The sequence below is a fragment of the Streptomyces sp. NPDC005492 genome (assembly GCF_040605995.1).
Lineage (GTDB): Bacteria > Actinomycetota > Actinomycetes > Streptomycetales > Streptomycetaceae > Streptomyces.
This window is the reverse complement of the sequence record NZ_JBEXDX010000007.1, coordinates 56,398-287,083: the sequence shown is the minus strand read 5'-3', so window position 1 is coordinate 287,083 and position 230,686 is coordinate 56,398. Positions and strand designations below refer to the sequence as shown.

The 230,686-nt window shown below is 70.9% G+C and carries 193 protein-coding genes, 5 pseudogenes and 1 riboswitch (2 of these 199 running past the window's edge); of the genes and pseudogenes, 104 read left to right on the top strand and 94 right to left on the bottom strand.

All coding sequences use genetic code 11. The features are described from left to right. Nucleotides 1-2,327, bottom strand: the 5' portion of a protein-coding gene (locus tag ABZT04_RS13190; RefSeq protein ID WP_356056164.1) for a SpoIIE family protein phosphatase. The gene continues 112 nt to the left of window position 1, outside the view; only the first 2,327 of its 2,439 coding nucleotides appear in the window; the start codon lies at nt 2,325-2,327; its stop codon lies off the left edge, out of view. Nucleotides 2,328-2,922: 595 nt separating this feature from the next. Next, a complete protein-coding gene (locus tag ABZT04_RS13185) occupies nt 2,923-3,144 on the bottom strand; it encodes a transposase (RefSeq protein WP_356056207.1) in 222 nt (73 codons plus the stop codon). A 512-nt stretch (nt 3,145-3,656) separates the two neighbouring features. On the opposite strand from ABZT04_RS13185, the gene ABZT04_RS13180 reads away from it, so the two are divergent. Next, nucleotides 3,657-4,877 carry a metallophosphoesterase gene (locus ABZT04_RS13180; RefSeq protein WP_356056162.1) on the top strand — a complete coding sequence of 407 codons (1,221 nt, stop codon included), beginning with the start codon at nt 3,657-3,659 and terminating at the stop codon, nt 4,875-4,877. A 46-nt stretch (nt 4,878-4,923) separates the two neighbouring features. Here the strand turns inward: ABZT04_RS13180 and ABZT04_RS13175 are convergent, their stop codons facing one another. Beyond that, on the bottom strand, nt 4,924-5,511 hold the full coding sequence (locus tag ABZT04_RS13175; RefSeq protein WP_356056160.1) for an aldo/keto reductase: 588 nt from the start codon (nt 5,509-5,511) through the stop codon (nt 4,924-4,926). 70 nt (nt 5,512-5,581) lie between these two features. Here ABZT04_RS13175 and ABZT04_RS13170 point away from each other — a divergent pair, with 70 nt between their 5' ends. After that, complete coding sequence (locus ABZT04_RS13170; protein WP_356056158.1) at nt 5,582-5,890, top strand: hypothetical protein; 309 nt, start codon at nt 5,582-5,584, stop codon at nt 5,888-5,890. Here ABZT04_RS13170 and ABZT04_RS13165 read toward each other — a convergent pair. From ABZT04_RS13165 to ABZT04_RS13140, 6 genes are all read right to left on the bottom strand, one after another. Beyond that, a complete protein-coding gene (locus ABZT04_RS13165) occupies nt 5,830-6,873 on the bottom strand; it encodes a zinc-binding dehydrogenase (RefSeq protein ID WP_356056156.1) in 1,044 nt (347 codons plus the stop codon). The genes ABZT04_RS13170 and ABZT04_RS13165 overlap by 61 nt on opposite strands. A 91-nt stretch (nt 6,874-6,964) precedes the next feature. Continuing rightward, nucleotides 6,965-7,531: a hypothetical protein gene (locus ABZT04_RS13160; RefSeq protein WP_356056154.1), complete on the bottom strand. Its 567-nt coding sequence runs from the start codon at nt 7,529-7,531 to the stop codon at nt 6,965-6,967. Nucleotides 7,532-7,702: 171 nt separating this feature from the next. Next, nucleotides 7,703-9,064, bottom strand: coding sequence for a glycine cleavage T C-terminal barrel domain-containing protein (locus tag ABZT04_RS13155; RefSeq protein ID WP_356056151.1), 1,362 nt, complete (start codon nt 9,062-9,064; stop codon nt 7,703-7,705). 173 nt (nt 9,065-9,237) lie between these two features. Beyond that, the gene (locus ABZT04_RS13150; protein WP_356056149.1) at nt 9,238-10,368 is read right to left on the bottom strand and encodes an MBL fold metallo-hydrolase; all 1,131 of its coding nucleotides are present in this window, start codon (nt 10,366-10,368) and stop codon (nt 9,238-9,240) included. 136 nt (nt 10,369-10,504) lie between these two features. Beyond that, nucleotides 10,505-11,416 (bottom strand): LysR family transcriptional regulator, encoded by a 912-nt coding sequence (locus tag ABZT04_RS13145; protein WP_356056147.1) that lies wholly within the window; start codon nt 11,414-11,416, stop codon nt 10,505-10,507. 187 nt (nt 11,417-11,603) lie between these two features. Next, complete coding sequence (locus ABZT04_RS13140) at nt 11,604-12,947, bottom strand: aminomethyl transferase family protein (protein WP_356056145.1); 1,344 nt, start codon at nt 12,945-12,947, stop codon at nt 11,604-11,606. Nucleotides 12,948-13,084: 137 nt separating this feature from the next. Here ABZT04_RS13140 and ABZT04_RS13135 point away from each other — a divergent pair, with 137 nt between their 5' ends. Continuing rightward, nucleotides 13,085-13,582, top strand: coding sequence for a MarR family winged helix-turn-helix transcriptional regulator (locus ABZT04_RS13135; RefSeq protein ID WP_356056143.1), 498 nt, complete (start codon nt 13,085-13,087; stop codon nt 13,580-13,582). Between the two features lie 588 nt (nt 13,583-14,170). Here the strand turns inward: ABZT04_RS13135 and ABZT04_RS13130 are convergent. The 7 genes from ABZT04_RS13130 to folP form a co-directional block, all read right to left on the bottom strand. Then, nucleotides 14,171-15,097 carry a LacI family DNA-binding transcriptional regulator gene (locus tag ABZT04_RS13130; RefSeq protein ID WP_356056141.1) on the bottom strand — a complete coding sequence of 309 codons (927 nt, stop codon included), beginning with the start codon at nt 15,095-15,097 and terminating at the stop codon, nt 14,171-14,173. Between the two features lie 70 nt (nt 15,098-15,167). Next, nucleotides 15,168-16,220: a chorismate-binding protein gene (locus tag ABZT04_RS13125; protein WP_356056139.1), complete on the bottom strand. Its 1,053-nt coding sequence runs from the start codon at nt 16,218-16,220 to the stop codon at nt 15,168-15,170. Between the two features lie 43 nt (nt 16,221-16,263). Further along, the gene (locus tag ABZT04_RS13120) at nt 16,264-17,133 is read right to left on the bottom strand and encodes a bifunctional 5,10-methylenetetrahydrofolate dehydrogenase/5,10-methenyltetrahydrofolate cyclohydrolase (protein ID WP_356056137.1); all 870 of its coding nucleotides are present in this window, start codon (nt 17,131-17,133) and stop codon (nt 16,264-16,266) included. A 177-nt stretch (nt 17,134-17,310) separates the two neighbouring features. Beyond that, nucleotides 17,311-18,216, bottom strand: coding sequence for a formyltetrahydrofolate deformylase (gene purU / locus ABZT04_RS13115; protein WP_356056135.1), 906 nt, complete (start codon nt 18,214-18,216; stop codon nt 17,311-17,313). Beyond that, nucleotides 18,213-19,085 (bottom strand): methylenetetrahydrofolate reductase, encoded by an 873-nt coding sequence (locus ABZT04_RS13110; protein WP_356056133.1) that lies wholly within the window; start codon nt 19,083-19,085, stop codon nt 18,213-18,215. Before ABZT04_RS13110 ends, purU begins: the two co-directional genes overlap by 4 nt. A gap of 139 nt (nt 19,086-19,224) precedes the next feature. Then, on the bottom strand, nt 19,225-20,568 hold the full coding sequence (locus tag ABZT04_RS13105; protein WP_356056131.1) for an aminomethyl transferase family protein: 1,344 nt from the start codon (nt 20,566-20,568) through the stop codon (nt 19,225-19,227). Nucleotides 20,569-20,756: 188 nt separating this feature from the next. Further along, a complete protein-coding gene (gene folP / locus ABZT04_RS13100) occupies nt 20,757-21,644 on the bottom strand; it encodes a dihydropteroate synthase (protein ID WP_356056204.1) in 888 nt (295 codons plus the stop codon). Nucleotides 21,645-22,059: 415 nt separating this feature from the next. Between folP and ABZT04_RS13095 the strand changes: the two genes are divergently transcribed. Continuing rightward, nucleotides 22,060-23,238, top strand: coding sequence for a serine/threonine-protein kinase (locus ABZT04_RS13095; protein ID WP_356056202.1), 1,179 nt, complete (start codon nt 22,060-22,062; stop codon nt 23,236-23,238). 182 nt (nt 23,239-23,420) lie between these two features. Here the strand turns inward: ABZT04_RS13095 and mgtA are convergent, their stop codons facing one another. The 4 genes from mgtA to ABZT04_RS13075 form a co-directional block, all read right to left on the bottom strand. Next, nucleotides 23,421-26,009, bottom strand: a complete 2,589-nt coding sequence (gene mgtA, locus ABZT04_RS13090) for a magnesium-translocating P-type ATPase (protein WP_356056129.1) — start codon at nt 26,007-26,009, stop codon at nt 23,421-23,423. Continuing rightward, complete coding sequence (locus tag ABZT04_RS13085; RefSeq protein WP_356056126.1) at nt 26,002-26,364, bottom strand: metalloregulator ArsR/SmtB family transcription factor; 363 nt, start codon at nt 26,362-26,364, stop codon at nt 26,002-26,004. Before ABZT04_RS13085 ends, mgtA begins: the two co-directional genes overlap by 8 nt. Nucleotides 26,365-26,418: 54 nt before the next feature. Continuing rightward, nucleotides 26,419-27,060, bottom strand: coding sequence for a hypothetical protein (locus tag ABZT04_RS13080; RefSeq protein WP_356056124.1), 642 nt, complete (start codon nt 27,058-27,060; stop codon nt 26,419-26,421). 104 nt (nt 27,061-27,164) lie between these two features. Beyond that, entirely contained in the window at nt 27,165-27,689 is a 525-nt protein-coding gene (locus ABZT04_RS13075; RefSeq protein WP_356056122.1) for a MarR family transcriptional regulator, read from the bottom strand. A gap of 40 nt (nt 27,690-27,729) precedes the next feature. On the opposite strand from ABZT04_RS13075, the gene ABZT04_RS13070 reads away from it, so the two are divergent. Then, nucleotides 27,730-28,665 carry an EamA family transporter gene (locus ABZT04_RS13070; RefSeq protein ID WP_356056120.1) on the top strand — a complete coding sequence of 312 codons (936 nt, stop codon included), beginning with the start codon at nt 27,730-27,732 and terminating at the stop codon, nt 28,663-28,665. Between the two features lie 92 nt (nt 28,666-28,757). Here ABZT04_RS13070 and ABZT04_RS13065 read toward each other — a convergent pair. Then, a pseudogene (locus ABZT04_RS13065) lies at nt 28,758-29,457 on the bottom strand (response regulator transcription factor). After that, nucleotides 29,454-30,707, bottom strand: coding sequence for a histidine kinase (locus tag ABZT04_RS13060; RefSeq protein WP_356056118.1), 1,254 nt, complete (start codon nt 30,705-30,707; stop codon nt 29,454-29,456). Before ABZT04_RS13060 ends, ABZT04_RS13065 begins: the two are co-directional and overlap by 4 nt. A gap of 210 nt (nt 30,708-30,917) precedes the next feature. Here ABZT04_RS13060 and ABZT04_RS13055 point away from each other — a divergent pair, with 210 nt between their 5' ends. From ABZT04_RS13055 to ABZT04_RS13040, 4 genes are all read left to right on the top strand, one after another. Further along, nucleotides 30,918-31,637, top strand: a complete 720-nt coding sequence (locus tag ABZT04_RS13055) for an ABC transporter ATP-binding protein (protein ID WP_356056116.1) — start codon at nt 30,918-30,920, stop codon at nt 31,635-31,637. Beyond that, entirely contained in the window at nt 31,634-34,345 is a 2,712-nt protein-coding gene (locus tag ABZT04_RS13050) for an FtsX-like permease family protein (protein WP_356056114.1), read from the top strand. The genes ABZT04_RS13055 and ABZT04_RS13050 overlap by 4 nt, the downstream gene beginning before the upstream one ends. Nucleotides 34,346-34,439: 94 nt before the next feature. After that, on the top strand, nt 34,440-34,799 hold the full coding sequence (locus ABZT04_RS13045) for a DUF779 domain-containing protein (protein ID WP_356056112.1): 360 nt from the start codon (nt 34,440-34,442) through the stop codon (nt 34,797-34,799). A 207-nt stretch (nt 34,800-35,006) separates the two neighbouring features. Then, the gene (locus ABZT04_RS13040; RefSeq protein WP_356056110.1) at nt 35,007-36,158 is read left to right on the top strand and encodes a phosphodiester glycosidase family protein; all 1,152 of its coding nucleotides are present in this window, start codon (nt 35,007-35,009) and stop codon (nt 36,156-36,158) included. Nucleotides 36,159-36,160: 2 nt separating this feature from the next. Here ABZT04_RS13040 and ABZT04_RS13035 read toward each other — a convergent pair whose 3' ends face one another. The 6 genes from ABZT04_RS13035 to ABZT04_RS13010 form a co-directional block, all read right to left on the bottom strand. Beyond that, the gene (locus ABZT04_RS13035) at nt 36,161-36,355 is read right to left on the bottom strand and encodes a hypothetical protein (protein WP_356056108.1); all 195 of its coding nucleotides are present in this window, start codon (nt 36,353-36,355) and stop codon (nt 36,161-36,163) included. A 140-nt stretch (nt 36,356-36,495) separates the two neighbouring features. Next, nucleotides 36,496-37,359 carry a phosphatidylinositol-specific phospholipase C/glycerophosphodiester phosphodiesterase family protein gene (locus ABZT04_RS13030; protein WP_356056106.1) on the bottom strand — a complete coding sequence of 288 codons (864 nt, stop codon included), beginning with the start codon at nt 37,357-37,359 and terminating at the stop codon, nt 36,496-36,498. 179 nt (nt 37,360-37,538) lie between these two features. Further along, on the bottom strand, nt 37,539-38,624 hold the full coding sequence (locus ABZT04_RS13025) for an acyl-CoA dehydrogenase family protein (RefSeq protein ID WP_356056103.1): 1,086 nt from the start codon (nt 38,622-38,624) through the stop codon (nt 37,539-37,541). After that, nucleotides 38,621-39,805: an acyl-CoA dehydrogenase family protein gene (locus ABZT04_RS13020; RefSeq protein WP_356056101.1), complete on the bottom strand. Its 1,185-nt coding sequence runs from the start codon at nt 39,803-39,805 to the stop codon at nt 38,621-38,623. The genes ABZT04_RS13025 and ABZT04_RS13020 overlap by 4 nt, the downstream gene beginning before the upstream one ends. After that, a complete protein-coding gene (locus ABZT04_RS13015) occupies nt 39,802-40,779 on the bottom strand; it encodes an NADPH:quinone oxidoreductase family protein (RefSeq protein ID WP_356056099.1) in 978 nt (325 codons plus the stop codon). Before ABZT04_RS13015 ends, ABZT04_RS13020 begins: the two co-directional genes overlap by 4 nt. 156 nt (nt 40,780-40,935) lie before the next feature. Beyond that, nucleotides 40,936-41,514, bottom strand: coding sequence for an XRE family transcriptional regulator (locus ABZT04_RS13010; protein ID WP_355904450.1), 579 nt, complete (start codon nt 41,512-41,514; stop codon nt 40,936-40,938). A 94-nt stretch (nt 41,515-41,608) separates the two neighbouring features. On the opposite strand from ABZT04_RS13010, the gene ABZT04_RS13005 reads away from it, so the two are divergent. From ABZT04_RS13005 to ABZT04_RS12985, 5 genes are all read left to right on the top strand, one after another. Beyond that, nucleotides 41,609-42,580, top strand: a complete 972-nt coding sequence (locus tag ABZT04_RS13005; RefSeq protein WP_356056200.1) for an NAD(P)/FAD-dependent oxidoreductase — start codon at nt 41,609-41,611, stop codon at nt 42,578-42,580. Between the two features lie 29 nt (nt 42,581-42,609). Further along, complete coding sequence (locus ABZT04_RS13000) at nt 42,610-44,148, top strand: ATP-dependent DNA ligase (RefSeq protein WP_356056097.1); 1,539 nt, start codon at nt 42,610-42,612, stop codon at nt 44,146-44,148. After that, nucleotides 44,145-44,627, top strand: a complete 483-nt coding sequence (locus tag ABZT04_RS12995) for an NUDIX domain-containing protein (RefSeq protein ID WP_356056095.1) — start codon at nt 44,145-44,147, stop codon at nt 44,625-44,627. The genes ABZT04_RS13000 and ABZT04_RS12995 overlap by 4 nt, the downstream gene beginning before the upstream one ends. Before the next feature lie 74 nt (nt 44,628-44,701). Then, nucleotides 44,702-46,087, top strand: a complete 1,386-nt coding sequence (locus ABZT04_RS12990) for an NADP-dependent succinic semialdehyde dehydrogenase (RefSeq protein ID WP_356056092.1) — start codon at nt 44,702-44,704, stop codon at nt 46,085-46,087. 25 nt (nt 46,088-46,112) lie between these two features. Continuing rightward, nucleotides 46,113-46,349 carry a DUF6213 family protein gene (locus ABZT04_RS12985; RefSeq protein ID WP_355904435.1) on the top strand — a complete coding sequence of 79 codons (237 nt, stop codon included), beginning with the start codon at nt 46,113-46,115 and terminating at the stop codon, nt 46,347-46,349. A gap of 75 nt (nt 46,350-46,424) precedes the next feature. Here ABZT04_RS12985 and ABZT04_RS12980 read toward each other — a convergent pair whose 3' ends face one another. Continuing rightward, a complete protein-coding gene (locus ABZT04_RS12980; protein WP_356056090.1) occupies nt 46,425-46,772 on the bottom strand; it encodes a hypothetical protein in 348 nt (115 codons plus the stop codon). Between the two features lie 162 nt (nt 46,773-46,934). Between ABZT04_RS12980 and ABZT04_RS12975 the strand changes: the two genes are divergently transcribed. The 3 genes from ABZT04_RS12975 to ABZT04_RS12965 are packed head-to-tail and all read left to right on the top strand — an operon-like array spanning nt 46,935 to nt 49,742. Further along, nucleotides 46,935-48,002: a type III polyketide synthase gene (locus ABZT04_RS12975; protein ID WP_356056088.1), complete on the top strand. Its 1,068-nt coding sequence runs from the start codon at nt 46,935-46,937 to the stop codon at nt 48,000-48,002. After that, nucleotides 47,999-49,213: a cytochrome P450 gene (locus tag ABZT04_RS12970; protein WP_356056085.1), complete on the top strand. Its 1,215-nt coding sequence runs from the start codon at nt 47,999-48,001 to the stop codon at nt 49,211-49,213. Before ABZT04_RS12975 ends, ABZT04_RS12970 begins: the two co-directional genes overlap by 4 nt. 7 nt (nt 49,214-49,220) lie before the next feature. Continuing rightward, nucleotides 49,221-49,742, top strand: a complete 522-nt coding sequence (locus tag ABZT04_RS12965; protein ID WP_356056083.1) for a cupin domain-containing protein — start codon at nt 49,221-49,223, stop codon at nt 49,740-49,742. Nucleotides 49,743-49,761: 19 nt separating this feature from the next. Here the strand turns inward: ABZT04_RS12965 and ABZT04_RS12960 are convergent, their stop codons facing one another. Beyond that, nucleotides 49,762-50,991: an acyl-CoA dehydrogenase family protein gene (locus ABZT04_RS12960; protein ID WP_356056081.1), complete on the bottom strand. Its 1,230-nt coding sequence runs from the start codon at nt 50,989-50,991 to the stop codon at nt 49,762-49,764. Between the two features lie 179 nt (nt 50,992-51,170). Between ABZT04_RS12960 and ABZT04_RS12955 the strand changes: the two genes are divergently transcribed. Then, complete coding sequence (locus ABZT04_RS12955; protein ID WP_356056079.1) at nt 51,171-51,815, top strand: TetR family transcriptional regulator; 645 nt, start codon at nt 51,171-51,173, stop codon at nt 51,813-51,815. Nucleotides 51,816-51,828: 13 nt separating this feature from the next. On the opposite strand, the gene def is transcribed toward ABZT04_RS12955, so the two are convergent. Next, nucleotides 51,829-52,368: a peptide deformylase gene (def, locus tag ABZT04_RS12950; RefSeq protein WP_356056077.1), complete on the bottom strand. Its 540-nt coding sequence runs from the start codon at nt 52,366-52,368 to the stop codon at nt 51,829-51,831. Between the two features lie 154 nt (nt 52,369-52,522). Here def and ABZT04_RS12945 point away from each other — a divergent pair, with 154 nt between their 5' ends. The 7 genes from ABZT04_RS12945 (at nt 52,523) to ABZT04_RS12915 (ending at nt 60,217) form a co-directional block, all read left to right on the top strand. Further along, the gene (locus tag ABZT04_RS12945) at nt 52,523-53,761 is read left to right on the top strand and encodes a MurT ligase domain-containing protein (protein WP_356056075.1); all 1,239 of its coding nucleotides are present in this window, start codon (nt 52,523-52,525) and stop codon (nt 53,759-53,761) included. 29 nt (nt 53,762-53,790) lie between these two features. Then, a complete protein-coding gene (locus tag ABZT04_RS12940) occupies nt 53,791-54,519 on the top strand; it encodes a glutamine amidotransferase (protein ID WP_355904411.1) in 729 nt (242 codons plus the stop codon). A 189-nt stretch (nt 54,520-54,708) separates the two neighbouring features. After that, a complete protein-coding gene (locus ABZT04_RS12935) occupies nt 54,709-55,734 on the top strand; it encodes a 6-phosphofructokinase (protein ID WP_356056074.1) in 1,026 nt (341 codons plus the stop codon). A gap of 104 nt (nt 55,735-55,838) precedes the next feature. Next, nucleotides 55,839-56,789: a cytochrome c oxidase assembly protein gene (locus ABZT04_RS12930; protein ID WP_356056072.1), complete on the top strand. Its 951-nt coding sequence runs from the start codon at nt 55,839-55,841 to the stop codon at nt 56,787-56,789. A 117-nt stretch (nt 56,790-56,906) separates the two neighbouring features. Beyond that, nucleotides 56,907-58,214, top strand: a complete 1,308-nt coding sequence (locus ABZT04_RS12925; RefSeq protein ID WP_356056069.1) for a PASTA domain-containing protein — start codon at nt 56,907-56,909, stop codon at nt 58,212-58,214. Between the two features lie 13 nt (nt 58,215-58,227). Continuing rightward, nucleotides 58,228-60,045, top strand: a complete 1,818-nt coding sequence (locus ABZT04_RS12920; protein ID WP_356056198.1) for a protein kinase — start codon at nt 58,228-58,230, stop codon at nt 60,043-60,045. Nucleotides 60,046-60,058: 13 nt separating this feature from the next. Continuing rightward, complete coding sequence (locus ABZT04_RS12915) at nt 60,059-60,217, top strand: hypothetical protein (RefSeq protein WP_019070924.1); 159 nt, start codon at nt 60,059-60,061, stop codon at nt 60,215-60,217. A gap of 6 nt (nt 60,218-60,223) precedes the next feature. Here the strand turns inward: ABZT04_RS12915 and ABZT04_RS12910 are convergent, their stop codons facing one another. From ABZT04_RS12910 to ABZT04_RS12895, 4 genes are read right to left on the bottom strand one after another with little or no spacing between them, the layout of a single operon-like run. Then, a complete protein-coding gene (locus ABZT04_RS12910; RefSeq protein ID WP_356056066.1) occupies nt 60,224-61,441 on the bottom strand; it encodes a histidine kinase in 1,218 nt (405 codons plus the stop codon). Between the two features lie 28 nt (nt 61,442-61,469). Then, complete coding sequence (locus ABZT04_RS12905) at nt 61,470-63,182, bottom strand: cation acetate symporter (RefSeq protein ID WP_356056064.1); 1,713 nt, start codon at nt 63,180-63,182, stop codon at nt 61,470-61,472. A 5-nt stretch (nt 63,183-63,187) separates the two neighbouring features. Beyond that, complete coding sequence (locus ABZT04_RS12900) at nt 63,188-63,547, bottom strand: hypothetical protein (protein WP_356056196.1); 360 nt, start codon at nt 63,545-63,547, stop codon at nt 63,188-63,190. Between the two features lie 2 nt (nt 63,548-63,549). Then, nucleotides 63,550-64,299: a response regulator transcription factor gene (locus tag ABZT04_RS12895; RefSeq protein WP_262059630.1), complete on the bottom strand. Its 750-nt coding sequence runs from the start codon at nt 64,297-64,299 to the stop codon at nt 63,550-63,552. Between the two features lie 88 nt (nt 64,300-64,387). On the opposite strand from ABZT04_RS12895, the gene ABZT04_RS12890 reads away from it, so the two are divergent. From ABZT04_RS12890 to ABZT04_RS12860, 7 genes are all read left to right on the top strand, one after another. Further along, nucleotides 64,388-64,891, top strand: coding sequence for an Lrp/AsnC family transcriptional regulator (locus ABZT04_RS12890; RefSeq protein WP_356056061.1), 504 nt, complete (start codon nt 64,388-64,390; stop codon nt 64,889-64,891). Nucleotides 64,892-65,015: 124 nt separating this feature from the next. Then, complete coding sequence (gene ddaH / locus ABZT04_RS12885; protein WP_356056059.1) at nt 65,016-65,828, top strand: dimethylargininase; 813 nt, start codon at nt 65,016-65,018, stop codon at nt 65,826-65,828. Beyond that, complete coding sequence (gene rocD / locus ABZT04_RS12880) at nt 65,825-67,051, top strand: ornithine--oxo-acid transaminase (protein ID WP_356056057.1); 1,227 nt, start codon at nt 65,825-65,827, stop codon at nt 67,049-67,051. The genes ddaH and rocD overlap by 4 nt, the downstream gene beginning before the upstream one ends. A gap of 1,474 nt (nt 67,052-68,525) precedes the next feature. After that, nucleotides 68,526-69,791, top strand: coding sequence for an EfeM/EfeO family lipoprotein (locus tag ABZT04_RS12875; RefSeq protein WP_356056055.1), 1,266 nt, complete (start codon nt 68,526-68,528; stop codon nt 69,789-69,791). Next, nucleotides 69,788-71,005, top strand: coding sequence for an iron uptake transporter deferrochelatase/peroxidase subunit (gene efeB / locus ABZT04_RS12870; RefSeq protein ID WP_356056053.1), 1,218 nt, complete (start codon nt 69,788-69,790; stop codon nt 71,003-71,005). Before ABZT04_RS12875 ends, efeB begins: the two co-directional genes overlap by 4 nt. A gap of 231 nt (nt 71,006-71,236) precedes the next feature. After that, nucleotides 71,237-73,078 carry an alkaline phosphatase family protein gene (locus tag ABZT04_RS12865; protein WP_356056194.1) on the top strand — a complete coding sequence of 614 codons (1,842 nt, stop codon included), beginning with the start codon at nt 71,237-71,239 and terminating at the stop codon, nt 73,076-73,078. A gap of 171 nt (nt 73,079-73,249) precedes the next feature. Beyond that, the gene (locus ABZT04_RS12860) at nt 73,250-73,969 is read left to right on the top strand and encodes a lysophospholipid acyltransferase family protein (RefSeq protein WP_356056051.1); all 720 of its coding nucleotides are present in this window, start codon (nt 73,250-73,252) and stop codon (nt 73,967-73,969) included. Nucleotides 73,970-74,061: 92 nt separating this feature from the next. On the opposite strand, the gene ABZT04_RS12855 is transcribed toward ABZT04_RS12860, so the two are convergent. The 8 genes from ABZT04_RS12855 to ABZT04_RS12820 form a co-directional block, all read right to left on the bottom strand. After that, entirely contained in the window at nt 74,062-75,642 is a 1,581-nt protein-coding gene (locus ABZT04_RS12855) for an alpha/beta hydrolase (RefSeq protein ID WP_356056192.1), read from the bottom strand. A 164-nt stretch (nt 75,643-75,806) separates the two neighbouring features. Continuing rightward, nucleotides 75,807-76,574 (bottom strand): urease accessory protein UreD, encoded by a 768-nt coding sequence (locus ABZT04_RS12850; RefSeq protein WP_356056049.1) that lies wholly within the window; start codon nt 76,572-76,574, stop codon nt 75,807-75,809. Beyond that, complete coding sequence (ureG, locus tag ABZT04_RS12845) at nt 76,562-77,239, bottom strand: urease accessory protein UreG (protein WP_356056047.1); 678 nt, start codon at nt 77,237-77,239, stop codon at nt 76,562-76,564. Before ureG ends, ABZT04_RS12850 begins: the two co-directional genes overlap by 13 nt. 32 nt (nt 77,240-77,271) lie before the next feature. Beyond that, nucleotides 77,272-77,946 (bottom strand): urease accessory UreF family protein, encoded by a 675-nt coding sequence (locus tag ABZT04_RS12840; RefSeq protein ID WP_356056045.1) that lies wholly within the window; start codon nt 77,944-77,946, stop codon nt 77,272-77,274. A gap of 16 nt (nt 77,947-77,962) precedes the next feature. Then, entirely contained in the window at nt 77,963-79,684 is a 1,722-nt protein-coding gene (locus ABZT04_RS12835) for an urease subunit alpha (RefSeq protein ID WP_356056043.1), read from the bottom strand. Continuing rightward, nucleotides 79,677-79,988 (bottom strand): urease subunit beta, encoded by a 312-nt coding sequence (locus tag ABZT04_RS12830; protein WP_356056041.1) that lies wholly within the window; start codon nt 79,986-79,988, stop codon nt 79,677-79,679. Before ABZT04_RS12830 ends, ABZT04_RS12835 begins: the two co-directional genes overlap by 8 nt. A gap of 9 nt (nt 79,989-79,997) precedes the next feature. Further along, nucleotides 79,998-80,300 (bottom strand): urease subunit gamma, encoded by a 303-nt coding sequence (locus ABZT04_RS12825; protein WP_355904330.1) that lies wholly within the window; start codon nt 80,298-80,300, stop codon nt 79,998-80,000. A gap of 168 nt (nt 80,301-80,468) precedes the next feature. After that, nucleotides 80,469-80,747: a type II toxin-antitoxin system Phd/YefM family antitoxin gene (locus ABZT04_RS12820; RefSeq protein WP_356056039.1), complete on the bottom strand. Its 279-nt coding sequence runs from the start codon at nt 80,745-80,747 to the stop codon at nt 80,469-80,471. 84 nt (nt 80,748-80,831) lie between these two features. Here ABZT04_RS12820 and ABZT04_RS12815 point away from each other — a divergent pair, with 84 nt between their 5' ends. The 3 genes from ABZT04_RS12815 to ABZT04_RS12805 all read left to right on the top strand — a co-directional run bounded on the left by ABZT04_RS12815 (nt 80,832) and on the right by ABZT04_RS12805 (nt 82,782). Next, nucleotides 80,832-81,467 carry an ATP-dependent Clp protease proteolytic subunit gene (locus ABZT04_RS12815; protein ID WP_356056037.1) on the top strand — a complete coding sequence of 212 codons (636 nt, stop codon included), beginning with the start codon at nt 80,832-80,834 and terminating at the stop codon, nt 81,465-81,467. Between the two features lie 7 nt (nt 81,468-81,474). Then, nucleotides 81,475-81,783: a hypothetical protein gene (locus ABZT04_RS12810; protein ID WP_356056036.1), complete on the top strand. Its 309-nt coding sequence runs from the start codon at nt 81,475-81,477 to the stop codon at nt 81,781-81,783. Nucleotides 81,784-82,123: 340 nt separating this feature from the next. Next, a riboswitch (cyclic di-AMP (ydaO/yuaA leader) is annotated at nt 82,124-82,305 on the top strand. Nucleotides 82,306-82,308: 3 nt separating this feature from the next. Further along, nucleotides 82,309-82,782 carry a C40 family peptidase gene (locus tag ABZT04_RS12805; RefSeq protein ID WP_356056034.1) on the top strand — a complete coding sequence of 158 codons (474 nt, stop codon included), beginning with the start codon at nt 82,309-82,311 and terminating at the stop codon, nt 82,780-82,782. A gap of 77 nt (nt 82,783-82,859) precedes the next feature. Here the strand turns inward: ABZT04_RS12805 and ABZT04_RS12800 are convergent, their stop codons facing one another. Next, a complete protein-coding gene (locus ABZT04_RS12800; RefSeq protein ID WP_356056033.1) occupies nt 82,860-83,318 on the bottom strand; it encodes an ATP-binding protein in 459 nt (152 codons plus the stop codon). Between the two features lie 212 nt (nt 83,319-83,530). On the opposite strand from ABZT04_RS12800, the gene ABZT04_RS12795 reads away from it, so the two are divergent. Then, entirely contained in the window at nt 83,531-84,400 is an 870-nt protein-coding gene (locus ABZT04_RS12795; protein ID WP_356056031.1) for a helix-turn-helix transcriptional regulator, read from the top strand. 9 nt (nt 84,401-84,409) lie between these two features. Then, nucleotides 84,410-84,634, top strand: a complete 225-nt coding sequence (locus ABZT04_RS12790; RefSeq protein ID WP_356056029.1) for a DUF397 domain-containing protein — start codon at nt 84,410-84,412, stop codon at nt 84,632-84,634. A gap of 41 nt (nt 84,635-84,675) precedes the next feature. On the opposite strand, the gene ABZT04_RS12785 is transcribed toward ABZT04_RS12790, so the two are convergent. Beyond that, nucleotides 84,676-85,803, bottom strand: coding sequence for an 8-amino-7-oxononanoate synthase (locus ABZT04_RS12785; protein ID WP_356056026.1), 1,128 nt, complete (start codon nt 85,801-85,803; stop codon nt 84,676-84,678). Between the two features lie 147 nt (nt 85,804-85,950). Here ABZT04_RS12785 and bioB point away from each other — a divergent pair, with 147 nt between their 5' ends. From bioB to bioD, 3 genes are read left to right on the top strand one after another with little or no spacing between them, the layout of a single operon-like run. Further along, nucleotides 85,951-87,147, top strand: a complete 1,197-nt coding sequence (gene bioB, locus ABZT04_RS12780; protein ID WP_356056024.1) for a biotin synthase BioB — start codon at nt 85,951-85,953, stop codon at nt 87,145-87,147. Then, nucleotides 87,140-88,429 carry an adenosylmethionine--8-amino-7-oxononanoate transaminase gene (locus tag ABZT04_RS12775; protein ID WP_356056022.1) on the top strand — a complete coding sequence of 430 codons (1,290 nt, stop codon included), beginning with the start codon at nt 87,140-87,142 and terminating at the stop codon, nt 88,427-88,429. Before bioB ends, ABZT04_RS12775 begins: the two co-directional genes overlap by 8 nt. 1 nt (nt 88,430) lies before the next feature. Then, a complete protein-coding gene (gene bioD, locus ABZT04_RS12770; protein ID WP_356056020.1) occupies nt 88,431-89,171 on the top strand; it encodes a dethiobiotin synthase in 741 nt (246 codons plus the stop codon). 927 nt (nt 89,172-90,098) lie between these two features. On the opposite strand, the gene ABZT04_RS12765 is transcribed toward bioD, so the two are convergent. After that, entirely contained in the window at nt 90,099-92,528 is a 2,430-nt protein-coding gene (locus tag ABZT04_RS12765) for a LuxR C-terminal-related transcriptional regulator (RefSeq protein WP_356056018.1), read from the bottom strand. A gap of 126 nt (nt 92,529-92,654) precedes the next feature. Here ABZT04_RS12765 and ABZT04_RS12760 point away from each other — a divergent pair, with 126 nt between their 5' ends. After that, nucleotides 92,655-93,341, top strand: coding sequence for a triacylglycerol lipase (locus tag ABZT04_RS12760; RefSeq protein WP_356056016.1), 687 nt, complete (start codon nt 92,655-92,657; stop codon nt 93,339-93,341). A gap of 94 nt (nt 93,342-93,435) precedes the next feature. Further along, the gene (locus tag ABZT04_RS12755) at nt 93,436-94,122 is read left to right on the top strand and encodes a class I SAM-dependent methyltransferase (RefSeq protein ID WP_356056014.1); all 687 of its coding nucleotides are present in this window, start codon (nt 93,436-93,438) and stop codon (nt 94,120-94,122) included. Between the two features lie 845 nt (nt 94,123-94,967). Here ABZT04_RS12755 and ABZT04_RS12750 read toward each other — a convergent pair. Together ABZT04_RS12750 and ABZT04_RS12745 are read right to left on the bottom strand one after the other, a co-directional pair. Beyond that, complete coding sequence (locus ABZT04_RS12750) at nt 94,968-95,342, bottom strand: fic family toxin-antitoxin system, toxin component (RefSeq protein WP_356056012.1); 375 nt, start codon at nt 95,340-95,342, stop codon at nt 94,968-94,970. A 4-nt stretch (nt 95,343-95,346) separates the two neighbouring features. Then, nucleotides 95,347-95,586, bottom strand: a complete 240-nt coding sequence (locus ABZT04_RS12745; protein WP_355904281.1) for a toxin-antitoxin system HicB family antitoxin — start codon at nt 95,584-95,586, stop codon at nt 95,347-95,349. 209 nt (nt 95,587-95,795) lie between these two features. On the opposite strand from ABZT04_RS12745, the gene ABZT04_RS12740 reads away from it, so the two are divergent. The 10 genes from ABZT04_RS12740 to mug all read left to right on the top strand — a co-directional run bounded on the left by ABZT04_RS12740 (nt 95,796) and on the right by mug (nt 106,369). Continuing rightward, nucleotides 95,796-96,623, top strand: a complete 828-nt coding sequence (locus ABZT04_RS12740; protein ID WP_356056010.1) for an ABC transporter ATP-binding protein — start codon at nt 95,796-95,798, stop codon at nt 96,621-96,623. 4 nt (nt 96,624-96,627) lie between these two features. Further along, nucleotides 96,628-99,198 (top strand): ABC transporter permease, encoded by a 2,571-nt coding sequence (locus tag ABZT04_RS12735; RefSeq protein ID WP_356056008.1) that lies wholly within the window; start codon nt 96,628-96,630, stop codon nt 99,196-99,198. A gap of 50 nt (nt 99,199-99,248) precedes the next feature. Continuing rightward, a complete protein-coding gene (locus tag ABZT04_RS12730) occupies nt 99,249-100,124 on the top strand; it encodes an LLM class F420-dependent oxidoreductase (protein ID WP_356056006.1) in 876 nt (291 codons plus the stop codon). 28 nt (nt 100,125-100,152) lie between these two features. Further along, the gene (locus ABZT04_RS12725; protein WP_356056004.1) at nt 100,153-100,578 is read left to right on the top strand and encodes a GNAT family N-acetyltransferase; all 426 of its coding nucleotides are present in this window, start codon (nt 100,153-100,155) and stop codon (nt 100,576-100,578) included. Between the two features lie 150 nt (nt 100,579-100,728). Beyond that, the gene (locus ABZT04_RS12720) at nt 100,729-102,102 is read left to right on the top strand and encodes a hemolysin family protein (protein ID WP_356056002.1); all 1,374 of its coding nucleotides are present in this window, start codon (nt 100,729-100,731) and stop codon (nt 102,100-102,102) included. Then, the gene (locus ABZT04_RS12715) at nt 102,099-103,112 is read left to right on the top strand and encodes a hemolysin family protein (protein ID WP_356056000.1); all 1,014 of its coding nucleotides are present in this window, start codon (nt 102,099-102,101) and stop codon (nt 103,110-103,112) included. Before ABZT04_RS12720 ends, ABZT04_RS12715 begins: the two co-directional genes overlap by 4 nt. Nucleotides 103,113-103,180: 68 nt before the next feature. After that, nucleotides 103,181-103,963, top strand: coding sequence for an SGNH/GDSL hydrolase family protein (locus ABZT04_RS12710; RefSeq protein ID WP_356055998.1), 783 nt, complete (start codon nt 103,181-103,183; stop codon nt 103,961-103,963). Nucleotides 103,964-103,969: 6 nt separating this feature from the next. Continuing rightward, on the top strand, nt 103,970-104,311 hold the full coding sequence (locus ABZT04_RS12705) for a DUF4326 domain-containing protein (RefSeq protein ID WP_356055996.1): 342 nt from the start codon (nt 103,970-103,972) through the stop codon (nt 104,309-104,311). A 73-nt stretch (nt 104,312-104,384) separates the two neighbouring features. Then, on the top strand, nt 104,385-105,827 hold the full coding sequence (gene purB, locus ABZT04_RS12700; protein ID WP_356055994.1) for an adenylosuccinate lyase: 1,443 nt from the start codon (nt 104,385-104,387) through the stop codon (nt 105,825-105,827). Continuing rightward, the gene (gene mug, locus ABZT04_RS12695; RefSeq protein WP_356056190.1) at nt 105,824-106,369 is read left to right on the top strand and encodes a G/U mismatch-specific DNA glycosylase; all 546 of its coding nucleotides are present in this window, start codon (nt 105,824-105,826) and stop codon (nt 106,367-106,369) included. The genes purB and mug overlap by 4 nt, the downstream gene beginning before the upstream one ends. Before the next feature lie 103 nt (nt 106,370-106,472). On the opposite strand, the gene ABZT04_RS12690 is transcribed toward mug, so the two are convergent. Together ABZT04_RS12690 and ABZT04_RS12685 are read right to left on the bottom strand one after the other, a co-directional pair. Further along, nucleotides 106,473-107,195: an ABC transporter permease gene (locus tag ABZT04_RS12690; protein ID WP_356055992.1), complete on the bottom strand. Its 723-nt coding sequence runs from the start codon at nt 107,193-107,195 to the stop codon at nt 106,473-106,475. 2 nt (nt 107,196-107,197) lie between these two features. After that, the gene (locus ABZT04_RS12685; RefSeq protein WP_356055990.1) at nt 107,198-108,118 is read right to left on the bottom strand and encodes an ABC transporter ATP-binding protein; all 921 of its coding nucleotides are present in this window, start codon (nt 108,116-108,118) and stop codon (nt 107,198-107,200) included. Between the two features lie 108 nt (nt 108,119-108,226). On the opposite strand from ABZT04_RS12685, the gene ABZT04_RS12680 reads away from it, so the two are divergent. From ABZT04_RS12680 to ABZT04_RS12670, 3 genes are all read left to right on the top strand, one after another. Beyond that, nucleotides 108,227-109,384 (top strand): histidine kinase, encoded by a 1,158-nt coding sequence (locus ABZT04_RS12680; RefSeq protein WP_356055988.1) that lies wholly within the window; start codon nt 108,227-108,229, stop codon nt 109,382-109,384. A gap of 14 nt (nt 109,385-109,398) precedes the next feature. After that, on the top strand, nt 109,399-110,061 hold the full coding sequence (locus ABZT04_RS12675) for a response regulator transcription factor (protein WP_356055986.1): 663 nt from the start codon (nt 109,399-109,401) through the stop codon (nt 110,059-110,061). A gap of 99 nt (nt 110,062-110,160) precedes the next feature. Then, nucleotides 110,161-111,315, top strand: a complete 1,155-nt coding sequence (locus ABZT04_RS12670) for an ROK family transcriptional regulator (RefSeq protein ID WP_356055984.1) — start codon at nt 110,161-110,163, stop codon at nt 111,313-111,315. 156 nt (nt 111,316-111,471) lie between these two features. On the opposite strand, the gene ABZT04_RS12665 is transcribed toward ABZT04_RS12670, so the two are convergent. Both ABZT04_RS12665 and ABZT04_RS12660 read right to left on the bottom strand, forming a co-directional pair. Continuing rightward, nucleotides 111,472-112,233, bottom strand: a complete 762-nt coding sequence (locus ABZT04_RS12665) for a GntR family transcriptional regulator (protein WP_356055982.1) — start codon at nt 112,231-112,233, stop codon at nt 111,472-111,474. A 238-nt stretch (nt 112,234-112,471) separates the two neighbouring features. Beyond that, the gene (locus ABZT04_RS12660; protein ID WP_356055980.1) at nt 112,472-113,356 is read right to left on the bottom strand and encodes an RNA polymerase sigma-70 factor; all 885 of its coding nucleotides are present in this window, start codon (nt 113,354-113,356) and stop codon (nt 112,472-112,474) included. A gap of 109 nt (nt 113,357-113,465) precedes the next feature. Here ABZT04_RS12660 and ABZT04_RS12655 point away from each other — a divergent pair, with 109 nt between their 5' ends. Next, complete coding sequence (locus ABZT04_RS12655; protein WP_356056188.1) at nt 113,466-114,119, top strand: NAD(P)-binding domain-containing protein; 654 nt, start codon at nt 113,466-113,468, stop codon at nt 114,117-114,119. Between the two features lie 138 nt (nt 114,120-114,257). After that, entirely contained in the window at nt 114,258-115,088 is an 831-nt protein-coding gene (locus tag ABZT04_RS12650; protein WP_356055978.1) for an alpha/beta hydrolase, read from the top strand. A 45-nt stretch (nt 115,089-115,133) separates the two neighbouring features. On the opposite strand, the pseudogene ABZT04_RS12645 reads toward ABZT04_RS12650, so the two are convergent. Then, a pseudogene (locus ABZT04_RS12645) lies at nt 115,134-115,970 on the bottom strand (DMT family transporter); the annotation flags it as partial. Nucleotides 115,971-116,017: 47 nt separating this feature from the next. Here ABZT04_RS12645 and ABZT04_RS12640 point away from each other — a divergent pair. The 4 genes and pseudogenes from ABZT04_RS12640 (at nt 116,018) to ABZT04_RS12625 (ending at nt 121,654) form a co-directional block, all read left to right on the top strand. Further along, nucleotides 116,018-117,475 (top strand): PLP-dependent aminotransferase family protein, encoded by a 1,458-nt coding sequence (locus ABZT04_RS12640; RefSeq protein WP_356055976.1) that lies wholly within the window; start codon nt 116,018-116,020, stop codon nt 117,473-117,475. A gap of 105 nt (nt 117,476-117,580) precedes the next feature. Continuing rightward, nucleotides 117,581-119,164: an alkaline phosphatase D family protein gene (locus ABZT04_RS12635; protein WP_356055974.1), complete on the top strand. Its 1,584-nt coding sequence runs from the start codon at nt 117,581-117,583 to the stop codon at nt 119,162-119,164. Between the two features lie 141 nt (nt 119,165-119,305). Beyond that, nucleotides 119,306-119,683: pseudogene (locus tag ABZT04_RS12630) on the top strand (SWIM zinc finger family protein); the annotation flags it as partial. A 519-nt stretch (nt 119,684-120,202) separates the two neighbouring features. Next, nucleotides 120,203-121,654: a GNAT family N-acetyltransferase gene (locus ABZT04_RS12625; RefSeq protein WP_356055972.1), complete on the top strand. Its 1,452-nt coding sequence runs from the start codon at nt 120,203-120,205 to the stop codon at nt 121,652-121,654. On the opposite strand, the gene ABZT04_RS12620 is transcribed toward ABZT04_RS12625, so the two are convergent. Then, nucleotides 121,623-122,870, bottom strand: coding sequence for a PLP-dependent transferase (locus ABZT04_RS12620; protein WP_356055970.1), 1,248 nt, complete (start codon nt 122,868-122,870; stop codon nt 121,623-121,625). The genes ABZT04_RS12625 and ABZT04_RS12620 overlap by 32 nt on opposite strands. A gap of 60 nt (nt 122,871-122,930) precedes the next feature. On the opposite strand from ABZT04_RS12620, the gene ABZT04_RS12615 reads away from it, so the two are divergent. After that, nucleotides 122,931-123,425 (top strand): Lrp/AsnC family transcriptional regulator, encoded by a 495-nt coding sequence (locus ABZT04_RS12615; protein ID WP_356055968.1) that lies wholly within the window; start codon nt 122,931-122,933, stop codon nt 123,423-123,425. 44 nt (nt 123,426-123,469) lie between these two features. Beyond that, nucleotides 123,470-125,161 carry a DUF885 domain-containing protein gene (locus tag ABZT04_RS12610; RefSeq protein WP_356055966.1) on the top strand — a complete coding sequence of 564 codons (1,692 nt, stop codon included), beginning with the start codon at nt 123,470-123,472 and terminating at the stop codon, nt 125,159-125,161. 34 nt (nt 125,162-125,195) lie between these two features. Here the strand turns inward: ABZT04_RS12610 and ABZT04_RS12605 are convergent, their stop codons facing one another. Beyond that, complete coding sequence (locus tag ABZT04_RS12605; RefSeq protein ID WP_356055965.1) at nt 125,196-125,714, bottom strand: immunity 21 family protein; 519 nt, start codon at nt 125,712-125,714, stop codon at nt 125,196-125,198. A gap of 165 nt (nt 125,715-125,879) precedes the next feature. Between ABZT04_RS12605 and ABZT04_RS12600 the strand changes: the two genes are divergently transcribed. The 8 genes and pseudogenes from ABZT04_RS12600 (at nt 125,880) to ABZT04_RS12565 (ending at nt 133,443) form a co-directional block, all read left to right on the top strand. Continuing rightward, nucleotides 125,880-126,188 (top strand): hypothetical protein, encoded by a 309-nt coding sequence (locus ABZT04_RS12600; protein ID WP_356055963.1) that lies wholly within the window; start codon nt 125,880-125,882, stop codon nt 126,186-126,188. After that, nucleotides 126,167-126,346, top strand: a pseudogene (locus ABZT04_RS12595) (DUF4343 domain-containing protein); the annotation flags it as partial. The gene ABZT04_RS12600 and the pseudogene ABZT04_RS12595, both read left to right, overlap by 22 nt. 116 nt (nt 126,347-126,462) lie before the next feature. Continuing rightward, nucleotides 126,463-126,666 (top strand): ATP-grasp domain-containing protein, encoded by a 204-nt coding sequence (locus ABZT04_RS12590; RefSeq protein ID WP_356055961.1) that lies wholly within the window; start codon nt 126,463-126,465, stop codon nt 126,664-126,666. Nucleotides 126,667-126,716: 50 nt separating this feature from the next. Then, complete coding sequence (locus tag ABZT04_RS12585) at nt 126,717-127,331, top strand: transposase family protein (RefSeq protein ID WP_356056186.1); 615 nt, start codon at nt 126,717-126,719, stop codon at nt 127,329-127,331. Nucleotides 127,332-127,761: 430 nt separating this feature from the next. Further along, entirely contained in the window at nt 127,762-128,148 is a 387-nt protein-coding gene (locus ABZT04_RS12580) for a hypothetical protein (RefSeq protein WP_356055959.1), read from the top strand. A gap of 15 nt (nt 128,149-128,163) precedes the next feature. Beyond that, a complete protein-coding gene (locus ABZT04_RS12575) occupies nt 128,164-130,572 on the top strand; it encodes a tetratricopeptide repeat protein (RefSeq protein WP_356055957.1) in 2,409 nt (802 codons plus the stop codon). A gap of 40 nt (nt 130,573-130,612) precedes the next feature. Further along, nucleotides 130,613-131,422 carry an inositol monophosphatase family protein gene (locus tag ABZT04_RS12570; RefSeq protein WP_356055955.1) on the top strand — a complete coding sequence of 270 codons (810 nt, stop codon included), beginning with the start codon at nt 130,613-130,615 and terminating at the stop codon, nt 131,420-131,422. A gap of 59 nt (nt 131,423-131,481) precedes the next feature. Then, nucleotides 131,482-133,443 carry a radical SAM protein gene (locus ABZT04_RS12565; RefSeq protein ID WP_356055952.1) on the top strand — a complete coding sequence of 654 codons (1,962 nt, stop codon included), beginning with the start codon at nt 131,482-131,484 and terminating at the stop codon, nt 133,441-133,443. A gap of 35 nt (nt 133,444-133,478) precedes the next feature. Here ABZT04_RS12565 and ABZT04_RS12560 read toward each other — a convergent pair whose 3' ends face one another. Then, a complete protein-coding gene (locus tag ABZT04_RS12560; protein ID WP_356055950.1) occupies nt 133,479-133,958 on the bottom strand; it encodes a rhodanese-like domain-containing protein in 480 nt (159 codons plus the stop codon). A 123-nt stretch (nt 133,959-134,081) separates the two neighbouring features. On the opposite strand from ABZT04_RS12560, the gene ABZT04_RS12555 reads away from it, so the two are divergent. Beyond that, nucleotides 134,082-134,528 (top strand): Lrp/AsnC family transcriptional regulator, encoded by a 447-nt coding sequence (locus ABZT04_RS12555; protein ID WP_356055948.1) that lies wholly within the window; start codon nt 134,082-134,084, stop codon nt 134,526-134,528. On the opposite strand, the gene ABZT04_RS12550 is transcribed toward ABZT04_RS12555, so the two are convergent. The 3 genes from ABZT04_RS12550 to ABZT04_RS12540 all read right to left on the bottom strand — a co-directional run bounded on the left by ABZT04_RS12550 (nt 134,522) and on the right by ABZT04_RS12540 (nt 139,821). Continuing rightward, on the bottom strand, nt 134,522-137,512 hold the full coding sequence (locus tag ABZT04_RS12550; RefSeq protein ID WP_356055946.1) for an SMC family ATPase: 2,991 nt from the start codon (nt 137,510-137,512) through the stop codon (nt 134,522-134,524). The genes ABZT04_RS12555 and ABZT04_RS12550 overlap by 7 nt on opposite strands. 34 nt (nt 137,513-137,546) lie before the next feature. Continuing rightward, entirely contained in the window at nt 137,547-138,710 is a 1,164-nt protein-coding gene (locus tag ABZT04_RS12545; RefSeq protein WP_356055944.1) for an exonuclease SbcCD subunit D, read from the bottom strand. Nucleotides 138,711-139,194: 484 nt separating this feature from the next. Next, nucleotides 139,195-139,821, bottom strand: a complete 627-nt coding sequence (locus ABZT04_RS12540) for a YigZ family protein (RefSeq protein ID WP_356055942.1) — start codon at nt 139,819-139,821, stop codon at nt 139,195-139,197. A 125-nt stretch (nt 139,822-139,946) separates the two neighbouring features. Between ABZT04_RS12540 and ABZT04_RS12535 the strand changes: the two genes are divergently transcribed. Next, a complete protein-coding gene (locus tag ABZT04_RS12535; RefSeq protein WP_356055940.1) occupies nt 139,947-141,929 on the top strand; it encodes an amino acid transporter in 1,983 nt (660 codons plus the stop codon). A gap of 5 nt (nt 141,930-141,934) precedes the next feature. Then, nucleotides 141,935-142,750: a sugar nucleotide-binding protein gene (locus tag ABZT04_RS12530; protein ID WP_356055938.1), complete on the top strand. Its 816-nt coding sequence runs from the start codon at nt 141,935-141,937 to the stop codon at nt 142,748-142,750. Between the two features lie 8 nt (nt 142,751-142,758). Here the strand turns inward: ABZT04_RS12530 and ABZT04_RS12525 are convergent, their stop codons facing one another. The 4 genes from ABZT04_RS12525 to ABZT04_RS12510 form a co-directional block, all read right to left on the bottom strand. Continuing rightward, complete coding sequence (locus ABZT04_RS12525; RefSeq protein WP_356055936.1) at nt 142,759-143,301, bottom strand: histidine phosphatase family protein; 543 nt, start codon at nt 143,299-143,301, stop codon at nt 142,759-142,761. Then, on the bottom strand, nt 143,298-144,062 hold the full coding sequence (locus ABZT04_RS12520; protein ID WP_356055933.1) for a hypothetical protein: 765 nt from the start codon (nt 144,060-144,062) through the stop codon (nt 143,298-143,300). Before ABZT04_RS12520 ends, ABZT04_RS12525 begins: the two co-directional genes overlap by 4 nt. A 30-nt stretch (nt 144,063-144,092) precedes the next feature. Next, nucleotides 144,093-144,950, bottom strand: a complete 858-nt coding sequence (locus ABZT04_RS12515; protein ID WP_356055931.1) for a hypothetical protein — start codon at nt 144,948-144,950, stop codon at nt 144,093-144,095. A 142-nt stretch (nt 144,951-145,092) separates the two neighbouring features. After that, nucleotides 145,093-145,974, bottom strand: coding sequence for an alpha/beta hydrolase (locus ABZT04_RS12510; protein WP_356055929.1), 882 nt, complete (start codon nt 145,972-145,974; stop codon nt 145,093-145,095). A gap of 140 nt (nt 145,975-146,114) precedes the next feature. On the opposite strand from ABZT04_RS12510, the gene ABZT04_RS12505 reads away from it, so the two are divergent. After that, entirely contained in the window at nt 146,115-148,094 is a 1,980-nt protein-coding gene (locus tag ABZT04_RS12505; protein ID WP_356056184.1) for an AfsR/SARP family transcriptional regulator, read from the top strand. A 13-nt stretch (nt 148,095-148,107) separates the two neighbouring features. Here ABZT04_RS12505 and ABZT04_RS12500 read toward each other — a convergent pair whose 3' ends face one another. Further along, entirely contained in the window at nt 148,108-150,069 is a 1,962-nt protein-coding gene (locus ABZT04_RS12500) for a hypothetical protein (protein ID WP_356055927.1), read from the bottom strand. Nucleotides 150,070-150,261: 192 nt separating this feature from the next. Here ABZT04_RS12500 and ABZT04_RS12495 point away from each other — a divergent pair, with 192 nt between their 5' ends. The 4 genes from ABZT04_RS12495 (at nt 150,262) to ABZT04_RS12480 (ending at nt 155,255) form a co-directional block, all read left to right on the top strand. Beyond that, nucleotides 150,262-151,257 (top strand): LacI family DNA-binding transcriptional regulator, encoded by a 996-nt coding sequence (locus ABZT04_RS12495; RefSeq protein ID WP_356055925.1) that lies wholly within the window; start codon nt 150,262-150,264, stop codon nt 151,255-151,257. Nucleotides 151,258-151,393: 136 nt separating this feature from the next. Continuing rightward, nucleotides 151,394-153,253, top strand: a complete 1,860-nt coding sequence (locus tag ABZT04_RS12490; protein WP_356055923.1) for a right-handed parallel beta-helix repeat-containing protein — start codon at nt 151,394-151,396, stop codon at nt 153,251-153,253. Nucleotides 153,254-153,322: 69 nt separating this feature from the next. After that, the gene (locus ABZT04_RS12485) at nt 153,323-153,730 is read left to right on the top strand and encodes a CoA-binding protein (RefSeq protein ID WP_356055921.1); all 408 of its coding nucleotides are present in this window, start codon (nt 153,323-153,325) and stop codon (nt 153,728-153,730) included. A gap of 286 nt (nt 153,731-154,016) precedes the next feature. Then, the gene (locus ABZT04_RS12480; RefSeq protein WP_356055919.1) at nt 154,017-155,255 is read left to right on the top strand and encodes a 4-hydroxybenzoate 3-monooxygenase; all 1,239 of its coding nucleotides are present in this window, start codon (nt 154,017-154,019) and stop codon (nt 155,253-155,255) included. A gap of 7 nt (nt 155,256-155,262) precedes the next feature. Here ABZT04_RS12480 and ABZT04_RS12475 read toward each other — a convergent pair whose 3' ends face one another. Continuing rightward, entirely contained in the window at nt 155,263-155,622 is a 360-nt protein-coding gene (locus tag ABZT04_RS12475; protein WP_356055917.1) for a metalloregulator ArsR/SmtB family transcription factor, read from the bottom strand. A gap of 59 nt (nt 155,623-155,681) precedes the next feature. On the opposite strand from ABZT04_RS12475, the gene ABZT04_RS12470 reads away from it, so the two are divergent. After that, the gene (locus tag ABZT04_RS12470) at nt 155,682-156,719 is read left to right on the top strand and encodes a cation diffusion facilitator family transporter (RefSeq protein ID WP_356055915.1); all 1,038 of its coding nucleotides are present in this window, start codon (nt 155,682-155,684) and stop codon (nt 156,717-156,719) included. 21 nt (nt 156,720-156,740) lie between these two features. Here ABZT04_RS12470 and ABZT04_RS12465 read toward each other — a convergent pair whose 3' ends face one another. Beyond that, nucleotides 156,741-157,298 carry a YbaK/EbsC family protein gene (locus ABZT04_RS12465; protein ID WP_356055913.1) on the bottom strand — a complete coding sequence of 186 codons (558 nt, stop codon included), beginning with the start codon at nt 157,296-157,298 and terminating at the stop codon, nt 156,741-156,743. 31 nt (nt 157,299-157,329) lie between these two features. Beyond that, nucleotides 157,330-157,914, bottom strand: a complete 585-nt coding sequence (locus ABZT04_RS12460; RefSeq protein WP_356055911.1) for an XRE family transcriptional regulator — start codon at nt 157,912-157,914, stop codon at nt 157,330-157,332. A 107-nt stretch (nt 157,915-158,021) separates the two neighbouring features. Here ABZT04_RS12460 and ABZT04_RS12455 point away from each other — a divergent pair, with 107 nt between their 5' ends. Continuing rightward, on the top strand, nt 158,022-158,879 hold the full coding sequence (locus tag ABZT04_RS12455; RefSeq protein WP_356055909.1) for an EamA family transporter: 858 nt from the start codon (nt 158,022-158,024) through the stop codon (nt 158,877-158,879). A 659-nt stretch (nt 158,880-159,538) separates the two neighbouring features. Here the strand turns inward: ABZT04_RS12455 and ABZT04_RS12450 are convergent. Next, the gene (locus ABZT04_RS12450) at nt 159,539-160,336 is read right to left on the bottom strand and encodes an acyltransferase (RefSeq protein ID WP_356055907.1); all 798 of its coding nucleotides are present in this window, start codon (nt 160,334-160,336) and stop codon (nt 159,539-159,541) included. Between the two features lie 108 nt (nt 160,337-160,444). Here ABZT04_RS12450 and ABZT04_RS12445 point away from each other — a divergent pair, with 108 nt between their 5' ends. Beyond that, nucleotides 160,445-160,972: a gamma carbonic anhydrase family protein gene (locus tag ABZT04_RS12445; protein ID WP_356056182.1), complete on the top strand. Its 528-nt coding sequence runs from the start codon at nt 160,445-160,447 to the stop codon at nt 160,970-160,972. Nucleotides 160,973-161,036: 64 nt separating this feature from the next. Here the strand turns inward: ABZT04_RS12445 and ABZT04_RS12440 are convergent, their stop codons facing one another. Then, nucleotides 161,037-161,681: a DedA family protein gene (locus tag ABZT04_RS12440; RefSeq protein WP_356055904.1), complete on the bottom strand. Its 645-nt coding sequence runs from the start codon at nt 161,679-161,681 to the stop codon at nt 161,037-161,039. A 218-nt stretch (nt 161,682-161,899) separates the two neighbouring features. Here ABZT04_RS12440 and ABZT04_RS12435 point away from each other — a divergent pair, with 218 nt between their 5' ends. Genes ABZT04_RS12435 through ABZT04_RS12425 form a run of 3 tightly spaced genes read left to right on the top strand, consistent with a single transcriptional unit; the run spans nt 161,900 to nt 166,545 of the window. Then, on the top strand, nt 161,900-163,609 hold the full coding sequence (locus ABZT04_RS12435; RefSeq protein ID WP_356055902.1) for an ABC transporter ATP-binding protein: 1,710 nt from the start codon (nt 161,900-161,902) through the stop codon (nt 163,607-163,609). Continuing rightward, nucleotides 163,606-165,420, top strand: a complete 1,815-nt coding sequence (locus ABZT04_RS12430; RefSeq protein ID WP_356055900.1) for an ABC transporter ATP-binding protein — start codon at nt 163,606-163,608, stop codon at nt 165,418-165,420. Before ABZT04_RS12435 ends, ABZT04_RS12430 begins: the two co-directional genes overlap by 4 nt. A gap of 48 nt (nt 165,421-165,468) precedes the next feature. Beyond that, complete coding sequence (locus ABZT04_RS12425; RefSeq protein ID WP_356055898.1) at nt 165,469-166,545, top strand: iron-siderophore ABC transporter substrate-binding protein; 1,077 nt, start codon at nt 165,469-165,471, stop codon at nt 166,543-166,545. 63 nt (nt 166,546-166,608) lie between these two features. On the opposite strand, the gene ABZT04_RS12420 is transcribed toward ABZT04_RS12425, so the two are convergent. Then, entirely contained in the window at nt 166,609-166,812 is a 204-nt protein-coding gene (locus tag ABZT04_RS12420; protein ID WP_355904127.1) for an MbtH family protein, read from the bottom strand. A gap of 28 nt (nt 166,813-166,840) precedes the next feature. Beyond that, nucleotides 166,841-188,776: a non-ribosomal peptide synthase/polyketide synthase gene (locus ABZT04_RS12415; protein ID WP_356055896.1), complete on the bottom strand. Its 21,936-nt coding sequence runs from the start codon at nt 188,774-188,776 to the stop codon at nt 166,841-166,843. A gap of 226 nt (nt 188,777-189,002) precedes the next feature. Between ABZT04_RS12415 and ABZT04_RS12410 the strand changes: the two genes are divergently transcribed. The 3 genes from ABZT04_RS12410 to ABZT04_RS12400 are packed head-to-tail and all read left to right on the top strand — an operon-like array spanning nt 189,003 to nt 191,999. Continuing rightward, nucleotides 189,003-190,028 (top strand): iron ABC transporter permease, encoded by a 1,026-nt coding sequence (locus ABZT04_RS12410; protein ID WP_356055894.1) that lies wholly within the window; start codon nt 189,003-189,005, stop codon nt 190,026-190,028. Continuing rightward, a complete protein-coding gene (locus tag ABZT04_RS12405) occupies nt 190,025-191,107 on the top strand; it encodes an iron chelate uptake ABC transporter family permease subunit (protein WP_356055891.1) in 1,083 nt (360 codons plus the stop codon). Before ABZT04_RS12410 ends, ABZT04_RS12405 begins: the two co-directional genes overlap by 4 nt. A 4-nt stretch (nt 191,108-191,111) precedes the next feature. Next, nucleotides 191,112-191,999, top strand: a complete 888-nt coding sequence (locus ABZT04_RS12400) for an ABC transporter ATP-binding protein (protein WP_356055889.1) — start codon at nt 191,112-191,114, stop codon at nt 191,997-191,999. A gap of 39 nt (nt 192,000-192,038) precedes the next feature. Here the strand turns inward: ABZT04_RS12400 and ABZT04_RS12395 are convergent, their stop codons facing one another. Beyond that, on the bottom strand, nt 192,039-192,992 hold the full coding sequence (locus ABZT04_RS12395; protein WP_356055887.1) for a methionyl-tRNA formyltransferase: 954 nt from the start codon (nt 192,990-192,992) through the stop codon (nt 192,039-192,041). 83 nt (nt 192,993-193,075) lie between these two features. Here ABZT04_RS12395 and ABZT04_RS12390 point away from each other — a divergent pair, with 83 nt between their 5' ends. Next, nucleotides 193,076-194,401 carry a lysine N(6)-hydroxylase/L-ornithine N(5)-oxygenase family protein gene (locus ABZT04_RS12390; RefSeq protein ID WP_356055885.1) on the top strand — a complete coding sequence of 442 codons (1,326 nt, stop codon included), beginning with the start codon at nt 193,076-193,078 and terminating at the stop codon, nt 194,399-194,401. A gap of 293 nt (nt 194,402-194,694) precedes the next feature. Here ABZT04_RS12390 and ABZT04_RS12385 read toward each other — a convergent pair whose 3' ends face one another. The 4 genes from ABZT04_RS12385 to ABZT04_RS12370 all read right to left on the bottom strand — a co-directional run bounded on the left by ABZT04_RS12385 (nt 194,695) and on the right by ABZT04_RS12370 (nt 201,625). Continuing rightward, the gene (locus ABZT04_RS12385) at nt 194,695-195,354 is read right to left on the bottom strand and encodes an isochorismatase family protein (RefSeq protein WP_356055883.1); all 660 of its coding nucleotides are present in this window, start codon (nt 195,352-195,354) and stop codon (nt 194,695-194,697) included. A 68-nt stretch (nt 195,355-195,422) separates the two neighbouring features. Further along, the gene (locus ABZT04_RS12380; protein ID WP_356055881.1) at nt 195,423-196,916 is read right to left on the bottom strand and encodes an amidohydrolase; all 1,494 of its coding nucleotides are present in this window, start codon (nt 196,914-196,916) and stop codon (nt 195,423-195,425) included. A 149-nt stretch (nt 196,917-197,065) separates the two neighbouring features. Next, entirely contained in the window at nt 197,066-199,543 is a 2,478-nt protein-coding gene (locus ABZT04_RS12375) for a glycoside hydrolase family 3 N-terminal domain-containing protein (protein ID WP_356055879.1), read from the bottom strand. 255 nt (nt 199,544-199,798) lie between these two features. Continuing rightward, entirely contained in the window at nt 199,799-201,625 is a 1,827-nt protein-coding gene (locus ABZT04_RS12370; RefSeq protein WP_356055877.1) for an RICIN domain-containing protein, read from the bottom strand. Between the two features lie 342 nt (nt 201,626-201,967). On the opposite strand from ABZT04_RS12370, the gene galU reads away from it, so the two are divergent. Further along, nucleotides 201,968-202,921 carry a UTP--glucose-1-phosphate uridylyltransferase GalU gene (gene galU / locus ABZT04_RS12365; protein ID WP_356055875.1) on the top strand — a complete coding sequence of 318 codons (954 nt, stop codon included), beginning with the start codon at nt 201,968-201,970 and terminating at the stop codon, nt 202,919-202,921. Nucleotides 202,922-202,991: 70 nt separating this feature from the next. On the opposite strand, the gene ABZT04_RS12360 is transcribed toward galU, so the two are convergent. Then, nucleotides 202,992-203,429, bottom strand: coding sequence for a DUF4442 domain-containing protein (locus ABZT04_RS12360; protein WP_356056179.1), 438 nt, complete (start codon nt 203,427-203,429; stop codon nt 202,992-202,994). 176 nt (nt 203,430-203,605) lie between these two features. On the opposite strand from ABZT04_RS12360, the gene ABZT04_RS12355 reads away from it, so the two are divergent. Beyond that, on the top strand, nt 203,606-204,619 hold the full coding sequence (locus ABZT04_RS12355; RefSeq protein WP_356055873.1) for a hypothetical protein: 1,014 nt from the start codon (nt 203,606-203,608) through the stop codon (nt 204,617-204,619). Nucleotides 204,620-204,693: 74 nt separating this feature from the next. Then, complete coding sequence (locus tag ABZT04_RS12350) at nt 204,694-206,010, top strand: MFS transporter (RefSeq protein ID WP_356055871.1); 1,317 nt, start codon at nt 204,694-204,696, stop codon at nt 206,008-206,010. An 825-nt stretch (nt 206,011-206,835) separates the two neighbouring features. Here ABZT04_RS12350 and ABZT04_RS12345 read toward each other — a convergent pair. The 3 genes from ABZT04_RS12345 to ABZT04_RS12335 form a co-directional block, all read right to left on the bottom strand. Further along, a complete protein-coding gene (locus ABZT04_RS12345; RefSeq protein ID WP_356055868.1) occupies nt 206,836-207,681 on the bottom strand; it encodes a fused MFS/spermidine synthase in 846 nt (281 codons plus the stop codon). 82 nt (nt 207,682-207,763) lie between these two features. Then, nucleotides 207,764-208,933 (bottom strand): elongation factor Tu, encoded by a 1,170-nt coding sequence (gene tuf / locus ABZT04_RS12340; RefSeq protein ID WP_355904088.1) that lies wholly within the window; start codon nt 208,931-208,933, stop codon nt 207,764-207,766. Between the two features lie 278 nt (nt 208,934-209,211). Then, on the bottom strand, nt 209,212-209,958 hold the full coding sequence (locus ABZT04_RS12335) for a DNA alkylation repair protein (RefSeq protein ID WP_356055866.1): 747 nt from the start codon (nt 209,956-209,958) through the stop codon (nt 209,212-209,214). Nucleotides 209,959-210,008: 50 nt separating this feature from the next. On the opposite strand from ABZT04_RS12335, the gene ABZT04_RS12330 reads away from it, so the two are divergent. Continuing rightward, nucleotides 210,009-210,803 carry a TVP38/TMEM64 family protein gene (locus ABZT04_RS12330; protein ID WP_356055864.1) on the top strand — a complete coding sequence of 265 codons (795 nt, stop codon included), beginning with the start codon at nt 210,009-210,011 and terminating at the stop codon, nt 210,801-210,803. A gap of 30 nt (nt 210,804-210,833) precedes the next feature. On the opposite strand, the gene ABZT04_RS12325 is transcribed toward ABZT04_RS12330, so the two are convergent. Beyond that, nucleotides 210,834-212,003 (bottom strand): thiolase family protein, encoded by a 1,170-nt coding sequence (locus ABZT04_RS12325; RefSeq protein WP_356055862.1) that lies wholly within the window; start codon nt 212,001-212,003, stop codon nt 210,834-210,836. A 125-nt stretch (nt 212,004-212,128) separates the two neighbouring features. Here ABZT04_RS12325 and ABZT04_RS12320 point away from each other — a divergent pair, with 125 nt between their 5' ends. Continuing rightward, complete coding sequence (locus ABZT04_RS12320; protein WP_356055860.1) at nt 212,129-212,623, top strand: helix-turn-helix domain-containing protein; 495 nt, start codon at nt 212,129-212,131, stop codon at nt 212,621-212,623. 98 nt (nt 212,624-212,721) lie between these two features. Here the strand turns inward: ABZT04_RS12320 and ABZT04_RS12315 are convergent, their stop codons facing one another. Together ABZT04_RS12315 and ABZT04_RS12310 are read right to left on the bottom strand one after the other, a co-directional pair. After that, on the bottom strand, nt 212,722-213,660 hold the full coding sequence (locus ABZT04_RS12315; protein ID WP_356055858.1) for a PmoA family protein: 939 nt from the start codon (nt 213,658-213,660) through the stop codon (nt 212,722-212,724). Further along, on the bottom strand, nt 213,657-214,892 hold the full coding sequence (locus ABZT04_RS12310; protein WP_356055856.1) for a Gfo/Idh/MocA family oxidoreductase: 1,236 nt from the start codon (nt 214,890-214,892) through the stop codon (nt 213,657-213,659). Before ABZT04_RS12310 ends, ABZT04_RS12315 begins: the two co-directional genes overlap by 4 nt. A 252-nt stretch (nt 214,893-215,144) precedes the next feature. Between ABZT04_RS12310 and ABZT04_RS12305 the strand changes: the two genes are divergently transcribed. From ABZT04_RS12305 to ABZT04_RS12295, 3 genes and pseudogenes are all read left to right on the top strand, one after another. After that, entirely contained in the window at nt 215,145-216,020 is an 876-nt protein-coding gene (locus ABZT04_RS12305) for an undecaprenyl-diphosphate phosphatase (protein ID WP_356055854.1), read from the top strand. 178 nt (nt 216,021-216,198) lie between these two features. Further along, nucleotides 216,199-216,378: a hypothetical protein gene (locus ABZT04_RS12300; RefSeq protein ID WP_355903945.1), complete on the top strand. Its 180-nt coding sequence runs from the start codon at nt 216,199-216,201 to the stop codon at nt 216,376-216,378. 20 nt (nt 216,379-216,398) lie between these two features. Further along, nucleotides 216,399-216,494, top strand: a pseudogene (locus tag ABZT04_RS12295) (chloramphenicol phosphotransferase); the annotation flags it as partial. A gap of 10 nt (nt 216,495-216,504) precedes the next feature. On the opposite strand, the gene ABZT04_RS12290 reads toward ABZT04_RS12295, so the two are convergent. Next, nucleotides 216,505-217,245 (bottom strand): glucose 1-dehydrogenase, encoded by a 741-nt coding sequence (locus ABZT04_RS12290; RefSeq protein ID WP_356055852.1) that lies wholly within the window; start codon nt 217,243-217,245, stop codon nt 216,505-216,507. A 143-nt stretch (nt 217,246-217,388) separates the two neighbouring features. Here ABZT04_RS12290 and ABZT04_RS12285 point away from each other — a divergent pair, with 143 nt between their 5' ends. Next, entirely contained in the window at nt 217,389-217,880 is a 492-nt protein-coding gene (locus ABZT04_RS12285) for a nuclear transport factor 2 family protein (protein WP_356055850.1), read from the top strand. An 88-nt stretch (nt 217,881-217,968) separates the two neighbouring features. Then, complete coding sequence (gene lnt, locus ABZT04_RS12280; protein WP_356055848.1) at nt 217,969-219,543, top strand: apolipoprotein N-acyltransferase; 1,575 nt, start codon at nt 217,969-217,971, stop codon at nt 219,541-219,543. Here lnt and ABZT04_RS12275 read toward each other — a convergent pair. Next, the gene (locus ABZT04_RS12275; protein ID WP_356055846.1) at nt 219,461-220,372 is read right to left on the bottom strand and encodes a Gfo/Idh/MocA family oxidoreductase; all 912 of its coding nucleotides are present in this window, start codon (nt 220,370-220,372) and stop codon (nt 219,461-219,463) included. The two genes, lnt and ABZT04_RS12275, sit on opposite strands and share 83 nt — an antisense overlap. A 99-nt stretch (nt 220,373-220,471) precedes the next feature. Here ABZT04_RS12275 and ABZT04_RS12270 point away from each other — a divergent pair, with 99 nt between their 5' ends. Together ABZT04_RS12270 and ABZT04_RS12265 are read left to right on the top strand one after the other, a co-directional pair. Beyond that, nucleotides 220,472-220,984 carry a DinB family protein gene (locus tag ABZT04_RS12270; protein ID WP_356055844.1) on the top strand — a complete coding sequence of 171 codons (513 nt, stop codon included), beginning with the start codon at nt 220,472-220,474 and terminating at the stop codon, nt 220,982-220,984. 120 nt (nt 220,985-221,104) lie between these two features. Continuing rightward, nucleotides 221,105-221,587 (top strand): hypothetical protein, encoded by a 483-nt coding sequence (locus ABZT04_RS12265; protein ID WP_356055842.1) that lies wholly within the window; start codon nt 221,105-221,107, stop codon nt 221,585-221,587. A gap of 27 nt (nt 221,588-221,614) precedes the next feature. Here ABZT04_RS12265 and ABZT04_RS12260 read toward each other — a convergent pair whose 3' ends face one another. The 7 genes from ABZT04_RS12260 to ABZT04_RS12230 form a co-directional block, all read right to left on the bottom strand. Then, nucleotides 221,615-222,136 (bottom strand): hypothetical protein, encoded by a 522-nt coding sequence (locus ABZT04_RS12260; RefSeq protein ID WP_356055840.1) that lies wholly within the window; start codon nt 222,134-222,136, stop codon nt 221,615-221,617. A gap of 102 nt (nt 222,137-222,238) precedes the next feature. After that, the gene (ung, locus tag ABZT04_RS12255) at nt 222,239-222,922 is read right to left on the bottom strand and encodes a uracil-DNA glycosylase (protein ID WP_356055837.1); all 684 of its coding nucleotides are present in this window, start codon (nt 222,920-222,922) and stop codon (nt 222,239-222,241) included. 114 nt (nt 222,923-223,036) lie between these two features. Further along, the gene (locus ABZT04_RS12250) at nt 223,037-224,614 is read right to left on the bottom strand and encodes an ABC transporter substrate-binding protein (RefSeq protein ID WP_356055834.1); all 1,578 of its coding nucleotides are present in this window, start codon (nt 224,612-224,614) and stop codon (nt 223,037-223,039) included. Nucleotides 224,615-224,814: 200 nt separating this feature from the next. Continuing rightward, a complete protein-coding gene (locus ABZT04_RS12245) occupies nt 224,815-225,576 on the bottom strand; it encodes an SDR family oxidoreductase (protein WP_356055832.1) in 762 nt (253 codons plus the stop codon). 31 nt (nt 225,577-225,607) lie between these two features. Then, on the bottom strand, nt 225,608-226,369 hold the full coding sequence (fabG, locus tag ABZT04_RS12240; protein ID WP_356055831.1) for a 3-oxoacyl-ACP reductase FabG: 762 nt from the start codon (nt 226,367-226,369) through the stop codon (nt 225,608-225,610). A gap of 143 nt (nt 226,370-226,512) precedes the next feature. Beyond that, a complete protein-coding gene (locus tag ABZT04_RS12235) occupies nt 226,513-226,929 on the bottom strand; it encodes a DUF3037 domain-containing protein (RefSeq protein ID WP_355903906.1) in 417 nt (138 codons plus the stop codon). Further along, on the bottom strand, nt 226,926-227,681 hold the full coding sequence (locus ABZT04_RS12230; protein WP_356055829.1) for a HipA family kinase: 756 nt from the start codon (nt 227,679-227,681) through the stop codon (nt 226,926-226,928). The genes ABZT04_RS12235 and ABZT04_RS12230 overlap by 4 nt, the downstream gene beginning before the upstream one ends. Before the next feature lie 195 nt (nt 227,682-227,876). On the opposite strand from ABZT04_RS12230, the gene ABZT04_RS12225 reads away from it, so the two are divergent. Next, a complete protein-coding gene (locus ABZT04_RS12225; protein ID WP_356055827.1) occupies nt 227,877-228,362 on the top strand; it encodes a Rieske (2Fe-2S) protein in 486 nt (161 codons plus the stop codon). Between the two features lie 27 nt (nt 228,363-228,389). On the opposite strand, the gene ABZT04_RS12220 is transcribed toward ABZT04_RS12225, so the two are convergent. Next, nucleotides 228,390-229,040 carry a cysteine hydrolase gene (locus tag ABZT04_RS12220; RefSeq protein WP_356055825.1) on the bottom strand — a complete coding sequence of 217 codons (651 nt, stop codon included), beginning with the start codon at nt 229,038-229,040 and terminating at the stop codon, nt 228,390-228,392. Nucleotides 229,041-229,186: 146 nt separating this feature from the next. On the opposite strand from ABZT04_RS12220, the gene ABZT04_RS12215 reads away from it, so the two are divergent. Further along, nucleotides 229,187-229,654 carry a pyridoxamine 5'-phosphate oxidase family protein gene (locus tag ABZT04_RS12215; protein WP_356055823.1) on the top strand — a complete coding sequence of 156 codons (468 nt, stop codon included), beginning with the start codon at nt 229,187-229,189 and terminating at the stop codon, nt 229,652-229,654. Nucleotides 229,655-229,673: 19 nt separating this feature from the next. On the opposite strand, the gene ABZT04_RS12210 is transcribed toward ABZT04_RS12215, so the two are convergent. Next, nucleotides 229,674-230,576: a LysR family transcriptional regulator gene (locus ABZT04_RS12210; protein ID WP_356055821.1), complete on the bottom strand. Its 903-nt coding sequence runs from the start codon at nt 230,574-230,576 to the stop codon at nt 229,674-229,676. A gap of 73 nt (nt 230,577-230,649) precedes the next feature. Between ABZT04_RS12210 and ABZT04_RS12205 the strand changes: the two genes are divergently transcribed. Further along, on the top strand, nt 230,650-230,686 hold the 5' portion of the coding sequence (locus ABZT04_RS12205; RefSeq protein WP_356055819.1) for a DMT family transporter. The gene runs 905 nt beyond the window's last position; only the first 37 of its 942 coding nucleotides appear in the window; its start codon is at nt 230,650-230,652; its stop codon lies beyond the right edge, outside the window.

The window sequence follows — 230,686 nt, the reverse complement described above, 5'->3', positions numbered from 1 at the left end:
TCGTAGGTGCGGGCACGGCGCAGATGCGGGGCGGTGTTGCTGGCGTCGGAGACCTCGCAGATCAGGGTGCGGTCACGGATGAGCCGCAGGCCGATCGGTACGGCGCCGTAACGGATGGCGTTGGTGACCAGCTCGCTCACCACCAGCTCGGTGACGAACGCCACCTCCTCCAGTCCCCACGCGGTGAGCTGGCGGGTGACCTGGGCCCGGGCGTCGGCCACGACCGCCGGGTCGGAGGGCAGCGACCAGGCGGCGACCTGGTCGGCGTGCAGGGCGCGGGTGCGGGCGAGGAGCAGGGCCACGTCGTCGTAGGGGCTCGCGGGCAGCAGGGCCCTCAGGGTGGTGTCGCAGATGGCCTCCAGCGAGGTGACGGGTCCGGCCAGGGCCTCGCAGAGCCGGTCGAGCCCCAGGCCGACGTCACGCTCCCGCGCCTCGACCAGGCCGTCGGTGCAGAAGGCCAGCAGACTTCCCTCGGGCAGCTCCAGCTCGGTGCACTCGAAGGGCAGCCCGCCGACCCCGAGCAGCGGGCCGGGGGTCAGCTCGACCACGCGGGCCGTGCCGTCGGGGAGCAGCACGACGGGCGGGACGTGTCCGGCGCTGGCGAAGGTGCACACGCGGGACACCGGGTCGTAGACGGCGTACAGACACGTGGCGCCGATCTCGCCGCTGACGAGATAGGGCTCGTCCGGGTGGATGTCCTCCAGGTCCGTGGCGAGATGCGCGACCAGGTCGTCCAGGTGGGTGAGGAGTTCGTCCGGGGGCAGGTCGACGTCGGCGAGGGTGCGGACCGCGGTGCGCAGCCGGCCCATGGTGGCGGAGGCGTGGATGCCGTGTCCGACGACGTCCCCGACGACCAGGGCCACGCGGGTGCCGGACAGCGGCACGACGTCGAACCAGTCACCGCCGACGCCCGCGCCGGTCCCCGCGGGCAGATAGCGGTACGCCACCTCGACGGCCGCCTGTTTGGGCAGGTCGCGGGGGAGCAGGCTGCGCTGGAGCGTGAGGGCGTTGGTGCGTTCGCGGGTGTAGCGGCGCGCGTTGTCGACGCCCACCGCCGCCCGGCCGGCGAGTTCCTCGGCAAGGATCAGGTCGTCCGGTTCGAAGGGCGGGGAACCGCCGCTACGGGCGAAGACGGCGACGCCGAGGGTGATGCCCCGGGCGCGCAGCGGGGTGGCCATGACGGAGTGGAACCCGAACTCCGCCACCCGGGCGGTACGCCTCTCGTGTCCCGCGATCCAGGCGGCGAAGTCGGGGTCGTCCACGCCGCTGAGCACCGGTTTACCGTCGGCCAGGCAGCGGGCGGGCGGTGAGAACGGCGGGTAGGTGTCCATGTCGCCGAGGTCTATGGCGGCCTCGGGCACGTCCTCCCCCTCGGCGGTGGACTGATGGGCCACCCTGCGCAGCACCACGGCCGCGTCGACCTGTCCCGGCACCGGCTCCTCGCCGCGCAGCACCGAGTCGAGCAGGTCCACGCTGACGAAGTCGGCGAGGCGGGGCACGGCGAGGTCGGCGAGCTCCTGGGCGGTACGGGCCACGTTCAGGGTGGTGCCGATGAGGGTGCCGGCCTCCTGCAACAGGGCGAGCCGCTGCCGGGCCGCGTGCTGGTCACTGCTGTCGAAAGCGGCGGTGCCCACCCCGACGACCTCACCGGTGCCGGGGTCGCGGACGGGCCACAGCTCGATGACCCAGGCGCGGTGACGGGCCGAGCCGAGGAGGACGGCGGACGGGGCTCCGGGGCCGCAGGACGGCTCCGGGGCCAGACACTCGTAGTGCAGCGGGACACCTTCCTCGGCGACCCGGCGCACACACCGGAGGAAGCCTTCGTCGGCGAGGGCCGGCGCCCGCCGCTCACCGCCCGTCAGGGGAGCGCGCTCCGCTCCGCCCTGCGCGACCGCGTTCCGCTGCCATGCGCCGGACGCCGTGGCGTGGGTGGAGAGCGCGATCGAGGACTGGTCGAAGGCCCACTGCACCAGGGGCGGGCCCGGGTCCGGGGAGAGGGCCACGACGAAGGACCGGGCCCTGCCGTCGACGTCCAGCGAGGGCTGGGCGTGCAGGGTCGTGGCGACGCGGTGGCCGTCCCGATGCCGCAGTGCCGCCGTGCCCCGCCATTCCTGGGAGCCGGTGAGGGAGAGTCCGGTCGCCTCGGGAGCTCCCGCACCGAGGAGCAGCTCGGTCGCGGGGCGCCCTACGACCTCAGGGGCACGGTGGCCCAGCAGTCGTCGAGCGCCTTCGCTCCACCCTGTGACCACGCCGTCCAGACCGAGGGTGACCGTCGCGACATCCGATGACCACCCGCTGTGACCGTTCCCTTGATCGAATGTGGCCATTCTTGCTCTATTCGCGCGGTGAGGTGCCTCACAAACCCAGAGTGCGCGCCGCACCGGAATCGGACAAGTCAGATCCGGCGCCCCCGGGCGCGCAGGCGTCAGACCCGTATCGCCGCCTGTCTCTCCGTGTCTCTCCGCATCTCTCACAGCGCGGTCCCCGGATCGCAGCATCCCTCACGTGCGACGACCCGACCATGGCACTGACCAGCCTGGCGATCATGATCAAGGAGAGCCTGCTCGAGTGGACCTGGTAGGTCTGGCCGGTTTGTCCCCGGCATGACCTCGGCGTCCACGGCTCGGAGCGAGATGGTACGGCCGTATGGTGGTGCGCGGGCGATGGCGGACGCATCCTCGCGCCAGTCGGCGAACTCGCGCGCGCTGGGCAGCCGTCGTCGTAATAGGGTCGGCGGTGGGCGCGGAAGTCCTGCACAGGGAGCTTCACGCTCTGACAGCTGGAAGCTGACACCTCGTCGACTACTTCTGCTTCCACCTCGCTACCCGCCAGGACAGATACCTTCACCGCCTGCCCCGCGCGCTCACTGCAGAAGAACTACACCCACGTCGTGTTGGTCCCATGGTGGTCAGCCGTCCATGATCAGCCCAGTGGCGGCAAGACGGCTCGGGCGAGTTGGTCGAGGTCGGCGGCGGCGAGGTTGCCGATGGTGCGCTTGGCCAGCGACCAGATGCCTTCTTGCGGGTTGAGGTCCGGCGCGTAGGACGGGAGTTGGAAGACGGTCAGCCAGTCCTTGTTGGCCTCGATGAACTGCTGCATCGGCGGCATCAGGTGAGCGCGCAGGCTGTCCCACACGAGGACGATGGGGCCGCTGAGCTGGATGTGCGCCCGCGGAAGAGGTCGGCGGGAGTGCGCTCAGAGCCCATCCGTGGGAGTGCGTCACCGTCGGCGGTGGCCTGCGGCACTCCGACGATCAAGTCGAACTCCTTGAGCGAGTAGCCAACCTGGTTCGGCGTCACACACCGGATGCGGCCCCCGCGTTCAACAGCACCCCGACGACTACCTACGAGGCCGCTGCGTGTTGGATCGAATGGCTGCGGCAACTACGCGGCACCCCTGGTGACCTTCGTCCGCAGCCTGGTCGCGAAGGTCGACTCGATCGGGTCAGGAGTTCGGCCTCAACATCCGTGATCTTCATGACGGCCTCGGGGAGCCGGGTCGGCCGCGCGCGTCCGGGCAGCGAGCGCCATGTCCTCACCGACGGGCAGGGCAGGCATCTCGCACGCCAAACGGCCGCGTCCGCTAACGCCCTTCCGGTCGGCTCAACGCGAGCGGATACAGTGCCCGGAACGGCAGTCCGGTCAGGGAGGGGAAGCATGACCGACACCAGTGAAACCCGCCCCGCCGAGGGTGAAGCGCAAGCGCCCCGGCGGAGCCTGCTGCGCCGCCTGATGCGCTATATCCCCCTGATCGCCCCCGTCCTGCTGTGGGCCGTGCCCTGCCTGGTGCTCCTATACACGGGCCAGCACTGGCCGCTGCCCGTCACGCTGGTCGGCACCGCCCTGTTCGTCCTCGGTCTCGTCGGTATGCCGCTCGCGATGATGCGCGGCCACGGCCGGCGTCAGCAGGATCGGGCGGCGATCATCGGGGACACCCTGCTGGGCACCGGCTGGATCCTGTTCACCTGGTCCGTCCTGCTCGGTGTCCTCCTGCGGCTCGCCCTGACCGTGGCGGGCGTCGGCGGGGGTCAGGACCGGGCCCGGATCGTCACCTGGGCCGTCCTCGCCGTCAGCGCCGTACTGCTCGGCTGGGGATACGCCGAGGCCCGCCGTGTGCCGCGCGTACGCCGCCTCGACGTGCAACTCCCGCGGCTGGGCGCCGGGTTGGACGGCCTGCGGGTCGTTCTTGTCACCGACACCCACTACGGCCCCCTCGATCGCGCTCGCTGGTCGGCGCGGGTGTGCGAGACGGTGAACACTCTGGAAGCCGACGTGGTCTGCCACACCGGCGACATCGCGGACGGCACCGCCGAGCGCCGCCGCGCCCAGGCCGTCCCGCTCGGCACCGTGCGGGCGACCCGGGCCCGTGTCTACGTCACCGGGAACCACGAGTACTACAGCGAGGCCCAGGGCTGGGTCGACCTGATGGCCGAACTGGGCTGGGAGCCACTGCGCAACCGCCATCTGCTGCTCGAACGCGGCGGCGACACCCTCGTGGTGGCCGGCGTGGACGACGTCACCGCCGAGTCCTCCGGCCTGGCCGGACACCGCGCCCACCTCGCCGGAGCCCTGGAGGGCGCCGACCCCGAACTGCCCGTGCTGCTCCTGGCCCACCAGCCCGCATTCGTCGACCGGGCCGCGGCGGGCGGCGTCGACCTCCAGCTCTCCGGACACACCCACGGCGGCCAGATCTGGCCCTTCCACTACCTGGTCCGCCTCGACCAGCCCGCCGTCGCCGGACTCAGCCGCCACGGCGCCCGCACCCTCCTCTACACCAGCCGCGGCACCGGCTTCTGGGGCCCGCCGTTCCGCGTCTTCGCCCCGAGCGAGATCACCCTGCTCGTGCTCCGCTCCCCGCATCCACCGACCTCGCCGTAGCGCTGGGCGGGCCGACGATCACCGCGTCCCCGACACGGAGACAGCGTCAGCGGTGCCGGTTGACCGCCTGCAAGGCCGGGTTGACGGCATGGGCGTCGCCGACGTCGACGCTGCGGTCGGCGGCGTCGATCTCGTCGATCCGGTCGAGGACTTCGGTGCTCAGTACGCGGTCACCGGCGGGCAGTTGGGACTCCAACTGGTCCAGGGTGCGGGGGCCGATCAGCGCGCTGGTGACAGCGGGGTGACTGGTGACGAAGGCGAGCGACATCTCGACCAGCGACATGCCGTGCTCCTCGGCGAGGGCGTAGAGCTTCTCCGCGGCCTCCCGCTTGAGGGCGTCGCCGCCGCTGACCCGCACCGGCCTGCCCGCTCCGAGCGTGTCCCGATGGGACCGCTCAGGCTCGGCGCCCGGCCGGTATTTGTCTGAGAGGAACCCGCCCGACAGCGGACTCCACGTCAGCACGCCCATGCCGTACTTCCGCGCGGTGGGCAGCACATCGGCCTCGATGCCCCGGGCGAGGATCGAGTACGACGGCTGCCCGGTGACGAAGCGCGTCAGCGCACGCCGCTCGGACGTCCACCGCGCCTCGACGCTCTCCGCGGCGGAGAACGTCGACGTCCCGACGTAGAGCACCTTGCCGCGCGCTGAAGGTCCGTCAGCGCCGACAGTGACTCCTCGATGTCCGTGGCCGGGTCGGGACTCCGTGAGCGTCTGGCCGTTAGCGCTTCTTGAAGGCGCGGCTGAACTGGCTGCTGTCGGCGAACTGCCAGTGGGCGGCGACCTGTATCCGGGCAGCGAACAGCTCATGGGCAGGGAGATCGGCGCCGGCGGTTTCCACCAGGTGCTGTTCCGGGAGGTCCCGGACCTGATACCGGGCGTTCCCCCGGAGCACGATTCTGCTGAGCTGGTGACTCGCGTCGTGGGCCCGACGGCAGATCAGGGCGGCCGGGGCTACTCGTCGAAGGTGACGACGACCTTCTCGGCCGCGCCCGGCGTGAGCGTCAACTCGTAGGCACGTTCGGCCTCGTCGAACGGCACGCGGTGGCTGATCAGCTTGGCGAACCGCTCGTGGTGCTCGGCGAGTTCGGGGGTGACCTCGAAGATCTCGGTGGGGTAGCCCTGGGAGGCGACGAGGGTGAGTTCGCTGCGCAGCATGCCGCCGAGGTCGATGTCGGAGCCCTTCTTCTGTACGGCGACCATGACCAGCTTCGCGTGCCACTTGGCGTTGGCGATCACCGCGTTGAAGACCGCGGGGGCACCGGCCGCGTCGATGTAGATGTCGGTGCCGGGGCGGGGCTGGCCGAGCGCGTTGGCGGCCTCGCCGTGCAGTTCGGTCAGCCGGGTGGTCACATCCTCCTCGGCGGAGTTGACGACCGCGTCCGCGCCCACGGCCAGCGCCTTCTCCAGCCGGGACGGGATGACGTCGGCGACGACGACATGCTCGACCCCGCGCAGCTTCAGCCAGATCGCCGCGCCCAGGCCGATGGGCCCGGCGCCGAAGACGACCACCTTGTCGCCGGGCTTGGCCTCGGAGCGGTTGACGGCGTGCCGGGCCACCGCCATCGGCTCGTTCAGCGCGGCCACCGCGAAGGGCAGGTGGTCGGGGAAGACGGCCACGTTCTGACCGATGACGGCGTTCTCGACCAGCAGGTACTCGCTCATGGCGCCCTGCGCGCCGCCGCAGCCGATGAGGCCGGACGGGTGACCGGTGGGGTCGATCACGACCCGGTCGCCGGCCATGAGGTCCGCGACCTCGGCGCCGACCTCGACGATCTCGCCGGCCGGCTCATGTCCCAGGGGTACGGGGACGATCTCCCCGCCCAGGTGTGCGCGGGCGGGCATGCCGCCCATGTGCAGGAAGCCGACGTCGGTGCCGCAGATGCCGCAGGCCCGGATGCGTACCAGGGCGTCTCGCGGGCCGGGGGCGGGCCTTTCGACGTCCACCACCTCGACCTTGTCGACACCGCCGGTCCGGAGGGACTTCATCGTGGCCATGGGAAGGTTCGCTTTCTCTGGGGCTGTGGGATGTGGGGGTGCGGGGGTGCGGGGCTGACGCACAGATGTTTCGGGAGTCCGGCCGGTCGGATCACGCCCAGTGCGTGTCGTCTCCCGGCCGGTTCGCGGTCCCGCGGACCGGCTGCTGCTGGTACGGGGCGGGGGCGTCGTAGGCCGGGTGCTCGTACGGGGCGTCGTAGACCGGCTGCGGGTACTGGGGCTCGTAGGCAGGCTGCTGCTGGGACGGGGCCTCGGACATCGGCTCCTCGGGGGCCGTCCGGCCGCCGTTGCGGTAGTTCGAGACGAGGCCGCCGGCCGCTCCCAGGGAGACCAGGCCCATGCCGGCCGCGGTCGCGATGCCCTTCGCGCCGTCCATCGTGACGTAGGAGACCGCGGCCACGCCGCCGTTGAACAGGAAGAGGAACCACAGCACCGGCCGCGACGACAGGAATGCCTTGATCTTCGGCTTCTTCGTGATCTTCGAGCCGGTGAACAGCGCGACGGCGATACCCACGAATGTCGCGGCGGTCTTCGCCGTGCCGTCCAGGACCGCGCCCGCCCCTCCCATGCTGGTGGCCAGGCCGACGACGAAGAACGACCAGAGGAACAGATCGGCGAAGAACGACTTCACGCGGGCCAGAGGCGACTTCGACATCATGGGATTTCCTTCGGGACGGGGAGCTGAGCGCTCTCGGAATCTCTGTCCTCTACGATTCCGTCGCTCGCCCGGAGCCACGAGGGAGCACGCTCCCGAGCTGATGGTGTAGCCCGCTACACCATCAGCCTCCCAGCCCTCACGCGGCGCCGCGAACGCACGCGCGAGGGGGCGTCACCGCTTGGTGACGTCGGTGCGGCGGTTGTCCGGCTTGAAGGGGAGCGGGGTGACCGTCGCCCGGATCTCCCGTTGCGGGGTGCCGGGGCGGCCCCACAGGACGACGACCTCCGTGCCGGGTGTCGTGTGCGCGGGGTCGAGGACGCAGAGGGAGATCATCGCCCGCAGGGTGGGGCTCAGCGTCCGGCCCGTGGCCACGCCCACCGGTTCGCCGGAGACCAGGACCTGGTCGAAGTGGGGTCCGCGGCCGCGCGGCATCTCCATCGGGTCGGGCAGCTCGGCCTCACTGAGGAGCGAGGTGAGGATGCCGGCGACGTCCTGTTCGTTCCAGCGCAGGCCCACCAACTGCCGGGAGGGGACGCCGCTTTCGGCGTCCCGGACGAGTGCGTCCCGGCCGATGAAGTCACGGTCGGGGACACCTTTGCGGAACCCCCAGCCCAGCTCGCCCGGCTTGCGGAAGTAGTCGCTCACCCCGTTGACCGGGACGAAACTGCCGGTGGGCACGCCCTTGCGGAACTGCCTCGGCGCACCCGGCGTGAGGATCGACGCCGGCAGATAGTCCAGGCCGTTGGTCGCGATCCCGGCCTCGATGTGCTGAACAGGCTGGGCCCGGAAGCCGAGTTGGCGGATGCCGGCGTCCTGCCCGCTCGCCACGACCGCCGCCCAGATCTCGTTGGCGTGCTGGGTCGGCCCGTGCAGCTCGTACCCGAGCTCGCCCGAGATCCCCGTGCGCAGAACCCGTACCGGAACCCCGTCGACCGTCGACATCCGGCTGCGGCTGAAGCCGATGTCGCGGAGATCGTCACCCGTCAGCTTCTCCAGCACGGCCAGGGACGCGGGGCCCTGGACGCCGAAGATGAACACGTCGGGGCTGATGTCGGTGGCCGCCGCGTCGCAACTGCCCAGGCCCAGTTGCCACAACAGCCAGTCGCAGCTGCCCGCGGTGTAGACGAACTCGTCGGTTCCGAGTCGGCACAGCACGCCCTCGGAGGCGACCCAGCCGTTCTCGTCGAGCTGCACATGGTGCTTGATCTGCCCGGTCTCGAATCGGGACAGGTCCCGCATCCCCAACCTGCTCAGGAACCCCAGCGCCTGCGGGCCGTGCACCTTCACCTTGTGCAGCGCGGTCCAGTCACCGATGTAGCAGGAACCGACATGGGCGGCGCTCTCCTCGACCCAGTCCGAGTACTCCTCGGGGAGCAGCAACTGCGCGAAGCGGCCGTAGGTGCCGCGGGTGTTGCCCTCGTCCTGGGCCGCGGCGGCCGGGCTGAACATCGCCGGCCGCTCGGTGATGAACGGTGCGTCACGCAGCCGGAGGACCGCTTCGTAGGTGCTGCGCTGTTGTGAGAAAAGGTCCATTTCACTCTCCGTCGAGTGGCCGTCGTCCAGGACGGCGTCCGGAGCGCCGCCCGTGCTAGATCGATTTAGTTTGGACGGTAACAGGCAGTTCGAGGCGAGGCGAGCGTCGTGACGCACCGGTGATCGGTCGCGCGGTGCAAGCAATGCGGAACTTCCGCGCGGTACCGGATCGGTCAGGACCTCCGGGATCCGCGCTTCCGTACCGGCACCTGCAGCAGGTCCGTGCCCAGCACCATCGAGCCGCCGAAGCCGGCCCGGCGCGCGCTGTCGCGGAGCAGGCGGCGCCAGGTCGCGTCGGAGACCACGGACTCCTGTCCCGGGCCGAGGTGGGTCGCGACCAGCGTGCCCGCGTTCGACTCGGCCGCGATCCGGCCGAGTTCCGCCACGTCCGTGTGGGTCGAGAGGATGTGGTCGATCAGCGTTTGAGGCAGGCCGAGACTCGCGAGACCGGCCGGGTACAGGGCCTCGTGGACCAGGACGTCCGCGTCCGCCGCGAGCGTGATGATGTTCTGGGTCGGTGACGTGTCGCCGGAGAACACGACGCTGCCGTGGTCCGTGTCGAAGCGGTAGGCGTAGGCGGGGAACACCGCGCCGTGCGGGACCAGGACAGCGGTGACCTTCATGTCGTCGTTCTCCATGACGGTGAACGGAGCCATGGCCGGTGCGGAGTTCGTCGCCGAGGCGCCGACACCGGACGGCGGCAGTACGTCGTGGACGTCGAGCAGGGTCGCCGGGTCGATGCCCGCGTGCTCGGTCATGAAGAAGGTCGGCGAGGCCGCATACGCCTGACCGGCCAGCTTCGTCATCTCGACGGTGCCCGGCACGGGTCCGGGAGCCCCGGCGACGGTGGAGGCGACACCGGCGGGACCGGGGCCGTAGACCTGGATCGGGTTCTGGAAGCCCTGCGCGCCCGAGGCGCCCGCCGCCAGCAGCGGGAACGAGTAGTAGTCGACGACGTGGTCCGCGTGCAGGTGGGTCAGGAAGATTCCGGCGAGCGCCGGCATCGACAGGCCGGCGCGCAGGTACTGGGTCACCGCTCCTCGGCCGCAGTCGACGACATACGTTGTGCCGTTCACCGTCAGCGCCGAAGAGATGCCGTAGCGGGTGGCCAGGGGCGGCGGTCCGCCGTTGGTGCCGAGCAGTGTCACCGACAGGCCCGTTCCGGAGGACGCGGATGCGGTGGTCGTCGCCGCGGCGGCCGGCTCGGCGCCGAGCAGTGGTACGGCGACCGCGGCAGCGGCGGATGCCGCCATCGCGCCCAGCATCGTCCGGCGGGATGTCGGTTCACCCAGGGGTTCGCACATGTAGAGACAGCTCCTTCGCGGCTCGATTCGCGTTGCCACAGTGGCCACTTGGAGCACGGCTGTCCATCACTTGGCACAAAATATAAGTTCTCGGGGCGAACCATAAGGTTTCGCTCCGAGTAGCCCTCGGCGGAGGTCAGCGGGTGATCGTGGGGATCGGGTTCTTGGCGAACCACTCGGCGAGGAAGTCCAGGAAGACCGTGATCTTACGCTGGGTGCCGGGGCCGGGACCGTGGATCGCGTAGAGCGGCCGGTCGGGTGCGGCCAGTTCGGGGAGCTGGACCTGCAGGGCGCCGGAGACGAGATCGTCGTAGACGGACCGCTGCGGCAGCAGGGCGATACCGCGCCCGTGGACGGCCGCCTTCTGGAGCGCGATGTACGAGTTGGACGAGAAGGCCACGTTGCGGATCTTGTGCAGCGTGGAGGTGTGACCGTGGCCGATGCGCCAGACCGGGTCGTTGACGTGCACCAGGCAGTCGCGAGTGGCCAGGTCGTTGGGGTGCGTCAGGGGGCCGTGTTCGTCGACGTACGCCTTCGACGCGCACAGCACGAAGGGCAGCGAGGCGATCTTCTTCAGGCGCACATTGGAGTCCCGGAGGTCCCGGGTGTGGAACGCCAGGTCGAAACCGCCGTCCAGGAAGTCGTACGTCCGGTCGGACACGCCTCCCAGCTCGTAGCGGATGTGGATCTTCGGGTGCGCGGCGGAGAACGCGGCGATGGCGTCCCCGAGGTCCAGGCTCCCGATCCACTTCGGGCAGATGATGCTGAGGACACCCTCCGCCCGGTCGTGCAGATCCGCGATGTTGGAGTCCTCGGCGTCGATCTCCTTGACTATGCGGGCGGCGAACTCGGCGTACCGCAGGCCCGGTTCGGTCAGGCTCACCGAGCGGGCCGTGCGGTTGACGAGCCGGACGCCGACCTGTCGCTCCAGCTCCGCGACATGCCGTGACACGAGCGAGCCGGACGACCCCAGCGCCTTGGCGGCTCCGTTGAAGCTGCCGAGGTCGGCGACGATGACGAAGCTGCGCATGAGGAGCAGACGGTCCATGGCATTCCTCCGGTCATCCGCGGCGCCGGGCCCTCCGGGCCGCGCGAACAGAGGCGGTGCGGGGTCGGGAGGAGCCGGTCGGCACATCCAGCTAGGGTCACTAGATCGATCTAGCGACCCTAGCAGACACCACTCACGACCGCGAGGCCCGCGACTCCCCCGTACCCCTGATCAGTGCTTCGTCCGATCAGTGCTTCTTCGTGGCGAACGGGCGCGCCATGACCGTTCCGCGCACACGGGTCTGGGCGTGGCGCTCGACGGCCGGGTTCGGCGAGCCGCCGTTCGGCTCGCCCCAGACGATCTCCACCTGGTCGCCGGCCGCGGCCGAGGGGTCGATCGTGCCGAGCGAGATCCAACCGCGTACGTTCGCGGAGTACGAGGTGAGCATCGCCGCGCCCACGAGTTCGCCGTCCTTCTCCACGCGGTCGAACTGGCAGGCGGTGTAGAACGCCGCCGGCATCTCGATGTACTTGAAGCGCTGGTCGCCCTTCTCGTACATGCTCGCGAAGATCTTCGCGACGTCGTCGCGGTCCCAGAGCACCCATGCCTTACGGCGGTGCGGCTGGTCCTTGATGGCCTCCAGGCCCTCGCGCCCGACGAAGTCGTGGTCGAACTTGAGGATGTGGCCGTAGCCGAGGTCCCAGGGGGTGAGGTAGTAGTCCTCGATGCGGTCGGCGACATAGCTGCCGCCGAGCGCGAGGTTGCCCTCGAAGGAGCGCGCCGACTGCCACTCCCGGAACGCCTTCGTGTCCTCGCCGGTATAGGTCGCCGGCAGGGTGTTGGCGATCCAGCCGGACTCGGTGGCGACCGAGGCGTAGGCGCGGGAACCGATCTGGCGCAGGCCGTATTCGGCGCCGGCCTCCACGATGATGTCGCGCACCGACTCGATGTCGGCGTACGGGCCGGTGAACTCGTAGCCCGGGAAGCCGGACATCCGGTGGTTCAGCGCGGTGACCTTGTGCGGGCCGACGTTGAAGCTGCCCATGGTGAAGAACGGGATGTCCGGCATCGGGCCGCCGTTGACCTTGTCGAAGATCGCCGCGGCGTGCGGGCCCTGGAGCTGGAGCCGGAACAGCTCGCGGCCCTTGGGGTTGTTCACGGTGCGCTCGTCGCGGCGGACGGTGACGTCCCAGTCGCTGGTGTCCGCGTTGAACTGGACCCAGTTGAGGGCCGGCGGACGGCCGACGATCCGGACGTGGTGGTCGCCGACGCAGAACAGGATGCAGTCGCCGATCATGTAGCCGTCGGGGCGGACCGTGATGAGCTGCTTGGCGCTGCCGGGGCCGAAGCCCTGGAAGCTGTTCGCCCCGAGGTGTTCGAGCAGGCGGTAGGTGTCGGGCCCCTGCACGACGAGGTCCGTCATGTGGTGCGACAGGTCCATCAGCGCCACGCTGTTGCGCCACGCCTCCTGCTCGTCACGCCAGTTGGTGAACTCGGGCTTGATCGGGAACGGGTACGCCCCGGAGCGCCCCTGCCGCAGCAGGGCGAGCGCCCCTCCAGCCTTGTTGATCTCTTCTTCGAGACTGGCCATGGGATTCCTCTCGGTCACCGGCGCACAGCCTCGTCGCTGTGCCCCGCGACCATATAACAGATGCCTGTAAAGTTTTAAGGCACCTGAAACAATGTTCTTGGACGGATACTGGCGTCCCGTACAAACGGAGGGTCACGATGTCTTCGGCGAAGGACAGCACGGGTTCCGCATGGCAGGACGGACTGCCCTACGTCCTGTGGCGCACACAGCAGGCCGTGCACGGACGGCTTCAGGGCGCACTCGACGGACTCGGCGTCACGGTGACCCAGCTCGGCCTGGCCGTCCACATCGACGAACTCGGCCTGATGTCCGCCTCGGACCTGTCACGGCGCTTCCACATCACACCGCAGAGCGCGACGACGGCGCTGGCCCAGCTCGAACGCGCCGGCTGGGTCCGACGGCTGCCCCATCCCGTCCACAAGCGCGTCATCCTCCACGAACTCACCGAGGCGGGCCTGGCCGGCGTCGCGGACGGCCGCGCCCGCATCGCCGCGATCGACGGCGCCCTCGCGGAAATCCTGGGCGGCGGGGGGAAGGACGAGATCATCGGCCAACTGCGCAAGGTGCTGGTGGCGTTGGAGGGGGAGGATCCGGTGTACGAGGGGATGTGGCCGGTGGTTCGGTCCAGTTCGTGAGGGGGGTGGAAGGTGCTTCGGCGGGGGCGCTGATCGGCAGTGGGGGCGGGGGCTGGTGCGGACGGCTACCGCCGCAGGCAACAGGCGCACCGCCGGGGCCAGTTGGGGCACGCGAAGGCCTGCTTCAGTGGCGGGCAACAGGCGTGCTGCGAAGGCCTGTTGGAACACGCGCAGCCTGAACCTTCCGCCAGGACTCGCCCCGACGCGAGCAGGAAGCAACAGCGCCTGATCGGGATCTGGTGTGTGTGGCTGCAAGGCGCAGGGAACGTCGGAAACCAGCGACTACGCGGCAGACGCGCGGGACAGGCCCCGCCTCCGCGGCATGATTCGCTGCACCCCGGGCCTGGTTTCTGGCGAACGGCGGCCCATCGGATCTCCCTGACCCGCGACGGTCACGCTCCACCATCCGGCCGAGCATCGGCGCCAACCCCCGGACGGGCACCTAGGGCGTCAGGCAACTTCCCTACCGCCACAGTCCGTTGGGGCACGCACTGACCGAACCGCCGCCAGGCGACGCCGTCCCCTCGACCCTTCACGGCCGCGCCGATCACACCGACGCCCGGCAACGGCACACCATCACCGCACCGATCACACCGACCCCCGCTCCACAACCCACCCCCGCACCGGCGCCAGCCCCCCCGTACCGATCCCCAGCGCATCGCGCGCCGCGATCCGGCCGAGGATCTCCGCGTCGATGTGGACGGTGGTGAGGGCGGGGGTGGACAGGGAGCCGTGTTCGGTCTCGTCGAAGCCGATCACGGCCATGTCTTCGGGGACTCGTAGGTCGAGGTCGCGGAGGGCGGCGAGGCTGCGCTGGGCGATGTCGTCGTCGAAGGCCGCCAGAGCGGTCACGTCGGGGTGGGCTGCCAGGAACGACTCGATGGCGGCGGCGCCTGCTTCGCGGGGCCTGGGAACGACGAGGCGTTCCAGGGGCGGGAGTTCGAGGCGGCGGGCGGCTTCCTGGGCGAATCCGAGCCGGGCCTCGGTCAGGGGGAAGTCGTGGTCGGGCATCGCCAGGCTGATCCGGGTGTGCCCCCGGCCGGCGAGGAACTCGATCTGCAGCGCGGCGTTGGCGGCGAAGCCGTTCTCCCAGTCGTCCTCGATCGGTTCGTGTCCCCGCATATAGGCCTCGCCGAGCCGCAGCACCGCCCGTGGCGCGATGGTGTCCAGGACCTTCTGCGTGGCCTCGGGGATCGAGTGCCCGTGCCGGACCAGCAGGATGTGGTCGTGTTCGGCCAGTTCCTCGTCCAGGCCCCGGACATAGCTGCGGGAGAAGTTGCCCTCCATGCCCCAGTCGACGTTGAGCACGACGATGCGCGAGGACCCCTCACGCAGTGCGCGGGCGATGCCGTGCGGGACGTATCCCAGATCCTGGGCGGCCTCCATGACCCGCTCCCGGGTGGCCGCGGAGATGGTCTGGCGCGGGTCGTCGTTCAGTACGAAACTCACCGTCGCCCGTGACACACCGGACGCCTTGGCCACGTCGGTCAATGTCACCCGGCCCGCACGCCCCATGCCGGAACACTCCCATCCGTCGGCCTTCCACGCTCCACCACGCCGAGTCAACTGTACGCGCTAGATCGTTTCAGCTCTCCGGACCACGACCCGGCTCGCCGCTCGCTATCGCCAGCAACCGATGCGCCTTGAGCTCGGTCTCCTGCCATTCGCGCTCGGGTTCCGAGCCCCAGGTGATGCCCGCTCCGGTCCCGAACCTGAGGAGCCCCGCGCCCCGGTCGATCCAGAACGTGCGGATGCCGACCGCCAGTTCACCGCGTCCACGGTCCGCGTCGACCCAGCCGATGCCACCGCAGTAGGGACCACGGGGTGCCGTCTCCAACGCCCCGATGATCCGCAGGGCGCTCTCCTTGGGCGCTCCGGTGACCGAACCGGGCGGGAACGTCGCCGCCAGCAGCTCGGGCCAGCCCATGCCGGCACGCAGTCGTCCTCGCACCGTGGACACGAGGTGGACGAGTCCGGGATGCTTCTCGACCGCGCACAGGTCGGGTACGACCACGGTGCCGGGGACGCAGACGCGGCCGAGGTCGTTGCGGACCAGGTCGACGATCATCACGTTCTCGGCGTAGTCCTTCTCCAGCAGATCCGCCTCGGTGCGGCCGGTTCCCTTGATGGGCCCCGAGACCAGGTCTCTCCCGGTGCGCCGCAGGAAGAGTTCCGGTGATGCGGTGGCCACCTCCACACCGTGGTGCGGCAGGCGGACGACACCCGCGTACGGTGCGGGATTGTGTTGTGCCAGCAGGCCGGAGAGCGCCAGGACGTCAGCCTCCGGCGCGACCGGGGCGGACAGCACCCGGCACAGGTTGGCCTGGTAGACCTCACCGGCGGCGATGTGCTCGCGGATACGGGTCACCCCGTCCGTGTAGGCGACCCGGTCGAGCGAGGTGGTCCACGTGTCGGCACGCGGGCCGCGCCAGGGCGCCGTAGGAAGGTGGCGGTCCTCCATTCGTCGTACGTCCGTCCGTCGTACGTCGCGGAAGCGGGCGCATGTCAGGTGTCCCTCGAAGTCCGCCGCCACGGCCCAGAAGCCCTCGGAGTCCAGGGCCGCGGGGTCGTCGGTGACGTCCATGAGACCGGTGGCGAGCTGTCCGCCGAGTACGGCCAGGGCGGGGAAGCGGTCCATTCCGAACCTCCTTTGCCGAGAGCGGCCCGCGTTCGGCGGGTTCTCACGCCGCGACGGCCTCGCGCCCGGAACTCCACTGAGCGGCACGCAGTGTGTTGACCAGGAGCATCGCGATGGTCATGGGACCCACGCCGCCGGGGACGGGGGTGATGCGACCGGCGATTCCGTCGAGTTCCTCGGAGCGGACGTCACCGGCCAGGCCCGAGGGCGTCCGGTGGATGCCGACATCGATGACCACGGCGCCGGGTGCGACATGCTCGGGGCCGATGAGACCGCGCACGCCGGTGGCGACCACGACGATGTCGGCGGGACGGGTGACCGCGGCGAGGTCCACGGTGAACTCGTGGGCCACCGACACGGTCGCCCCGCGACGCAGCAGCAGTTGGGTCAGGGGCTTGCCGACCAGCTCGCCCCAGCCGACCACCGCGACGTTCGCGCCCTGGAGCGGAACGCCCTCGGCGTCGAGCAGTTCGATGACTCCGCTGGGCGTGCAGGGGCGCAACCCCCGCTCCCCGCGGGCGAGGAGGCCGAGGCTGGCGGTGGTGAGGCCGTCGACGTCCTTGGTGACGGGGATGCGGTCGATCAGCGCGGCCGCGTCGAGCTGCCGGGGCAGCGGGAGTTGGAGCAGGATGCCGGAGACGTCCGGGTCGGCGGCCAACGCGTCGACCACGGCGGCCACGTCGTCGTGGGTCGCGTCCTGAGGCAGATGGCGGTGGAAGTCGCGCATGCCGGCTTCCTTGATGGCGCGCCGTTTCGCGGCCACGTACACGGCGCTTGCCGGGTCGTCGCCGACAAGGACGGTCGCCAGTCCGGGGACACTTCCCGGACTCGTGACCGCGGTCGCGGCGACCTCCTCGGCGACCTGCGAGCGGATCCGTCGGGCGATGCCGGTGCCGTCGATCCTGGTGGTCATGGTCGAACCGCCTTCGTGTGATGGGGAACGATCCGCCCGGGCGACAGGGGCGGTACGTGCCGGGTGCGACCGGTGCGACCGCGGCCGTACCGGGCCGGCCGTCGCCGTGACACCCGCGCGGCAACGTCGCGGCGGCCGCCCCGGTCGCCCGGCGGGAGCGGGTGAGCCGGGTCGCCGTCAGGCGAAGACGATGGTGTGGTTGCCGTTCCGGATGACACGGTCCTCGGCGTGCCACAGCACGGCGCGGGAGAGCACCGCGCGTTCCACGTCGGCACCGCGCCGGGTGAGGTCGGTGGCCGAGTGGGCGTGAGTGACGCGGACGACGTCCTGCTCGATGATCGGGCCCTCGTCGAGGTCCTGGGTGACGTAGTGGGCGGTGGCTCCCACCAGCTTCACGCCCCGCTCCTTGGCCTTGGCGTAGGGTCCGGCGCCGATGAAGGCGGGCAGGAAGGAGTGGTGGATGTTGATGATCGGGATGCCGACGTTCTCGATGAAGTCTCCCGACAGGATCTGCATGTAGCGGGCCAGGACGACGAAGTCGACGTTGCCCTTGAGGAGCCGCAGGTGTTCCGCCTCCGCGGCGGACTTGTCCGGGCCCTGGCAGGGGACATGGAAGAACGGGATACCGAACGACCGCACCTCCTCGGCGACATCGGGGTGGTTGGAGATCACCATGGCGACGGTGACGGGCAGTTGGCCCTGCCGGTGCCGCCAGAGCAGGTCGAGCAGGCAGTGGTCGGACTTCGAGGCGAAGATCGCGACCCGCTTGGGCACCGACAGGTCGCGCAGGGTGTAGCTCAGCCCGAACGCGTCCACCAGGTGCTCATCGAGGTCGGCGCGCAGCGCGGGCAACGCGGCCTGGAGACCGTCGAGTCCGAAGACCGTGCGCTGGAAGAAGGCCCCGCCGTGCGGATCGTCGGAGTATTGGTCGAGGGAGACGATGTTCGCGCCGTGGCTGCTCAGGACGGAGGTCACGGCGGCGACGATGCCCGTGGCGTCGGCGCCCTGGAGGACGAGCGAGGCCTGCTGGGCGGGTCGCTTGCCGCTGGCGGTACGGGCCGGGGCGTCTTGGGTGAGGGTCATGCCGGGCTTTCCTTCCGGAAGCGGGCGGCCCACTCGGAGGTGGCCCTGAGCCCGCCGAACGTATAGAAGTGGATCTTCAAGTCGCCGTGGCGGCCCGGGTCGTGGGCCTCGGCGAGGTCGCGCAGGAAGCGGTCGGGTCCCGCCGTGCCCATGAGGTTGCTCAGGGAGAGCCCGTACTTCTTGACGACCGAGGCGCTGGTGCCGACCCCGAAGCGGGCGGCGTACGACATGAGCCGGCGCACTCCGGCGGGGCCGGGAACCCCGATCCGGACGGGGAGTTCGACACCCTGTTCGCGGACCTGTTCCACCCAGGCGAGCACCGGGTCGACGTCGAACCCGAACTGCGTGATGATGCCGCCCTCCAGGGGCTGGGCGGCGAGCGAGGCGTGCTTGTCCCGCAGCGCGGACCACAACTCGCCGTCGTCGATCGCGGGATGCCCTTCCGGGTAGCCGCTGACGCTGACATGGCGGACGCCGTACTCCTGGAGCAGGCCCGTCTCGATCAGGGACAGCGAGTCGGCGTAGGGGCCTTCGGGATGCGTCGGGTCTCCCCCGACGACGAACACGTTGTCGGAGGTGCCGTCGTCGCGCAGGCCGGCCAGGAACTGCTCGAAGTCGGCGCGCGACCCCAGGCGGCGGGCCGATATGTGCGGCACCGGCGCGAACCCGAGCCGCTTGACCGCACGGGCCGCCTCCAGGCGCATCTGGAGGTTCTCGTTGCCGAGGAAGGTGACATTGATCCGGGTGCCCTGAGGAATGCTGTCGCGGGCCTCCTCCAGTTTGGGGACGTCCTTCCCCGTCATCTCCAGGGAGAAGTCCTCAAGCAGCGAGGTACTGACCGCCGTTCGTACGGTGCTCGCGGGATTCATCGTCTTTCGTCTCGCTCTCTCGTCTGCGGGGGCCGGGTTCCGGGGCGCGCCCGCGGCACCGCCGAGGCGGCCCGGGCACCCTGACGCCGCGTCAGGGGTCAGGGGCCGGGCCGGCTCGGCGCCGCCAAGTCGGCTGAAGTCAGCGGTTGCGGCGGTAGAGGGTGCGCGCGTGCTGGTTGAACGGGGCGGGGTGGACGGTGGCACGGATGCGGGGGAAGCCGAGGTCGGCCTCGGGGTCGGTGCCGGAACCGGGGTGCTCACCCCAGACCACCGTCACCTCGGTGCCCGGCGCCGCGTGGTCGGCGTCGATCAGGGTCTGCGCCAGCACGGCCCCCACCGGGTCGATCGACGCGCTCTGCATGGTCATCCCGACCAGACCGGTGGCGCTCTCCACCCGGTGACGGGCGTAGGAGAGGACGAAGCCGGGGTCCTCGCCCTGTCCAAGGACGGTGCGCACGTCGTCCTGGTCGAGGAGGAGAGTGACCTTGGTACGAAGCGGCTTCTCCTTGGCCTTCTGCAGCGCGTCCCGGCCGACGAAGTCGTGGCCGAAGTGGATCACCTTGCCGTAGCCCAGCTCGTACGGGGAGACGTAGAAGTCCTCGATGTCCTCGGAGAAGTAGCTGCCGTTGAGCGGACGCTTGCCCTCGATGCCGAACATGGGCAGGTACGTGCGGTAGTCGGCCAGGTCCGGGTCGGTGTAGATGCCGGGGACGGGCGAGGGGATCCAGCCGCTCTCCACACTGGGCGTGGCGTACGCGAGGGCGCCGACCTGGACCAGGCCGAGCGGCTCGCCCGCCTTGAGGAAGGTCTCGTGCACGTACGCGGCGTGCTCCCACGGGCCGATGAACTCGTAGCCGGCCTGGCCGGCCATGCCGTGCCGCAGGGCGCGGATGGGGCGGCCGTCGAGGGAGACCGCGGTGGAGTGGAAGAACTTCGTCTCCGGCAGCGGCCCGCCGAAGACCCGCTCGACGAGTTCCGCCGCCAGCGGGCCCTGGATCTGGTAACGGAACAGCTTCGGGTCGCCGCCGCCCGGACGGAAGGCGGAGGACGGGTCGGTGACGAACTCGACGTCGTAGCCGCCCTTCTCGGCGTGGTACTGCACCCAGTGCTGAGCGGCCGGGATCCCGCTGAGGAGGTACTTGTTCTCGCCCTCCCGGGCGAGGATCCCGTCGGTGACGATGTGGCCTTCGCGGGTGACCGGTACGTACTGCTTGGCCTGCCCGATCGCGAACTTCTCGAAGTTGTTGGTCCCGTGGTCGGCGAGCACCTTCGTGGCGTCCGGTCCCTCGATCCACATGTCGTACATGTGGTGCGAGAGGTTGAGAAGAGCCACGCCCTCGTGCCAGGCGGCCTGCTCCTGACGCCAGCCGGAGTACTCGCGGTCGACGACCTCGGGCGTCCACGGTTCGGCATCGGGCTGCCACAGCAGCTTGATCGGCGAACCGGCCTGGTCGATGGCGTTCTGGAGGGTGGGCATTGCCATGGTGACTCCTTGCTCGTAGCGACTCTCAGCGGTCTTGCTCAGGAGAACTAAATCGATCTAGTACGTCAACGGAGGACTCCCTCAGCCGTCAGGTCCGAAGGGGGGAGTCGCGGCGCTAAAACGATCCAGCGGAAGCTAGCAGAGTGGCCCCGCCCAAGGCGAGTGCCGGATGGCGGGCGAAGGATTTTTTAAGGTCCCCGGTCGAGGTGAGCACGGTACGCGGCCGCCATGCGCACCGCGTCGAGGCCTGCGCGGACATCATGGACGCGCACACAGAACGCGCCCCCGACGGCGGCGAGCGCGGAGACCGCCGCCGACGCCACGTCCCGTCCCGCGGGCGGCACCTCACCGGCGCCCCCGGCCGCGAGGGCCGCGCCGATGAAGCGCTTCCTGGACGCGCCGACGAGCAGCGGATACCCCAGTCGCTGGAGGGCTCCCAACTGGGCCAGGAGCGCCCAGTCGTGCTCGGGCCGCTTGGCGAAGCCGATACCCGGGTCGAGCACGACGCGGTCCAGGTCGACTCCTGCTTCCGCCAAATTCCGTACACGCAGGGCGAGTTCGGTGACGACATCGGTGACGACGTCACCGTACTCGGCATGGCCGTCCATCTCATGGCTCGGCGCACGCCAGTGCGTGGCGATGTACGGAACGCCGGCCGCGGCGACGGTCGACGCCATGGCCGGGTCGGCCAGACCCCCGCTCACGTCGTTGACGAGACGAGCGCCCGCCTCGACGGCGGCCCGGGCCACGGGGGCGTGCATGGTGTCGATGCTCGTGCACACACCGGCCCGGGCGAGTGCGCGCACCACCGGGACGGTCCGGGCGAGCTCCTCGTCCAGACCCACGGGGTACGCCCCCGGACGAGTCGACTCCCCGCCCACGTCCACGATGTCCGCACCCTGGGCGGCGAGTCCCAGCCCCCGGTCGACGGCGCGCCCGGTGTCCGCGTACAGGCCCCCGTCGGAGAACGAGTCCGGCGTGACATTGAGGATCCCCATGACCAGGCACCGGCCGGGCCGGGGCAGCCCGTCGAACTCCTTGGATGTTCCAGGTCGCCCGACGGCGACGTCTTGCATGGTTGGCATCGGCGGCAACCTCCTTGACCTCGCGTCCCGCCGCGAGAAAGGAATGCTAAATCGATTAGGTGGTTCAGGTTAGGGGAGAAAGCTTAATCGTTCTAGTCCTTGGGAGTGGCCATCTTCGAGAGGGGTGGTGCGGAGTCTGGCGGGCTGGCGGAGGGCGTCTTGCCGGACGGGGTCCTGATGCCGGTCGGCAGGCTCCCGGGCTCCGGCCGCCGGGTTTCGCACGCCACGCCCCGGATGCGGGACGCTCCCGCCCATTCCTCCGGACACCAACGCACCGCACTCTTCCCGATCCGACCGGTTCACCTCCGGGTCGCCAGTAGGCTGGGTAAGCTGCGGTATCCCCTTCAACACCCGTCCCCGCAAAGGGACATGGCCGGCAGCGGGCGAGTCGACTCACTGCGTGAGGATGAAGCAACAGGTGCTGATAGCGGGCCGGTACCGGCTGAGCAACGCCATCGGGCGAGGTGCGATGGGAGAGGTCTGGCAGGCGTACGACGAGATCGCCGGCAGACCGGTGGCCGTCAAGCTGCTGCACGCCCAGAACTCCGAACCCACCGCCGCCGCCCGGTTCCGGCTGGAGGCCCAGACAGCGGGCCGGCTCAACCACCCGCACGTGGTGGGTGTTCTCGACTTCGGTGAGCAGGAGGGCCGGCTGTTCCTGGTGATGGAGCTGGTCGCGGGAGACAGTCTCTCTCGCGTGCTCGCCCAGGCGGGCACCCTCCCGCCCGAGGAAGTGGCCCGTATCGCCGCCCAGTCGGCCGCCGGGCTCGCCGCCGCGCACGACCAGGGCATCGTGCACCGTGACATCAAGCCCGGCAACCTTCTCCTCGACGCCGAAGGCGACCTGAAAATCGGCGACTTCGGGATCGCGCAGTTCATGAACGACCCCGGTGGCGCACTCACCGCTACCGGCCAGATCGTCGGCACCAGCCTGTACATCGCCCCTGAGCGCGCCCTCGGGCAGCCCGCCGGACCGCCGTCCGACGTCTACTCACTGGGCTGCGTCCTCTACCAACTCCTCATCGGACGGCCGCCGTTCCACGCCGGCAGCGCCATCGCCGTGCTCCACCACCACCTCGACACGGCTCCCGTACCGCCAAGGGAACTCGGCGTCAGCCTGCCGCCCGCCTTCGAGAACTATCTGCTCGGCCTCCTCGCCAAGCGACCCGAGGACCGTCCTACGGCGCGTCAGGCCGCCGAGTGGTTCGCCGCGGGCGCCTGGAGAGGACGTCCCGAGCCCCTCCCCGCAGCCGCACCGCACCCCGCGCCGGAACCGCGCGCGGCCGCCTGGGACCCGGTCACGAAACCCGCGCCGAACTCGACTCCCGGCTCCGTGACCACGTACGCCTTCCCGTCCTCCCTTGGCAGTACCGCTCCGGCCCACCGGACACGGCGTCGGCAGCGAACGGGAGTTCGCGCCTTCGTCGGACACCGGTCGAGGGCGGTGGGCACCGTCGCCGCCGTGGTCGTCTTCCTCGCCGCGCTGCTGGTCGGCATGGCGTTGTTCTCCCCCGACCACAGCTCGGCGGACACACCACCCGCGGATCCGCCCGGCACCACGAGCCCTGCCCCTGCCACGCCCTGAGCGCCTCCCGACGCATGTTCGCGATGCCGAAGGCCGCGTCCGGCTTGTACCGCCGCCGGGCCCCAACTGACCGCTCACACCTGTCTGTTGGGCCCGCCCGCAGACCTGGGGCGCATAGGCGGTGTCTCGGCCGCGCGCACGATGACGTGGACGACGACCGCTAAGACCGCCAACACGGGGGCTCACCGCATCGATGTGTGGCCGTTCAGCCGTCGTTCGTCGCGCGCTCTGACCACCGTCAGACCGGCCCCGTAGAGGACGAGAACGGCCGCCAGCAGCAGGTAGTAGAGGACCGGCAGTGGTGTGAGGCCGAGCAGGGAGCCGAGTGGGGAGACCGGCAGCAGGAGTCCTGCCGTGGTGAGCGCGGCGGCCGCCCAGTCGATCGGCCCCGGTCGGTTGCCCTCGGCCGTGTGTCGGCCGGAGCGCAGCAGCAGCATCACAAGGGCCTGGGTGATGAGGTTCTCGGTGAACCAGCCGGAGTGGAACACCGCCGCGTCGTCCAGTCCGTCGGGTCCGTTCAGGGCGAGGAAGAGGACGCCGAAGGTGGCAAGGTCGGCGACGGCGTTGAGGACGCCGAAGCCCGTGATGAACCGCAGCAGTTCGCGGGGGCGCAGCACGGTCGGCCGGCGCAGCACCGAGGGATGCGGTCGGTCGTGGGCGAAGGCGAGTTGGGCGGCGTCGAAGCACAGGTTCTGCGCGAGCACCTGAGCCGGGAGCATCGGCAGGAAGGGCAGGAGGAGGCCGGCGGCGAGCATCGCGATGACGTTGCCGAGGTTCGAGGAGAGCGTGACGCGCAGATACGTGGTGATGTTGCCGCCCGCGTACCGGCCGGCCGCGATGCTGTGGCCGATCGCGGTGAGGTCCTTCTCGGCGAGGACCACGTCGGCGCTCTCCCGGGCGACGGCCACGGCCTCGCGCGGGGCGATGCCGACGTCGGCGGTGCGCAGCGCGGGCAGGTCGTTGACGCCGTCGCCGAGATAGCCGACGGTGTGGCCGCCCGCGCGCAGGGCGGCGCAGACGCGGGCCTTGTGTTCGGGGGCACAGCGGGCGAAGACGGTGGTGCGGGCGACGACCTCAGCGAGGTCGGTGTCGTCGAGCCGGTCGACGCGGTCGGCGGTGAGTACGTGGTCGGCGGGGACGGCGACGCCCAGGTCGCGGCAGACGCGGGCGGCCGTGCCGGGGTGGTCGCCGGTGAGGATCTTGACGGTGACACCTCGGTCGGCGAGAGCCCTCAACGCGTCGGTGGCGGTGGGCGCGAGGGCGTCCTTGAAGGTGAGGAAACCCCTGAAGGACAGGCCGAGTTCGTCGGCCGGGGTGTAGGCCCGGGTGCGGGCGCGGGCTTCGGCGACGGCGACCGCCAGGACCCGTAGACCGTCGTCCGCCAGCTCGGCGGCGCGGGCGAGGAGCCGTTCGTGCTCCGGCCGCGTCAGTGCGCAGCGCTCCAGTACGGCTTCGGCGGCGCCCTTGGTGACCAGGGTGTGCGTGCCCAGTCGGCCCGGCGTACGGACGACGGCGGTCGCGAGCCGCCGTACCGGATCGAAGGGGAGGGCGGCCAGCCCGTCGTGGGCGAGGAGGTCGTTCTCGTCGACGGCGTCCAGGACCGCCTCGTCGAGGGCGTCCGGCAGGGGCAGATCGGCGAGTTGGAGGGTCCACCAGGCGTTCACCGCGGCCCAGCGCAGCACCTCGGGGTCGTCCCGCCCGTCCGGGCCGAGGGCGCGGTCGAGGGCCGGCCGGTCCTGGGTGAGGGTGCCGGTCTTGTCCAGGCAGAGCACGTCGACCGCGCCCAGGTCGTGCAGCGCGGGCAGCCGTCTGACGATCACCCCGTGGGTGCGGGCCAGCAGCGAGGCACCGCGCGCCAGGCAGGTCGTGACGATGACCGGCAGCATCTCCGGGGTCAGTCCGACGGCCACCGCGACGGCGAACGGCAGGGTCTCCAGGCCCCGGTCGCGCAGGGCCGCGTTGGCCATGAGGACCAGCGGCGGGGTCAGCAGCATGAACCGGATGAGTATCCAGGAGATGCCGTGCACCGTACGGTCGAAGGCGCTCGCCTCTCGCCGGACCGACGGAGGCGCGTGGGCGGCGGCGAACCGCGTTCGTGCCCCGGTCGCCACGACGACGGCGGTGGCGCTGCCCGAGGTCACACTCGTGCCCTGGAAGCAGAGTTGGGGCCGATCGAAGGACGTACGGTCGACCGCCTCGTCGGCGGCGTTCTTCGCGACCGGCGCCGACTCCCCCGTGAGCACGGCTTGGTGGACGGCGAGGCCCCGCGTGCGCAGCAGGCGTACGTCGGCCGGGATCAGGTCGCCAGGGCCGAGCCGGATCACGTCGCCGGGCACCAACTCGGCCACGGGGATCTCCCGGGCGTCCGGCGGCGCGGCCTCGTCCGCGCGGCGCAGGACGGTGGCGGTGGTGGCGACCAGCTCGCGGAGCGCGGCCATGGAACGGTCGGCCCGGTACTCCCCCGAGGTGCGCAGCACACAGCTCACCGCGACGAGCAGCAGGATCACGCAGGCGGTGCCCCAGGAGGCGACGAGCGCCGACACCAGCCCGAGAGACAGGAGTACGGCGGTGAACGGATCGCGCAAACCGCGCAGCAGCACGCGTGCCCAGGAGATGCCCCGGTGGCCGGGCGGGACGTTCGCGCCGAAGCGGGTCTGCCGCTCCTCGGCCGCCGCCTCCGTCAGACCGCGCGGCCCGCTGTCCAGCCGCCGCAAGGTCTGCAACACGGTCGGCGCCGCGTCCGGTTCCGGGTCCGCGGTGGTCTCAGCCACCGGTCCCGCGCAGCTCGCGCACGCGTGCGGACGGGGCGTCGGCGCGCGCCGCCAACTGCCCGACCATCGACCGCACCACGGTCACCACATCGGGGTCGTCGACGAAGTAGATCTGCCGACGGCCCTCACGGCGGGAGCGGACGAGGCCGGCGAGTTTCAGCTTCGCCAGGTGCTGGCTGACCGCGGGCAGGGCTCCGCCGACGCGGTCCGCGAGGTGGGTGACATCGCACTCGCCCTGTGCCAGCGCCCACATGATGTGCAGCCGCGCGGCCGACGCCAGCAGACCGAAGGCGGCCGCCGCCTCCGCCAGCACCTCGGCAGTCGGATCCTCGAAGTCACCGATGTCCGCCGCCACAGCCCTCTCCCGTCCCGCCCTGATCGTCACCCGCCGTACTCGGGTCGCTCCAGTCTAGGTGCCCCGCGACACCCGCCCCGGCGCCGGGGAACCGCCGCGAACGTCTCGCTCCGCCGCGCACCGTGCCTCGATACGGTCCAGCAGGAACGGCACGATCCCCCACTCCGACAGAGCCAGTTCCCACTCCTCCGGCACCCACGCGTCCTCGGGTCCGCCCGCGCAGGACGCCCCGTCGGCCGCGCCCACGAGCGACCAGGCGAAGTCGCCCACCGTCGCCCCGACGGCCACGGCCCCGGTGATCAGCCCCGCCGTCAGCAGGCCGTCACCGACATAGGGCCGCCCACCTGGACCGCGCAGTCCGAAACCGGCCACCAGCAGCACGGCCGCGACGACGGCGACCAGGACGAGGAGGGCAATCAGCAGGCGACCACCGCGCGTCCCGGCCGCGGCCGGGGAAGCGGGGTTTTGCCCGCCGTCCCGCCCGTTCCCCGCTTCCAGATGGGCGCGATACTCCACCGCGACCGCCTCGGAGATGGCGGTACGCGCCTGGAGGACCTGCCCGCGCAGCTCCTCGCGATCGAGCGTCGCGGGGGACCGGTCCCACGCGTCCCTGACCTGCCCGGAGTCCAGCGCCCGGTCCAGGACCCGCTCGAAAGCGACAGCGACGTCCGCCTCGGAATGCTCAGGATCCGGCATGCATCTCCCCCGATGAACGAAAGCCCGCGACCGCGGGAGCCGACCGCGCGAGCGGTGAGGGTTGGCGAGTGTAATGGTTCGCGGCTTGCGCAACTCGCAAACGATCAGGATCCGTCGGACGGACGCGGATTCTCCACACGGGAGATCCAGGCGGTGAGCAGTCCTTCGAGCGCCTCGGCCTCGGCGGGGGTCAGCGAGTCCAGCAACCGGCGTTCGTTGCGCATGTGGTCGGTGAACGCCTGGTCGATCAGCTCGCGTCCGGGCTGGGTGAGGGCGACGATCCGGCCGCGCTGGTCGTCGTCGGAACGGCGCCGGGTGACGAGTCCGGCCCGCTCCAGGCGGTCGATCCGCTTCGTCATCGCACCGGTGGTGACCATGGTGTGCGCGGCGAGTTCGCCGGGCGCGCGCTCATAGGGCTCACCGGCGCGACGCAGTGCGCACAGGACGTCGAACTCGCCCTCACTGAGGCCGTAGCGGCCGTAGACGAGGCAGAGCTCCTCGGTGAGATGGTCGGCGAGGCGGTGCAGCCGGCCGATCACGCCCTGCGGGGAGATGTCGAGGTCGGGCCGCTCACGACGCCAGTCGGCCTGGATGCGGGCCACACGGTCCGGGGCTTGCGGATTGTCCATGCCTCCCACGATAGCTTCCCGGGAAGCTATATTGTCTTCCATGGAAGCGAATCTGCGATGGGTGGCACTGACCGCCGTCGCGCCGGTGGCCTGGGGCGCCAACTACTACGTCACCCATGAATTCCTGCCACCCGACACCCCCCTCTACGGAGCGGCCCTGCGGGCGCTCCCCGCCGGTCTCGTCCTGCTGGCCCTGTGCAGGCAGCGACCGCGCGGCGCGTGGTGGTGGCGGTCCGCGGTACTCGGGCTGCTCAACGTGAGCGTGTTCTTCGTCCTCGTCTACGCCGCCTCCCAACTGCTCCCGACGAGCATCGCCTCGACCGTCATGGCGATGTCCCCGCCGACGATGATGCTCATCGCCTGGGCCCTGGTGTCCGAGCGGCCCGGCATCGCACACCTGGCCGGCGCCGCGATCGGGCTCGGCGGGGTCTGCCTCATGCTGCTCACGGGTGCGGGCGGGGTGAGCGTGCCGGGTGTCCTCGCCTCGGCCGCGCCCATGCTTGTGTCGGCCTTCGGCCACATCCTCACCAAACGGTGGAACGACACCGGCACCGACATCCTCGCCTCAACTGCCTGGCAACTCACGGCTGGTGGACTGTTCCTGCTCCCGGTCGCGGCAGCCGTCGAGGGCCCACCGCCCGCCCTCTCCACACCGGCGCTCCTCGCGTTCGGCTACGTCACCCTCATCGCCACGGCCCTCGCCTTCGCCGCCTGGTTCACAGGTCTGCGGCACCTTCCCGCCGGCACGGTGGGCCTGGTCGGACTCCTCAACCCCGTGACGGGAGTACTGCTCGGCACGGCGGTCGCCGGGGAGGTGCTGACGGGCCGGCAACTGTGCGGACTGGCACTGGTCCTGGCCGGGGTCGTCCTGGGGCGGCCCGGCCGGGCGGGCCGCAGCGGCACCGGCCGGATGCCTCTACCTCCCGCGCCCGCCGAACGTCCTGTCCGAACGCTGCTGCCCAGGTCCCGCCGATAGGCAGACGGTGTTCCCTGTCGCGCGGGCTGGAACCCCGGCGCGACTCAGACGTGACCGCCGATGAAGGCTCCACCGGCGACAGCGCACCCCACTCACCCGGGACCGTCCTCGCCGTCCCCCCTGTCCCGCTCTCCCGGGCTGACGAGTCCCGTCTCGTACGCGACCACGACCGCCTGGGCCCGGTCGCGGAGGGAGAGTTTGGCGAGGGATGCGGGAGACGTGGGTCTTGACCGTGGCCTCGGAGAGGTGGAGGCCGGTGGCCAGTTCGGCGTTGCTCAGGCCTTGGGCGAGGAGTCGTAGGACATCGAGTTCGCGGGGTGTGAGGGCGGCGAGGTCGCGGTGGAGGGCGGCCGTCTCCGGAGTGCGGTGGGCGAAGCGTTCGACCAGGCGGCGGGTGATGGCGGGGGCGAGCAGGGCATCGCCTGCGCGGACCGTGCGGATGGCGGCGACGAGGTGTTCGGGGGTGACGTCCTTGAGGAGGAAGCCGCTGGCGCCGGCGGCGAGCGCCGCGTAGACGTAGTGGTCGAGGTCGAAGGTGGTCAGCATGACCACGCGCGGCCCGTCCTGGGAGCCGGTGAGGATGCGCCGGGTCGCCTCCAGGCCGTCCATGTCGGGCATCCGGATGTCCATCAGCACCACGTCGGGCCGGGTGCGGCGGACCGCGTCGACGGCTTCGGTGCCGTCCGTCGCCTCGGCCACCACGTCGATGCCGTCGGCGTCGAGGATCAGCCGGAAGCCGGTGCGGACGAGGGCCTGGTCGTCGGCGACCACGACGCGCGGTGGCCGGTTCACCGGCCCTCCAGGGGGATCAGGGCCCGGACCCGGTAGCCGCCGAGCGGGCGCGGGCCGGTGCACAGGGTGCCGCCGTAGACGGCGAGGCGTTCGCGCAGGCCGATCAGGCCCCGCCCGTTGCCGGTGGTCGCGGCGGGGCCGGGTCTGCCGCCGGTGTCGGTGATCTCGACGTGGAGTTCGTCGGCGCCGTACGACAACCGGACGCTCGCGTCGGCTCCGGACGCGTGCTTGACGGTGTTGGTCAGGGCCTCCTGGACCACGCGGTACGCGGCGAGTTCGACCCCAGCGGACAGGGGGCGGGGGGCTCCGGAGACGGTCAGTTCCACGGGGACGCCGGCGCTGCGCATCCGGCCGACCAGCGCCTCCAGTCGGTCCAGGCCCGGTTGCGGCGCGAGGTTCTCCGGCTCCGCGCTCTCCGGGTCCAGGTCCATGGTGAGCAGGCCCATCACGTTGCGCAGCTCCCCCATCGCCGCCCGGCCGCCCGCCTCGACCGCGAGGAGGGCCTCGCGGGCCCGGTCGGGTGACTTGTCCATGATCTTGCGGGCGGCACCGGCCTGGATGACCATCACACTCACGTTGTGGGTGACCACGTCGTGCAACTCGCGTGCTATCCGGGCGCGTTCGTGCTCCACGGCCCGGTGCAGTTCCTCGGCCCTGGCGCTCTCCACCGCGGTCAGCCGGGTGCGGGTCTCGGCGGCCCGGAGTTTCCAGGTCCTGAGGCCGAGTGCGGCCACGACGATCGGCACCGAGATGAACAGGGGGACGTACTGGGTGGGCACGGTGGGGGCGACGTAGATGTACGGGGTGGTCGGGCCGGCCTGGCCCGACCTGCTCATGAGGGCGACCACCACGGAGAGGCCCGCCAGGGTGGGCAGCCGGTGGGGGCTGTAGGCCGCCGCGCTGTAGGCGGCGATGACACAGGAGTAGAAGGTGAGTCGGGATATTTCGTCCGGGGTCAGTGCCGTCGCGAACGTCACGATCGACAGCACGGCGAGGGGGTAGCGGCGCCGCCACGCCAGCGACGCCGAGGACAGGAACACGAGGATCACCAGGTCGACCATGCGGTACCGGTGGGCCTCGTCGTAGCCGTCGCCCCACGCGTACTGCATCGACACGAACGTGAGGACCAGCGCGAGAGCGGTGTCCGCGAGCCACTGCTGCCCTGTGGGGCGCGGCAGTCGGCCACCGGGGCGCAGCAGCGCGCCGGCCGCTCGGCGCAGCCGGGCCGGGACTTCCTCTCGCACTGTCACCGGCCCATTCTCTCGGCCGGCGGTCCTGCCCGGAATCCCTCCGGCGGACGGGCCGCATACATCCCTCGCCTACATCTCAGGGATGACATCACGGGCCATCGGCCCAGTGCGGTACGGCAATTGGTCCGCTCGACCGGCGCGCCCGGGACGGTCACCCTCCTAGCGTCGGCGGCATCCGATCCGACACCCCCGAATCCGAGGAAGGCCACCATGCCGACACCCCTCATCGAACTGCTCAACGTGAGCCGCCGCTACGGCAGCGGGCCGCCCGCGCTGGAGGGCGCGTCGCTGAGCGTGCGGGCCGGTGAGGCCGTCGCGGTCCTCGGACCGTCGGGCAGCGGCAAGTCGACGCTGCTGAATCTCGTCGCCGGCCTGGACCGGCCCGACTCCGGGACCGTCACCGTGGACGGCGTGCGCGTGGACCGGTTGGGCGAGGCCGGGGCGGCCCGTTACCGGCGGGCGAAGATCGGGATGGTGTTCCAGTTCTTCAATCTGCTGGACGATCTGTCGGTCGCCGACAACGTGGCGCTGCCCGCACGACTGGCGGGGCTCGGGCGGCGCGAGTCGGGAAGCAGGGCGACCGAGCTGTTGGAGTCGCTCGGTATCGCCCGGCACGCCCGGGCCCACCCGGGGCGGCTGTCCGGCGGAGAGCGCCAACGGGTCGCCGTGGCAAGGGCGTTGATGAACCGTCCGCCGCTGCTCCTGGCCGACGAGCCGACGGGCGCGCTCGACTCGGCGTCCGGTGCGGACGTCAGCCGACTGCTGCGGGAGTTGAACGACGACGGCCAGACGATCCTCGTGGTCACGCACGACGTGGCGCTCGCGCGGTCGTGCACGCGACGCACGATCCGCCTCGTCGACGGCCGGATCACCTCGGACGTCACCTCGGACGCGGCCGCCGCGACCACGGAGCCGGAGTCCGTCCGATGAGCGCGCTGGGCCGGGTGATCCGCTCGGGCATGGCCCGTCGTCGGGTGCAGACGCTGGTGATCGGGCTGGCCACGATGCTGGCCGTGACCGCGTCCGTGCTCGGCGGAGCGCTGCTGACGTCGTCCGAGGCGCCGTTCGACAAGGCCTTCGACCTGCAGCACGGGGCGCAGTTGACCGCACACTTCGACGCGCGACGAGCCACGGCCGCTCAACTGACCGCCTCTGCACGAGCGTTCGGGGTCACCGGCACCTCCGGCCCGTTCCCGACCACGACCATCGCTCCGGGTTTCAGTGGGCAGAGCGGAGCGCCGATCTCGGTCGCCGGACGTGCCACGTCCACGGGCGCGGTCGACAAGGTGACGGTGACCAGCGGGCGTTGGGTCGAGAAGCCCGGCGAGATCGTCATGTCCGCGGACACCGGACCCGAGGTACGGCTCGGTCAGAAGCTGGAGTTCCCCGACCTGCCCGGCACTCCGACGCTGACGGTGGTCGGGGTGGCCCGCTCGGTCAGCCAGACCGCCGACGCATGGGTACTGCCGTCGCAGATCGCGGAGTTGACGCCGTCCGGCAAAATCGGCGGCTACCAGATGCTCTACCGCTTCACCCACGCCGACACCTCGGCCCAACTGACCCGGGACCGCGCGGCGGTGACGGCGACGGTACCCGCGAAGTCACTGACGGGCACTCAGTCCTGGCTCGGCGTACGGAAGATCGCCACCCGGAACACCGCCCTGTTCGTGCCCTTCCTCGTCGCGTTCGGGGTGCTGGGCCTGGTCATGTCGGTCCTGATCGTCGGCAACGTGGTCGCGGGCGCGGTGGCCACGGGGCGGCGCCGCATCGGCATCCTCAAGGCCGTCGGCTGCACACCCGGCCAGGTCGTACGGGCCTGCGCCGGCCAGGCTCTGCTCCCGGCCACGATCGGAGCGGCCCTCGGCACGGCCACCGGCCACCTGCTCGCAGCCCCCGTCCTCTCCGACACCGCGACCGCCTACGGCACGGCCGGGCTCGGCGTCGAGACGTGGGTCGATGTCGCGGTCGTCGGCGGGATGTTGACGCTGGTCGCCCTCACCGCTTGCGCATTCGCCTGGCGAGCGGGCCGACTACGGACGATCGACGCGTTGGCGGTGGGACGGGCTACGGGGTCGGGGAGGGGGTGGTGGTCTGCCGGGCGTGCTGGGGTGGCGGATCGGGGCAGCTGGGCGCCGGAGCACCCTTCCACAGCAGACCGCGGCCGTCGGGCGGCCAGGCGCGCCCGGGCGGCGAACCAAGACCGGCACTCGGTCGGAGGCGTCCCGGTGACGGGCCGAGGCCGGTGGGCGGCCCGGCTCATCCGGATGGCGGGCCGGCCCCGCAGGGCCGTCAGGCCCTCCCCGGCCACAGAGCACCACCACGACCGGAAGCCGGTCGAGCACATCCCAGCGCCGAGCCACGCCCCGCGGACCCCGCTGCCCACCCAAACCACAACCCACAGCCGCCGCCCGACCGAACCACCCCTTCCCACACCCCGAGGCCGGCGTGCGGCCCAACTCGCCGCCCGTCTCCCCCTGTCGCGCCCCCTGGGGCTCGGGCTAGCGCGGCCCTTCGCCCGGCCCGCGCGTACCGCTGCCATGGTCGTGGCCGTGTTGTTCGGTACCGCGGCCGTCACCTTCGCGACCGGGCTGTCCTCGTCGTTGGGCGAGGTGATCGCGGCGAAGAACCACAACGCCGCCGATGTCACCGTCGGAGCACCGGGGAGGCAGGTCGGCGGCGGTGAGGTGGACAGGCAGGGGCAGGGGCCGAGCAACGCCGATCCCGCCGCCGTCGCCGCCGCGATCGCGGCCCAGCCGGGCACCCGCAGGTACTACGGCAGCGCCTCCACGGAGGCCGCCGTATCGGGGATGAGCGGAGCCGTCACCGTGACCTCGTTCGACGGCGCCGCGTCCTGGGGCGGTTTCACGATGGTCGACGGGCGGTGGTTCAGCAGGGCGGGCGAGGCCGTGGTGCCGAGTACTATCCTGACCGCCACCGGGGCGAAGGTCGGCGACACCATCACACTCACCGTGCGCGGCAAGGCAGTTGAGGTCCGGATCGTCGGCGAGGTCTTCGACACCAGCCACGACGGCCGAACGGTCCTCACCGACACCGCCACACTCAAGCCCGCCGTACCCGACCTCAAGTCCACGAGCGAGTACGTCGATCTGCGGCCCGGCACGGACACGGACGCGTATGTCACCGCGCTCAACGCCGAGTTGAAGCCCTTGGGGGTCAGCGCGACCAGCACCAAGTACTCCAACGGCAGCGGTACCGCCACCGTCATCGACTCGCTCACGGCCCTGCTCACCATGATGCTGGTGTGCGTCGCCGGGCTCGGTGTCCTGGGCGGGGTCGTCCTCGACACCCACGAGCGCGTCCGCGACCTGGGCATCCACAAGGCGCTCGGCATGACACCCCGACAGACCGTCACGATGGTCGTCGCCTCGGTCGTCCCGGCGGGGCTGCTCGGCGGCACCCTCGGCGGGCCGCTCGGCCTGGCCGTGCACAGCGCGGTGATCCCCGCGATGGGCCACGCGGCGGACCTACGGCTGCCCCGGTCCGTCATCGATGTCTACGACGCCCGGGACCTGGCCCTGCTCGGGCTCGCCGGTGTCGCCGTCGCCGTCCTCGGTTCCCTGCTACCGGCCGGCTGGGCGGCACGCATCCGCACGGCGACCGCGCTGCGTGCCGAATAGGGGAGCCGGAGGGGCCGACCGGACACGCAACCCTCTCGCAACCTTGCCCGTGCTGCACTGGGCCACCGCATCCGGCTTCCTGGGGACGGCTGACATGGACGAGAACACCCCGCGCGTCGAACTCACCCCCGCGGCGGCCGACCTGCTGCGTCAACTCCACGAGCGGCACGGCCCGTTGATGTTCCATCAGTCCGGCGGCTGCTGCGACGGCAGCGCGCCGATGTGCTACCCGGAGGGCGAGTTCCGCACCGGCGGCTCGGACGTGCTGCTCGCCGAGTTGGAGGTCGACGGTGTACCGGAGCCCGTGACGTTCTGGATCTCACGCAGCCAGTACGAGGTGTGGAGCCACACGCGCCTGATCGTGGACGTCGTAGCGGGTCGCGGCAGCGGTTTCTCGCTGGAAGCACCCGAGGGGGTGCGTTTTCTCACTCGTTCCCGTGTAGTCGGCGCCTAGGAGCCCCGCCGGTCACCGTCTTCTGATGCACTTCCCCTGAGTCCTGGGACAGTTGACGAGACATCAGGGGACACAGTGACGCTCCGTCAAAAGCGTGTCAGAGCAGAGCGGTTAAGAGCAGATCGGTTCAGGAAAGAGCGGTTCAGAGCCGGCAGATCGGTATTCACCTATCTCACCGCGTTCGGCGCGCTGGCCGGTGCGGCCCTGGTGGGGGCGGCACCGGCCGGCGCCGTGCAGAGCGTCGTCCGGCTCGCGCCGGGTGTCACCTACGAGCAGTTCGACATCACGGCGGCCAAGGGTGTGACCCACGCCCATGTGGTCGTCGTCGACCTGCGCAACCCCCATGTGCGGGTCAACCTGCTGTACCCGGGTGCGGTCGCGGCCCGGAAACCCGTCTCCGAGCTGGCCGACTCGGTGGGTGCCGTCGCGGGTGTCAACGGCGACTTCTTCAACATCACCGAGACCCAGCATCCGGGCGTCGAGGCCACCGGCTCCACCGACGGCCCTGCCATCGCGAGCGGTGTCGCGCTCAAGGCGGCGGTGCCGGACGGCCAGCGCTTCGGACCCACCCTGCCGCCGGGTACGAACACGCGGAACGTGCTCGGTGTGGGGGTCGACCGGGTGGCCCGGCTGGACAGCCTCGCCCTCAGGGGGACGATCCGCACCCCGACGGGACGGCTGACGCTCGGCGGGTTCAACCAGTACGCGCTGCCGGAGAACTCCATCGGTGCGTTCACCACACAGTGGGGCAGTGTCTCCCGGGTGCGCGCCACATGTGGCACGGACGCGGACCGGGCCGCCGCCTGTAGTGCGAACACCTATGAAGTGACGCTTCGCGGCGGCCGGGTCGTATCGTCCTCCACCACCCCCGGCAGCGGTGCCATCGCCGCGGGCACCACCGTGCTCGTCGGCCGTGAGGCGGGTGCGCAGCGGCTTCGGAAGCTGGTCAAGGGCGAGCGGGTGCAGGTGCGGCACCGCCTGGTGGCGTCGAGGTCAGGGGTCGCCTACCGCTTCGCCCTCGGTGGCTACCCGGTCCTGCGGCACGGACAGCCGCTGGCCGGCCTCGACAACACGACCTCGGCCGTCCGCACCGCCGTGGGGATCGCCGACAGAGGCCACCGACTGCTGCTGTTCGCCACGGACGGCGCGGTCGCGTACCGCAGCGGTCTGACGATCGCCGAGGTCGCCGCCCAGATGCGGAAGTTGGGCTCGGTCGACGCCTTCAGTCTGGACGGCGGCGGCTCGACGACCCTGGTCGCCCGCGCGTCCGGCGCGAGCGCCGTCACGGTACGGAACCATCCCAGCGGCGGCGCCGAACGGCCCGTACCGAACGGCGTCGGGGTCTTCTCGACACGCTGACCTCAGGGACGCAGTCCGCTCACCAGGTCCGCGGTGGCCGTGAGGCCACTGTGGATCGTGGGCGCCATGCTGGTACTGGCCATGAAGAACCCGAGCAGTGCGCAGACCAGCGCATGGGAGAGCTTCAGCCCGCCGCCGCGCACGAAGATCACCGCAAGGATCAGGAGCAGCAGCACCACAGAGATGGAAATGGCCATCGACGTCCTCCTCCACCACGCCGGCCTGTCTGGTTCGCGGCGTTCGGCCGCAAGTGTGGCGTAGCGGAGGGTTCAATCGGCCTACTGACGTGTCCCCCGAACGTGTGGTGTCACCCCATGTGGTCTCACCCCATGTGGTGTCACACCGTGCGGCGGGCGTCCAGGAAGGCTTCCAGGCCGGCGAGGTCGTCGGTGTTGAGGAAGTCCACCCCGGCGGTGAACAGTTCGTCCCACAGCGCGTCACGGGCCGGGCCCGCCACGTCCGGGGTGTTCCAGAACCGTACGGTCTGCCCGTGCGCGTGCGCCTGCCGGACGATGGAGCGCAGCTTCTGCCGCTCGGCGTCCGGGAAGGCGCCGGTGCCGAGCCAGGTGAAGTTGGCCTGCCAGTCGTCGCTGATGAGCGAGATGAAGGAGGCGGGCACCGAGCTGCCGAGGTCGGCGAGCCGGCCGTCGTAGAAGGCACGGCGCACGGTCTGCGCCTCCATGGGGATGCGGGCCGCGCGGTCGCCGGAGATGACGTTGGTGACCGCGCCCTGGTGGACACGCCCGTGGGCGTAGGTCGTGAACAGGTGTTGGTAGCGCTGGAGATGGCGGTCGAGTTCGAGGTACGTCGACGAGCCCTCCGTCTTGATGTCGATCAGGAGCTGGAGCGGCTTGTGCCAACCCCGGTAGACGGAACCGTGGTTGGCCTTCACCAGGGCGGAGAGCGGGTCGAGGTAGAGCGATTCGAGCGTGCGGCTCGGGTCGAGTTCGGTGGTGTCGTGGCCGATGAGGAGTTGGTCGCCCACGAGGAAGATGTCCGCTTCGACGCTGCCGAAGCGGTGGTCGAGGGCGTCGAAGAGCGGCCGGGGGTGCTCGTAGTCGTTGTGCGCGTGCGCGCGCCACAACGGGCGCGGGCGGTGCCCCTGTTCACCGGCGAACGCGCTGCCGGCGGGCGGGGCGAGGACGGCCGCGAGGGTGGCACCGAACGCGGTGAGGGCTCTGCGGCGGGTGATGAGGGCCATGGTGTTCCTCCCTGTGGGGCGGGTTCGAACCACAGGGAGTATGAGGCCGTCGGGACTGCAACGAACCTGTACATGCCAGGAGTTGGCCGGACCGCCCTCGCGTGTTCACTCCTTCGGCGGGGGCGCACGGAAAAGCCCGTCCCAGGTGGGACGGGCTTCACCGGATGTCCGGCCGTCGGTCAGGGGGCTTGCAGATCGACCAGTTCCGCCAGGGCCTCGCGGTGGGCGCCCGCCGTGCCGTAGGCGATCGAGTCGGCCTTGGCCCGCTTGAGGTAGAGGTGGGCGGGGTGTTCCCACGTCATGCCGATGCCGGCGTGCAACTGCACGGCCTCCTCGGCCGCGTGGACGGCGACGGACGCCGCGTAGGCCTGGGCGACGGCCACCGCCACGTCGGTGTCCTCCTCGGTGGTGAGGGCGTCGGCCGCGTTGCGTGCGGCGGCCCGCAGGCTGACGACCTCCAGCCAGAGCTGGGCGAGCCGGTGCTTGAGCGCCTGGAACCCGCCGACAGGCCGGTTGAACTGCTTGCGCTCCTTGAGATACCGGACCGTCTCCGTCAACGTCCAGTCGGCGACCCCGAGTTGCTCGGAGGCGAGCAGCCCGGCACCGGCCCGCAGGGCACGTCGTACGGCGGGTTCGGCGTCGCCGAGGAGCCGTCCGGGGGCGCCGTCCAGGCGTACGGTCGCCAGCGGTCGGGTCAGGTCCAGGGACACCTGAGGGGTGACGGTCGCCGCCGTCGCGTCCACCGCGTACAGCCCGCCGTCGTCCGCGGGCACCAGCAGCACATCCGCGGCGGCCCCGTCCGCGATGCCGGTCAACTCCCCGTGCAGCGTGCCACCTTCATGGCGTACGACTTTGTAGGCGTGGCCGGGAGCGACGCTGAGCGCGACGGCGAGGGCCCCGATCCGGCGGCCGGACGCGAGGTCTGCGAGCAGGCCCCCTTCGGCAGCGCAGGCCAACAGCGCCTCCGTGGCGACGACGGCGCTCGTCAGATACGGCACGGGAGCGACCGCGCGGCCCAACTCCTCCAGTACGACGGCGACTTCGCGGTGGGTGGCGCCCTGGCCGCCCTGCGCCTCGGGCACCAGGAGTCCGGCGAGGCCCATGCCCTCGGCGAGGGCCTTCCAGGCGGCGAGGTCGTGCGGGGCGTCCGACTCGGTGCGCGCGATGACACCCGCCGCGTCGCAGTGGTCGGTGAGCAGATCCCGGACGGCGGCGCGGAGCGCCTCTTCCTCCTCCGAGTAGAGAAGATCGGGCTGCGCGTTCATCGGGCCAGGTCCTTCCATGCGACGTCCTTGTCGGTGCGCGGCTCGGCCGGCAGGCCCAGGACGCGTTCGGCGACGATGTTCAGCAGGACCTCGCTGGTCCCGCCCTCGATGCTGTTGCCCTTGGAGCGGAGGTAGCGGTAACCGGCGTCGCGGCCGGTGAAGTCCACCAGTTCCGGACGGCGCATGGTCCAGTCGTCGTACAACAGGCCTTCCTCGCCCCGGAGTTCGACCTCCAGGCCGCTGATCTCCTGGTTGAGGCGGGCGAAGGAGAGCTTCATGCCGGAGCCCTCGTGACCGGGCTGGCCCGCCACGAGCTGCTGACGCAGTCGTTCACCGGAGAGCCTGGCGACCTCGGCCTCGACCCAGAGCTTGAGGAGGCGCTGGTGGAGGTCGTGGGTGCGCAGTTCGGGTCGTTCGCGCCAGGTCTTGCTGATCGGGCCGATCATGCCGCCCTCGCGCGGGATGCGCATGCCGCCGATCGAGACGCGCTCGTTCATCAGCGTGGTCTGCGCGACCCGCCAGCCGTCGCCGACCTCGCCGAGGCGGTGGGCGTCGGGGATGCGGACGCCGGTCAGGAAGACCTCGTTGAACTCGGCCTCGCCGGTGATCTGGCGCAGCGGCCGGACGTCGACGCCGGGGTCGGTCATGTCGCAGACGAAATAGGTGATGCCGGCGTGCTTGGGCACGTCCGGGTCGGTGCGCGCGATGAGGATGGCCCAGCGGGCGAGGTGGGCGCTGGACGTCCACACCTTCTGTCCGTTGACGATCCAGTCGTCGCCCTCCCGCACGGCCCGGGTACCGAGCGCGGCCAGGTCGGACCCGGCGCCCGGCTCACTGAAGAGCTGGCACCAGACCTCCTCGCCGACCCAGAGCGGCCGCAGGAACCGCTGCTTCTGCTCCTCCGTGCCGTACTTGAGGATCGTCGGGGCGGCCATGCCGAGGCCGATGCCGATCCGGCGCGGGTCGTTGTCGGGGGCGCCCGCGGCCTCCAACTCGGCGTCCACGACGGCCTGGAGGGCGCGCGGGGCACCGAGGCCGCCGAGACCCTCGGGGTAGTGGACCCAGGCCAGACCCGCGTCGAAGCGGGCCTTGAGGAAGTCGAGGCGGTCGGTCTCCAGGGGCGGATGCGCGGTCAGCAACTCGGCCGTGAGACGCCTGAGTTCGGCTGCGTCGATGGTCATGCGGCGGCTCCGTTCTCCAACGACGGCAGGATGGTGACCCGGCCGGTCGTGACACCGTCGGCGACGCGCTGCACGGCGGCGGCCGCATCACTGAGCGGCACGCGCTCGCTCACCAAGGGCTTGATGACACCCCTGGCGGCCAGGTCGGTGAGCTGCTCGTGGCAGTGCTGGATCAGCTTCGGGTTCTTGGTGGCGTACAGGCCCCAATGCAGGCCCTGGATCGAGTAGTTCTTAACCAGGGCGTGATTGAGCGACGGGCTCGGGATCGTGCCGCTCGCGAAGCCGACGACCACGATCCGGCCCTCGAAGGCGACGACCTTCGTGGACTGCGTGTAGGCGTCGCCGCCGACCGGGTCGTAGATCACGTCGGCACCACGTCCGCCGGTGGCCTCCTTGACGGCCGCGACCACGTCCTCGGTACGCCGGTCGATGACGACGTCGCAGCCCAACTCCCGTGCCACGGCTGCCTTTTCGGCACCGCCCACGACACCGATGACGGTGGCACCGGCGGCCTTGCCGAGCTGTACGGCCGCGCTGCCGACGCCGCCGGCCGCGGCATGCACGAGCAGGGTCTCGCCGGCCTCCAGGTGGGCGCGCCGGTGGAGGCCGAACCAGCCCGTCTGGTAGCCGATGTGGAGTGCGGCCGTCTCCGCGTCGTCCAGCGATTCGGGCGCGGGCAACAGGGCGGCGGCGTCCGCGACGGCGTACTCGGCGAAACCGCCGTACGGCAGCGCGGGGTTGGCGATCACGCGGCGGCCGTCCTCGGTCTCGCCGCAGATCTCGACGCCCGGGGTGAACGGCAGCGGCGGCCTGACCTGGTAGTGGCCCCGGCACATCAGCACGTCCGGGAAGTTGATGTTCGCGGCGCGTACCTTCAGCAGGACCTGGCCCACGCCGGGTGTGGGCGTCTGCACCTCCTCCAGGCGCATCGCCTCACTCGGCTCGCCGTTCTGGTGCACTTGCCATGCCTGCATGCGGGGCCTCCACGGGACTGCTGTGCCAAACCGGGCTCGATCGCATACTAAGCGGTCGCTTGCCGATCAGGGAACAGTCACGTGGGTCACGAACAGCATCGGACGGCATCGGACGGCATCGGACGGCATCGAACGGCATCGAACGACCTTGGCGCGTCACGCCCGCCGGGGCTTCGCCCGCACATGCATCCGCTCCCCCTGTGGCCCGAACAGGCTCAGGAACTCCGCGGGCCCCTCCCCCGTCGACCCGAACCAGTGCGGCACTCGCGTGTCGAACTCCACCGCCTCCCCCGCCGCGAGCACCACATCATGTTCCCCGAGCACCAGCCGCAGCCGTCCCGCCAGCACATACAGCCACTCATAGCCCTCGTGCGTGCGCGCCTCGGGCTCCTCCTGACGCTGGGGCACCAGCACCTTGAAGGCCTGGAGTCCGCCCGGCTGGCGGGTGAGCGGCCAGTACGTACGCCCGTGCCGCTGGATCGGCTCGGAACGCACCCGGGGATCGCTCACCGGCGGCGTCCCCACCAGCTCGTCCAGCGGCACCTGATGGGCCCGCGCGATCGGCAGCAGCAGCTCCAGGCTGGGCTTGCGGAGCCCGGACTCCAGCCGGGACAGCGTGCTCACCGAGATGCCGGTCGTCTCCGAGAGCCCGGCGAGGGTCGCGCCCCGCTCCTTCCGGATCCGCCGCAGCCGCGGGCCGACCTCCGCCAGGACCTCGTCCGTGTCGTCGCTCATGACCGATATTGCAGTTTCGGCAAACACATTTGTCAATGCGGCAGGGATGGCGCGACCTTCGGGGGCGGAGGTGGTCACCATGACCGGGACACACATGGAGCCGGCACACACGTGGTCGGCACACACAGGGTCGGCGCACACCGGATCGTACGAAGTGGTCGTCATCGGCGGCGGCGCGGCCGGACTGTCCGCCGCGCTGGTCCTGGGTCGGGCCCGGCGCCGCACGCTGCTCGTCGACGCGGGCGAGCCGCGCAACACACCCGCCGCGCACATGCAGGGCTATCTGACCCGGGACGGCATGTCACCCGCCGAGTTCCTGGCCATTGGCCGCGAGGAGATCGCCCGCTACGGCGTCGACCTGGTCCGGGACCGAGCTGTCGACGTCACGAAGGGCGCCGACTTCGCCGTAGCCCTGGCGGGCGGGGAGACCGTGCACGCGCGGCGGCTGGTGATCGCCACCGGACTGAAGGACGAGCTGCCGGACGTTCCCGGAGTCGCCGAGCGCTTCGGCCGGGATGTGATCCACTGCCCGTACTGCCACGGCTGGGAGGTCCGCAACCAGGCCTTCGGGGTGCTCGCGACGACGCCGATGAGCGTGCACCAGGCGCTGATGGTCTCGCAGTGGTCCAAGGACGTGACCCTGTTCCTGCACACGGTCGCCGAGTCCGAGCTGACGGACGACGACCTGCGCAGGCTGGCCACCGCCGGGGTCGCCGTGGTGCCCGGCGAGGTCGCGGAACTCGCCGTCGAGAGCGACCGGCTCACCGGCGTCCGTCTCACGAACGGCGTCACGCACCCCCGCGAGGCCCTGTTCGTCGCACCCCGCGCGATCCCGCAGACCGGCCTGCTGGAGCAGTTGGGCGCCGAGTTGCAGGAAACCCCGTTCGGCGCCTACCCGGTGGTCGACCCGACGGGTCTGACGACCGTGCCCGGGGTGTGGGCGGCCGGCAACGCGATGGGCTTCGCCGAGCAGGTCGTGAACGCGGCCTCCGCCGGATACCGCGCGGGCGCCACGATCAACGGGGACCTGCTGATGGCCGATCTCGACGCCACCGTCCGGGTGTAGACCGGCCGCCTCCGTTGCACGATGGCTGCATGCTGCTGACCCGGCTCGCGCATGTGTCCCAGGAGGTCGCCGCCACCTCGGCGCGGTCCCGGAAGATCGCTCTGCTCGCGGAGCTGTTCCGGGACGCGGAGGCCGACGACGTCCCGATCGTCATCCCGTATCTGGCGGGCCGCCTGCCGCAGGGCCGGCTCGGCATCGGCTGGAAGGTGCTGAGCCGGCCGGTCGACCCGGCCCGGGAACCCACCCTGACCGTCCGCGAGGTGGACGCCCGCCTCACGGATCTCGGCAAGGTGTCGGGCGCCGGTTCGCAGGCCGAACGGGCGCGCCTGGTGGGCGAGTTGATGGGTGCGGCCACCGCCGACGAGCAGCGCTTCCTGTTCGGTCTGATCACCGGCGAGGTCCGGCAGGGCGCGCTGGACGCGGTCGCCGTGGAGGGACTGGCGGAGGCGACCGGCACCCCCGCCACGGACGTACGGCGGGCGGTGATGCTGGCCGGCTCGCTCCAGACGGTGGCCGAGGCCCTGCTAGCCGAAGGCCCCGCCTCCCTCGACCGCTTCCGGCTGACCGTGGGCCTCCCGGTCCTGCCGATGCTCGCGCACAGCGCCTCGTCCGTCGCCGAGGCGGTGCAGAAACTGGGCGACTGCGCGGTCGAGGAGAAGCTCGACGGCATCCGCGTCCAGGTCCACCGCGACGGCGACGTCGTACGGCTCTACACCCGCACTCTCGACGACATCACCGACCGCCTGCCCGAACTCACCGCGGCGGCACTGGAGTTGAGAGGTGAGCGATTCATCCTGGACGGCGAGGTCATCTCCTTCGACGCGGACGGGCGGCCCCGCTCCTTCCAGGAGACGGCCGGCCGGGTCGGCTCCCGGGTGGACGTGGCCACGGCCGCCGAGACCGTCCCCGTCTCCCCCGTGTTCTTCGACGCGTTGTCGGTCGACGGCCGCGACCTGCTCGACCTGCCCTTCGCCGAACGGCATGCGGAACTGGCCCAGTTGGTCCCTGAACCCATGCGCGTCCGGCGCACACTCGTCTCCGGCCCGGACGACGTCCCCGCCGCCGAGGCCTTCCTCGCCGAGACCCTGGAACGCGGCCACGAGGGCGTCGTGGTCAAAGGCCTCGACGCTCCCTACAGCGCGGGCCGCCGAGGCGCCTCCTGGCTGAAGGTGAAGCCGGTCCACACCCTCGACCTGGTCGTCCTGGCCGCCGAATGGGGCCACGGCCGCCGCACCGGCAAGCTCTCCAACCTCCACCTGGGCGCCCGCACGGCGGACGGCTCCTTCGTGATGCTCGGCAAGACCTTCAAGGGCATGACCGACGCCCTGCTGACCTGGCAGACCGAGCGCCTCCAGGAGCTGGCCGTGCAGAGCGACAGCCACGTGGTGACCGTACGGCCCGAACTCGTCGTGGAGATCGCGTACGACGGTCTGCAGAAGTCGACCCGCTACCCGGCCGGTGTCACGCTCCGCTTCGCCCGGGTTGTGCGCTACCGCGAGGACAAGCGACCGGAGGACGCCGACACCGTGGAGACGCTGCTGGCCGCGCACCCGGAGGTGAAGCTGTGAGCGGGGCGGGGACCGGAAAAGGGAAACGGAGCGCCGGACTGCTGTTGTTCCGGCACACCGATCAAGGCTTGGAGGTATTGCTCGGCCATATGGGTGGCCCGTTCTTCGCGCGGCGCGATGCCGGGGCGTGGAGTGTGCCCAAGGGCGAGTACGAGCCGGACGAACCGGCCTGGGAGGCGGCCCGGCGCGAGTTCCAGGAGGAGCTGGGGATCGCACCGCCCGACGGTGTGGCGATCGATCTCGGCGAGGTGCGGCAGACCAACGGGAAGGTCGTCACCGCGTGGGCGATCGAGGCCGACCTGGACCCGGCGGCCATGGTGCCCGGCACCTTCCGGATGGAGTGGCCACCGAAGTCCGGGCAGGTCCAGGAGTTCCCGGAGCTGGACCGGGTCGAGTGGATGGGCCTGGACCGGGCGCGGGCGGTCGTCGTTCCGGCGCAGGCCAGGTTTCTCGACCGGTTGGCGGAGCACTCGGACTGAGCAGATGCGTACGCGTTGCGACTGTTCCCGCTACGCGGGAAGGTCGAAGCACAGCCCGTTCCAGGAGGTCAGCCATGCCCATCGCGACGGTCAACCCGGCCAACGGCGAGACACTCAAGACGTACGAGGCCATGGGTGCGGAGGAGATCGAGCGCCGGCTTCAGCTCGCGGAGGCCACCTTCCGCACCTACCGGGCGTCCGCCTTCGCGGAACGCGCCCGGCTCATGCACCGGGCCGCCGACCTCCTCGACGAGGACCAGCGGGACATCGGCCGGATCATGACCACGGAGATGGGCAAGCCGATCAAGCAGGCCCGCGCGGAGGCCGCCAAGTGCGCCAAGGCGATGCGCTGGTACGCCGACCACGCGCGGGAACTGCTCGCGGACGAGGAGCCCGCCGCGTCCGACGTGAAGGACTCCGGCGCCTCCCGGGCCCTGGTGCGGTACCGGCCGCTGGGCCCGGTGCTCGCCGTGATGCCGTGGAACTTCCCGCTCTGGCAGGTGATCCGCTTCGCGGCACCCGCGCTGATGGCGGGCAACGTCGGCCTGCTCAAGCACGCCTCGAACGTCCCGCAGACCGCCCTCTACCTGGAGGACCTGTTCCACCGCGCGGGCTTCCCCGAGGGGTGTTTCCAGACCCTCCTCATCGGCTCCGGCGCGGTCGAGGAGATCCTGCGCGACGAGCGGGTGAAGGCGGCCACCCTCACCGGCAGCGAGCCCGCGGGCCGGGCGGTCGCGTCCGTCGCCGGGGACATGGTCAAGAAGACCGTGCTGGAACTGGGTGGCAGCGACCCCTATGTGGTCATGCCGTCCGCCGACATCGACCGGGCCGCCAAGACCGCGGTGACCGCGCGGGTGCAGAACAACGGGCAGTCGTGCATCGCCGCGAAGCGGTTCATCGTGCACACGGATGTCTTCGACGCCTTCGCGGAGCGGTTCGTGGCCGGTATGAAGGCGCTGACGGTCGGCGATCCGCTGGTGGAGGAGACCGAGGTCGGGCCGCTGGCGAGCGAACAGGGCCGCAGCGATCTGGAGGAACTCGTCGACGACGCGGTGGAGAGCGGGGCAACCGTGCTGTGCGGCGGCGAGCGGCCCGACGGGGACGGCTGGTTCTACCCGCCGACCGTGCTCGGCGACATCACCCGCGAGATGCGCATCCACCGCGAGGAGACCTTCGGCCCCGTCGCCACCCTGTACCGCGCGGCCGACCTCGACGAGGCCGTACTGATCGCCAACGACACGCCGTTCGGGCTGAGTTCCAACGTGTGGACGCGGGACGAGGCGGAGGTCGACCGTTTCGTACGGGACCTGGAGGCCGGCGGGGTGTTCGTCAACGGGATGACCGCGTCGCATCCGGCGTTCCCGTTCGGCGGGGTGAAGCGGTCCGGGTACGGGCGGGAGTTGTCGGGGCACGGAATCCGCGAGTTCTGCAACATCACCACGGTATGGCACGGAGCGTGAGCATTCCGCGGCTACGATCCCCTCTGTGAACCGCGAAGTGACTCTGCCTCTGATCGTCGACGACCGCGGGACCTTGCAGGTGGCTGCGGCGGATGTCAGCAAGCTGCTCCGTACGGTGGGTGGTCGCTGGCTGCACCTTGTCGAGGCCGGGGATGAGGGGCTGGACGAGGACACGGTCGCCGCGTTGACGATCGAGCTGGCGAAGCTGGCCGATCGTATTGACGTTGCGTGTATTGCGCACAGCAGTGGGGGGTCCTCGTAAGCGGGTGGATGGGTGCGGGACCGCTGTAGCTGGGTGCGCCCGCGGCGGAGCCACAAATGTCGCAGCCCCGCGCCCCTAGGGGGTGCCCTGAGCCTGCGTCGGAAGGCTTGACCAGAACATCCGCCGTTCGCCTGGCCCGCACGCACCGCTGCCGCCGCTTTCTCCTCCAGTTCCGGTGCTGGCGCAATAGCCGCCCCATTCCGCGAAGTTCGATGTCAGGGCGAGGTCGTCGATGCCGCATGCCGCCGCGTACGCCTCAAGGGTCGCGCGGTGGGCCAGGTGGAGGAAGGGCGTGCGGTCCGCGGGGATCACATGGTGCCGTTCCAGGGCCAGGGTGGCGAGGGTTTCGAGGGGCGCGGTGCCGGTCGCGATCAGGGGGACGAGGGGGTTGGCGGGCCTCGGGTCCTCCCACAGACAGTGCACAGATTTTCACTGATCCGACCTTTACACAGGGTCGCTGAATTGGAGTAGTCCACCGAGAGATCGTCGCCCCCAAGGGTGATCGTGGATGCACCACCCTCAGAGGTGAACCACCTTCTGACCGGCGGGCCAAGGCCTACCGGAAAGCGAAAGCAGGGACGGTTCATGGCGACTTTGTGCAAGCCCTCGGTGTCGGTTCCCGAGCATGTGATCACGATGGAGGAGACGCTGGAGCTGGCGCGCTCCCGTCACGCGGACCACCCCAACCTGCCGCTGGCCCTTCGGCTGATCGAGAACACCGGCGTACGGACTCGGCACATCGTGCAGCCCATCGAGGAGACCCTGAAGCACCCGGGGTTCGAGGAACGCAACAAGATCTACACGGCCGAGGCGAAGGCCCGGGTCCCGGCGGTCGTCCAGCGCGCGCTCGACGAGGCCGAGCTGCTCACCGACGACATCGACGTGATCATCTACGTCTCGTGCACGGGCTTCATGATGCCCTCGCTCACGGCCTGGCTGATCAACGAGATGGACTTCGAGTCCACCACCCGCCAGATCCCCATCGCCCAGCTCGGCTGCGCGGCCGGCGGTGCGGCGATCAACCGGGCGCACGACTTCTGCACGGCCTACCCCGAGGCCAACGCGCTCATCGTGGCCTGCGAGTTCTGCTCGCTGTGCTACCAGCCCACCGACCTGGGCATCGGCTCCCTGCTCTCCAACGGGCTGTTCGGCGACGGCATCGCCGCGGCCGTGGTGCGCGGGCGGGGCGGCACCGGGATCGAGCTCGAACGCAACGGGTCGTACCTGATCCCCAAGACCGAAGAGTGGATCATGTACGACGTCCGGGCCACCGGCTTCCACTTCCTGCTGGACAAGCGGGTGCCGGCCACCATGGAGCCCCTCGCACCGGCACTCCAGGACCTCGCGGGGCTGCACGGCTGGGACGCGGCCGACCTGGACTTCTACATAGTCCACGCGGGCGGGCCCCGAATACTCGACGACCTGAGCAAGTTCCTCCAGGTCGACCCGCACGCGTTCCGGTTCAGCCGGGCCACCCTCACCGAGTACGGCAACATCGCCAGCGCGGTCGTCCTGGACGCGCTGCGACGGCTGTTCGACGAGGGCGGCGCCGAACACCGGGCGCGCGGACTGCTCGCCGGGTTCGGACCCGGTATCACCGCCGAGATGGCCCTGGGCCGCTGGCACAGCGACGACCGGGAGACGGCGGCATGACTGAAGAGACGCTCACCGAGACCCTGCCCCCGGTCCGGCCCTGGCCGGCCCTCGATCTGACCGGGGTGGACTTCGACCCGGTCCTCTCCAAGCTGATGCGGGAGGGTCCGGTCAACCGGATCAAGCTGCCCAACGGCGAGGGCTGGGCCTGGCTGGTCACCCGCCACGACGACGTGCGGATGGTCACCAACGACCCCCGGTTCAGCCGCGAGGCGGTGATGGACCAGCCGGTGACCCGGCTCGCCCCGCACTTCATCCCGGCCCGCGGCGCGGTCGGCTTCCTCGATCCGCCGGACCACACCCGGCTACGGCGTTCGGTGGCCGCGGCGTTCACGGCGCGCGGGGTGGAGCGGGTGCGGGAGCAATCCCGGCTGCTGCTCGACGAGTTGGTCGACGAGCTGCTCCGGGACGGGCCGCCCGCGGATCTCACCGAGACCGTGCTGAGCCCGTTCCCGATCACGGTGATCTGCGAGTTGATGGGTGTGCCGGCCGCCGATCGGCACGGCATGCACACCTGGACCCAGCTCATTCTGTCCTCGTCGCACGGCGTCAAGGTCAGCGAGCGGGCGAAGGAGGAGATGGGCGCCTACTTCGGCGATCTCATCGGCTTGCGGGTGGGCAGCGACGGCGAGGACGTGGCCTCGCTGCTCGGTGCCGCTGTGGGCCGGGAGGAGATCACCCTGGAGGAGGCAGTCGGGCTCGCGGTGCTGCTCCAGATCGGCGGCGAGGCGGTCACGAACAACAGCGGGCAGATGTTCTACCTGCTGCTGACCCGACCGGATCTTGTCGAACGACTGCGCGCCGAGCGGGAGTTGAGGCCGCAGGCCATCGACGAGCTGCTGCGCTACATCCCGCACCGCAACGCGGTCGGGCTGTCCCGGATCGCCATGGAGGACGTGGAGATCCGTGGCGTACGGATGCGGGCCGGCGACCCGGTGTATGTGTCGTACCTGGCCGCCAACCGCGACCCGGACGTCTTCCCGGACCCCGAGAAGATCGACTTCTCGCGCAGTCCGAACCCGCATGTGTCCTTCGGCTTCGGCCCGCACTTCTGTCCCGGCAACATGCTGGCGAGGCTGGAGTCCGAGCTGCTGGTGGACGCGTTGCTGGACCGGCTGCCGGGGTTGCGGCTCGCGGTTCCGGCCGATGAAGTGCCGTTCAGGAAGGGCGCGTTGATCCGCGGGCCCGAGGCACTGCCCGTGACGTGGTGAGGTGCCGGTGACGGCGACGGAGGGGCTGCTGGTGCCGCCGGGGCACGGCCGGATCGTGCGGACACCGGCGCAGCACGTGACGTTCAAGGTGACCGGCTCGCACTCGCGGACGGCGTCCACCTTCGAGGTGGTGGTGCCGCCGGGGTTCGACGTCGGGGCCCATGTGCACACGCGCAGCGAGGAGTTGTTCTATGTGCTCGAAGGCGAGCTGGACGTGCTCGCCTTCGAGCCGCGCGTCCGGACCCCGGACAACTGGCAGCGCTGGGAGTCGAGTTCGGGCACCCGGGTGGTACGGGCGACACCGGGGACGGTGATCGTCGTACCGCCGGGGTGTCCGCACGCGTTCGCGAACCCGACGGAGACGCCCGCGAAGATGTTCTTCCAGGCGTCTCCGCCGCCGGACCACGAGCGGTACTTCGAGGAGCTGTTGGAGATCCTCGGGGGCGGTGGGCCTCCGGACCACGCGGCGATCGAGGAGTTGCGCTCGCGCTACGACATCGAGCAGCTCACGCCCCTGAAACACCGGTAGTCGCGCGTGGCGTCCCGGATCAACGGATCGGCATCCCCGACAGGGTGCGGGCGATCACCAGGCGCTGGATCTCGCTCGTGCCCTCGAAGATCGTGTAGATCGCGGCATCGCGGTGCATCCGCTCGACCGGGTACTCGCGGGTGTAGCCGTTGCCGCCGAGGATCTGGATCGCCTGGCCGGTGACCTTCTTGGCGGTCTCGCTGGCGAACAGCTTCGACATCGAGCCCTCGGCCGCGGTGAACTGCTTGCCGTTGACGGCCATCCAGGACGCGCGCCACACCAGCAGCCGGGCCGCGTCGATGGACGTACGCATGTCGGCGAGCTGGAAGGCGACGCCCTGGTTGTCGATGATCGGGCGGCCGAACTGCTCGCGCGTCTTGGCGTAGTCGAGGGCGACCTCGTAGGCGGCGCGGGCCGTGCCCACGGCCATCGCGCCGACGGCCGGGCGGGACGCCTCGAAGGTGGCCATCGCCGCGTTCTTCACGCGCTCGCCGCCGCCCGCCTTGGCGCGCTCACGGGCGCGGGCGAGGCGCTCGTCGAGCTTCTCCTTGCCGCCGAGCAGGCAGGAACCGGGGACGCGCACGTTCTCCAGGACGACCTCGGCGGTGTGCGAGGCGCGGATGCCGTGCTTCTTGAACTTCTGCCCCTGGGACAGGCCCGGGGTGCCGGCCGGGACGATGAAGGAGGCGTGGCCCTTGGAGCCGAGGTCCGCGTCGACGACCGCGACGACGACGTGCACGTTGGCGATACCGCCGTTGGTCGCCCAGGTCTTGGTGCCGTTGAGCACCCACTCGTCCTTGGCCTCGTCGTAGACGGCACGCGTGCGCATGGAGGCCACGTCGGAACCGGCGTCGGGCTCGGAGGAGCAGAAGGCGGCGACCTTGACGTCGTTGGCGTCGCCGTACATCTGCGGGATCCAGGTGCCGATCTGCTCCTCGGTGCCGTTGGCGAGGACGCCGACGGCGGCCAGGCCGGTGCCGACGATGGAGAGGGCTATGCCCGCGTCGCCCCAGAACAGCTCCTCCATGGCCATCGGGATGCCGAGGCCGGTGGGGTCGAAGTACTGCTGGGCGTAGAAGTCCAGGGAGTAGATGCCGACCTTCGCGGCCTCCTGGATGACCGGCCAGGGAGTTTCCTCACGCTCGTCCCATTCGGCGGCGGCGGGGCGGATGACGTCGGCGGCGAAGCCGTGCAGCCAGTCCCGCACCTCCTTCTGTTCGTCGTTGAGTTCCATGGTGAACTCGGCCATGACTCCTCCAGCGGCGCACTAGCATGTTACTTGCGGTAACGACAGAGTCTGTTACCGACGGGTAGGAAAAGTCAACTCCCGATGACCGGTCAGTGGCCCGACAACCCGTTCGAGGTGTAGGGCACATTGAGTGCTAGTTTGCGCAGGCGTCACCGATTCAGCACGGGTGGGGAGAGATCATGGACACCACGCAGCGGACCGATCAGCAACGGTCCGCCGACCGCCGACGGCGTGAGCTGTTGGAGGCCGCGGACAGAGTGGTGCTGCGTGACGGACCGCAGGCCTCGATGAACGCCATCGCGGCCGAGGCGGGTATCACCAAGCCGATCCTGTACCGGCACTTCGGTGACAAGGGTGGACTCTACGCCGCCCTCGCCAAGCGGCACACGGACGCCCTGTTGTCCTCGCTGCGGGCCGCGCTGGACGCGCCCGCCGAGCGGCGGGAGCGGGTCGAGGCCACGCTCGACACCTACCTCGCCGCGATCGAGGCGCTGCCTCAGGTGTACCGGTTCCTGATGCATCCCGTGGAGGGCGGCCAGACCGCGGACCAGGGGTTCGACACCGGGAACCACTCGGTTCCGCTGCTGCGGCGGATGGGCGAGGAGCTGGCCCAGGTCATCGAGGAGCGGGTCGATCTCGGACCGAACAGCCAGCAGCTCGCCCGGGTGTGGGGGCACGGCATCGTCGGCATGATGCACGCGGCCGGGGACTGGTGGCTGGGGGAACGGCCTTGCGCTCGGGCCGAGTTGGTGCGGAGCCTCGCGGATCTGCTGTGGGGGCGGCTGGCCGCCGCCGGGGACAGGATCGGTGGGCCGGGGTTCTAGGGTCCCGCGCGGCTCACCGGTGCCAAGAAGCCCGGGTCGCCTGTCTCATCAGCCTTCTGTGCCGCCAGCCCGTGACCCGGTCCGCGTACACCGTCCCCTCCACATGGTCGTACTCGTGCTGCAGGCACCGCGCGAACCACCCCGTCCCGTGCACGGTGACCGGCTCCCCGGTCACCGTGCAACCCTCGACCACCGCGTGGTCGTAGCGCTCCGTCCCCGCCTCCAGGCCCGGTAGGGACAGACAGCCCTCCGGACCCCTCAGCACCACACCGTCCGCCTCGACGAGGCGTGGGTTGACCACATGGCCGAGGTGGCGGACCTCCTCGTCGTCGGGGCAGTCGTAGACGAACACCCTCAGGGACTCGCCCACTTGGTTCGCGGCCAGACCCACGCCCTGGGCCGCGTACATCGTCGCGAACAAGTCCTCGACGAGACGGGCGAGTTCCGGGCCGAAGTCGGTGACCTCCTCGCACGGGGCGTGCAGCAGGGGGTCGCCGAGCAGGGTGAGGGGACGGACTCGCCCGTGGGCGCCCGGGATGGAGCCGTATCGCATGGGCGCAAGGGTACGGTTCTCTACGGCGCACGCCCGCCGCGAGGCGTTCGCGGTGCCGCGGTTCGGGCACTGATACGGATCTCGATAGGCTGAGGTCCACACCACGTTGCCGGAGGCAGAGGCGCGGCGCGTACGCAAGGAGGATCGAGAACTGATGGCAGGCAACTCGGACCCGCTCACGCCGCGGGCCAAGCTCGCCGTGACGGCGGGCAAGGCGGTCGCGGCGGCATCGCGTGCCGCGGGGCGGGGCAGCGGATCGGTGATCGGCGGCCGAGTGGCACTCAAACTCGACCCCGACCTGCTGGCCCGGCTCGCACAGAGTCTGGATGTGACCCTCGTCTCCGCGACCAACGGGAAGACGACGACGACACGACTGATCGCCGAAGCCCTGGGGGCCGCCGGACCCGTCGTGTCGAACGCGCTCGGCGCCAACATGCCCGCCGGTATCACCTCGGCGCTGGCCGGCGGCTCGGACGCCAAGTTCGGTGTCATCGAGGTCGACGAGAAGTACCTCGCCGGTGTCGCCCGGGACACCGACCCCAAGTGCATCGCGCTCCTCAACCTCTCCCGCGACCAACTGGACCGCGCGGCCGAGACCCGCATGCTCGCGGAGAACTGGCGTGAGGGGCTGGCCGGTTCCAAGGCCGTCATCGTCGCCAACGCCGACGACCCGCTGGTCGTGTGGGCCGCCTCCTCCTCCCCCAACGTGATCTGGGTCGCCGCCGGGCAGATGTGGAAGGACGACGCCTGGTCCTGCCCGTCCTGCGGCGGTGTGATGCAGCGGCCGGGCGACGACTGGTTCTGCGGCGAGTGCGGATTCCGCCGTCCGACGCCGAGTTGGGCGCTGTCCGGGGACCACGTTCTCGACCCGCACGGCTCCGCCTGGCCGATCCACCTTCAGCTCCCGGGCCGCGCCAACAAGGCCAACGCCGCCTCCTCCGCCGCGGTCGCCGCGGTCTTCGGGGTGCCGCCGCAGGTCGCCCTGGAGCGCATGTACCGGGTGCAGGCGGTCGCCGGACGGTACGACGTCGTCCAGTTCATGCAGCGCGACCTGCGCCTGCTGCTGGCGAAGAACCCGGCGGGCTGGCTCGAAACGTTCAGCCTGATCGACCCGCCGCCCACGCCGGTGATCCTCTCGGTGAACGCGCGCGGCGCCGACGGCACCGACACCTCCTGGCTGTGGGACGTCGACTACACCCGCCTCACCGGCCACCCCATCTTCGTCGTCGGCGACCGCAAGCTGGACCTCGCCGTCCGCCTGGAGGTCGCGGGCCAGCACTTCCAGGTCTGCGACAACCTCGACCAGGCCGTGCAGATGGCACCGCCCGGCCGGATCGAGGTCATCGCCAACTACACCGCGTTCCAGGACCTGCGCCGCCGCGTCGGCAACTGAGACCCAGAACCCCCAGAGGACGAATGACCATGAGCGACAACCAGCTCCGTCTGGTGTGGATCTACCCCGACCTGCTGAGCACCTACGGCGACCAGGGCAACGCCCTGGTCGTGGAGCGCCGGGCGCGGCAGCGCGGCCTCGACGTGGCCCGGCTGGACGTGCGCAGCGACCAGCCGATCCCGACCTCGGGCGACATCTATCTGATCGGCGGCGGCGAGGACCGCCCGCAGCGGCTCGCGGCCGAGCGGCTGCGCCGCGACGGCGGCCTGCACCGGGCGGTCGGCAACGGCGCGATCGTCTTCTCGGTGTGCGCCGGCTACCAGATCCTCGGCCACGAGTTCATCAACGACCTCGGCCAGCGCGAGCCCGGCCTCGGCCTGCTCGACGTGGTGTCGACGCGCGGCGAGGGCGAGCGGTGCGTCGGCGATGTCCTCGGCGACATCGACGCACGTCTGGGCCTGCCCCCGCTGACCGGCTTCGAGAACCACCAGGGCATCACCCACCTCGGCCCCACCGCCCGCCCCTTCGCCAACGTCCGCCTCGGCAAGGGCAACGGCACGGGGGACGGCACCGAGGGCGCGTACAACGACACGGTGTTCGGCACGTACATGCACGGTCCCGTGCTGGCCCGCAACCCGCTGATCGCGGACCTGCTGCTCAAGCTGGCCCTCGACGTCAACGCGCTGCCGCCGATCGACGACCGCTGGTACGAGGCGCTCCGCAACGAGCGCATCGCCGCAGCTCAGCAGCCTGCCTGAGCCAGGCGTTCATCTCCTTGCCGAACCCCGGGAACCAGCCCGTCTGACGACCAGTCCGCGCAGGTGAGCGGGGTCGTCCAGCAGGCGGACGCACGCTACGATCCCGCCCCCTGCTGCCGCTAGGGTGGCGGGGTTCGTGCCGGACAGTGTGGTCCGGTCCCGGCCCACGTTGAGAAGGTTCTTCGGGCTATGCGCATTGGTGTCCTCACGTCCGGCGGCGACTGCCCCGGCCTGAACGCCGTCATCCGGTCCGTCGTGCACCGCGCCGTCGTGGACCACGGCGACGAGGTCATCGGCTTCCGGGACGGCTGGAAGGGCCTCCTGGAGTGCGACTACCTCAAGCTCGACCTCGACGCGGTGAGCGGCATCCTCGCCCGCGGCGGCACCATCCTCGGCTCCTCCCGTGTCCAGCCCTCCCATCTGCGGGACGGTGTGGAGCGGGCCCGGGGTCACGTCGCGGAGCTGGGTCTCGACGCGATCATCCCGATCGGCGGCGAGGGCACGCTCAAGGCGGCCAAGCTGATGTACGACGCCGGTCTCCCGATAGTCGGCGTCCCCAAGACCATCGACAACGACATCGCGGTCACGGACGTCACCTTCGGCTTCGACACGGCCGTCGGTGTCGCCACCGAGGCGCTCGACCGGCTCAAGACGACCGCCGAGTCCCACCAGCGCGTCCTGGTCGTGGAAGTCATGGGCCGCCACACCGGCTGGATCGCGCTGCACTCCGGCATGGCGGCCGGCGCGCACGCCATCGTCGTACCTGAACGCCCCTTCGACATCGAGGAGTTGGCCGCCCGCGTCGGCGAACGCTTCGAGGCGGGCAAGCGGTTCGCGATCGTGGTCGCGGCGGAGGGCGCCAAGCCGCGTGCGGGCTCCATGGAGTTCGACGAGGGCAAGAAGGACGTCTACGGCCACGAGCGCTTCGCGGGCATCGCGCGGCAACTGTCGATCGAGCTGGAGGAGCGCCTCGGCAAGGAGGCGCGGCCGGTGATCCTCGGGCACGTTCAGCGCGGGGGTACGCCCACCGCGTACGACCGGGTGCTGGCGACCCGGTTCGGGTGGCACGCGGTGGAGGCGGCGCACCGGGGCGAGTTCGGCAAGATGACCGCGCTGCGGGGCACCGACATCCTGATGGTCTCGCTGGCGGAAGCGGTGGAGACGCTGAAGACGGTGCCCGCCGACCGGTACGAAGAGGCGGAGTGCGTCCTGTAACGCGTAGCTGAGCGAAACCGCCCCCGGTCACGATCGTGGCCGGGGGCGGTTCTAGTCTGGGTGCGGACAGACTTGCACAACCCCCACGAATCAGGAGCCGTCCGATGGATCACGGCGGGCACGGCATGACGATGGATCTGCCGCCGTTCACGTTCGGGCGCGGGCTTGAGTGGTCGGCCGATCCGTTCTTCCTGACGGCCTGCCTGCTGGGGCTCGGGCTGTACGGCTGGGGGGTCGTCCGGCTGCGGCGGCGCGGGGACGCGTGGCCGGTGGGACGGACGATCTCGTACGTCATCGGGGTGCTGACTGTCGGTCTCGTGATGTGCACCAAGCTCAACGACTACGGCATGGTCATGTTCAGCGTGCACATGGTGCAGCACATGGTCATCAGCATGCTGTCGCCCATCCTGCTGCTGCTCGGCGCCCCGGTCACCCTGGCGCTGCGTGCCCTGCCGCCCGCAGCGCGGGGGCGCAAGGGGCCGCGCGAGCTGCTGCTGATGTTCCTGCACAGCCGGTACATGAAGCTCATCACCCATCCGGCGTTCACCATCCCGCTGTTCATCGCGAGCCTGTACGCCCTGTACTTCACACCGATCTTCGACTTCCTGATGGGTTCGAAGACCGGGCACATCGCGATGATGGTGCACTTCCTCGCCGTGGGTGTGGTGTTCTTCTGGCCGATCATGGGCGTGGACCCGGGGCCCAGCCGGCCGGGCTATCTGATGCGGATGCTGGAGCTGTTCGCGGGGATGCCGTTCCACGCGTTCTTCGGCATCGCGTTGATGATGGCGTCGGAGCCGATGGTCGAGACGTTCAAGCACCCGCCCGCCTCGCTCGGCATCGACGCGCTCTCCGACCAGAACGCGGCCGGCGGTATCGCCTGGGCGTTCAGCGAGGTGCCCTCCGTGCTGGTGCTGGTAGCCCTGCTGTTCCAGTGGTACAGCTCGGAGCAACGGCAGGCCAAGCGCCAGGACCGGGCCGCCGACCGGGACGGCGACAAGGAACTCGAGGCGTACAACGCCTATTTGGCCTCATTGAACACACGAGGCAATTGAACACACTCGGCAACTGAACGGCAATTTCATTCAGTAGCATAAAGCGCGATGGGGGAACCGCCGCCGGGGGGAGCGGTAATGACATTTCGCGCAGTTGTGCAAAGGACCGGAATTCCGGTGATCCGCAGGATCGCCGTGCTGCTCGTCTGCGTCCTGGTCATGAGCGGATGCGGCGGGGGCGCACATATGTTCGCCGTGCAGGCGGTCGCCGCCGGAGTTCCGTCGCTCGCGCCTTTCTTCGACGAGAAACAGGGACTGGGGCAGGACGCCGACATCCGCTCGATGCCGGTGCGGGGCACCTTGCAGCAAGGGGACACACCGGGCCTCTACGGAGGCACGAAGAAGCCGACCATCTGTGACGTGGCGAAGCTCAAGAGGTTTCTGACCGATCCCGCGAACCACCAGAAGGCGGTGGCGTGGTCGTCCGTGCTCGGCATCACCACGGATCGGATACCGGCCTATCTCGACCGGCTCACACCCGTGCTCCTGCGTCACGACACTCTCGTACAGAACCACGACTACAAAAAAGGAAAGGCCACGCCCTTCAACTCCCTTCTCCAGTCGGGAATCGCGATTCTCGTCGACGAGCAGGGGGAACCCGCGGCGAAGTGCTCGTGCGGAAATCCGCTGCGGCCGTTCAAGGGCGACGCGGGACGGATCTCCGTCAAGTTCGCGGACGGCAACAAGAAGTGGAACGGATATGAGCCGACCTCCGTGGTGGCCGTACGTCCGGCGCCGCGGACGATGGAGCGGCTCGCCCTCGTGGACGTCGACGATCCCGACCGGGGCATCACGCGTCCGGTCGGTACGACGGGCAAGCGCGACACCACCTTCGACACCAGGCAGCGGCACGCGGTGCCGAACCTCATGGGGACGACGTTCGGTGAGGCCAGGCGGCACCTGGTGAACAGCGGTCTGGCCGTCGGATACGCGGGGAGCGCGTCGCCGCCCGACGACGCGCGGGTCACCGCGTCCGATCCACCGGCGGGGACCGAGCTGCGGTTCGGGCAGTACGTGATGCTGAGTGTCGCCGACGGGACGAGCGGAGGGGCGAGCCGAGGGGTGACGTCCACTCCCCCGGCTCCGACGACCTCCGCGCCGACCCAGGGTCCGCCGACGTCCACGGCACCGCCCTCGACGCCTTCCACGTCGACACCGCCCACGTCTTCCGCGCCGACTTCGTCGCCGCCTCCGTCCACGCCGCCGCCGACGAGCGAGCCACCGCCGTCGAGCAGTGCGCCGTCGAGCGCATCGGCCACGACCAGTGCGGCTACGACCGGCTCGACCTCGTTGGTGACCAGCTCACCCCCGACGAGCGCACCGGTCACCAGCAGCGCGCCCGTGGCGAGCAGCGTCCCTGTCACGAGCAGCGTGCCGATCACCACGGACCCGGTGACCGGCACGCCCGCCGCGACCGAGACGTGACGTGGACCGGGGAGTGGGCCGGGTCATCGCCGGCCGTTATCTGCTGCTGAACAAGCTGGGCAGTGGCGGTATGGGACATGTGTGGCTCGCACATGACCAGCGGCTGGCCTGTGAAGTCGCGCTCAAGGAGATCGTGTTCAGCAATCCCGCGTACGCCGACGCCGAGCGGGAGGCCCGGGTGGCGCGGGCCCAGGCCGAGGCCCGGCACGCGGCGGGGCTGCGCGGCCACCCCCATGTGGTGACCGTCCATGACGTGCTGGAGCACGACGGGCTGCCGTGGATCGTCATGGAGTATGTGGCGAACGCCGTCGACCTGCGTGAACTGGTCGGCAGACAGGGCCCGTTGGCGCCCGCGGAGTGCGCCCGCATCGGTCTCGCCGTACTCGACGCGCTGACGGCTGGGCACGAGCGGGGTGTGATGCACCGGGACGTGAAACCGGCGAACATCCTGCTCGCGCCGGACCGCACCGGTTCGCCGTACGCACGGGTGCTGCTCACCGACTACGGCATCTCGGTGCAGCCGGACGCCGGGGAGACGCGGTACACGCTGACGTCCGTGCTCGTCGGCACCGCGGGGTATCTGGCGCCGGAGCGGGCCACGGGCGGGCCGCCGACCGCCGCCGCCGACCTGTTCTCACTGGGCTGCACGCTGTACCACGCCGTCGAGGGTCACGGCCCGTTCGCCCGCGAGTCGCCGCTCGCGGAGGTCACCGCCGTGGTGATGGAGGACCCGCTGCCACCGGCCCACGCGGGCGCGCTGGCGCCGGTGCTCCACGCGATGCTGGAGAAGGATCCGCTACGGCGGATTCCGGCGGCCGAGGCCGAGGTGGCGCTGTCGCGGGTCGTGACCCCGCAGACGGTGGCGGAGGCGTACTCCAGGACCCAGACCGACCTGGGCTCGCCGTCGCCCTGGGAGGATCTGGCCACCGGGCCCGCGCCGGTCGCGACTGCGGTGCCGGCACCACCTCCCGCACCGTCTCCGGGTCGGCGCCGCCGTCGGCGTCCCCGCGCCTTGCAGTCCGTCCTCGCGGGGCTCCTGGGGCTGGCCCTCGCCCTGGGCGGTGTCTGGTACGCGATGGCCCATCAGCAGCCCGGCGGGAACACGGGCACGGGCAGCGACAGCCGGCCGTACGGCGACGCCGTCGGGCTGTCCGCGCCACTCAGGGACGGCGACTGTGTCAGCGCCGACTGGCCCGGCGGGAACCGCTTCCGGGGTACGCCACGGCTGGTCGTCGACCACATGTGCCGCAACACCGTGCCCGACGGCCAAGTCATGGCGTTCGTATCTACCACATCCGCCGACGAGGCGCGCAAGGTCGGGGCGGACCGGTGTGCGCAGCGGACGCAGGAGATCCGGGAGAAGCTCGCGGATGTGCGGGGCTTCGCCGTCGTACCGACCGATGCGGGTTTCGAGGCAGCCGGACACCGCGCCGCCTGTCTGGTGCTGGGTGCGCACGGGCCGGTCTACGGGCCACTGGGCAGCCACCGTGCCCTCGGGTCGGCGTTCGCGGACACCTCGACCATGCAGAAGCGGGACTGTCTGGACGTGCCGTCGAACCGGGCCGCGAGCCTCGTCTCCTGTGCGGGAAAGCACGATCAGGAAGTGGTCGGGTTCACCCGGTTGGGCGCGGGCGTCACGCTGGCTCAGGCACGATCGCGGTCGGACGCGGCATGTGCGCGGGACCTCCCGCCGGCCGACTACGGCTTCGATCCCTCGGTCTACGAGTCCGCCTCCTGGACCAGCCAGGGACCGTGGAAGTCGGGCACACATTTCGTCGTGTGCACCGTGCGGAAGCAGAACGGAGGCACCATGGAGGGGAACGAACCATGAGGAGGGTGTCGCGATGCCCGGTTCCACGAAGACCATGGGGGTGATCACCGTCGGCGGGCTGGTGGTGGTGACGGCCTACACGGTGGCGCTCGGCAGCAACGGCTGGCTGTGGTTCGGCTGGGTCGTGCTGGGACTCATCACCCTCGGGATGGTGGCCACCCGCAGCACCTGACGCCCGCTACTGCTCGCTGCGCCGGCTCGCCGAGTGCACGCCCGGCTGGTACTTCGGCAGCCGGGCGGTGATCTTCATGCCCGCTCCCACGGCGGTCTCGATGACGAGGCCGTAGTCGTCGCCGTAGACCTGGCGGAGCCGGTCGTCGACGTTGGAGAGGCCGATGCCGCCCGAGGGGCTGACCTCGCCCGCCAGGATGCGGCGCAGCAGGTCGGGATCCATGCCGGTGCCGTCGTCCTCGATGACGACCAGGGCCTCGGCGCCCGCGTCCTGCGCGGTGATGCTGATGCGGCTCTTGCCCGCGGCGGAAGCTGCCTTGCCTTCGAGGCCGTGCTTGACGGCGTTCTCGACGAGCGGTTGCAGACACAGGAACGGGAGCGCGACCGGGAGCACCTCGGGGGCGATCTGGAGCGTGACCGAGAGCCGCTCGCCGAAGCGGGCCCGGACGAGGGCCAAGTAGTGGTCGATGGACTGGAGTTCGTCGGCGAGGGTGGTGAAGTCGCCGTGCCTGCGGAACGAGTAGCGGGTGAAGTCGGCGAATTCCAGGAGAAGTTCGCGGGCGCGCTCGGGGTCGGTGCGGACGAACGAGGCGATCACCGCGAGCGAGTTGAAGATGAAGTGCGGGGAGATCTGGGCCCGAAGTGCCCTGATCTCGGCCTCGATCAGCCTGGTGCGGGACTGATCCAGATCGGCCAACTCCAGTTGTACGGAGACCCAGCGGGCGACCTCTCCGGCGGCCCGGACGAGGACGGCGGACTCGCGCGGCGCACAGGCCACCAGCGCGCCGTGGACCCGGTCGTCGACGGTGAGCGGGGCGACCACCGCCCAGCGCAACGGACAGTCGGGAGCGTCGCAGTTGAGGCGGAACGCCTCGCCGCGGCCGGTCTCCAGAGGGCCCGCGAGCCGTTCCATGATCTCGGTCCGGTGATGGTCGCCGACGCCGTCCCAGGCTAGGACCTGTTTCTGGTCGGTCAGGCACAGCGCGTCGGTGCCGAGCAGGCTGCGCAGTCGGCGGGCCGAACGGCCGGCCGTCTCCCCGGTGAGGCCGGCGCGCAGCGGGGGTGCGGCGAGGGAGGCGGTGTGCAGGGTCTGGAAGGTGGCATGTTCGACGGGGGTGCCGAGTCCGCCGAGGCTCTCGGGGCGCGCGGTGCGTCGCCCGAGCCAGAAGCCGGCGGCGAGCAGCGGGAGGACGGCGACGCAGAGGCCGGCCAGGAATCCGCTCATGCGCCCGCCTCCGTCCTGTCCGGCGCTGTCACGCCTTCACCTCCGCCCGTAGCTCCTCTGGCAGATGGAACCGCGCCAGGATCGCCGCCGTTCCCGTGGGCACCCTTCCCGGGGTGGCCAGGGACACCAGCACCATGGTGAGGAAGCCCAGCGGGACCGACCAGAGCGCGGGCCAGGCGAGCAGGGCGTGCAGGGGGCCGGTGCCGGGGAAGCCGGCCATGGTCGCGGCCACGGCGACGAACGCCGACCCGCCGCCCACCAGCATCCCGGCGGCCGCGCCGGGCGGGGTGAGCCGGGTCCACCAGATGCCGAGGACCAGCAACGGGCAGAAGGAGGACGCCGACACGGCGAACGCGAGTCCCACGGCGTCGGCGACGGGCAGCCCGCCGACCAGGACGCTCGCCGCCAGCGGCATGGCCATGGCGAGGACCGTGCCGAGCCTGAAGTGCCGTACCCCGCGCGACGGGAGGACGTCCTGGGTGAGGACCCCGGCGACCGCCATGGTCAGTCCGGACGCGGTGGACAGGAAGGCCGCGAAGGCGCCGCCCGCCACCAGCGCGCCGAGCAGATCGCCGCCGACGCCGCCGATCATGCGGTCGGGCAGCAGGAGTACGGCAGCGTCGGCGTCGCCCGCGAGGGTGAGTTCGGGGGTGTACAGGCGGCCGAGGGCGCCGTAGACGGGCGGGAGGAGGTAGAAGGCGCCGATCAGGCCGAGGACGGCGACCGTGGTGCGGCGGGCGGCGACGCCGTGCGGGCTGGTGTAGAAGCGGACCACGACGTGCGGCAGGCCCATGGTGCCGAGGAAGGTGGCGAGAATGAGGCCGTACGTGGCGTACAGGGGGCGTTCCTCGCGGCTCGCGGCGAGGGAGGTCGACATGCCGCCGTTGGTGCCGCGGGCGGCGACGGGGACGGTGGCGCCCTTGGCGAAGGTGAGGCGGGTGCCGCGCCCGATGTGGTGGACGCCGGTGGGGAGTTGGAGCCGCGCGGTGTCGTAGCGGTGGTGGTCGACGGTGCCGTTCACCGTGACGGTCAGGGGGTGGTCGAGTCTCAGGTCGAGGGTGTCGTCGAAGCGGACGACGCGCTGTTCGCGGAAGGTGGCCGGTTCCTCGAAGGCGTGCCGGGGTGCTCCGTCGCTCTGCCAGGCGAGGACCAGGAAGAGGGCGGGGACGAGCAGCGCGGTGAGTTTGAGCCAGTACTGGAAGGCCTGCACGAAGGTGATGCTGCGCATGCCGCCCGCGGCGACGGTCGCGACCACGACGATGGCGACGATCAGGCCGCCGAGGGAGTCCGGCGCACCGGTGAGCACGGTCAACGTGAGCCCAGCGCCCTGGAGTTGGGGCAGCAGGTACAGCCAGCCGACTCCGACGACGAAGGCGCCCGCGAGTCGTCGTACGCCGTGCGAGGCGAGCCGGGCCTCGGCGAAGTCGGGGAGGGTGTAGGCGCCGGAGCGACGCAGCGGGGCGGCGACGAACAGCAGCAGCACCAGGTATCCGGCGGTGTAGCCGACCGGGTACCAGAGCATGTCGGGGCCCTGGACGAGAACCAGGCCGGCGATGCCGAGGAAGGAGGCGGCGGAGAGGTATTCGCCGCTGATGGCGGCCGCGTTGAGGCGGGGGCCGACGGTGCGGGAGGCGACGTAGAAGTCGGAGGTGGTGCGGGAGATGCGCAGGCCGAACGCGCCGACGAGGACGGTCACCACGACGACGAGGGCGACCGCCGGTATCGCGTAACTGGAGTTCACGCGCCTCAGCGGTCCTCTACGAGGCGTACGAAGTCGCGTTCGTTGCGTTCGGCGCGGCGCACGTACCAGAGGGCGAGCAGGACGAGCGGGGCGTAGAGGCAGAAGCCGAGGACCAGCCAGGCGAGGCGGCGGGAGTCCGGGGTCGCCGCGAACACCAGGGGCAGCGGGCCGACGAGCAGCACCAGGACCGCGAACACCGTGAGGGCGGCGCGGAGTTGGGTGCGCATGAGGGAGCGGACGTAGGTGTGGCCGAGGGTGGTCTGTTCGTCGATCTCGGTGCGTGGGCGGGAGTAGGAGGAGGCGCGGCGGGTGCGGCGGGGCGGGCCGGTGACGACGACCCGGCGTTCGGTGGGGTCCTGGGGCACCGTCATGACCTCCGCATCAGCAGGTCCCGCAGTTCGCGGGTGTGGCGGCGGCTGACCTGGAGTTCCTCGCCGCCCACGAGAACGCTCACCGTGCCCGCGTCCAGGCGGAGTTCGCCGATGTGGCGCAGGGCGACGAGATGGCGGCGGTGGATGCGGACGAAGCCGCGCGAGCGCCAGCGGTCTTCGAGGGTGGAGACCGGGATGCGGACGAGGTGGCTGCCCCGGTCGGTGTGCAGTCGGGCGTAGTCGCCCTGTGCCTCGACGTGGGTGATGTCGTCGACGGCCACGAAGCGGGTGACACCGCCGAGTTCGACGGCTATGTGGTCGGGGTCGGGTTCGTGCACGGGTATCCGCGGTGCGGCGCCCCCGAGTTCGGCTGCCCGGCGTACCGCCTCCGCGAGCCGTTCCTTGCGGACGGGTTTCAGCACGTAGTCAACTGCCTTGAGGTCGAAGGCCTGTACGGCGAAGTCCTCGTGCGCGGTGACGAACACCACGAGCGGTGGCTGCGCGAATCCCGTCAACAGCCGTGCCAGATCCAGCCCGTCGAGGCCGGGCATCTGGATGTCGAGGAAGACGACGTCGATGGCCTCCGGTCCGGCCGGCCCCGACTCCAGGGCGCGGTTGATGCGGCGCAGCGCCTCGGTCGCGTCGCCCGCGCCCTCCGCGCTGCCGATGCGTGGATCGGCGTTCAGCAGATAGAGCAACTCCTCCAGCGAGGGGCGTTCGTCGTCGACGGCGAGGGCGCGCAGCATGAACGTGGAGTGTAGGAGGAATTCGTACGCCTGGACATGTGTCCTGCGTGTGCCCTGCGTGGACGTTCGCGCTGGATACAGTGCCGACATGAACAGCAGGACCACCCCGTTCGACGACCTCGACCGGAAGATCATCACCGCGCTGATGGCGAACGCCAGGAGCAGCTTCGCCGAGATCGGCGCGGCGATCGGGCTGTCCGCGACGGCGGTGAAGCGGCGGGTGGACCGGCTGCGGGAGACGGGGGTGATCACCGGCTTCACGGCGACCGTGCAACCGTCCGCGCTCGGGTGGCGCACGGAGGCGTACGTGGAGGTGTACTGCGAGGGCGCCGCGCCCCCCAGGCGGCTCGCGGAGGTGGTGCGCAACTATCCGGAGATCACCGCGGCGATGACGGTGACCGGCGGCGCGGACGCGCTGCTGCACGTGCGGGCGACCGATGTGGACCACTTCGAGGAGGTGCTGGAGCGGATCCGGCAGGAGCCGTTCATCCGGAAGACGATCAGCGTGATGGTGCTGTCCCATCTCCTCCCGGAGAGCCCGGAGGCGGGCGCGACCCATCCGGCTCCCGACGACGCATCAGACATGCGCTGACGCCACGAAAGACGCAGCGTTCCTGCGCGGACGCGCAGCGTTCATCCCTTGTCGCCCGTATCTGTCGTTTCCTACCGTGATGTCAACCCTCAGTCGACATCACAGGAAGCGGAGGAACCCCTCTGTGCCCGAGACCCGTGTGCGGCGCCGGCGGCGCTTTCTCGTCTGTGAACCCAGACACTTCGCCGTGCAGTACGCGATCAACCCCTGGATGCATCCCGACACCCAGGTGGACGTCGATCTCGCCCAGGAGCAGTGGCGGACGCTGATCGACACCTACCGCTCCCACGGCCACACCGTCGACACCGTGCCCCCGGCCCCCGGCCTCCCGGACATGGTCTTCGCCGCGAACTCGGCGGTCGTCGTCGCCGGCCGCGTCTTCGGCTCCCTCTTCCACGCGCCCGAGCGGCGCCCCGAGTCCGACCACTACGACATGTGGTTCAAGGCGGCGGGCTACGACGTGTACCGCCCGGAGTCGGTCAGCGAGGGCGAGGGTGACCTGATCCCGACCGGCCGCTATGTGCTGGCCGGCACCGGTTTCCGCACGACCCGGGAGGCGCATCGCGAGGTGCAGGAGTTCTTCGGCGTCCCGGTGATCAGCCTGACGCTGGTGGACCCGTACTTGTACCACCTCGACACGGCGCTGTTCGTACTCGACGAGGACAACATCGCTTATTACCCGGAGGCGTTCTCGCCGGGCAGTCGTGAGGTGCTGGCGCGGCTGTTCCCGGACGCGGTGCTCGCGACCCGGGAGGACGCGATGACGTTCGGCCTCAACTCCGTGTCCGACGGCCGCCATGTCTTCATCGCGCCTCAGTCCGAGGCTCTGGCCGCGCGTCTCGCCGGTCACGGCTATGTCCCCGTCCCCGTCGACCTGTCGGAGTTCCACAAGGCCGGCGGCGGCATCAAGTGCTGCACCCAGGAGATCCGCTCATGACCGCACCCGCCGCCGCCCGTACGTCCGCCGACCTCATCCGCGCCGAGGAACCGGTCCTCGCGCACAACTACCACCCGCTGCCCGTGGTCGTCGCGCGCGCCGAGGGCGCCTGGGTGGAGGACGTCGAGGGCCGCCGCTACCTCGACATGCTCGCCGGGTACTCGGCCCTCAACTTCGGTCACCGCCACCCCGCGTTGATCGAGGCGGCGCATCGCCAGCTCGACCAACTCACGCTCACCTCGCGCGCCTTCCACAACGACCGGCTCGCCGAATTCGCCGAGCGGCTCGCGGAGTTGACCGGCCTCGACATGGTGCTGCCGATGAACACGGGCGCGGAGGCGGTCGAGAGCGGCATCAAGGTGGCCCGCAAATGGGCCTACGACGTGAAGGGCGTCCCGGCCGATCGGGCCACCATCGTCGTCGCGGCGGAGAACTTCCACGGCCGTACGACGACGATCGTCAGCTTCTCCACCGACGAGACGGCGCGGGCGGGCTTCGGCCCCTTCACGCCGGGTTTCCGGATCGTCCCGTACAACGACCTGGCGGCGCTGGAGGCGGCGGTCGACGAGACGACGGCGGCGGTGATGATCGAGCCGATCCAGGGCGAGGCGGGGGTGATCATCCCGGACCCGGGCTACCTGTCCGGCGTCCGCGAACTCACCACCCGCAAGGGCTGCTTGTTCATCGCCGACGAGATCCAGTCGGGCCTGGGCCGCACCGGCCGCACCCTCGCCGTCGACCACGAGGGCGTCGTCCCGGACGTACTGCTCCTCGGCAAGGCACTGGGCGGCGGGATCGTGCCGGTGTCGGCGGTCGTAGCGCGCCGCGAGGTACTCGCCGTACTACGGCCCGGCGAACACGGCTCGACCTTCGGCGGGAACCCCCTCGCCGCGGCGGTCGGTACCGCGGTCGTCGAACTCCTGGAGACCGGCGAATTCCAGCGCAGGGCGGCGGAGTTGGGCGAGGTGCTGCGGGCCGGTCTGGTGGATCTGGTCGGCCGGGGCGTGATCGGTTTCCGCGCCCGAGGCCTGTGGGCGGGCGTCGACATCGACCCGACCATCGGCACCGGCCGCGACATCAGCGAACGCCTCATGCGGGAGGGCGTCCTCGCCAAGGACACCCACGGCTCCACGATCCGACTGGCACCGCCGCTGACCATCACGGCGGATGAACTCCGGTCTGCTGTGGGGGCGTTGGAGAAGGTGCTGACGCGGGGGGTGTAGTGCAGGGGGCGTGATAGGCGGGTCGGCTGGATCGGTGCACGGGGATCGGTCCAGCCGGGTCTGTGTGGCGGGGCCCGGCAACTCCTGGGCGGGAGCGGCTGCTTGTCAGGGGCTGGGATGGTTGCTTGGCCGCCGCGCTTACCCCTGAGGCGCAGGCGGCGCCGACCGGGCCGCCGGACGCGGTCGCCATCGGGCTTCGCCGGGTGACGGGAGCTCCTCCGACCCTGCGCGGGACCGGCTGCTTGGTCGACGGCTGCCTGTCAGGCGCTGGGTTTGGCTACTTGGCAGCCGCGCTTCCCTCTGCGACGCAGGCGGCACCCACCCGGTCACCGGACCCGGTCACCATCGGGCTTCGCCGGGTGGCGGGAGCTGCTCCGGCCCTGTGCGGGACCGGCTGCTTGGTTGACGGCTGCCTGTCAGGCGCTGGGTTTGGCTGCTTGGTCGCCGCGCTTCCCTCTGCGACGCAGGCGGCACCCACCCGGTCACCGGACGCGATCACCATCGAGCTTCGCCGGGTGGCGGGACCTGCTCCGGCCCTTCGCGGGACCGGCTGCTTGGTCGACGGCTGCCTGTCAGGCGCTGGGTTTGGCTGCTTGGCCGCCGCGCTTCCCTCTGCGACGCAGGCGGCACCCACCCGGTCACCGGACCCAGTCACCATCGGGCTTCGCCGGGTGACGGGAGCTGCTCCGGACCTAGGCGGGGCGTCTCGGGCGCCGCGACGCCACACAACTCCCGTGCCGCAGCGGGTATTTGCCCACCGCACCGCCGCGCTCCGCAGCAAGAGCGGCGTCGGGCGGGGCGGAACCCGCCTGTCCCGAGGGGGTCACCACCGGCGCTTCGCCGGACGGAGGGGAGCAACTCCCGCCCCGAACCAGCCCCCCATCACCACCGACATGCCACAACACGCCACCCCCAGCAACTATCCCCCCACCACCCCACGCTCCCCACGCCCCCCCCCCGCATCCGCCAACGCAGCCTGCGCCAGCAGCCGACGCGCCAGGTCCCGGGCCTCGTCCACGGTCAGGGACGCCCACAGGCCGGGTTCGCCGTGTGTGACCGGGCCCACGTCCAAGGTGACGCGGGTGATCGGTAGTTCCGGGATCGCCAGTCGTAGGCGCTTCACGGCGACGTGGCGGCCGCAGGTGGTCACCAGTGGGGCTTCAACCGACGGCGGGAGCGGCTCCTGCCCTGACCGAACCATCTTGTCCACGACCCTTCTCTCAATATCCGGCGAGGTATCAGGAGGAGCGTCGGACGGGTCCGGGTTGTTCCCGGCAGGGGCGGGGCGGTCGTAGCGCATCGTGTGCAGGTGGTCGGCGGACCGTGATGGTCGCGGGCCGGTGGGTGAACCCCGGGGGAATTCTGTCCCGCCCGCCGGTCAGAACAGGGTCAAGGGGCGCGGTGGGGGACGTGGAGCGCTCATAAGATCGCTGGTATCACCCCCCTTTCGTACGACTCCCCCTGGAGGCCCGGCGTGCCCGAGACCGCGCGCGGCGCCGACGCCGAGACCGAGCCCGGTCGGACAGAGCCCGCTCCGGCGACCGCCGCCCGTCGCCGTACCGTGCTGCTCGCCGCCGGTGCCCTGGTCGCCGTGGTGGGTGTGGGGGCCGGTCTGCTGGCGGACAGGGGGTCCGGGGCGAGCGCGGGGCCGGGGCGAGCCGCCGACGGGCTGCCGCACACCACCGTCGAGGTCGCGACCTCCGGGTGCGGAAGCGGCTGGACGCATCCGCAGGCAGGGCATCAGGTCTTCGAGTTGCACAACACGTCCGGCGAGGCCGCCGAGGTGTATCTGACCGACCCGACGACCGGCGCGGTCTACGGCGAGGTCGAGGGGCTCGCGCCGGGGACGGTCCGGCCGCTCGGGGTGACCCTGGGCAATGGCTCGTACGCCTTCAAGTGCCTGCCCGACGACGCCGACGCCGTGACCGGTCCCACCGTGCGGATCACCGGCTCGAAGGTGAGGAGCGGACCGGCCGCGCTCCCCGTCACCCAGCAGGAGTTGATCCCGCCGACGCTCGCCTACCAGAAGTGGATCCAGGGCCAGACCGTCGAACTCGCCCGGAAGACCGATGTGTTGCGGGCCGCCGTCGACCGCGGTGATCTCGCCGCGGCCCGCAGGGCCTGGCTGCCCGCGCATCTCGTCTACGAGCGGATGGGCGCCGCCTACGGCACGTTCGGCGACTTGGACGGGGCGATCAACGGCACCACGGCGGGCCTCGCAGGCGGGGAGCGGGACGCCGGGTTCACCGGGTTCCACCGGGTCGAGTACGGGCTGTGGCACGGCGAGTCGGCGAGCGGACTGCGCGGGCCGGCCGATCAACTCGCCAAGGACGTCCACGCGTTGGAGACGAGCTGGCCCACCCAGCGGATGGATCCGTCCGACACCGGTCTGCGCGCGCACGAAATCCTGGAGAACACCGTGCAGTTCGAGCTGACCGGCCGTACCGACTACGGCAGCGGCACCAACCTCGCCGCCGCCCGCGCCAACCTGGACGGCACCCGGGTGCTGCTCGGGTATCTGCGCCCGCTGCTGAAGACCCGGGACACGGGCTTCGCCGAACTCGGCGACTGGATGGACCGGGCCCAGCACACCCTGGACGCGGCCGACCACTCCGGGAAGTGGACCCCGCTGTCCCAACTCTCCCGTGCGCAGCGGGAGAAGGTCGACGCCGATCTCGGTGGACTGGTCGAGAAGCTGGCCGACGTGGCCGCCCTCACGGACGTACGGAGGACCGCGTGAAGCGCGTGGAAGAGGTGGGCCGCCGGGGTTTCCTGGCGGGTGCGGCGGCCGTGGCCGGAGCCGGACTGGTGGCCGCCGATCACGGTGCCGCCTCGGCCGCCGTCCGGACGCGGGCTGCCGTGCCCTTCCACGGCGCGCACCAGGCCGGGATCCTCACCCCCGCGCAACGCGCCACCGCGTTCGTGTCCTTCGACACGACCGCCGCCAACAGGTCCGAACTCACCGATCTGCTGCGGACGTTCACCGAGCGGGCCCGTTTCCTCACCTCCGGCGGCAGCCCGGAGGACCTGGGGATCACCGCGCCGCCCGCCGACTCCGGCACCCTGGGCCCGGACCTGCCCTCCGACCGGCTGAGCGTCACGGTCGGCGTCGGGGCCTCGCTCTTCGACGACCGCTACGGGCTGGCGAAGCGCGTGCCTCACCGGCTGACCGCGATGCCGTCGTTCCCCGACGACGATCTCGACGCCGACTGGTGTCACGGCGATGTGAGCGCGCAGTTCTGCGCCGACAGCGCGGACACCGTGCTGCACGCCCTGCGCGATGTCACCCGGCACACCCGAGGGGGTCTCCAAGTCCGGTGGCGGATGGACGGGTTCATCAGTCCGCCGCGCCCCTCTGGCACCCCGCGCAACCACATGGGGTTCAAGGACGGCATCGCGAACCCGGCGGTGACCGACGCCCGCGCCATGAACGACCTGGTGTGGGTGGGGAGCGACAGCGGCGAACCGGCGTGGACGACCGGCGGCAGCTATCAGGTCGTTCGGCTGATCCGGATGCTGGTCGAGTTCTGGGACCGGGTCTCCCTCACCGAGCAGGAGCGGATGTTCGGCCGCGCCCGGGACACCGGCGCCCCGCTGGACGGACACCACGAGAAGGACGTCCCGAACTTCGCGCAGGATCCGCAGGGCGATGTGATCCCGCTCGACAGCCACATCCGGCTCGCCAACCCGCGCACCACGCAGAGCGCCGGCCAGCGCATCCTGCGGCGCGGCTACAACTACGACCGGGGCATGGACAGCAACGGCAATCTCGACATGGGGCTGCTGTTCTGCTGCTACCAGCAGGACCTGGCCCGGCAGTTCGAGACCGTGCAGAAGCGGCTGGCCGGTGAGCCGCTGGTCGACTACATCTCGCCGTACGGTGGCGGCTACTTCTTCGCGCTGCCCGGGGTGCGCGACGCGTCCGACTGGCTGGGCCGGAGCCTGCTGACCTGAGAGCACGGTCAAGAACAGGCCAACAGACCATGAGAATTTCCTGACCGGGCGTTCGCTCGCGCTTCATTGCCGCTCCCCCGCCCCGCCGTCACCATTGCCGAGGCTTCGGTCGTAGGTGTCGCGGCCCCGCACGGCGTGACAGCGAGAACCAGTGCTCCCGGAAGGCGAGACAGCATGATCGGCAAAGTCGGCAAAGGAAGAAACCCGGGCGCTCGGCGCCGGTTGACGCGCATGGGCGCCCTGCTCGGCGCCGCGGCGCTGGCGGGCGCGGGCGGAGTCGTCCCCGCGGCGGCGAACACCGGCGGCCACCAGCCCTCGGGCAGCACGCACACGTCGACGCCGATCAAGCACGTGGTCGTGATCTACGACGAGAACATCTCGTTCGACCACTACTTCGCGACCTACCCGCAGGCCGCGAACACCGACGGCACCAAGTTCAAGGCAGCGGCGCACACGCCGAAGGCCGACAACCTGCTCAACGCCGGGCTGCTGAAGAAGAACCCGAACCTCTACACGCCGACCCGGCTGAGCAGTTCGCAGGCGATGACCTGCGACCAGAACCATTCCTACGGCCCCGAGCAGTACGCGGCCGACGGCGGCAAGGCCGACAAGTACGTCGAGAACACCGAGGTCAACAAGTGCTCCGGCCTCTTCGGTGAGCCCGGCCTGGTGATGGACTACTACGACGGCAACACCGTCACGGGCCTGTGGAACTACGCCCAGCAGTACTCCCTCAACGACCGCTCGTTCAGCTCGAACTTCGGTCCCTCCACGCCCGGCGCCCTCAACCTGATCTCCGGTCAGACGCATGGCGTGATCTCGGTCGACCCGGCGTCCGGCACCACGAACCCGAAGCAGACGACGACCCCGGACTCGTACGCCGTGGTCTCCCCGAACGCCAAGGGTGTCGGCACGGTCATCAACGACCCCGACCCGGCCTTCGACGACTGCTCGGACAAGGACCACACCGCCACCAGCGCGCTCGCGGTGATGCAGGGCAAGAACATCGGTGACCTGCTCAACTCGAAGAACGTGAGCTGGGGTTGGTTCCAGGGCGGCTTCCGGCCCAGCACCGCCTGGGACGGCAAGAGCGGCGACTACGCGAAGTGCGCCGGCACCACCCACACCAACGTCGGCGGCGCGGCCTCCGAGGACTACAGCCCGCACCACTCGCCGTTCGAGTACTACAAGTCGACGTCGAACCCGCACCACCTGGCCCCGAAGTCCGTCGCCGAGATCGGGCACAACGGCCGGGCCAACCACAACTACGACCTGACCGACTTCGACGCCGCGCTGAAGGCCGACAGCCTTCCCGCGGTGAGCTTCCTGAAGGCGGCCGAGTACCAGGACGGGCACGCCGGTTACTCCGACCCGACCGACGAGCAGAACTTCCTGATCAAGGAGATCAACGCGCTGCAGAAGTCGCCCGAGTGGAAGTCGACGGCGGTCGTGCTCGCCTACGACGACTCCGACGGCTGGTACGACCACGTCTCCTCGAAGGTGCTGAACGGCTCCAAGGACTCCACGGTCGGCTCCAACGGCAAGGCCACGGACAGCCCCGCCTGCCAGTCCGGTCCGGCCGCCAAGGGCGGCTACGCGGACCGCTGCGGCCCCGGCACCCGGCAGCCGCTGCTGGTCATCTCGCCGTACAGCAAGGTCAACAAGATCGACCACACCGCCACCGAGCAGGCGTCGATCACCAAGTTCATCGAGGACAACTGGCACACCGGGCGCATCGGTGACTCCTCCTTCGACCAGCGCGCGGGCAGCCTGGGCAACATGTTCGACTTCCGGCACCCCAACAACAAGCAGGTGCTGCTGAACACGAACGGCTCCGTGCAGTCGGTCAAGCGGATCCCGCACTACTCCCAGACGTCGTCGACGGCCACCGAGGCCCCCTACCCGGCGTACGTCCAGGACCTGAAGGCGCAGAACGTCGCCGACAGCACCTCCTCCTCCACGACCCTGCCGATCGCGGTCGGCGCCGGTCTCCTCACCGCCGTAGGAGCGACCACCGCGTTCGCCGTGTACCGCCGCAGGACGCACGCCAGGGGGACCACCGCGTCGCTGTGACGTGACCCCGGGTGAACCACACGACGGAGGGCGGCGAGAGAGATCTCGCCGCCCTCCGTCGCCGGTTCCACCAGACGACGGCTGCCCCTACACTGGCACCTCACGAGGTACCGGGTGACCTGCGAGAACAGGTCGGTCGAGCCGACCCGCCGGAGTGAGGAGCGACCCCCCTTGTTCTACTACCTCCTGAAATACGTCATTCTGGGGCCCTTGCTCAGGCTGACCTTCCGGCCCCGGATCGAGGGCCTCGAACACATACCGGAGTCGGGCCCGGCGATCGTCGCCGGCAACCATCTCTCCTTCGCCGACCACTTCCTGATGCCGGCGGTCCTCAAGCGCCGTATCACCTTCCTCGCCAAGGCCGAGTACTTCACCGGCCCAGGCATCAGGGGCCGCCTCACCGCGACCTTCTTCCGCAGCGCGGGCCAGATCCCGGTCGACCGCTCCGGCAAGGAGGCCGGCCAGGCCGCGATCCGCGAAGGCCTCGGCGTCCTCGCCAAGGACGAACTGCTCGGCATCTACCCGGAGGGCACCCGCTCCCACGACGGCCGCCTCTACAAGGGCAAGGTCGGCGTCGCGGTGATGGCCCTGAAGGCCCAGGTCCCCGTCATCCCGTGCGCGATGATCGGCACCTTCGAGGCCCAGCCGCCGGGCAAGGTCATCCCGAACATCCACCCCGTGACCATCCGCTTCGGCAAGCCCCTCGACTTCTCCCGCTACGAAGGCATGGAGAACGAGAAGGCGATCCTGCGCGCCATCACCGACGAGATCATGTACGCGATCCTCAAGCTCTCCGAGCAGGAGTACGTCGACCAGTACGCGGCCGTCGTGAAGGCGGAGGAGGCGGCCGCGGCCAAGGAGCGCAAGTTCCCGCGCCTGCCGCTGAGTTGAGAGCCCGCGAGACGACATGAGCGAGGGGCGGCCGGTTCAGGACCGGCCGCCCCTCGTCACGTGCGACTACTGCTGCTTACGACTTCTGCTGCCTACGGCACCGGCGTCGCGTGCGGGGTGCACGTCACGTCGGCGGTGTCGAGCTTGCCGGTCAACAGGTAGGTGTCCACCCGGGTGTTGATGCACGGGTTGACCAGACCGGTCACACCGTGGGAGCCCGCGTCCTTCTCGGTGATCAGGCGGGAGCCCTTGAAGCGCTTGTGCAGTTCGACGGCGCCGGCGTACGGAGTGGCGGCGTCACGCGTGGACTGCACGATCAGCACCGGCGGCAGACCCTTGCCGGTCTTCACCTCGACCGGGGACTGCTGCTTGACCGGCCAGGTGGCGCACGGCAGGTTCATCCAGGCGTTGGCCCAGGTCATGAACGGGTACTTCTTGTTGAGCGCCGTGTTGTCCTTGTCCCACTTCGCCCAACTGGTGGGCCACTTGGCGTCGGTGCACTCGACGGCCGTGTAGACGGCGTTGCCGTTCTCCGCGGTGATGTTGCCCGCGGTGTCCGACAGGTCGGGCGAGGCCGCGTCGATCAGCGCCTGGGTGTCTCCGGCGAAGTACTTGCTGAAGGCGGTGGCGACCGGCACCCACGAGGAGTCGTAGTACGGGGCGCTCTGGAAGAAGCCGATCAGCTCGGCCGGACCGACGACCCCGCCGAGCGGGCTCTTCTTGGCGGTGGCGCGCAGTTCGAGCCACTTCGCCTGGACCGCGTCGCGGGTGGTGCCCAGGTGGAAGGCCGCGTCGTTCTTGGCGACCCAGTCCTCCCAGTCCTTCCAGCGGCCCTCGAAGGCGATGTCCTGTTCCAGGTTGGCCTGGTACCAGATGTTGTCGCGCGCCGGGTTGACGACGCTGTCGACGACCATCCGGCGCAGGTGGCCCGGGAACAGCGTGCCGTAGACGGCGCCGAGGTAGGTGCCGTAGGAGACGCCCAGGTAGTTGAGCTTCTTCTCGCCGAGGGCGGCGCGGATGACGTCCAGGTCGCGCGCGGTGTTCGGCGTGGTCATCTGCGCGAGCATGGTGGTGCCGGTGCGCTCGGCGCAGCCGTCCGCGTACTCACGGGCCAGCTTGCGCTGCGCGTTCTTGTCGGCCGTGCTGTCCGGTACCGGGTCCGCCTTGGGCGCCTTCACGAACTCCTGCGGGTCTATGCAGGAGATGGGCGCCGAGTGGCCGACACCGCGCGGGTCGAAGCCCACGAAGTCGTACGCCTTGGACGTGTTGACCCACAGCGGGTTCTTGGTGGTGACCCGGAGCGGGAAGCGCATGCCCGAGCCGCCCGGCCCGCCGGGGTTGTAGACGAGCGCGCCCTGGTGCTCCGCCTTGGTGCCGGTGCTGACGGCACGGTCGACGGCGAGCTTGATCTTCTTGCCGTCGGGCTTGGTGTAGTCGATCGGCACGGTGACCCAGCCGCACTGGACCGGCTTCGCCAGCGCCCAGTCGGTGGGACAGTCCTGCCAGTTGATCCCGGCCTTGGCGGCGCGCGCGGCCGTGAGCGCGGCACCGCGGGCGGCCGCACGATCCTGACCGCCGCCGGCCGTGTGGCCGCTCTGCGCGTTCGCCGCGGGTGCCACGACGGCTCCGGCTATCAGTGCCGCCGCCGCGAATCCGGCCGAACCGAACGCCATCACCCGGCCCTTCGGTCTGGTGTACCTCAAGTGGGCCCCTCCCCGTACATCGTTGCGACATGGTCTCGGAGGATCCTCGCGGCTATGAGCCACCTGAGAACAGAGGCAGTTGACCTTCTTTACCAATCCGATAAGCGGAAATGCGCGTACCGCTCAGCGGATACTCACCCCAGCGCCACCAACGCCTCGTCCAGCACCTTCCGCAACCGCAGCCCGTCCGCCGCGAGGGCCGTCACCAGCACGGCGGGTCCGGCGAGCGGCGCCAGGGCCGCGTACTCCCCCAGCATGCGTGCGGCGGGCGGCTCGTGGGTGAACTCCGGTCGTACGACGACGAGTTGACCCACCGCGCGATGTCCCGCGAGGACGGCGGGCCCGTCCCAGCCGCCCGGTGCTCCGGGACCGCAGGCCAACTCCTGGTCCAGGACGGTGCGTCCGGCGATCCGTAGCGCGAGCCGGCTGGTGAGCCGCCCGGGTTCCTCACCGGCCCGCCCGAGCACCTGCTCCTCGCGCAGCACGAGCCGGGCTGAGGCGGCCAGCTCGACCCGAGTCGTGACATGCAGGTCGCTCCCCCGCACGGAGATCAACTGCTCGGGCAGCCAGTGCAGTTCACCGCCCTCGGCGACGTCGATCCGCACCTCGTACCGCGACTCCCCCTTCGCCTGCCCCGGCAGCGCGATGGTCGCGGCGGCAGAGCCGACCCGCAGCCGGGCCCCGCGCTCCACCTCCGCCTCCACGGCGAAGTGGTCCCCGCCGAGCGGCCCGCTCATCGCCCCGACGAGCATGACCCGCGCCTCGGACCCGCTCGCCCGGGTCCGGCGCAGCGCGAGCGGCCCGTCGCCCGCCAGGACAGGCAGCGCGGTACCGCCCCGCCCGTCCTCGCGGGCCGCGATCCGCGCGGTGGCCCGTACCCCGGTCGCGCTCACGCCGTCCACGCGGTGAGCCGCGCCCGCACCCAGGCGGCGACATCGGCGACGCCCGCCTCGGTCCGCAACGACTGGAGGACGACGGGCAGTTCGGCCCGCTGCGCCTTCGCGTCGGCGGCCATCCGACCCAGATCGGAGCCGACGTACGGCGCCAGGTCGGTCTTGTTGACCACGAGCAGGTCGGCCGTGGTCACGCCGGGCCCGCCCTTGCGCGGGATGTCATCGCCACCGGCGACGTCGATCACGAAGATCTGCGCGTCCACGAGTCCCTTGGAGAAGGTCGCGGTGAGGTTGTCCCCGCCCGATTCCACGAGGATCAGGTCCAGCGGTCCGACCGCGTCCTCCAGGTCCTCGACCGCTTCGAGGTTGGCCGAGATGTCGTCCCGGATCGCGGTGTGCGGGCACGCGCCGGTCTCCACGGCGGTGATCCGCTCGGGCGGCAACACGGCCTCCCGGAGCAGGAATTCGGCGTCCTCGCGGGTGTAGATGTCGTTGGTGACGACGGCGAGGGACAACTCGTCGCGCAGGGCCCGGCAGAGCGCGGCGACGGTGGCGGTCTTACCCGAGCCGACCGGCCCGCCGAGGCCGATGCGCAGGGCGCGGCGGGTGCCGTCGGGACGACGGGCGTCGGCGCTGACGGCGGCGGGGCCGTCGTGGGTGTGGTCGAGGTGCATGAGTGCGGCTCCTTCTGTTCTTCTACGGTGCTTCAGGAGGCGAACAGGCGCACCGGCCAGGCCGCGTGCGCCTCCGCCCCGATCTCCAGCAACGGCGCGGCGGCGCGGGGCAGTTCGTCGATCCCGCCCGTGACCGCCCGCCGGGCCGCGTCCACCGCCCGGTCGGCGACGAGGTCCACCTCCGGTGCCAGCCCGGCCAGTACGGCCGTGGCGTCGAAGGGATCGAGGCTGAGCAGCCGTACGGTCGCGGAGGCCGGTCCGCTCACGCTCTCGTAGGCCGCGCAGTACGCCGCGTCCTCGGGGCCGAGACCGGCCGCCCGGGCCACCAGGCCCAGCACCACCGGCTGATGCGCGCCCTTGGGGAACTCCCGTGCCAGGGCGTCTAGTTCGACGGACGGCCAGGTCGCCCTGGCGGCCCGCGTCAACTGCCGGCCAAGTTTCCGTGCGGCCACCCGCAGCGCGGGCGACGGCGTCCGGGCGTCCGCCGCCCGGTCCAACTCGACCGGGTCGACGCCGAGTACGGCCGCCGCCGCCAGCGCGGCGGACACCAGCCCGGCCGTGTTCAGCCGTCCCCGGCAGAAGTCGCCGAGGCTCGCCGCCCCGGTGACCCGCCCTGCCTTGACGGCCGCTTCGGCCCCGCCGGAGTGGGCGTGTCCACCGGCGGGAAAGCGGCCGTCGGCGAGGATCAGCAGTGCGCCCCTGGACATCAGATTCCCCTGGCCATCAGAAGAGGAAGTACCGCTGGGCCATGGGCAGTTCGGCGGCCGGAGTCGCCTCGACGAGTTCCCCGTCGATGTGCACGGCGAAGCTGTCGGGGTCGACCTGGACGCGGGGGCGGGCGTCGTTCTCCCGCATGTCGGCCTTGGTGACCCCGCGGGTGGACTCGATGGCGACGAACTTCTTGCCGAGGTCGAGCCGTTCGGGCAGTCCGTCCTCGATCGCCAGCGGTGCGACGAAGTTGAACGAGTTGGCGGCCGGGGCCCGTCCGATCGCGCCGAACATCGGCCGGGGCAGGATCGGTTGGGGTGTCGGGATGGACGCGTTGGCGTCGCCCATCTGCGCGTAGGCGATCTGGCCGCCCTTGAGGACGAGGTGCGGCTTGACGCCGAAGAACGCCGGTTCCCACAGCACGAGGTCGGCGAGCTTGCCGGTCTCGACGGAGCCGATCTCGCGGGCGAGGCCCTGGGCGAGAGCGGGGTTGATCGTGTACTTGGCGATGTAGCGCCGGACACGGCGGTTGTCGGCCCGCCCGTCGCCGGGCAGCGCTCCGCGCCGTCGCTTCATCACATGGGCCGTCTGCCAGGTCCGCAGGACGACCTCGCCGACGCGGCCCATCGCCTGCGCGTCGGAGGAGATGATCGAGATGGCGCCGAGGTCGTGGAGGATGTCCTCCGCGCCGATCGTGGAGGGCCGGATGCGGGACTCGGCGAAGGCCAGGTCCTCGGGCACCGCCGGGTTGAGGTGGTGGCAGACCATCAGCATGTCGAGGTGTTCCTCGGCGGTGTTGACGGTGTAGGGGCGGGTCGGGTTGGTGGAGCTGGGCAGCACGTGCGGCTCGGAGACCACCGTCATGATGTCCGGCGCGTGCCCGCCGCCCGCGCCCTCGGTGTGGTACGCGTGGATGCCGCGTCCGGCGATGGCGGCGAGGGTGTCACCGACGAACCCCGCTTCGTTCAACGTGTCGGTGTGGATGGCGACTTGGACGCCCGTGCGGTCGGCCACGGTGAGCGAGGCGTCGATGACGGCCGGGGTCGAGCCCCAGTCCTCGTGCAGCTTGAGGCCGAGGGCGCCGCCGCGGATCTGGGACATCATCGCGTCGTGCGAGACGGTGTTGCCCTTGCCGAGGAAGCCGATGTTGAGCGGGTACTGCTCCATCGCCGCTATCATCCTGGCCAGATGCCAGGGGCCGGGCGTCACGGTCGTCGCCTTGGAGCCCTCGGCGGGGCCGGTGCCGCCGCCGACCAGGGTGGTGACGCCGGCGGACAGGGCCTCGTCGGCGATCTGCGGGCAGATGAAGTGCACGTGCGCGTCGACCGCACCGGCCGTGAGGATGCGTCCGTTGCCCGCGATGACCTCGGTCTCGGGGCCGATCACCAGGTCGGGGTGGACGCCGTCCATGGTGTCGGGGTTGCCGGCCTTGCCGATCCCGGTGATCCGGCCGTCGCGGATGCCCACGTCGGCCTTGACGATGCCCCAGTGGTCGACGATCACGGCACCCGTGACGACGGTGTCGGGGGTGCCCTCCGCACGCGTGGCACGTGCCTGGCCCATCGACTCGCGGATGACCTTGCCGCCGCCGAAGACGGCCTCGTCACCGGCGAGTCCGGGGCCTCCGGAGCGGTCCTCCTCGATCTCGATCAGCAGATCGGTGTCGGCGAGCCGGATCCGGTCGCCGGTGGTCGGCCCGAACAGGTCCGCGTACGCGGCACGGGAGATCTCAGGCATCGAGGGCACCTCCGGTCTCCCCACGCAGTCCGGGCACGACACGGGCGCCGGCGAGCGGGACGAGTTCGACGTCGACGGGGATCCCCGGCTCGAAGCGCACGGCCGTACCGGCGGCGACGTTGAGTCGCTTGCCGCGCGCGGCGGCACGGTCGAATTCGAGCCCGGGGTTGGCCTCGGCGAAGTGGTAGTGGGAGCCGACCTGGACGGGCCGGTCGGCGGCGTTGAGGACGGTCATCCGTGTGACCTCGCGGCCCGCGTTGTAGACGATCGGGTCGTCCGCGAACAGGATCTCGCCGGGAATCATCGAGGCACCTCAGACGATCGGGTCGTGGACGGTGACGAGCTTGGTGCCGTCCGGGAAGGTCGCCTCGACCTGGACGTCGTGGATCATCTCGGGGATGCCTTCCATGACGTCGTCCCTGGTGAGCAGCGTGCGCCCGGAGGCCATCAGTTCGGCGACGCTGCGGCCGTCACGGGCGCCTTCGAGGATGTGCGACGTGATGAGGGCGACCGCCTCGGGGTGGTTCAGCTTGAGACCACGGGCCCGGCGCTTCTCTGCCACGTCGGCCGCCACATGGATCAGCAGCCTCTCTTGCTCGTGCGGGGTCAGTTGCACGCTCCCACCTCACAGTCCTCGCTCCGGACCGTGCGGGGTCCGGCTGCCGCAGCCCCGGGGCAAAGTCCCTGGTGGCGTGGATCGGCAGGCTAGTTGGACCGGGTTTCAAGCAAGTTAACCGAGCCGTGATCAGGGCAATCGGATCTACGCCCGTAGAGAGCGCCCTCGCTAGGAGGGGTTCGACCCACGGTGTTCGGCCGCGATACCGAACCGCTGGTGTTCGCGGGGAGCGGACGCGACCTCGCGCACGGCGGAGACGGCACTGACCACCCGCTCCTCGCCGGACCGGTCCAGCGCCTCCAGTCGCTCCAGGTCGGCGGCGGAGACCAGGGCGACGAGCGGCTTCCCGTGCCGTGTCACGACGACGCGCTCGGCGCCGTACACCACCCGGTTGATCAGGTCGGCGAGCTCAGCCCTGGCTTGCGTCACCGGAATCTCGTAGGCCATGAGCCCATCATACGTTCCATACGTCCTGTACATTTTGTACAGAGCCGGTTTTCGCAGAGAGCCCGGCCGGAGAGGGGCTACGCCATGACCCGACCGTCCGCCCGCCATGTCCTGCCCGAGTTCACCGAGCGCACCAGCGCCGGGCACCGGACCCTCGACCCGTACTCGAAGTTGCTGGAGGAGCGGATCGTCTTCCTCGGGACGCCGATCGACGACATCTCGGCGAACGATGTGATGGCCCAGTTCATGCACCTCGAACACCAGGCGCCGGACCGGGACATCTCGCTGTACATCAACTCGCCCGGCGGCTCGTTCACCGCGATGTCGGCGATCTACGACACGCTCCAGTACGTCAGTTGTGACGTGGAGACGATCTGCCTGGGCCAGGCCGGCTCGTCCGCCGCGGTGCTGCTGGCGGCGGGCACGCCGGGCAAGCGGTCCGCGCTGCCGGGCGCGCGGATGGTGATCCACCAGCCCTCGCTGCCCGAGCCGGTCCACGGTCAGGCGAGTGATCTCGCCATCCAGGCACAGGAGTTGGCGCGCACCCGGTCCCGACTGGAGGAGCTGCTGGCGCGTCACACGGGCCGGACGGTGGAGCAGGTGAGCGCGGACATCGAGCGGGACCGCATCCTGGACGCCCAACAGGCCCTGGAATACGGCCTGGTGGACCGGATCGTGCCCAGCCGCAGGAGCTCGCTCACCGAGCCGGGCGGGGAGTGAGCCCGCGATGCTGCCGCCGGAGCTTCCACCGCTGCCCGCACTGACGCGTGCCGAGGGCGAGTTGATTGACCGTTATCTCGATGTGGCCGACCTGCTGGGCCGTATCAACCCCGCGCATCACGGAGACACCTACCGTGGTCTGAGGGCCGCTCAGGCGCTGGTGGCCAAGGCGGCCGAGCTGCGGGACGCGCTGGCGCTGATGCACCAGCGGGGCGAGACCGAGCTGCACGCGCCCACCCTCGCGCGGGCGCTGCGCGTGCTGGACGGGGAGCGCCGCACGGCTCGCGTCACCATCCCCGCACCCTCCGACAGTTGAGGGCATGCGGAGTCCTCGCGGGCGCGGGTGAAACGGGCCGAACGGCTTACCCCCGATCGGAGTAGCCACTCCTCCGTCCGTGAGGCCCCCGGGCTTGCGCAACTGGCGTAGACCGGGGGCCGGATGAAGTGCTCCGGTGCTGGTCCGAGGGGTGCGCGCCCCTCGACACCTCTTCGAACATTGGGGTGTCCACCCGAACGGGTGAGTGGTGAGTAACCCCACAAATCCCCGGTTCCGTTGGGATTTTCGGACATCCATGGGTCAAGATCCCTGTCTGACGACAAGACCCCGCCGCAGCGGCGGGGCGATCCGGGCGGACGCCGAGTCCTGCCGCCGCCCGGATGACAGGTCGACAGGATTGCATCGGCAGGAGTGGAGGACCCAAGCACGACGGGTCGCCGGGACGGTCACGCCATGACCGGGTCGAGCAGCCCTTGGGGTGAAGCCGCGAGTGTGCGGCCGGGCAACTTCGCCAGCCCGAATCCGACAGGTCATCCTTCACAGGCGGCTGACGAAGGGTTGCGCATGACTGCGCTCAATCGTGTCCCGTCGCTGATGGTCCGGGCCGGTACGGCCTCGGCCTTCGCCATCGCCGCCGTGGGCGGCTCCGTCGTGATCCCGGGCGTCGCATCCGACGCCGCGGCCGCGACACCAGCGACGAAGGCACTCCAGGTGGCCGCCTCCAAGAAGGGCTCCCCCTACCGGTACGGCGCCACCGGACCGAGCCGCTTCGACTGCTCCGGGCTGACGCTCTACTCGTACAAGAAGGCGGGCAAGAAGCTGCCCCGTACGGCGGCCCAGCAGTACAACAAGACCCACCACGTCTCGGCCAAGGGCCGCAAGGCCGGGGACCTGGTGTTCTTCCACTCGGGTTCCAGCGTCTACCACGTCGGCATCTACGCCGGGAAGGGAAAGATCTGGCACGCCCCCAAGACCGGGGACGTGGTGCGCTTGCAGAAGATCTGGACCAAGAGCGTCTGGTACGGCCGGGTCAGCTGACCCTCGCTGAGCCTCCCGAGGGGGTGGCGGCCACCTGACGGGCCGCCACCCCCTCGGGTGCGCCAGGCCGACAGGGCCTACGGCTCCTGCTGGCCCGCTGCGGTCACCGGTCGGGCCGGGACCGTCCAGGGCACCTCGACGGAGACCGTCTTGCCGCCCTCCCTGGTGGGCCTGACCTTGAGTTTGCCGCCGCACTCCGCGGTCAGCCAGCGGATGATGACCATCCCCCGGCCGTTGTCCTGCTGGACGGCGGCCGGCAGTCGTTTGGGGAAGCGGGGGTGGCTGTCGGTGACGCCGATGCGCAGGTGTTCGTCACGCTCCAACTGGATGTCCACCGTGAAGGTGGGTGACTGTCCGAGGGTGTGCTGTACGGCGTTGGTGGCGAGTTCGGAGACGATGAGGCGGATGGTGTCGGCGACCTCCGTGTCCGCCGGCAGTCCCCATTCCGCGAGGGTCCCGACCACGTAGGTGCGGGCGGTGGAGACCGAGGCGGGATCGCTCGGCAGAGTGACGGATGCTTCCAGATGGTCTGCCATGGCGCGGTCGTCCCTTTCCCGCGGGACCGGTGTCCGACACGGAGCGGATGGTTCGAGTACGGTCCCGGACTGGTGCTTCTTCGCCAGACTGCCATTACCTCGGCGGTAACGGTGCCGATCCACCAAGATATGCATATATCTGTCGCTCGAAGCGGTGAACTCTGCGACCTCAGACCGTATTTGGGCGGCTCGGAAGGAGTAAGGAGAAACCCATGCAGTACGGTCCCGCGGTGCGCCGCCGCAAACTGGGCGCCGAACTCCGCGCGTTGCGTGCGGAAGCGGGGCTCACCAGTGGGGAGGCAGCCCGACTGGTCGGCTGGCACCAGTCGAAGGTGAGCCGGATCGAGACCGGCGCGAGTGGCGTGAAACCGCCTGACGTCCGGTTACTTCTCGATGCCTATCAGGTGAGTGACGCCCAGCTTCGGGACATGCTGCTCGTGCTCGCGGGCTCGGACGACAACGGCGGCCGACACCACTGGTGGCACGCCTATCGCGGCGTACTGCCGCCCGCCTACCGGGACTTCATCAGTCTGGAGTCACAGGCCAGCACGATCCGCAACCTGGAGACGTCGGTGGTCCCCGGTTTGCTGCAGACGCCCGAGTACGCCCGCGCGGTGACCCGGGCCGCGGTGGGCGGCCTCGACAACGACGGGGCCGACCGGCTCGACACGCTGGTGCGGGTTCGGCTGGCCCGGCAGGACGTGCTGCGCGCTGATCCGCCGCTGTCGCTGAGCGTGGTCCTCGACGAGGCGGTACTGCGGCGGGAGGTCGGCGGACCAGGCGTGATGGCGCGGCAGCTCGACCGGCTCGTGGAGGCCGCGCGACTGCCCCAAGTCAGGCTTCAGGTACTGCCGTTCGCCGCAGGAGCACACATCGGCATCACCGGCCCTTTCGTTATCTTCTCCTTTCCGAGCACTTCTGATCTGGACGTGGTTGTTCTCGACCACTTGACGAGTAGCCTCTACCTCGAACGGAAAGAAGACCTAGAGGCCTACAGCGAGGCCTTCAACACCCTTCAGTTCCACGCACTTTCGCCCGAGGATTCGTTGGATCACATCGCCGGGATAGGTGACGGCTCGTAAGGAGGCACCATGTCTGCACTGCCTCGGAACGTACCTTCCAGTACCGAACTGTCCGGTGTGCGGTGGCTGCGCAGCAGCTACAGCACGGGAGCGAACAACTGCGTCGAGGCGGCCCGTCCGCGCTCAGGCCCCGCCACGGGGCTGCTCGCCGTACGCGACTCGAAGGACCCGCAAGGACCCGCCCTGCTCTTCTCCCCCGAGAGCTGGACGGGCTTCCTCACCACGTTCCACTGATCTGTTCCCCCGTCAGCGACACACGGCCGTGTCACGCCGACTCATGGTCGCGTCTCGCCGATCACACGTACAGCGCGTTCGATCTCGGCCCCGGAGAGGTTCGCTCGGGCGGTCAGCCTGAGCCGTGAGATGCCGTCGGGCACGGAAGGAGGACGGAAGCAGCCCACGGCCAGCCCTGCCGTACGGCAGTCGGCCGCCCAGCGGACGGCCGCCTCCGGGGACGGTGCCCGCACGGAGACCACCGCGGCGTCCGGACGCACCGCTTCCAGACCCGCGGCGGTCAGGCGTGCGTGCAGTTCGCCCGCCACGGCCCGAGCGCGCGCGGCCCGCTCGGGCTCGCGCCGCAGCAGGGTGAGGGCCGCCAGTGCGGCGCCGGCCGCCGCCGGGGCGAGGCCGGTGTCGAAGATGAACGTCCGTGCCGCGTTGACCAGATGGTCGATCACCCGGGCCGGACCGAGCACAGCCCCGCCCTGGCTCCCGAGCGACTTGGACAGTGTGACGGTAACGACCACGTCCTCGGCCCCCGCGAGCCCCACCGCGTACGGCGCCCCGCGCCCGCCCTCGCCCAGCACCCCGAGCCCGTGCGCGTCGTCCAGCAGCAGCCCGGCCCCGCGCTCCCGGCACGCCTCGGCGAGCGCGGCGACCGGCGCCGCGTCCCCGTCCACCGAGAACACCGAGTCGGACACCACGACGGCCTGCCCGTCATGCGTCCGCAGCGCCTTGCGCACCCCCTCCGGATCCGCGTGTCCTACGACCTGGGTGGCGCCCCGGGCCAGTCGGCAGCCGTCGATCAGGGAGGCGTGGTTGCCCGCGTCGGAGACGATCAGCGAGCCGTGCGGCGCGAGCGTGGTGACCGCGGCGAGGTTGGCCGCGTAGCCGGAGGAGAAGACGAGGGCCGCCTCGAACCCGCAGAACTCGGCCAGTTCACGCTCCAGTCGGGCGTGCAGCTCGGTCGTCCCCGTGACGAGCCGCGACCCGGTGGACCCGCCGCCCCAGGTCCGGGCTGCCGCCGCGGCCCCCTCGACGACCTCGGGATGGTGGGCCAGACCCAGGTAGTCGTTGCTCGCGAGATCGAGCAGCGGCGAGTCGGCGGGACGCGGCCGCAGGGTCCGTACGAGCCCGGCGCGGCGGCGCTGCTCCGCCTGCTCGTCGATCCAGCCGAACGCCATGGTTCCTCCGGGGCTTTTGTAGGCAGTGCACAGACACTAATCGGACGACCCGCCGCCCAGGATGTGGCAATACCCACACACCCAACCCTGTGTCTTGTCCGATCTCTCCTTGGCCGAGGGCGGTCCCGTAGGACAGGATCGGGCCTCATGGACCTGCTGAACACGCTCGTGGACAAGGGGCTTCGGCGCGAGCTGCCGACCCGCGCGGAAGCTCTCGCCGTCCTCTCGACCTCCGACGACGACCTGCTGGACGTCGTGGCCGCGGCCGGAAAGGTGCGCCGGCACTGGTTCGGCCGACGGGTGAAGCTCAACTACCTCGTCAACCTGAAGTCCGGCCTGTGCCCCGAGGACTGCTCGTACTGCTCGCAGCGGCTCGGCTCCAAGGCCGACATCCTGAAGTACACCTGGCTGAAACCTGACGATGCCTCGAAGGCGGCGGCGGCCGGCGTGGCGGGCGGCGCCAAGCGGGTCTGCCTGGTGGCCTCCGGCCGGGGTCCGACCGACCGGGACGTGGACCGGGTCGCGGGCACCATCAAGGCGATCAAGGACCAGAACGAGGGCGTCGAGGTGTGCGCCTGCCTCGGTCTGCTCTCCGACGGCCAGGCCGACCGGCTGCGCGAGGCCGGCGCGGACGCCTACAACCACAACCTCAACACGTCCGAGGGGACGTACGGGGACATCACGACCACCCACACGTACGCCGACCGCGTCGACACCGTGCAGAAGGCGCACGCGGCGGGGCTGTCCGCCTGCTCCGGTCTGATCGCCGGCATGGGCGAGACCGACGAGGACCTGGTCGACGTCGTCTTCTCGCTGCGCGAGCTGGACCCCGACTCCGTCCCGGTGAACTTCCTGATCCCGATGGAGGGCACCCCGCTCGCCGCCGAGTGGCACCTAACCCCGCAGCGGTGTCTGCGCATCCTCGCGATGGTGCGGTTCGTGTGCCCGGACGTCGAGGTGCGCATCGCGGGCGGCCGTGAGGTCCACCTGCGCACGATGCAGCCCCTCGCCCTGAACCTCGCCAACTCCATCTTCCTCGGCGACTACCTCACCAGCGAGGGCCAGGCCGGCCACACCGACCTGGAGATGATCGCGGACGCGGGCTTCGAGGTGGAGGGCGCGGGCGAGGTCACGCTGCCGCAGCACCGGGCGACGGTGGGCGGTTGCGGCTCGCACGCGGAAGCCGGTGCGGGCTGCGGGTCGCACGAGGGTGCCGGGTGCGGTTCGCACGAGGGCGCAGGCGTCTGTGGCTCGGCTCCCGCGCCGCAGGTCGACGAGGTCCGCCGGGACCTGGTCTCCGTACGCCGTCGAGGTGCCGGAACGGATCTCGCGCCCAATGCCTGACCGGACCACCCTGCCCGTCCCGGAGCTGTTGGAACTGGACCGGCGACACGTCTGGCATCCCTACGGCCCGATGCCCGGCCGCGTCGAACCGCTCGTCGTCGCATCGGCGAGCGGGGTGCGGCTGCGGCTCGCGGACGGCTCGGGCGAGCTGGTCGACGGGATGTCGTCCTGGTGGTCGGCGATCCACGGCTACAACCACCCCGTGCTCAACGAGGCCGCGCGCGAGCAGCTCGGACGGATGAGCCATGTGATGTTCGGCGGGCTCACCCACGAGCCTGCCGTACGGCTGGCGAAGCTCCTTGTCGATATGTCCCCCGAGGGCCTGGAGCATGTGTTCCTGGCCGACTCGGGCTCGGTGTCGGTCGAGGTCGCGGTGAAGATGTGCCTGCAGTACTGGCGCTCCCTCGGCCGCCCGGCCAAGCAGCGTCTGCTGACCTGGCGCGGCGGCTATCACGGGGACACCTGGCAGCCGATGTCGGTGTGCGACCCCGAGGGCGGGATGCACGAGCTGTGGTCGGGGGTGCTGCCCCGGCAGGTGTTCGTGGACGCGCCTCCGGCCGAGTACGAGGAGTCGTACGCCGACGAACTGCGCGCGGCGATCGAGCGGCACGCGCACGAACTGGCCGCGGTGATCGTGGAACCGGTGGTGCAGGGCGCGGGCGGGATGCGGTTCCACTCCCCCGCCTATCTGCGGGTGCTGCGCGAGGCGTGCGACGCACACGACGTGCTGCTGGTGTTCGACGAGATCGCCACCGGTTTCGGCCGTACGGGCGCGCTGTTCGCGGCGGACCACGCGGCCGTCACCCCGGACGTGATGTGCGTGGGCAAGGCGCTGACCGGCGGCTACATGACGATGGCGGCGACGCTGTGCACGTCCCGCGTGGCCGAGGGCATCTCGCGCGGCGAGGTGCCGGTGCTGGCCCACGGCCCGACGTTCATGGGCAATCCCCTGGCGGCGGCCGTGGCCTGCGCCTCGCTCGAACTGCTCCTGAACCAGGACTGGTTGGCGGAGGTCAAGCGCATCGAGGCCGGCCTACGGGAAGGGCTGGCCCCGGCGTCGGAGATCCCCGGCGTCCGGGACGTCCGCGTCCTCGGCGCCATCGGCGTGGTCCAGCTCGACCACGACGTCGACATGAAGGCCGCCACGGACGCGGCCGTCCGAGAGGGCGTGTGGCTACGGCCGTTCCGCGACCTCGTCTACACGATGCCGCCGTATGTCACGGGCGACGCCGACCTGGCTCGGATCGCCCGCGCGGTGTGCGCGGCGGCACGGGAGGGATGACATGCCGGTACTGGTGATCACGGGCACGGGCACGGAGATCGGCAAGACGATCACCACGGCAGCGGTGGCCGCCACGGCCCTCGCGACAGGCCGCACGGTGGCAGTCCTGAAGCCCGCCCAGACGGGTCTACGGCCCGACGAGCGCGGGGACGCCGACGAGGTCGCCCGGCTCGCGGGCGCCGTGACGGCGACCGAACTCGCCCGGTACCCCGAGCCGTTGGCACCCGGCACGGCGGCACGCCGGGCCGGTATGGCTCCGGTCCGCCCCCACGAAGTGGCGGAAGCGGCACAGAAGTTGGCCACCGAGCACGATCTGGTGCTGGTCGAGGGCGCGGGCGGGCTGCTCGTACGGTTCGACGCGGAGGGCGGCACACTGGCGGACGCGGCACGGTTGCTGGGGGCGCCGGTCCTGGTCGTGGCGTCGGCGGGTCTGGGCACCCTGAACACGACGGAACTGACGGCCCGTGAACTCCGTTCCCAGGGCCTCGACTTGCTGGGTGTGGTGATCGGCAGTTGGCCCACCGCACCCGATCTCGCGTCGCGTTGCAATGTGGCCGACCTGCCGGAGGTGGCCGGAGCACCCCTGCTCGGCGCACTCCCGGAGGGCGCGGGCTCCTACGCACCGGCCGACTTCCGTGCTGCGGCGCCGAGTTGGCTGGCGGCGCGGCTGGACGGGACGTGGGACGCGGAGGGGTTCCGGAGGCGGGAGGCGGCACCTTCCCGCGAGGGCGGCGCGGCTTAGAGGACTCCGCTGCGGCGGACTGCCCACCCTATGGCGGCGGGCGTGCCTCTTCGACGGGTGGCCGCCCTGCGGCGAGCGGTCCGCGGAGCGTCCCCGCCAGGCGCGCCCCGCCTCGGATCGCATGCGGCGCCTTCACGGGACGGCGGCGCGGCTGAGCAGACTCCGCATCGGCGGACTGCCGGCCCTACAGCGAGCCGTCCGCGGGCCTCCCCGGCAGGCGCGCCCCGCCTCGGATCGCATACGGCGCCTTCACGGGACAGCGGCGCGGCTGAGCAGACTCCGCATCGGCGGAATCGGCCCTCCGGCGAGCGGCCCACAGGGGGTCCCCCCGCAGGCTAGCCCCGCCCCGCATCACATACGGCACCCTCCGAGGACAGCGGCGCGGCATAGCAGACTGCCGGCCCTCCGGCGGGCGGCCCACAGCGCGTCCCCCCGCAGGCACACCCCGCCCCGCACCACATGCGGCACCCTCCCAGGACAGCGGCGCGGCATAGCAGACTGCCGGCCCTCCGGCGGGCGGCCCACAGCGCGTCCCCCCGCAGGCTAGCCCCGCCCCGCACCACATACGGCACCCTCCCAGGACAGCGGCGCGGCACAGCAGACCCCCCTTCGGCGGCTCTCGGCCCTGCGGCGAGCAATCGACAGGGCCTCCCCGGCAGGCGCGCCCCCGCATCGCATTACATGCGCCGCCTCCCCAGGACGGCGGTGCGGCTCAGCAGACTCCGCATCGGCGGAATCGGCCCCCCGGCGAGCAATCGACAGGGCGTCCCCCGCAGGCACGCCCCGCCCCGCACCACATGCGACGCCTTCACGGGACAGCGGCGCGGCTCAGCGGACTCCGCTTCGCCGGAATCGACCCTCCGACGAGCCGTCCGCAGGGCCTCCCCGGCAGACGCGCCCCCCACCTCGCATCGCATGTGGGGCGCGCTACGACGCCTCTCCCTCCGCTAGCAGCCGAACCAGTTCGATCCGCGACCGGATGCCCAACCGGCTGAAGACTCCCCGGAGATGGTGGTCGATCGTGCGCGGGCTGAGGGCGAGCCGGACGGCGATCTCGCGGTTGGTGGCGCCGTCGGCGGCCATGCGGGCGACCATCAACTGCTGGGCCGTCAGGCGGGCGGCAGGTGTGGGCAGGGCGGTCGCGCCCACCGGTGTGCCGAGGGCGCGGAGTTCGGCGCGGGCCTGGGCGGCGCAGTGCGGGGCGCCGAAGGACTCGAAGGCCTCCAGTGAGGTGTGCAGCCGGTCGCGGGCCTCCGTGCGGCGGCGCAGTCGGCGCAGAGCGCCGCCGAACAGCAGCTCGGTGCGGGCCCGTTCGAAGTCGCGGGTGCCGCGCGCGTGCAGGTCGAGTGCGTGGCGGTAGTGCTCGACAGCTTCGTCACCGGGGGCGAGGAGGGCCCGGCAGCGGGCGCTGAGGGCGAGGTCGTCGGGGCTGCGGACGGCCCGTGCCCAGCGGTCGTAGTCGGCGTGTGCGGCGCGGGCGATCCGGGTGTCACCGCTGCGCGCGGCGGCCTCGACGTAGTGCGGGGTCGCCAGGTGGCGGATCGCCCGGTGGCCGTGGCCCGGGCCGAACCCGGCGAGCGCGCGCAGCCGGGCCGCGGCGGCGGCGAACCGGCCGCTGCTGAGGTCGAGGTAGGCCAGCGCCCACTGGGCGAGCGCGGCGGGCAGTCCCAGGCCGTGGCCGAGGGCGTACGCGCGGGTGGCGCCGGCCCGTTCCCGGCAGAGGTCGCCGTCGCCGGTGAGGGCCGCGAACATGGCGAGAGCGGCCTGCAGATGGCAGGCGCCGTTGTCCTGGCCGGTGGCGTGGGCCTGCCACAGGGCGTCGGCCGTGGCCGTCTCGGCGGCCTTCGGGTGCCCGGTCCAGAACTCGGCGTAGGCCCGGAACTCCATCGCCTGCGCCACGACGACGGTGGTGCCCCGGGCCCGTGCCGAGGCCGCCGCTCGCACGGTGGCGGTGGTGGCGCGGGTGTGGTCGCCGAGCATCAGCGCGGCGATCCCGGCGTGGATGAGGAGGGTGGGGTCGCCGCCGGGGCCGCACCGACCGGCTGCCGCCTTGAGCAGATCCCGCGCGTCCTCGTACCGCCCCTCGAAGGCGGCGGCCAGTCCCGCGAGCGTCCCGTGCGGCACGATCCCGAGCCGGGAGGCGACGGCCGCCGCCTCCCGGCACCGTCTCAGATCTCCGGTGTAGATGGCGGCCTCGGTGGCGCGGGCGAGGAGGTGAACGGCGTGTTCGGAGGCGGGAGTTCGGGCTGCCGCCGGTATGCGGGGTGCCTCGGCCGACGGCGATCGTTCAGCCGGTCTCGGCACTTCGACCGATCGCGGCACTTCGACCGATCGCGGCGCGTCAGCCGATAGAGGTGCCGCAGCCGATCGAGGTGTCGCGGGCGATCGCGGCGCGTCAGCCGATCGCGGCGAGTCAGCCGATAGAGGTGTCGCGGGCGATCGACGGGGCGCGGTCGACCAGGGCGTCGGTCCCGGTTCGGCGCCGGATTCCTCCGGCGCCCGCCGCGCCACCGCGATCAGCAGCGCGTCGAACGCCTCCGCCGCGTTGCCGGCCCGCAGCGCGAAGACTCCGTTCAACGCGTCGCTGTCGGTCGCGGCGGCGAGTCTTCGGGCCCGGTCGCCCTCGCCGGACTGCCAGGCGTCGCCGGCGGCGCGGTTGAGGAGGCGGGACTGTTCACGGGGGTCGCGGCAGAGGGCGGCGGCGCGTTCCACCAGGGCGCAGGCGAGGGCGTGTTCACCGGCGTCGCGGGCCTGCTGCGCGGCCGTGCGGAGTTCCGCGGTGAGCCGCACGCTGGGGCCGAGCGCGCCCGCGCCCCGGTGCCACGAGCGCCTGGGCGTCTCGCCCTCGGCGCGCAACACCCGTGCCAGCAGCCGGTGGACGTCCCGCCGGTCGGCCGGGGAGCCGGTCTCGTAGGCGGCGATCCGCGTCCACGCGTCGCGGAAGACGACTCCGCCCGCTGTCGCGTGCGCGAGACCGGTCGCCTCGACGGCCTCCAGGGGCCGGGTGTCGAGCCGGCCCGCGGCGACGGCGCGCAGGAAGGCATGGGTGGGGACCGGGTACTGGTCCGCCGCCGCGAGCAGCAGGAGCAGCCGGGTGGCGTCGGGCAGGGCCCGGATCTCCCGGCGGTGCCGGCTCAGCAACTCCGGTGCCAGGGAGGTCGGTTCGGTCGGGAGGGGGTCGTGACCCGCGGCCTGGCGTGGGGTCAGGCGCGGAAGGAGTTCGGCGGCGGCGCGCGGGTCGCCGTAGGCCGCGCGCAGTGCCCGGATGCGGACGCCTTCGGGGAGCGCTGGTTGGAGGGTTCGCCCTGTGTCGGGGTGCGACGGTGGCGAAGTGCGGTCCAGAGGTGGGGGGTTCACTGGTGTCACCACACAACTGACGTTACTGGCGAGTTAATTCACCCGTAAAGACCGGCGATTTCGCCGATGCGGCGCGCGTAGACCCCGCTGACACTCCTGACAACCCCACCCGTATCAGGAGGCATCATGCAGCGCCACAAGCGTCGCATCGCCACGGCCCTGTCGGCCGTGACCACCTCGCTCCTTCTGTCACTCTCCCTGGCCTCTACACCCGCCCACGCCGCGAGCCACGATCCGATCGTGTTCGTGCACGGGCTGAGCAGTTCGTCGAGCACGTGGAACGACTGGGTCGCGGACTTCAAGGCCGACGGCTACACCTCGTCCGAGCTGTTCGCATGGTCGTACGACTGGACGCAGTCGAATGTCACCACCGCCTCGCAGCTCGCCACCGAGGTGAAGAGCGTGCTCGCGCAGACCGGTGCGTCGAAGGTCGACATCGTCGGGCACTCCATGGGCTCGCTCAGCTCCCGCTACTTCCTCAAGAACCTGAGCGGCACGTCGTACGTGGACCACTTCGTTTCCGTCGCCGGGGTCAACCACGGCACCTCCATCGCCTCCCTGTGCGGGTGGCTGTACACGTCCTGCAAGGAGATGCAGACGGGGAGTTCGTTCCTCACGGCGCTCAACTCGGGCGACGAGACGCCGGGCGGCGTGGCGTACGCGGCCTACTGGTCGGACTGCGACGCGGCGATCGACCCGGACACCTCGGCGGAGCTGAGCGGCGCGACCAATGTCGACGTCGGGTGCATCGCGCACGAGGACATGAACAACGACTACGGCGTCTACGAGCAGGTCCGGGACTTCCTCTCCTGACCCGCCCGGGGCGGCAGCGGGGGTGGTCAAGGGCGGCAGGGGGGACAATCCCGGTAGGGACCGGTTTCGGTCCGGTCCGGTCCGGGAGGTCGCCATGCCGCTACGGTCCGCAGGCTCCGGCAGTGTGCCGCGGGACGCCGTCCACCACCCGCTGTTCGCCCGCTACTACGCCCGTTTCAGTGTGACCGCCGAGTCACGGCTCGGCATGGCCGGAATGCGCGACCGGCTGCTCGCCGGGCTCACCGGGCGGGTCATCGAGATCGGGGCCGGGAACGGCCTGAACTTCGCGCACTATCCGAGCGCCGTCTCGGAAGTCGTCGCGATCGAGCCCGAGCGGAGTCTGCGCCAGTTGGCGGTGGAGTCCGCGCTCCGCTCCGAGGTACCCGTCGACGTGGTGCCGGGCGCGGCCGAGAAGCTCCCCGTCAAGAGCGAGGCCTTCGACGCGGCCGTGCTCTCCCTGGTGCTGTGCAGCGTGCGCGATGTCCCACGAGCGCTCTCCGAGGTACGGCGAGTACTGCGCCCCGGCGGAGTCCTGCGCTTCTTCGAGCACGGCCGGGGCGGCGGCTCCGCGATGACCTTCACCCAACGCGCCCTGGACCGCACCCTCTGGCCACCCCTGAACGGCGGCTGCCACCTGTCCCGCGACCCGATCGCCGCGCTACGCGCCGCTGGGTTCGAACTCGGGCCGTACCGGAGGGTGTTGATCCCGGAGAAGGGCCCCACGCTGCCGACGTCGTACTGCGTGCTCGGCACGGCCTGGCGCCCCGTCACGGGCAAGTGATCGCAGGTTCCACCGGGGCAGCTCGCGTGCGATGTGCCACGAAGGCTCGCGGAGCTGGGACGGGCGCTGCCGCCCCGGCGGGATCCTGCGACTCTCCGAGCCCGGCCGAAGCGGCGGACCTGTGATGGCCTTCGCTCAGCGCGCCTGGACTGCGCTCTGCGTCCGCCGCACAACGGCCGCTGCCGAACTCTGGCCCAACCGGCGCGTGTTGATCCCCCAGAAAGGACCCACACTGCCGATCGGCTACCGGGTCCTCGGCACGGCCTGGCGCCCCGTCACGGACAAGTGATCGCAGGTTCCACCGGGGCAGCTCGCGTGCGATGTGCCACGAAGGCTCGCGGAGCTGGGACGGGCGCTGCCGCCCCGGCGGGATCCTGCGACTCTCCGAGCCCGGCCGAAGCAGCGGACCTGTGATGGCCTTCGCTCAGCACGTCTGGACCGCGCTCTGCGGCCGCCACACAACGGCCGCTGCCGAACTCGGGCCCAACCGGCGCGTGTTGATCCCCCAGAAAGGCCCACACTGCCGACCGGCCACCGGGTCCTCGACACGGCCTGGCGACCGGTCACGGACAAGTGATCACAGGTTCCACCGGCACAGCTCGCATGCGATGCGCCACGAACGCTCGCGGAGCTGGGACGGGCGCCGCCGCCCCGGCGGGATCCTGCGACTCTCCGCGCACGGCCGAAGCGGCGCACCTGTGATGGCCTTCGCTCAGCACGCCTGGACCGCGCTCTGCGGCCGAAGTCGGGCCCTACCGGCGCGTGTTGATCCCCCAGAGAGGACCCACACTGCCGACCGCCTACCGCGTCCTCGGCACAACCCGCCCCCCGTCATGGACAAATGATCACAGACTCCACTGCCGCAGCTCACGCGCGATGTCGTCGACCGATGCCTCGCCGCTCTTCACCAACCGGGCCAGGTCGCGGACCTGCTCGGGTGAGGTGACCACCTTCAGGCCGCTGGCGACAAGGTAGGCGTAGGCGACCGCGGAGGCGAAGAGGGCGTTGGAGCGCTCCAACGCGGGGACGTGGATGAGGAGTTGGAGTAAGGCGGCGGCGCGGGCGTGCGGGCTGTCGTAGACCGGGACGTCGAATATGTCGGCCTGGTGGCGGGCGACGGCGGCGACGAGTGCGCCCCAGTCGGTGACCTGGGGGTCTCCGGGGGTCTTCTGTTCGGCGAGCATCAGCAGCCAGGCGAGGTCGATCCTGAGGTTGTTCAAGAGATCAGCGGCGACCTTCGCGGGTGCTCTCCCCGTCGGCGCCGAACTCGTCGGCGAAAACAGACTCGTACTGCTTCATGAAGTCGGCCGCGGCTTCGACGAACGTATGGCCGACCTGGCCGGTGTCCTGTCTGACCAGCTCTTCTATGTACCGGTTGACGCTCATGCCCCGCGCCAGGGCACGCTCACGGGCCGCGCGGGCGGTGCCCTCGTCCACGCGTACGTTCAACTGGGTCTTCGCCATACCTCAAAGCTAGCGCCGGAACGCTAGCACTGGCAAGGGATCCTCCGACGGGTGGAGAGTGCCCCTTACACCGGTATCCGGGGACCGACCTGGGGTGGAGGCCGCCTCGGCCGCACGGGGGATATCGGGTGTGCGGCGCGTCACACTAGGCTCGGCCCCCGACGAAGGCGTCGGAACGACAACGAGCGAAGGAATCCCAGGGGGCTGTCTTGTCCACATCTGCTGCGGAGCACGCTCCGGGTCAGGCCTCGGCCGGCCGTATCGCGGCCCGCGCCCGCGGACTGACCAAGGCGTACGGCTCGGGCGAGACGACGGTGCTCGCCCTGGACTCGGTGGACGTGGACATCGCGCGCGGCCGCTTCACCGCGGTCATGGGCCCCTCGGGGTCCGGCAAGTCCACGCTGATGCACTGCCTGGCGGGGCTCGACACCGTCTCGGCCGGACAGGTGTGGCTCGGCGACACCGAGATCACGGGGCTGAAGGACCGCGAGCTGACCCGGCTGCGCCGGGACCGGATCGGGTTCATGTTCCAGTCGTTCAACCTCATCCCCACCCTCAACGCGGCCGAGAACATCACGCTGCCCATGGACATCGCCGGCCAGAAGCCGGACCAGAAGTGGCTGGACCAGGTCATCGACACGCTCGGGCTGCGGGACCGCCTCAAGCACCGGCCGTCCCAGTTGTCCGGGGGCCAGCAGCAGCGGGTGGCCTGCGCCCGGGCGCTCGCCTCCCGCCCCGAACTGATCTTCGCGGACGAACCGACCGGCAACCTCGACTCGCGCGCCGGTCTGGAAGTGCTCGGCTTCCTGCGGGACGCGGTCGACGAGCTGGGGCAGACCGTGGTCATGGTCACCCACGACCCGGGCGCCGCCGCCCACTCCGACCTGGTGCTCTTCCTCGGGGACGGACGCATCGTGGACGAGATGGAACGCCCGACCGCGGAGGCGGTGCTGGAACGCATGAAGCGGTTCGACCTTGCGAGGGGCCAGCTAGGCGAGCCGTCGACACCCGCTGAGGACACTGGGGACAAGGACTGAAGCCGTGCTGAAGGCGACCCTCCGGAGCTTCCTCGCGCACAAGGGACGGCTGCTGCTCTCGGCACTGGCCGTCGTGCTGTCCGTGGCGTTCGTGGCCGGCAGCCTGATCTTCTCCGACACGGTGACCCGTACCTTCGACCGGCTCTTCGCCTCCACGTCCGCCGATGTGACCGTCGAGCCGAAGCAGGACCTCAAGTCCTCGGTGCCCACCGGCGCGACCGAGACCGTGCCCGCCGCGCTCGCCGGGCAGGTGGCGAAGGTGGCCGGGGTCGCCGCGACCCACGCCGACGTTTCCGTGCAGAACATCGTGGTCGTCGACAGCAGGAACAAGTCGGTCGGCCCGACCACGGGCGCGCCCACCATCGCCACCGACTGGTACCTCACCGACCGCAGCCCGGTGAAACTCACCTCGGGGCACGCCCCGCAGGGCGCGGACCAGGCCCTGCTGGACGCGGACACCGCCGACAACAAGCACGTGAAGATCGGTGACACGCTCACCGTGCAGGCGCAGCCCGGCAGCTTCAAGGTCGAGATCGTCGGCATCGCCACCTTCACCACCACCAACCCCGGCGCCGCGCTGGTCTTCCTCGACCCCGCCACCGCGAAGGACCAACTGCTCGGCGCGCCCGACCGGGCCACCAGCATCTCGGTGGACGCGGCCAACGGCGTGAGCGACGCCGTACTCAAGCAGCGGGTGACGGCCGCGATCGGCGGATCCGGCAGCTACGACATCAAGACCGCCGACGAACAGGCCAAGTCGGCCGCCGCCGACCTGGGCGGCTTCCTCGACGTCATCAAATACGTGATGTTGGGCTTCGCCGGGATCGCGGTCCTGGTCGGTATCTTCCTGATCGTCAACACGTTCTCGATGCTGATCGCCCAACGCACCCGCGAACTGGGCCTGTTGCGCGCCCTGGGCGCCGACCGCAAGCAGGTGCGGCGCTCGGTGCTCACCGAGGCGCTGCTGCTCGGCCTGGTCGGCTCGACACTGGGACTGGCGGCCGGGATCGGGCTCGCGGCCGGACTGATCAAGCTGATGACCGCTTTCGGCATGAACCTCAAGACCACGGAGATGGTGGTCGGTTGGCCAACTCCGGTGGCAGCGTATGTCGTTGGCGTGGGCGTCACCTTCGTCGCGGCGTATCTCCCGGCCCGGCGGGCCGCCGTCGTCTCGCCGATGGCGGCTCTCGCGGACGCCGAAGTCGCCGGTGTGGGGCGGCCGTTGAGGGTGCGTGCCGTCGTGGGGTCGGTCGTCGGGGTGCTTGGCGCGGCCGCCCTCGCGGGCTGTGCCGCCGCGTCGAAGACCGCCTCGTCCGCCTCCCTGCTCGGCCTCGGCATCGTCCTGACCCTGATCGCGACCGTGATCGCGGGCCCGCTCCTGGTCCGCCCGATGATCCGGGTGCTGGGCGGCGCCTTCCCCGCCCTGTTCGGCTCTGTCGGCCGGATGAGCCAGCGCAACGCCCTGCGCAACCCGCGCCGTACGGGCGCCACCGCGGCGGCCCTGATGGTGGGCCTGGCACTGGTCGGCGGGATGTCGGTGGCGAGCGCCTCCATGTCCAAGTCCTTCGACCAGCAGATCGACAAGACCCTGGGCGCCGACTTCGTGATCCAGAACGGAAACTTCCTGCCGTTCTCCAAGGAGGTCACGGACCATGTGCGCGCCACCGACGGCGTCGGACTCGTCGTACGAGCCCGCTTCGCGCCGCTCGCGGTCCGGCTGCCGGACGGCAAGCGGGTGGAGACGACGGCGGCCGGTTACGACACCCAGCTCGACGATGTCGCCCACATCAAGTACGCCCAGGGGAACACCACTTCGGCGCTCGCGGCCGGACACCTCGCCATGGACGTCGACTTCGCCAAGGACCACCGCGTACGGCTCGGCAGCGTGCTCCCCGTCGAGTTCCCGGGCGGCCGCACCACTCAGTTGACGGTGGGCGCGCTCTCCGACCAGGAGTCGTCGGGCGGGTTCGGCACGCAGGGCGGGCTGTTCTTCGGGATCGCCACGGTCGAGAAGTACGTCCCGAACGGCCAGGACTCCTCGTTGTACGTGAACGCCACCTCCGGCACCGGCGCCGACCAGCTCCGCAAGGCACTGGACACGACACTGAAGCCCTATCCGCAGGTGCAGGTGCGCGACGAGGCCGACTACAAGAAACTGGTCCACGATCAGATCGCCGTACTGCTGTATCTGGTGTACGCGCTGCTCGGGCTGGCCATCGTCATCGCGGTGCTCGGCGTGGTGAACACCCTTGCCCTGTCGGTCGTCGAGCGCACCCGGGAGATCGGACTGCTGCGCGCGATCGGGCTCGGCCGGCGCCAACTGCGGCGGATGATCCGGCTGGAGTCGGTGGTGATCGCGGTGTTCGGCGCGGTGCTGGGTCTTGGGCTCGGGCTGGTGTGGGGCGTGTGCGCCCAACAAGTGCTGGCGCTCCAGGGCATGAAGGCGCTCGCCGTCCCATGGAGCACCATCGTCGCGGTGGTGATCGGCTCGGCGGTGGTCGGCATCGTCGCGGCACTGCTGCCCGCGTTGCGTGCGTCCCGCATGAATGTGCTGGCGGCGATCGCGCACGAGTGATGGAATCGCAGCGGAGCCGTTCTCAAGTCCCTTCATACCGAGGAGAGTTCGTGCCGCGACCGTTCCGCTTCGGGGCCAGTCTGCTCACGTCCGCGCCCGCCCCCGAGTGGCGCGCGCGATGCCGACGGGTCGAGGAACTCGGCTACGACGTGATCCTGGTCCCCGACCATCTGGGCCTGGTCGCGCCGTTCCCGGCGCTGGTCGCGGCGGCGGAGGCGACCGAGCGGCCCCGGGTGGGCACGTTCGTGCTCAACGCGGGCTTCTGGAACCCGGCGCTGCTGGCCCGTGAGGTGACGACGACCAACGACCTGACCGGCGGCCGCCTCGAACTCGGACTCGGCACAGGGTACGTACAGGCGGAGCACGACACCGCCGGGCTGCCCTTCGGTTCGCCGGGGGAACGGGTGGACCATCTGCGGCGCACGGTAGAGGAGTTGGAGCGGCTGCGGGACACCGCGGGGGCCCGGGTGCCGCTGCTGCTCGGCGGCAACGGCGACCGGATGCTCCGGCTGACCGCCGAGCACGCGGACATCGCGGCGTTCACGGGCGCGCGGCTGGTGCCGGACGACAGGGACGGAAAACTGGCGCCGCTCGACGCCGTCGCGTTCGGCCAACGGGTCGCCCGGTACCGGGAGTTCGCGGCAGGCCGCGAGGAGCCCGCCGAACTGAACCTGCTGATCCAGCTCGTGGCGGTGACCGACGACCCCGAGAGCGCGCTCCGGCCGCTGCTGGACCGCCGTCCGGACCTCACCCTGGAGCAGGTCCTCGACCTCCCCACCATGCTGGTCGGCACCCTGGACCACATCACCGCGAAGCTGCGCGCGCTGCGCGACCGGTACGGGTTCTCCTATCTCACCGTGCTGGAGCCGTACATGGAGGCGTTCGCACCGGTCGTCGAGGAACTGCGGCGAAACCCTCTCGCCTGACCCGCCCTCGCTCTGCTTGGCTCGTCCCATGAGTGATCTTCATATCCGCAGTGCCGCCCGCTCCGACATCGACGCCGTGCTGGCGTTCTGGCGCGAGGCCGCCGAAGGGACGAGCATCAGCGACGACCGGGACGGCGTGGCCCGGCTCATCGACAGGGATCCGGACGCGCTGATCCTCGCGGAACGTGACGGGCGGCTCGTCGGGTCCGTGATCGCCGGCTTCGACGGCTGGCGCTGCCACCTGTACCGGCTGGCCGTGCACCCCGAGCACCGCCGCCAGGGCATCGGCTCAGCGCTGCTGACGGCGGCCGAGGAGCGGTTCGTGGCGCTGGGCGGGCGCCGCGGGGACGCGATGGTGCTGGAGCGCAACGAGACCGGGCAGCATGCGTGGCGTGCGGCGGGGTACGCACCCGAGGAGCAGTGGCGGCGCTGGGTGAAGCACCTCACCATCTGATCGTTTTGCTCATCCTTTACCATTGGCGGACGACTCCGAACTTCAGAACCTCCTCGAAAGGTGTGAGCGTCCGCCCATGGGCGAGCCTCCCAGTAAGCGACATCGCGCGATCCTCCCTGCCCTGCCCGATCATGGGACGGAGGTGACCCGATGACCGAAGTGCTTCTGCTGCTGGTGGCGATCCTGCTCTCGCTCCTCTGCGGTGCCTTCGTCGCGGCCGAGTTCTCGCTGACCACCGTCGAGCGCGGCGAGCTGGAGCGCGCGGTGGAGCGCGGCGAGCGGGGCGCCGCGGGTGCCCTGAAAGCCGTACGGAATCTGACCTTCCAGCTCTCCGGCGCGCAGCTCGGCATCACCGTCACCAACCTGGTCGTCGGCATGCTCTCCGAGCCGTCGATCGCCGCGCTCATCGCGGGTCCGCTCGAGTCGCTGGGCATCTCGCACTCCGCGTCGAAGTCCCTCGCGCTGGTGCTGGGTACGGCGCTGTCGACGGTGTTCCTGATGGTCGTCGGCGAGCTGGTGCCGAAGAACTGGGCGATCTCCTCGCCGCTCGGCGTGGCCAGACGGGTGGGCAACGCGCAGCGCTGGTTCAGTGCCGCCTTCCGCCCCTTCATCAGCCATCTGAACAACACGGCCAACCATGTGGTGCGCGCCTTCGGCCTGGAGCCGGCCGAGGAGCTGGCCTCCGCGCGCGGGCCGCAGGAGCTGGCCGCGCTGGCCCGGCACTCCGCCAAGGAGGGCGCCCTGGAGCCGGACACGGCCGAGCTGTTCGTCCGCACCCTGAACCTCGCCGACCTCACCGCGGAGAACGTGATGACGCCCCGCGTCCAGGTCGTCGCCCTCGACGCCCAGGCGACCTGCGAGGACGTGGCCAACGCGACCCGGGCGACCGGGCTGTCCCGGTTCCCGGTCTACCGCGGCAGCCTGGACGACGTCGTCGGCACCGTGCACATCAAGGACGTCCTGGCGGTACCCGCCGACCACCGGGCCCGCTTCCCGCTCTCCGAGGTGATACGCGAACCCCTCCTCGTCCCGGAGTCCCTCACCGTGGACCGCCTCCTGGACCGGCTCTCCGGCAAGCGCACGATGGCCGTGGTCATCGACGAGTACGGCGGTACGGCGGGGGTCGCGACCCTGGAGGACATCGTCGAGGAGGTCGTAGGAGAGGTGCGGGACGAGCACGATCCGCACGAGACGCCCGATCTGGCCCCGGCCGGGAAGGACGACGAGGGCCGCACGCTGTTCTCGGCGGACGGCGCCGCCCGCATGGACCAGCTCGCGCGCGTCGGGCTGCGGGCGCCCGAGGGGCCGTACGAGACGCTGGCCGGTCTGGTCGCCACCGAGCTGGGTCGGATCCCGGAGGTCGGGGACACCGTCGAGGTCGCCGGGTGGCGGATCGACGTGGTGGACGCGTCCGGGCGCAGGGCCGCGCGGTTGCTGCTGCACGCGCCGCGCGACACCGGGACGGGCATCGACACCGGATCCGATTCCGGCTCCGGCTCCGGCTCTGCGAAGGGGGAACTGTGACCGCCGTACAACTGCTGATCGGGTTGGCGACGCTGGTCGTCAACGCCTTCTTCGTGGCCGCCGAGTTCGCGTTGATCTCGGTGCGCCGCAGCCAGATCGAACCGCACGCCGAACAGGGCGACCGGCGCGCCAAGAGCGTGCTGTGGGGTCTCCAGCACGTCTCGGCGCTGATGGCCGCGGCCCAGCTCGGCATCACGCTGTGCACGCTGGTGCTGGGCATCGTCGCCGAGCCGGCGATCGCGCATCTGCTGGAGCCGGTGTTCCACGCGGTCGGCGTGCCGGAGAGCGCGGGGCACGCGGTGTCCTTCGTGATCGCGCTGACCGCGGCGACCTATCTGCACATGCTGCTCGGCGAGATGGTGCCGAAGAACATCGCCCTGGCCGAGCCGGTGCGCAGCGCGCTGCTGCTGGGACCGCCGCTGGTGACGCTGTCGCGGGCGCTGCGCCCGGTGATCTTCACGGTCAACGCGTTCGCCAGCACGCTGCTCAAGCTGCTGCGGGTCGACGTCAAGGACGAGGTCACGGCGACCTTCTCGGACGCCGAACTCGCCCGGATCGTCCGGGACTCCGGTGAGGCGGGCCTCATCGACGAACGGGCCCGCGAGCGGCTGAACGACGCACTGGAGCTGGGCAGCAGACCGGTACGGGACGTGGTGCTGCCCCTCGAACGCGTCGAGTACGTGGTCGCGGGCGTCACACCGGCCGAGTTGGAGGTGCTGTCGGCCGAGTCCGGCTTCTCCCGCTTCCCGGTGGTGGACGCCGAGCGCCGCATCATCGGCTACCTCCATGTGAAGGACGCCCTGGACGCCTCACCGCGCGACGAGCCGTTCAGGGTGGAGGACATGCGCCCGATCGCGAACGTGCGGGAGAGCACCCCGCTGGACGACGTCCTCACCGCGATGCGCAGCAGTCGTACGCATCTCGCGGCGGTGCTCGACGAGGAGGGGCGGCTGACCGGCCTTGTGACGATGGAGGACGTGCTGCGGGAGCTGTTCGGGCAGCGGGCGTGAGCCCGGCCCGGTGACCGTGGAGGCCGACCTACCGGCGGGTATGGGTGCGGGTTACCATCTCTGTCGCCATGCAGACGAATCCCACGCACACCAGCCTGGTCGCGATCGGCGACTCCTTCACCGAGGGCATGTCGGACCTGCTCCCGGACGGCTCCTACCGGGGCTGGGCCGACCTCCTCGCCGGGCGGATGGCCGCCCGGACGCCCGGCTTCCGGTACGCCAACCTCGCCGTGCGCGGCAAGCTGATCGCGCAGATCGTCGACGAGCAGGTCGGCCTGGCCGCCGCCATGCAGCCCGATGTGATCACGCTGGTCGGCGGCCTCAACGACACCCTGCGCCCGAAGGTCGACATGGGCCGGGTGCGCGGGCTGCTGGAGGAGGCCGTCGAGCGCCTCGCTCCCGCCTGCAAACAACTGGTCCTGATGCGCAGCCCGGGCCGCGAGGGCCCGGTCCAGCAGCGCTTCCGGCCGCGCATGGAGGAACTCTTCGCGTGCGTCGACGACCTCGCCGAGCGGCACGGCGCCCTGGTCGTGGACCTGTACGGCGCCCCCTCGCTCGCCGACCAGCGCATGTGGGACGTGGACCGCCTGCACCTCACGGACGAGGGCCACCGCCGGGTCGCCGAGGCGGTCTGGCAGACCCTCGGCTACGACGCGGAGGACACGGAGTGGCACACCCCGATGCCGCCGACCCCGCCCCTGAACTGGACCGCCCGCCGCATCGCCGACGCCCGCTTCACCCACCAGTACCTGCTCCCCTGGATAGCCCGCCGCCTCACCGGCCGCTCCTCGGGCGACGGCCTCTCGCCCAAGCGCCCGGACCTGCTGCCGTACGAGGGCCCTGCGGCCTAACTCCCCATGACCACCCGGGTGATCAACGTCAGGGGCCGGCTCCACGACTTCGGCCCCCGCCTGGAACGCGCCCCCGAGGACATCCTCTACGTCGGCCGCCGCTGGACCCTCGGCGGCTGGGACCTCCCCCGCCACCCGCTCTACAACCCCTTCGCCTACGACACCCCCACGCGCCACCGGGACGGCACACGCGCGGAGGTGATGGCGAAGTACCGGACGTATCTCCTGGCCCGCCCCGACCTGCTGGCCCTGGTGCCCGCGCTGCGCGGACGGACGCTGGGGTGCTGGTGTGCGCCGTTGTCGTGTCACGCGGGGGTGCTGGCCGAGCTCGCGGATTCGGGCGCGTGACGGAGGTCTCGTAGCTTTCGACGAAGAGGGCTGTGGCGCTGGCCTGCACGAATCGCCAGTAGAATCCGTACACGTGACTTCCGCTCCCGCCAAGCCCCGCATCCCGAACGTCCTCGCCGGACGCTACGCCTCCGCCGAGCTCGCCACGCTCTGGTCGCCCGAGCAGAAGGTGAGGCTGGAGCGGCAGCTCTGGCTCGCTGTGCTGCGGGCCCAGAAGGACCTCGGGATCGAGGTGCCGGACGCGGCGATCGCCGACTACGAGCGGGTGCTGGACACCGTCGACCTCGCCTCTATCGCCGAGCGTGAGAAGGTCACGCGGCACGATGTGAAGGCGCGGATCGAGGAGTTCAACGACCTCGCCGGGCACGAGCAGGTGCACAAGGGCATGACGTCCCGGGATCTGACGGAGAACGTCGAGCAGTTGCAGATCCGGCTCTCCCTGGAGCTGATGCGCGACCGTACGGTGGCCGTCCTGGCCCGGCTCGGCAAGCTGGCCGGTGAGTACGGCGAGCTGGTCATGGCCGGCCGCTCGCACAACGTGGCCGCGCAGGCCACCACCCTCGGCAAGCGCTTCGCGACCGCCGCCGACGAGCTGCTCGTGGCGTACGGCCGGGTCGAGGAGCTGCTCGGCCGCTACCCGCTGCGGGGCATCAAGGGCCCGGTGGGCACGGCTCAGGACATGCTGGACCTGCTCGGCGGTGACGCGGCGAAGCTCGCGGAGCTGGAGCAGCGGATCGCCTCCCACCTCGGCTTCGCGCAGGCGTTCACCTCGGTCGGCCAGGTGTACCCGCGCTCGCTGGACTACGAGGTCGTCACCGCGCTGGTGCAGGTCGCGGCGGCGCCCTCGTCGCTCGCGAAGACCATCCGGCTGATGGCCGGCCACGAGCTGGTCACCGAGGGCTTCAAGCCGGGCCAGGTCGGCTCCTCCGCGATGCCGCACAAGATGAACACCCGCTCCTGCGAGCGCGTCAACGGCCTGATGGTCATCCTGCGCGGCTACGCGTCGATGACCGGCGAGCTGGCGGGCGACCAGTGGAACGAGGGCGACGTGTCCTGCTCGGTGGTGCGCCGGGTCGCGCTGCCCGACGCGTTCTTCGCGCTCGACGGTCTGCTGGAGACGTTCCTGACCGTGCTCGACGAGTTCGGCGCGTTCCCGGCGGTCGTGGCGCGTGAGCTGGACCGCTATCTCCCGTTCCTGGCGACGACCAAGGTGCTGATGGCCGCCGTTCGCGCCGGTGTCGGACGTGAGGTCGCGCACGAGGCGATCAAGGAGAACGCCGTCGCCTCCGCCCTCGCGATGCGTGAACAGGGCGCCGAGCGCAACGAGTTGCTGGACAAGCTCGCCGCCGACGAGCGCATCCCGCTCGACCGCGCCCAGTTGGACGCCCTGATGGCCGACAAGCTGTCCTTCACAGGTGCCGCCGCCGACCAGGTCGCCGCCGCGGTCGCCCGTGTCGAGGAGATCGCGAAGCAGCACCCGGAGGCCGCGGGATACACCCCGGGGGCGATCCTCTGACCCGCTTCACCCAGGCCGAGTTGGAGGCCGCCCGCGACCGTCTCGTACCGGACGTCGTCGCGGACGGCCTCTCCGTGCTCTTCTGCGGCATCAACCCGGGGCTGATGACCGCGGCCACGGGCCACCACTTCGCCCGCCCCGGCAACCGCTTCTGGCCGGTGCTGCACCTGTCCGGCTTCACGCCGAGGCTCATGAAACCCGCGGAGCAGGGTGAGTTGCTGTCGTACGGGCTCGGCATCACCAACGTGGTGGCGCGGGCGTCGGCCCGGGCCGACGAGCTGAGTGCCGAGGAGTACCGCGAGGGCGGACAGGTGCTCGCTTCGAAGCTGACGGGGTGGAAGCCGCGCTGGCTGGCCGTGCTGGGGGTCACCGCCTACCGGACCGCTTTTGACGACCGCCGGGCCCAAGTGGGGCCGCAGGAGCGGACGTTCGGGGACACGCGGGTGTGGGTGCTGCCCAATCCGAGCGGCTTGAACGCCCATTGGACGGCGGCGACGATGGCCGAGGAGTTCGGCCGGCTGCGGGAGGCCGCCCGCGGCTAGCGGGTCACGGTGGGTCCTGGTCCTGGTGCGCTTCGCGATGTCCATGTGATCCAGTGAACCGCTCACCACTGACAATGGGCGGAGCGCCCGAGGCTGGACGCGGTCAGGCGTCCCGGCGCCGTACGCTCCACGCCCCCGCCGCCAGCGCGGCCGCCGTCCACAGCGCGGTCACCGCGAGCCCGGTCCAGGGGCCCATCGCGCCGTCCCAGGTCGCGTGCAGCGCCACCTGACCGGCCCGGTCCGGCAGCAGGTCCGCGATGTCGTTCGACATGTCACCGACCACGAAGGACACGATCAGCAGGAACGGGATGAGGATGCTCAGCGTCGCCGTACCGCTGCGCAGCAATGCCGTGAGTCCGGCCGCGAACAGTGCCATCAGCGTGAGGTAGACGGCACAGGCGATCACACCGCGGATCTGCTCCGCCCAGCCGAGTCCGTCGGCCTCGGCGCCGAGCACCGCCCTGCCCACCAGCAGCGTCACGATCCCGGTGACCAGGCCGACGGCCAGCACGGGTACGGCGATCGCCGTCGCCTTCGCCGCGAACCAGCGCCCCCGGTGCGGCACCGCGGCCAGCGACAGCCGTAGCGCTCCGCCGTGGAACTCGGAGGACACTGCGGCGGTGCCGAAGGCGATCGCCGCGATCTGGCCGAAGCTCACACCGAAGAAGATCGAGAAGAGCGGGTCGAAGTCCTCGCCGCCGGAGTCGGACGAGGCGAGAGCGGAGAAGAGCGCAGTCACCGCGAGGATCGTGGCGAGGGCCGCCAGCAGCGAGCGCAGGGTACGGATCTTGATCCACTCGGAGTGGAAGACGGGTGCGAACGTCATGGTCAGGCCTCCTGGTGGGGTGCGGTGAACTCGGTCTCGGTGGCCGTCAGATCGAGGTAGGCCTGCTCCAACGTGCCCTCGGCGGGCGCCAGTTCGAGGATCGGTACGCCCGCCGCGGACAGCAGGGCGCCGATCTCCTCCACGCGCGCGTGCGCCACGGCCCAATGCCCGTCCTCGTGCTCCACGGCGTCGTGGCCGTGCCGGGCGAGCGCGCTCTTGAGGGCGCCGGTGTCCGTCGTACGGATGCGTACGTGGGGTTGCACGCGCGCGTCGATGAACTCCCGCATCGGAGTGTCGGCCAGGAGTCGTCCGCGCCCGAGGACCACGAGGTGGTCGGCGAAGGAGGCGGTCTCGTTCATCAGGTGGCTGGAGACCAGCACCGTGCGCCCCTCCGAAGCCAGCCGGCGCAGCAACTCCCGGATCCAGACGATGCCTTCGGGGTCGAGTCCGTTCGACGGCTCGTCCAGCAGGATGACTTCGGGATCACCCAGGAGGGCACCGGCGATGCCCAGCCGCTGGCGCATGCCCAGGGAGTACGTCTTCACCCGGCGCCGCGCGACCGACGCGAGTCCCGTCTCCTCCAGCATCGCGTCGGCCCGGGCGGCCGGGATGCGGTTGCTCGCCGCCAGGGCGCGCAGATGGTCGCGGCCGGTGCGGGAGCCGTGGGCGGCCTGCGCGTCCAGCAGGGCGCCCACGTGGCGCAGCGGCTCGGTGAGCGCGGCGTAGGGGCGGCCTCCGATGGTGGCGGTTCCGGAGGTGGGCCGGTCGAGGCCGAGGACGAGGCGCATGGTGGTGGACTTCCCGGCGCCGTTGGGGCCTAGGAAGCCGGTGACCTTGCCGGGCCGGACGTCGAAGGTGACGTGGTCCACGGCCCGCCGGGTGCCGTACTCCTTGGTGAGGTCTCGTACGTCGATGCTGGTCATGACCAACAGCCTGGCCGTTCAAGGGAGTTGGCTCCTCCCCCGCCGGTGGAGATCGTCTCCCCCGCCCGGGGGAGGCCGATTGTCGGTGCCGGCTGTCACGATGTCGGAATGGCCCGCTTCCTGCGCCCGCTGCTCCGGGGGACGACGTACACACGTCTGTTGCACCTCTGGGTGCCGATGCTGCTCACCAGCGTGTGGATCTTAATCAGTCCGGAGACCCCGTACGCACCCGCGCTCATGCTGATCCCGGTCGGTCTGATCCCGGCCGTCCGGATCGGGGAAGGCGTGCAGGCGCAGTTGCTGCTGACGCCGGGCGAGCAGGACTCGGGGATCTCGGTGGCACGGTCGGCGACCTGGCGGGACCGGGGCCGCATCGTGCTGTGGCTGGAGGCCCGGATGGCGCTGGGCTGGGCGACCTCGTTCGCCTGCGTCTGGCTGCCGATCATCGCCTTCCAGCTGATCGAGGCCGCACGCGGGCGCGTGCCCCACGACGACGTATGGCTGCTCAAGGAGGCGGCGCCGCACGGCTGGTACGCGCTGCTGGTGCCCCTGCCCCTGATCGCCCTGTACGCGGCCGTGGTCGGTCTCGGCAGGTTGGCCACGTCGCTGGCGCGGAAGTTGCTCGGTCCCTCGCGCGCGGAGCAGCTCGCCGCCCTGGAGGAGCGCACCGAGCAGTTGCTGGAACGCAATCGCATCGCGCGGGAGTTGCACGACTCCATCGGGCACGCGCTGACGGTGGCGGTGGTGCAGGCCGGTGCCGCCCGGGCGGCGGGAGACCCGGAGTTCACCGAGCGCGCCCTGGGTGCCATCGAGGAGACCGGCCGGGCCGCGCTGGAGGACCTGGAGCGGGTGCTGGGCGTGCTGCGCGAGGCGGAGCGGCCGGTGAGCAGTCGGCCGACGCTGGTCGACGCCGACCGGCTGTTTGAGTCCGCGCGGGTCTCAGGGGCGAAGGTCGACGCGGAGGTGACCGGGCCGTTGGCGACGGTGCCGGGACCGGTCTCCCGGGAGGGGTACCGGATTCTGCAGGAGGCGCTGACCAATGTGCTGCGGCACGCGGGGTCCGTGCCGGTCCGGGTCCGTATCGAGGTCGCGGACGGAACTCTCGATCTGGAGGTCCGCAATCCGCTGACGGCGGCGATATCCGGCCCCGGGCGGGGCAGTGGGCTGCGGGGCATACGGGAGCGGGCCGCGCTGCTCGGGGGCCGCGCGCATACGGGGCCCGACGAGGGTGACTGGCAGGTGCACGCCGAGCTGCCGCTGGGCTGATCTAGGCTGGCCGGATGCCGGTCACCGTTCTCCTGGTCGATGACGAACCACTCGTACGCGCGGGTCTGCGGGCCGTGCTGGAGGCGCAGCCGGACATCGAGGTGGTCGGAGAGGCGGCCGACGGGGCGGCGGTGATCCCGCTGGTGCGGCGGCTGCGGCCGGACGTGGTCGCCATGGACGTACGGATGCCGCTCCTGGACGGCATCGAGGCCACGCGCGCGGTGCTGCGGACGGTCGACGATCCGCCGAAGATCCTGGTCATCACGACCTTCGAGAACGATGAGTACGTCTACGAGGCGCTGCGGGCCGGCGCCGACGGCTTCCTGCTGAAGCGGGCCCGGCCGGCCGAGATCGTGCACGCGGTACGGCTGGTGGCCGAGGGCGAGTCGCTGCTGTTCCCGGCGTCCGTACGGCAGTTGGCCGCGGAGTACGGCGACGACGGCGGGAACCGGGCGGCGCGCGCGGTGATGGAGCGGGCCCGGCTGACCGAGCGTGAGGCCGAGGTGTTGCGGCTGATGGCCAGGGGGTTGTCGAACGCGGAGATCGCCGGTCGGCTGGTCGTCGGGACCGAGACGGTGAAGTCGCATGTGAGCGCCGTGCTGACGAAGCTGGGGGCGCGGGACCGTACGCAGGCGGTGATCGCGGCGTACGAGTCGGGGTTCGTGGCGCCCGGGTGAACGGGCGGGGCGGGTGGGCCCGGGGTGCCCGGCACTCGCCGGGGTCCGCCGCGCCGAGTACGATCCGCCCAACACGCGCACGAGCTGGGAGGACAGACCTTGGCGGGGCTGACCGGCGGGGACCCCTCGCTGCTGCGGAGGATCAACTCCGCGGTGGTGTTGCACGCACTGCGTGCCACGGACTGCGCCACGCTGACGGAGATCACCCGGGTCACCGGGCTGTCCCGGCCGACCGTCGAAGGTGTCGTCGAGGGGCTGATCGAGGCCGGGCTGGTCGTCGAGAAGGCCGCCGACGAGAGCGTTGTACGGCGGCAGGGGCGGCCCGCGCGGCGGTTCCGGTTCCGGGCCGAGGCCGGGCATCTGCTCGGGCTGGAGATCGGCGCACATCGTGTCGCCGTGCTCCTCGCCGACCTGGACGGCCGGGTGCTCGGCGCCATCGCCAAGGACGTCGACGAGACGGCCACGGCGGACGAGCGCCTCGAGCGGCTGCGGACCGCGGTCGCCGAACTGCTGCGCCGGGCCGGGGTCGCCCGCGGCTCCCTGCGCGCGGTGGGCGTCGCCACGCCGGGCATCGTCGAGGCGGACGGCACCGTACGGCTGGGCACCGCGCTGCCCCAGTGGACGGGACTGCACCTGGGCGAGCGGCTGAGCCGCTCCTTCAAGTGCCCGGTGCTGGTCGAGAACGACGCCAACGCGGCGGCGGTGGCCGAGCATTGGAAGGGCGCCGCCACCGAGTCCGACGACATGGTGATGGTGCTTGCGGGGCTGAGCCCGGGCGCCGGTTCGCTGATCGGCGGGCGGCTGCACCGGGGGTATCGCGGGGCGGCCGGTGAGATCGGCGCACTGCATCTGCTGGGCCGGGACGTGACTCCGGAGACACTGCTGTCCACCACGGACGAGCCGCTGCACCCGTTGGACGAGCAGGCGGTCGCGGAGGTCTTCGCGCTGGCCCGCGACGGCGACCAGCGGGCCCGCGCGGCCGTCGACCGTTTCATACAGCGCCTGGTGCACGACGTGGCGGCGCTGGTCCTGGCCCTCGACCCGGAGCTGGTCGTCGTGGGCGGCTGGGCGGCCGGTCTGGACGGTGTACTGGAGCCGCTGCGGCGGGAGTTGGCGCGCTACTGCCTGCGTCCGCCGAAGGTGGCGCTGTCGCTGCTCGGCGAGGCGGCCGTGGCGACGGGGGCACTGCGGTTGGCCCTGGACCATGTCGAGGAGCAGTTGTTCGCGGTGGAGGGCACGGTCACGCGGCGCTAGCTCGGCGGGGGGCGTGCGTCGGGCGCGGCGCCGTCGTGGCTGGGCGCGCCCATGCGGCGGAGCCGCACATCGATAGGGCCGCGCGCCCCTTAATGCGCCAAATCGTCGCGCCCCGGGTGGAGTTCCCGGGGCGCGAAGGACGAGCAGCGATCGTGGTCAGGAGGCCTGGCGCTCCGGGCCGTGGTGTATTTCGACGCCGCCCGAGTCGGCGAAGGTCAGCCGGCAGGTGTCCGCGCGGTAGGTCGCGACGGAGACCGCGGCGGTGCGGCCCTCGGCGAAGAACCGGGTCGTGACGACCAGAACCGGCGCCCCGGGGAGGCGGTCCAGTTCCTTGGCGTCGTCCGCGCGAGCCGAGCCGAGCTCTACGGCGCGGTCCTGGCCCTCCAGCTCGAGACGCTGGAGTTCGCGCAGCACAGCACGCGCGCGTGCCGTCGCGGACGGAGTGTCGATCGCGGAGAGGTCGGGCACCGACGACTCCGGGATGTAGAGCAACTCCGCGGCGACCGGCTGCCCGTGGCTCACCCGGGAGCGCCGCACGACGTGCACCGGTTCCTCGGAACCGGTCTCCAGGATGCCCGCGACGGCCGCCGGCGGAGCCGCCGGCACACAGTCGACGGGCTGCCAGGCGTCCTCCGCGGCGCCCGGCCAGACCTGCTGCTCGGTGCCGACGGCGACACCCACGCGCGGCGGCGCGACGGTCGTACCGACGCCGCGGCGGCGCTGGAGCCGGCCTTCCAGTTCGAGTTGTTCCAGAGCCTGCCGGAGCGTGGCCCGGGCGACGCCGAAGCGGGCGGCCAGGTCTCGCTCGTTGGGCAGGATCTCGCCCACGGAGAACTCGGAGTCCAGTGCCTCACTGAGCACGGTCTTGAGATGCCAGTACTTCGGCTCCGGCACCGATTCCAACTGCGTGGTCCCCACCCTGTCCTCCGCAATCGCCGTGGTCCGGCGGCGTTTTAGCGCCCTTGTTTATTAAAGGTTGTTTCACTTATCAGCGACCATAGGACGGCCCACACCCTTGGTCAAGACCAATCCTCGATCCCACAGGCAACACAGAGAGCGGTTGCCCGGAAGCGTTCATGAAGCGTTGGCGCTCGGCCCGCTTGGTGACACGCCGGCAAAGCCCCCGTCACGAAACGGGGGCCTTGTCCGGGGATGGCTAAGCGGAAGCCAGTGAGCGGAGCTTGTCGGGATTGCGGACGATGTAGACGGAACGGATGCGTCCGTCGAGAACGTCCACCTGGAAAACGCTGTCGGGCGCATCACCCGAAAGGACCAGGGCCGCCGGTCCGCCGTTCAGCTCAAGGAAGCGGAACGAGATCTCCGGGATGCCCTTGCCGGCGACGGCGACCAGGAAGCGGCCCACGTTGTCGGCGCTCTCCAGGATTCGCAGCGGCGCCTTGGCCTTGCCGCCGCTGTCGCCCACCAGTCGGACGTCCGGGGCGAGCAGTTCCATCAAGCCGGCCAGGTCGCCCTCTGCCGCCGCGGCGAGGAACCGCTCGGTCAGATCGCGGCGCTGGGCCGGGTCGACCTCGTAGCGCGGGCGCCGTTCGTCGACGTGCCTGCGAGCCCGTCCGGCGAGTTGGCGCACCGCGGGCTCACCGCGGTCCAGCATCGACGCGATCTCGGCATACGGGTAGCCGAAGGCCTCCCTGAGGACGAACACAGCGCGTTCCAGGGGCGAGAGCGACTCCAGGACGACGAGTACGGCGAGGGAGACGGAGTCGGCGAGCACGGCCCGCTCCGCGGTGTCCTCGACGGCGTCCCCGAAGTCGGTGACGTACGGCTCGGGCAGCCAGGGGCCGACATAGGCCTCGCCGCGCGCCTTGACCTGCCGCAACCGGTCGATCGCGAGGCGGGTGGTGACGCGCACCAGGTAGGCACGTGGTTCGCGGACCTGGCCGCGGTCGGCTGCGGACCAGCGCAGCCAGGCCTCCTGGACCACGTCCTCGGCGTCGGCCACCCGCCCGAGCATGCGGTAGGCGACGCCCATGAGGACGGGGCGGTGTTCTTCGAAGACATCGGTCGGGGTTTCGGTGGTCACCGTCTCATCCCATGCGACGCGTGCGGCCCTGTCTAGGAGAAACCCGTGTGTCCCGGAGCAGAATCGGTCGCGGGCCGGAGGTGTCCGGCCACTCTTTCCGGAGGTGACCATGCGGTATGCGGTGCTGGGTACGGGCGAGGTGGGCCGCACGCTGGGCGGCAGGCTGGTCGAGTTGGGGCACGAGGTGACCCTGGGCTCGCGCACGAAGGACAATCCGGCCGCCGTGAAGTGGGCCGAGGGCGCGGGTGCCGGTGCGCGTACCAGCACGTTCGCGGAGGCGGCAGCGGCGGGTGAGGTGATCGTGAACGCCGTGGGCGGCCGGGTGGCGCTCGCCGCGTTGGAGGCGGCTGGGGCGGAGCACCTCGACGGCAAGGTCGTTCTCGATGTCTCCAACCCCATGGCGTTCGAGGACGGGCGGCTCAGGCTGTCGCCCGTGGAGTCGGACAGTGTGGGCGAGCAGATCCAGCGTGCCTTCCCGCACGCGCGCGTGGTGAAGTCCCTCAACACCGTCAACTGCCGGGTGATGGTGGAGCCTTCGCTGGTGCCGGGCGAGCACCAGGTGTTCGTGTCCGGGGCGGACGCGGCGGCCAAGGCGCAGGTGACGGCCCTGCTCGGGGAGTTCGGCTGGCCCACGCACCGGGTGCTGGACCTGGGCGGCATCGAGTCGGCGCGTGCGGTGGAGATGTTCCTGCCGCTGTGGCTGGACCTGTTCCGGAACATCGGGCACGGAGAGTTCAACCTCGAGGTGCGCAGGGCGCGTTGAGGGGTGCGGGAGGCGCGCGGAGCCGTAGGGGCACGATGTCCATGACACCCGGGGCTACCGGTCGGTAGCAATTGCTGACAAGCTGTCTACACGGCCTCAACAGCGTCCGTCAGCGCGTCCCAGAAGAGGAGCACCCCCATGTCCGCCACCGTCTCCTTCCCGGTTCCCACCCCGCACGGCCCGCGGACCGTGACCGTGTCCTACGCGCGCGTGGGCAGCGGCGAACCACTGCTCCTGCTGCACGGCATAGGCCACCACCGGCAGGCCTGGGACCCGGTGGTGGACATCCTCGCCACCGAGCGCGACGTGATCGCCGTGGACCTGCCCGGGTTCGGCGCCTCGCCCGCGCTGCCGGAGGGGCTGTCGTACGACCTGCCCTCGACGGCCGCCGTGTTCCGGGCCTTCTGCGAGGCGCTGGGGCTGGAGCGTCCGCATGTGGCGGGCAACTCGCTCGGCGGGCTGATGGCCCTGGAGCTGGGCCGCGAGAAGGTCGTACGGTCCGTCACGGCCCTGTCCCCGGCCGGGTTCTGGTCGCAGGCCGAGCGTCGCTACGCCTTCGGTGTGCTGTTCACCATGCGGCGGATCGCCCGCGGCATGCCGCTCCCGCTGGTCGAGCGGCTGGCCCGCACGGCGGCCGGCCGTACCGCCCTCACCAGCACCATCTACGCCCGCCCGGGCCGCCGTTCACCCGAGGCCGTGGTCGCCGAGACGCTCGCGCTGGTCAACGCCACCGGGTTCGACGACACCCTCAGGACCGGTACGACCGTGCAGTTCACCGACGACCTCCCCGGTATCCCGGTCACCGTGGCGTGGGGCACCCAGGACCGGCTGCTGCTGCGCCGCCAGGGCGTCCGCGCCAAGCGGTTGATACCCCACTCCCGGCTGGTGCGGCTGCCCGGCTGCGGGCACTGCCCGATGAACGACGACCCGGCGCTGGTCGCACGCGTCATCCTCGACGGCAGCCGCTGACCGGCGCGACAGCAGCGACAACGCGCCGGATCCCAGGGCGACTCCGGCGCCGACGAGGGCACTGCCGACGGCCTGGACGGCCCCGTAGGAGCCCGTTCCGACGAGCGGTGCGGTGGCGGCGGCCGCGACCGGGATGAGGCCGGAGAAGAGCGTGGCGCGCTCCGCGCCGATCCGTTGCAGGCCCATGTACCAGCACACGAAGCCGACGACCGTGACGACCGCCGCCTGCCACAGCAGCGCGGCGGCCTCGGTACCGTCCGGTCGCCGCAGCCGGCCCGAGCCGTCGAGGAGCAGCCCGGTCGTCGCCGCCTCGATCGCGGCGACACCGCACACCGTGGCCGCCAACAGCCGTGGTCCCAGCGGGCGCAGCACCGGAACCGCGAGCACGGCGAAGCCGACCTCCCCCGCGAGCGCGCACCCGGAGAAGGCGATTCCGGCGCCGTCCGTGCGGCCCCACCCCTGGACCGTGAACGCGCCGACGGCGACGAGCGACGCCCCGTAGAGCACGATCCGGCGCGGACGGCGTCCCTCCAGGAGGGGCACGATGACCGCGACGGCCACAGGGGCGCAGCCCACGAAGACACCGGGGACGGCCGGTTCGGCGCCGCGTTCCGCGGCGATGACGGCCAGGTTGAAGCCGACCATGCCGACGGCCGCGAGCAGCGCGAGACGGGCCCACTGGCAGGGCCTCAGCGCGCGGAGCCGGGCCCCCGCACCCCGGCCGGTGAACGGGAGCAGCAGCAGACAGGCGAGGCCGTAGCGCAGGAACTGGCCGCCCGCGTACGGGTAGTGGCCCAGGACGCTGTTGGCCGTGAAGGACGCGCCGACGAGGACGCAGGCGAAGGCGGCGAGCGAGGTGCCGCGCGCGGTGGTGGCGGTCATGGCAGCGACGCTAGGGAGCGCGGCGGTCCGGATTAAGGTCCACTTCCATGACGTCATCGCGGACCAATCCGGAGGGAACGAGCGAACCGGAGGATCTGACGGGTTCCGCCGCGTGGGAACTGCTCCTTCCGGCCGCCTCGGCACCGGCACGCGCGCGTGGGCGCTCGCTTCAGGCGGCGCTGCGCGAGGCGGTGCGTACGGGGCGGCTGGCGCCGGACACCCGGCTGCCGTCGAGCCGGGACCTGGCGGCCGACCTCGGGGTGTCACGGGGGCTGGTCACCGAGGCGTACGAGCAGTTGGCGGCGGAGGGGTATCTGCGCAGCGGGCGGGGCGCGGGCACCTGGGTGAGCGGTGCCGTGCGGGCGGCGCGGCCACGCGCGCGTGACCTCGCGCCGCGCTCCCCCGGCGCCCGGGCCGACTTCGTGGCCGGGACACCGGACCTGTCGCTGTTCCCGCGCGCCGCCTGGGCCGCCGCGCAGCGCGGTGTGCTGGCGGAGTCGCCCCATGACGTGCTCGGGTATCCCGATCCGCGCGGACTGCCCCGCTTGCGTACGGCCCTCGCGGAACTCCTCGCGCGCCGCCGGGGTGTGGTCGCCGACCCGGAGCGGCTCGTCGTGGTCTCCGGGGTGGCGCAGGCGACGACTCTGCTCGGATTCGTGCTCCACGCGCGCGGGATGCGCATCGTCGGCGTCGAGGACCCGGGCAGCCCCCAGCACGACGCCCTGTACGCCTCGGTGGGCGTCGGCACCGTACCGCTGCCCCTGGACGAGGAGGGCCTGGCCCTCGGGCCGCTGCGGGCCTCCGGCGTGCGGGCCGTGGTGACGACGCCCGCCCACCAGTTCCCCACGGGCATCGCCTACTCCGCGCGGCGGCGGGCCCAACTCCTGGACTGGGCGCGGTCGGTGGACGGTCTGGTCTTCGAGGACGACTACGACGGCGACTTCCGCTACGACCGGGCACCCGTGGGCGCCCTCCAGGGCCTCGACCCGGAGCGTGTCGCCTATGCGGGCTCAGTCAGCAAGTCCCTCGCCCCGGGGCTGCGGCTCGGCTGGCTCCTGGTGCCGGAGTCGCTGGCGGACGAGGTCGTCGAGCGGAAGCGGACCATGGACCTCGGCCATCCGACCCTCGACCAGGCGCTGTTCGCCCGCTTCCTGGAACGCGGCGACTACGACCGCCAGTTGCGGCGCTGCCAGCGCGCCTACCGGCAGCGCCGCGACACCCTCGTGGCCGCCCTGGAGGAGCACTTCCCCGGAGCGGAGGTGACCGGGATCGCCGCGGGACTGCACGTCATCGCCGAACTGCCCGGGAAGTACGGCCCCCAGGAGGACTTCCTCGACCGCGCGGCCTCCGCCGGTGTCGCGGTGCGTCCGCTCACCGCCTACGCACACGCGCGTGCGGACGACGCGGTCGTACGGCTGGTCCTGGGGTACGCGCATCTGTCCCCCGCGCGGATCCGTGCGGGGATACGCCTGATGGCCGGCGCCATGCACCCGCGCGGGCGCTGATCTCGTCGCGTTCGTTGTTCATCCGTGGTTTCCGTGTGCGCTGCGGCGCACCAGTAGTTGTGGCAGTGCACCCTGACCGCATCCCGTCCGTGGAGGCGCATCCCCATGTCGCATCGCCCGTTCCCCGCCCGCCGCAGCGTCCTGCGCGGCTCCCTTGCCGCGTCGGCGGCGCTGACCCTGCCCACCGCCCTCGGGGCCGCGCCGGCCTTCGCCCTGTCGGGGCGTCCGAAGGCGGGCTGGGGTGTGCAGGCGGGGGACGTGACCTCCGACTCCGGCCTGGTGTGGGTGCGTTCGGACCGCCCGGCCCGGATGATCGTGGAGACCTCGGCCACCGAGCCGTTCCGCAACCCGCACCGGTGGCACGGCCCGCTGCTCGGCGCGGACACGGACTTCACCGGCACCACCCGGCTGCGCGGGCTGCCCTCGGGACAGCAGATCCACTACCGCGTGCTGCTCGCCGACCCCGACGACCCGCGCCGTACCGGCGAGCCGGTCACCGGCACGTTCCGTACGGTGCCGACCGGGCGGCGCGGTGTGCGGTTCCTGTGGTCCGGCGACCTGGCGGGCCAGGGCTGGGGCATCAACCCGGACCTCGGCGGTTACCGCATCTACGACGCGATGGCCAAGCTGGACCCGGACTTCTTCGTGTGCAGCGGTGACAACATCTACGCCGACGGCCCGATCACGGCGACGCAGGCCCTGCCCGACGGCAGCCTGTACCGGAACGTCACCACCGAGGAGAAGTCCAAGGTCGCCGAGACGCTCGCCGAGTTCCGGGGCAACTTCCGCTACAACCTGCTCGACGAGAACCTGAAGCGGTTCAACGCCCAGGTCCCGTCGATCATCCAGTGGGACGACCACGAGGTCCGCAACAACTGGTACCCGGGCGAGGTGATCGCCGCCTCCGACACCCGCTACACCGAGAAGAGCGTCGACGCCCTGGCGGTGCGGGCCCGGCGCGCCTTCAGCGAGTACTTCCCGATCTCGACGCTGCGGCCGGGCGCCGAGGAGGGCCGGGTCCAGCGGGTGATGCGGCACGGGCCGCTGCTCGACGTGTTCGTCCTGGACATGCGGACCTACCGCAACGCCAACTCGCCCGACCAACAGACCGTGGATCCGCAGGGCATCCTCGGCCACGAGCAACTGGAGTGGCTGAAGCGGGAGTTGTCGCGGTCGCGCGCGGTGTGGAAGGTGATCGCCGCGGACATGCCGCTCGGCCTGGTCGTGCCCGACGCCACCGAGGGCAAGGCCAACATCGAGGCGGTCGCGCAGGGCGACCCCGGCGCGCCGCTGGGGCGTGAACTGCAGATCGCCGAGCTGCTGCGGTACATCAAGCACCGGCGGATCACCGGCACCGTGTGGCTGACGGCGGACGTGCACCACACCTCCGCCCAGCACTACCAGCCCTCGCGGGCCGCGTTCACCGACTTCGAGCCGTTCTGGGAGTTCGTCTCCGGTCCGCTGAACGCGGGTGCCTTCCCGGCCAGCGCCCTCGACAACACCTTCGGCCCGGAGCGGGTGTTCGTGAAGGCGCCGACCGCGCAGAACGTGTCACCGGCCGAGGGCTACCAGTTCTTCGGCGAGGTCGACATCGACGGCCACAGCGGAGAACTGACGGTGCGTCTGCGGGAGTCGGACGGCACCGTGCTGTTCACGCAGACGCTTCAGCCGGGACGGGTCGGCCAGTAACTCCACTACCCTCGGACGTGGGCCGCGCACCGGCGTCATCCCCCGGTGCGCGGCGCGTCCCAGACCACCCCAACCTCCCCTCACGGACCGCGTTTTCGCAGGTCAGGGCCGATTGTCAGTGGTGGCCTCTACGGTTTTTCCATGACGCGATCTTTGCAGGCCGTGACCTATCGCCGACCCTCCGTGCTGGAGTCGGCGGCGGGTGAGCGGCGCCTGGGCCTTGAGACCTCACAGGGTGCGACTCCTTCGGGCGTCACCGACCATCCGCGCTTCTTCGCGGGCTTCCTGACATCTCCTCAGGTGGCCTCGGCAGCGCTGCCGGCGGTGGCCGACGTGGCGTCAGCGCGGTACTACCAGCGCCAACTGCCCTCCTCTCTCGACCCGGTGGTGACCGCGGGCGGCGACCGGCTGCGCTTCGAGTCCTTCTCGGGCCTCGGCGGGGTGTACGCGCGACTGGACGTCCTCGACGGCGACGAGGTGGGACACGGCACGACGAACGTCGATGTGAACAACCCGCTCGCGGCACGTGGCCAGTTGGACGTGGCGCGGCTGGGCACGGATCACGGGGAGCTGGTGCGCGGCGGGGCCGTGAAGCCGTCGCGGCTCACCGAGTCGGTGCGGACCGGGGCGGCCACCAGCGCGAACGCAACGATATGGGGGATCCTCCGCCACACCCTGGCCGCGCTGCTCGCCGGCCTCGACGGCGAGGCCAAGCCCGCGCGGACCCGTGGGCTCGGGGACCTGCTCGGGGTGGCCGCCGAGTGCGCGGAGCGGTCCGGAGCGCGGGGGGAACTGCCCCATCTGGCGCAGACGGCGGCCCGGACCGGTTCGTCCCGACTGGTCACCCAGGCACGTCGGCTGCGCAGTGCGCCGGTAGCGGAGGTAGCCGCATGACGTAGGGCGACCGGGCTGACCTCCGGTGCACCGCACTCGTAAAAAGAACAGCAAAAGGTACAGAACCATGCTTTTACCGGTCGGTCACAGAGCGTTCGTGATCACGCAACACCCTTCCTTCACAGTGGTCGCATGAGTCGAGACATGTCTGATGTGACACGCACGAGGCACGGGCGTCCGGTGCACCACTGGCGACGGGACCTGGTGGAGCTGGCGGCGCTGTTCACGGCGGTCGCGGTGGCGGACGTCGTCGCCGATCTGGTGGGGCACGGGCCCGACGGCCCGGGACTGCTGGCGATCTCCGCGCTGGCCCTGATCGCCACCGCGGGATTCCACACATGGTGGTCACGCCGCCACGGTCATGCGCCGCCGACGGGCGATACCGGTGCCCGGCCGGCCGCTGACGCGCGGCGGACCGGGCCGTCCGAGGCGCAGTCCCCGTCCGAGACCGACGCCGGGTCCGAGCAGTCGCCCGAGACACCCGGCGCCGTCGCCACGCCGGCGGCGCTGTGGCGCATGCGGACGACGGTGCGGGACGCGCCGGGATCGCTGGCGGCGTTGTGCACGGCGCTGGCAGGCCGGCAGGTCGACATCCTCAGCCTGCAGACGCACCCGCTGGCCGAGGGCACGGTGGACGAGTTCCTGCTGCGGGCACCGAGTGAGGTCGCGGCGTCCGAGATCACCCGGGCGGTGTCGTCGGCCGGCGGTTCGGGCACCTGGATCGAGCGGGCCGACGCCCATGATCTGGTGGACGCGCCGACCCGTGTCCTGGGCCTGGCCACCCGGACGGCCCTGGACGCAGCGGAACTGCCGCTGGCGCTGCGGCAGTTGCTGGGCCGGTGCACCATCCGTTCGCTGCCCGCGACCGTCGCGGGCAAGGGGCGCGAGCCGGAGTCGGTGCCGGTGGAGGGAGCGTTGGAGGACTCCGTCATGCGGCTGCGGGCGCCCGAGGGCGGCGTGATCACCATCGAGCGGCCGTATCTGCCGTTCACACCCACCGAGTTCGCCCGGGCACGGGCGCTGGTCGAACTCGACGCCCGGCTCGGCCCCCGCATCCCGCGCAGCCAGGACGTGCTGACGCTGCCCGAGGGCAACGCGATCACCGTGCGCCGCGCGGACACTGGCGACCTGGACGCGGCACGGGACATGCACGAGCGGTGCTCGGCACGGACGCTCGGCATGCGCTACCACGGCCCTGTCGATGACGCCGACCGCTATCTGAACCACCTGCTCTCCCCGCGCTTCGGCCGGACGCTGGCCGTGCAGACGGCCTCCGGGCGGATCGTCGGACTCGGGCACCTCCTGTGGGACGGCGACGAGACGGAGGTCGCGCTGCTCGTCGAGGACGACTGGCAACGGCGCGGGATCGGGAGCGAGTTGCTGGGGCGGCTGGTGGCGATGGCCGTCGAGGCCGGGTGCGAGAGCGTGTATGCCGTGACGCAGGCGTCCAACACGGGGATGGTCGCGGCGATGCGGGGGCTCGAGCTGCCGCTCGACTATCAGATCGAGGAGGGGACGTTGGTGGTCACCGCTCGACTGGAGGCGGCGGCGAGTTCTGTGGACGTTACGGAGTTCGGGCGGGCCGACGCTCCGTAGAAGCTGCCGCTTTGTTGATAGGTGCGGGTGCGCTGTAGCTAGGTGCGCAGTTCCCCGCGCCCCTTGGGAGGGGCGCAAGCGCCCCATCCAAGTCCGCCCACAGGTCCTCTACGTCCTCCACGCCCACCGACAGTCTCAGCAACCGGTCGCTCACGCCCGCTCCCCTTCTGTCTTCCGCGTCCACGACCCGGTGGCTGATGGAGGCCGGATGTTGGATGAGGGTGTCGACGCTGCCCAGGCTCACCGCCGGAGTGATCAGGCGGACCCCCGCGATGACCTCGTGGGGGTCGCCGTGGACCTCGAAGGCGATCATCGCGCCGCCGATACGCGGGTAGTGGACGCGGGCGACGCGCGGGTCGGCGGTGAGGCGGCGGGCGAGTTCGGCGGCGTTCGCGGAGGCGGCTCGCACCCGTATCGGCAAGGTCGCGAGGCCGCGCAGGAGCAGATAGCCGGCCAGTGGATGGAGGACGCCGCCGGTCGCGAAGCGGATCTGCCGCAGTCGCCCGGCGAACTCCTCGTCGCAGGCCACCACTCCCGCCATCACGTCGCCGTGCCCGCCGAGGTACTTGGTGGCGCTGTGCAGGACGAGCCGTGCGCCGTGTTCGGCGGGGCGTTGCAGGACGGGTGTGGCGAAGGTGTTGTCCGCGAGGAGGGGCACCGAGCCGCAGGAGTGGGCGACGGCGCGCAGGTCGAGTTCCGCGAGGGTCGGGTTGGCCGGCGACTCGACCATGACGAGCCCGGTGTCGGGGCGCAGCGCGTCGGCGATCCCCGCCGGGTCGGTCCAGGTCACCTCCGTGCCGAGCAACCCGGCGGTGAGGAGGTGGTCGCTGCAGCCGTAGAGGGGTCGTACGGCCACGACGTGCCGCAAGCCGATCGAGGCGCGGGCCAGAAGCACCGCCGTGAGGGCCGCCATGCCGCTGGCGAACGCCACCACGCTGTCGGTGCCTTCGAGGCGGGCGAGGGCGGTCTCGAAGCGGGCGACGGTCGGGTTGCCGAGGCGGCCGTAGACGGGCGGTCCCTCGGGTTCGGCGCCGGTGGTGGCGAAGGTGTCGATGCGGGCGGCCTCGCCACGGCTGTCGTACGACGGGTAGGTCGTCGACAGGTCGATGGGCGGGGCGTGCAGGCCCTGCCGGGCGAGGTCGTCACGGCCGGCGTGCACGGCTTCGGTGGCCAGTGCGCGCGGGGCCGGGGAGGGGTGGAGGCTCACTGAGTCCATGTGCTCAAGGGTGAACATTGACCGGCTTCAGCAGGGAATGCTCCGTGTTACGTTCGGGCGATGAGCGAAAACGTCGTACTGGATCCGGTGGATCTCCATCTGTTGCGGTTGTTGCAGAACGACGCCCGGGCGACGTATCGCGATCTCGCGGCGGAGGTCGGGGTCGCGCCGTCGACGTGTCTGGACCGGGTGACCAGGCTGCGTCGGGCCGGTGTGATCCTCGGGCATCAACTGCGGGTCGATCCAGCCAAGTTGGGGCGCGGGCTGGAGGCGCTGCTGTCGGTGCAGGTGCGGCCGCACCGGCGGGAGCTGGTGGGGCCGTTCGTCGAGCGGATCCGGGCACTGCCGGAGTCACGGACCGTGTTCCATCTGACCGGACCCGACGACTATCTCGTCCATGTGGCCGTCGCGGACATGGCGGATCTGCAACGGCTGGTGATCGACGAGTTCACGTCACGGCGCGAAGTGGCTCGGGTGGAGACCCGGTTGATCTTCCAGCAGTGGGACTGCGGACCCTTGCTGCCGCTTGCCACGCCCGTAGCTGAATCGGGGTGATATCGGGGTGACGGGGCCGAGTCCCCCGTATGAGGATGGTCCCCATGTCGCAGACCAACACTCCGCTGCCCCGGCAGGTCGCCGACGCCTATGTCGACGATCTCATCGCCCTCGACCCGGTGACCGGTACATATCTCGGCGTGAAGGAGAGTTCGAGCCGCCTGCCCGACCTCTCCCCCGCAGGTCAGGAACGACTCGCGGAGCTTCAGCGGGCGACCCTCGCGAAGCTCGACGAGGCAGAGCGCCTACCCGGCGCGAGCAGTGACATCGAGCGCCGCTGCGCGCGCCTGCTGCGCGAGCGGCTCACCGCCGAACTCGCCGTGCACGAGGCCGAGGAGGGCCTGCGCGCGGTCGGCAACATGCACACGCCCGCGCACTCGGTGCGTGAGGTGTTCACGGTGACACCGACCGAGACCGACGAGGACTGGGCGGCGATCGCCGAGCGGCTGCGCGCGGTACCGACCGCGCTGGCGGGTTACCGTGATTCCCTCGCGCTGGGCCTGGACCGCAAGCTGTACGCGGGTCCGCGTCCGACGGCCACCTTCATCGGCCAGCTCACCGAATGGTCGGACACGGACGGCCAGGGGCGCGGCTGGTTCGAGGACTTCGCCTCGGCGGGGCCCGAGGCGCAGCGCCCCGAGTTGGACGAGGCGGCCCGTGCGGCGACCGCGGCCCTGGTTGAACTGCGGGACTGGATGCGCGACGTGTACGCGCCGGCCATCGAGGGCGCGCCGAACACGGTGGGCCGGGAGCGGTACGCGCGCTGGTCGCGCTACTTCAACGGTACGGACCTCGATCTCGACGAGGCGTACGCGTACGGCTGGTCCGAGTACCACCGGCTGCTCGCCGAGATGAAGCAGGAGGCCGAGAAGGTCCTGCCCGGCGCGGAGACGCCATGGGTGGCGCTCGCGCATCTCGACGAGCACGGCCGGCACATCGAGGGCGTCGACGAGGTCCGCGCATGGCTCCAGGGCCTGATGGACCGGGCGATCGACAAACTGGACGGCACACATTTCGAACTCGCCGAGCGGGTGCGGAAGGTGGAGTCGTGCATCGCGCCTCCGGGCAGTGCGGCGGCGCCCTACTACACGCCCCCGTCGGAGGACTTCTCGCGCCCGGGCCGCACCTGGCTGCCGACGATGGGCCAGACCCGTTTCCCGGCCTACGACCTCGTCTCGACCTGGTACCACGAGGGCGTCCCCGGCCATCACCTCCAGCTCGCGCAGTGGGCGCATGTCGCCGAGGACCTGTCGCGCTACCAGGCGGCCGTGGGCGGGGTCAGCGCCAACGCGGAGGGCTGGGCGCTGTACGCGGAGCGGCTGATGGACGAGCTGGGATTCCTGGAGGACGCCGAGCAGCGGCTCGGCTATCTCGACGCGCAGATGATGCGGGCCGCCCGGGTCGTCGTCGACATCGGCATGCACCTGGAGCTGGAGATTCCGGCCAACTCGCCGTTCCATCCCGGTGAGCGGTGGACGCCGGAGCTGGCCCAGGAGTTCTTCGGCGCGCACAGCAGCCGTCCGGCGGACTTCGTGGAGAGCGAACTGACCCGCTACCTCACCATCCCGGGCCAGGCCATCGGCTACAAACTCGGCGAGCGCGCCTGGCTGTTGGGCCGGGAGAACGCGCGGCGGCGGCACGGCGACGCCTTCGACCTGAAGGCATGGCACATGGCCGCGTTGTCGCAGGGTTCACTGGGACTGGACGACCTGGTGGACGAGTTGTCGCGGCTCTGACGCCCGGGCGTCAACTCCCGGGCGGGGCTTCGGTTCAGTCCGGGAGTCGTCGCAGTTGGACGAGGACCAGCCAGGTCTCAGGGCCCGGCTGGGCCCGTCCCGCGCGGACGGCGTAGCGGCCCGCTTCCAGGTCGACCTTCAGATGCTCGGTGCCCTCCGAGTCCCGCCCCGGCCACGCCGAGTCGAACAGCACCACCGGTCCGGGTACGTCCCACCGCACCTCGTTCTCCCAGGTCGCGGTGGCGAGCGCGGCGGGCACACCGGCCAGGATGTCGTCCTCGCAGTTCGCGGCACCCCACCGTACGAACGCGCCGTGGTCTGGCAGGAAGGAGGTCGACGCGGGGTCGTCCCCGAGGACCAGGGCCGCGCTGTCGCCCACGGGCAGCAGGCCTACGCACCCACCGACCTCGCACGCGCGGTCGTAGTCCGAGGCCAGCTCATCGCCGTCGGCTCCCGTCCAGAACGGCAGCACCGTCTCCGGCACCGCTATGAGCGGCCCGCCGCCCGACTCCACCCACTGCACCACCGTGTCCGGCTCCGCGTATCGCGCCATGGGCAGAACCTACACGCACAGCGATCCCACATGTTCACCCTTCGGGTCGGGCGAGTCGGGTTGACCGTCCGTCAACTCCCTTGCGGGGGCGGGCGGTTCAGAGAAGGCGGTCGCGGTTTCAGCAGCCGCAGTCCGCCGACCTTCCTATCGACCGTCCTCTCTTCCATGAGACCCGGACCCTCTTCCTCTCCGCGCGTCACCGGGACGGGGTACGCCCTCACGGACGCGGCACGGCGGCGCGGTCTGCACGTCGAAGTAGTGCGGGACTGGCGGAAACCGGTGGAGTCGCGCCGGGCGGCCGGGACCTCGCTGTACGCCGGGCTGTTGTTCGCGGACGCCGTGGCCGGGGACGTAGGCCTCGGACTGCTGGAGGCGCTGGCGGACTGGCTGGCGCGGCTGCCGTACAAACTCACAGGCAGGGAAGTTGAACCACATTCGCCGAGGCAAGGCAGATGCGCCGTCCGTCGTTCGTGAAGCCGCCCAACGACAAGACCTTCCCGGCGCGGATCTACCCGGACAGCAGTCCGATGCCGGGCCCCGACGCGGTCGATGACTACACGGCAGTGTTGGCGAGCTATGTCGTCACGTTCGCCGTGGAGTACCGGCTCTTCGCGCCGGACGGTCACGTCCGCATGGACAGCCGCTACTTGACGGGCGGTCGGCTCGATGTCGACCCGTTCGCCGAGGACCGGCTCGGGGACGAGGTAGTGGGCTTCGCCGGCCGCCTGACCGAAGGTCTTGAGCTGCCATGGCAATTGTGGTGGACGTCGGGCGCCTGGCCGACGGCGACTGGGCGGCCGTCGAGGCCAATGCGGCCTGGGCGAGCGGGCATTACGCCTGCGACGCCGACGAAGCCCTCGATGTCGTCCGACGAGCGGCCCGCCCGGAAGGGGAGTTCAGCGCTAGCGACCGTGCGTTCCTGCGTTGGGTGCCCACCGTGATCCGCAGCTAATGAGCTCGTGCATGGCTGGCGGTGAGGCACCGATACCTTGATCGTTGATCATGGTTGTGTGGGTCCGAAGCGCAACTCGTGCAGCGATCATCAGCGACCGGCGGATCGCAGGTCTGACGGCCGACATGATCTATGAACTCGTCGCCGAGGTCGGCCCGTTGTGCCACGAGCGCCACCAGGCCGGGCTTGTCTCCCGGCGGCGCAAGCGGACCGTGGGCGCCGGTGCAAGGCACCGGCTGGTGTTTATCGACAGGCTCCTTGCCACCCTCGTCCCTCCCCGCTGCGGGACCACCCACGACGTGCTGGCCTGCTGGTTCCACATGGACCGTTCCACCGTCACCCGAGCCATCAACGAGGTTCGGCCCTTGTCCGCCGAGCGAGGCTGCACCATCACCTCCGACATACGGCTGAGAACCCTGGCCGAAGTCGTCGACCATCTCGGCGCGAGGTGGTGCAGTCCAATCCGGCTCGCAAGCTGTGCGGACATCACCCACGCACGCCAGCTAGGGCTGGTCAAACCCCTGACAGGCAGGCCCGTGGACGAAATCCTCGCTGACGCCGGCTACCAGGCGCATTCCTCACGTCGCATCCGCGTCGAACACGGCATCGCGCATCTGAAGAACCGGCAGTCGCTCGCGCGCCACATCGGCGCCGCGAGCATATGAGCGACAAGGTCCAGGCAGTCGCAGCCTGCTGTCCCACCAGCGACGGCGGACCTGAGCCCGGCTCAGCGGGCGTGTGCATCGGCATCGGGCTTTCACCAGCTCGAAGGCAACTGCATCAGATGCTTGGCCTGTGGCGACGGTGAAGTCGAGAGGCCGTGCGCGGCCGGTTGTGGTCAGGTGAGCTTTGGTGCTCGCCCACGTTGGGAGCGTCTGAGCACGTGATCGGCGGCCTCGCCGCCGCTCTGGCCGACGAATCAGTCCAGTCCCGCCGCACAATCTTCTGTGGCAACTGCGACAGGAAATACCTATTGGGCCGGCTGTGTTCAGCCATAGGAAAGGGTGGGTCCGTAATCAAGAACGGACCGCACGCGAAGACCTGATGCTCTGGTACCGTCGAGCGAACTTGGCGTAATGCGCACCGGGGGGCGCCGTGGAAGTTGACCTTATAGCCGCTGGAGTTGCCGCACTTCTGGCCAAGTCGGCCGGTGAAGAGTTCGCTAGAGAGAGCGGAAAAGCAACCTGGGAGCGCGTTCGTGAACTGCTTCAGTCTGTTCGCCGACGGCTTTCCGAAGATACCCGTGGGACAGCGGCCCTGGCCGCAGCGGAGTCGGATCCGCAGAATGAATCGGTACTGGAAGATCTCGCCGGGGAACTCCAGCAAAGGGCACGAGAAGACGAATCTTTCGCCTCAATCCTGGCCGAAATCACCCGCACTTCCCGCGAGAATCCAGGTGTCGGCAACATCACCGTGGAGGGCCAGGCCCAGGTCGGGAAGATCGTATCCATGGGAAATGTGCACGGGGACGTGACCTTCTAGAAGAGGATTTCCCAAGTGGTGCATGACCTTTCCAGCAGAGGGCAGGATGCGTTGGCTGCCGCTTGGGCTATTCTGCGCGAGTGGCTGCAGGTCGACCTTCAGGGGCAGGAAGTATTCCAGTTGCTTGTGTCCGAGCCCGATCGGGGCACCCGAGCACTCGCTGCCCGGCTTGAGCAAACCGGCATTCCCGGCTTCACCGCAGCGGTGTCCGGAGGAATGCTTGGAAAACTGGTGCAGATCGCGAGCGCAGAGGCGGTGCACGTCCACCAGGACCGTGAGCGATCATCCAGCAACCCCGCGCGTCCGGCCGAACTTCCTCCCGACATCGCCGCGTTCACCGGCCGAGTCTCTGAGCTGGAGCAGCTTACGGAACTTGTCGGCGCCGCCGAAGCGAGTTCTTCGACACCAATCATCGTGGTGGACGGCCCGCCCGGCGTGGGCAAATCCGCGCTGACGATCCATTTCGCCCACGAAATTTCGCACCGTTATGCCGACGGCCATCTGTACGTGAACTTGCAGGGGGCGACGCCGGGGCTCGCCCCGCTCAACCCGATTGATGTACTGGGGCGGTTTCTCAGGGCTCTGGGGATGGATGGCAAGGATATCCCTGTCGATACCGGCGAGGCGGCCACCAGATTCCGCTCCCTCACTTCCGGGCGCAGGATTCTGATCATGCTCGACAACGCAGCATCCGCCATGCAGGCCCGTCAAATGATCCCGGCCGGCACCGGATGCGCGGTTCTCATCACAAGTCGCGAAGTGCTCTCGACCCTGGACGGCGCCGCTCACCTCCATCTCAGCGTGCTATCCGCGACCGAAGCCGTCTCATTGCTGGAGAAATTCGCGGGCAAGGAGCGGGTCGCGGCAGAGCCCGGGGCCACTGCCACACTGGCGAGACAGTGCGGCCTGCTGCCACTCGCACTGAGAATCGCCGGAGCCCGTCTCGCGGCACGACCGTCCTGGTCGCTCCAAGCCCTCGCCGCGCGTCTGACGGACGAACGAGCCCGGCTCAACGAGTTGCAACTCGGCGACCTCGCGGTGCGTGCCAGCTTCGGAATCAGTTACGAAGCCCTGTCGGCGATCGACGGACCGACCGAGGCCTCCTGCGCGCGCACGTTCCGGCTCCTCGGCCTGTTGGAGGGCCCGGATGTGAGCGTGGACATCGTCGCCGCGCTGATCGGTGGCACGCATGAGACGACGGACGAAGCCCTGGAAAGACTTGTCGATGCCCAGCTTCTGGAGTCGCCCTCGCCGGGGCGATACCAGATGCACGACCTCCTGCGTCTGTTCGCTCGTGAGCATGCCTTCCGGGACGACGCACAGGATGACCGCCGACTGGCCCTCCACAGGACATTCGAGTTCCTTCTCGCGCGCGCCTGCGGGGCCAGCACCTGTCTGCAGCCCACTGATCCACGTCGCACCGCGCAAAAGGTGAACGGCGAGCCCGGGTTCGCCACTCGGACACTTGCGCTGGACTGGCTTGAGGCCGAGCGGCCCAACCTCGTTGCAGCGGCGCGGCAGGCGGCTTCCGCTCCCGACCAGTTCGGAGCCATCGCCACACAGATCGCCGATGCGCTGTTCTGGTTCTGCCACCTCCGCGCCTATCCCCGCGACCTCGAAGTGCTGAGCCAGCTCGCGCTCGCCACCGCTCAGCGATTGGGGGATCGTGAGGGCGAGGGGCAGAGCCTGCACAATCTATGTATAGCCAACCTTCGCCTGCGTCGCTTCGAAGAGGCCGTACGCCATGGCAACCGGGGTCTAGAAATCAGGCGCAGCATCGGTGACCTTTACGGGGAAGGGCGGACGTTGGATGCACTCGGACGCGTTCACTACATGGTGGGCCGCTTCGATGAGGCGGTCGAATACGGAGAACAGAGTCTGTCCATTGCCCGAAGGATTCAGGACCGGTACAGCGAAAGCGCGGTCCTCTGCAATCTGGTGCCGATATATCAGGCGATGCAGCGCTATGCGGAGGCCATCGCTTGCGGTCAGGAAAGCCTCAGCATTCGAACCGAACTCGGTGACCGGTACGGCGAAGGCCGGATGCGTATGAGCCTTGGCGTCGCGTACCAAGCGAGTGGCCGACTCGACGAAGCGATCCAGTGCTTCGAGGAGAGCCTGACGGTGTTCCGGGACATAGGGGACCGGTACGACGAGGGGCGCTCTCTCTTTCAGCTCGCGGTGGCCCATGAACTGGGCTCCAGGCCCACTAAGGCCATTGAATTCTACGAGTCCAGTATTACGGTGAGAAGGCAAACGGCCGACCGTTTCGGAGAGGGCGAGTCCCTTCACCAACTCGCAAAGTTGTTGCACAGTATCGGCGACAAAGACGCAGCGCGTATGAAATTGGACCAGGCGCTGGTCATTTTCGAAGAGCTCGGAGTTCCGAACGCCGACGAGATTCGGACACTTCTGGCGACGTGATCAAGAGGCCTCGACCATGGCAGTCCGGCGGAGGGCGTACATGCGTGACTTTCCGATGGAGTGGCTCGATCCCATACTGGATCGTTGCAGGTCAGAGCTGATAGAGCATCTTCCGCGGTCATCAGTCAAGACGCTCGACGACGGACGCGTCGAACCGGTGACCGACCTGGACCTCCGGATCGAGGGTCGACTCATCGCCGCCGCGTTGGAGGCGTACCCTTCGGCCGATATCTTCAGCGAGGAAACGCATTGTAATCCCGCTGCGCTGGCCAGTGAGTTGTGCTTTGTCATCGATCCTATCGACGGCACGAAGGAGCTCATCGCTGGGACTGCTGATTTCGCCATCTCGGTTGCCCTTTTCCAACAGGGGAAGCCGGTGGCCGGCGTCCTGGATCTCCCGTTCCGTGGTCAGCGATTTACCTGCACTGCCGAGGGCGGAGCGCGGGTGAACGGCATTCCTGTCTATCTCCAGGCGCCACCGCACCTGCGTGCGGCGAAGCTCGCCGTCAGTCCGACCCAGCGGGCCGACCCCTCCCTCGCCTCCGTATGGACCCGTCTGCTTCCCAGGGGCATCGCGCCCGTCGGCGCGTTCACCCCCAAAGTCGCCCAGGTCCTGTGCGGGGACTGCCATGCGGCCCTCTACCCGCCCAAGCCGGGCAAGAGCATTTTCCTCTGGGACTATGCAGCCGCGGCGCTCCTGTTGGCTGAGGCCGGAGGAATGCTGATGTCTCTCGACGGAATGAGCCTGTTGAACACCTTGCCATTGGAGCACTCCGGCGGATGGGTAGCGGGACCCGCAGATCTGTGTCGGGAGATCCGATTGGCGATGCGGGAAACCGAGAGTGCCTGACCGCTGCTTCTGGTCACCGTCAACTAGATGAGCCGATTCTGAACCGAGAGGGTGGGACCATGCACCACAACGTTTATCTGGCTCAGGTCAACAATCGCTTCGGAGATCAGGCTTTTCTGCCCTACTCCGTTGGTGTCATCCAGGCGCATTGCCAGCGACAACCGGAAATAGCTGAGAACTTCAGGTTTCAGGAGTTCATCTTCCTTCGTGAAAACGTTGACCACGTCGCACGGCGTTTTCGCGATCCACGAGTTCTGGGAATCTCGTGCTACATCTGGAACTGGGAGTACAGCAGGGCACTCGCGCGCGCGGTCCGATCGGCCCATCCGGACTGCTTGATAGTGATGGGGGGACCTCAGGTTCCTCTCGACTCGAAGGAATTCTTCAAACTCAACCCATTCGTTGACATCTTGGTTCACCATGAGGGCGAGTTCGCTTTCGCCGACATCTTGCGTGAATCATTACTGCCCGATCCGGATTACAGCAAGATATCAGGGCTCAGCGTGCGGACCCAGAACAGTGAATGCATCAGGACCAGCGCCCGCGAGGCCGTGAAGGATGTGAATCAACTCGCTTCACCCTACCTGGCGGGAACATTCGACGCCCTGATCGACCTACCGTACCGCTGGAACGCAAGTCATGAGACCAACCGGGGGTGCCCTTACTCGTGCACGTTCTGCGACTGGGGATCTGCGGTTTTCACCAAACTCCGGCACTTCGATGACGATCGACTCATGAAAGAACTGGACTGGTTCGGCCGCCACCGGATAGAAATCCTGTACAATTGTGACGCAAACTTCGGCATCGTGCCCCGCGACATCGGCCTGTCCAAAAAGCTGGCAGAAGTGCGAACGGACTATGGCTACCCGGTCCAGTTCCGTCCGTCGTTCGCCAAGAAGAGTGGCCCGGCCGTCTTCGAGATAGCCAAGGTCCTCCAAGAGGTGGGGCTTCAGCGCGGCATCACCTTGAGCATGCAGAGCATGAGCGACGACTGTCTGACGGTGATCAAGCGACGCAATATCAAGCAGGACAACCTCACCGAGCTGCTCAACCTGTACCGAAGCCACGGAATGCCGACGTACACGGAACTCATTCTGGGTCTTCCGGGCGAGACCTTGGAGAGTTTTCGCCAGGGAGTCAGTCGGCTGTTCGGCGCGGGGCAGCACGAAGGGCTGTTGATCTACCTGTGTGAACTGCTGCCCAACTCGGAGATGGCCACGCTCCACTACCGAACGCTTCACTCTATCCGTACCACACGTCTGCCCATGTTGTTGGGGTATGCGACTCCCAGCGCCGATGACATTCAAGAATACTTCGACGTCGTCATCGAAACAGCAACGCTGCCCTTCGAGGACTGGCAGAAGTGCTTCATGCTGGCCTGGGCTGTCCAGTGCTTCCACTGCCTCAATATCAGCCAGGCACTGGCCATGTTCTTCTGGACCGAGTTCGGTCTTGAATATCACGCCTTCTATGAGGAGCTGATGGAATTCGCAGCCGCCAACCCCGAACTCATGCTGGGCCAGCACTACGCCGACACGGTCGCTGTCATGCTGGAGGGCACCAATGGGATCGGCATGGGGCGCCCCGTTCCTGGATTTGGGGAGTTGGTATGGTATCCCGAGGAGGCTTCCTTTCTCAGTATGATCACGCGGAAGGACCAACTTTTCTCGGAACTGAGTTCATTTATCAGGCAATTGGCATCCCATCACGACCTGCCGATGCCAACACCTCTTCTTGAAGATCTAATCTCCTACCAGAAGGAAAGCCTGGTAGATCCCCTGTCACTCGCCGAATCACACCTGCACCTCAGGTACAACCTCTCCCACTATTTCGAGGAAATCTATTACGGCAGGACCCCGAAATTGTCCGCCTCGGATTGCGACGTGACGTTGCAGGCGATCGATGAATACAGGGGCGACCTGTCCAAGTACGCGATACAGGCGGTGCGGTACGGCAGGAAGAACAATCACCTGCGTCGAAGCGCTATCAGAATTGAACAGACCGCGGCAGACGCGATGTGAAATCCATCGCCACACTTTTGACGCCGCACCCCACGTCAGCAGCCGCAGTCCGCCGCCCCCGCCGGCGCCGTCAACGGATCCGGCACACGCCGTTCACGGCCCTCCCACGTCTCGAACTCGAAACCCTCGCGCACCCAGTACTCGAAGCCCCCGAGCATCTCCTTTACCTGGTAGCCGAGTTCGGCGAGGGCGAGGGCGGCTCGGGTGGCGCCGTTGCAGCCGGGGCCCCAGCAGTACGTGACGACCGCCACGGAGCGGTCGAGGAGTTGCTCGGCCTGTTCGGGGATAAGTGCGGTGGGGAGGTGGAGGGCGCCGGGGATGTGGCCCTGGCCCCAGGACTCGGTGGACCGAGAGTCGAGGACGACGAAACCGGGCTCGCCGTCCGTCGCCAGCGCGGCGGCCACGTCGGAGACGTCGGCGTGAAAGGCGAGGCTCGCACGGAAGTGGGCAGCCGCTACGGAGGGAGCGGCGGGGGCTACCCGTAGGACAGGGTTGACGGCGGTGCTGCTGCTCATGGTTCGGCCTTTCAGCGAGTGGCTGCTACGGCCAGAAATCTACGGTCGGCGGTCGGTTCCCTGAAGTGGTGATCACCGGCATATCCCTTGATCGACCGGGGATCTCCCTGCTATTCCTCAGCGATGACCATGTATTCCCCGGACGCCACGGACTGGCGCATCCTCAACGTCCTCCAGCGGGACGGCCGGGTGAGTTTCGCCGAGCTGGCCCGTGCTGTCGCCATGTCCGCGAGCGCGGTCACCGAGCGGGTGCGGCGGCTGGAGGAGGCGGGGGTGATCCAGGGGTACGCGGCGGTCGTGGACCCGGAGCGGCTGGGGCTGCCGATCCTCGCGTTCGTGCGGCTGCGGTATCCGAACGGCAACTACAAGCCCTTCCACGACCTGGTCGCGGCGACGCCGGAGATCCTGGAGGCGCATCATGTGACGGGCGACGACTGCTTCATGATCAAGGTCGCGGCGCGCTCGATGCGCCACCTGGAGGAGGTGTCGGGGCGGATCGGCGCGCTGGGGTCGGTCACCACCAGCGTCGTCTACTCCTCGCCGCTGCCCCGCCGCCCGCTGGGTCACTGACCCCGCTGCCGCACCGCCGACCCCGCTCTCCCCTTCACGATCTCCAACTGCGCGTGGACGCGCCGCCGGAGATCGGCGACATGGCTGACGATGCCGACGCTGCGGTCCCGTTCGCGCAGCGAGTCCAGGACGTCGAGGACCTCGTCGAGGGTCTGCTCGTCGAGGCTTCCGAAGCCCTCGTCGATGAACAGGGTGTCGAGCCGGACCCCGCCGGCCTCGTCGGTGACCACGTCCGCGAGCCCGAGGGCGAGGGCGAGCGAGGCGAAGAACGTCTCGCCGCCTGACAGCGTCGCCGTGTCCCGTTCCCGCCCGGTCCACGCGTCGACGACATGCAGCCCGAGTCCGCTGCGGCCGCGCCCGGCCCGGTCGTCGGAGTGGACGAGGGTGTAGCGGCCGGACGACATGCGCCGCAGCCGTACGGTCGCGGCGGCGGCCACCTGTTCCAGACGGGCCGCGAGGACGTACGACTCCAGGCGCATCCGGCGTTCGTTGTCGGCCGACGTGCCCGCGGTGAGCGCGGCGAGGCGGGCGACCCGGTCGTACTCCTCGCGCAGCGGCGCCAGTTGACGGGCCCCGGCCGCCGATCGGACGGAGAGCCGGTCGAGTTCCGCGCAGCGCCGGGCCGCCGCGTCGCACCCGGAGGCGGCTTCGCGGGTCCGCCGGACGGCCTCGGCCGCTGCGCGCTCCGCCCGGTCCAGGTCGGCGGGGGCCTGTCGCGCGGCTGCCGCCGTGTCGGTCTCCGCGAGGACGGCCCGTACGGCGGCCTCCTCGGACTGCCAGGCGTCCAGGCGCCGTTGGAGTTCGCGATGGACGGTGTCGTCGAGGAGGGCGTCCGCCGCTGCCTGCGGGGTGTCGAACCCGGCGCGGAAGGCGGCGTCGGCCAGCCGGGCGTCGGCGTCCTTGAGCCGCTGCGCGGTGTCCTCGGCGGCGCGCGCGGTGTCGGCCGCGTCGGTGAGCAGCGCGGCCTGCCGCTCCAGTTGGGCGGCGCGGGCGGCCACGCTGTCTGCGGTGCCCCGCGAGTGCGCCAACTCCTCCTCCAGCGCGGCCCGTTCGCGGTCCTGGCTGTCGCGGAGGGTGGTGCGGGATGCGGCCCGGACGGCGGCCTGTTGCTGGATCGCGGTCCGCCGTTCGTGTTCCTGCTCGGCCCGGCGCAGCTCCTCGGTGGCGGGGTGCAGCCAGGAGGCGTCCCGGCGCGCCTGTTCGTACAGTCGCTCCAACTCGGCGACCTCGTCGGCGAGTTGATCGGTAGGCGTGTCACCGGCCTCGGCGGTGGCGGCGGCGAGCGCCTCCCGTACGAGGCTGAGGCGCCGCTCGGCCTCGGTGCGCTGCTCCTCGGCGCGCTGATGGGCGGCGAGGGCCTCTTCCTCCGCGGCGCGGTCGACGTGTCCGGCGGATTTGCGGGCGGGCGCGGGGTGTTCGGTGGCTCCGCAGACGGCGCAGGGCGCGCCGTCGGTGAGGTGGGCGGCGAGTTCGGCGGCGATGCCGTTCAGCCGCTGTTCCTTGAGGTCGAGCCAGTGGTCGCGGGCCTCGACGGCACGTTCGGCGCAGATGAGCACCTGCCGCTGGGTGTCCTCCGTGTCCCCGGCGAACTGGTCCCGCTGCCGGGCCGCCGCCAGCCGTCGTTCGGCGGGCTCGCGCCGCACGGCGAGCTGCTCGGCCGCGGTGGCGGCCTCCTGCGCCGACTCGATCCGTGTCTGAAGTCCCGTGCGGGTGGTGTCCCACTCGGCGAGCCAGGCCTCGGCCTCCTGCCGTACGTCGTCGTCGGCGCGCTCCTGCCGGTCCAACTCCGCGCGCTCGGAGCCGAGTTCGGCGAGCCGCTGTTCAGCGCGGCGGGCCGACTCCAGGCCGCCCAGTTCCTCGGCGGCCCGGCGTGCGGCGGCGGCGAGTCCGGCCGCTCCGGCGCCCGCGAAGATCTCCGGCAGCAGGTCGCGCGCGCGTGCCTCGGCCCGAGCGGCTTCCCGGTGTTCGCGGTCGGCGGCCTCGCGTAGCTCCAGCGCGGGTGCCACGGCCTCCGCCTTACGAGCCCGTTCCATCCGCGCCTGCGCCTGCCGGTAGCCGTCGGCCCGCTCCTCCATGAGCGCGGCCCGCTCCTGGGCCTGGGCGAACCGCTGTTGCATGCGGGCCAGTTCGCGTACGTCGGCCAGTTCCCGGTCGGCGGTTGCCTGGGCGGACTCTGCGGCGGCGAGACGGCTGCGCGCGACGGCCAGTTGCTCGCGTGCGGTGCTGCGGGCGACGGCCGCCGCGGTCAACACCGCTTCGGCGAGGCCGGGTTCACCCGGGGAAAGGTCCGGCAGCTCCATGGCGTCCCCGGCGGCCTGCTGCATGCGGTGCGCGTCGGCCAGCAACTCGGCGTCGCCCTCGCGGACTTGGGCCTCGGTGGACCGCCGACGCTCGGCGAGCCGCTTCTCGACCTCGGCGAACCGGTGGGTGTCGAAGAGCCGGCCAAGGAGCTTGCCGCGCGCCTCGGCGTCGGAACGCAGGAAGCGCGCGAACTCCCCCTGGGGCAGCAGCACGACCTGGCAGAACTGCTCCCGGCTCATCCCGAGGAGCTGGGTGACCTCCTCCCCGATCTCCTGGTGCGAGCGGCTGAGGTCCTTCCAGGTGCCGGCCGTGGCGTCGTACTCGCGCAGCCAGCTCTGTGCCTTGTCGAGGGTGCTGCCCGTGCCGCGCTTCTTGGGGCGCTCCCAGGGCGGCTGCCGGGTGAGTTCCAACCGCCGCCCGGCGACGGTCAGTTCGAGCCGCACCTCGGTGCGGGTGCCGGCCGCCGCATGGTCGCTGCGCAGGGTGAGCCCCTGGCCGCTCTGGCGGACGCCGGGTACCGAGCCGTAGAGCGCGTAGCACACGGCGTCGAGGACGGAGGTCTTGCCGGCGCCGGTCGGGCCGTGCAGGAGGAAGAGCCCGGCGGCGGACAGTTCGTCGAAGTCGACGGTCTGGGAGCCGCCGAAGGGCCCGAAGGCGGTGATGTCGAGTCGATGCAGCCTCACCGGGTACCGTCCTCCGTCCGCGCCCGCCGCGCGTTCACGGCGTCACCTCCCGGACGACCGCGTCCGCGCGCACGGCGTCGAACGCGGCCTGGAGGACGGCCTGTTCGTCCCCGTCGGGTCCGGCACCACGCACATGGGCCACGAAGTCGTCGGCGATCTCCCGGTCGTCGCGGCCCGCGAGGCGCCTGGCGTACGACACGTCGGGGTCGTCGGGAGACCGCTCGGGGTCGAAGACGAGGGTGAGCGTGTGCGGGAAGCGCTCGGTGAGCCGGGCCATGGGTTCGGCCGGGCGCACCGGGTCGGTGAGCGTCGCCTCGACCCACGCCTCCTCGTGCCGCGCGAGGTCGGGGTCGTCGAGCAGCTCCTCCAACGTGCCCCGGATCCGGGCCAGTTCACGCGGCACCGGGCAGTCGACGCGTTCGGCGGTGACGGCCCCGTCGGCGTCCAGGTCGACGAGCCACATGGACTTGCGATGGTCGGCCTCGGAGAAGGAGTACGGCAGCGGGGAGCCCGAGTAGCGCACGCGCCCGGTGATCGTCTGGGAGCCGTGCAGATGCCCCAGCGCCACATAGTCGACGCCGTCGAAGACCCCGGCCGGTACGGCGGCGACCCCGCCCACGGTGATGTCGCGTTCGCTGTCGCTGGCCTCGCCGCCGGTGACGAAGGCATGCGCGAGGACCACGGACCGGGTGCCGGTCGGGCGGGCGGTGAGGTCGGCGCGGACGCGGTCCATGGCGGCGGCGAGCACCGCTTCGTGGCCGGCCTTCTCCACCCCGAACTCGGCCTTCACCAGGGCGGGTTCGAGATACGGCAGGCCGTAGAAGGCCACATCGCCGAACGCGTCCGGGATCACCACGGGTGTCCCGCAGGCCGACGGCTCGGTCCGCAGGAAGATGCCCGCGCGGTCGATCAGACCGGCGCCCACACCGAGGCGGCGGGCCGAGTCGTGGTTGCCGGAGATCATCACCGTGGGCACGCCCAGGTCCGCGAGCCGGTGCAGGGTGTCGTCGAACAGCTCGACGGCGGCCAGCGGCGGCACCGCCCGGTCGTACACATCCCCCGACACGACCACGGCGTCCACCTCGCGCTCACGCACGGTGGTCACCAGATGGGCCACGAAGTCGGCCTGGGCGCCGAGCATGTTCACGCGGTGGAACGCCCGGCCCAGGTGCCAGTCGGAGGTGTGCAGCAGTTTCATGGAGCCACCACGCTAGCGCCTGGCGACCCCTGATTCACCATTGACCCCGGAGTTCCCACGCATTCGGGAGCTTATGACAGTAAATATGCACAATGTGCCGATCAGTGACACCACCCTGGGTGTCCGGGAGCCGGGTGCGCACCACTCGGCATCCTCAACTGCCCGGTCGTACAGGCCTGTTGCGCGAATCTCACGTCACACGCACCACGCGAGAGACATTGACGTCGATGCTCGGCAGTGGCGGGATGGGCCGGGTCTGTCTGGGCCGCGACGCCACCGGCGGCTCGGCTCCGGCCGCCGCGAAGGTGATCCGGCCCGAGTACACGGAGGACCCGCGGTTCCGCAAGCGCTTCTGGTCAGCGTCCCGGACGGCCTCTGTCTGGACGCGGAAGCCTCCGGCTCGGGGCAGGACGGTCAGACCGTGCAGGGCTTCGGCTGCGCGGGAAGCTCCAACCAGGTCTGGACATGGGCAACCTGACAGACCTCACGCGTCTCCGTACGCCTCGCCGCCCAGTTCCAGTCCCGCCGTCCCCGCCGTGGCATCGGCCAGCCAGCCCCGGAAGGCGTCCACATCGGCGTCCGGCAGACCGATCTCGATGGTGACGGCCTCGCCGTAGCGCACGTCCCGTACCTCGCGGCCGGTGGCGCGCAGGTCGTTCTGGAGCTTGCCGGCCCGCTGGTGGTCGACGGTGACCGTGGCCAGCCGGAAGCGGCGGCGGGTGAGGGTGCCGAGACTGTCGAGGGCTTCGCCGACCGAGCCGCCGTAGGCCCTGATGAGGCCGCCCGCGCCGAGCTTGACGCCGCCGTAGTAGCGGGTGACGACGGCGACGACGTACCGCATGTCGCGGCGCAGCAGCATCTGGAGCATGGGGACGCCCGCCGTGCCGCCGGGTTCGCCGTCGTCGCTCGCCTTCCGGATCGCGGCGTCGGCGCCGATGACGTAGGCGAAGCAGTTGTGGGTGGCGTCCGTGTGCTCCTTGCGGACGCGGGCGACGAAGTCCTGGGCCTCCTGTTCGGTGGCCGCGGGGGCGAGGGCGCACAGGAAGCGGGAGCGGTTGACCTCGGTCTCGTGCACGCCCGGGCGGGCCACTGTGCGGTACTCGTCCTGCATCCGGCCAGCCTATGCGCAGGGCCAGGGGTCGCCCCCGGTCCGGGTGCGGGTGACGATGTGGTGGATACTCGCTCCTCGTTGCCCAGGCACCGGGCACGGTCGTCCGATCACAGGGAGTTCTCAGCATGACCGGCGCGCAGGTGGACCCCACGGAGACCACCGGGTCCGGCGGCGAGTCCGCCGCGGACCGCTGCCGGGCCTGGCTCCTGGACGGCCTGAGCGAGCAGAGCGCCCGGCACCCGGGCCCGCACGCCACCCCGAACCCGGAACACGAGGGCCACCGCTGGTGGCGGGTCATGTGTCTGACCGGCGTCGACTACTTCTCCACCCTGGGCTATCAGCCGGGCATCGCCGCGCTCGCGGCCGGGCTGCTCTCCCCGCTCGCGACGGTTGTGCTGATCGGGCTGACCCTGCTCGGGGCACTGCCGGTCTACCGACGGGTGGCGCACGAGAGTCCGCACGGCGAGGGTTCGATCGCCATGCTGGAGCGGCTGCTGCCGTGGTGGTCGGGGAAGATCTTCGTCCTGGTGCTGCTGGGCTTCGCGGCGACGGACTTCATGATCACGGTCACCCTGTCGGCGGCGGACGCGGCGGCGCATGTCGTGGAGAACCCGTTCGCGCCCGGTTGGATGCAGGGTGGCAACACCTGGATCACCCTGGTGCTCGTCGGCGCGCTGGGCGCGGTCTTCCTCAAGGGGTTCCGGGAGGCCATCGGGATCGCCGTGGTGCTGGTGGGCACGTATCTCACGCTCAACGTGGTGGTCCTCGCGGTGTCCGCATGGGAGGTGCTGAGCCATCCGGTGAAGATCGGGGACTGGACGGACGCGATGACGGCCGCGCACTCGTCGCCGCTCGCGATGGTCGGCGTGGCGCTGCTCGTGTTCCCCAAGCTGGCGCTCGGCATGTCCGGCTTCGAGACGGGTGTGGCGGTGATGCCGCAGGTGAAGGGCGATCCGACGGACACCTTTGAGAAGCCGACGGGCCGCATCCGGGAGACCCGCAAACTGCTCACCACTGCCGCCCTGATCATGTCCGGCTTTCTGCTCCTGTCCAGCCTGGCGACCACCATCCTGATCCCGCAGAGCGCGTTCAGGACCGGCGGCCCGGCGAACGGCCGGGCGCTCGCCTATCTCGCGCACGAGCACCTGGGCCAGGCCTTCGGCACCCTCTACGACGTCTCGACGATCGCCATCCTGTGGTTCGCGGGCGCCTCCGCGCTGGCCGGCCTGCTGAACCTCGTCCCCCGCTATCTGCCGCGCTACGGCATGGCCCCGGAGTGGACGCGGGCGGTCCGTCCGCTGGTGCTGGTCTTCATGGTCACGGCCGTGCTGATCACGCTGTGGTTCCACGCGAGCGTGGACGCGCAGAGCGGCGCGTACGCGACCGGTGTCCTGGTGCTGATGCTCTCCGCCGCGTTCGCCTCCACGGTCACCGTGCACAAGCGGGGGCACCGGAAGGCGACGATCGGGTTCGGCGCTATCACCGCCGTGTTCGGCTACACGCTGGTCACGAACGTCATCGAACGGCCCGACGGCATCAAGATCGCGGGCATCTTCATCGTGCTGATCCTGGTGACGTCGTTCGGTTCGCGCGTCCACCGCGCCTTCGAACTGCGCGCCGCCGAGGTCACGTTCGACAGCGCGGCCGCGCGGTTCGTCGAGGAGGCGGCGCGCAGCGGCCCGTTGCGGCTGATCGCCAACGAGCCGCAGGAGCACAGCACTCGGGAGTACCGCGCCAAGGAATACAGCCAGCGCGAGGAGACCCACATCCCGGACGGCGGCCCGGTGCTGTTCCTGGAGGTGCTCGTCCGCGACTCCTCGGACTTCTCGGCGGACATCGCCGTCCACGGCGACGAGAAGCACGGGGTACGACGGCTGCGCATCGAAGGTCCCACGGTGCCCAACGCGATCGCCGCCGTCCTGCTGGCCCTGCGCGACCGGACCGGCGAGGTCCCGCACGCCTACTTCACCTGGACCGAGGGCAACCCCGTCAGCCATCTCGTCCGCTTCCTGATCTTCGGCGACGGCGAGGTCGCCCCGGTCACCCGCGAGGTACTGCGCCGCGCGGAACCGGACCCCGCACGCCGGCCCCGCGTCCACGTCGGCTGACCGCCGTGAAGGTCCTCGTCGTCGGCGGCAGCGGCTTCCTGGGCGCGGAACTCCTGCGCCGGGCGCGCGCGGCGGGATGGTCCACGGCGGCGACGTACTGCTCCTCTCGCCCCGGTGACCTGCCCGGCGTCTCCTGGCACCGGGTCGACGTCCGCGATGCCGACCAACTCGACGTTCTCCTGGCCGAGTTGGCGCCGGACGCGATCATCAACGCGACCAGCGGACTGAGCGACTGGGCGGTCACCGCCGACGGTTCGTTCCGTGTGACGACGGCTGCCGTGCGCCACGGGTGCCGCCTGGTCCATGTCTCCAGCGACGCCGTGTTCTCCGGCTCCCGGGTGTCCTACGACGAGTCCTGTCTGCCCGATCCGGTCACCCCGTACGGTGCGGCGAAGGCGGCCGCCGAGACCGCCGTACGCCTCCTGGCACCGGCCGCCGCGGTCGCGCGCACCTCACTGATCATCGGGAACGGCGACTCCGCGCACGAGCGCATGGTGCACGAACTGAACGCCGGTACCCGCGACGGCGTCCTGTTCACCGACGTCGTCCGCTGCCCGGTGCACGTCGGGGATCTGGCCGCCGCCCTGCTGGAACTCGCGCGGTCCGACCGGCCCGGGATGTTCCACCTCGCGGGCCCGGACGCCCTGAGCCGATACGAACTCGGCGTGCTCATCGCCCGACGCGACGGACTGGACGCCGGCCGGCTCCCCGCCGGGCCCAAGGAAGGCACCGCTCTGGAGGTGCGTCTGGACTGCGCCACTACACAGGCGGACATCCGCACACGGCTGCGCGGAGCCCGGGAGTTCCTCCAACTCACCTAGCGACGGGGCTACTTCTTGCTGCCCCTCGGCACGACAAAGCCCGTCAGCAGGGCGGTGCCCGGGGCGAGGTCCTGCCAGGTGTCGCCGTGCCAGGCCAGGACCGCGATCGCCGAGGTCGGGAACTTCACCCGGACCTCGTCGAGCGCGTCGTCCAGGCTGTCACCGGCGAGGTCCAGGACCAGTTCCTCCAGACCGGGGTTGTGCCCGATCAGGAGCAACGTCTCGACTTCGGGCGGCACTTGGCGGGCGGCGTCGAGAAGTTCCGCCGCGTCGGCCGCGTACAGCTCCGGCTCGTAGCGCACCGGCGGTGGCGTGCCCCACTCTGCGGAGGCCAACTCCCAGGTCTGGCGGGCGCGTACGGCCGTGGAGCACAGCGCGAGGTCGGGCAACGAGTCGGCCCCGGCGAGCACGAGACCGGCGGCCGGTGCGTCCCGACGGCCTCGCGGAGCGAGCGGGCGCAGGTGGTCGGGAACGCCCTCGGGCCAGGCGGACTTGGCGTGCCGCAACACGACCAGGCGGCGCAGCGGACGGGCTCCGGCGCGGCCACTCATGCCAACGACCCGATGTCACGGGTGAGTTCGAGACCCAGCAGCCGATCGGCATAGGCGTATGTCTCGAAGCGGGCGCCGTCCGGCAGGTCGGGCCAGGTCTCCACCCGGCGCAGCACCTCCAGCACCTCGGGCACGTTCAGATCGTCCTCCCACGCGGCCCGCAACTGCCCGCGCACCTCGTCGGGCACCGGCCGCGAGGGCCTGCGCGCCCAGTCGGCGACCGACCCGCGCCAGTGCGCCAGGGTCCGCCGCGCCTCGTCCAGCGCGTCCGCGTCGAGCCGTACCGGCAGGTCACGTGCGTGCGAGAGCAGGGCGAGGCGGAGGGCGTCCGGGTCGGAGAGGTCCGGGGCGGCGGCCGTAGGGGATTCGACGGGCGCTACGGCGACCAGGACTCCCCCGGGTGTCTCACCGCCCTCGGACGCCACATGCAGGACCTGGGCCTCGCCGAGTCCGGAGCCGAGGTCTCGGCCGTCCTCGAACGGGCGGATGCCCAATGCCCGGGCGGCGGCGCGGAGTTCGGGCTGTTCCCGGTCTCCGGTGAGCAGGGCGAACACGGGGGTACCGCCGAGTTCGAGGGCGCGTACAAGGAGGTCGGCGACCAGGAGGACGCGTAGTGCCGTGGGGTCGAGGCCGGACGCGTGCGCCTGGACCCTGGTCAGGCCACGGCGGGCGGGGGCGGCTTCGACGGGGTCGCCGGTTCGGGCGTCGTTGATGCGCAGCACGGCCTGAGCGTAGGCGGGTGGAGGGCCGTACGCATGCATGTTCGCTCTGTTGCGGCCGGGTGGCGCGGTTCACCCCGCGGGATGCGCCTGGGGCGCCGTCGTGCAGGCCGGGTCCGAGGAGTGCGGGGCGCAGTTCGTGCCGGGGGCGGTGACCCGGTCCGCCAGGATGCCGTTGCCGCGCGGCCCCTCCGGCATCCGAGTTCGGTAGGTGACGGCAACCGCCTGGCCGACCGGGACCGCGCCCGTCCAGGTCACCGTCTTCGCCTCGGCGTCGTAGAGGCCCGAACCGGCTTCCGGCGGGCCGGTGTCGAGGGAACCGCGGACGAAGACGGCGTCGTCCACGACGTCCCGCAGGTCGTCGGTGAAGCGGAACCGGCTGGCGCCGCCCGAGCCCATGTTGTCCAGGGTCACGGTGAGGGTGACGATCCCGGCCGGTCCGGTGGAGGCGGTCGTACGGAGGTGGACGCGCGGACCGCCGACGGTGACACTGGCCCGGCAGACCGGCGTGCAGTGGGCGTCGGTCGCCGTGGCGGGGACGCGCACGCTCGCGGTGGCGGTCAGTTCGCCGCTCACGGAGACGGGGACCGTGCCCGCGAAGGTGTAGGTCAGGGTGCCGTGCGGGGCGACGGCCTCGCCACAGACGCTGCCCCGGCCCCTGGCCGCGCAGGTGTGGGTGAAGCCGGGTGAGGTGTGGAGTCCGGGCGGCAGGGCGGCGGTGATCCGCAGTCCGGTGGCGCGGGCGGGCCCGTCGTTGGCCACGACCACGGTGAACGTCAGGTGCCCACCAGGCTGGTAGCTGGGATGCGACGCGGTCTCCGTGACGGTGATCGCGGTCCCGGCGCGCGGGGCGGCCGGTGGCCTGCCCACGCCGAGGCACAGGACGAGAAGGGGGACGAGGAGGAGGGCGACGCGGCGGCTGGGGTTCACGGGGGTCACGTTTCCCGAACCGCTCGGCGGGTGATCGCGTCCGGCGTCCGGGACGGAGATTTCCGGGCCGATTGCACTCGTCCGGCCGTCCCGGTCGCCGTGGGGGTCGGGTCGGCGTTCACCCGTTCACCCATCTCGCTCTTCAGCCCGCGGCGACCAGGTCACGCAGTGTCCGGGCCACCATGGCGGGGGCCTCCTCCGCCATGAAGTGGCCGCAGGTGACGGTGGAGTGCCGAAGGTCCGGCGCCCAGGCACGCCACAGGGCCGCCGCGTCGAAGCCGAGGGCGGCGCCCCAGTCCTGCTGGAGTACGGCGACCGGCATCCGCAGCGGGTTGTCGGCGTCCCGGTCCGCCCGGTCGTGGGCGAGGTCGAGGCCGGCGGAGGCGCGGTAGTCGGCGACGATCGAGGGGATCGCGGCGCGGCAGGCGTCCAGGTAGGCGGTGCGGATGTCGGCGGGGATCGCCTGGGGGTCGTTGGTCCAGAGGTCGAGGAAGTGGCCGAAGAACGCGTCGGGTGCGGCGGCGATCAACTGCTCGGGCAGGCCCGGGGGTTGGGCCATCAGATAGAGGTGGAAGCCCACGGCGGCGGTGACGCCGTGCATGACGTCCCACATGTCCAGTGTGGGGAGTACGTCGAGACAGGCCAGGTGGGTGATCGTGTCGGGGTGGTCGAGCCCGGCGCGGAAGGCGACCAGCGCGCCCCGGTCGTGTCCGGCGAGGGCGAAGCGGTCATGTCCCAGGGCGTCGGCGAGGGCGACGACGTCCGCGGCCATGGTGCGCTTGGCGTAAGCGGAGCCGTCGGTCTCGGCGGGCTTGTCGCTCGCGCCGTAGCCGCGCAGGTCGGGGCAGATCACGGTGTGGTCGGCCGCGAGGTCGGCGGCGACATGGCGCCACATGAGATGGGTCTGCGGAAAGCCGTGCAGCAGCACGATCGGGCTGCCCGAACCGGACACGGCCGCGTTCAGGGACACGCCGTCCGCGACGGGGACACGGTGGTAGGTGAAGCCGGGGATGGCCGGTGGCATGGTGCGCCCTTCCTTCGTACGTACTTCTCTTGTTCCGTACTTCTCTTGTTCCGTCGCCGTCGAGCCTGCCGCGCGCCGATGAGCATCGAGTGAGCGCGCTACGGTGACCTGGGGCGATGCCCCGGAAAGGGTGGTCGGCGATGGAGGTCGGGTTCGGGGTGCTGGGGCCGGTGGCGGCCTGGGACGGTGCCGGGGACGCGATCGCCCTGAAGGGGCCCCGGCACCGGGCCGTGCTGGCCCGGCTGCTCGTCGCCCGGCGCCGGGTCGTCCCCGTCGCGCGGCTCGTCGAGGATCTCTGGGCGGACCAAGAGACGCCGCCCGCCGACGCGTTGGGCGCGGTGCGCACCTTCGTGGCCGCGCTGCGCCGGGCACTGGAACCGGAGCGCCCACCGCGTACTCCGGCCCGGCTGCTGGTCACCGAGGGCCCGGGGTACGCGCTGCGGGCCGGGCCGGAGGCCGTGGACGCCTGGCGGTTCGAGCGGGCGGTGGCCGCGGCCGGGACCCTGCCGGACCGGCCCGCGCTCGCCCGGCTGGAGGAGGCGCTGAGCTGGTGGCGGGGTCCCGCCTACGCCGACTTCGGCGAGGCGGCCTGGGCCCGTGCGGAGCGCTCCCGCCTGGGCGAGCTGCGGCTGCACGCCGTCGAGCGCCGGGCCGAGGCCCAACTCGGCCTGGGGCAGGGCGCCGAGGCGGTGCCCGACCTGGACGCTCATGTGGCCGAGCATCCATGGCGCGAGGACGCCTGGCGGCTGCTGGCACAGGCCCTGTATCGCACCGGCCGTCAGGGCGACGCGCTCGCCGTACTGCGCCGGGCGCGCACCCCGCTCGTGGAACAGCTCGGCGCGGACCCGGGCCCGGCCCTGCGCCGACTGGAGGCGGACATCCTCGACCATGCCCCGCATCTGGATCCCGGGCCCGTCGGTCCGGCGGAGCGCGTCTGGGCGCAGGCTGCCGCGGCCTACGACCGGACCGTGGCCTCCGGCGCCCGCGCGCGCCTGGAGTCGACGGTGGGGCTGCTGCGCGATCTCGCGGTGACCGGAGGCGGTGGCCTTCAGGCCGCTCGCAAGCACCGTCTCGCGGCGATCACAGCGGCACGGGAGCTGGGCGACACCGGACTCACCGCCCGCGTGATCGGCGCCTACGACGTCCCGGCGATCTGGACCCGCGTCGACGACCCTCAGCAGGCGGCGGAGACGGTGGCGGCGGCCGAGCACACCCTGGCCGCGCTCCCGCCGGACGCCCATCTCGCCGCGCGGGCCCGCCTGTTGGCCACGATCGCCCTGGAGTCGCGCGGCACCCGTTCGGCACGCGGCCCTCAGGCCGCCCGCCAGGCGGAGGACCTGGCCCGGCAGTTGAACGACCCCGCGCTGCTGGCCTTCGCCCTCAACGGGGTGTTCATGCAGACCTTCCACCGCGCGGGCCTGGCTCCCCAACGGGACGCGATCGGCGCCGAGTTGATCGCCCTCTCCGCCCGGCACGGCATGGTCACCTACGAGGTCCTCGGCCACCTCGTCCGACTCCAGGCCCGGAGCGCCCTCGCGGACTTCACCGGGGCCGACGGGCACGCGAAGGCCGCAGACCACCTGGCGGAGCGTCATGAACTGCCGCTGGTAAGCGTGTTCACCCAGTGGTACCGGGCGCTACGGCTCGCCGAGACCGGAAGTGCGCAGCCGGCGGAGGTGGCGGCTGCCTACCAGGCAGCGGCGCGACGGCTGGACGGAGCCGGCATGCCCGGGCTGCAACACGGCCTGCTGCCGCTGGCGTTGCTGAGCCTGCGACTACGGCAGGGGCAGCCAGCGCAGACCGACGAGCGTATCGACTGGGGACCGTACGAACCATGGGCCCGCCCCCTGGTCCTGCTGGCCCAGGGCCGACCCGACGACGCCCGGGCCATGCTGCGTTCCCTCCCGGACCCGCCGAGCGACCTGCTGTTCGAGGCCCTGTGGTGCCTGGCCGCCCGCGCGGCCCTCGCCGTGGACGACCGGGACACGATGGAGCGCGCACACGCCGAACTGGCGCCTGCCACAGTCGAGTTGGCCGGGGCGGGCAGCGGCCTGCTCACCCTGGGGCCGGTCGCGCGGCACCTCGACGATCTGGCCGCCGCGCTACGGAGGCCTCGGTGAGCGGGAGTTCACGTCAGTCGCTCACCTGCACCACCGTCGTCGCCCCGGGCCGTACCGTCGGCGTCGCGTAGGTGTAGGTGACCCCGTCGACGGTCTCGGTGCGGACGCGCTGCGGGACGCCGTTGACCTTGATCTTCTTGTGGACGCCGGGGAAGCGGGCCTCCCAACTGTAGGTGTCCTTGCGGGAGTTGTTCGTGAGGGTGGTCTTCGTCGCGCCGTCGTGGCGGACGGTGACCGTGCCCGTGCCGATGGGGACGTCCGCCGCCTGGAGCCACGTCATACCGGAGGGCAGCCGCGACTGGGTGGTCACCTTGTGGTGCGGCGCGTCCGGTGTGATGCCCATCAGGCCCTGGATGGTCTGGCTGACCAGGGTGAAGGACACCTCCGGATAGTCGCCGTCGGGGCCCTGGCTGGCGTTGACGTGCTGGGTGTCCCGCTCGCCGTAGATCTTCTTCATCCACCACCACGCGGTATCGGCGCGGTTGTTCTTGAAGAACATGTCGGGCAGGTAGGTCGTCGACTCGATGTTGGGCGAGCCGTCCGGGCCCAGCTCCTGTGCCTGGATGTAGTCGAGATAGGCGTCGTTGCGCGGGCCCGGGTCGATGATCTGCTTCATCGGCATGAAGACGCTGTTCTCCTTGCCCCAGCCGGTGACCGGGGTGCCGGACAGGGTGTAGGCGCGGACCATGTCGGCACCGCTGCCGGTGCCGCTCCAGTCGTCGTTGAAGTACGTCTTCAGGTCGGCGGCGCGCTTGTCGTAGGTCCTGGCCAGCGCGGTGTCGCCCTTGCCTCGCGCGAGGACCGCCATGGCCAGGTACGCCTGGTACTCGGAGGCGATGCCGTCCCCGGCCTCGGCGAGGCCGTCGCCGTCCTGTTCGTTGTAGCTGGCGGCGCCCTGGAAGATGCCCTGGCCGGTGCCTTCGGCGACCTTGACCTTGCCGTTGTCCTTGGCGGAGTTGTGCAGGTCGATGAACTGCTCGGTGGCGTGCCGGTAGAAGTCCCACAGCACCGGGTCGTCGACGTATCTGCGGTCGCCGGTCCAGAGGTAGGCCTGGGCCGCCTTCTCGACGAGTTCGAAGGTGGCGGGCACCTCGCGCACGAAATCGTCCGGGCTCTTGTAGTCGATGCTGAGGTAGGTCTTGGCGTCGAAGTTGAGGGACCACACCGGGAAGTACTTGTGCTCGGCGGTGGCCGACTGCGCGTACGAGCGGAGCATCGTCTCGTTCTCGGCGTCGAGGCCGATGAGATGGGCGCCGGCGAGCTGGTGGGTCATGTCGCGGGAGTAGTAGGCGCTGCGGTTGGCGTACCCGGCCCAGTAGGTGGGCGCGTACGACGCGGTGCCGGTGCCGCCTGTCTGGTACTCGTCGACGTTGACCGGGCCCACGGTGCCGGGCAGTTGGACCCAACTGTTGGCCTTCTTCTGGGCCCAGGCGAACATCTCGGCGACCTGGGGGTCGGACGAGGTGACCTCGGGGTGGGCGGGCGCGGCGGGCGAGATCATCAGGTCGTCGGCGTTGACCCAGGAGGTTCCGGAGCCGAATTCGATCTGCAGCCGGTCGCCGGTCCTCAACCGGACGCCGCTGATGGTGTAGCGGGCGTAACCGGGATGCTGTGGCAGCGTGATCGTCTCGACGGTCTGCCCGTTGCGCCGGATCGTGTACGTGCCACCGGTGCCGGCGCTGCCGATCCACGCCGAGAAGTCGTAACTGCCGTTCCTGGGCGCGACGATGGTCAGTTCCGCACTCTTGCCGGCTCCGGCGTCGAGGTACAGGAAGCGGGTGCCGCCGTGCTTGTTGCCGGTGCCGACGCCGGCGCCCGAGGTGAAGGTCCAGCCCGTGCCGCCGTTCTCGAACCCCGGGTCGGGGATGGTGAGTTGGGGACGGGCGGCGGAAGCAGCGGCGGCGGCCGGCAGCGCGGGGGCCAGGGGTGCGAGCAGGGCAACAGCGGTGAGCAGCATGAGCCGCGAGGGCTTCATCGGGTCTCCCGGTCTTCGGTGACTGCGGGGTGGGGGCCGAGTGGTGGCCGGAAAGCTAGCAGGGGCCGAAGTGGCGGTTCAATGGTCATGCGTGAGAAACATGGAAGACACGCAATTCTGCTGCTACGTTGCACGGAAGGATGAGCTGAAAGTTTTCGTCGACTTCTTGCAAGTCAGTACGGAGGGGGCCGTATGAAGGTCGGCATCACCGAGGTCGCGGACCGGGCGCAGGTGAGCGAGGCCACGGTCAGCCGGGTCATCAACCGGCGCCAGGGCGTGTCCCGCAAGACCCGCGAGGCGGTCGAGCGGGCCATGGCCGAGCTGGGGTACGAGCGACAGACCCGAGGTCAACTCGTCGCGGTCGTCACCGAGTTGGTGTCCAACCCGTTCTTCGCCGATGTCGCCGAGCGCATCGAGTCGATCCTCGCCCCGCACGGGTTGAAGACGGTCCTGTGCCCGTGCTTCCCGGGCGGGGTGCAGGAGTTGGACTTCGTGACCTCGCTCGCCGACCGGGGCGTCGCCGCCGTCGTGTTCCTCTCTGCCAGCAACACGCTGGAGGGCGCGGACCCGGCGACGTACGAACTCCTGCTGTCCCGCAGGATCCCGTTCGTCGGGGTCAACGGCCGGTTCGAGGGGGTGCGCGAGGCGCCGGTGTTCTCCACGGACGACCTGCTCGCCGCCGAACTCGCCGTCGACCATCTGTACCGGTTGGGCCACCGCCGCATCGGGATGGCATCGGGCCCGGTCGGCAACCGACCGGCCGACCGCCGGGTCAGCGGCTTCGTCGCTTCGCTGGCCAAGCGCGGCGTGGAGGACCCGGAGCAGTGGGTGGTCCGGCAGTCCTACACCGTGGAGGGAGGGCAGTCCGCCGCGATCTCGCTCCTGGCTCGGGGCGCCACGGCCGTCGTCGCCGCCAGCGACTACATGGCGCTGGGCGCCATCCGGGGGGCGCGGCGGCAGGGGTACGACGTCCCGGGCGAGGTGTCGGTCGTCGGCTACGACGGCTCCATGATCATGGACTTCGTCGATCCCCCACTCACCACGGTCCGCCAGCCGGCCGACCGGCTGGCCTCGGAGGTGGGCCGTAGCGTCCTCGCCCTGGTCGGCAACCGTGACGTGCCTGTCGGCGAGCTCCTCTTCGACCCCGAGTTGGTGATCCGCGCGAGCACGGCGCCGCCGAAGGCGTGAACGTCCAACGTTCGTCCGGACCATTGACCTAGAGGTCGGGTCTATGGACACTCCTCTCGGAGTTAGGGCCGGAATACCGGTGCCAACTCCCCCTATTCATCGGGTGTTTCGTGCTCATGAATGCTCCGGAGGGGCTATGTCTCGGTACGTTTTTCTCGGGGTGGCGCTCGCGCTGCTCGTGGGCGTCGGTGGTCCCGTCGCCGCGGCGCAGCAGAAGCCGTCGGTCGCCGTGGTCGACGTGGACGCCTACGGCGCCGACCCCACGGGCCGGACGGACTCCACGCCCGCCGTCGTCGCGGCGCTGCGGCACGCCAAGAGCGTCGACCGCCACCGGCCGGTGCGGATCGTCTTCTCCAAGGGCACCTACCAGCTCTATCCCGAGCGGGCCGAGGCACGTGAGCTGTATGTCTCCAACACCGTTGGCGCCGACCAGCGTTACCGGGACAAGAAGATCGGGCTGCTGATCGAGGACATGCACGATGTCACCGTCGACGGCGGCGGTGCGAAGCTCGTCTACCACGGTCTCCAGACGGCGTTCGCGTCCATCCGCTCGACCGATGTGACGTTCCAGAACTTCTCCTTCGACTACGCGGCCCCCGAGGTCATCGACGCGACGGTCGCCACCACGGGTGTCAGCGACGGGCACGCCTACCGCGTCCTGAAGATCCCCGCCGGCAGCCCGTACGAGGTGAACGGCACGCACATCACCTGGCTCGGCGAGAAGAGCCCGGCCACCGGGCAGCCGTACTGGTCGGGGGTCGACGGGCTCCAGTACACCCAGATCCACGACCCGGTGGCACAGAAGACCTGGCGCGGGGACAACCCCCTGTTCAACGACGTCGCCTCGGTCACCGACCTCGGCGGCCGCCGGATCCGGATCGACTACACCACCGCGTCACAGCCGTCGGACGCCGGGCTCGTCTACCAGATGCGCAACATCGAGCGGACCGAACCGGGCGCTTTCATCTGGCAGTCCAAGAACGTCACGATGCGCTCGATGAACGCCTACTACCTCCAATCCTTCGGCGTGGTCGGGCAGTTCAGCGAGAACATCTCCATCGACAAGGTGAACTTCGCCCCCGACCCGAAGTCCGGCCGGTCCAGCGCCTCGTTCGCGGACTTCGTGCAGATGTCCGGTGTGAAGGGCAAGGTCTCCATCACCCGCAGCGTCTTCGACGGCCCGCACGACGACCCGATCAACATCCACGGCACCTACCTCGAAGTGGTCGGGAAGCCCGGGCCGAACACCCTGACCCTCGCCTACGAGCACCCGCAGACCGCCGGGTTCCCGCAGTTCGCGCCGGGTGACGAGGTCGAGTTCACCGACCAGCGGACGATGACCCCGGTGACGGACCCGCACGCGAAGGTCACCGCAGTCGACGGGCCGAGCGGCATGGACCACTCGAAGTCGCTGACCTCGATGACCGTCACCTTCGACCACCCGGTGCCCGCCGGGGTCCAGATCGGCGGCTCGGTCGTCGAGAACATCACGGCCACCCCGTCGGTCGTCATCTCCGGCAACGTGTTCCGCGACGTGCCGACCCGCGGCATCCTGGTCACCACCCGCAAGCCCGTCCTGATCACCGGCAACCGGTTCGACGCGATGTCCATGGCCAGCGTCTACGTCTCCGCGGACGCCTACCAGTGGTACGAGTCCGGGCCGGTCGCCGACCTCACGATCCGCGGCAACACCTTCACCCGGCCCAGGGGCCCCGTCATCTTCGTGGAGCCGACCAACCAGGTCGTCGACCCGGCGCACCCGGTGCACCACGGCATCTCGGTCGAGCACAACACCTTCGACATCGGCGATGTCACGGTGGTGAATGCCAAGAGCGTCGGCGGGTTCAGCTTCACCGGCAACACCGTGCGCCGCCTCGCCGCACCGGACCAGCCGCCGTACACCTCTCCGCTGTTCGTCTTCCACGGCAGTTCGGGCATCCGGATCGCCCACAACCACTACGCCGAGGGCCTCAACACGTCCGTGGTCGAGGACTGAAGGAATCTCCGGGCCTCGCCTGCTGTTCTCCCGGGCAGCAGGCGACGAACGAATCCCAGGAGGCCGAGCGTGTACGGCGACTCAGCAACGGTCCGCAAGATCCTCACCGAGTCCGGCGACACCTGGGCGGTCGTGGGGCTGTCCTCGAACCGGTCCCGCGCGGCCTACGGCGTCGCGGAGGTGCTGCAGCGCTTCGGCAAGCGCGTGATCCCCGTGCACCCCAAGGCGGAGACGGTCCACGGCGAGCAGGGGTACGCCTCCCTCGCGGACATCCCCTTCGAGGTCGACGTCGTCGATGCGTTCGTCAACAGCGACCTCGCCGGGGCGGTCGCCGACGAGGCGGTCACCAAGGGTGCGAAGGCCGTCTGGTTCCAGCTGGGCGTGATCGACGAGACCGCGTACGAGCGGACCCGGGCAGCGGGCCTGGAGATGGTGATGGACCGCTGCCCGGCTATCGAGATCCCGCGCTTGGGCTGAAAGCCGACAGCCGGGGATCGCTCGACGAAGTAATTCGCCTGTGAGTTGTTTCAGTTGTACGCGATCCGGAAATTCGGAGCGATGTACTTGTGCGCGTACACGTAGTCGGTCTTGACCGGGTTCGTGTAATTGCATGCGCCGTGCAGCGGGCACGTGTATTCCTTTTCCGCCGGCCTGGCCCACCGCGCCGAAAGACGAAGCGACGGCGAGAATGACGGCCACAGAGAACTCAAATCAACCTCATATCACCACGTCATGACCACATCACGCCTGACATAATGCGAGGGTGGCAGCCGCTCCCCCCTCCCCCCAGCCCAACTCCCCGTCCAGGGAGAGCCGTTCGGTCGTCGTCGTGGGCGCCGGTCCCGCCGGACTCACCATCGGCAACATCCTGCGCGCGGCCGGGCTGGACTGTCTGGTGCTGGAGACGGAGACCCGCGAGTTCATCGAACGGCGCCCCCGGGCCGGAGTCATCGAGGAGTGGGCCGTCCGCGGGCTTCAGCAACGGGGCTTGGCCGACACCCTGCTGGAGCGGGCGCAGCGGCACACCGAGTGCGAGTTCCGCTTCGACGGGCAACGGCACCGGTTCTCCTACACGGAGTTGACGGGCCATCACCACTTCGTCTATCCGCAGCCGTTGCTGGTGACGGACCTGGTGCGGGAGTACGCGGACGTACGCGGCGGCGAGATCCGCTTCGGTGTGCGGGACGTCGAGCTGCACGACCTGGAGACCGACCGGCCCACGGTGTCGTACACCGACCCGGAGAGCGGTCAACGGAGGTTCGTGTACGGCGACTTCATCGCGGGCTGCGACGGTGCGCGCGGGGTGAGTCGAGCCGCGATACCCGCCGAGCGGGCCCGCGTCGCACGGCACGACTACGGCATCGGCTGGCTCGCGCTGCTGGCCGAGGCGCCGCCGTCCTCGGACTGTGTGCTGTTCGGCGTCAACCCGCGTGGTTTCGCCGGGCACATGGCGCGCAGTCCCGAAGTCACCCGCTACTACCTGGAGTGCCCGCCCGGCGACGACCCCGACAACTGGCCGCACGACCGCGTCTGGGCCGAACTCCAGCACCGGCTCGCCGCGACCGGTGCCCCGCCGCTGACCGAGGGCCCGCTGATCGAGAAGCGCGTGCTCGACATGCACAACTACGTGGTCGAGCCCATGGTGTTCGGCCGGCTCCTCCTCGCGGGCGACGCGGCCCATCTCACCGCGCCGATCGCCGCGAAGGGCATGAACCTCGCCCTGCACGACGCGTTCCTGCTCGGCGACGCGCTGGTCGCGTATGCCACGACGGGCGACTCGGCGGGCCTGGACGGCTATTCGGAAGCCTGCCTGGGCCGCGTCTGGGAGTACCAGGAGTTCTCCCAGTGGCTCTCCGAGGTGTACCACGGTGCCTCGTCCGGCGACCCGTACCGCGCGGGCACCACGCTGGCCCGACTGCGCCGCGTCTTCCGATCCCCGTCCGCCGGGCTCGCGTTCGCGGAGTCGTACCTGGGCAAGGACCGCACGGACCCCGGGTGCTGACGGGTCGTCAGTCGTGCGGCGGGCGGTCGTTGAGCCGGTGGTCCGCCACGTTCAGGGCCTCGTCCACGAGCCTGCGCAGATGGCCGTCGCCGAGCGAGTAGATCACCCGGCGGCCCTCCTTGCGGGTGGTCACAAGGCCCGCGAGGCGCAGCCGCGCCAGGTGCTGGCTGACGGCCGGGCGGGCCGCGTCGCACACCTCCGTGAGGGTGGAGACATCGGACTCGCCCGTCGTCAGCGCGTGCAGCAGTGTCAGGCGGGTGCGGTCTCCGAGGAGGGCGAGGAGTTCGGCGGCGAGCGCGAACTGTTCCTCGCCCGGGGTACGCGGATGCGCATCATGCGCAGTTGATAGGTGCATGCGTGCGCTCATACGCACATAATGGCCTTGTGGGCGCCGTACGTCCACCCACGCACCGGAAGGGGACGCACGTGAGCGACCAGCACCACCACGAGCACCACCATCATCACGACCACTCCCCCAGGGGCGTCCGCCACCGCCTCGGCCATCTCCTCACGCCCCACTCCCACGAGACCGCCGACAAACTCGACTCCGCCCTGGAGTCCTCGGCCCGCGGTATGCGCGCGCTCTGGGTGTCGCTCGCGGTGCTCGGGGGGACGGCGCTGGTGCAGGCGGTCGTGGTGGTCATGTCCGGGTCGGTGGCGCTGCTCGGCGACACGGTGCACAACGCGGCGGACGCGCTGACCGCCGTACCGCTCGGCATCGCGTTCGTGCTCGGCCGCCGGGCGGCGACCCGGCGCTTCACGTACGGCTACGGGCGCGCCGAGGACCTGGCCGGTATCGCGATCGTGCTGACCATCGCCGCGTCCGCCGCCTTCGCGGCCTGGGCGGCGGTGGACCGGCTGCTCGATCCGCGTCCCGTCCAGCACGTCACGGCGGTCGCGGTGGCCGCGTTGGCCGGGTTCGTGGGCAACGAGTGGGTGGCCCGGTACCGGATGCGGGTCGGCCGGGACATCGGGTCGGCCGCGCTGGTCGCCGACGGACTCCACGCCCGTACGGACGGGTTCACCTCGCTGGCCGTACTGCTCGGGGCCGGCGGTTCGGCGCTGGGCTGGCAACTCGCCGACCCTATCGTGGGGTTGGCGATCACGGCCGCGATCGCGCTGGTGCTGCGGGACGCGGCGCGCGAGGTGTTCCGGCGGGTGATGGACGCCGTCGATCCCGAGCTGGTGGACCGGGCCGAGCACGCCGTGCGGGAGGTCGAAGGGGTGCGCGGGGTGGGCGAGTTGAGGCTGCGCTGGATCGGGCACCGGTTGCGCGCCGAGGTGGCGGTGGTCGTGGACGGGGAGGCGACGGTACGGCAGGCCCACGCGGTCGCGGTGGCCACGGAACACGCGCTGCTGCACGCGGTGCCGCGGCTCACGGCGGCCCTGGTGCACGCCGATCCGGCACCGGTGCCGGGCGAGGCCGACCCGCACGGGGTGCTGGCCCACCACACCATGGCCTGAACCGGGAAGGTGACAGGCTGATCAGGCGACGCCCAGCCCCTCCAGCACCACCGCGCCCGGAATCTCGGCGAACGCCTTTCCGGGGACAAGGAGTTTGCCGCGTCGGCGCCCGCTGCCGACCAGCACGTACGGGAGGTCGACGACGGCCGGATCCACCAACACCGGCCAGTCGGCGGGGAGTCCGATCGGCGTGATACCGCCGTACTCCATGCTGCTCTCGCCGGTCGCCGTGTCCATCGACGCGAACGAGGCCTTGCGGGCGCCGAGTTGGCGGCGTACAGCGCCGTTCACGTCGACGCGGGTGGTGGACAGGACGACGCAGGCGGCGAGCATGGTCTCGCCGCCGCGCTTTCCGGCGACCACCACACAGTTCGCGGACTGCTCCAGCAGTTCCCGGCCGTAGTGCTCCACGAAGGTGGCGGTGTCGGCCCACTCCGGGTCCGTCTCGACGTAGACGATCTGGTCGGCGGGGACGCTGCCGCGCCAGGCGCGCACGGCGTCGGCGACCGGGCGGGTCAGCTCGTCGAGGCAGCCGGGGGCGGGGGTGGCGTGGTCGAAGTGTCCGATGGGTGCGCGCATGGCGGCACGCTAACAGCCGTACGGCGGCCGTTCACGGGGTGTCCCGGTGCACCGGCGGGACGGACACCGCCATCACCATCTCCATCGGTTCCTCGCCCCGATTGCCGTAGGTGTGCGGGGTGTTGGCCTCGAAGGTGGCGCTCGCGCCGGCCGGGACGAGGTGGTCCTCGCCGTCCACGGTGAGGGTCAGCTCGCCGGTGGTGACATGGACGAGCTCGACCGTGCCCGTGGGGTGCGGCTCGGAGGGGCTGCTATCCCCCGGCATCAGCCGCCAGTCCCACATCTCCAGCGGGCCGGGGGCCTCGGTGCCGGCGAGGAGTCGGTTGTAGCTGCCTGCGTCGGTGTGCCACAGCCGTACGGCCCGCTCGGCGGGGACGATGCGGACCTTCGGGCCCTGTTCGTAGTCGAGGAGGGTGGTGATGCTGACGCCGAGGGCGTCGCCGATCTTGACGACCGTGCCGATGCTGGGATTGGTGCGGGCCTGCTCGATCTGGATGAGCATGCCCCGGCTGACGGCCGCGCGGGCGGCGAGCACATCCAGGGTGAAGCCGCGCACGGAGCGCCAGTGCTTGACGTTGCGCGCCAGGGACTGGGTCAGCAGGTCGAGGTCCGACAACGTTCCGGCCCTACCTTCAGTTCAATATTATGGATGACAGAGTTTACTTCGCTGAACTACGGTGTGGTGCACCCGATTGTTCACCGAACTGTACTGCGAGGCACCCCGTGACAGCATTCTTCGCCCTGGCCACCAGCCTCCTGTGGGGGTTGGCCGACTTCGGCGGAGGCATGCTGACCCGACGGTTCCCGGCCCTGACGGTGGTCGTGGTCTCCCAGGGGATCGCGGCGGCCGTGCTCGGCGCGGTCGTCGTGGCCACCGGCGGCTGGAGCGAGGCGGGGCCGCGGCTGTGGTTCGCGTTCGCGGCCGGGTTGGTGGGGCCGATCGCCCTCCTCTCCTTCTACAAGGCGCTCGCTCTCGGCCCGATGGGGGTCGTCTCCCCGCTCGCGACGCTGAGCGTGGCCGTACCGGTCGGTGTGGGGCTCTTCCTCGGGGAGCGGCCCGGGCTGATACAGGTGGCGGGGATCGCGGTCGCCGTCACCGGGGTCGTCCTGGCGGGCGGTCCGCAGGTGCGGGGCGCGGCAGTGCAGCGCCGGGCCCTCCTGCTGGCCCTCGTCGCCGCGCTCGGCTTCGGCACGGTCTTCGCCCTGATCGCGGAGGCGTCCACCACCGTCACCGGCCTCTTCCTCGCCCTGTTCGTACAGCGCCTGACGAACGTGGCCACGGGTGGCGCCGCGCTGTACGTCTCCGTACGACGGGGCGGGCCCGCGCTCCCTGAGAGCAGCTTCCCCTGGAGTTCACTACCGGCACTGGCCTTCGTGGGCCTCGCCGATGTGGCCGCCAACGGAACGTACTCGATCGCCGCGCAGCACGGGCCGGTGACCGTGGCGGCGGTACTGGCCTCGCTCTATCCGGTGGTGACGTCCCTGGCCGCACGCGGATTCCTGCGGGAGCGGCTTCGGGGGGTTCAGGCCGCGGGGGCGGGGCTTGCGTTGGTGGGGACGGTGTTGTTGGCGACGGGGTGAGGGGGAAGTGGCGGGCTGGGGAGGGGAGTTGGTGACTGAGTGGATCAGTGGCGGGGGGTGAGTGATCGAGGGCTGGTTGCGGGCGAGTGGCGGCTCACCTCGGTAAGCGGCGAGCCGGGGGCGCGCTGAGGGCTCGCCGCTCACCACTGAGGGCTGGCGACCGGCCGCCCGCGACGGACGACTCGCGGCTCACCGGTGAAAGCTGGTGGCTGACGACCGCCCTTAGGCGAATGGCAGCTCGCCCCGGGACCCCTGGTGACCGGCGACCGGTCACGGACGACTCGGGGGCTCACCGCCGGAACCCGGTGACCGGCGACCCGTCACACGGACGACTCAGGGCTCACCGCTGGAAGCTGGTGGCCGCTGGCCGCCCTCAGGCGACTGGCGGCTCACCGCCGGAACCCGGTGACCGGCGACCCGTCACACGGACGACTCAGGGCTCACCGCTGGAAGCTGGTGGCCGCCGGCCGCCCTCAGGCGACTGGCGGCTCACCGCCGGAACCCGGTGATCCGCGACCAGTCACGGACGACTCCAGGCTCACCCCTGGAAGCAACGGCTGGCAGCCCGCGCTGACGGCTGACTTCCAAAGCCAACACCGGCCCAACGGCCCCCAGCCCCCCGGTTGAGGGTCGCACCGGGCATCAGGCCGGAGGCCCGCTCAGGCCTCCGCGTCCAAGTTCGCCAAGTGCGCGATCGTGTCGTCGTCCAGCTCGGCCAACCGTGCCGCGCTCTCCTCGTCCAGGTCCGCCAGGGCCCGGAGTTGGTCCGGGGTCACGTCCGCGGGGATCGGGACCGGGGCCGGGGTGCGGAGCGGGGGCTGCCAGCCCTCGGCAGGGGTCCAGCGGCGTACGACCCGGGCGGGTGCGCCCGCTACCACCGCGTGGTCGGGGACCGTGCCGCGGACCACCGCGCCAGCGGCCACCACCACGTTCCGGCCGATCCGGGCGCCCGGCAGGATCACCGCGCCGGTGCCGATCCAGCAGCCGGGGCCGATCTCGACGGGTTCCATACGGGGCCACTGCTTACCGATGGGCTCGTGCGGGTCGTCGTAGGAGTGGTTCGTGGAGGTGACGTAGACGTACGGCCCGAAGTAGCAGTCGCTGCCGATGGTGACCGTCGTGTCGGCGATGACATGGCTGCCGCGGCCGAGGACGACACCGTCGCCGAGGCGCAGGATGGGGTCGGGGCCGAGGTCGAGGTCGGGCATCAGGCCGGCGGTGAGGGTGACCTGTTCGCCGACGATGCAGTGGGCGCCGAGGTGGATCCAGGGTTCGCCGAAGACCGTGCCCAGCGGGAAGGCGAGCCGGGTGGCTTCACCGATGGAGCCGAAGTGGAAGCGGCCGGGGTTCTCGGCCGTCACCGAGCCCGTGCGCTGCACCCAGGCCCAGCCCGCGTGGACGGCGCGCTGCGCGAGCTGGCGCGGCCATTTTGAGAACGTGTTCTTGCGCTTGGGCACCCGCTCACGGTACTCAGCGTCAGCCACACCCATGACGTCCGGCCGCTGTGATCTTCGCCCTACCCGATGACGTACCGTGCGGGTGTCTCCGACGGAAGCGAGGGCACCATGACGCACAGGGCGTTGATCACGGGTATCGGCGGCAGGGAACCGAAGATCGAGGAGGGCGCTTTCGTGGCGCCCACGGCGTCGGTGATCGGGGACGTGACCGTGTCGGCGGGCGCGAGTGTCTGGTACGGGGCGGTGTTGCGCGGCGATGTCGAGCGGATCGTCGTCGGGGCCAGCAGCAATATTCAGGACAACTGCACGCTGCACGCCGATCCCGGGTTTCCGGTCACGGTCGGCGAGCGGGTTTCCGTCGGGCACAACGCCGTCGTGCATGGGGCGACCGTCGAGGACGACTGCCTCATCGGGATGGGGGCCACGGTGCTCAACGGCGCGGTGATCGGGGCGGGTTCGCTGGTCGCGGCGCAGGCGTTGGTGCCGCAGGGGATGGTTGTGCCGGCGGGGTCACTTGTTGCGGGGGTGCCGGCGAAGGTGCGCAGGGAGTTGAGCGCGGAGGAGCGGGCGGGGTTGACCCTCAACGGGACTATGTATGCGGAGTTGGCCAAGGCGCATCAGGGGGTGCATGACTAGATCGTCGGCGGCTGCGGTATGCCTGTGGTTTTGCGCCGTTCCCCGCGCCCCTGATGGGGCGCTTTCAGTCGGCGGCGCTGACTGGTTCCGGTTCGTTTTTCTCTGCTGACATCTTCTGTGCCCTCCGCCGCACCATCAGCATGGAGGCCGCGCCCACCAGCACCGCCGCCGCCAGGCCGAAGTACGAGAAGCGCTTGAGCCAGTCCTCGGCGACGATTCCCACGTAGTAGACGACCGCCGTGGTGCCGCCCGCCCAGATGACTCCGCCGAGGAGATTGGCGGTCAGGAACTTCCAGTACGGCATGCGCAGTACGCCCGCGAGCGGGCCGGCGAAGATGCGGAGCAGGGCGATGAAGCGGCCGAAGAAGACGGCCCACATGCCCCACTTCTCGAAGGACCGCTCGGCGGTGGCGACATGGCCTTCGCTGAAGTGCTTGGGGAATCTGTCACCGAGCCAGGCGAGCAGGGGGCGTCCGCCCTTGCGGCCGATCGCGTAGCCGATGGAGTCGCCGATGACCGCGCCGAGGCTGGCGCAGGCGCCGAGGACGACGGGGTTGATGCCGGAGTGCTGGGAGGAGAGCAGCGCCGCCGAGACCAGGACGATCTCGCCCGGCAGCGGGATGCCCAGGCTCTCCACCCCGATGACCAGCGCCACCACGGCGTAGACGGCCACCGCGGGAACCGTGTCGAGCCATTCCTGGACGTGCAACGCCGGTCCTCCCGAATTCGCGTACCGCCTTGCGGGCGTGCGCCGCGCGAAAGGCGCACTCCGGGAAGGGTACCGCTCGGCGCCGGCCGCCGACGCCCCGCCGATCGTCGGTATCGGAACAGCTCCCTTACACAAGGAAGGGGCCGAAAGGCAGCCACCCATCAGAGATTCACTTAAGGTAGCCTTGCCTAAGTTGGCCGGTTTCCGGAGGGTGGCTGGTGGGAGCAGGGGAACCGTCGGGGCGGGACGTCCTGACACGCTCGGTCAAGGGACAGATACGGCGCGTCGCTCTCGGCTCGGCGCTCGGATGCGTGCACCAACTGGGGGAAGCCCTGGTGCCGGTGCTCATCGGTGTCGTCATCGATCAGGCCGTGGCCGGTCGGAACACCGGACGCCTGGTGCTCTGGCTCGTCGTCCTGGCCGTCATGTACGTGACGTTGTCGTGGAGTTTCCGGCTGGGTGCCAAGGCCGGGGAACGCGGAGCCGAAGAGGCCGCGCACACCATCCGGTTGGCGATCGTGGGCCGGGTGCTCGATGCCCGCGGCGGGGCCGAGGAAGGACGGCTGCCCGGCGAGCTGGCCAATGTCGCCACCGAGGACGCCAAACGGGTCGGCGCGGTCAACATGGCGTTGATGAGCGGGATTTGGGCCGTCTCGGGCGTCGCCGTGAGCGCCGTCGCCCTGCTGCTGATCTCCGTGACACTCGGACTGATCGTGCTGCTGGGCACGCCTGTTCTGCTGTGGCTGGGGCATCTGCTGAGCAAGCCGTTGGAGCGCCGTAGCGAGGCCGAGCAGGACCGGGCCGCCCATGCGTCGGGCGTGGCCGCCGACCTGGTGGCCGGGCTCCGGGTGCTGAAGGGTCTCGGCGCACAGCAGGCGGCCGTCGAGCGGTACCGCCGCACGAGTCGCGTCTCCCTTGCCGCCACGCTGCGTTCGGCGCGTGCCGAGTCCTGGCAGACCGGCCTTGTGCTCGCGCTCACCGGCGGGTTCATCGCGCTGATCGCCCTGGTGGGCGGTCGGCTCGCGCTCAACGGGTCTCTTACGTTGGGGCAGTTGGTGTCGGCGGTCGGGCTCGCGCTGTTTCTGCTGGGGCCGCTGGAGACGTTCGCCTGGGTCAACGCCGAACTGGCGCAGGGCCGGGCCTCTGCCGCGCGGGTCGCCGAGGTACTCGCCACCAGGCCGGCCGTCGTGGGCGGCGACGACCCGGTCGCCGAGCCCGTTCGCGGCGAACTGCGGCTGCGGGGCGTACGGCTCGACGGGCTCGACGGTGTCGATCTCGATCTGCGTGCGGGGCAGTTGACCGGTATAGCGGTGACGGATCCGGCCGGTGCCGAGGCCCTGTTGCGCTGTCTGGGCCGGGAGACGGACCCGGAGTCGGGTTCGGTCGAGCTGGACGGCGTACCGCTGACTCGGCTGGATCCGGCGGCACTTCGGTCGGCCGTGCTGGTCGCCGCCCATGACGCGGCCCTCTTCGAAGGGTCGTTGGCCGAGAACGTGACGCCGGAGGACAGTTCCCGAGGCGGCGAGGCCGATCTCCTCACCGAACGCTCCATGGCCGCCGCCCGCGCCGACGAGGTGGCCGACTCCCTGCCGCACGGCACCGCGACCGGCGTCGGCGAGGGCGGCCGGTCACTGTCGGGTGGGCAACGCCAACGTGTCCTGCTGGCACGGGCGTTGCGGGCCGAGCCGTCCGTCCTGGTCGTGCACGATCCGACCACGGCGGTCGACACGGTGACCGAGTCCCGTATCGCGGACGGCCTGCGCGACCTGCGCCGGGGCCGCACCACGATCGTGGTGACCAACAGCCCATCACTCCTCGCCGTCGCCGACCACGTGGTCCTCCTGGACGCCGGCCGCGTCGGCGCCGAGGGCACCCACGCGGACCTGGTACGGACTGACGCGACCTACCGGACGGCGGTGCTGGCATGACGGCGGAAGACATACGGCCGGAAGGCCTGGGGACTGACTCCGACCGGGCCCTCCTCCCCACCGCCACCCCGGCCCGCACCCGCGCCGCCGTCCGTGAACTCCTGCGTCCGCAGCGGGGGTTGGCCGTCGCCGGGTTCGGTCTGATGGTGGTCGCCACGGCCGTCGGACTGCTCACCCAGCCCCTGCTGGGCCATATCGTCGACGTGGTCACCGAGCACCGCTCCCCCGACGCCCTCACCCTGCCCGTGGTCGCGCTCGCCGGGGTCGCCCTGGTGCAGGGTGTGACCACCGCGCTCGGCATGTCGCTGGTGTCCCGGCTCGGGGAGACCGCGCTCGCCCGGCTCCGTGAACTGTTCGTCGAGCGGGCGCTGTCGCTGCCCCTGGACCGCGTCGAGAAGGCCGGCTCCGGCGACCTCAACTCCCGTGTCACCAGGGACGTTTCACGGGTCGCCGAGGCGGTGCGCGGGGCCCTGCCCGAACTCGCGCGGTCCGCGTTGTCGATCCTGCTGACCCTGGGCGCGCTCGCCCTGCTGGACTGGCGCTTCCTGCTCGCGGCGCTGATCGCCGTGCCTGTGCAGGCGCACACCGCCCGCTGGTATGTGCGCAACGCCGTTCCGCTGTACGCCAAGGAGCGCATCGCGACCGGGGCCCAGCAGCAGCAGTTGCTGGACACCATCGGCGGGGCGCGGACCGTGCGGGCGTACCGGTTGCAGAAGGGGCACACCCGGCAGGTCACCGAACGGTCGTGCGCGGCCGTGGAGTTGACGATGAGCGGGGTGCGGCTGATGCTGCGCTTCTACAGTCGGCTGCACATCGCCGAGTACCTGGGGCTGTCCGCCGTCCTGGTCACCGGGTTCCTGCTGGTCCGCGACGGTTCCGCCTCGGTCGGCACGGCCACCGCCGCCGCGCTGTACTTCCACAGTCTCTTCTCGCCGGTCAACACCGCGCTGGTGCTGCTGGACGACGCCCAGTCGGCAACGGCCGGACTGGCACGGCTTGTTGGTGTGGTGGACGAGCCCGCGCCTACCGTCACCGACCGCGCGGAGGACCGTACGACCGTCGCCGGGCCCCCGTCCGTGACGCTGACGGGTGTCTCCCACGCGTATGTGCCGGGCCGCCCGGTGCTGCACGACGTCGATCTGGAGATCCGGCCCAAGGAGCGGGTGGCGCTGGTCGGTACGACCGGTGCCGGCAAGACGACCCTCGCCAAACTGGTCGCGGGCCTGCACCGTTCGCAGTCGGGCCGGATCGATGTCGGTGGCGCGGAGCCGGACGAGGCCGGGCAGTTGGTCGGGCTGGTGACGCAGGAGGTCCATGTGTTCGCCGGGCCGCTCGCCGACGATCTGCGGCTGGCCCGCCCGGACGCGCATGTCGAGGAACTCCGTGAGGCACTGGACACGGTGGGCGCGCTCGGCTGGGCCGAGGCGCTGCCCGAGGGCCTGGACACGGTCGTCGGCGACGGCGGTCACCGGCTGACCGCCGACCGCGCCCAGCAACTCGCCCTGGCCCGGCTGCTGTTGGCCGACCCGCCGGTCGTCGTCCTCGACGAGGCGACGGCGGAGGCGGGCAGTTCGGGCGCCCGCCAGTTGGACGAGGCCGCCGAACAGGCCCTGCGCGGCCGTACCGCACTGGTCGTGGCGCACCGGCTCAGCCAGGCCGCCACCGCGGACCGGGTGATCGTGCTGGACGACGGCCGGGTCGTGGAGAACGGCACGCACGACGAACTCCTCACCGCCCAGGGACCGTACGCCACCCTGTGGCAGGCCTGGTCCGGCAGCCGCTCCTCCGGGGTCGCCCCCGACCCCCACTAGATCCGCCACTCCCCGCCGACCCATCGCGACGAACAGAAGGATCATCCGATGCCCCGCGCCACCAGAGCCTTCCGACTGTCCGGCCTGCTCGCCTCCGTACTCCTGCTGGCCGCCACGGCGGTGGGCTGCGGTTCCTCCGACTCCGATTCCTCCTCGTCGGCCTCCAACACGTCCGGGTCGGACGCGAAGGCGTCCGCCGACGCCTTCCCCGTGACGATCGCCCACAAGTTCGGCAGTACGACGATCAAGTCCGAGCCCAAGCGCATCGTCACCGTCGGTCTCACCGACCAGGACGCGGTCCTCGCCCTGGGCAAGGTGCCGGTCGGCACGACCGAGTGGCTGGGCAGCTACAAGGGCGCCATCGGCCCCTGGGCCACGGACAAGCTGGGCAGTTCGCCGGCGCCGACCGTCCTCAAGGACACCGGTACGGGACCGCAGGTGGAGAAGATCGCCGCGCTGAAGCCCGATCTGATCCTCGCGGTCTACTCGGGCCTCACCAAGGCCCAGTACCAGAGCCTGTCGCAGTTCGCGCCGGTCGTCGCCCAGCCGAAGGCGTACAACGACTACGGAGTGCCGTGGCAGCAGCAGACCGAGGAGATCGGCCAGGCGCTCGGCAAGGCCTCCGAGGCCAAGACGCTGGTGTCGGGCGTCGAGGCCAAGTTCGCCGCGGCGAAGAAGGCCAACCCGGCGTTCGCCGGTACGTCGGCCGTCATGGCGACCCCGTACGAGGGTGTTTTCGTGTACGGCAGCCAGGACCCGCGTTCCCGGCTCCTGTCCGACCTGGGCTTCGCACTCCCGAAGGATCTCGACAAGGTCATCGGTGACACGTTCGGCGCGAACATCAGCAAGGAGCGCTACGACCTGCTCGACCAGAAGGTCGCCGTGTGGATCGTGCCGGACACCACCACGGCCGTCACCAAGCTGCACAGCGACAAGATCTACGGCGACCTGAACGTGGTGAAGCAGGGCCGCGAGGTCTTCATCAAGGAGACCAGTGACTACGGCAACGCCGTATCCCTGTCCACCGTGTTGAGCATCCCCTACGTCCTGGACCGGCTGGTGCCGCAGCTCGCGGCGGCGGTGGACGGCAAGACGTCGACGAAGGTGGAGCAGCCCGCTTCCTGACCGACGAGACGCGAATGGGGGGGGCGGGTCCGAATTCACTCGGACCCGCCCCCTTTCGTGCGCTCAGGCCCCGTCGACCAGGCTCTTCGGCCTCATGTCCGTCCAGTTGGTCTCGATGTGGTCCAGGCACTCCTGTCGGCCGGCGGGTCCGTGCGCGACCGTCCAGCCGGCCGGTACGTCCACGAAGTCGGGCCACAGGCTGTACTGGCCCTCGTCGTTGACGAGGACGGAGTAGACGCCTTCGGGGTTCTCGAACGGGTTGCTCATGTCGGGGGTTCCTTGCCTTCCGTCGGGATCAATTGCCGTGGGTGGTGGGTGAGTTCAGGGGGGACGCCCGGTCTACGACCGCTTCCAGCGCCCGGAACCAGGTGCGGGCCAGGTCGGCCACCTGTTCCTCGGTGAGGAGTTCGGCGGCGTACGCCCAGTGGGCGCTCAGTACCGGGCCCTCGGGGCGGTCCTCGGTGATGGCGTTGAGGGTCAGGGCGTGGGACATCGGCTGGCCGGGGTCGGCGTCGAGGTCGGCGGCGTCGTCCTCGGGGGCGTAGGACCAGTCGGCGGCCGCCGGGCGGTCGAAGCGGCCCATGTAGTTGAACTCGATCTGCGGTTCGGCGAGTTGAGCGAGTCGCGGACCTGTCCCGGGGTTGAGGTGGCGCAGCAGGCCGTGTCCGATGCCGGCCGTGGGAAGCGCGGCGAGGTGGTCGCGGATCCGGGACAGGGCCGCGTCCAGCGCGGGCCCGCACGCCGAGGCGTCCGTCAAGTCGCCCTCGCCCGGGTCGAGTCGTACGGGCACGACGCTGGTGAACCAGCCGACCGTGCGGGACAGGTCGGCGTCGCCCACGAGTCGCTCCTCGCGGCCGTGTCCCTCCACGTCCACCAGGACGGGTCCGCCCGTCCGTTCCACGCCCGACTCCCTTGCCCGCCAGTCGCCGACGGCGAGGGCGAACGCGGTGAGCAGCACGTCGTTGACGGTCGCGCCGAAGGCGGCCGGTGCCCGGCTGAGCAGGGGGCCGGTCACGTCGGCGGGCAGGGACAGGGAGAGGTAGCGGGTGGTGGCGACCGTGTCGCGGGCCGGGTCGAGCGGGCGGGCCAGCGGGAGTTCGGCGCCCTCCGCGAGCGTGGACGTCCACCAGGGCAGCTCGTCCTCGGTGGCGGGGTCGGTGGCGCGGGTGCCGAGGAGTCGGGACCAGCGGGCGAACGACAGCTCCACGGGGGCGAGTTCGGGCGTACGACCGTCCCTGACCGCTGCCCAGGCGGTGGCCAGGTCGGGCAGCAGGACGCGCCAGGAGACGCCGTCGATCACCAGGTGGTGGACGAGGATCAGCAGCCGTCCCGGCTGTCCGGGTCCGGCGTCGAACCAGACCGCCCGCACCATCGCCCCGTTGTCGGGGTCGAGTCCGGCCCGGGCCGTCTCGGCGTGGTGGGCGATGGCGGCGCGCAGGGCGGTCTCGTTCGCGCCCTGGACGTCGGCCCGGGTGAGCCAGGTGCTGACGTCGGTGTCCCGCGCCGCCGGAACCCGCAGGGTCCACTCGGGTGCGCGATCGAGTCGGGCGCGGAGCATGTCGTGCCGGTCGGCGAGTGCCTTGAGGACGGCCAACAGGCCGGGTTCGGTGAGGTCGGCCGGGGTCTGGACCAGGGCCGCCTGGTGGTACGCGGCGATGGGTCCGCCCCGCTCCAGGAGGCCGCGCATGATCGGGGTGAGGGGGACGGTGCCGGTGCCGTCGTCGTGCACGGCATGCCGTTCGTCGGTGCCGAGCGGGACGGCGACGGCCGCGAGGGCGGCGACGGTGCGGTGCTGGAAGACCTGGCGCGGGTTGACGCGCAGGCCGCCCGCCCTTGCGCGCGCGACGAGTTGCATGGCGACGATGCTGTCGCCGCCGAAGGTGAAGAAGTCGTCGTCCGTCCCGACCGCCTCGGCGGGAAGCCCGAGAGCGTCCGCGAAGAGGTCGCGCAGGGTGCGCTCGGTGTCGTTCGCGGGGGACCGGCCGCCGCCCCGGGCGATGAAGTCCGGTGCGGGCAGGGCGGATCGGTCGAGCTTGCCGTTGGACATCAGCGGCAGGTGGTCGAGGACGACCACAGCGGCCGGGACCATGTAGTCGGGCAGTACGGCGGCGGCATGGGCGCGGAGTTCGGCCGCGTCTGTCTCGCCCGCGACCGCGTAGGCGATCAACTGCCGTATGCCGGGCCGGTGTTCACGGGCGACGACGACCGTCCGGGTGACGGCCGGGTGGGTGTCCAACGCCGCCTCGACCTCGGCGAGTTCGATGCGGTAGCCGCGGATCTTGACCTGGTCGTCGGTGCGGCCGGCAAACTCCAGCAGACCGTCCTCGGTCCAGCGGGCCAAGTCACCGGTGCGGTACATGCGCGCGCCGGGCCGGGTGGCGTACGGGTCGGCGACGAAGCGTTCGGCGGTGAGGGCGGGGCGGTCGAGGTAGCCGCGGGCCAGGCCGGGGCCCGACAGGTACAACTCGCCGGTGACGCCGGGCGGTACGGGGCACAGGGCGGTGTCGAGGACGTAGACGCGGGACTCGTGGACGGGGCATCCGACGACCGGGGTGGCGCTGTCGCGAACCCGGCCGACGAGCGCGTCGACGGTGGCCTCGGTGGGCCCGTACAGGTTGAACGCCTCGGTGTCCGACAGTGCGGCCAGCCGTGTCCACAGCGACTCGGGTACGGCTTCGCCGCCGAAGCCGACCACGGAGAGCGGGCAGTCGCCCTCGGCGCCGATCAGGCCGCTGTCCGCCATCTGCGCGAGCAGCGAGGGGGTGACCTCGATGAAGTCGATGCCCCGGCCCCGGATGAACGCGGCGAGGAGTTCGGGATCACGGCGGGTCTCGTCGTCCGCGATGTGCAGCGCGTGCCCGTCCAGCAGCCACAACTGCGGCTGCCAGGAGGCGTCGAAGGAGAACGACCAGGCGTGGCCGACGCGCAGGCGCCGCAGTCCGGTGCGCTGCCTGGCCACCTCGTGCAGGTCGTGACGGTGGCTGTGGAAGAGGTTGGCGATGCCTCGCTGGGTGACGACGACCCCCTTGGGGCGGCCGGTGGAGCCGGAGGTGTAGATGACGTAGGCGGGGTGGTCGGGGTCGGGCGCGACGGGTTCCACCTGCGGCAGTTCGTCGAGCGGGAGGTCAACTCGCAGGACTGGTACGGCGGTTGAGGGCAGCCCGGCCGCGGTCTCGCCGGTGGCCAGGATCAGCACCGGGTGGGCGTCGTCCAGCATGCCGGTCAGTCGGGACTCGGGCAGGTCGGGGTCCAGGGGCAGATAGGCGGCCCCTGCCTTCATCACGGCGAGGATCGCGGCGATGTGGTCGGCGGTGCGGGGCAGCGCGAGGGCCACGATCCGCTCGGGTCCGACGCCGTGTCCGGCCAGCGTGCGCGCCAACTGCTCGGCACGCGCGTCGAGTTCGGCGAACGTCCAGGTCGTACGGCCGTCAGTGACGGCGACCGCGTCGGGGCTCGCGGCGGCCTGCGCGGCGAACAACGCCGGTACGGTGCTGAGTCGTTCGGTCTCCGGCTCGGGCAGCGCGGTGTCGTTCCAGGTCTCCAGGACCGTGTGCCGCTCGACGGGGTCGAGCAGGTCGAGTCGGCCGACGGGGCGGTCGGGGTCGGCCGCCATGCCGGTGAGGAGGCCGGTCAGGGCGTCCGAGATCCGGCGTACGACGGCCGGTTGGAACAGGTCGGGCCTGAACTCGGCGGTCAGCCGCAGTCGTTCGGCGGGCTCGACCGCCCATGCGAACGGGTAGTGGGTGGAGTCCTCGTGGTCGCGGACGGTGACGCGCGGCCCGTCGCCCTCCTCGTCCGCTTCGGCGACCGGGTAGGACTCGAACACCACGAGGGTGTCGAAGAGTTCGCCGAGTCCGGCGGCCCGCTGGATGTCGGCGAGGCCGAGGTGCTGGTGGGCGATGAGCCGGGACTGCTCGTCCTGGAGCCGTGCCAGCAGGGCGGCCGTGCTCTCCTCCGGGCGGACCCGCACCCGTACCGGCACGGTGTTGATGAACAGGCCGATCATCGATTCGGCCCCGGCGAGTTCGGGCGAGCGCCCGGCGACGGTGGCGCCGAACACCACGTCGTCCCGCCCGGTCAGCCGGCCGAGGAGCACGCCCCAGGCGGCCTGGACCAGGGTGTTGACGGTGACGCCCTGGCGCCGCGCGAACGCCTCCAGTTCCGCCGTGCGGTCCGGTGCCAACTCCATGGTGTGCGTGCGGGGTACGACGGCCGCGCGGTCGGGGTCGACGGGCGCGAGCCGGGTGGGCTCGGCCAGCCCGCCGAGGGCCTCGGCCCACGCGGCGGCGGAGACGGCCGGGTCCTGGGCGGCTAGGAACCGGAGGTGCTCGCGGTACGGGGCGGGGGCGGCCGGGGTACGGCCCCCGTAGCGGGCCCACAGTTCGGCGGTGAGCAGCGGCAGCGACCAGCCGTCCAGCAGGAGGTGCTGGTGCGAGAGCACGAGCCGATGCCGGTCAGGACCGAGCCGGGCCAGCAACAGCCGCAGCAGCGGCGGCCGTTCGGGGTCGAAGCGGCGCCGCTCCTGGACGAGCAGCCGGTCCCAGTCCTCGGGGTCTTCGGTCAGGTCGAGCTGCCGCCACGGCAGTACGGCCGTACGCGGTACGACGGCGACGGGCCGCCCCGAGGACAGGTGCCGGAAGCCGCTGCGCAGGTTCTCGTGCGCGTCGAGCACGGACCGCGCGGCGGTGTGCAACCGGTCGACGTCGAGGGGGCCTTCGAGGTCGTAGGAGACCTGGACGGTGTAGACGTCCGGTCCGTCGTCGCCCAAGTCGAGGGCGGCGTGGAAGAGCAGGCCGGCCTGGAGCGGGGAGACGGGCAGGACCTCGGTTCCGGCGGGCAGGGCGGCGAGTTCAGCGCGCTCGTCGTCGGTGAGATCGAGCGGCACGGTGTCGTCGTCGCGCCCGGCGGCGACCGTGGTCGCGGTCACGGTGGCGAGTCCTGCGGCCGACTTGTGGCGGAAGACGTCACGCGGGCTGAAGGTGAGCCCGGCCGCGCGGGCGCGGGCGACGAGTTGCATGGCGACGATGCTGTCGCCGCCGAGGGAGAAGAAGTCGTCCTCGACGCCGACACGTTCGAGCCCGAGGACATCCGCGACGAGCGCGCAGAGGGTCTCCTCCAGCGCGGTGCGCGGGCGGGTGTCGGTGACCTCGGCGGCGAAGTCGGGGGCGGGCAGGGCGCGCCGGTCCAGTTTGCCGTTCGGGGTGAGCGGGAGGGCGTCCAGGGTGACGACGGCGGCCGGGACCATGTGGTCGGGCAGCGATCGGGCGGCGTGGACGCGAAGTTCGGCGGACCCGGCCGGGGTGCCTGACGGTACGACATACGCGACGAGCCGTTCGTCCCGTACGACGACGGTGGCGTGCGCGACGCTCTCGTGGCCGGCCAACACGGTCTCGATCTCACCGAGTTCGATCCGGAAGCCGCGCAGCTTGACCTGATCGTCGGCGCGGCCCAGGTACTCCAGTGTGCCGTCCGGAGTCCAGCGGGCCAGGTCGCCCGTGCGGTACATACGGGCGCCGGGCTCGCCGGCGTACGGATCGGCCACGAAGCGTTCGGCGGTCAGGGCGGAGCGGCCGAGGTAACCGCGCGCCAACTGGACGCCCGCCAGATACAGTTCGCCGGCCACGCCGGGCGGTACCGGGTTCAGGGCGGCATCGAGGACGTAGGTGCGGGTGTTCCACACCGGGCGGCCGATCGGCACGGTGGCCGGGTCGGCGGGGACCTCGTGGGCGGTGACGTCGACGGACGCCTCCGTGGGGCCGTAGAGGTTGTGCAGGCGCGCGTCCGGGAGAACCTGGTGGCAGCGGGCGGCCAGCGGGGCGGGCAACGCCTCGCCGCTGCACATGATTTGGCGCAGTCCGGTGCACCGGGCGGCGGCGGGCTCGTCGAGGAAGGCGCGCAGCATCGACGGCACGAAGTGGGCCGTGGTGATGTGCTGACGCTCCATCAGTTCGGCGAGATAGACGGGGTCCTGATGGCCTTCCGGGCGGGCCACGACCAGGGTGGCGCCGGTGATCAGCGGCCAGAAGAACTCCCACACCGACACGTCGAAGCCGGCCGGGGTCTTCTGGAGCACCCGATCGTCGGTGTTGAGGCGGTAGGCGTCCTGCATCCACAACAGACGGTTGACGATGCCCTCGTGCGGGACGACCACGCCCTTGGGTCGGCCCGTGGAGCCGGAGGTGTAGATGACGTAGGCGGGGTGGCGGGGGTCGAAGGCGGTGGGCAGGGGCGTGTGGGCCGGGCGGTCGGGGGTGCCGTCGGTGTCGACCGTGAGGGTGGGCACGTCGGTGTCCGGGAGGGCGACTCCCTCCGTGGTGACCAGGCAGACCGGGCGGGCGTCGGCGAGCGTGTAGGCGAGGCGGTCGGCGGGGTAGCCGGTGTCGAGAGGCAGGTAGGCGGCGCCCGCTCGGTGCACCGCGAGGAGGGCCACCACCAGGGCGAGGGAGCGCGGCAGCGCGACGGCGACGACGGCCTCCGCCTCGGCGCCGTGTGCGGCGAGGGTGTGCGCCAACTTCTCGACCCGCAGGTCGAGTTCGGCGTAGGTGAGGGCGGTGCCCTCGAAGACGACCGCAGTGCCCTCGGGGGTGCGGGCGACCTGGCGGCGGAACAGCTCGGGCAGGGTGAGGTCGGGGACGGTTCGGCTGGTGGCGTTCCAGTCGGTGAGGACGAGGGCGCGTTCGTCGTCGCGCAGGACATCGAGGGTGCCGACGCGTCGGTCCGGGTCGGTGGCGATCTGGGCGAGGAGCGACTCCAGGCGCTGGGCGAGGAGTTCGGCGGTCGACTCGTCGAAGAGGTCGGCGTTGTACTCGATCCAGCAGCGCATGCCGTCCGCGCCCTGCTCGACGAAGTCGAAGCTGAGGTCGAACTTGGCGCCCTGCTGGCCGAGTTCCTCGCGGCGGGCGGTCAGGCCGGGCAGGGCGGGGGTGGCGCCCTCGTCGTCGAGGTGGACGACCATCACCTGGAACAACGGGTGCCGAGCCAGTGAGCGGGCCGGGTTGATCGCCTCGACGAGCCGCTCGAAGGGCAGGTCCTGGTGCTCGTAGGCGGCGAGGTCGGTGTCCCGGACGCGGGCGAGCAGGTCGGCGAACGTGGGGTCGCCGGAGAGATCGGTGCGCAGGACAAGGGTGTTGACGAAGAAGCCGACCAGGTCTTCGAGCTGTTCGTCGGCCCGTCCGGAGATCGGGGTGCCGAGCGGGATGTCGTCCCCGGCGCCGAGCCGGTGCAGCAGTGCGGCGACGGCTGCCTGGGCGACCATGAACATACTGACCCCGTGGCGGCGGGCCAACGCGCGGAGCCGTCCAGTGCGTTCGGCATCAAGGGTCAGCCCGACGGCACCGCCCCGGTGACTACTCTCCAGCGGCCGGGGCCGGTCGACGGGCAACGCGAGTTCGTCCGGCAGGCCCGCCAAGGTGTGCTGCCAGTAGGCGAGTTGGCGGGAATGTCGGCTTTCAGGGGCCTCGGGGTCGCCGAGTGCCTCGCGGTGCCAGAGGGCGTAGTCGGCGTACTGCACAGGGAGGGGTGCCCACGCGGGGGCGCGCCCCTCGCGCCGGGCCTCGTAGGCGGTGGCCAGGTCGCGCCACAGGGGCCCGTCGGACCACTGGTCGCCGGCGATGTGGTGGAGCACCAGCAGCAGGACGTGCTTGTCCTCGCCCAGCTCGAACACGTGGGCGCGCAACGGGAGTTCGCGGTCGATGTCGAAGCCGCGCGCGGCGGCCCCGGCGAGCAGGCCGCGCAGTTCGGTCTCCGTGACCCGGTTGTGGCGGAGCGGCACCGAGGCCTGCTCCAGCACGACCTGGTGCGGGCGGCCGTCCCGCTCGGGGAAGACCGTGCGCAGGCTTTCGTGCCGTACGGCGACGTCGTCCAGCGCGGCGGACAGGGCGTCCTGGTCTAGTGCGCCGGTCAGTCGCCAGGCGGCCGGGATGTTGTAGGTGGCTCCCGGACCCTCGATACGGTGCAGAAGCCACAGGCGCTGCTGGGAGAAGGACAGCGGGAGTTCGGCGGGGCGTTCGGCGGCGACGAGGGCGGGGAGTCCACCGGCCCGGTCGTCGAGGCGGGCCGCGAGCAGTGCGGGGGTGGACGCCTCGAAGACGGTACGGACGGTGAGGTCGGCGCCGAGCAGTGCGCGGACACGGCTGACCAGGCGCATGGCGAGCAGAGAGTGACCGCCGAGTGCGAAGAAGTCGCCGTCCGCGCCCACCCGTTCGAGGCCGAGGACATCGCCGAAGAGTCCGGCGAGGATCTCCTCGCGCGGGCTGCGGGGCGCGATCACCGTGTCGGTGCCGCCGGTCGTGAAGTCGGGGGCGGGCAGGGCCGCGCGGTCGAGCTTGCCGTTGGGGGTCAGCGGCAGCGCGTCGAGCGTGACGAAGGCGGCCGGAACCATGTGGGCGGGGAGCGCGGCGGCGGTGTGGGCGCGCAGGGCCGCCGGCTCGACGGGTCCGGCCGGGACCACGTACGCGACGAGGGCCTGCTCCCGGACCGCCACGACGGCGTGCGCGACGGACGGGTGCGTCGTCAACACGCCCTGGATCTCACCGGGTTCGACGCGGAAGCCGCGCACCTTCACCTGATCGTCGGTGCGGCCGAGGTACTCGACGGTGCCGTCGGCGTTCCAGCGGGCCAGGTCGCCCGTGCGGTACATACGGGTACCCGGGGCTCCGTACGGATCGGCGACGAACCGCTCGGCGGTCAGCCCCGGCTGGGCGAGATAGCCGCGCGCGAGTTGGACGCCCGCGAGGTACAACTCGCCCGGGACGCCGGGCGGGACAGGGCGCAGTCCGGCGTCGAGGACGTAGGTGCGGGTGTTCCACACCGGGCGGCCGATCGGCACGCTCGACGCGTCCGGTCCGATCTCCACGGCCGTCACGTCGACGGAGGCCTCGGTCGGTCCGTAGAGGTTGTGAAGTGCGGTGCTGGTCAGCGTGGTGTGGAAGCGGTGAGTAAGGGGGACGGGCAGGGCCTCGCCGCTGCACATGACCCGGCGCAGGCCGGTGCAGTCGGCGGCGGCCGGTTCCTCCAGGAAGAGTTGGAGCATGGAGGGCACGAAGTGGACGGTGGTGACGTCCTGTTCGCGGATCAGCCGGGCGAGGTAGGCCGGGTCGCGGTGGCCCTCGGGGCGGGCGACGACCAGGGTGGCGCCGGTGATCAGGGGCCAGAAGAACTCCCACACCGACACGTCGAAGCTGGACGGCGTCTTCTGCAACACCCGGTCGTCGGCGTCGAGTCGGTAGGTGTCCTGCATCCACAACAGACGGTTGACGATGCCCTCGTGCGGGACGACCACGCCCTTGGGGCGGCCGGTGGAGCCGGAGGTGTAGATGACGTAGGCGGGGTGCGCGGGGTCGTAGGACGTGGGGAGTTGGCCCTCGTGTCCGGTCGGCAGGGTGTCGCGGATGACGTACACCGGGCGGGCGTCCTCGACCATGAGGGCGAGGCGCTCTTCCGGGTAGTCGGGATCGAGCGGGAGGTAGGCGGCTCCGGCACGGTGGACGGCGAGCAGGGCGACGACGAGGTCGAGCGAGCGCGGCAGCGCTACGGCCACGGTCTGCTCGGGGCCCGCCCCGAGGGCGGTCAACGCCCGTGCCGTGCGCTCCACTTGGGCGTCCAGCTCCGCGTACGTCAGCCGCCGGCCCTCGAAGACGAGTGCCGTGGCGTCGGGGGTGCGGGCCACCTGGGCGCGGAAGAGTTCCGGCAGGGTGGTGGCCGGGACGGGGTGCTCGGTGGCGTTCCACTCCCCCAGGACCAGGGCGCGTTCGGTGTCCTCCAGGAGGTCGAAGTCCCTTACCGCACGGTCGGGTTCGGCCGCCGCGTGGTCCAGCAGGCGGGCCATGCGGCCGGCGATGCGTTCGGCGGTGGCGTGGTCGAAGAGGTCGGTCGCGTACTCCAGGAGCAGGACCACCCGGTCGCGGGCGGTCTCGTCGACGAAGGTGAAGTGGAGGTCGAACTTGGCCATGCCGGTGTCCATGTCGAACCACTCGGTCGCGAGGCCGAACACGTCCGGGTCGCCGTCGGGGCGGTGGTGGTAGCCGAGCATGACCTGGAAGAGCGGGTTGCGACCGGCCACGCGGGGCGGGTTGAGGGCCTCCACGATTCGGTCGAAGGGCAGGTCCTGGTACTCGAAGGCGGCCAGGGACGATTCCCGTACTCGGCCGAGGAGTTGGCGGAACGTCAGCCCCTCGCCGGACACATCGGTGCGCAGCACGAGCGTGTTGACGAAGAAGCCCACCAGCTCGGCGAGGGCCTCGTCGGTGCGCCCCGCGATGGGTGCGCCGAGCGGGATGTCGTCGCCCGCGCCGAGCCGGTTCAGCAGGGCGGCGGTGGCCGCCTGGAACAGCATGAACATGCTGGTGCCGCTGGCTCCGGAGAGGTCGCGCAGGGCGTGGCCGGTGGCGGCGGGCAGTTCCAGCCGGACCTTGCCGCCGTGGCCGGTCGGCTCGGCGGGCCGGGGCCGGTCGGCGGGCAGGGGGAGTACGTCGGGCAGACCGCTCAAGGCGTCTGCCCAGTGGGCGAGTTGGGCCTCGCCGGTGCGGGCGAGAAGGTCGTCCTGCCAGAGGGTGTAGTCGGCGTACTGCACCGGCAGGGGTGCCCACTCGGGGGCCCGCCCCTCGCGGCGGGCCGCGTAGGCGGTGTCGAGGTCGGCGAGGAAGGGGCGGTCGGACCACTCGTCGGTGGTGATGTGGTGCAGGACGACGGCCACCACGTGGTCGTCCGGGCCGAGCCTGAACACCTCGCAGCGCAGCGGGAGTTCGGTGGTGAGGTCGAAGGGGCGGCGCTGCGCGGACTCGATCAGCGCGGGCAGCTCGACCTCGGCGCAGTCGACGACCGTGCAGGCCGGAACCGCCTGCGCGGCCGGGACGATGCGCTGGTACGGCTCGCCCTCGTGGGTCGGGAACACCGTCCGCAGCGCCTCGTGCCGTCCGGCGACGTCCCGCAGGGCGACGGTCAGGGCCTCGGTGTCGAGGCCTCCGCGCAGCCGGAAGACCAGCGGGAAGTTGTAGGCGACACCGCTGCCGGTGATCTGCTCGACGAGCAACAGCCGTCGCTGGGCGGCCGACAGTGGGATGCGGTCGGGCCGGTCGGTGACAGGTGTGACGGCCGGGCGGGCCGGGCTCGCCGTGTTCGCGCGGCCCGCGAGCAGGGCGGGGGTGGGTGCCTCGAAGAGGTCACGGATGGCGAGTTCGGCGCCCAGTTCGGTGCGGGCGCGGCTGACCAGCCGGGTGGCGAGGAGTGAATGGCCGCCCAGGTCGAAGAAGTTGTCCTCGGCGCCGACCTCGGGCAGTCCCAGTACCTCGGCGAACAGGCGGCAGAGCACTTCTTCCTGCGGGGTGCGGGGGCCGCGTCCGCCGCCGAGGGCGACGGCGGGCTCGGCGTCGGGCAGGGCTCGGACGTCTAGCTTGCCGTTGGCGTTCATCGGCAGTCCGTCGACGGTGACGAAGGCCGACGGGACCATGTAGTCGGGCAGTTCACGGCCCAGGTCCTCACGCAGCCTGCGCACCAGCGCACTGGCCTCGCGAGCGGCGGTGGGATCGTTGGCGTAGGGGTGGGTGCCGCCACCGGACCGGAACAGGCCGCCGGTCAGGCGGAGTTCGTCGGACCGCAGGAAGACGGCGTCGTACGTCCCGTCCTGCTCCGACCAGGTCGTCAGCACCCGGTACCCGGCCGCCGTACCCAACTCGTGCAGGTGCTCGGGGTCGACGCCCGCCTCGCTCGTACGGCCGTCGGGGATGCCGGTGAAGCGGAGTGCCTCGGGCCGTTCGCCGCGCGGGCGTTCACCGGTGACGCCGGTCGCGGACCAGGTGCCGTCTAGGGCCTGTTCCAGGAGTTGGCCGATGGCCTCGGCCGACGTCCAGTCGCCGCGCAGGAGTTCGCCGATGGTGTGGCCGGTGGCCCAGTCGACGGACGGGGCGTTGTCCAGGCGTACGTCCGGTTCGGCGGCGTAGAGGACTACGTCGTAGCGGTGCCGGGACAGTTCGTTGTGGTGGTGGGCGCGCTTGGTGCGCAGGTCGACGCCGTAGCCGAGGGTGGTGAAGTAGTCGGGATCGACGAGGAGTTCCTTCTCCAGGCGCAGACCGCGTTCCACCGCCCGCTCCAGGTCCGCTTCGGCGGTTCCCCTGGCGCGCTGGATCTCGGTGTGGAAGGTGCCGGCAAGCCGCAGGTTGCGGACGTCGCCGACGAACAGGGCGCCGCCGGGTGCGAGCAGTTCCATCAGGCCGTGCAGGACGGTGGTGAGGTGGTCGATGCTCGGGAAGTACTGGATGACGGAGTTGATGACGATCGTGTCGAAGTAGCCGGTCGGCAGACCGCTCAGGTCTTCGGCCGGACGGCAGCGCAGTTCGACCTTGGCGGCCAGCGCGGGGTCGCGGCTCACCTCCTCGCCGATCTTGCGGATGACGGGGGCGGCGAAGTCGGTCGCCCAGTAGGCCTCCGCCTCGGGGGCGAGGCGGGACAGCAACAGGCCGGAGCCGACGCCGATTTCGAGGATGCGGCGGGGCTTGAGCGAGCCGATGCGGGCGAGGGTGGCCTCGCGCCACTCGTGCATCTCCTCGAAGGGGATGGGTTGTCCGTCGTAGGAGCTGTCCCAGCCGTCGTACCGCTCGGTGAAGACGGCGGTGCCGATCTCCTCGTACTCGTCGGAGTAGATCTCCTGCCATTCCCCCACCTGCGCGGCCTCGGCGGCGGTGCGTTCGGCCGAGTCGGCGCCGGAGGGGACGACGTAGCCGACGAGGCGTTCGTCGCGGACCACGACGGCGGCCTGGGCGACGAGCGGGTGGCGGCTGAGGGCGGACTCGATCTCCCCGGGTTCGACGCGGTAGCCGCGGATCTTGACCTGGTCGTCGGTGCGGCCGAGGAAGTCGAGGTTGCCGTCGGGGTTGCGGCGGACCAGGTCGCCGGTGCGGTACATGCGCTCGCCGGGATCGCCGAACGGGTCGGCGACGAAGCGCTCGGAGGTCAGCGCGGGCCGGTTCAAGTAGCCGCGGGCCAGGCCGATTCCGGCGATGTACAGCTCGCCGGGGACGCCGTCGGGCACCGGGCGCAGCCAGGCGTCGAGGATGTGGGCGCGGGAGCCGCGGATGGGCCTGCCGACGGTGGGGGTGTCGCTGTCGAGGGTGCCGCCGCCGAGGGTGTTGATGGTGTACTCGGTCGGCCCGTACAGGTTGTAGCCGTACGTCCCCTCGGTGTCGCGCAGCGCCGTCCACACCGTCTCCGGTACGGCCTCGCCGCCGAGCAGCACCAGCGGCGGGACGTGGCCCTCCAACAGGCCCTGCTCGATGAGGAGTCGGGCGTAGGTGGGGGTGACGTTGACGACGTCGACGCGGTGGCGTTCGCAGTAGGCGACCAGCGCCTCGGCGTCCCGCCGCAACTCCTCGTCGCAGATGTGCACTTCGTGGCCCTCGACCAGCCAGAGCAGCTCCTCCCACGACATGTCGAAGGCGAAGGACACGGTGTGCGCGATGCGGAGTCGGCGTCCGCCCGCGGAGGCGATGGCGGGTTCGAAGATCTCCTTCTGGTGGTTCAACTGCATGTTCGTCAGGCCCCGGTAGGGAGTGACGACGCCCTTGGGGCGGCCGGTGGAACCGGAGGTGTAGATGACGTAGGCGGGGTGTTGCAGGCTGAAGCGGCGGTGGACGGGATCCGCTGACCGGCTCGCCAACTCGCCCCTGATCTCGGGGGCGTCGAGCAGGACGCGGGTCATCTCGCCGTCCAGCGTGGCGGATACGGCCGAGGTGCTCAGCAGCAGGAGCGGGCGGGCGTCGGCCAGCATCAGGGACAGGCGGTCGGCCGGGTGGTCCAACTCCAGGGGGAGGTAAGCGGCTCCGGTGCGCAGGACTGCGAAGAGCGCGACCACCATGTCGAGCGAGCGCGGGAGACCGAGGGCGACGACCTTCTCGGGGCCGGCGCCCCGGTCGATGAGCAGCCGGGCCATCCGGTTGACTGCGGCGTCGAGTTCGGCATACGTCATGCCGCGCTCGCCGAAGACGAGGGCCCGCTCGTCCGGGGTGCGTTGGGCCTGCGCCGCCAGCAGGTCGGCGATGGTGTCCTCGGGGTCGGGAACCCGGCTCGCCGCCGACTCCCTCCGTAGCGCCGCGTGTTCGGCGGGCAGCAGGGGGTCGAGTGAGCCGACCGCTGCGGTGAGGTCGGCGGTGAGACGGTCGACGAGGAGCGCGAAGCGGTCGAGGAGGTCCTGTGCTCGGTCGGTCGGGACGAGGTCGGGGCGATGGGTGAGGGTGACGGCGATCTCGCGGCCCGGGGTGATGACGAGGTTGGCCGGGTAGTGGGTGGCGTCGACGTTGGCGACGGCGGTGGCGCCGTGCCGGGTCCTCAGGTCGGCCAGCCGCTCCTCGGTGTCGTTGTTGCGCAGCACGAACAGCGTGTCGAAGAGCTTGCGGTGCCCGGTCTCGGCCTGGAGGACACCGAGGCTGAGGTGCTCGTACGGCATGAGGTCGAGGCGTTCGCCCTGGATACGGCGGAGCAGGGCGAGGACCGGTTCGGCGGGGTCGAGGGCGATACGGGTCGGGACGGTGTTGAGGAACAGGCCGATGATGTTGCCGACGTCCGGGACCTCGCTGGGCCGGCCGGCGACGGTGGTGCCGAAGACGACGTCGGCGCGGCCGGTCGCGGAGGCGAGGGTAAGTCCCCAGGCCGCGTTGAGGATCGTGTTCAGGGTCAGACCGTGGGCCGGTGCCAACTCACGCAGACGGTCGCCGAGTTCGGCGGACAGGCTGAGGTCGAGCTGGTCGGGGATGACCGGTTCGAGGCCGTCGGCGGCGGTCGGGGCGAGCAGGGTGGGCTCGTCGAGGCCGGCCAGCGCGGTACGCCAGGCGGCGGTGGCGACCGAGTCGTCCTGCTCCTCGATCCAGGTCAGGTAGTCGCGGTAATTGCCGGGCGTCGGCAGGGCGTTGACGTCGCCCCCGGTCTCGTAGAGCGCGAACAGCTCGTCAAGGAAGAGCCAGGCCGACCAGCCGTCCCAGAGGATCAGATGGCGGCCGATGACGAGCCGGTCGCCGCGCTCCGCGCCGAGGCGCAGCAGGAGGAGGCGGAAGAGCGGGGGTGCGGACAGGTCGAAGCGGCGGTTGCGTTCGGCGTCGGTCAACTCCCGCAGCAGTGCGTCCTGTTCGGTGGCGGTGAGCAGGGAGAGGTCGACCTCTTCGAGGGGGATCTCCGGTTCCTCGACGATGAACTGCACCGGCTGGTCGAGACCGTCGCTGGTGAAGCCCGCGCGCAGGCCCGGGTTGCGGTCGAGCAGTGTGCGGACGGCGGCGCGCAGTCGGGGCGTGTCCAGGCGGGTGGTGAAGTCGAAGGTCTCGTGGACGGTGTAGACGTCCAACGCGCCCTCGTTGTACGCCGAGTGGAAGAACAGGCCCTCCTGGAGAGGGGCCAGCGGCCATACCTCGGCGACGGTCTCCGGGGCGGCCAGGGATCGGACGCGGGCGTGTTGGGCGTCGGTGAGGGTGACCGCCTCGACACAGGTGTTCGTGGCGACCGTAGTAGTGGTGGCCGCTGCCGCCAGGGCGGCGGGTGTGCGGTGGGTGAACACGTCGCGCGGGCTCAGGTCCAGGCCGGCGGCCCGGGCACGGCTGGCGACGCCGATGGAGCTGATGCTGTCGCCGCCGAGACGGAAGAAGTCGTCGTCGGGGCCCGCGTCCTCGATGCCGAGGACGGCCGCGAAGATCTCGGTGAGCCGCTCCTCCAACGGCCCTGCGGGCACCCGGCGTTCGGCGCGCTCGGTCTCGGGGGCGGGCAGCGCGGCCTGGTCGAGCTTGCCGCTGGGGGTGAGCGGAAGATCGGCGAGGACGACGTACGCCTCCGGGACCAAGGGTGCGGGCAGCGCCTCGGCGAGGGCGGCGCGCAGGTCGGCGGGGTCGAGCACGGCTCCGGACGCCGGGACCGCGTAGGCGACGAGGCGCTGGTCGCGGATGACGACCGCGCCCCGGGCCACGTTGGGTGCTCGCGTCAACTCGGCCTCGATCTCGCCGAGTTCCACGCGATTGCCGCGCAGCTTGACCTGGCGGTCGGTGCGGCCGAGGTAGTCGATGGTGCCGTCAGGACGGCGGCGTACCAGGTCGCCGGTGCGGTACATACGGGCGCCGGGCTCGGTGGCATACGGGTCGGCGACGAAGCGGTCGGCGGTGAGCGCGGGGCGCCGGTGGTAGCCGCGGGCCAACTGGACGCCGGTCAGGTACAGCTCGCCGGGGACGCCGTCCGGCACCGGGCGCAGGCAGGAGTCGAGGACGCGCAGTCCGGTGTTCCACACGGGTCGGCCGATGGACACGGTGGTGTCGGACGCGCCGTCGTAGGCGTGGTACGTGACGTCGACTGCGGCTTCGGTGGGACCGTAGAGATTGTGCAGCGGTATGCCGGTCAGCTCCTGCCAGCGGTGAGCCGAGGAGCCGGACAGTGCCTCGCCGCTGCTGAACACGCGGCGCAGGCTGCCCGCCCACGCGGGGTCGGCGGTGACCTCGTCGGAGGCGAGGAACGCCTCCAGCATCGACGGCACGAAGTGCATCGTGGTGATGGACTCGGCCCGGATCAGGCGGGCCAGATAGGCGGGGTCGCGGTGGCCGTCCGGAGCGGCGAGGACGACGGCGGCGCCCTCGCTCAGCGCCCAGAAGAACTCCCACACGCTGACGTCGAAGCTGGACGGTGTCTTCTGCAACACCCGGTCGGCGGCGGTGAGTTCGTAGGCGCCCTGCATCCAGGCGAGCCGGTTGCCGATGGCGCGGTGGGTGACGACGACGCCCTTGGGGCGGCCGGTGGAGCCGGAGGTGTAGATGAGGTAGGCGGGGTCGTCGGGGCGGGCCGGGTCCTGGGCGCCGCCGAACAGGGCCTCTCCGTCTTCCGCGTCCACGCACAGCACGTCGAGGCCCTCGACGGTCGGCAGCCGTTCCGCGTCCCGTTCCGTCGTGACGACGGTCATCGCCCCCGAGTCGGCCAGCATGTACGCGAGGCGCTCGGCCGGATAATCCAGGTCGAGGGGCAGATAGGCGGCCCCCGACTTCAGGACGCCCAGCAGCGCCACCATCAGCTCGGCGGACCGGGGTACGGCGACGGCGACGAACCGCTCCCGGCCCGCACCCCTGGCCCGCAGTCGCGCGGCCAACTCCTTGGCGCGTGCGTCGAGTTCGGCGTAGGTGAGGGTGGTCCTGCCGTCGTACACGACAGCGGTGGCGTCGGGTGTGCGCGCGACCTGCGCGGCGAAGGCGTCGGCGAGCGTGGTGGCCGGAACTGGCCGGGTCTCCCCCGCCGGATGGGCGGCGGCCAACTCGTCCGGGGTGAGCAGGTCGAGGTCGGCGACGCGGGCGCCGGGGTCGTCGGCCAGGGCGTGCAGGACGAGGGTGAGCCGGTCGGCGAGGGACTGTACGGCGTTGGCGTCGAGGCGCCCGGTGTGGTGCTTGAGGCGCAGGTCGAGGCGGCGGCCGGGCTTGACGATGAGGGCGAGGGGGTAGTGCACGGCGTCGTGGAAGGCGTGTCCGGCGACGGCGATCGTGCCGGTGGGGTCGGTGATGCCCGGGGCGCCTTCGCCGCCTGGGTAGTTCTCGAACACCACGAGGGTGTCGAAGAGTTCTCCGTCGCCCGCGTGCCCGGTGGCGCGCTGGATGTCGGCGAGGCCGAGATGCTGGTGGTCGAGCAGCGCGCTCTGTTCGTCCTGGAGCCGGTCGAGCAGTGCGCCCAGGGTGTCGCCGGGAGCCCAACGCAGGCGGGTGGGCAGGGTGTTGATGAACAGGCCGATCATCGACTCGATGCCGTCGACGGCGGCGTCGCGTCCGGCGACGGTGGTACCGAACAGCACGTCCTGACGGCCTGTCATCCGGCCGACCAGGAGGCCCCAGGCCCCTTGGACGAGCGTGCCGAGGGTGACTCCTCGCTCGCGGGCGCGGGCGGCGAGGCGTGAGGTGACACCTTCGGTCAACTCGACGCGGATCTGGGCGGGTTCGACCGGACCGGCAGGTGCGGGGGCCTCGACCAGCCGGGTGGGCTCGTCGACGCCGGCGAGCGCGATGCGCCAGGCGGCTCGGGCCGCCTCGCGGTCGGCGCCGGCGATACGGCGGAGGTACCCGCGGTACGGGGCGACTTCGGGGAGCGGGGTGGGGTTCTCGCCGTAGAGGTCGAGGAGTTCGCGGTGCAGGACGGGCAGGGACCAGCCGTCCGCGACGATGTGATGGAACGTCAGGATCAGTTGGCTGTGGTCCTCGCCGAAGCGGATGAGGGCGCAGCGGATCAGCGGCGGGTGGGCGAGGTCGAAGCGGTGGGCGCGTTCGTCGGCGGCGACGGCGTCGGCGAGGGCGCGGCGGATCGTGGCGTCGTCCTGTGCGGCCAGGTCGACCTCACGCCAGGGCAGTTCGAGTCCGGACGCGACGATCTGGACCGGGCGGCCGTCGGGGGTCTGGCGGAAGCAGGCGCGCAGCGGGGCGTGCCGGTCCAACAGTCGTTGCGCGGCCGTGCGCAGCAGGGTGCCGTCGACCGGGCCGGACAGCTCGATGACCTGCTGCACCACGTAGGCGTCGCGTTCGGCGCCGTCCACCAGCGCGTGGAAGAAGAAACCCTCCTGGAGCGGTCCGAGGGGCAGTGTCTCCTCGACGGTGAGCGGGAACTCGCCCTGGATCGCGGCGAGTTCGTCGTCCGTCAGCGTGTGCCACGGGGTGTCTTCGGCGAAGTCGGCAGCCCCGGTGCGGGCGACGGTAGCGAGTTCCGCGACCGTGCGGTGCTTGAAGACGTCGCGCGGAGTGAGTTCGAGGCCTGCCCTGCGGGCCAGGATGAGGAGTTGGACGGCGACGATGCTGTCGCCGCCTAGGGCGAAGAAGTCGTCGTCGACGCTGACCGAGGGCAGCTTGAGCGCCCGCGCATACAGGTCGCAGAGCAGCTTTTCGCGGGCGGTCTCCGGTGCTCGGCCCGCGCTGACGCGGGTGAGGTCCGGGACCGGGAGCGCGGCGGCGTCGAGCTTGCCGCTCGGGGTGACGGGCAGCCGGTCGAGCGGGACGAACGCGGCCGGGACCATGTAGTCGGGCAGGTACTCGGTGGCGTGCGTCCGCAGGGTCGACATCAGGGCGTTGACGTTGCGGAAGGGCGCGGGGCGGTTGGTGAGCGGGTGTCCGGTTCCGGGGCGGTACGGGGCCCGTGCTTCCTCTTCGAGGACGAACACGGCGTCCAGGCTGCCGTCCTCCGCGTCCCCGTTCCAGGTCAGCGCGGTCTCGTAGCCGTGCCGGGCGGCCGTCGCGTGCAGCGCTTCGGGGTCGACGCCGTACGGTCCGGCGGCCGGCCTGCTGCTGTCCTGGAGGGCGTCGTGCGCGGCGAGGTCGTCGGCGAGGCGGGCGTTGGGGATGCCGGTGATGCGCAGTCGGGGCGGGCGGTCGGCGAGCAGCTCGTCCAGTGCCTGTAGCGAACCGAGCGCGGGCCAGGGCGACTCGGGGGTCTCCTCAGGTGCGTCCACCTGCGGTCGCAGGACCACGTCGTAGCGGTAGCGGGTGAGTTCGTTGTGGTGGGTGCCGCGCTTGACCCGGATGTCGGCACCGAGGCCGTCGAGGGTGGTGAAGTAGTCGGGGTCGACGAGGAGTTCGCCCTCCCAGGCGACGGTCCGGTCGACGGCGGCGCGCAATGCCTCCTTGTCGTCGTCGGCCTCGTCCCGTACGCGCCCGCTCTCCACGGCCGCGCTCAGGGTGCGGAGGAGTCGCAGGTTGCGGACGTCGCCGACGAACAACGCACCCCCGGGTGCCAGGAGTTCGGCCGCGTTCCGGAGCACGCCGGTGAGGTAGTCGCCGCCGGGGAAGTACTGGATGACGGAGTTGACGACGATCGTGTCGAAGTGGCCCTCGGGTAGTCCCGTGAGGTCGTGCGCGGGGCGGGCCAACAGGGTGACGCGGTCGGCGAGTTCGGGGACGGCGGACACCTGGGCGTCCAGGGCGCGTACGGCTTCCTCGGAGAGGTCGGTGCCCCAGTACTCCTCGCAGTCCGGAGCGAGCCGGGACAGCAGCAGGCCGGAGCCGACGCCGAGCTCCAGGACGCGCCGGGGCCGTAGCGCCCGGATGCGGTCGAGGGTGGCCTCGCGCCACTCGCGCATGTCGGCGAGGGGGATGGGCAGCCCGTCGTACATGCTGTTCCAGCCCGCGAAGTTCTCCTCGAAACCGTCCGATCCGGCGGCCGAGTAGAGGAGTTCGTGCAGGTCCTTCCAGTCGGCGACGCCTTCGTCGGGTGTCGCCTCGGCGTCCAGGGAGGGCACCACGTAGGCGGCGAGGCGGCGTTCGCCGGGGCGGTCCTCGCGGACGACCACGGCGACCTGGTCGACGGCCGGGTGGGAGCGCAGGACCGACTCGATCTCGCCGGGTTCGATGCGGAAGCCGCGGATCTTGACCTGGGTGTCGACGCGGCCGTGGAACTCCAGTCGGCCGTCCGTCTTCCAGCGCACCAAGTCGCCGGTGCGGTAAAGGCGATCTCCGGGTGGCCCGAAGGGGTCGGCGACGAAGCGTTCGGCGGTCAGGGCGGGGCGGCCGAGGTAGCCGCGGGCCAGGCCGTCGCCCGCGAGGTAGAGCTCTCCCGTGACACCGGCGGGGACGGGGCGCAGCCGGTCGTCGAGGACGTAGGCGCGGGTGCCGGGGTCGGGTATGCCGATGGGCACGATGGTGCCGGCCGGGGTGTCCGGGTCGCAGAGGCCGAGGGTGGAGTTGGTGGTGGCCTCGGTCGGGCCGTAGGCGTTGAACATCATCCGGCCGCGTGCGTAGCGTCCGACCAACTCGGGCGAGACGCGCTCGGTTCCGGCCAGGAGGGTTGCCTCGGGCGGGAGTTGGACGTCCTCGGGCAGCGCGGCGAGCAGCGCGGGCGGCAGGATCATGAAGGTGATGCCGTGCTCGTTGGCGTACTCCGCGAGGGGCGCGCCGGGGACGCGGCGGTCGGCGGGGACGACGACCAGGCGGCCACCGGACAGCAGGCCGAGGCACAGGTCCCAGAACGCCACGTCGAAACTGGGCGAGGCGAACTGGAGGACCCGACTGTGCGGGCCGATCCCGAAGCGCTCCCGCTGGGTGGCGACCAGTTTGGCGACACCCGCGTGGGACAGCACCGTGCCCTTCGGGCGGCCGGTCGACCCTGAGGTGTAGATGACGTAGGCCGCGTGCGCGGTCGTCAACTCGTGGGCGGTGGACGGGCCTTGGGCGGGGTAAGCGGCCAGCTCGGCGACCGTGTCCGGGGCGTCGAGGACCAGCGGGTCCAGGTCCGTCGGGAGGTCGGGGGCGATCTCGACCGTGGTGACCAGGCAGACCGGGCGGGCGTCGGCGAGCATGTAGGCGATGCGGTCGGCCGGGTAGTCGGTGTCGACGGGCAGATAGGCGGCGCCCGCCTTCAGGACGGCGACCTCGGCGACGATCATGTCGGCCGAGCGCGGTACGGCGAGCGCGACGACCTGCTCGGGACCGGCGCCCCGGGCCACCAGGGCGTGCGCCAACCGCGATGCGCGGGCGTCGAGTTCGGCGTAGGTGAGGCGGACGTCCTCGTGGATGAGGGCCACCTCGTGCGGGCGGGCGGCGACCTGGTCGGCGAACATGCGCGGCCAGGTGAGCGCGGGCACGTCGTGCGCGGTGTCGTTCCAGTCGTGCAGGATGCGGTGCCGCTCGTCGGCGCCGAGGAGTTCGAGGTCGGCGACCGGGGTGTCCGGGCGGGCGAGGGCGTCGGCGAGAAGGGTGCCGTAGTGGCCGAGGATCCGGTCGACGGTGGCGGGTTCGAAGAGGTCGGTCCGGTAGTCCGCCGAGACCTCGCCCTCGGTGACGGTGAGGGCGAGGTCCAGTGGGACGGTCTCGTCCCAGGGGGCGGGGCCGAAGCCGGTGGCGCACAACAGGCCGCCGCCGCGGAAGGGTTCGGGGGCGAGGAGCCGTAGCAGCTCGGCGGTCGGCAGGTGGTGGGCGGCGGCTTCCGCACGTACGGCCGTGATCCGGTCGCGGAGTTGGGCGAACGGGGTGTCGCCGTCGACGGTGACGCGCAGCGGAAGGCCCTCGTGGGCCACTGCCGTCTCGGTGGCCGTCGTGCCGCCGTAGCGGTGCAACAGGGCGACGAACGCGGCGAGTTGGGTCGCCGCGTCGGCAGTGGGGTTAAGGGTGGTCGTGCGGCACGCGCGGGAGACCGGGCCGTCCTGGCGCGGTGGACGGGGGAAGTCCAGCGGGAGTGAGGTCTCCGGTACCGGTGACGCGAACCGGCGTCGCCAGAAGTCGTTCGTCTCCGTTGCCCGTGCGGAAGAAAGCGTGTTGCCCGCCACAGTTGCCCGTGCCTCCCCATGCGTGTGGAACGGCTCAGCGGAGCCGCGACCGCTCGCATAGTAAGGTAAGCATTGCCTTACTTGATAGACCTTCCCGGCAAGCACCGGCCCCTGTCACAGCCACTGAGGTTATGCTCACCTAAGCTGCTGGCCGGGCTCTCCGTGGTCCGCCAACAGGGCTCCAGAGCACGGCAGATGACCCGGAAGACGACATGGAGACCGGCACGTGGCTTCAGGCAGAAGGCTTCGCACCACAGTGCTGGTGACCCTGGTCGTCACCCTCCTCGTCCTGCTCTCCCTGCTGTCCGTCGCGCTGGGCGCGCTGAGCGTCCCGCTCGACCAGGTCGTGCGCTCGGTCCTCGGCCATCCGCCCAGCCGCCTCGTCGACAACATCGTCTGGTCGGTGCGCGTGCCCCGCACCCTGCTCGGCCTGACGACGGGCGCCGCGCTCGGCCTGTCCGGCGCGCTGATGCAGGCCCTGACCCGCAATCCGCTCGCCGACCCGGGCATCCTCGGGGTGAGCGCCGGGGCGTCCTTCGCGATCGTCCTGGCGGTCGGGGTGCTCGGCGCCACCTCGCTCTACGGCTATGTGTGGTTCGCGTTCGGCGGGGCGCTGGTCGCGAGTGTCGTGGTCTTCTTCCTGGGGCGGCTGGGCCGGTCCGGGGCCACGCCGGTCAAACTGGCGCTCGCCGGGGTCGCCGTCACCTCGCTGCTCCAGTCGTTCACCAGCGCCATCGTGCTCACCGACCAGGACGCGCTGGACCGCTACCGCTTCTGGTCGGCCGGCACCCTCGCCGACCAGGACTCCGGCGATCTGGTGCGCATCCTGCCCTTCCTCGCCGTCGGCGCCGTACTGGCCCTGTCCTGCGCGCCGGCCCTCAACAGCATGGCCCTCGGCGACGACGTGGCCGCGTCCCTGGGGCGGCGACTGGGTCTGGTACGGCTCCAGGGAGTCACCGCGGTCGTGCTGCTGACCGGCGCGTCCGTCGCCGTCATCGGTCCAGTGGTCTTCCTCGGTCTGGTCGTCCCGCACATCGCCCGGGTCCTCGCGCAGTACGCCGGGATCGGCCCCGACCACCGGTGGCTGCTGCCGCTGTCCGCCGCGCTCGCGCCGGTGCTGCTGCTGTCCGCCGACATCCTGGGCCGGATGGTTGACCGCCCGACCGAGATCCAGGCCGGTGTCCTCGTCGCCTTCCTCGGCGGCCCGTTCTTCATCGTCCTGGTCCGCCGCCGGAAGCTCGCGGAGGTATGAGCGTGCCCTCACCCACAGTCGCTCCCGCACGTGCCGCTCTCGGCGACCGGCCGTTCCGCCTCGCCGTCCCCCCGGTCTCCGGCGTATTGCGTCCGCGCCTGCTGCTCACCGGAGTTGGCGTCACCGTCGGCGCCTTCCTGCTGTTCTGCCGGGGTCTGACCATCGGCGACTATCCCGTGGCGTTCACCGACGTCATCCGGGCGCTGTGGGGTTCGGGCGACGCGGGCACGGTCATCGTCGTGCGGGACCTGCGGCTGCCGCGCGCGCTGGTCGGGCTGCTGGTCGGGGTCGCGTTCGGGGTCTCCGGGGCGGTGTTCCAGACGATGACCCGCAATCCGCTGGCGAGCCCCGACATGATCGGGCTCACCGAAGGTGCCGGAACGGCCGTGGTGGCGGCTGTCGTTCTGGGCTGGACCGGCGGACTCGGGCTGTCCACGCTGGGGTTGCTCGGCGCGCTGGTGACCGCGCTGCTCGTGTACGCGCTGGCGTGGAAGGGCGGCGCCACCGGGTACCGCATCATCCTCGTCGGCATCGGGGTGTCCTGGATCTGCTCCAGTGCCACCAACTTCCTTGTGGCACGCGGCAATCGCTTCGAGGCGGAGGCGGCCCTCGGCTGGCTGGTCGGCAACCTCAACGGCCGGACCTGGGGCCAGGTGGACTCGCTGGCCATCGCCCTCGCCGTGCTCCTGCCGATCACGCTGGGCATGGGCCGCTGGATGCGCACGCTGATGCTCGGCGACGACGTGGCCGCCGGGCTCGGCACCCCCGTCCAACTTGTCCGGCTGGCACTGCTGTTGGCGGGGGTGGGCCTGGTCGCGTTCGGTACGGCGGCGGCCGGTCCGGTGGCGTTCGTCGCGCTGGCCTGTCCGCAGATCGCCCAGCGGCTGGCGGGCACCTCGTCGCCGCCTCCGCTCGTCTCCGGTCTCACCGGCGCGTTCGTCGTCCTCGGCTCCGATCTCCTGGCCCGTGAGGCGATCCCCGGGACGGAACTGCCGGTCGGTATCGTCACCGGCGCCCTGGGTGCGCCGGTCCTGCTATGGCTGCTCATCCGCGTCAACCGCGCGGGCTCTGGAGGCTGATCGCATGTCGACCACTGACCCGCGCGCCCCGCGGACGCCTGAATCGCCCGCCGCCGGGCCGGAGTTGCGCGCACGTGATCTTCATCTCGCCTATGACGGACGGCCCGTGGTCGAGAACCTCGACCTGACCGTGCCGACCGGCCGGATCACGGCCATCGTCGGGGCCAACGCCTGTGGGAAATCGACCCTGTTGCGGGCGCTCGCCCGGCTACTGGCCCCGCGCCAGGGCGTGGTGGAGCTGGACGGCGTCGCGCTCCGATCCGTGCCGACCCGTGAACTCGCCCGCAAACTGGGGATCTTGCCGCAGACGCCGGTTGCGCCGGAGGGGCTGACCGTCCTCGACCTGGTGGGCCGGGGCCGCTCCCCCCACCAGACCTGGTGGCGGCAGTGGTCCGCGGCCGACGAGGAGGCCGTGCACGCGGCCCTTGAGGCGACCGGCCTCACCGATCTCGCCGAGCGCCCGGTCGACGAACTCTCCGGCGGCCAGCGCCAGCGCGCCTGGATCGCCATGGCGGTCGCCCAGGGCACCCCCGTACTGCTCCTCGACGAGCCGACGACCTATCTCGACCTCGCCCACCAGATCGACGTACTCGACCTGATCACGGACCTCAACCGGCGCGAGGGCCGCACGGTGGTCATGGTGCTGCACGACCTCAACCAGGCCTGCCGGTACGCCGATCACGTCATCGCCATGAAGGCCGGCCGCATCGTCGCCGAGGGCGCGCCCGCCGACGTGGTGACCGAGGCGACCGTCGAGGACGTCTTCGACCTGCGCTGCCGGATCACCCCCGACCCGGTCAGCGGCACACCGTTGGTGATCCCGCTGGGGCGGCACCACCACGACGGCGACAAGCGGCCCGAGAAGTCCGGGAACACCGTCACCGCCCACTGAAAGACCCCCACCGTCGAACGGCGGGGGCCACGGCGTTCCTCAGGGCCGGGACGTCAAGTACCCGCCCATCGTGCGGAAATACTCACCGGCCGCGTACTCGGTACCGTCGTCCGTGCGCACCCGGCGCACCAACAGCCCCCGGCCGCGCCCGGTATGGGCCTCGGGGCCGGCCACGACGACCACGCCGTCGCCCTCGCGGATGAAGATCCGGCCCGGGGTGCCGCCGTAGCGCCCCTCGGAGACGGCCGCGGAAACGATCCTGAGCCGCTCACCGCGGTGGAAGGCGTACGCGTTCGGGTACGGATCCGACTGCGCGCGCACGAGCCGCTCCAGGCGTTCCGCGGGCCAACTCCAGTCGATACGGCTGTCCTCGGCCGACCGCTTGTGGAAGAAACTGGCGCGGGCGCGATCCTGCGGGACCCACTGCCCGACATCGCGACCCGTGGCGATCAGGTCGAGCGACTCGCGCACGATCGGCGCGATGAGGTCGACGGTCCGGTGGAACAGGTCGGTCGCCGTGTCGGTGGGCCCGACCGGCACCGAGCGCTGGATCAGGACGTCGCCGGCGTCGAGTTCGCCGTTCATCCGGTGTGCGGTGACACCGACGCGCGGCTCGTCGTTCAGGAGCGCCCAGATGATCGGGGAGAACCCGGCGTACGACGGCAGCAGCGAGTCGTGCACATTGAGCGTGCCGTGCGGCGGGAGGTCGAACAGCTCCGGCGGCAGCCAGGTCCGCCAGTTGTTGGCGACGATGATGTCCGGGCGTGCTTCCCGTACGGCGTCGATGAGTTCGGCGTCGTCGGGGCGGTTGCGCAGCAGGACGGGGACGTCGTTCTTCTCGGCGAGTTCGGCGACGTTGTCGTCCCAGATCTTCTCGTAGGCGTGCTCGCTCTTCGGATGGGTGACGACGAGAACCACCTCGTGGTCGGAGTCCAGCAACGCCTGAAGCGTGCGGTGACCCCAGGTCTGGTAGCCGAGCATGACGACCCGCATGACGGTCCTTCCCTTCAACGACTCATTGCAAGGTAAGCCTTACCTTATCTAGCATTGGGCTGCCTGAGGGAGGCGATGCCACGGTGAAGTCACCGCTCATGGATTCCGAAGTCGTCCACGACATACTCGGAATCGGTTTCGGTCCGTCAAATCTCGCACTGTCCATAGCGGTTGAGGAGCACAACAGGGGCCTTCCGGCAGAACGTCGTCTGGACGCCCTGTTCCTGGAGCGCCAGCCGCGCTTCGGCTGGCACCGGGGCATGCTGATCGACGACGCCACGATGCAGGTGTCGTTCCTGAAAGACCTGGTCACGCTGCGGAATCCGACCAGCGACTACAGCTTCCTCTGCTTCCTGCGCGAGCAGGGCAGACTGATCGACTTCCTGAACCAGAAGACCCTGTTCCCGCTGCGTGTGGAGTTCCACGAGTACTTCGAGTGGGCCGCCGAGCGGGTCTCCCACCTGGTCTCCTACGGCAGTGAGGTCATCGCCGTCGACCCGGTGCGCGACGACGACGGCCAGATCGCCTTCTTCGACGTCACCAGCCGGGGCCCCGCGGGTTCCGGCGAGCTGGTGACCCGGCGGGCCCGCAACATCAGCGTGGCGATGGGCCTGGAGCCGCATGTGCCGCCCGGGCTGGAACTGGCCGAACGGGTCTGGCACAACAGCGAGTTGATACCCCGCGCGGCCGGGCTGGCGGACACGGGCACGCCCGTACGGCGGGCCGTCGTGCTCGGCGCCGGCCAGAGCGCGGCGGAAGCGGTGGACTATCTGCACCGCACCTTCCCGGACGCCGAGGTGTGCTCGGTGTTCGCCAAGTACGGCTACACCCCTGCCGACGACAGCCCGTTCGCGAACCGTATCTTCGACCCGGAGGCGGTGGACCTCTACTTCTCGGCCCCCTCCGAGGTGAAGCAGTCCCTCCTCGACTACCACCGGTCCACCAACTACTCCGTGGTCGACATGGAGTTGATCGAGGCGCTGTACGCCACGGCGTACCGCGAGAAGGTGGCCGGACGGGAGCGGCTGCGCTTCCTGAACGTCTCACGGGTCCGTGCCGTCGACCCGGGCGCGGGTGGCGGTCTCGACGTAGCCGTGGAGTTCCTGCCCACCGGCGAGAAGCAGGTGCTGTCCGCCGACGTGCTCGTCCTCGCCACCGGTTACCGGCCCAGGGACCTGAGTTCGCTCCTCGGCGAGGCGGCCAAACTCTGCCTCAGGGACGACGGCGACGAGATCCGCGTGGGCCGCGACCACCGCGTCGAAACGGCCCCGGAGGTCACCGCCGGCCTCTACCTCCAGGGCGGCACGGAACACACCCACGGCCTGACCAGCACCCTGCTGTCGACGGTGGCGGTCCGCGCGGAGGAGATCCACCACTCGGTACAGGCGGGGAGGGTCACCACGGGCTGACATCGTCGGCGCGCATGTCTCCCCGGGCCCGGAGGGTACGGTCCCTTTCGGGCTCGGGGTGTGTTTGTGGGTCGGGGGTACGGGCGGGGCTCGTGCCAAATGGGGGTTGGCGGGGGCCTGTTGGGGGTTGGCGGGGGCGCTTCCGGGTTGATGAGAGCCGGGCGCCGGATGACGGGGGGCCATTCCCGGCGGCCGGTGGTGGGAGAGGGCCGGCGGTCTGCGATCAAGGGCCGGAGGCGTCCACCCCCGCCCAACCCACCAAACCTGTCACACCCTTCCAAACCCCCGTCAGATCAACGGCCTTGCGACACCCGCTCCCCAAACACATCCACCACCCCCCGCACCGTCCGTACCGCCCCGCACGTCGCCGCGATCCAGTCCAGGGCCATCCGGTGATCCTCAGGCGCCCGGTCGGCGACCGCGTCCGCGACGACGAAGGGCTCCATGTCCTGCATCCACGCGTCGGCCGCGGTCAGTAGGACCTGGGTGCGGGCGAAGACGCCGACGATCACCGGCTGGTCGCGCCCCAACTCCGCGAGGCGGCGCCGGAGTCGGGTTCCGGCGAAGGCGCTGAAGCGCTTCGCGACGAGGACGCTGTCGCCGACCTGGGGGCGGATCACGTCGAAGATGTCGCGGGAGTCCTCGCCGCCGGGCAGGCGCGGGTGCCCGAAACTGGTCCCGCGTCCGTCCGGTTCCGGCTCGGCGGTCTTGAGGGTGTACAGGACGGGGATGTCCGCCGCTCGCGCCGACTCCGCCAACCGGCCCACTCCCGCCAGGAGTTCACCGACCGGCGCGGAGGACTCCCGCAGTACGTGCAGGAAGTGGTTCTGCGCGTTCAGGACCACCAGCGCCGCGCGGCAGGGGTCGATGGACCAGCCCGTACGGTCCGGGGGCAGCGCGGCGGGGCCGGGCATGACGTACGGGATCATGTCGGACGGCGGCGGCATACGCATCGGCCTCTCACCGGTCATCGGACGTCGGGCGGCGGACGTCGTGGGGAACGCGGGGCACGGGTACCGGCTCAGTAAGGCCCATGCGTCCAGCGGCCGTTCGTCATCGTGGCGTGCACGGGCATCGTCCGCAGGGTGTGCGGGTCGGCGTCCAGGGGGTCGACGTCCACGATCACCAGGTCGGCCGGGTTCCCGACCCTGACCAGTCGGCGGCCGCGTGCCGCCGCGACCAACGAGTCCGGGACGGCGAGGCGTTGCTCCGGATGCCAGGCGGGGCGTTCGTCGTCGGTGCGGCTGACGGCGGCCGCGATGGCGAGCCAGGGGTCGAGCGGCGAGACGGGGGCGTCCGAACCGAACTCCAGGCGGGCTCCGGCGGCGAGGAGGTCGGCGTAGGCGAAGGCGCGGTCGGTACGTCCGGCCCAGTGCCGGTCCGCCACATCTCGGTCGTCCGTCGCGTGCCGGGGTTGTACCCCCGCCACCACCCCCAACTGGGCGAATCGCGGCAGGTCTTGGGGGCTCAGCAACTGCGCGTGCTCGATCCGGCCGCGGCAGCGCACCGCCTCGAAGGCGTCCAGAGCCACGGTGTTGGCGTGGTCGCCGATGGCGTGCACGGCGGGTTCGATGCCGTGCGCGGCGGCGTGCCGCATGAGCCGCACCAGCTCGGCGGGGGACGTCTGCTCGATGCCGTGGGCGCCGTCCGTGTGCTCAAGTCCCGGGTAGGGGTCGTGGCACAGGGCGGTCCGGGTGTTGAGGGATCCGTCCGTGAAGAGCTTCAACGGGCCCACCCGGACCAGGGCCCCGCGCGCGCCGACCTCGTCGCCGGTGCGCAGCCCGCGCTTGACCGCCGTATCCAGGTGGCTCGGATAGACCGCCGCCGACACCCGTACGGCGGGCCGGAATTGGGCCGAGCGGCGTTCCCAGTCGCCGACCGTGTCGCCGAACTGGAAGTCGATGACACCGGTGACCCCGCGCGCGGCGGCGGCCCGGCAGGCGTCCTCGATCCAGCCGTCGAGCACCTCGGTCGGGGTGGCGGGGAGGGCGGAGAGGACTTCGTGGGCCTCGTGCTCCCTGATCAGGCCGGTGGGGTGGTCGCCCCGGCCGACGAGCGCGAGGCAGGCGGAGTTGAACCACGCGGCATGCAGATCGGCGCTGACCAGGGCGACCGGCCGACCCGGCGACACCGCGTCCAGCAGTTCCTTGTGCGGGGCGTCGGACCACAGACCGTCGCGGAACCCGTAGCCGTAGAGCACCGTGCCGTCGTCGGGTGTGCCGGCGCGGTCCCGGACGAGGTCGGCCACCGCCCGTGCGGAGGTGGTTCCGGCCAGGTCCAGGCGGTGCCGCGCGCTCGCCCATTCCGCGAGGTGGACGTGGGCGTCCCACAGGCCGGGCAACAGCACCCGCCCGTCGAGATCGAGGACCCGCTCGTCGGTCCCCGCCTCCGCTTCCGGGACGACGTGGGTGATCACGCCGTCCGCCACCCGCAGCCGGACGAGCGGCCCACCGGCGCCGAGCCGCACCCGGGCGAGTGTCAGCGCGGGCGTCGGGGCGCTTGCGGTGTCTGCCATATGAGCCTCCATTGCCCCAGAGAGGGAGTGCCGGGGCAAGGGAATGCCGAGCGCACCCCATCACCGCCCCCAGATAAACTTAGGGTTACCTTACCTCGCCGACCGGCAAGGGCAGACGGGTAATGGGGAGGTCGGTGAGGGGCGCCCTGTCACCTCTTCACGTCGGCAGTCGTCCGCAGCCGCAGATCGCCCGAGGACGCCCCGACCCAGACCGACCGCCGCCCGGTCCCCAGCACCCACGCGTGCCGCCGTACATCCCACGACGACAGTGTGCGCGCGGCGACCCGCACGGTGACCCGCCGCCGCTCCCCGGCCCGCAGCACGAGGCGCCGATAGCCGCCCAACACCCGTACCGCTTGGTCGAGTTGCAGGTCCGGTGAGCGGCCGACGTACACCTGCGGCACGGCCACCCCCTCGCGTCGCCCGGTGTTGCGGACCGTGAAGGTCACGTCCAGGCCGTGCCCGTTCCATCGCGCGGACGCGTCCTCGTAGGAGAAGGAGGTGTACGACAGTCCGTGCCCGAAGGGGTGGAGCGGGCGCACGCCCTCCGCGTCGTACCAGCGGTAGCCGACGTGGATGCCCTCCGAGTACTCCTCGGTGCCGTTCACTCCGGGGTAGCGGAGCGGGTCCCCGGCGACGGGGTGGTGGTCGTCGTCGACCGGGAAGGACTGGGTGAGCCGGCCGCCGGGGTCGCAGTCGCCGAACAGCACGGCTGCCGTCGCGGCGGCGCCCTCCTGGCCCGGGTAGTACATCTGGAGCACGGCACCGCTGCGGGCCAGCCACGGCATCGCCGTCGAGGACGAGGTGTTGAGGACGACGGTGGTGCGCGGGTTCGCCGCCGTGACCGACTCGATCAACTCGGCCTGGTTTCCCGGGAGTCCGAGGGTGGTGCGGTCCAGGCCCTCGGTGGCGTCCTCGTAGGCGAACAGGACGACACTGCGGGCGGCGCGGGCCGCGGTGACCGCGTCGGCGACGTCCTGCGCGCGCGTCGCGCCGGTGATGCGCCGCAGCCGGAACAGCAGTCCGGCGTCACCGCCCGCCGCGCTGATCTTCAGCGTGTGGGCGCCCTTGGTGAGGGTGAGGGTCTTGCGGCGGACGGAGAGGCCGTCGGGGTCGACCGAGACGAGGCCGCCCGAGAAGTACTCGCCGTATCCGGCGGCGAGCGGGAAGAGTTCGGTGCCGTCGAGGAGGACCGTGGGGCGGGCGGTGGCGGCGGAGTCGAAGTGGAGCACGAAGGTCCACTCGTCGGTCTCGGCGACGGCGAGCGAGCCGTCGTACTCCCAGGTCTTCCCGGCCTCCACCCGTTGCCCTTCGCTGTCGAAGGCGGGGGTGAGCGCGGACGCGGGTATCGCCTTGCCGAAGAGGTCCTCGCCGAGGCTGTACGTCACGTGGGCACCGGAGCCGGCCCGCGCCCTGATCGCGTCGAGGGGGCTGTCCGCGTGGTCCGGCACGACATGGGCGCTGCCGCCGCCGCTGACGAAGGGCAGGGTGCCGGTGGGGCCGATCACCGCGACGGAGCCGCCGGTCAGCGGGAGGGTGCGGTGTTCGTTGCGGAGCAGGGTGGCGCCCGCCTTGGCGACCTCCAGGGCGACGGCGGCACCGGCCTTCGCGTCGCGGGCGGGCCGGGGCGGCGCGCTGCCGTCGAGGAGTCCGAACCGGTCCATGACACCGAGGATCCGGCGCACCGCGCGGTCGACGTACCGCTCGGGCACGCTGCCGTTCTGTACGGCCGTCTTGAGCGGCGTACCGAAGTACGTCCCGTCCGGCATCTCCATGTCGAGTCCGGCCGTGATCGCGGTGACCGTGCTGTGGGCGGCGAACCAGTCGGTCATCACCCAGCCCTCGAAGCCCCATTGGCCGCGCAGGATGTCGGTGAGGAGGGTCTTGTTCTCGCAGGCGAAGGTGCCGTTGACCTTGTTGTACGCGCCCATCACCGCGCCGGCGCCGGCGTCGATCGCCGCTTCGAAACCGCGCAACTCGATCTCGTGCATGGTCTGTTCGTCGACGCGCACGTCTATGGAGTCGCGGTCCTTCTCCTGGTTGTTCATCGCGAAGTGCTTGACGGTCGCGATGAGTCCCTCGCCCTGGATGCCCTCGATCTCGGCGGCGACCAGGTCGCCTGCGAGCAGCGGGTCCTCGCTGAGGGTCTCGAAGTTGCGGCCCGCGTACGGGGTGCGGATGAGGTTGACCATCGGGGACAGCAGGACGTCCTGGCCCAGCGCGCGTCCCTCGCGGCCGACGACCCGGCCGTAGCGTCGGGCGAGTTCGGGGTCGAAGGCGGAGGCGAGCAGGACGGGTGCCGGGAGGGCGGTGGCGTGTGCGGTGACGCGGACGCCTGCGGGTCCGTCGGTGAGCCGGAGCGGCGGGATCTTCAGGCGGGGTACGCCGGGGATGTATCCGGCCTGGCCGAGCGAGTCCGGGTCGGTGGCGCCGTGCAGGAGCGAGATCTTCTCGTCGAGGGTGAGCTTGTTCAGGAGTCCTTCGACGCGGGGGCCCGCCCCCGCCTCGGGTCTGGCCTGGGCGTAGGCGTGCGACGGGGCGGCGATTCCGGTGGTGGCCGCGGTGGCGACCGCGATGGCTCCGCCCAGCAGACGCAGGGCGGATCGCCGGGAGACGGTGTCGGTCATGAGCCGTCACTCCTTCGGTGCGCGGGCACGACGTTGTGGACCGCAGGTGCGCCTCGGTGCCCCGGTCCGTGTTCGATGTCTGAACGCACGTGCGTCCACAACAACTTGACGTCTCCTCAGGCACCACTGGCGCGGCGGGAAAACTATGACCGCCACTGACTCGTGTCAACGATCCGAACAGAAATCGGGTGCGAGTCGTCAAGAACCGAAGGAGTGGGCTGGGTGGGACCACCCCGGTGGGGTGGCCCCACCGGTTCAGCGCAGGGCCGGGACGAGACCGGTGACGGTGTCCACCACGCCCGCCACGACCGTCACCAGCGGCTGAACGGCCTCGGCGGCCGGGGCGGCAGGCTCGGGTGCGGGCACGGGATCGGCGCAGCAGGCGACCTGGGCGGCGCGCGGCGTGTACTGCGGCGCCTCGCTCTGCTGTGGAGGGTCCGCGGAAGGCGGCGGTGCTACGTCACTCCGGGGCGTGCCCTCGGGCGGCGCGGGCGCCTGCGGTGTGCCGCTTCCCGGTACGCCGTTCCCTCCCCCGACCTCTTCCGTTCCGGCCGGTGCGCTCTGCTTCGCCTGTCCGTCGGCGGCGGATTCGAGCGCCCAGCGCTGCCCGGCGGACCCGTCCCGGTCCTTCGCCACGAGCCGCGCCCCGGCCTTTCCGTTGACGGGCGTGACGGCCAGGCCCTGGCTCCAGCGGAGGAGGAGTTCGCCGCGGACCGTCAGGTCGTAGTGCACCTCGCCCGCGTGCACCAGGCATCCGGCCAGGGTGACCGTGCCCGCGGTGGTGTCGGAGTCGAGGCAGAGCCCGGGGTCGGCGAGGCTGCGCAGCAGGCCGTCCTGGTCGTACGACCACTGCTGGGACCCGGCGGACGAGCAGCCCGCCAGGGCGACGGCTGCGCCGACCTCCAGGCGGTCGCCCGGAACGTCGAGGCACAGACCGGAGGCCAGGCTTCGCAGGACGCCCTGCTGGACGACTCCCGCACCGGCGGCCGAGGCGGAGCCGTCGGAGGAGGGTGCGGCGACGGGGCTCGGACGGGTCGAACTGCTGCTGGGCGCACCCCAGGTGGCCTGAGGATCGGGTGTCCCGCCGCCCTCGGTCCACCCCTTGGTGACGAGCACGGTCGCGAGCAGGGCGAGGGAGGTCAGACCCACGCCCACGAGCGCGGCCTTGGGGTGCCTGCGCGGAAAGGCGAGGGGCCCGTCCGGCGTGGGGCGGTGGCGGCCCATCGGGCGGCGGGCGCGGCGGGCGGAGGTCCCGGGCAGCGCGCGGCCGGGCCGTGAGTCGAGATAGCGGCGGGCGCCCCAGCCGAGGACGGTCTCGGCGAGCAGCACTTCGAGGCCGCCGTCGAAATGACTCAGTTGTTCCGCCGCGAATCGGCAGTAGCGGCATGTCATGAGATGCCGTTGCACATCGGGCAACAGACTGCCGCCGCGCCGGATGGGGACATCGAGGAGCCGGTTGTAGTGACGGCATTCCGGGGTCGGCGCGAGTTCCCGGTGGGCACGCACACACCCCGCCCTGAATTGTTCACGCGCCTGCTCCAGCGCGGCACTCGCGGTGACCTCTTCCACGCCCAGCAGACCGGCCGGTACGGATATGGGTTCGGCCTCGACCTCGATGTGCCACAGCAGGCATTGGGAGGCGCCGGGCAGCGCCCCGAAAGCGCGCTCGGCGAGCTTCCGCCTTTCGGAGGTCCCGGGCCGCGCCGCGCGCAGTCCTCGGCCGCCGGTGGGTTTACGAAGTTCCGGCAGCAGCGCGGAAATTCGCTCCTCGGCGGCCCAGGTCTTCACCATCTCCCGCACCGCCACGAGGAGTTGGGGCCGCAGCGCGCCGCTTGTCGCCCGGCCACCCAGCACCTGGTGGAAGGCGGCGGTCGCCACCATGGATGCCGAACTCTCGGCGGAGGCAAGGCAGATGACCGCATATTCACTTGCGGCCCGCCAGTGACGCGCGAGCAGCAGGGCGACGGCGCGGGAGCCCTCCGCCTTGTCGTTCAGCAGTGCCACCAGATTGCGGTCCGACTCCCCCGGGCTGGATCCGGGGCGGGGCGGGAACGGCGGGCGTGGGGGGTACGGGGATTGCACGGAACCATTTCCTTCCAAGCCGCACGACGGCGCACGGAATGCCCGTCCATCGGAAAGCAGGTACTTGATTGGTGCGTACCTATGAGGCGCCAGAAGCATCTCTGACCATTGCCTTCTCACAGCCGGCCTCACGAGGTGGCTCACACTCGCACAAGCCGCTGACAGGAAACAAGGAGTTCGGATGACCGATGTTCAAAAAGGTTCGAATTCAGATTGGTTACCGGCGGTATCCACAGACGTCTCCACGAAATCTCCAACTCCCCCGCAAACTAAGGGAGGCGCACAGGGAACTCCGAAGTTTCTCCCGGGGTGCTCAAATCACCATGCGCCACCATGATCCGCATGACCGCCCCCCACTCTTCAACCACCCCCGCACCCGCTCCCGCCCCCACGGTCCGCAAGGCGGTCGTGCCCGCCGCCGGACTCGGCACGCGGTTCCTGCCCGCGACGAAGGCGACGCCGAAGGAGATGCTGCCGGTCGTCGACAAGCCCGCGATCCAGTACGTCGTCGAGGAGGCCGCGGCGGCCGGGCTCGATGACATCCTGATGGTCACCGGCCGGCACAAGCGGGCCATCGAGGACCACTTCGACCACGCCTTCGAACTGGAACAGGCCCTGGCCGCCAAGGGCGACACCGTACGCCTGGACGCCGTACGCGATCCCGCGCGTCTCGCCGACATCCACCACATCCGCCAGGGCGACCCGCTCGGCCTCGGCCACGCGGTGCTGTGCGCCCGCCACCACGTCGGCGAGCAGCCCTTCGCCGTCCTCCTGGGCGACGACCTGATCGACCCGCGCGAGACCCTGCTCAGCCGGATGCTGGAGGTCCGCGAGCGGTACGCCGGCAGCGTGGTCGCCCTCATGGAAGTACCCGCGGAACAGGTCCACTTGTACGGCTGCGCGGCCGTCGAGCCGACCGCGGAGGACGGTGTCGTACGGGTCACCGGCCTGGTTGAGAAGCCGTCCCGCGAGGATGCGCCGAGCCGCTACGCCGTCATCGGCCGCTATGTCCTGGACCCCGCGATCTTCCCCACTCTGGAGCGCACCCCGCCCGGCCGCGGCGGCGAGATCCAACTGACCGACGCCCTGCAGGAGTTGGCCGCCGACGGCACGGTGCACGGGGTCGTCTTCGACGGCCTGCGCTACGACACCGGCGACAAGGCCGACTATCTGCGCACGGTGGTCCGCCTGGCCTGCGACCGCCCCGACCTCGGGCCCGAATTCACCGCGTGGCTCAAGGAGTTCGTGGCGGGACTGGAGAACGGCGCGAGCGAGCGCGGTCGGATCGCGGCCTGAACTCCCCACGCACCAGGGCCCGGTGACGTCGTGGACGACGACCGGGCCTCTTGCATCGAGGCTTCGAAGCTCAGCCGTTCGGCCTCAGGGTCCAGGTGACCGTCATCTCGCCCGTGACGGCGCCGTCCGCGCGCTGGATGGCGACGGTGACCGGGAACTCGGGGCGCTCGCCCGCGTCGAGTTCGGCGACGACGTCGGCGGCGGGGCGGCCGAGGGTCGCGGTGGCCCGGACCGGGCCCAGGGCGATCTTCTTGAACGCGATCTCGGCGTTGACCGGGAGCGGCACGGCCCGGGCGAGCTGGTCGCCGAAGGCGGCGAGGACGACCGCGCCACTGGCGGACTCGCCGAGGGTGAACATGGCGCCGGCATGCGGCCCGCCGACGTGGTTGCGGTACTCGTCCTGGTCCGGCAGGGCCACCACGGCCTGCTCCGGACTGGTCTCCAGGTACTCCAGGTTCAGGGTCCGAACCATCGGCACCGTGGCGGCGAGCAACTCACCTATGGACATCTGATCTGCGCTCATGAGCAGCATGTTACCCACGGGTAGCCAAGTCTGGCCAGATGTGTGCGGCCGCACACACCATGCGGCCACCGAGTTGGCCGTTGATTGGCCACAGAGTTGGTACGACCCTGACAAGGGGCGGTGACCCCACCGTGTCCCGCGCCGCACTAGGGTTACTGCCCATGTGGCCAGGACAGCAGCCGCCCGGGGGCGAGCAGAACCCGCAGAACAACCCGTACCAGCAGCCGGGGTACCAGCAGCCGAATCCGTATCAGCAGCCCGGCTTCCAGCAGCCCAACCCCTATGGGCAGCAACCGCAGTGGGGCGCTCCGGGCCCGGCCGGCGGGCCGAAGCCGCCGCAGGGCGGGGGTGGCGGAAACCGGACCAAGCTGGTCGCGATCATCGCCGCGACGGCCGTCGTCGTGGCCGCCGGTGTGACCGGATACCTGGTCCTCGGCGGCAAGGACGACACGGCGGACAGCGGCAAGGACAAGGCGAGCCGGTCGCCGTCGGCGTCCGCCGACCCGAGTGCCTCCTCCTCGGGTTCGGACGACAACCCGCGCGGCGACGAGACCGAGACGCCGACGATCGCGGGCTGGAAGGTCGTCGTGAACCAGAAGTACGGCACCGCCTTCGACGTTCCCGCCGAGTGGGAGGTCGGCAAGCCGGGCACCTTCACCTTCTTCGAGGACGAGCAGAAGGGCGACGGCTCCCCGTACATCGGCTTCTCGGCGCCCGCCTATCTGAAGCAGGACTGGTGCTCGTCCGACGACAACAAGGACGGCACCGAGGAGACCTCGTCGCTGGCGTCCAGCGGCACCAAGGGCGAGGACGGCGCGAAGGACACCGCGAGCACGGCCCGCGGCGACGCGGCGACGTTCGCGTTCGGCGGGTACACGGACCAGAAGGACTCGTCCAAGAAGTACCTGAAGATCGGCGCGGCGAAGCCCTACACGACGAAGTCGGGTGTCACGGGCAGCGTCGCCAGCTCCTACACGACCGGCGTGCCGAAGTCCGGCAAATGCTCCACCGACGGCAAGGCGACCACGTTCGCCTTCAAGAACTCGGCGGGCGATTTCGTCTCCTGGACGCTGTACGGCGCGAAGGGCGTCAGCGAGGAGATCCCCGACGCGACGGTGCAGAAGATCCTCAGCACCGTACGACTGCACGGCGACCCGACGGGCAGCACGAGCTGACGACGTGACCGTTTGGCCGGATTCTGGCGGCAAAGCGTTTGGCGGGGTTTGGCCCGGGCGGGGATAGTCGGCCGGTGAACGTCACCGCCATACCCCGCAGCTCACGCCGACCCGACTGGGCGGGCCGCAACTACACCCTGCTGACCGCCGCCGCGGTGGCCACCGGCCTCGGCGGGAACGGCGCGCTGATCGCCGCCGCATTCGCCGTGCTGGAGACGGGCGGCGACAGCGGTGACGTGGGTCTGGTGGCCGCCTCGCGCACGCTGCCGCTGGTGTTGTTCCTGCTGATCGGCGGCGCGATCTCGGACCGGGTGCCGCGCCACCGTGTGATGGTGGCGGCCAACGCACTCAGTTGTGTCTCGCAGGCGGCCTTCGCGGTGCTCGTCCTCACCGGCGAACCCCGGCTGTGGCAGATGATGCTGCTGACCGCGCTCGGCGGCACCGGGCAGGCGTTCTTCGGGCCGGCGGCCGAGGGCATGCTGATGTCCACGGTGCGCGGGGAGCAGGCGGGCCGGGCGTTCGCCGTGTTCCGGATGGCGATGCAGGGCGCGTCCCTGGGCGGCGCGGCCCTCGGCGGCGCGCTGGTCGCGGCGGTCGGTCCCGGCTGGGTGCTCGCGGTCGACGCGGCGGCGTTCGCGGTCGCCGGGGCACTGCGCTCCTTCCTCGACGTCAGCCACATCCCGCCGCGCGCGCCGGGCGGCGGGATGGTCGCCGATCTCCGGGACGGCTGGCGGGAGTTCATCGGCCGGCCCTGGCTGTGGTCCATCGTCGTCGCGTTCTCCATCGCCAACGCGGTCGTCGGCGCTGCGGACGCGGTCTACGGCCCGCTCGTCGCCCGGGACAGCCTCGGCGGCGCGGGTCCCTGGGGCCTGGCCCTGGCCGCGTTCGGCGCGGGCACGGTGGCCGGCGCCCTCCTGATGACCCGCTGGAAACCCCGCCGCCTCCTCCTCGCGGGCACCCTCGGCGTCTTCCCCCTGGCCCTCCCGTCCGCCGCGCTAGCGATACCCGTACCGGTCGGCGTCCTCTTCGTGGTGATGTTCGTCGCGGGCGCCACGGTGGAGGTCTTCGGGGTGAGCTGGATGACCGCGCTCCACCAGGAGATCCCCGAGGACAAACTCTCCCGCATCTCCGCCTACGACTGGTTCGGCTCGATCGCCCTGATGCCCGTCGCCGCGGCGGCAGCCGGCCCCACCGAGTCCGCCTTCGGCCGCACGGCGTCCCTGTGGGGCTGCGCGGCCCTGGTCACCCTGGTCACCGCGGCGGTGCTGTGCGTACCGGAGGTACGGAACCTGCGGCGGCGCACGGGGGTGATGCCGGAGCCGGCGAGTGGCTCGGCCGGTGCGGAACGTTCCGTAGGGGGCCGGGGTGAAGGGGGCGCGGACCGCCGATGAACTGCCCAGGCACAAGGGCCTGTTCAGGCGTCCCACGCCGCGAGTGGCTCGGCCGATCCCGAAGGGCCCGTAGGAGAGCCCGGGGGGAGGGGGGACGGTGGTCCCGCGCCGCCGATGAACTCCCGAGAGACGAGCACCTGTTCAAGCGCCCCACGCCGCGAGTGGCTCCGCGATCGCCCCCCACCAGGAGAGCCTCCGGGGGGCAAGCAGGTCACGCACCCCCGACGAACTCCCCAGGCACGAGCGCCCGTTCAGCAGGCTGCGCCACAAATCGGCTCAATCGATCCCGACACCCCGCAGGAGAGCCGGGGCGAACAGGTCACGCGCCACCGACGAACTCCCCAGACGCGAGCGCACGTTCAAGCACGCCGCGCCGCGAGTCGACTCAACCGATGCCGAACACCTCGCAGCCGAGCCAGGATGAACAGGGCACGCCCCGACCACGAACTTCCCCGGCGCGAGCCCCCGTTCAAGCACCCCGCCCCGCGAATCGGCCCAACCGATCCCGGACACCTCGCAGCCGAGCCAGGATGAACAGGGCACGCCCCGACCACGAACTCCCCCGGCACGAGCCCCCGTTCAAGCACCCCGCCCCGCGAATCGGCCCAACCGATCCCGAACACTGTGCAGGAGAACGAGGGTGAATAGAGGGCGCCCCGTCCACGAACTCCCCCGGCACAAGCGGCCGTTCAAGCACCCCGCGCCACGAATGGACTCAGCCGCTGCCAAACACCCCGCGGGAGAGCCAGGGTGAACAGGGCACGGGCCGCCCACGAACTCCCCCGACACAAGCCCCCGTTCAAGCACCCCGCCCCGCGAATCGACTCAACCGATCCCGAACGCCCCGTCCGGTGGCACGGGTGACGGCACGGCGTCCTCATCCCGGACCGGTCGCGCGTCGCCGATGAAGTCTCTTAGCGCGGGCCCGTGTTCGAGTCGTGCCGGGAAGGCGTCCGAGGCGATGAGGCGGGTCAGGGCGGTGGTGTCGACCGGGTGGTGTGCGGCGATGAGCACCGCGTTGCCGAAGCGGCGTCCTCGCAGGACGCCCGGTTCCGCGATGAGTGCCAGCTCCTCGAACACCGTGCCGAACGTGGCGAGTTGGGCCCGCAGGAACGCGAAGGGCGCGGCGTCCGGGAGATTGGCGAGGTAGACGCCGTCGGCGCGCAGCACACGCTCGGCCTCCCCGGCGTACGTCACGGAGGTCAGGTGCGCCGGGACCCGTGAGCCGCCGAAGACATCGCCGACGATCACGTCGGCCGAACCGTCCGGCGCCGCCTCCAGCCAGGCGCGGGCGTCGGCGCCGTGGACGGTGACACCGGCGCCGCCGGGCAGTGGCAGGTGCTCGGTGACCAGGGCCAGCAGACCCCGGTCGGCCTCTACGACGTCCTGCCGCGAACCGGGCCGGGTCGCCGTCAGATAGCGGGGCAGGGTGAGTGCTCCGCCGCCCAGGTGCAGCACGTCCAGCGGGCGCCCCGGTTCCGCGAGGGTGTCCAGCACATGCCCGAGCCGCCGCGCGTACTCGAACTCCAGATGCGTCGGCGCGTCCAGGTCCACGTACGACTGCGGCGCCCCGTCGACGGTCAGCAGCCAAGCCCGCGCCCGGTCCACGTCGGGCATGAGTTTGGCGGTCCCGTGATCAACGTCCCGGGTCACGGGTATCGGCTCGTCCACAGGTCCATTGTGCCGGGGTGGCGACTGGTGCGGCGCGGCGCGCGAAGGCGCCCGCCCCCGAAGGGACGGGCACCCACCCCGCTCAGCCGACCTCCGTCACCGTCCCCGCCCCGACCGTGCGCCCGCCCTCGCGGATCGCGAAGCCGAGCCCGGGCTCCAGCGGGACCTCGCGGCCCAGTTCGACCGTCATCGTGACGGTGTCGCCGGGGCGCGCGACCGCCGTCCCGCCGAGGTCGATGTCGCCGACGACGTCCGCGGTGCGGATGTAGAACTGCGGCCGGTAACCGGTCGACACCGCTGTCGTACGACCGCCCTCGCGGGCCGACAGCACATACACCTGGGCCGAGAAGCGGCGGCTCGGTACGACACTGCCGGGCGCCGCGACGATGTGCCCGCGCCGCACGGCGTCACGTGGCACCCCGCGCAGCAGCAGCGCCACGCTGTCGCCGGCCTGCGCCTCCGCCATGGGCTTGCCGAAGGTCTCCAGGCCGGTGACCACCGACTCCACGGCGGCGCCGAGCACTTCGACCCGGTCGCCCACCCGGACCGTGCCCCGCTCGACCGCGCCCGTGACGACCGTTCCGCGCCCGGTGATGGTGAGCACGTTCTCGACCGGTAGCAGGAACGGCGCGTCCAGATACCGCTCGGGCATGGGCACATAGGTGTCCACGGCGTCGAGCAGCGCGTCGATCGACGCCGTCCAACGGGGGTCCCCCTCAAGGGCCTTGAGGCCGGACACCCGTACGACGGGTACGGCGTCGCCGCCGTAGCCGTTCGCGGTGAGCAGTTCGCGGACCTCCAGCTCCACCAGGTCGGTGAGTTCGTCGTCGCCCGCGTCCGCCTTGTTGAGCGCGACCACGATGTGGTCGACGCCCACCTGCCGGGCGAGCAGCACGTGTTCGGCGGTCTGCGGCATGATCCCGTCGAGCGCGGAGACGACGAGGATCGCCCCGTCGAGCTGCGCGGCCCCGGTGACCATGTTCTTGACGTAGTCGGCGTGGCCGGGCATGTCGACGTGGGCGTAGTGCCGGGTGTCGGTCTCGTACTCGACGTGCGCGATGTTGATGGTGATGCCGCGCGCGGCCTCCTCCGGCGCCCGGTCGATACGGTCGAACGGTACGAAGGTGGACGCCCCGCGCTCGGCGAGGACCTTGGTGATGGCGGCGGTCAGGGTGGTCTTGCCGTGGTCGACATGGCCCATCGTGCCGATGTTCAGATGCGGTTTCGTGCGGACGTATGCCGTCTTGGACATGGCGGTACCTCGAAGCCTGGTGAAGTGGAATGCGGGGACCCCGAGGACTCACCGACCCTCCCCCTGCGGGGTCCGCCGGACGATCCGGAGAGGGTCAGCTTCGGGCGCCGTCGACTGCGACGAGGAGAACAGGCACGGGAACGGCAGCCTTCTGAGCATCCGCGACCGCGGACGCTGCGAGGTGGAAGGCGTACCGGAACATGAGGCCGATCATTGCCGACGCTTTGCCCTACGTCGAACGATTTATCAGCACACGGAAGTTCAGGGCCCGATGTTCTTCAGGGCCCGATGTTCTTCAGGGCCTCGCGTACCGACAGCGGCGCGAACCGGCCCCTCTCCCTCGCCAGGAAGCCGCGTACCGCCTCCGGGTCCGTCTTGGCGTACTCGCGCAGGCACCAGCCGATGGCCTTGCGGATGAAGAAGTCGGGGTGTCCGGACTGGCGCAGGCAGTACACGAAGAGGCGCTCGGTATCGGTGCGCTCCTTGTACCGCAGTTGGTGGAGCAGGGCCGTACGCGCGACCCACAGATCCTCGTCGACGATCCACACGTCCATGTCGGTCTTCAGCTTCGGATCGGCGGCGACCAAGCCTCCCACTACGTGGGAGGCGAGTGCGTCGACGGTGTCCCACCAAGGGACCGTCGAGACGAGGTGGCGGGCGACCGACAGGAAGCCGGACGTGCAGTGCGTCACGTGGCGGCGCAGGTAGTCCACCGCGAAGTACTGGTACTCGCGCTCCGGCAACGCCCAGCAGCGCAGGGCGATCGCGGTGCAGTCGGCCTCGTCCGGACGGGGTGTGCCCGCGAGGACCGTGCGGGACAGGGCACGGCGCACGGGTGTGGTGAGGCCCAGGTAGGGCGCCACGTCCTTCATGTACGCCCGCATGAGCGCCGCGCGCTCCGGGTCGGCCGCGGATGCGTACGTGGCGGTCAGCCGCTCCAGCACGGTGTCGGCGAGAACACTGGCCGGAACGCTGGCCGTAACACTGGCTGGCACCTCCGGCCCGCCCGCACCTGTGACGTTCATGAGACGAACCATACGGCGATCACATACACAGGTCGGTTAGTGTCGCCGACATGCTCGCCGATGCCACCACCCGCTCTGGGGGCACCGCCACGGCCTCTCCCCCGGCCCTGGCCACGGAGCTCGCCGTCGCCGTCCCCGCGGCCGCGCCCCTGGTGCCTGTCGCCCCGACCGGCTTCACCACGCGCTGCACGAGAGCCCTGCTCTCGCCGTGGTCGCGGCTGTCGCTACTCCTTGTCCTGCTCGCCGGGGCGGCGTCGACCGTGCTGCTGTTCCACCCACAGCGCCTGCTCTCCGACGGCTGGCCACCCCAACTCGGCGGTGTCGCGGCCGCGTTGGTCTTCGCCGGGGCATACGGACTGTGCAGTGTGGCGTTCGTACCGCGCCCGCTGCTGAACCTCGCGGCGGGCGCGCTGTTCGGCTCCCAGCTCGGCACCGGCGCGGCGCTGGCGGGCACGGTGCTCGGCGCCGGCATCTCCTTCGGCCTGGGCCGTGTGCTGGGCCAGGACGCGCTGCGCCCGCTGCTGCGGGGCCGGTGGCTGAAGGCCGCGGACGGCCAGCTCAGCCGGCACGGCTTCCGTTCGATGATGGCGGCGCGGCTCTTCCCCGGTCTGCCGTTCTGGGGCGTGAACTACTGCGCCGCCGTCTCCCGTATGCGCTGGACGCCGTTCCTGCTCGCGACGGCCCTCGGGTCGCTCCCGAACACCGCCGCGTACGTCGTCGCCGGGGCCCGCGCCTCCAGTCCCACCTCGCCGGCCTTCCTGATCGCGATGGCCTGCATCACGCTGCCGGCCCTCGGCGGCGCGGTGGTGGCCTGGCGCAAGCGCCACCACCTGCGCGCCCGCTGACGCGCCGACCAGCTGGTCAGGGCCCGCTGGTCAGACGGCTTCCAGGACCATCGCGTTGGCGAGGCCACCCGCCTCGCACATCGTCTGCAACCCGTAGCGCGCCCCGCGGTCCCGCATCGCGTGCACGAGCGTGGTCGTCAGACGGGTACCGCTCGCCCCGAGCGGGTGGCCGATCGCGATGGCCCCGCCGTGCACGTTGACCTTCGCGAGATCGGCGCCCGTCTCCTGTTGCCAGGCCAGAACCACGCTGGAGAACGCCTCGTTGACCTCGAACAGGTCGATGTCGTCCAGGCTGAGCGACGCCCGGCGCAGCACCTTCTCCGTGGCCGGGATGACACCGGTGAGCATGAGGAGCGGGTCGGAACCGGTCACGGCGAAGCTGTGCAGCCGGGCGAGCGGACGCAGTCCGAGACGGGCCGCGGTCTCGCCGGACGTGATGAGGACCGCGGAGGCACCGTCGTTGATCGGGCTGGAGTTGCCGGCGGTGATGTTCCACTCGATCTGCGGGAAGCGTTCGGCGTACGTGGGGTCGTAGAAGGCGGGCTTCAGGCCGGCCAGGACGTCGGTGGTGCTGCCGGGCCGTACGCACTCGTCGCGCGAAACACCCACCAGGGGCGCCACCTGGGCGTCGAACAGGCCCGCGTCCCAGGCGGCCGCCGCCTTGTGGTGCGAGGACACCGCGAAGGCGTCCAACTGGTCGCGCGTCATCGACCACTTCGCGGCGATGAGTTCGGCGCTGATGCCCTGCGGGACGAGGCCCTCCGGGTAGCGCCCGGCGACTCCGGGGCCGAACGGGTCCGTGCCGGGCAGCACGCTCGACCCCATCGGCACGCGCCCCATGGACTCCACTCCACAGGCCACGACCAGGTCGTACGCCCCCGAGATCACGCCCTGCGCCGCGAAGTGCACGGCTTGCTGCGAGGACCCGCACTGGCGGTCCACCGTGGTCGCGGGCACCGACTCCGGGAAGCCCGCCGACAGCACGGCCTGCCGGGTGATGTTGACGGCCTGCTCACCGACCTGGGTGACCGTGCCACCGATGACGTCGTCGACGAGCGCCGGGTCGACGCCGGTGCGCTCGACGACGCTGCGAAGGGTGTGCGCGAGAAGTTCGACGGGGTGGACCTGGGCGAGGGAGCCCTTCGGCTTGCCCTTGCCTACGGGCGTGCGTACGGCTTCGACGATCACTGCGTCACGCATGGTGTGGGCCTCCGTGATAGCTGCTTGCCTAGCTGCACTACCGGTAAGTAGGAAATCCAAACTCACCCTAGTCCCGCCAGTTGGAAAATCAAACCCACTCCTGAATCAGCCCTAGACTGGGCGATATGGCCGCCCCCAAAGACCCGCGCCCCTGCTCGATCGCCGACGCCCTCGCACTCGTCGGTGAGAAGTACTCCCTGCTCGTCCTACGGGAGGTGTGCCTGGGCAATCGCCGCTTCGACCAACTGGTCCGCAACATCGGTGCCCCGCGCGATGTTCTCGCCGCCCGGCTGCGCCGCCTCGTCGACGCCGGGATCCTCACCCGGCGGACCTACAGCGAGCACCCGCAGCGCTTCGAGTACCGGCCCACGGAGGCGGGGCTCGACCTGGAGCCGGTCCTGATGACCCTCATGGCATGGGGCGACCGTCATCTCCGGAAAGACTCGCTCGACCGCCCCATGGTGATCGAGCACATCTGCGGCCACGAACTGGTCCCGGCCGTCACCTGCACCGCGTGCGGCACCCCGGTCCGACACGAGGACCTGACGGCCCACCCGCAGGCCCCCGGCTGGACCGTGGCGGGTCCCACGGCCGCGGGGTCTCGGTCGGTTCCCTCGTAGACGGCCGAGTCACCTCGTGCTCGATCACCCCGTGCTCGAATCACCCCGTGCTCGAATCACCCCGTGCTCGAATCACCCCGTGCTCTGCCAACCCGTGTTCACCACGGCCGCGCCGCAAGGTACTTGGCGATCTCCTCCCGCTCCCACGCCCCGTCTGCGACGACGACCCGGTAGCGCCGGGTGAGGGTGTCGCCGGGGGCCAGTTCCAGCTCGTCGTGGAAGGCGAAGGAGGCGGCGATCCCCGCGAACGGCTCGTTGCGTACGAACCAGTGGGCGGGGTGGGTGCCGTGCTCGCCGGAGTGGTCGTTCTCGGGGGCGTGCGCGAAGACGATCGTGGCGTGTCCGTCGGTGCCGTCGTGTTCGCCGGAGAGCGCGAGCCAGGGGCTCTGGGTGCCCATCAGCTCGGGGCCCTCGCCGTCGGGGCCGATGATCCGGCCGTCCCGGAAGGCACGCGGGCCGCGCCAGAACAGGCCCGTATAGCCCGCCGCCTCGCGCCCCGCGGTGGTCGGGCTGCCGAAGATCAGGGGCTCGTCACGTCGATTCGTCACGGCGCTCGTCCAGGTCAGCGCCCAGGCACCGGAGTCCCTGTCGACGTCATGCACCTCGATCCGGCGCCGCTCCTCGGCCCAGAGTTCGCCGCTGTACGGGTGCCAGGTCAGCCGTTCGGCGATGACGAGGCGCTGATCGCCCGAATCGTCGTGGAGGTCGATCTCGTCGAAGGCGACATGGGCCATCGACCCGACCCGCTCAGGGAGTTCGAGATATCCCTCACCGTGAACGTATGTGTTGCCGCCCCACAGGTTCGAGCCCGACAGATGCGAGGCGGTGAACTGCAGCCCCTTGTGCCAGCGGTGGTCGTTGGGCCGGTAGTCGGTGACGACGTCTCCGGCCAGCGTCCTGATCGGGTGGAGGTACGGCTTCGGCGCCTCCCAGGCCGCCTCGGGCCGGTACACGTAGCTGAACAGCTCGACGCCGGTGGCCGGTTCGGTCACCGTGATGCGGTCGCCGTGGGCGTGGACGATACGCAGGCCGGTCACGCCGACACCTCCTCGCGCGCGGCGGGCGCCCAGCCGGGGGCGCCGCCGTGCAGCGCCGTGTAATAGGGGTCGCCGGGCCCGATCTCGCCGGCCCGTACGGTCGTGTCGGTGAACGCCGACTTGTAGAGCGCGGTGATCAGTTCCAGGCTGGTGCGCCCGTCGGCGCCGCTGCTGCGCGGCCGCTCGCCGGCCCGCATGCTGACGACCAGTTCACGCAGTTGCTCCAGATGCGAACTCGGCACGTCCGGCCCGAAGTCCTGCCAGGCCGCGGCATCCTCCCCCGAGACGTCCGGGGCCGGCGTGATGCGCCAGTTCTCGTTGCTGTGCCCGTACAGGTGGGTGAGTTCGACGGTGGCACGCTCGCAGTCGATGCGGATGCGGCTGACCTCGTCCGGGCTCAGGACGCTGTTCACGACGGTGGCCAGCGCGCCGTTCTCGAAGCGGACCAGGGCGGTCGAGACGTCCTCGGTCTCCACGTCGTGGACCAGCCGCCCCGCCATGGCCTTCACCTCGCTCCACGGCCCGAGCAGATCGAGCAGGAGGTCCATCTGGTGGATGCCGTGTCCCATGGCGGGACCGCCGCCCTCGGTCGCCCAGCGACCGCGCCAGGGCACGGCGTAGTAAGCGGTGTCGCGGTACCAGGTGGTCTGGCAGTGCGCCACCAGCGGCCGGCCCATGGCCCGCTCGGCGAGCAGCCGGCGCACGTGCCGGGTGCCCGAGCCGAAGCGGTGCTGGAACACGATCGAGGCGTACGGCCCGCCCGCCGTGCTCTCTCCCACCGTGCTCTCTCCCGCCGTGCCCTCTCCCGCCGTGCCCTCTTCGTCCGTGCCCTCTTCGTCCTCGACGGCGTCGAAGTCGGCCAGCGTCGGCATCGGCGGCTTCTCGCACCACACCCAGGCACCGGCCCGCAGCGCGGCGACGGTCTGCGCGCGGTGCAGGGTGGGCGGGGTGCAGATGGTGACGAGGTCGGGCCGCTGTTCCCGGAGCATCTGGTCCAGGTCGGTGTAGGCGTGCGGGATGCCGGTCTCGGCGCAGAAGGATTCGGCCGCGGTGGCATCGATGTCAACGGCGGCGACGACCTCGGTCTCGCCCTCCTCGGCGAGCCGGGCGAGCGCGGGGAAGTGGGAGCCGCGACCGATCGCGCCGGCGCCGACCACAGCGGCCCTGATGCGGCGGCCGGTGAGCGGCGGCAAGGGCTGGAACGCCCCAGGGGTGGTGGCGGGTGTGGACATGGCCGTGATCAGCACTCCTCCGGAGACAGCGAGCGCATCCAGCAAGCGCTTTCCTCCGCTGCAACGTATGCGCCGCCCCCGCAGCAGGTCAACACCATGATTCCGGAGTGGCCCGGCCGCCCGTGAAACCCCTGTGTCCCGACTGTCACACCGGGACGCTACGCTGCCCCTCATGCACACCCGATGCGCCGCGCGCGGTGTTTTGGCGTGTCCTTTGCCCCTTCACGAGCAGCACTTGGACGCCGTAACTCCATGTCTTGGTTTGAATCCCTCATCCTCGGGCTCGTCCAGGGGCTGACCGAGTTCCTGCCCGTGTCCTCCAGCGCCCATCTGCGGCTGACGGCGGCCTTCTCGGGCTGGAAGGATCCGGGCGCGGCCTTCACGGCGATCACGCAGCTCGGCACGGAGGCCGCCGTGCTGATCTACTTCCGCCGAGATGTCGGGCGGATTCTCGCCGCGTGGTTCCGGTCGCTCACGAACAAGGAGATGCGGCGCGACCACGACGCCCAGATAGGCTGGCTGGTGATCGTCGGCTCCATACCGATCGGTGTGCTGGGCGTCACGCTCAAGGACCAGATCGAGGGGCCGTTCCGGGATCTGCGGATCACCGCCACGATGCTGATCGTGATGGGCGTCGTCATCGGCGTCGCCGACCGGCTCGCGGCCCGCGACGAGACGGGCGGCAGGCACCGGGCACCCAAGCAGCGCAAGACACTTGAGAACCTGAACGCCAAGGACGGCCTCCTGTACGGCGTCTGCCAGGCGATGGCCCTGGTCCCAGGTGTCTCCCGCTCGGGCGCGACCATCAGCGGCGGCCTGTTCATGGGCTACACCCGTGAGGCGGCGGCCCGTTACTCCTTCCTCCTCGCCATGCCGGCCGTACTGGCCTCGGGCGCCTTCGAGTTGAAGGACGCGGCCGAGGAGGGGCACATCGCGTGGGGGCCGACGATGTTCGCGACGGTGATCGCGTTCGTGGTCGGATACGCGGTCATCGCCTGGTTCATGAAGTTCATCTCGCACAAGAGCTTCATGCCGTTCGTCTGGTACCGCATCGCCCTCGGCATCGTGATCATCGCGCTGGTGACGGCGGGCGTGCTGAGCCCGCACGCGGCGGAGTCGGCGGGCTGAGCGACCGGGCAGGAGCGCACCTGGCACCGGTCGCGACCAAAGTGCCCCGCTCCAGGGCGAGTTGATCTGCGCGACGTGCGCAACCCGGTGTCCCGCTTACGCCGCCCGTGACCAACCCCATACGGTCTGCGTAGCCGTCCGGTAGCGCACTGTCAGTCCTTGCCCCTAGGCTGTTCGCATGTCCCCCGATTCCATGGCCCCTGGTTCCGTGCGGTCCGCCTCCGAGGTGAACGAGCAGATCCGGGCACTCTGGCTGCGTGCGGGCGGCTCGCTCTCCGCCCAAGAGCGCGAGGAATACGAGCTGTTGGTGGTCGAGTGGGCCGCCGCGATCCGCGACGAGGTCATCGCGGCCGCCTGAATGGAGCACCCCCGCCGCAGGAGTTGGAGCGTCGTGAGCGCGCACGCGCCGACCGGCCGCCCGGGCTCGCCGCCCGTCAGCTCGCTCGGGTCCACCCGCACGGTGTCTACGACATAGGTACAGGCCTCACCGTCCGCCCGACACTCGCAGCACCGCCCCCGTCGCATAGGACGCGTCCGGGGACATCAGCCAGGCGATGGCCGCGGCGATCTCTTCGACGTGGCCCGGGCGGCGCAGGGGGATCGAGGACGCCACGCGCTGCGGGCGGTCCGGGTCGCCCATTCTCGCGTGGATCTCCGTGTCGATGACGCCGGGCGCGACCGCGTTGACGCGGATGCCGTCGGGGCCGAGTTCCTTGGCGAGGCCGAGGGTGAGGGTGTCGACGGCGGCCTTCGTCGCCGCGTAGTGGACGTACTCCCCGGGGCTGCCGAGGGTGGCGGCGGCGGACGAGACGTTCACGATCACGCCGTTCCCGCGGCCCGTCATCGCCCGCGCCGCACGGCGTGAACACAGCAGTGTGCCCAGCAGGTTGACCTCGACGACCCGGCGCAGATCGGCGGGGTCGGTGTCGGCGAGCCGGCCGAACGGTCCGGTCAACCCGGCGTTGTTCACCAGCCCGGTGACCGGCCCGAGGTGCAGCTCGGCCGCCGTGAAGAGCCGCTCGACGTCCTCCTCGGCGGACGTGTCGGCCTGTACGCACACCGAACGGACCCCGGATCGCCGCACCCCGTCCGCGACTTCCTCCGCGGCCTTCTCGTCCCGTAGGTACCCCACCACCACATCGTGCCCGTCCTCCGCGAGCCGCAGGCAGGTCGCGGCACCGATCCCCCGGCTGCCCCCGGTGACGATCGTGACAAGGCGTTTCATGAGCACTCCCCGCGACGAATACCGACGCATACCGACGGATAGCGATGAACGCCGACGAACATCAATCGAACACCACCGGATGTTCCCCACCTTGTCCCCGCGTACCCCTTGGCGCGACCCGCTCGGTAGCCAACACTTGGCCGATGACGCAGCGTGTGGAACTGGCGATTGTGATGGACCGGCTGGCCGTCGACGAAGTGATCACCGAGTACGCGGTGGCGGTGGACGACGGCGACTGGGAGGCGTACCGGAAGCTGTTCGCACCGGGGGGGCGCGCCGACTACCGGTCCGCCGGCGGGATCGAGGGGGACGCGGGCGAGATCGCCGGATGGCTCGCGGAGAGCATGCGGTTGTTCCCGATGCGGCAGCATCTGATCGTGAACCGGCGCATCCGCTTCGGCGCCCTCGACCAGAACTCCGACGACACCGCACGAGTCCAGGCCGACTACGTCAATCCGATGCGCTTCACCAGCGAAGACGCCAGCGACGCCGCCACCGCGCCCGACTTCGTGTGCGGCGGGCGGTACACGTTCGGGCTGTTGCGGACGTACGACGGCTGGCGGCTGACCGAGGTCGTCGTCGAGGAGAAGTGGCGGCGCCTTCCGGAGCGGCGTCCGGAAGCCGTGGTCAACTGAGCGGATCCGGATGGGCGGCGCGAGGTCCTCTGTGCGAGATCGTCGGGAACACGCACACTGGAGCGACCAGCGGGTAGGGAGGTGTCGTATGAAGACCTTCGGCGACTGGGTCGCCTCCCCGTGGCGGCGTTCGCTGCTCGCCGCGCTCGCCGGCGCGCTACCCGTGTTCGCGTTTCCCGCGCTGTCCTGGTGGTGGTTCGCCTATGTCGCGCTCGTCCCCTGGATCCTGCTGACGCGCTCGGCGCCGACCGGACGGCGGGCGGTGTACGACGGGTGGTGCGGGGGGCTCGGGTTCATGCTGGCCGTGCACAGTTGGCTGGTACCGAGCCTGAGTGTGTTCATCGTGGTCATCGCCGGGCTGCTGGGCGCGTTGTGGGCACCGTGGGGTTGGCTGGTGCGCCGTTTCCTCGGTGGTGTGCCGTCGCCGAGGCGGGGCGCCGCCGCGCTCCTCGTGGTGCCGTCGGGCTGGCTGATGGTCGAACTCGTGCGCTCCTGGCAGGGGTTGGGCGGGCCCTGGGGTCTGCTCGGCTCCACCCAGTGGCAGGTGGAACCGGCGCTGCGGCTCGCGTCGGTCGGCGGGGTGTGGCTGCTGAGTTTCCTGGTGGTGGCCGTGAACGTCGCGGTCGCCGTGCTGGTCGCGGTCCGTGAGGTGCGGGTGCCCGCCGTCGCCGGGCTGGTCGCCACCGCCGCCGTGACCTCGGCGGCCTGGGTGTGGTCGCCGCGCCCCGATGTCGACGGCCGGGTGCGGATCGCCGTCGTACAGCCCGGTGTCATCGCCGGCGACGACAGCGGCGACCGGCGCTTCGACCGCGAGGAGCAGCTCACCCGCCAACTCGCCGGTCAGGACGTCGACTTGATCGCCTGGGGCGAGAGCAGCGTCGGATTCGACCTCGGCAAGCGGCCCGACCTCGCGCGCCGTATCGCCGCCCTCTCCAAGGAGACCGGCGCCGACATCCTGGTCAATGTGGACGCCGAGCGCTCGGACAAGCCCGGCATCTACAAGAGCTCCGTCCTGGTCGGCCCGGACGGCCTCACCGGCGACCGCTACGACAAGATGCGGCTCGTCCCCTTCGGGGAGTACATCCCCTTCCGCTCGCTGCTCGGCTGGGCCACCTCGGTCGGCAAGGCGGCGGGCGTCGACCGCAGACACGGCACCGAGCAGGTGGTGATGAACGTCGGTCACGGGCTGCGCATAGGCCCGCTGATCTGCTTCGAGACCGCGTTTCCCGACATGAGCCGGCATCTCGCGCAGGACGGCGCCGACGTCCTCCTCGCCCAGTCCTCGACCTCGTCCTTCCAGAGCAGTTGGGCCCCCGAACAGCACGCCACACTCGCCGCCCTGCGCGCCGCCGAGACCGGCCGTCCGATGGTCCACGCCACCCTGACCGGCGTCTCCGCCGTCTACGGCCCGAGCGGACAGCGCATCGGATCATGGCTGGGCACGGACAAGAGCACGACCCAGGTCTACGACGTCCCGCTCGCGCACGGCATCACGCCGTACGTCCGCTACGGCGACTGGCCGGTGCAGGTCGCGCTGCTAGTGCTCGCGGCCGTATGCGTCGGCGAAGGATCGCGCGCGTTCAGGCTGCGGCGGACCGTTCCGCGACCGCTTGTACCACCCGCTCGCACAGCTCATGAGTCGCCAGCGCGTCCCGGGCGCTGAGCACCTTTCCGGCGCGTACGGCGTCAAGGAAGGTGAGCACGGCCTGCTCGATGCCGCGCTGCCGGGCCACGGGGACCCAGTCCCCGCGCCGCCTTGTCGTCGGCTGGCCCTTGTGGTCGACGACCTCGGCGAGGTTGAGGACCTGACGCTTGGTGTCCTGCCCGGAGACCTCCAGGATCTCCTCCACCGAGCCGCTGAGCCGGTTCATCACGCCGAGCGCGGTGAAGCCGTCTCCGGAGAGCTGGAGCACGAGGTGGTGCAGCAGGCCGTCCTGGGTGCGGGAACGCACGGTCACGTCCTCGATCGGCCCCGGCACCAGGAACCGCAGGGTGTCCACGACGTGGATGAAGTCGTCCAGGATCATCGCGCGCGGCTCTTCGGGGAGCCCGATCCGGTTCTTCTGCATCAGGATCAGCTCGCGCGGGTGGTCGGCGCACTGCGCGTATCCGGGGGCGTGGCGGCGGTTGAAGCCGACCGCGAGGGACACGTTCCGCTCCTCCGCGAGCCGCACCAACCGCTCGGAGTCGGCCAGTTGGTAGGCGAGCGGCTTGTCGACGTACGTCGGTACGCCCGCCTCCAGCAGCCGGGTCACGATCTCGGGGTGCACGACGGTGGGCGCGTGCACGAACGCTGCGTCGAGGTCCTCCGCGAGGAGCGCGGCGAGGTCCGCGTGGCGCCGGTCGGCCGGCAGGTGGAGTCCGTCGGCGACCCGGGCGAGGGTGGCGGGGGTGCGGGTCTGCAGGTGCAGTTCGACCCCGGGCAGGCCGCCGAGAACCGGCAGGTAGGCCTTCTGCGCGATGTCACCGAGTCCGATGCAGCCGACCTTCACGGAGTCTCCCTGGTGCTCGCCCGGCGGTCTCTCCTCGGAAGCATACGGCGGGGGCGATATCCGCTGGTGCGGGTGGACGAGACGCGCGAGGATGCGGGAATGACGATCGAGCGCCGTGAACCCGATACCACCGCCGACGAGCGCACCATGCTGGATGGCTGGCTGACGTACCACCGGGAGACCCTCGCCTGGAAGTGCGAGGGCCTGACCGACGAACAGTTGAGGACCACGTCCGTGGAACCGTCCACACTGTCGCTCATGGGCCTGGTACGGCACATGGCAGAAGTGGAGCGGCACTGGTACCGCCGCATCATGGCGGACGAGCAGGCCGGCCCGATCTACTGCACCGACGACGATCCGGACGGCGACTTCCATCTCACCGAGTCGGACACCTGGGCGGAGGCGCACGCCACCTGGCGGGCCGAGATCGAGGCGGCGAACGCGCACGCGGCCCGGTTCACGCTCGACGACGTCTCCGTGGGCAAGCACCGGCGCACCGGCGAGCGCTTCAACCTGCGGTGGATCCACACGCACATGATCGAGGAGTACGCGCGGCACAACGGCCACGCCGACCTGCTCCGTGAGCGGATCGACGGCAACACCGGCGACTGACGCCACGTCGTCACCCGGGGCGGGCGCGGACCGTCCGTAAGGGGGCGGAGATCACCCGTGTGGGGCATCATCCGCCCGGCCGCTGCCCCAAAAGCGGCCGGAACCAGCAGAGTTGCGCGGGTGTATCGAACGACGACCACCGCAACGCTCCTCGTCACCGTGGCTGTCTCGGCCCTCTCCGGCTGTGTGACCGTCCAGCGACCGCCCGCCCCCGCGCCCCCGGCGGCACCGACCCAAGCGTCGGTGCCGCGCCCGGACGGCAGCGCGGAACCGCAGATCGTACAGGCCCCGGCACGGGAGGCGCTGGAACTCATCGACCCGCCCCACCACCCGAAACCGGCCACGCATCCGCCGCACCACACACCGGCCCCGCCCAAGCAGGCGGCACAGGCACCAGTACCGGTCCCCCGCTCGCACCCGCATCCCCATCCCCACCCGCGCCCCAAGCCGCGGCACCCCCGGCAGCCGAGCGCGGACATCCCCGACGTGGTCAAGTCGGTGCCGAAGAACGCCTCGGACGTGTGTGCCCTGGGCAGGAAGTACGGCGGCTGGCAGCCGGACAGCCCGCAGTCGATCATCTGCGGTCAGACGTACGGCCGTTGAGACCACCGGGACCGGGCCGACCAACCACTAGGGCCGCTGTCTCGGCGGCCCCCAGGTCCCGCCCCCTTCGCCGCCGCCATCGCCGCCATCGTGGCCCAGCCGCAACTCCAGCCGGCTGATCGCGGCCCGCACCCCGTTGCCGTAGCCGTCGTCGGCGAGGATCGCGCAGGCGGCGCGGGCGCGGGTGAGGTGGGTGCGGGCGGCGTCGGAGCGGCCGAGCTTCACATAGTCGGCGGCGAGGTTGAGATGCAGGGAGGGGTAGAAGGCACGCACCTCGCTCGCCCCCTCCCGGCCGTCCGTCAGCTCGTCCGCGGCGGACAACGCCCTGAGATCCCAGGCGAGTTCGTCAGCGGGGTCGTCCTGCGTGTCGGCCAGGTAGTGGGCCAGGGTGCAGCGGTGCAGCGGGGCGCCGTCCTCGCCCAGCTCCGCCCACAGGCCCAGCATCCGGTCCCGGGCCTCCTCGCGGTCCCCGCCGTGGTGCAGCATGACGACCTGTCCGATCCGCGTCAGCAGAGCGTCCGGCGCCGCCTGTTCCTGTCGCTCCGCCACCGCGTCCTCCGCACCTCGTCAGCCGGTCGAGCCGTCCCTCTCGACGCTAACCGGAGCCACTGACAATCCCCGTCAGGCGGCCCCGGGCCGGGCCCGGCGAGGTCAGCCCAGGTTCGGGACGCGCCAGTCGATCGCGGTGTGGCCCTGCCGGGCGACGGCCTGGTCGATCTGGGTGAACGGGCGGGAGCCGAAGAACTTCTTCGCCGACAGCGGGGACGGGTGCGCGCCCTTGACCACGACGTGCCGCTCCTCGTCGATCAGGGGGAGCTTCTTCTGCGCGTAGTTCCCCCACAGGACGAACACCGCCGGGTCGGGGCGGTTCGCCACCGCGCGGATGACCGCGTCCGTGAACCTCTCCCAGCCCTTGCCCTTGTGCGAGTTGGCCTCTCCGGCGCGGACGGTGAGCACCGCGTTGAGCAGCAGGACGCCCTGCTGGGCCCACGGCATCAGATAGCCGTTGTCCGGGATCGGGAGGTCCAGCTCCTCCTTCATCTCCTTGTAGATGTTCCGGAGGGAGGGCGGGGTCTTCACCCCGGGACGGACCGAGAAGCACAGGCCGTGGCCCTGACCCTCGCCGTGGTACGGGTCCTGGCCGAGGATCAGCACCTTGACCTGGTCGTACGGCGTGGCGTCGAGCGCGGCGAAAACCTCCTCGCGCGGCGGGTAGACGGGACCCTTCGCCCGCTCCTCCTCGACGAACTCGGTCAGCTCCTTGAAGTAGGGCTGCTGAAGCTCGTCGCCCAGGACCCCGCGCCAGGACTCGGGGAGCATGGAGATGTCGGTCACGTCAACTTCCTTACCGTGTGCGGCGACTGCGATGCGGAGCGACCGCGCCGTGCGGTCGCCCTTCATGTCCCAGAACCTACAGCCGACCACTGACAGCGGGTACCGGAAGCCGTGTCACCAGCTCGTCTTGCGGTACAGCTTCCACATCATCATGATCGTCGACGGGTCGAGGGACTGTTCCCCGCCGGAGACGTCGTCGCTCGCGGCCACGTACTGCCGCCCCTGCCACAGCGGCAGCAGCCGCGCGTCGTCCACCAGGACCTGCTGCGCGTCCTCGAACTCCTTGACCACGTCGGCCCGGTCGTTCTCCCGGCGGGACTCGGGCAGCAGTACGTCGGTGATCCTGGTCGACGGATAGGGCGTACCGAGCGCGTTCTGCTGTCCGACGAACGGCGCGATGAAGTTCTCGGCGTCGGGGAAGTCCGGGAACCAGCCGCGCCCGAACACCGGGTACTCGCCCTTCTGGTAGCCCGTCACATAGGTCTTCCAGGGACGGCTCTTCAAGGTGATCGTGAAGAGCCCGGAGTCCTCCAACTGCCGCTTGATCTCCCGGAATTCGAGGGCGGTCTCGGAGCCGTAGCGGTCGGAGGTGTACCAGAGGGTGAGCGGGACGCGCCGGGTGATGCCCGCGTCGGTGAGGAGCTTGCGTGCCTTGGGGACGCTGGGGTCGCCGAAGTCGTCGTAGAAGGCGGTGGTGTGGCCGGTGAGGCCCTTGGGGACCATGGAGTAGAGCGGGTCCACGGTGTCGCGGTAGATCTTGTGGGTGATCGCGCCGCGGTCGACGACCTGGGCGACGGCCTTGCGGACGGCGAGCTTTCCGGCCCACGGGTCCTTGGGGTTGAACACCAGGTAGTTGATGTCGGTGCCGGAGCCGTCGACCAGTTGCAGGGTCTTGGAGGCGCGGCCCTGGAGGGCGACGATGTCGTCGGCGGCGAGGCCGCGGTAGGTGACGTCGATCTTCCCGGCCCGCAGCGCCCTGACCATGGTGCCGGAGTCCTGGAAGTAGCGGATCGTCACCGCGCTGTTCTGGCGTTGGGCGAAGCCCTTGTAGTGGTCGTTGCGGACGAGTTGGGCCTCTTTGCCGTCGGCGTAGGACTTCAGGGTGTACGGCCCGGAGCCGAAGACCTTGCCGTCCTTGCGCAGCGAGTGCGCGGGGTAGTCGTCGGGGTCGACGATCGACATGGCCGGGGTGGCGAGCACGAACGGGAAGGTGGCGTCGGGCTTGTTGAGGTGGAAGACGACCTCGCGGGCGCCGGTCACCTGGACCCGGTCGAGGCTGCCGAGCAGGCCCGCGGGACCGCTCGGGGCGTTGATCTGTCTGATGCGGTCGATGGAGTGCTTGACGGCTTGCGCGTCCAGGGTGTCGCCGTCTGAGAACTTCATGTCCGAGCGGAGTTCGCAGCGGTACGTCGTGTTCGAACCGTCCGTGAACCGGCAGCCCTTGGCCGCGTCCGGCTCGGGTGCGGTGGCGCCGGTCGGATAGGCCAGCAGCGTCTGATAGATGTTGCGGAACAGTTCCCAGGAGCCGTCCCAGGAGGCGGCGGGATCGAGGGTGCTGGGGGCGCTGGTGGTGCCGACGACGATGGGTCCCCGGTCGTCGGAATTCCCGTCCGAGAACACACCGCATCCGGCCATCACGGATATGGACGCCAGCGCCGCGACTGTGCGCAGGCCTCGGTTCCGGTTGAACACACGCACGCTCCTCGATCGGCCGTACCAAGGGTCGGCAGACCATACCGCAGTGCCCCGGCCGGTCGAGCGGGGTTTGGGCAGGGCACTTGATCAGCGTGTATATGACGACGTTGTCATCCGGCTGTGCGTGGGCCGCATGTCGACACGGGCGCCGATTCCGTCAAGCGAACAGCAAAGGAATCGGCGCCCGTTCGGTTCGGTCAGCCGATTCCGGCGTTCAGGAGGATGCCGCCGTCGACGACGAGGGTCTGGCCGGTGATCCAGTCGGACTGGTCCGAGGTCAGGAACGCGGCGGCGCCGCCGATGTCGGACGGCACACCGAGGCGGGCCAGCGGGTAGGAGGCGGCGGCCTCCGCCTCGCGGCCCTCGTACAGGGCGGCGGCGAACTTGGTCTTCACGACCGCCGGGGCGATCGAGTTGACCCGCACGCCGGGCGCGAACTCGTGCGCCAGTTGGTACGTCAGGTTGATCATCGCGGCCTTGCTGATGCCGTACGCGCCGATGAACGGCGAGGCGGAGACTCCGGCGAGGGAGGCGATGTTGACGATGGCGCCGCCGTTGTCCTTCTGCCAGGCGTGCCAGGTCCGCTGGGCGAAGCCGAGCGCGGAGACGACGTTGGTCTCGAAGACCTTGCGGGCGACGTTCAGGTCGAGGTCGGCGATCGGGCCGAACACCGGGTTCGTACCGGCGTTGTTGACCAGGTAGTCGACGCGGCCGAAGGCCTCTATGGTGCGCTCGACGACGACGGCCTGGTGGGCCTCGTCGTGGGCCTTGCCGGCCACGCCGATGACGCGGTCGGCGCCAAGGGCTTCGACGGCTTCCTTGAGGGCGTCCTCGTTGCGGCCGGTGATGCAGACGCGGTCACCTCGGGCGAGCAGCGCCTCGGCGACGCCGTAGCCGATGCCGCGGCTGGCGCCGGTGATGATCGCGACCTTGCCGGAGAGTTCAGGCAGTTCAGTCATGTTTTCCTGCGTTCCCGTGTTCCCGTGTTCGCTAGTTGAGCGGTCCGCCGGCGACGTACAGCACCTGGCCCGAGACGAAACCGGCCGCCTCGTTCGTGAAGAAGGCGACGGCGTTGGCGATGTCGTCGGGCTCGCCGACGCGCTGCACCGGGATCTGGGTGGCGGCGGCGGCCTTGAAGTCGTCGAAGCCCATGCCGACGCGGGCGGCGGTGGCGGCGGTCATGTCGGTGGCGATGAAGCCGGGGGCGACGGCGTTGGCCGTGATGCCGAACTTGCCGAGTTCGATGGCGAGGGTCTTGGTGAAGCCCTGCAGACCGGCCTTGGCGGCGGAGTAGTTGGCCTGGCCGCGGTTGCCGAGGGCGGAGGACGAGGAGAGGTTGACGATCCGGCCGAAGCCCGCGTCGACCATGTGCTTCTGGACGGCCTTGGCCATCAGGAACGAGCCGCGCAGGTGCACGTTCAGGACGGTGTCCCAGTCGGACGTGCTCATCTTGAAGAGCAGGTTGTCGCGGAGCACGCCCGCGTTGTTGACGAGGATCGTCGGCGCGCCGAGTTCGGCGGCGATGCGCGCGACGGCGGCCTCGACCTGTGCCTCGTCGGAGACGTCGGCGCCGACCGCGAGAGCCTTGCCGCCGGCCGCGGTGATCTTCTCCACGGTGTCCTTGCAGGCGGCCTCGTCGAGGTCGATGACGGCGACCGCGCGGCCTTCGGCCGCGAGGCGTACGGCGGTGGCGGCGCCGATGCCCCGCGCCCCGCCGGTGACAATCGCGACCCGCTGCTCAGTGGTGGACATTGCTGGTTCTCCTCGCCCTTGAGAAACTCTCGCCCTTTGAAATCCGCGGCCCGCCGGTGAGCGACCGCTTAGTACCTTCGGCAGACGTGACGCTAGAAGCCCTGGCACGCGGTGTCAACGTGCGCGCGGCCCGGTGTGATCCATTACCTCACCAGCAGGTCCAGCAGGCGCTCCGCCTCGGCCGCCGGATCAAGGGTGAGACCGGTGTGCACCGGCCCCGGCTGCACGACCGTGGAGCGGGGCGCGATCAGCCAGCGGAACCGCCGCCCGGCATCGTCCCGCGCCGCCTGCCCGGCCGCGTCACCGCCCGCGCACACACCTTCCACGGCGCCGAGCGCGGCCCGGATGCCGGCCACATCGGCGTCCGGGTCGAGGGCCAGCAGCCTGGCCTCGTCCAGATGGGTGCGGGCGCCGACGTAGGAGCGGGCGCGGCAGTAGACGAGGACCCCGGCGTTGATCTGCTCGCCGCGCTCGACGCGGGGGACGACGCGCAGCAGGGCGTACTCGAAGACGTCCCGTTCGTTGGCCTCGCTGGGCCGGATGATGTGGCGCTCGCTCACTGGTCCCCCTGGACGCGCTCGTGGATGACGGCGGCGCGCGCGAGGAGGGGCGCCGCGTAGGCCCGGCGCAGGTCGTCGGGGGTGTCGAAGCCGGGCTCGCCGGTCAGCCAGGCGTCGGGGATCTCGGCGGTGACCTCGGCGAGGAGGTCCTCGGTGACCTGCGGGGCCAGGTCGGCGGCGGCGGTCGCGAGGTCCGGGGCGAAGCGGGCCAGGGCGTGGTCGGCGGCGTCGTACGGGCGGGCCGCCGAGGTCTGAGCACCGGGCCAGTTGTGGTGCCAGATCATGGTGGCGCCGTGGTCGATGAGCCACAGGTCGCCTTTCCACATCAGCAGGTTGGGGTTGCGCCAGGAGCGGTCGACGTTGTTGACCAGCGCGTCGAACCAGACGATCCGGCCGGCCTCCTCGGGGCTCACCGTGAAGGCGAGGGGGTCGAAGCCGAGCGCGCCGGACAGGAAGTCCATGCCGAGGTTGGCGCCGCCGCTGGACCTGAGCAGTTCCTGGACCTGCTGGTCGGGTTCGCCGAGGCCGAGCACCGGGTCGAGGCCGAGGGTCACCAGACGGGGCACCCGGAAACCCAGCCGTCGGGCCAACTCCCCTACGACGACCTCGGCGACCAGCGTCTTGCGGCCCTGTCCGGCGCCGCTGAACTTCATGACGTACGTCCCGAAGTCGTCGCCCTCGACGAGCCCCGGCAGCGAGCCGCCCTCCCGCAGGGGCGTGATGTAGCGGGTCACGCTGACTTCCTTGAGCATCGCCCCAGATTACTGGTGCCTCTAGTGGGTGCCTGTTCAGGCCTTATACGCACCTGACAGCGGAACGACAGAGACGTTTTACGCCTGCCTGATCTCGATCAGGCCAAGCTCTCGACACCGTCTGAACGACGGTCATCCGTATTCCGTACCCCTTTGCAGACCCCACAGATGCTTCCCTATGGAAGGAACGTCAGCATGACCAGCGATTCGTTCGAACCCGTCACGGCGCCCTCCCGTCGCACCGCGATGGCGGCGGTCGGCGCGGCGGGGCTCGCCGTCGCGCTGACCGCGTGCTCATCGAGCGACGACTCGTCGTCGGACACCTCGGGCTCCTCGGACACCTCCGGCTCCACCAGCACCTCCGGCTCGTCCACCGCCCAGGGGGACGCCGGTGGTACCGAACTGGCCAAGACCTCCGACATCCCCGAGGGCGGCGGCAAGATCTTCGCCAGCCAGGGCGTGGTGGTCACCCAGCCGACGGCGGGCACCTACAAGGCGTTCTCGTCGAAGTGCACCCACCAGGGCTGCGCGGTGAGCACCATCAGCAACGGAGTCATCGGCTGCCCCTGCCACGGCAGCGAGTTCTCCGTCACGGACGGCAGCGTGAAGAAGGGTCCCGCGACCCAGGCCCTGCCCGCCGAGCAGATCTCCGTGTCCGGGGACTCGATCACGCTGGCGTGAGAGCCGGCGTCCCGCTGAATGTGACGGTCAGCCGCGGCCCGCTCCGCGCGGTCGTTTGAAACAGCGCAGCACCTCGTCCGTGGTCGCGACCGTAGCGACCAACGCGAGGGTGTTGCGGATCATCGCGGGGGTGTACTCCGAGGGCACCCCCGCGATGGCGTCCCCGGGCACGACGACGGTGTAGCCGCGGTTGACGGCGTCGAACACCGCGTTCGGAATAGCCACGTTGGCCGAGACACCGGTGACGATCAGTGTGCGGCAGCCGAGGTTGCGCAGCAGCGCGTCGACGTCGGTGCCCTGGATCGGCGACAGGCCGTGCAGCCGTCGTACGACGAAGTCCTCTTCGGTGACCTCTATCGGGGGTGCCACGCGCACCGCCGTGGTCCCCGACAGTTGCCGCACGGGCAGGCGTTCGGCGGCGCGGAACAGCCGGGCGTTGCGGTTCGCGCCCCGCCCGTCCGGGCGGCGTTCGGCGATCGCGTGGATGACCTGGACCCCGCTCTCGTGCGCGGCGGCGACCAGTCGGGCGACGTTGGCGAGCGCGCCCGACGAGCGTGCCGCCAGGGCGAGTTCGGGCAGGGCGCTGTCCGGGCCGACCACCCCCTGCTGGCATTCGACGGTCAGCAGCACGGTGCTCACCGTGTCGAGGATCTCACTGAGTTGTTCGTGCGACGGCATGGCTCTCCCTTGTCGTCGACGGCGGGGCGGGTGACAGTAGCGAGCATCGCGTGCACAGGGAAGACCGCCGCTATTGCGTCCACTCTTCTCGCGCACCGCGCCAGAAGCGGCTGCCCGCCGCTCGTGCCGTAGCCGAAGGGGATCGCATGACCGCCACTCAGCGCCGGGGCCGGAAGATCATGATGACACCCGAGGAACTGGACGAGTTTCTCGCCACCGAGCGGACCTGTCGGGTCGCGACCGTCTCCGCGGACGGCGCGCCGCATGTCAGCCCGCTCTGGTTCGCCTGGGACGGCAGCTCGCTCTGGCTGTACTCGATCACCCGCAGCAAGCGCTGGGCGGAGCTGCGTCGCGACCCGCGCGTCGCCGTGGTGATCGACGGCGGGCACGCCTACGACGAGTTGCGGGGCGTCGAGCTGTCCGGGACCGTCGAGTTCGTGGGCGAGGCCCCGCGCACCGGGGAACCGCATCCTGAACTCGTCGCCGTGGAGAAGCTGTTCGCGCGGAAGAACTTCGGCCTCGACTCGATGCCGTACGACGGCCGGCACGCGTGGGTACGGCTGACGCCGGACACGGTCGCCTCCTGGGACTTCCGCAAGTTGGCCGCCCTGTAAGGCCGTTGGCCGTCGGCCTTCAGGCGACGGCCCCGCCCACCGCCCGCAGCGCCTCGACCGCCGCGCGGATGGAGGGACGGCGGTCGGCGTCCGCGCGCCAGACGACGTACACATGCCGACGCACCCGTTGCTTCAGCGGGACGGTGACGACTCCGGACGGCATCGGGTTACGGCCCAGCAGCGGCGCGATGCACACACCCAACCCGGCGGCGACCAGACCGAGTTGGGTGTGCGTCTCGGCTGCGCGGTGGCCGATGATCGGCTCGATGCCCCGGGAGCGCAGGGTGAACATCAGCCACTCGTGGCAGAACTCGCCCTCGCCCCAGGTGATCCACTCGTCGTCCGCGAACTCCCCGAGGTCCACCTCGGCGCGCCCGGCCAGAGGATGGCCGGTCGACATCGCCACGTCGGCCGGGTCGTCCAGGATCGGCGCCTTCACCAGGCCGTCCGGCAGCGGCATCGGCTTGTTGTACCAGTCGAGGACGACCGCGAGGTCGAGATCGCCGCGTACGACGCCCGCGATGCCGCGCTCCGGCTCCTGCTCCGTGGAGCGGACGCGCAGCGCGGGGTGCCGGGCGCGCAGCTCGGCGAGCGCGGTGGGGAACAGGCCGCGGGCCGCGGTCGGGAACGCGGAGAGCCTCAACTCGCCCACGACCTGGCCGCGTTGGGCCTCCAGGTCGGCCTGGGCCAGCTCCACCTGAGAGAGGATGCGCCCGGCGTGCTCCGCGAGCAGCCGGCCCGCGTCCGTGAGCCGCACCCCCCGCCCGTTCTTCGCGAGGAGTTGCTGACCCACCTCCCGCTCCAACTTGGACATCTGCTGCGAGACGGCCGAGGTCGTCACATGCAGCCCCTCGGCGGCACCACTGACCGAGCCGTGCCGGGCGAGGGCGTCCAGCGTACGCAGGCGCTCAAGGTTCAACATGTAAGTGATACTACGAGATACCGGGCGCGAAATTTCGCTTGTGCTACGACGTTGGGTCCAGGACGGTTGTCCCATGAGCACAGTCACCGCGCGCCAGAACCAGGCCCCGG

Bases quoted from the DNA above. Each gene is read 5' to 3' on its own strand.
- ABZT04_RS12755 (WP_356056014.1), top strand. From the start codon at position 93,436: ATGCCGCTACGGTCCGCAGGCTCCGGCAGTGTGCCGCGGGACGCCGTC.
- ABZT04_RS12835 (WP_356056043.1), bottom strand. From the start codon at position 79,684: ATGCCTGAGATCTCCCGTGCCGCGTACGCGGACCTGTTCGGGCCGACC.
- ABZT04_RS12940 (WP_355904411.1), top strand. From the start codon at position 53,791: ATGAGCGACAACCAGCTCCGTCTGGTGTGGATCTACCCCGACCTGCTG.
- ABZT04_RS12620 (WP_356055970.1), bottom strand. From the start codon at position 122,870: ATGGACTCAGTGAGCCTCCACCCCTCCCCGGCCCCGCGCGCACTGGCC.
- ABZT04_RS13160 (WP_356056154.1), bottom strand. From the start codon at position 7,531: ATGATGTCGAAGTCGCCTCTGGCCCGCGTGAAGTCGTTCTTCGCCGAT.
- ABZT04_RS12955 (WP_356056079.1), top strand. From the start codon at position 51,171: ATGGACACCACGCAGCGGACCGATCAGCAACGGTCCGCCGACCGCCGA.
- ABZT04_RS12625 (WP_356055972.1), top strand. From the start codon at position 120,203: ATGTCTGATGTGACACGCACGAGGCACGGGCGTCCGGTGCACCACTGG.
- ABZT04_RS12945 (WP_356056075.1), top strand. From the start codon at position 52,523: ATGGCAGGCAACTCGGACCCGCTCACGCCGCGGGCCAAGCTCGCCGTG.
- ABZT04_RS12505 (WP_356056184.1), top strand. From the start codon at position 146,115: ATGGAGGTCGGGTTCGGGGTGCTGGGGCCGGTGGCGGCCTGGGACGGT.
- ABZT04_RS13165 (WP_356056156.1), bottom strand. From the start codon at position 6,873: ATGGCCACGATGAAGTCCCTCCGGACCGGCGGTGTCGACAAGGTCGAG.
- ABZT04_RS12540 (WP_356055942.1), bottom strand. From the start codon at position 139,821: ATGCAGGACGAGTACCGCACAGTGGCCCGCCCGGGCGTGCACGAGACC.
- ABZT04_RS12915 (WP_019070924.1), top strand. From the start codon at position 60,059: ATGCCCGGTTCCACGAAGACCATGGGGGTGATCACCGTCGGCGGGCTG.
- ABZT04_RS13130 (WP_356056141.1), bottom strand. From the start codon at position 15,097: ATGGGGCGTGCGGGCCGGGTGACATTGACCGACGTGGCCAAGGCGTCC.
- ABZT04_RS12890 (WP_356056061.1), top strand. From the start codon at position 64,388: ATGAACAGCAGGACCACCCCGTTCGACGACCTCGACCGGAAGATCATC.
- ABZT04_RS13025 (WP_356056103.1), bottom strand. From the start codon at position 38,624: ATGAACGCGCAGCCCGATCTTCTCTACTCGGAGGAGGAAGAGGCGCTC.
- ABZT04_RS12465 (WP_356055913.1), bottom strand. From the start codon at position 157,298: ATGCGCGCACCCATCGGACACTTCGACCACGCCACCCCCGCCCCCGGC.
- ABZT04_RS12855 (WP_356056192.1), bottom strand. From the start codon at position 75,642: ATGGCGTTCGGTTCGGCCGGATTCGCGGCGGCGGCACTGATAGCCGGA.
- ABZT04_RS12385 (WP_356055883.1), bottom strand. From the start codon at position 195,354: ATGCGTATGCCGCCGCCGTCCGACATGATCCCGTACGTCATGCCCGGC.
- ABZT04_RS12220 (WP_356055825.1), bottom strand. From the start codon at position 229,040: ATGCCGTCGCACGAACAACTCAGTGAGATCCTCGACACGGTGAGCACC.
- ABZT04_RS12330 (WP_356055864.1), top strand. From the start codon at position 210,009: ATGCTCGCCGATGCCACCACCCGCTCTGGGGGCACCGCCACGGCCTCT.
- galU (WP_356055875.1), top strand. From the start codon at position 201,968: ATGACCGCCCCCCACTCTTCAACCACCCCCGCACCCGCTCCCGCCCCC.
- ABZT04_RS12810 (WP_356056036.1), top strand. From the start codon at position 81,475: ATGCTGCCGCCGGAGCTTCCACCGCTGCCCGCACTGACGCGTGCCGAG.
- ABZT04_RS12650 (WP_356055978.1), top strand. From the start codon at position 114,258: ATGTCCGCCACCGTCTCCTTCCCGGTTCCCACCCCGCACGGCCCGCGG.
- ABZT04_RS12335 (WP_356055866.1), bottom strand. From the start codon at position 209,958: ATGAACGTCACAGGTGCGGGCGGGCCGGAGGTGCCAGCCAGTGTTACG.
- ABZT04_RS13180 (WP_356056162.1), top strand. From the start codon at position 3,657: ATGACCGACACCAGTGAAACCCGCCCCGCCGAGGGTGAAGCGCAAGCG.
- ABZT04_RS13135 (WP_356056143.1), top strand. From the start codon at position 13,085: ATGTCTTCGGCGAAGGACAGCACGGGTTCCGCATGGCAGGACGGACTG.
- ABZT04_RS12795 (WP_356056031.1), top strand. From the start codon at position 83,531: ATGCAGTACGGTCCCGCGGTGCGCCGCCGCAAACTGGGCGCCGAACTC.
- ABZT04_RS12305 (WP_356055854.1), top strand. From the start codon at position 215,145: ATGTCTTGGTTTGAATCCCTCATCCTCGGGCTCGTCCAGGGGCTGACC.
- ABZT04_RS12590 (WP_356055961.1), top strand. From the start codon at position 126,463: ATGGCAATTGTGGTGGACGTCGGGCGCCTGGCCGACGGCGACTGGGCG.
- ABZT04_RS13120 (WP_356056137.1), bottom strand. From the start codon at position 17,133: ATGACCACCAGGATCGACGGCACCGGCATCGCCCGACGGATCCGCTCG.
- ABZT04_RS12490 (WP_356055923.1), top strand. From the start codon at position 151,394: ATGTCTCGGTACGTTTTTCTCGGGGTGGCGCTCGCGCTGCTCGTGGGC.
- ABZT04_RS12430 (WP_356055900.1), top strand. From the start codon at position 163,606: ATGACGGCGGAAGACATACGGCCGGAAGGCCTGGGGACTGACTCCGAC.
- ABZT04_RS12375 (WP_356055879.1), bottom strand. From the start codon at position 199,543: ATGACCGACACCGTCTCCCGGCGATCCGCCCTGCGTCTGCTGGGCGGA.
- ABZT04_RS12445 (WP_356056182.1), top strand. From the start codon at position 160,445: ATGACGCACAGGGCGTTGATCACGGGTATCGGCGGCAGGGAACCGAAG.
- ABZT04_RS12420 (WP_355904127.1), bottom strand. From the start codon at position 166,812: ATGAGCAACCCGTTCGAGAACCCCGAAGGCGTCTACTCCGTCCTCGTC.
- ABZT04_RS13105 (WP_356056131.1), bottom strand. From the start codon at position 20,568: ATGGCAATGCCCACCCTCCAGAACGCCATCGACCAGGCCGGTTCGCCG.
- ABZT04_RS12395 (WP_356055887.1), bottom strand. From the start codon at position 192,992: ATGCGGGTCGTCATGCTCGGCTACCAGACCTGGGGTCACCGCACGCTT.
- folP (WP_356056204.1), bottom strand. From the start codon at position 21,644: ATGCAAGACGTCGCCGTCGGGCGACCTGGAACATCCAAGGAGTTCGAC.
- ABZT04_RS12865 (WP_356056194.1), top strand. From the start codon at position 71,237: ATGGGCGCCCTGCTCGGCGCCGCGGCGCTGGCGGGCGCGGGCGGAGTC.
- ABZT04_RS13005 (WP_356056200.1), top strand. From the start codon at position 41,609: ATGGAGCCGGCACACACGTGGTCGGCACACACAGGGTCGGCGCACACC.
- ABZT04_RS12930 (WP_356056072.1), top strand. From the start codon at position 55,839: ATGGATCACGGCGGGCACGGCATGACGATGGATCTGCCGCCGTTCACG.
- ABZT04_RS12610 (WP_356055966.1), top strand. From the start codon at position 123,470: ATGTCGCAGACCAACACTCCGCTGCCCCGGCAGGTCGCCGACGCCTAT.
- ABZT04_RS12655 (WP_356056188.1), top strand. From the start codon at position 113,466: ATGCGGTATGCGGTGCTGGGTACGGGCGAGGTGGGCCGCACGCTGGGC.
- ABZT04_RS12820 (WP_356056039.1), bottom strand. From the start codon at position 80,747: ATGGCCTACGAGATTCCGGTGACGCAAGCCAGGGCTGAGCTCGCCGAC.
- ABZT04_RS12635 (WP_356055974.1), top strand. From the start codon at position 117,581: ATGTCGCATCGCCCGTTCCCCGCCCGCCGCAGCGTCCTGCGCGGCTCC.
- ABZT04_RS13050 (WP_356056114.1), top strand. From the start codon at position 31,634: ATGAGCGCGCTGGGCCGGGTGATCCGCTCGGGCATGGCCCGTCGTCGG.
- ABZT04_RS12720 (WP_356056002.1), top strand. From the start codon at position 100,729: ATGACCGAAGTGCTTCTGCTGCTGGTGGCGATCCTGCTCTCGCTCCTC.
- purU (WP_356056135.1), bottom strand. From the start codon at position 18,216: ATGACCCTCACCCAAGACGCCCCGGCCCGTACCGCCAGCGGCAAGCGA.
- ABZT04_RS12960 (WP_356056081.1), bottom strand. From the start codon at position 50,991: ATGGCCGAGTTCACCATGGAACTCAACGACGAACAGAAGGAGGTGCGG.
- ABZT04_RS12685 (WP_356055990.1), bottom strand. From the start codon at position 108,118: ATGACCAGCATCGACGTACGAGACCTCACCAAGGAGTACGGCACCCGG.
- ABZT04_RS12400 (WP_356055889.1), top strand. From the start codon at position 191,112: ATGTCGACCACTGACCCGCGCGCCCCGCGGACGCCTGAATCGCCCGCC.
- ABZT04_RS12285 (WP_356055850.1), top strand. From the start codon at position 217,389: ATGACGCAGCGTGTGGAACTGGCGATTGTGATGGACCGGCTGGCCGTC.
- rocD (WP_356056057.1), top strand. From the start codon at position 65,825: ATGACCGCACCCGCCGCCGCCCGTACGTCCGCCGACCTCATCCGCGCC.
- ABZT04_RS12520 (WP_356055933.1), bottom strand. From the start codon at position 144,062: ATGCATGCGTACGGCCCTCCACCCGCCTACGCTCAGGCCGTGCTGCGC.
- ABZT04_RS12815 (WP_356056037.1), top strand. From the start codon at position 80,832: ATGACCCGACCGTCCGCCCGCCATGTCCTGCCCGAGTTCACCGAGCGC.
- ABZT04_RS12910 (WP_356056066.1), bottom strand. From the start codon at position 61,441: ATGAGCGGATTCCTGGCCGGCCTCTGCGTCGCCGTCCTCCCGCTGCTC.
- ABZT04_RS12210 (WP_356055821.1), bottom strand. From the start codon at position 230,576: ATGTTGAACCTTGAGCGCCTGCGTACGCTGGACGCCCTCGCCCGGCAC.
- ABZT04_RS12495 (WP_356055925.1), top strand. From the start codon at position 150,262: ATGAAGGTCGGCATCACCGAGGTCGCGGACCGGGCGCAGGTGAGCGAG.
- ABZT04_RS12525 (WP_356055936.1), bottom strand. From the start codon at position 143,301: ATGAGTGGCCGCGCCGGAGCCCGTCCGCTGCGCCGCCTGGTCGTGTTG.
- ABZT04_RS12535 (WP_356055940.1), top strand. From the start codon at position 139,947: ATGACCGGCGCGCAGGTGGACCCCACGGAGACCACCGGGTCCGGCGGC.
- ABZT04_RS13020 (WP_356056101.1), bottom strand. From the start codon at position 39,805: ATGACCATCGACGCAGCCGAACTCAGGCGTCTCACGGCCGAGTTGCTG.
- ABZT04_RS12725 (WP_356056004.1), top strand. From the start codon at position 100,153: ATGAGTGATCTTCATATCCGCAGTGCCGCCCGCTCCGACATCGACGCC.
- ABZT04_RS12325 (WP_356055862.1), bottom strand. From the start codon at position 212,003: ATGCGTGACGCAGTGATCGTCGAAGCCGTACGCACGCCCGTAGGCAAG.
- ABZT04_RS13110 (WP_356056133.1), bottom strand. From the start codon at position 19,085: ATGAATCCCGCGAGCACCGTACGAACGGCGGTCAGTACCTCGCTGCTT.
- ABZT04_RS12360 (WP_356056179.1), bottom strand. From the start codon at position 203,429: ATGTCCATAGGTGAGTTGCTCGCCGCCACGGTGCCGATGGTTCGGACC.
- ABZT04_RS13140 (WP_356056145.1), bottom strand. From the start codon at position 12,947: ATGGCCAGTCTCGAAGAAGAGATCAACAAGGCTGGAGGGGCGCTCGCC.
- bioD (WP_356056020.1), top strand. From the start codon at position 88,431: ATGCCGGTACTGGTGATCACGGGCACGGGCACGGAGATCGGCAAGACG.
- ABZT04_RS12615 (WP_356055968.1), top strand. From the start codon at position 122,931: ATGAGCGAAAACGTCGTACTGGATCCGGTGGATCTCCATCTGTTGCGG.
- fabG (WP_356055831.1), bottom strand. From the start codon at position 226,369: ATGTCCACCACTGAGCAGCGGGTCGCGATTGTCACCGGCGGGGCGCGG.
- ABZT04_RS13000 (WP_356056097.1), top strand. From the start codon at position 42,610: ATGCTGCTGACCCGGCTCGCGCATGTGTCCCAGGAGGTCGCCGCCACC.
- ABZT04_RS12570 (WP_356055955.1), top strand. From the start codon at position 130,613: ATGCGTGACTTTCCGATGGAGTGGCTCGATCCCATACTGGATCGTTGC.
- ABZT04_RS12475 (WP_356055917.1), bottom strand. From the start codon at position 155,622: ATGAGCGCACGCATGCACCTATCAACTGCGCATGATGCGCATCCGCGT.
- ABZT04_RS13015 (WP_356056099.1), bottom strand. From the start codon at position 40,779: ATGCAGGCATGGCAAGTGCACCAGAACGGCGAGCCGAGTGAGGCGATG.
- ABZT04_RS12785 (WP_356056026.1), bottom strand. From the start codon at position 85,803: ATGGCGTTCGGCTGGATCGACGAGCAGGCGGAGCAGCGCCGCCGCGCC.
- ABZT04_RS12805 (WP_356056034.1), top strand. From the start codon at position 82,309: ATGACTGCGCTCAATCGTGTCCCGTCGCTGATGGTCCGGGCCGGTACG.
- ABZT04_RS12405 (WP_356055891.1), top strand. From the start codon at position 190,025: ATGAGCGTGCCCTCACCCACAGTCGCTCCCGCACGTGCCGCTCTCGGC.
- ureG (WP_356056047.1), bottom strand. From the start codon at position 77,239: ATGCACCTCGACCACACCCACGACGGCCCCGCCGCCGTCAGCGCCGAC.
- lnt (WP_356055848.1), top strand. From the start codon at position 217,969: ATGAAGACCTTCGGCGACTGGGTCGCCTCCCCGTGGCGGCGTTCGCTG.
- ABZT04_RS12970 (WP_356056085.1), top strand. From the start codon at position 47,999: ATGACTGAAGAGACGCTCACCGAGACCCTGCCCCCGGTCCGGCCCTGG.
- ABZT04_RS12790 (WP_356056029.1), top strand. From the start codon at position 84,410: ATGTCTGCACTGCCTCGGAACGTACCTTCCAGTACCGAACTGTCCGGT.
- ABZT04_RS12605 (WP_356055965.1), bottom strand. From the start codon at position 125,714: ATGGCGCGATACGCGGAGCCGGACACGGTGGTGCAGTGGGTGGAGTCG.
- ABZT04_RS12935 (WP_356056074.1), top strand. From the start codon at position 54,709: ATGCGCATTGGTGTCCTCACGTCCGGCGGCGACTGCCCCGGCCTGAAC.
- ABZT04_RS12840 (WP_356056045.1), bottom strand. From the start codon at position 77,946: ATGTCCAGGGGCGCACTGCTGATCCTCGCCGACGGCCGCTTTCCCGCC.
- ABZT04_RS12270 (WP_356055844.1), top strand. From the start codon at position 220,472: ATGACGATCGAGCGCCGTGAACCCGATACCACCGCCGACGAGCGCACC.
- bioB (WP_356056024.1), top strand. From the start codon at position 85,951: ATGGACCTGCTGAACACGCTCGTGGACAAGGGGCTTCGGCGCGAGCTG.
- ABZT04_RS12545 (WP_356055944.1), bottom strand. From the start codon at position 138,710: ATGAAACTGCTGCACACCTCCGACTGGCACCTGGGCCGGGCGTTCCAC.
- ABZT04_RS13010 (WP_355904450.1), bottom strand. From the start codon at position 41,514: ATGAGCGACGACACGGACGAGGTCCTGGCGGAGGTCGGCCCGCGGCTG.
- ABZT04_RS12555 (WP_356055948.1), top strand. From the start codon at position 134,082: ATGACCATGTATTCCCCGGACGCCACGGACTGGCGCATCCTCAACGTC.
- ABZT04_RS12975 (WP_356056088.1), top strand. From the start codon at position 46,935: ATGGCGACTTTGTGCAAGCCCTCGGTGTCGGTTCCCGAGCATGTGATC.
- ABZT04_RS12245 (WP_356055832.1), bottom strand. From the start codon at position 225,576: ATGACTGAACTGCCTGAACTCTCCGGCAAGGTCGCGATCATCACCGGC.
- ABZT04_RS13070 (WP_356056120.1), top strand. From the start codon at position 27,730: ATGGAAGCGAATCTGCGATGGGTGGCACTGACCGCCGTCGCGCCGGTG.
- ABZT04_RS12600 (WP_356055963.1), top strand. From the start codon at position 125,880: ATGAGACCCGGACCCTCTTCCTCTCCGCGCGTCACCGGGACGGGGTAC.
- ABZT04_RS12680 (WP_356055988.1), top strand. From the start codon at position 108,227: ATGGCCCGCTTCCTGCGCCCGCTGCTCCGGGGGACGACGTACACACGT.
- ABZT04_RS12775 (WP_356056022.1), top strand. From the start codon at position 87,140: ATGCCTGACCGGACCACCCTGCCCGTCCCGGAGCTGTTGGAACTGGAC.
- ABZT04_RS12500 (WP_356055927.1), bottom strand. From the start codon at position 150,069: ATGAAGCCCTCGCGGCTCATGCTGCTCACCGCTGTTGCCCTGCTCGCA.
- ABZT04_RS12565 (WP_356055952.1), top strand. From the start codon at position 131,482: ATGCACCACAACGTTTATCTGGCTCAGGTCAACAATCGCTTCGGAGAT.
- ABZT04_RS13055 (WP_356056116.1), top strand. From the start codon at position 30,918: ATGCCGACACCCCTCATCGAACTGCTCAACGTGAGCCGCCGCTACGGC.
- ABZT04_RS12300 (WP_355903945.1), top strand. From the start codon at position 216,199: ATGTCCCCCGATTCCATGGCCCCTGGTTCCGTGCGGTCCGCCTCCGAG.
- ABZT04_RS13075 (WP_356056122.1), bottom strand. From the start codon at position 27,689: ATGGACAATCCGCAAGCCCCGGACCGTGTGGCCCGCATCCAGGCCGAC.
- ABZT04_RS12745 (WP_355904281.1), bottom strand. From the start codon at position 95,586: ATGGCGAAGACCCAGTTGAACGTACGCGTGGACGAGGGCACCGCCCGC.
- ABZT04_RS13080 (WP_356056124.1), bottom strand. From the start codon at position 27,060: ATGCCGGATCCTGAGCATTCCGAGGCGGACGTCGCTGTCGCTTTCGAG.
- ABZT04_RS13035 (WP_356056108.1), bottom strand. From the start codon at position 36,355: ATGGCCATTTCCATCTCTGTGGTGCTGCTGCTCCTGATCCTTGCGGTG.
- ABZT04_RS12225 (WP_356055827.1), top strand. From the start codon at position 227,877: ATGACCAGCGATTCGTTCGAACCCGTCACGGCGCCCTCCCGTCGCACC.
- ABZT04_RS12380 (WP_356055881.1), bottom strand. From the start codon at position 196,916: ATGGCAGACACCGCAAGCGCCCCGACGCCCGCGCTGACACTCGCCCGG.
- tuf (WP_355904088.1), bottom strand. From the start codon at position 208,933: ATGTCCAAGACGGCATACGTCCGCACGAAACCGCATCTGAACATCGGC.
- ABZT04_RS12830 (WP_356056041.1), bottom strand. From the start codon at position 79,988: ATGATTCCCGGCGAGATCCTGTTCGCGGACGACCCGATCGTCTACAAC.
- ABZT04_RS12585 (WP_356056186.1), top strand. From the start codon at position 126,717: ATGGTTGTGTGGGTCCGAAGCGCAACTCGTGCAGCGATCATCAGCGAC.
- ABZT04_RS12710 (WP_356055998.1), top strand. From the start codon at position 103,181: ATGCAGACGAATCCCACGCACACCAGCCTGGTCGCGATCGGCGACTCC.
- ABZT04_RS12640 (WP_356055976.1), top strand. From the start codon at position 116,018: ATGACGTCATCGCGGACCAATCCGGAGGGAACGAGCGAACCGGAGGAT.
- ABZT04_RS12705 (WP_356055996.1), top strand. From the start codon at position 103,970: ATGACCACCCGGGTGATCAACGTCAGGGGCCGGCTCCACGACTTCGGC.
- ABZT04_RS12355 (WP_356055873.1), top strand. From the start codon at position 203,606: ATGTGGCCAGGACAGCAGCCGCCCGGGGGCGAGCAGAACCCGCAGAAC.
- ABZT04_RS13045 (WP_356056112.1), top strand. From the start codon at position 34,440: ATGGACGAGAACACCCCGCGCGTCGAACTCACCCCCGCGGCGGCCGAC.
- ABZT04_RS13150 (WP_356056149.1), bottom strand. From the start codon at position 10,368: ATGTGCGAACCCCTGGGTGAACCGACATCCCGCCGGACGATGCTGGGC.
- ABZT04_RS13125 (WP_356056139.1), bottom strand. From the start codon at position 16,220: ATGGACCGCTTCCCCGCCCTGGCCGTACTCGGCGGACAGCTCGCCACC.
- ABZT04_RS12425 (WP_356055898.1), top strand. From the start codon at position 165,469: ATGCCCCGCGCCACCAGAGCCTTCCGACTGTCCGGCCTGCTCGCCTCC.
- ABZT04_RS12990 (WP_356056092.1), top strand. From the start codon at position 44,702: ATGCCCATCGCGACGGTCAACCCGGCCAACGGCGAGACACTCAAGACG.
- ABZT04_RS12760 (WP_356056016.1), top strand. From the start codon at position 92,655: ATGCAGCGCCACAAGCGTCGCATCGCCACGGCCCTGTCGGCCGTGACC.
- ABZT04_RS13030 (WP_356056106.1), bottom strand. From the start codon at position 37,359: ATGGCCCTCATCACCCGCCGCAGAGCCCTCACCGCGTTCGGTGCCACC.
- ABZT04_RS13155 (WP_356056151.1), bottom strand. From the start codon at position 9,064: ATGGACCTTTTCTCACAACAGCGCAGCACCTACGAAGCGGTCCTCCGG.
- ABZT04_RS13145 (WP_356056147.1), bottom strand. From the start codon at position 11,416: ATGGACCGTCTGCTCCTCATGCGCAGCTTCGTCATCGTCGCCGACCTC.
- ABZT04_RS12560 (WP_356055950.1), bottom strand. From the start codon at position 133,958: ATGAGCAGCAGCACCGCCGTCAACCCTGTCCTACGGGTAGCCCCCGCC.
- ABZT04_RS12690 (WP_356055992.1), bottom strand. From the start codon at position 107,195: ATGACGTTCGCACCCGTCTTCCACTCCGAGTGGATCAAGATCCGTACC.
- ABZT04_RS12895 (WP_262059630.1), bottom strand. From the start codon at position 64,299: ATGCTGCGCGCCCTCGCCGTCGACGACGAACGCCCCTCGCTGGAGGAG.
- ABZT04_RS12320 (WP_356055860.1), top strand. From the start codon at position 212,129: ATGGCCGCCCCCAAAGACCCGCGCCCCTGCTCGATCGCCGACGCCCTC.
- ABZT04_RS12230 (WP_356055829.1), bottom strand. From the start codon at position 227,681: ATGCTCAAGGAAGTCAGCGTGACCCGCTACATCACGCCCCTGCGGGAG.
- ABZT04_RS12290 (WP_356055852.1), bottom strand. From the start codon at position 217,245: ATGAAACGCCTTGTCACGATCGTCACCGGGGGCAGCCGGGGGATCGGT.
- ABZT04_RS12215 (WP_356055823.1), top strand. From the start codon at position 229,187: ATGACCGCCACTCAGCGCCGGGGCCGGAAGATCATGATGACACCCGAG.
- def (WP_356056077.1), bottom strand. From the start codon at position 52,368: ATGCGATACGGCTCCATCCCGGGCGCCCACGGGCGAGTCCGTCCCCTC.
- ABZT04_RS12675 (WP_356055986.1), top strand. From the start codon at position 109,399: ATGCCGGTCACCGTTCTCCTGGTCGATGACGAACCACTCGTACGCGCG.
- ABZT04_RS12510 (WP_356055929.1), bottom strand. From the start codon at position 145,974: ATGCCACCGGCCATCCCCGGCTTCACCTACCACCGTGTCCCCGTCGCG.
- ABZT04_RS13095 (WP_356056202.1), top strand. From the start codon at position 22,060: ATGAAGCAACAGGTGCTGATAGCGGGCCGGTACCGGCTGAGCAACGCC.
- ABZT04_RS12800 (WP_356056033.1), bottom strand. From the start codon at position 83,318: ATGGCAGACCATCTGGAAGCATCCGTCACTCTGCCGAGCGATCCCGCC.
- ABZT04_RS12310 (WP_356055856.1), bottom strand. From the start codon at position 214,892: ATGTCCACACCCGCCACCACCCCTGGGGCGTTCCAGCCCTTGCCGCCG.